Source organism: Streptomyces sp. TG1A-60 (genome assembly GCF_037201975.1).
Taxonomy (GTDB): Bacteria; Actinomycetota; Actinomycetes; order Streptomycetales; family Streptomycetaceae; genus Streptomyces.
Window position 1 is genome coordinate 459,641 of record NZ_CP147520.1, and the last position, 229,403, is coordinate 689,043.

At 71.2% G+C, this 229,403-nt stretch carries 190 protein-coding genes and 20 pseudogenes (2 of these 210 running past the window's edge); 101 read left to right on the forward strand and 109 right to left on the reverse strand.

Going from position 1 to position 229,403, the window contains the following annotated elements:
• On the reverse strand, positions 1-791 hold the 5' portion of the coding sequence (locus WBG99_RS01385) for an S-(hydroxymethyl)mycothiol dehydrogenase (protein ID WP_338894518.1). 298 nt of this gene lie to the left of the window's left edge; the window shows 791 of its 1,089 coding nt (coding positions 1-791); it begins with the start codon at positions 789-791; the stop codon falls past the left edge of the window.
• Positions 792-1,010: 219 nt separating this feature from the next.
• Here WBG99_RS01385 and WBG99_RS01390 point away from each other — a divergent pair.
• A pseudogene (locus WBG99_RS01390) lies at positions 1,011-1,319 on the forward strand (ABC transporter ATP-binding protein); the annotation flags it as partial.
• Between the two features lie 24 nt (positions 1,320-1,343).
• Here WBG99_RS01390 and WBG99_RS01395 read toward each other — a convergent pair.
• Positions 1,344-2,804 carry an aldehyde dehydrogenase family protein gene (locus WBG99_RS01395; protein WP_338894519.1) on the reverse strand — a complete coding sequence of 487 codons (1,461 nt, stop codon included), beginning with the start codon at positions 2,802-2,804 and terminating at the stop codon, positions 1,344-1,346.
• A 312-nt stretch (positions 2,805-3,116) separates the two neighbouring features.
• Between WBG99_RS01395 and WBG99_RS01400 the strand changes: the two genes are divergently transcribed.
• Together WBG99_RS01400 and WBG99_RS01405 are read left to right on the forward strand one after the other, a co-directional pair.
• Positions 3,117-3,482 carry a nuclear transport factor 2 family protein gene (locus WBG99_RS01400; RefSeq protein ID WP_338894520.1) on the forward strand — a complete coding sequence of 122 codons (366 nt, stop codon included), beginning with the start codon at positions 3,117-3,119 and terminating at the stop codon, positions 3,480-3,482.
• 207 nt (positions 3,483-3,689) lie between these two features.
• The gene (locus WBG99_RS01405; RefSeq protein ID WP_338900170.1) at positions 3,690-4,904 is read left to right on the forward strand and encodes a glycosyltransferase; all 1,215 of its coding nucleotides are present in this window, start codon (positions 3,690-3,692) and stop codon (positions 4,902-4,904) included.
• Between the two features lie 249 nt (positions 4,905-5,153).
• Here the strand turns inward: WBG99_RS01405 and WBG99_RS01410 are convergent, their stop codons facing one another.
• Complete coding sequence (locus WBG99_RS01410; protein ID WP_338894521.1) at positions 5,154-5,816, reverse strand: helix-turn-helix domain-containing protein; 663 nt, start codon at positions 5,814-5,816, stop codon at positions 5,154-5,156.
• Positions 5,817-6,034: 218 nt separating this feature from the next.
• Here WBG99_RS01410 and WBG99_RS01415 point away from each other — a divergent pair, with 218 nt between their 5' ends.
• A complete protein-coding gene (locus tag WBG99_RS01415; protein ID WP_338894522.1) occupies positions 6,035-7,300 on the forward strand; it encodes a YncE family protein in 1,266 nt (421 codons plus the stop codon).
• Here WBG99_RS01415 and WBG99_RS01420 read toward each other — a convergent pair.
• The gene (locus WBG99_RS01420) at positions 7,293-9,158 is read right to left on the reverse strand and encodes a cellulase family glycosylhydrolase (protein WP_338894523.1); all 1,866 of its coding nucleotides are present in this window, start codon (positions 9,156-9,158) and stop codon (positions 7,293-7,295) included. The genes WBG99_RS01415 and WBG99_RS01420 overlap by 8 nt on opposite strands.
• Before the next feature lie 240 nt (positions 9,159-9,398).
• Entirely contained in the window at positions 9,399-11,864 is a 2,466-nt protein-coding gene (locus WBG99_RS01425; RefSeq protein WP_338894524.1) for a SpoIIE family protein phosphatase, read from the reverse strand.
• Between the two features lie 244 nt (positions 11,865-12,108).
• On the opposite strand from WBG99_RS01425, the pseudogene WBG99_RS01430 reads away from it, so the two are divergent.
• Together WBG99_RS01430 and WBG99_RS01435 are read left to right on the forward strand one after the other, a co-directional pair.
• Positions 12,109-12,516 (forward strand): annotated as a pseudogene (locus WBG99_RS01430) (lantipeptide synthetase); the annotation flags it as partial.
• 385 nt (positions 12,517-12,901) lie between these two features.
• Entirely contained in the window at positions 12,902-15,043 is a 2,142-nt protein-coding gene (locus WBG99_RS01435; RefSeq protein ID WP_338894525.1) for a SpoIIE family protein phosphatase, read from the forward strand.
• 135 nt (positions 15,044-15,178) lie between these two features.
• Here WBG99_RS01435 and WBG99_RS01440 read toward each other — a convergent pair whose 3' ends face one another.
• Positions 15,179-16,564, reverse strand: a complete 1,386-nt coding sequence (locus WBG99_RS01440) for a S1 family peptidase (RefSeq protein ID WP_338894526.1) — start codon at positions 16,562-16,564, stop codon at positions 15,179-15,181.
• A gap of 733 nt (positions 16,565-17,297) precedes the next feature.
• On the opposite strand from WBG99_RS01440, the gene WBG99_RS01445 reads away from it, so the two are divergent.
• From WBG99_RS01445 to WBG99_RS01460, 4 genes are all read left to right on the forward strand, one after another.
• The gene (locus tag WBG99_RS01445; RefSeq protein ID WP_338894527.1) at positions 17,298-17,513 is read left to right on the forward strand and encodes a type A2 lantipeptide; all 216 of its coding nucleotides are present in this window, start codon (positions 17,298-17,300) and stop codon (positions 17,511-17,513) included.
• A gap of 104 nt (positions 17,514-17,617) precedes the next feature.
• On the forward strand, positions 17,618-18,424 hold the full coding sequence (locus WBG99_RS01450) for an HlyD family efflux transporter periplasmic adaptor subunit (RefSeq protein ID WP_338894528.1): 807 nt from the start codon (positions 17,618-17,620) through the stop codon (positions 18,422-18,424).
• 68 nt (positions 18,425-18,492) lie between these two features.
• Positions 18,493-20,658, forward strand: a complete 2,166-nt coding sequence (locus WBG99_RS01455) for an NHLP family bacteriocin export ABC transporter peptidase/permease/ATPase subunit (protein ID WP_338900171.1) — start codon at positions 18,493-18,495, stop codon at positions 20,656-20,658.
• A gap of 1 nt (position 20,659) precedes the next feature.
• Positions 20,660-23,482: an NHLP bacteriocin export ABC transporter permease/ATPase subunit gene (locus tag WBG99_RS01460; RefSeq protein WP_338894529.1), complete on the forward strand. Its 2,823-nt coding sequence runs from the start codon at positions 20,660-20,662 to the stop codon at positions 23,480-23,482.
• A gap of 114 nt (positions 23,483-23,596) precedes the next feature.
• Here the strand turns inward: WBG99_RS01460 and WBG99_RS01465 are convergent, their stop codons facing one another.
• The 4 genes from WBG99_RS01465 to WBG99_RS01480 form a co-directional block, all read right to left on the reverse strand.
• Positions 23,597-24,772 (reverse strand): MFS transporter, encoded by a 1,176-nt coding sequence (locus WBG99_RS01465; protein WP_338900172.1) that lies wholly within the window; start codon positions 24,770-24,772, stop codon positions 23,597-23,599.
• Between the two features lie 221 nt (positions 24,773-24,993).
• The gene (locus WBG99_RS01470; protein ID WP_338900173.1) at positions 24,994-26,460 is read right to left on the reverse strand and encodes an ABC transporter permease subunit; all 1,467 of its coding nucleotides are present in this window, start codon (positions 26,458-26,460) and stop codon (positions 24,994-24,996) included.
• Positions 26,461-26,759: 299 nt separating this feature from the next.
• Entirely contained in the window at positions 26,760-28,253 is a 1,494-nt protein-coding gene (locus WBG99_RS01475; protein ID WP_338894530.1) for an ABC transporter substrate-binding protein, read from the reverse strand.
• 54 nt (positions 28,254-28,307) lie between these two features.
• Positions 28,308-28,880 (reverse strand): GNAT family N-acetyltransferase, encoded by a 573-nt coding sequence (locus tag WBG99_RS01480; protein ID WP_338894531.1) that lies wholly within the window; start codon positions 28,878-28,880, stop codon positions 28,308-28,310.
• Between the two features lie 164 nt (positions 28,881-29,044).
• Here WBG99_RS01480 and WBG99_RS01485 point away from each other — a divergent pair, with 164 nt between their 5' ends.
• Positions 29,045-30,067 (forward strand): Ppx/GppA family phosphatase, encoded by a 1,023-nt coding sequence (locus WBG99_RS01485; RefSeq protein WP_338894532.1) that lies wholly within the window; start codon positions 29,045-29,047, stop codon positions 30,065-30,067.
• Between the two features lie 538 nt (positions 30,068-30,605).
• Positions 30,606-30,797 carry a hypothetical protein gene (locus WBG99_RS01490; protein WP_338894533.1) on the forward strand — a complete coding sequence of 64 codons (192 nt, stop codon included), beginning with the start codon at positions 30,606-30,608 and terminating at the stop codon, positions 30,795-30,797.
• Positions 30,798-30,973: 176 nt separating this feature from the next.
• Here the strand turns inward: WBG99_RS01490 and WBG99_RS01495 are convergent, their stop codons facing one another.
• Entirely contained in the window at positions 30,974-31,408 is a 435-nt protein-coding gene (locus WBG99_RS01495) for a protease inhibitor (protein ID WP_338894534.1), read from the reverse strand.
• A 391-nt stretch (positions 31,409-31,799) separates the two neighbouring features.
• On the opposite strand from WBG99_RS01495, the pseudogene WBG99_RS01500 reads away from it, so the two are divergent.
• A pseudogene (locus WBG99_RS01500) lies at positions 31,800-32,196 on the forward strand (alpha-hydroxy-acid oxidizing protein); the annotation flags it as partial.
• A 143-nt stretch (positions 32,197-32,339) separates the two neighbouring features.
• On the opposite strand, the gene WBG99_RS01505 reads toward WBG99_RS01500, so the two are convergent.
• From WBG99_RS01505 to WBG99_RS01525, 5 genes are all read right to left on the reverse strand, one after another.
• Complete coding sequence (locus WBG99_RS01505) at positions 32,340-34,163, reverse strand: RICIN domain-containing protein (RefSeq protein ID WP_338894535.1); 1,824 nt, start codon at positions 34,161-34,163, stop codon at positions 32,340-32,342.
• A gap of 436 nt (positions 34,164-34,599) precedes the next feature.
• On the reverse strand, positions 34,600-34,977 hold the full coding sequence (locus WBG99_RS01510; protein WP_338894536.1) for a toxin Doc: 378 nt from the start codon (positions 34,975-34,977) through the stop codon (positions 34,600-34,602).
• A 3-nt stretch (positions 34,978-34,980) separates the two neighbouring features.
• Entirely contained in the window at positions 34,981-35,226 is a 246-nt protein-coding gene (locus WBG99_RS01515) for a hypothetical protein (RefSeq protein WP_338894537.1), read from the reverse strand.
• Between the two features lie 126 nt (positions 35,227-35,352).
• Complete coding sequence (locus tag WBG99_RS01520) at positions 35,353-37,596, reverse strand: glycoside hydrolase family 9 protein (protein WP_338894538.1); 2,244 nt, start codon at positions 37,594-37,596, stop codon at positions 35,353-35,355.
• Positions 37,597-37,770: 174 nt separating this feature from the next.
• Complete coding sequence (locus tag WBG99_RS01525; protein WP_338894539.1) at positions 37,771-40,869, reverse strand: glycoside hydrolase family 2 TIM barrel-domain containing protein; 3,099 nt, start codon at positions 40,867-40,869, stop codon at positions 37,771-37,773.
• Between the two features lie 330 nt (positions 40,870-41,199).
• Here WBG99_RS01525 and WBG99_RS01530 point away from each other — a divergent pair.
• A pseudogene (locus tag WBG99_RS01530) lies at positions 41,200-41,688 on the forward strand (ATP-binding protein); the annotation flags it as partial.
• Between the two features lie 16 nt (positions 41,689-41,704).
• Positions 41,705-41,827: pseudogene (locus tag WBG99_RS01535) on the forward strand (site-specific integrase); the annotation flags it as partial.
• A gap of 106 nt (positions 41,828-41,933) precedes the next feature.
• Here WBG99_RS01535 and WBG99_RS01540 read toward each other — a convergent pair.
• The gene (locus tag WBG99_RS01540) at positions 41,934-42,593 is read right to left on the reverse strand and encodes a response regulator transcription factor (protein ID WP_338894540.1); all 660 of its coding nucleotides are present in this window, start codon (positions 42,591-42,593) and stop codon (positions 41,934-41,936) included.
• Entirely contained in the window at positions 42,590-43,843 is a 1,254-nt protein-coding gene (locus WBG99_RS01545) for a sensor histidine kinase (RefSeq protein WP_338894541.1), read from the reverse strand. The genes WBG99_RS01540 and WBG99_RS01545 overlap by 4 nt, the downstream gene beginning before the upstream one ends.
• Before the next feature lie 133 nt (positions 43,844-43,976).
• Between WBG99_RS01545 and WBG99_RS01550 the strand changes: the two genes are divergently transcribed.
• Together WBG99_RS01550 and WBG99_RS01555 are read left to right on the forward strand one after the other, a co-directional pair.
• Positions 43,977-44,885, forward strand: a complete 909-nt coding sequence (locus WBG99_RS01550) for an ABC transporter ATP-binding protein (protein WP_338894542.1) — start codon at positions 43,977-43,979, stop codon at positions 44,883-44,885.
• Positions 44,882-45,727 carry an ABC transporter permease subunit gene (locus WBG99_RS01555; RefSeq protein WP_338894543.1) on the forward strand — a complete coding sequence of 282 codons (846 nt, stop codon included), beginning with the start codon at positions 44,882-44,884 and terminating at the stop codon, positions 45,725-45,727. The genes WBG99_RS01550 and WBG99_RS01555 overlap by 4 nt, the downstream gene beginning before the upstream one ends.
• A 322-nt stretch (positions 45,728-46,049) precedes the next feature.
• Here WBG99_RS01555 and WBG99_RS01560 read toward each other — a convergent pair whose 3' ends face one another.
• Both WBG99_RS01560 and WBG99_RS01565 read right to left on the reverse strand, forming a co-directional pair.
• Complete coding sequence (locus WBG99_RS01560) at positions 46,050-46,910, reverse strand: ABC transporter permease (protein WP_338894545.1); 861 nt, start codon at positions 46,908-46,910, stop codon at positions 46,050-46,052.
• The gene (locus WBG99_RS01565; RefSeq protein ID WP_338894546.1) at positions 46,907-47,833 is read right to left on the reverse strand and encodes an ABC transporter ATP-binding protein; all 927 of its coding nucleotides are present in this window, start codon (positions 47,831-47,833) and stop codon (positions 46,907-46,909) included. The genes WBG99_RS01560 and WBG99_RS01565 overlap by 4 nt, the downstream gene beginning before the upstream one ends.
• Positions 47,834-47,966: 133 nt before the next feature.
• Between WBG99_RS01565 and WBG99_RS01570 the strand changes: the two genes are divergently transcribed.
• The 3 genes from WBG99_RS01570 to WBG99_RS01580 all read left to right on the forward strand — a co-directional run bounded on the left by WBG99_RS01570 (position 47,967) and on the right by WBG99_RS01580 (position 50,286).
• Entirely contained in the window at positions 47,967-49,139 is a 1,173-nt protein-coding gene (locus tag WBG99_RS01570) for a sensor histidine kinase (protein ID WP_338894547.1), read from the forward strand.
• Entirely contained in the window at positions 49,136-49,792 is a 657-nt protein-coding gene (locus WBG99_RS01575; protein WP_338894548.1) for a response regulator transcription factor, read from the forward strand. The genes WBG99_RS01570 and WBG99_RS01575 overlap by 4 nt, the downstream gene beginning before the upstream one ends.
• Before the next feature lie 173 nt (positions 49,793-49,965).
• Positions 49,966-50,286, forward strand: coding sequence for a hypothetical protein (locus tag WBG99_RS01580; protein WP_338894549.1), 321 nt, complete (start codon positions 49,966-49,968; stop codon positions 50,284-50,286).
• A 139-nt stretch (positions 50,287-50,425) separates the two neighbouring features.
• Here the strand turns inward: WBG99_RS01580 and WBG99_RS01585 are convergent, their stop codons facing one another.
• The 5 genes from WBG99_RS01585 to WBG99_RS01605 are packed head-to-tail and all read right to left on the reverse strand — an operon-like array spanning position 50,426 to position 57,113.
• Positions 50,426-51,343 carry an alpha/beta hydrolase fold domain-containing protein gene (locus tag WBG99_RS01585; RefSeq protein ID WP_338894550.1) on the reverse strand — a complete coding sequence of 306 codons (918 nt, stop codon included), beginning with the start codon at positions 51,341-51,343 and terminating at the stop codon, positions 50,426-50,428.
• Positions 51,344-51,377: 34 nt separating this feature from the next.
• A complete protein-coding gene (locus tag WBG99_RS01590; RefSeq protein WP_338894551.1) occupies positions 51,378-51,803 on the reverse strand; it encodes a hypothetical protein in 426 nt (141 codons plus the stop codon).
• Positions 51,800-53,971 (reverse strand): integrase, encoded by a 2,172-nt coding sequence (locus WBG99_RS01595; protein ID WP_338894552.1) that lies wholly within the window; start codon positions 53,969-53,971, stop codon positions 51,800-51,802. Before WBG99_RS01595 ends, WBG99_RS01590 begins: the two co-directional genes overlap by 4 nt.
• Complete coding sequence (locus tag WBG99_RS01600; RefSeq protein ID WP_338894553.1) at positions 53,968-55,686, reverse strand: hypothetical protein; 1,719 nt, start codon at positions 55,684-55,686, stop codon at positions 53,968-53,970. The genes WBG99_RS01595 and WBG99_RS01600 overlap by 4 nt, the downstream gene beginning before the upstream one ends.
• Positions 55,686-57,113: a site-specific integrase gene (locus WBG99_RS01605; RefSeq protein WP_338894554.1), complete on the reverse strand. Its 1,428-nt coding sequence runs from the start codon at positions 57,111-57,113 to the stop codon at positions 55,686-55,688. Before WBG99_RS01605 ends, WBG99_RS01600 begins: the two co-directional genes overlap by 1 nt.
• 47 nt (positions 57,114-57,160) lie before the next feature.
• Between WBG99_RS01605 and WBG99_RS01610 the strand changes: the two genes are divergently transcribed.
• On the forward strand, positions 57,161-57,931 hold the full coding sequence (locus WBG99_RS01610; protein ID WP_338900174.1) for a recombinase family protein: 771 nt from the start codon (positions 57,161-57,163) through the stop codon (positions 57,929-57,931).
• Here the strand turns inward: WBG99_RS01610 and WBG99_RS01615 are convergent, their stop codons facing one another.
• Positions 57,932-58,129, reverse strand: coding sequence for a hypothetical protein (locus tag WBG99_RS01615; RefSeq protein ID WP_338894555.1), 198 nt, complete (start codon positions 58,127-58,129; stop codon positions 57,932-57,934). It lies immediately after the preceding gene.
• Between the two features lie 142 nt (positions 58,130-58,271).
• Here WBG99_RS01615 and WBG99_RS01620 point away from each other — a divergent pair, with 142 nt between their 5' ends.
• Positions 58,272-58,838: a hypothetical protein gene (locus WBG99_RS01620; RefSeq protein WP_338894347.1), complete on the forward strand. Its 567-nt coding sequence runs from the start codon at positions 58,272-58,274 to the stop codon at positions 58,836-58,838.
• Here the strand turns inward: WBG99_RS01620 and WBG99_RS01625 are convergent.
• The 3 genes from WBG99_RS01625 to WBG99_RS01635 all read right to left on the reverse strand — a co-directional run bounded on the left by WBG99_RS01625 (position 58,756) and on the right by WBG99_RS01635 (position 62,114).
• Positions 58,756-59,586 carry an IS5 family transposase gene (locus WBG99_RS01625; protein ID WP_338894346.1) on the reverse strand — a complete coding sequence of 277 codons (831 nt, stop codon included), beginning with the start codon at positions 59,584-59,586 and terminating at the stop codon, positions 58,756-58,758. The two genes, WBG99_RS01620 and WBG99_RS01625, sit on opposite strands and share 83 nt — an antisense overlap.
• Positions 59,587-60,132: 546 nt before the next feature.
• Positions 60,133-61,947, reverse strand: a complete 1,815-nt coding sequence (locus WBG99_RS01630) for a transposase (RefSeq protein ID WP_338894556.1) — start codon at positions 61,945-61,947, stop codon at positions 60,133-60,135.
• Positions 61,944-62,114, reverse strand: coding sequence for a hypothetical protein (locus WBG99_RS01635; RefSeq protein ID WP_338894557.1), 171 nt, complete (start codon positions 62,112-62,114; stop codon positions 61,944-61,946). The genes WBG99_RS01630 and WBG99_RS01635 overlap by 4 nt, the downstream gene beginning before the upstream one ends.
• A gap of 163 nt (positions 62,115-62,277) precedes the next feature.
• Here WBG99_RS01635 and WBG99_RS01640 point away from each other — a divergent pair.
• From WBG99_RS01640 to WBG99_RS01650, 3 genes and pseudogenes are all read left to right on the forward strand, one after another.
• Positions 62,278-63,477 (forward strand): annotated as a pseudogene (locus WBG99_RS01640) (IS4 family transposase); the annotation flags it as partial.
• A 237-nt stretch (positions 63,478-63,714) separates the two neighbouring features.
• Entirely contained in the window at positions 63,715-64,059 is a 345-nt protein-coding gene (locus WBG99_RS01645; protein ID WP_338900175.1) for a helix-turn-helix domain-containing protein, read from the forward strand.
• 454 nt (positions 64,060-64,513) lie between these two features.
• Positions 64,514-64,912 (forward strand): annotated as a pseudogene (locus WBG99_RS01650) (helix-turn-helix domain-containing protein); the annotation flags it as partial.
• A gap of 153 nt (positions 64,913-65,065) precedes the next feature.
• On the opposite strand, the gene WBG99_RS01655 reads toward WBG99_RS01650, so the two are convergent.
• From WBG99_RS01655 to WBG99_RS01675, 5 genes are all read right to left on the reverse strand, one after another.
• Positions 65,066-65,455, reverse strand: a complete 390-nt coding sequence (locus WBG99_RS01655) for a peptidase inhibitor family I36 protein (protein ID WP_338894558.1) — start codon at positions 65,453-65,455, stop codon at positions 65,066-65,068.
• A 192-nt stretch (positions 65,456-65,647) separates the two neighbouring features.
• A complete protein-coding gene (locus tag WBG99_RS01660) occupies positions 65,648-66,595 on the reverse strand; it encodes a peptidoglycan DD-metalloendopeptidase family protein (RefSeq protein ID WP_338894559.1) in 948 nt (315 codons plus the stop codon).
• A 52-nt stretch (positions 66,596-66,647) separates the two neighbouring features.
• Positions 66,648-68,000: a protein kinase gene (locus tag WBG99_RS01665; RefSeq protein ID WP_338900176.1), complete on the reverse strand. Its 1,353-nt coding sequence runs from the start codon at positions 67,998-68,000 to the stop codon at positions 66,648-66,650.
• A gap of 86 nt (positions 68,001-68,086) precedes the next feature.
• Positions 68,087-68,839, reverse strand: coding sequence for an FHA domain-containing protein (locus WBG99_RS01670; protein ID WP_338900177.1), 753 nt, complete (start codon positions 68,837-68,839; stop codon positions 68,087-68,089).
• Between the two features lie 119 nt (positions 68,840-68,958).
• Positions 68,959-69,294 carry a peptidase inhibitor family I36 protein gene (locus WBG99_RS01675; RefSeq protein WP_338900178.1) on the reverse strand — a complete coding sequence of 112 codons (336 nt, stop codon included), beginning with the start codon at positions 69,292-69,294 and terminating at the stop codon, positions 68,959-68,961.
• Between the two features lie 149 nt (positions 69,295-69,443).
• Between WBG99_RS01675 and WBG99_RS01680 the strand changes: the two are divergent.
• The 3 genes and pseudogenes from WBG99_RS01680 to WBG99_RS01690 all read left to right on the forward strand — a co-directional run.
• Positions 69,444-69,947 (forward strand): annotated as a pseudogene (locus WBG99_RS01680) (transposase); the annotation flags it as partial.
• A 169-nt stretch (positions 69,948-70,116) separates the two neighbouring features.
• Positions 70,117-71,607: an ISL3 family transposase gene (locus WBG99_RS01685; protein WP_338900179.1), complete on the forward strand. Its 1,491-nt coding sequence runs from the start codon at positions 70,117-70,119 to the stop codon at positions 71,605-71,607.
• 38 nt (positions 71,608-71,645) lie between these two features.
• A pseudogene (locus tag WBG99_RS01690) lies at positions 71,646-72,356 on the forward strand (IS256 family transposase); the annotation flags it as partial.
• Positions 72,357-72,469: 113 nt separating this feature from the next.
• On the opposite strand, the gene WBG99_RS01695 reads toward WBG99_RS01690, so the two are convergent.
• Both WBG99_RS01695 and WBG99_RS01700 read right to left on the reverse strand, forming a co-directional pair.
• Positions 72,470-73,477 carry an IS3 family transposase gene (locus WBG99_RS01695; protein WP_338894560.1) on the reverse strand — a complete coding sequence of 336 codons (1,008 nt, stop codon included), beginning with the start codon at positions 73,475-73,477 and terminating at the stop codon, positions 72,470-72,472.
• 20 nt (positions 73,478-73,497) lie between these two features.
• The gene (locus WBG99_RS01700) at positions 73,498-73,626 is read right to left on the reverse strand and encodes a hypothetical protein (RefSeq protein WP_268270499.1); all 129 of its coding nucleotides are present in this window, start codon (positions 73,624-73,626) and stop codon (positions 73,498-73,500) included.
• 285 nt (positions 73,627-73,911) lie between these two features.
• Here WBG99_RS01700 and WBG99_RS01705 point away from each other — a divergent pair, with 285 nt between their 5' ends.
• Together WBG99_RS01705 and WBG99_RS01710 are read left to right on the forward strand one after the other, a co-directional pair.
• Entirely contained in the window at positions 73,912-74,394 is a 483-nt protein-coding gene (locus WBG99_RS01705; protein ID WP_338894561.1) for a hypothetical protein, read from the forward strand.
• Between the two features lie 23 nt (positions 74,395-74,417).
• On the forward strand, positions 74,418-75,914 hold the full coding sequence (locus WBG99_RS01710) for an ISKra4 family transposase (RefSeq protein WP_338900180.1): 1,497 nt from the start codon (positions 74,418-74,420) through the stop codon (positions 75,912-75,914).
• A gap of 42 nt (positions 75,915-75,956) precedes the next feature.
• Here the strand turns inward: WBG99_RS01710 and WBG99_RS01715 are convergent, their stop codons facing one another.
• Complete coding sequence (locus WBG99_RS01715; protein WP_338894562.1) at positions 75,957-76,985, reverse strand: LuxR C-terminal-related transcriptional regulator; 1,029 nt, start codon at positions 76,983-76,985, stop codon at positions 75,957-75,959.
• A gap of 281 nt (positions 76,986-77,266) precedes the next feature.
• Between WBG99_RS01715 and WBG99_RS01720 the strand changes: the two genes are divergently transcribed.
• Genes WBG99_RS01720 through WBG99_RS01735 form a run of 4 tightly spaced genes read left to right on the forward strand, consistent with a single transcriptional unit; the run spans position 77,267 to position 82,904 of the window.
• The gene (locus tag WBG99_RS01720) at positions 77,267-78,301 is read left to right on the forward strand and encodes a sugar ABC transporter substrate-binding protein (protein WP_338894563.1); all 1,035 of its coding nucleotides are present in this window, start codon (positions 77,267-77,269) and stop codon (positions 78,299-78,301) included.
• A gap of 18 nt (positions 78,302-78,319) precedes the next feature.
• Entirely contained in the window at positions 78,320-80,167 is a 1,848-nt protein-coding gene (locus WBG99_RS01725) for an ATP-binding cassette domain-containing protein (protein ID WP_338894564.1), read from the forward strand.
• Positions 80,164-81,156 (forward strand): ABC transporter permease, encoded by a 993-nt coding sequence (locus WBG99_RS01730; protein WP_338894565.1) that lies wholly within the window; start codon positions 80,164-80,166, stop codon positions 81,154-81,156. The genes WBG99_RS01725 and WBG99_RS01730 overlap by 4 nt, the downstream gene beginning before the upstream one ends.
• A 50-nt stretch (positions 81,157-81,206) precedes the next feature.
• Complete coding sequence (locus tag WBG99_RS01735) at positions 81,207-82,904, forward strand: amidohydrolase (RefSeq protein ID WP_338894566.1); 1,698 nt, start codon at positions 81,207-81,209, stop codon at positions 82,902-82,904.
• Positions 82,905-82,972: 68 nt separating this feature from the next.
• On the opposite strand, the gene WBG99_RS01740 is transcribed toward WBG99_RS01735, so the two are convergent.
• Complete coding sequence (locus tag WBG99_RS01740) at positions 82,973-83,914, reverse strand: TIGR03619 family F420-dependent LLM class oxidoreductase (RefSeq protein WP_338894567.1); 942 nt, start codon at positions 83,912-83,914, stop codon at positions 82,973-82,975.
• Positions 83,915-84,046: 132 nt separating this feature from the next.
• Between WBG99_RS01740 and WBG99_RS01745 the strand changes: the two genes are divergently transcribed.
• The 3 genes from WBG99_RS01745 to WBG99_RS01755 all read left to right on the forward strand — a co-directional run bounded on the left by WBG99_RS01745 (position 84,047) and on the right by WBG99_RS01755 (position 86,104).
• Positions 84,047-84,619, forward strand: coding sequence for a MarR family transcriptional regulator (locus tag WBG99_RS01745; protein ID WP_338894568.1), 573 nt, complete (start codon positions 84,047-84,049; stop codon positions 84,617-84,619).
• A 260-nt stretch (positions 84,620-84,879) separates the two neighbouring features.
• Positions 84,880-85,533 (forward strand): LysE family transporter, encoded by a 654-nt coding sequence (locus WBG99_RS01750; protein ID WP_338894569.1) that lies wholly within the window; start codon positions 84,880-84,882, stop codon positions 85,531-85,533.
• A gap of 124 nt (positions 85,534-85,657) precedes the next feature.
• Complete coding sequence (locus tag WBG99_RS01755; RefSeq protein WP_338894570.1) at positions 85,658-86,104, forward strand: nitroreductase family deazaflavin-dependent oxidoreductase; 447 nt, start codon at positions 85,658-85,660, stop codon at positions 86,102-86,104.
• Positions 86,105-86,264: 160 nt separating this feature from the next.
• On the opposite strand, the gene WBG99_RS01760 is transcribed toward WBG99_RS01755, so the two are convergent.
• Positions 86,265-87,245, reverse strand: coding sequence for a cation diffusion facilitator family transporter (locus WBG99_RS01760; RefSeq protein WP_338894571.1), 981 nt, complete (start codon positions 87,243-87,245; stop codon positions 86,265-86,267).
• Between the two features lie 126 nt (positions 87,246-87,371).
• Between WBG99_RS01760 and WBG99_RS01765 the strand changes: the two genes are divergently transcribed.
• From WBG99_RS01765 to WBG99_RS01780, 4 genes are all read left to right on the forward strand, one after another.
• The gene (locus WBG99_RS01765) at positions 87,372-88,388 is read left to right on the forward strand and encodes a glutathione S-transferase C-terminal domain-containing protein (protein ID WP_338894572.1); all 1,017 of its coding nucleotides are present in this window, start codon (positions 87,372-87,374) and stop codon (positions 88,386-88,388) included.
• A 35-nt stretch (positions 88,389-88,423) separates the two neighbouring features.
• The gene (locus WBG99_RS01770; RefSeq protein WP_338894573.1) at positions 88,424-88,720 is read left to right on the forward strand and encodes a DUF4235 domain-containing protein; all 297 of its coding nucleotides are present in this window, start codon (positions 88,424-88,426) and stop codon (positions 88,718-88,720) included.
• Between the two features lie 414 nt (positions 88,721-89,134).
• Positions 89,135-89,497, forward strand: coding sequence for a DUF1304 domain-containing protein (locus tag WBG99_RS01775; protein ID WP_338894574.1), 363 nt, complete (start codon positions 89,135-89,137; stop codon positions 89,495-89,497).
• Complete coding sequence (locus WBG99_RS01780) at positions 89,494-90,048, forward strand: TetR/AcrR family transcriptional regulator (RefSeq protein ID WP_338894575.1); 555 nt, start codon at positions 89,494-89,496, stop codon at positions 90,046-90,048. The genes WBG99_RS01775 and WBG99_RS01780 overlap by 4 nt, the downstream gene beginning before the upstream one ends.
• Before the next feature lie 505 nt (positions 90,049-90,553).
• Here WBG99_RS01780 and WBG99_RS01785 read toward each other — a convergent pair.
• Positions 90,554-91,663 (reverse strand): NAD(P)-dependent alcohol dehydrogenase, encoded by a 1,110-nt coding sequence (locus WBG99_RS01785; RefSeq protein ID WP_338894576.1) that lies wholly within the window; start codon positions 91,661-91,663, stop codon positions 90,554-90,556.
• A 73-nt stretch (positions 91,664-91,736) separates the two neighbouring features.
• Positions 91,737-93,194: an aldehyde dehydrogenase family protein gene (locus WBG99_RS01790; protein WP_338894577.1), complete on the reverse strand. Its 1,458-nt coding sequence runs from the start codon at positions 93,192-93,194 to the stop codon at positions 91,737-91,739.
• A gap of 105 nt (positions 93,195-93,299) precedes the next feature.
• Between WBG99_RS01790 and WBG99_RS01795 the strand changes: the two genes are divergently transcribed.
• Together WBG99_RS01795 and WBG99_RS01800 are read left to right on the forward strand one after the other, a co-directional pair.
• Positions 93,300-93,728 carry a MarR family transcriptional regulator gene (locus WBG99_RS01795; RefSeq protein ID WP_338894578.1) on the forward strand — a complete coding sequence of 143 codons (429 nt, stop codon included), beginning with the start codon at positions 93,300-93,302 and terminating at the stop codon, positions 93,726-93,728.
• A 146-nt stretch (positions 93,729-93,874) separates the two neighbouring features.
• Complete coding sequence (locus WBG99_RS01800) at positions 93,875-94,258, forward strand: anti-sigma factor antagonist (protein WP_338894579.1); 384 nt, start codon at positions 93,875-93,877, stop codon at positions 94,256-94,258.
• A gap of 42 nt (positions 94,259-94,300) precedes the next feature.
• On the opposite strand, the gene WBG99_RS01805 is transcribed toward WBG99_RS01800, so the two are convergent.
• The gene (locus WBG99_RS01805; RefSeq protein WP_338894580.1) at positions 94,301-95,251 is read right to left on the reverse strand and encodes a ribose-phosphate pyrophosphokinase; all 951 of its coding nucleotides are present in this window, start codon (positions 95,249-95,251) and stop codon (positions 94,301-94,303) included.
• A gap of 195 nt (positions 95,252-95,446) precedes the next feature.
• Between WBG99_RS01805 and WBG99_RS01810 the strand changes: the two genes are divergently transcribed.
• Both WBG99_RS01810 and WBG99_RS01815 read left to right on the forward strand, forming a co-directional pair.
• Positions 95,447-96,103, forward strand: a complete 657-nt coding sequence (locus WBG99_RS01810) for a DUF4230 domain-containing protein (RefSeq protein WP_338894581.1) — start codon at positions 95,447-95,449, stop codon at positions 96,101-96,103.
• A gap of 210 nt (positions 96,104-96,313) precedes the next feature.
• On the forward strand, positions 96,314-96,940 hold the full coding sequence (locus tag WBG99_RS01815; protein WP_338894582.1) for a VanZ family protein: 627 nt from the start codon (positions 96,314-96,316) through the stop codon (positions 96,938-96,940).
• Here WBG99_RS01815 and WBG99_RS01820 read toward each other — a convergent pair.
• Complete coding sequence (locus WBG99_RS01820) at positions 96,921-97,157, reverse strand: hypothetical protein (protein WP_338894583.1); 237 nt, start codon at positions 97,155-97,157, stop codon at positions 96,921-96,923. The two genes, WBG99_RS01815 and WBG99_RS01820, sit on opposite strands and share 20 nt — an antisense overlap.
• Before the next feature lie 185 nt (positions 97,158-97,342).
• Here WBG99_RS01820 and WBG99_RS01825 point away from each other — a divergent pair, with 185 nt between their 5' ends.
• The 3 genes from WBG99_RS01825 (at position 97,343) to WBG99_RS01835 (ending at position 100,769) form a co-directional block, all read left to right on the forward strand.
• Positions 97,343-98,380: a PHP domain-containing protein gene (locus WBG99_RS01825; protein WP_338894584.1), complete on the forward strand. Its 1,038-nt coding sequence runs from the start codon at positions 97,343-97,345 to the stop codon at positions 98,378-98,380.
• A gap of 134 nt (positions 98,381-98,514) precedes the next feature.
• Entirely contained in the window at positions 98,515-99,180 is a 666-nt protein-coding gene (locus WBG99_RS01830) for an HAD family hydrolase (RefSeq protein WP_338894585.1), read from the forward strand.
• A 560-nt stretch (positions 99,181-99,740) separates the two neighbouring features.
• Entirely contained in the window at positions 99,741-100,769 is a 1,029-nt protein-coding gene (locus WBG99_RS01835; RefSeq protein ID WP_338894586.1) for an SDR family oxidoreductase, read from the forward strand.
• Between the two features lie 117 nt (positions 100,770-100,886).
• Here the strand turns inward: WBG99_RS01835 and WBG99_RS01840 are convergent, their stop codons facing one another.
• On the reverse strand, positions 100,887-101,135 hold the full coding sequence (locus tag WBG99_RS01840; protein WP_338894587.1) for a hypothetical protein: 249 nt from the start codon (positions 101,133-101,135) through the stop codon (positions 100,887-100,889).
• Between the two features lie 415 nt (positions 101,136-101,550).
• Here WBG99_RS01840 and WBG99_RS01845 point away from each other — a divergent pair.
• The 3 genes and pseudogenes from WBG99_RS01845 to WBG99_RS01855 form a co-directional block, all read left to right on the forward strand.
• Positions 101,551-101,778 (forward strand): annotated as a pseudogene (locus tag WBG99_RS01845) (IS1182 family transposase); the annotation flags it as partial.
• 339 nt (positions 101,779-102,117) lie between these two features.
• Positions 102,118-103,374, forward strand: coding sequence for an aromatic acid exporter family protein (locus tag WBG99_RS01850; RefSeq protein WP_338894588.1), 1,257 nt, complete (start codon positions 102,118-102,120; stop codon positions 103,372-103,374).
• 35 nt (positions 103,375-103,409) lie between these two features.
• Positions 103,410-104,546, forward strand: a complete 1,137-nt coding sequence (locus WBG99_RS01855; protein ID WP_338894589.1) for a hypothetical protein — start codon at positions 103,410-103,412, stop codon at positions 104,544-104,546.
• 83 nt (positions 104,547-104,629) lie between these two features.
• Here WBG99_RS01855 and WBG99_RS01860 read toward each other — a convergent pair whose 3' ends face one another.
• Positions 104,630-105,355, reverse strand: a complete 726-nt coding sequence (locus WBG99_RS01860; protein ID WP_338894590.1) for a DUF2470 domain-containing protein — start codon at positions 105,353-105,355, stop codon at positions 104,630-104,632.
• A gap of 218 nt (positions 105,356-105,573) precedes the next feature.
• Here WBG99_RS01860 and WBG99_RS01865 point away from each other — a divergent pair.
• Positions 105,574-105,786 (forward strand): annotated as a pseudogene (locus tag WBG99_RS01865) (cytochrome P450); the annotation flags it as partial.
• Here WBG99_RS01865 and WBG99_RS01870 read toward each other — a convergent pair.
• The 10 genes from WBG99_RS01870 to WBG99_RS01915 all read right to left on the reverse strand — a co-directional run bounded on the left by WBG99_RS01870 (position 105,754) and on the right by WBG99_RS01915 (position 116,681).
• Entirely contained in the window at positions 105,754-106,593 is an 840-nt protein-coding gene (locus WBG99_RS01870; protein WP_338894591.1) for a pentapeptide repeat-containing protein, read from the reverse strand. The pseudogene WBG99_RS01865 and the gene WBG99_RS01870 sit on opposite strands and share 33 nt — an antisense overlap.
• A 27-nt stretch (positions 106,594-106,620) precedes the next feature.
• Positions 106,621-107,382, reverse strand: a complete 762-nt coding sequence (locus WBG99_RS01875; RefSeq protein ID WP_338894592.1) for a PIG-L deacetylase family protein — start codon at positions 107,380-107,382, stop codon at positions 106,621-106,623.
• Between the two features lie 53 nt (positions 107,383-107,435).
• Positions 107,436-108,737 carry an alpha/beta fold hydrolase gene (locus tag WBG99_RS01880; RefSeq protein WP_338894593.1) on the reverse strand — a complete coding sequence of 434 codons (1,302 nt, stop codon included), beginning with the start codon at positions 108,735-108,737 and terminating at the stop codon, positions 107,436-107,438.
• Positions 108,738-108,883: 146 nt separating this feature from the next.
• Positions 108,884-109,909, reverse strand: a complete 1,026-nt coding sequence (locus WBG99_RS01885; protein WP_338894594.1) for a LacI family DNA-binding transcriptional regulator — start codon at positions 109,907-109,909, stop codon at positions 108,884-108,886.
• 109 nt (positions 109,910-110,018) lie between these two features.
• Positions 110,019-111,449: a BNR repeat-containing protein gene (locus WBG99_RS01890; RefSeq protein WP_338894595.1), complete on the reverse strand. Its 1,431-nt coding sequence runs from the start codon at positions 111,447-111,449 to the stop codon at positions 110,019-110,021.
• 72 nt (positions 111,450-111,521) lie between these two features.
• Positions 111,522-111,842: an L-rhamnose mutarotase gene (locus WBG99_RS01895; RefSeq protein ID WP_338894596.1), complete on the reverse strand. Its 321-nt coding sequence runs from the start codon at positions 111,840-111,842 to the stop codon at positions 111,522-111,524.
• Between the two features lie 49 nt (positions 111,843-111,891).
• Positions 111,892-112,974: a rhamnose ABC transporter substrate-binding protein gene (gene rhaS / locus WBG99_RS01900; protein ID WP_338894597.1), complete on the reverse strand. Its 1,083-nt coding sequence runs from the start codon at positions 112,972-112,974 to the stop codon at positions 111,892-111,894.
• A gap of 119 nt (positions 112,975-113,093) precedes the next feature.
• Complete coding sequence (locus WBG99_RS01905) at positions 113,094-114,134, reverse strand: ABC transporter permease (RefSeq protein WP_338894598.1); 1,041 nt, start codon at positions 114,132-114,134, stop codon at positions 113,094-113,096.
• Complete coding sequence (locus WBG99_RS01910; RefSeq protein ID WP_338894599.1) at positions 114,127-115,167, reverse strand: ABC transporter permease; 1,041 nt, start codon at positions 115,165-115,167, stop codon at positions 114,127-114,129. The genes WBG99_RS01905 and WBG99_RS01910 overlap by 8 nt, the downstream gene beginning before the upstream one ends.
• Positions 115,164-116,681: a sugar ABC transporter ATP-binding protein gene (locus tag WBG99_RS01915; protein WP_338894600.1), complete on the reverse strand. Its 1,518-nt coding sequence runs from the start codon at positions 116,679-116,681 to the stop codon at positions 115,164-115,166. The genes WBG99_RS01910 and WBG99_RS01915 overlap by 4 nt, the downstream gene beginning before the upstream one ends.
• Positions 116,682-116,937: 256 nt before the next feature.
• Here WBG99_RS01915 and rhaI point away from each other — a divergent pair, with 256 nt between their 5' ends.
• From rhaI to katG, 8 genes and pseudogenes are all read left to right on the forward strand, one after another.
• Complete coding sequence (gene rhaI, locus WBG99_RS01920) at positions 116,938-118,098, forward strand: L-rhamnose isomerase (RefSeq protein WP_338894601.1); 1,161 nt, start codon at positions 116,938-116,940, stop codon at positions 118,096-118,098.
• A 157-nt stretch (positions 118,099-118,255) separates the two neighbouring features.
• On the forward strand, positions 118,256-120,295 hold the full coding sequence (locus tag WBG99_RS01925; RefSeq protein WP_338894602.1) for a bifunctional aldolase/short-chain dehydrogenase: 2,040 nt from the start codon (positions 118,256-118,258) through the stop codon (positions 120,293-120,295).
• The gene (locus WBG99_RS01930; RefSeq protein ID WP_338894603.1) at positions 120,292-121,740 is read left to right on the forward strand and encodes a rhamnulokinase family protein; all 1,449 of its coding nucleotides are present in this window, start codon (positions 120,292-120,294) and stop codon (positions 121,738-121,740) included. Before WBG99_RS01925 ends, WBG99_RS01930 begins: the two co-directional genes overlap by 4 nt.
• A 75-nt stretch (positions 121,741-121,815) precedes the next feature.
• Positions 121,816-122,571 carry a (Fe-S)-binding protein gene (locus WBG99_RS01935; protein WP_338894604.1) on the forward strand — a complete coding sequence of 252 codons (756 nt, stop codon included), beginning with the start codon at positions 121,816-121,818 and terminating at the stop codon, positions 122,569-122,571.
• Positions 122,568-124,054: pseudogene (locus WBG99_RS01940) on the forward strand (LutB/LldF family L-lactate oxidation iron-sulfur protein). The gene WBG99_RS01935 and the pseudogene WBG99_RS01940 overlap by 4 nt, the downstream one beginning before the upstream one ends.
• Positions 124,051-124,704 (forward strand): lactate utilization protein C, encoded by a 654-nt coding sequence (locus tag WBG99_RS01945; protein WP_338894605.1) that lies wholly within the window; start codon positions 124,051-124,053, stop codon positions 124,702-124,704. The pseudogene WBG99_RS01940 and the gene WBG99_RS01945 overlap by 4 nt, the downstream one beginning before the upstream one ends.
• Positions 124,705-125,406: 702 nt before the next feature.
• A complete protein-coding gene (locus tag WBG99_RS01950) occupies positions 125,407-125,850 on the forward strand; it encodes a Fur family transcriptional regulator (protein WP_338894606.1) in 444 nt (147 codons plus the stop codon).
• Positions 125,851-125,874: 24 nt separating this feature from the next.
• Complete coding sequence (gene katG, locus WBG99_RS01955) at positions 125,875-128,091, forward strand: catalase/peroxidase HPI (RefSeq protein ID WP_338894607.1); 2,217 nt, start codon at positions 125,875-125,877, stop codon at positions 128,089-128,091.
• Positions 128,092-128,195: 104 nt separating this feature from the next.
• On the opposite strand, the gene WBG99_RS01960 is transcribed toward katG, so the two are convergent.
• The 4 genes from WBG99_RS01960 to WBG99_RS01975 all read right to left on the reverse strand — a co-directional run bounded on the left by WBG99_RS01960 (position 128,196) and on the right by WBG99_RS01975 (position 132,939).
• Positions 128,196-129,068, reverse strand: coding sequence for an SDR family oxidoreductase (locus WBG99_RS01960; RefSeq protein WP_338894608.1), 873 nt, complete (start codon positions 129,066-129,068; stop codon positions 128,196-128,198).
• A 220-nt stretch (positions 129,069-129,288) separates the two neighbouring features.
• Positions 129,289-130,155: an AraC family transcriptional regulator gene (locus WBG99_RS01965; protein ID WP_338894609.1), complete on the reverse strand. Its 867-nt coding sequence runs from the start codon at positions 130,153-130,155 to the stop codon at positions 129,289-129,291.
• A 109-nt stretch (positions 130,156-130,264) separates the two neighbouring features.
• Positions 130,265-131,563 carry a cytochrome P450 gene (locus tag WBG99_RS01970; RefSeq protein WP_338894610.1) on the reverse strand — a complete coding sequence of 433 codons (1,299 nt, stop codon included), beginning with the start codon at positions 131,561-131,563 and terminating at the stop codon, positions 130,265-130,267.
• Positions 131,564-131,583: 20 nt separating this feature from the next.
• Positions 131,584-132,939 (reverse strand): glutamine synthetase family protein, encoded by a 1,356-nt coding sequence (locus WBG99_RS01975; RefSeq protein WP_338894611.1) that lies wholly within the window; start codon positions 132,937-132,939, stop codon positions 131,584-131,586.
• Between the two features lie 200 nt (positions 132,940-133,139).
• Between WBG99_RS01975 and WBG99_RS01980 the strand changes: the two genes are divergently transcribed.
• The 11 genes from WBG99_RS01980 to WBG99_RS02030 all read left to right on the forward strand — a co-directional run bounded on the left by WBG99_RS01980 (position 133,140) and on the right by WBG99_RS02030 (position 144,729).
• Positions 133,140-133,328, forward strand: coding sequence for a ferredoxin (locus WBG99_RS01980; protein ID WP_338894612.1), 189 nt, complete (start codon positions 133,140-133,142; stop codon positions 133,326-133,328).
• A gap of 2 nt (positions 133,329-133,330) precedes the next feature.
• Positions 133,331-134,575 carry an FAD-dependent oxidoreductase gene (locus WBG99_RS01985; protein ID WP_338894613.1) on the forward strand — a complete coding sequence of 415 codons (1,245 nt, stop codon included), beginning with the start codon at positions 133,331-133,333 and terminating at the stop codon, positions 134,573-134,575.
• A 13-nt stretch (positions 134,576-134,588) separates the two neighbouring features.
• A complete protein-coding gene (locus tag WBG99_RS01990; RefSeq protein WP_338894614.1) occupies positions 134,589-135,401 on the forward strand; it encodes an acetoacetate decarboxylase family protein in 813 nt (270 codons plus the stop codon).
• A 123-nt stretch (positions 135,402-135,524) separates the two neighbouring features.
• Positions 135,525-136,985 carry an aldehyde dehydrogenase gene (locus WBG99_RS01995; RefSeq protein ID WP_338894615.1) on the forward strand — a complete coding sequence of 487 codons (1,461 nt, stop codon included), beginning with the start codon at positions 135,525-135,527 and terminating at the stop codon, positions 136,983-136,985.
• On the forward strand, positions 136,978-137,931 hold the full coding sequence (locus WBG99_RS02000) for a 3,4-dihydroxyphenylacetate 2,3-dioxygenase (RefSeq protein WP_338894616.1): 954 nt from the start codon (positions 136,978-136,980) through the stop codon (positions 137,929-137,931). Before WBG99_RS01995 ends, WBG99_RS02000 begins: the two co-directional genes overlap by 8 nt.
• A gap of 10 nt (positions 137,932-137,941) precedes the next feature.
• A complete protein-coding gene (locus tag WBG99_RS02005) occupies positions 137,942-138,787 on the forward strand; it encodes a fumarylacetoacetate hydrolase family protein (RefSeq protein WP_338894618.1) in 846 nt (281 codons plus the stop codon).
• Between the two features lie 37 nt (positions 138,788-138,824).
• Positions 138,825-139,451, forward strand: coding sequence for a TetR family transcriptional regulator (locus WBG99_RS02010; RefSeq protein WP_338894619.1), 627 nt, complete (start codon positions 138,825-138,827; stop codon positions 139,449-139,451).
• A 385-nt stretch (positions 139,452-139,836) separates the two neighbouring features.
• Positions 139,837-141,294 (forward strand): APC family permease, encoded by a 1,458-nt coding sequence (locus WBG99_RS02015; protein WP_338894620.1) that lies wholly within the window; start codon positions 139,837-139,839, stop codon positions 141,292-141,294.
• Between the two features lie 106 nt (positions 141,295-141,400).
• Positions 141,401-142,891, forward strand: coding sequence for an aldehyde dehydrogenase (locus tag WBG99_RS02020; protein ID WP_338894621.1), 1,491 nt, complete (start codon positions 141,401-141,403; stop codon positions 142,889-142,891).
• Positions 142,888-143,673 (forward strand): gamma-glutamyl-gamma-aminobutyrate hydrolase family protein, encoded by a 786-nt coding sequence (locus tag WBG99_RS02025; protein ID WP_338894622.1) that lies wholly within the window; start codon positions 142,888-142,890, stop codon positions 143,671-143,673. The genes WBG99_RS02020 and WBG99_RS02025 overlap by 4 nt, the downstream gene beginning before the upstream one ends.
• 54 nt (positions 143,674-143,727) lie before the next feature.
• The gene (locus tag WBG99_RS02030) at positions 143,728-144,729 is read left to right on the forward strand and encodes an NAD-dependent epimerase/dehydratase family protein (protein WP_338894623.1); all 1,002 of its coding nucleotides are present in this window, start codon (positions 143,728-143,730) and stop codon (positions 144,727-144,729) included.
• Positions 144,730-144,781: 52 nt separating this feature from the next.
• On the opposite strand, the pseudogene WBG99_RS02035 reads toward WBG99_RS02030, so the two are convergent.
• Together WBG99_RS02035 and WBG99_RS02040 are read right to left on the reverse strand one after the other, a co-directional pair.
• A pseudogene (locus WBG99_RS02035) lies at positions 144,782-144,907 on the reverse strand (two-component sensor histidine kinase); the annotation flags it as partial.
• Positions 144,908-144,977: 70 nt separating this feature from the next.
• Complete coding sequence (locus tag WBG99_RS02040) at positions 144,978-146,048, reverse strand: zinc-dependent alcohol dehydrogenase family protein (protein WP_338894624.1); 1,071 nt, start codon at positions 146,046-146,048, stop codon at positions 144,978-144,980.
• 973 nt (positions 146,049-147,021) lie between these two features.
• Between WBG99_RS02040 and ppk2 the strand changes: the two genes are divergently transcribed.
• Complete coding sequence (ppk2, locus tag WBG99_RS02045; protein ID WP_338894625.1) at positions 147,022-147,825, forward strand: polyphosphate kinase 2; 804 nt, start codon at positions 147,022-147,024, stop codon at positions 147,823-147,825.
• Positions 147,826-147,918: 93 nt separating this feature from the next.
• On the opposite strand, the pseudogene WBG99_RS02050 reads toward ppk2, so the two are convergent.
• Positions 147,919-148,005, reverse strand: a pseudogene (locus WBG99_RS02050) (hypothetical protein); the annotation flags it as partial.
• Between the two features lie 44 nt (positions 148,006-148,049).
• Between WBG99_RS02050 and WBG99_RS02055 the strand changes: the two are divergent.
• A pseudogene (locus WBG99_RS02055) lies at positions 148,050-148,199 on the forward strand (short chain dehydrogenase); the annotation flags it as partial.
• A gap of 128 nt (positions 148,200-148,327) precedes the next feature.
• Here WBG99_RS02055 and nhaA read toward each other — a convergent pair.
• Both nhaA and WBG99_RS02065 read right to left on the reverse strand, forming a co-directional pair.
• Positions 148,328-149,644, reverse strand: coding sequence for a Na+/H+ antiporter NhaA (nhaA, locus tag WBG99_RS02060; RefSeq protein ID WP_338894626.1), 1,317 nt, complete (start codon positions 149,642-149,644; stop codon positions 148,328-148,330).
• A gap of 270 nt (positions 149,645-149,914) precedes the next feature.
• Positions 149,915-150,994 carry a helix-turn-helix domain-containing protein gene (locus WBG99_RS02065; protein WP_338894627.1) on the reverse strand — a complete coding sequence of 360 codons (1,080 nt, stop codon included), beginning with the start codon at positions 150,992-150,994 and terminating at the stop codon, positions 149,915-149,917.
• A gap of 324 nt (positions 150,995-151,318) precedes the next feature.
• Between WBG99_RS02065 and WBG99_RS02070 the strand changes: the two genes are divergently transcribed.
• From WBG99_RS02070 to WBG99_RS02085, 4 genes and pseudogenes are all read left to right on the forward strand, one after another.
• Complete coding sequence (locus WBG99_RS02070; protein WP_338900583.1) at positions 151,319-151,453, forward strand: hypothetical protein; 135 nt, start codon at positions 151,319-151,321, stop codon at positions 151,451-151,453.
• Between the two features lie 196 nt (positions 151,454-151,649).
• Positions 151,650-152,063 (forward strand): GNAT family N-acetyltransferase, encoded by a 414-nt coding sequence (locus tag WBG99_RS02075; RefSeq protein ID WP_338894628.1) that lies wholly within the window; start codon positions 151,650-151,652, stop codon positions 152,061-152,063.
• A gap of 283 nt (positions 152,064-152,346) precedes the next feature.
• Positions 152,347-152,703: pseudogene (locus WBG99_RS02080) on the forward strand (Tn3 family transposase); the annotation flags it as partial.
• An 83-nt stretch (positions 152,704-152,786) separates the two neighbouring features.
• Positions 152,787-152,969, forward strand: coding sequence for a Tn3 family transposase (locus WBG99_RS02085; protein WP_338900181.1), 183 nt, complete (start codon positions 152,787-152,789; stop codon positions 152,967-152,969).
• Between the two features lie 453 nt (positions 152,970-153,422).
• On the opposite strand, the gene WBG99_RS02090 is transcribed toward WBG99_RS02085, so the two are convergent.
• A complete protein-coding gene (locus WBG99_RS02090; RefSeq protein WP_338894629.1) occupies positions 153,423-153,923 on the reverse strand; it encodes a DUF3515 family protein in 501 nt (166 codons plus the stop codon).
• A 228-nt stretch (positions 153,924-154,151) separates the two neighbouring features.
• On the opposite strand from WBG99_RS02090, the gene WBG99_RS02095 reads away from it, so the two are divergent.
• Positions 154,152-154,556, forward strand: coding sequence for a hypothetical protein (locus tag WBG99_RS02095; protein WP_338894630.1), 405 nt, complete (start codon positions 154,152-154,154; stop codon positions 154,554-154,556).
• A 74-nt stretch (positions 154,557-154,630) separates the two neighbouring features.
• Here WBG99_RS02095 and WBG99_RS02100 read toward each other — a convergent pair.
• From WBG99_RS02100 to WBG99_RS02130, 7 genes and pseudogenes are all read right to left on the reverse strand, one after another.
• Positions 154,631-155,227 (reverse strand): annotated as a pseudogene (locus tag WBG99_RS02100) (site-specific integrase); the annotation flags it as partial.
• 240 nt (positions 155,228-155,467) lie between these two features.
• Positions 155,468-155,809: pseudogene (locus WBG99_RS02105) on the reverse strand (flotillin family protein); the annotation flags it as partial.
• A 262-nt stretch (positions 155,810-156,071) separates the two neighbouring features.
• Entirely contained in the window at positions 156,072-158,021 is a 1,950-nt protein-coding gene (locus WBG99_RS02110) for an NAD-binding protein (protein WP_338894631.1), read from the reverse strand.
• Positions 158,022-158,236: 215 nt separating this feature from the next.
• Positions 158,237-158,443 (reverse strand): DUF2180 family protein, encoded by a 207-nt coding sequence (locus WBG99_RS02115; protein ID WP_338894632.1) that lies wholly within the window; start codon positions 158,441-158,443, stop codon positions 158,237-158,239.
• Positions 158,444-158,569: 126 nt separating this feature from the next.
• Positions 158,570-163,513 (reverse strand): DNA repair ATPase, encoded by a 4,944-nt coding sequence (locus tag WBG99_RS02120; RefSeq protein ID WP_338894633.1) that lies wholly within the window; start codon positions 163,511-163,513, stop codon positions 158,570-158,572.
• Between the two features lie 136 nt (positions 163,514-163,649).
• Positions 163,650-165,629: a flotillin family protein gene (locus tag WBG99_RS02125; RefSeq protein ID WP_338894634.1), complete on the reverse strand. Its 1,980-nt coding sequence runs from the start codon at positions 165,627-165,629 to the stop codon at positions 163,650-163,652.
• 124 nt (positions 165,630-165,753) lie between these two features.
• Entirely contained in the window at positions 165,754-166,368 is a 615-nt protein-coding gene (locus WBG99_RS02130; protein WP_338894635.1) for a hypothetical protein, read from the reverse strand.
• A 498-nt stretch (positions 166,369-166,866) separates the two neighbouring features.
• On the opposite strand from WBG99_RS02130, the gene WBG99_RS02135 reads away from it, so the two are divergent.
• Entirely contained in the window at positions 166,867-167,625 is a 759-nt protein-coding gene (locus WBG99_RS02135) for a DUF4142 domain-containing protein (protein ID WP_338894636.1), read from the forward strand.
• A 13-nt stretch (positions 167,626-167,638) separates the two neighbouring features.
• Here WBG99_RS02135 and WBG99_RS02140 read toward each other — a convergent pair whose 3' ends face one another.
• From WBG99_RS02140 to WBG99_RS02150, 3 genes are all read right to left on the reverse strand, one after another.
• Positions 167,639-168,376, reverse strand: coding sequence for a hypothetical protein (locus WBG99_RS02140; protein ID WP_338894637.1), 738 nt, complete (start codon positions 168,374-168,376; stop codon positions 167,639-167,641).
• A gap of 255 nt (positions 168,377-168,631) precedes the next feature.
• Positions 168,632-169,165 (reverse strand): MarR family transcriptional regulator, encoded by a 534-nt coding sequence (locus tag WBG99_RS02145; RefSeq protein ID WP_338894638.1) that lies wholly within the window; start codon positions 169,163-169,165, stop codon positions 168,632-168,634.
• A gap of 34 nt (positions 169,166-169,199) precedes the next feature.
• Positions 169,200-170,288 carry a PP2C family protein-serine/threonine phosphatase gene (locus WBG99_RS02150; protein WP_338894639.1) on the reverse strand — a complete coding sequence of 363 codons (1,089 nt, stop codon included), beginning with the start codon at positions 170,286-170,288 and terminating at the stop codon, positions 169,200-169,202.
• Between the two features lie 161 nt (positions 170,289-170,449).
• On the opposite strand from WBG99_RS02150, the gene WBG99_RS02155 reads away from it, so the two are divergent.
• Positions 170,450-170,956: a nitroreductase family deazaflavin-dependent oxidoreductase gene (locus tag WBG99_RS02155; RefSeq protein WP_338894640.1), complete on the forward strand. Its 507-nt coding sequence runs from the start codon at positions 170,450-170,452 to the stop codon at positions 170,954-170,956.
• 323 nt (positions 170,957-171,279) lie between these two features.
• On the forward strand, positions 171,280-171,789 hold the full coding sequence (locus tag WBG99_RS02160; protein ID WP_338894641.1) for a hypothetical protein: 510 nt from the start codon (positions 171,280-171,282) through the stop codon (positions 171,787-171,789).
• A gap of 263 nt (positions 171,790-172,052) precedes the next feature.
• On the opposite strand, the gene WBG99_RS02165 is transcribed toward WBG99_RS02160, so the two are convergent.
• Both WBG99_RS02165 and WBG99_RS02170 read right to left on the reverse strand, forming a co-directional pair.
• Positions 172,053-173,165, reverse strand: a complete 1,113-nt coding sequence (locus WBG99_RS02165; protein ID WP_338894642.1) for a HAMP domain-containing sensor histidine kinase — start codon at positions 173,163-173,165, stop codon at positions 172,053-172,055.
• A gap of 2 nt (positions 173,166-173,167) precedes the next feature.
• Positions 173,168-173,923: a response regulator transcription factor gene (locus WBG99_RS02170; protein WP_338894643.1), complete on the reverse strand. Its 756-nt coding sequence runs from the start codon at positions 173,921-173,923 to the stop codon at positions 173,168-173,170.
• Between the two features lie 125 nt (positions 173,924-174,048).
• On the opposite strand from WBG99_RS02170, the gene WBG99_RS02175 reads away from it, so the two are divergent.
• From WBG99_RS02175 to WBG99_RS02185, 3 genes are read left to right on the forward strand one after another with little or no spacing between them, the layout of a single operon-like run.
• Positions 174,049-174,777, forward strand: a complete 729-nt coding sequence (locus WBG99_RS02175; RefSeq protein WP_338894644.1) for a glycosyltransferase family 2 protein — start codon at positions 174,049-174,051, stop codon at positions 174,775-174,777.
• Entirely contained in the window at positions 174,774-175,391 is a 618-nt protein-coding gene (locus tag WBG99_RS02180; RefSeq protein WP_338894645.1) for a DUF2064 domain-containing protein, read from the forward strand. The genes WBG99_RS02175 and WBG99_RS02180 overlap by 4 nt, the downstream gene beginning before the upstream one ends.
• Complete coding sequence (locus WBG99_RS02185) at positions 175,388-176,167, forward strand: methyltransferase domain-containing protein (protein ID WP_338894646.1); 780 nt, start codon at positions 175,388-175,390, stop codon at positions 176,165-176,167. The genes WBG99_RS02180 and WBG99_RS02185 overlap by 4 nt, the downstream gene beginning before the upstream one ends.
• Positions 176,168-176,483: 316 nt before the next feature.
• On the opposite strand, the gene WBG99_RS02190 is transcribed toward WBG99_RS02185, so the two are convergent.
• Positions 176,484-177,761, reverse strand: a complete 1,278-nt coding sequence (locus tag WBG99_RS02190; protein ID WP_338894647.1) for a molybdopterin-dependent oxidoreductase — start codon at positions 177,759-177,761, stop codon at positions 176,484-176,486.
• 113 nt (positions 177,762-177,874) lie between these two features.
• Between WBG99_RS02190 and WBG99_RS02195 the strand changes: the two genes are divergently transcribed.
• A complete protein-coding gene (locus WBG99_RS02195; protein WP_338894648.1) occupies positions 177,875-179,359 on the forward strand; it encodes a hypothetical protein in 1,485 nt (494 codons plus the stop codon).
• Between the two features lie 83 nt (positions 179,360-179,442).
• Here the strand turns inward: WBG99_RS02195 and WBG99_RS02200 are convergent, their stop codons facing one another.
• Positions 179,443-180,093 (reverse strand): hypothetical protein, encoded by a 651-nt coding sequence (locus WBG99_RS02200; protein ID WP_338894649.1) that lies wholly within the window; start codon positions 180,091-180,093, stop codon positions 179,443-179,445.
• Between the two features lie 393 nt (positions 180,094-180,486).
• Between WBG99_RS02200 and WBG99_RS02205 the strand changes: the two genes are divergently transcribed.
• Together WBG99_RS02205 and WBG99_RS02210 are read left to right on the forward strand one after the other, a co-directional pair.
• Positions 180,487-181,647: a beta-propeller fold lactonase family protein gene (locus WBG99_RS02205; protein ID WP_338894650.1), complete on the forward strand. Its 1,161-nt coding sequence runs from the start codon at positions 180,487-180,489 to the stop codon at positions 181,645-181,647.
• 207 nt (positions 181,648-181,854) lie between these two features.
• The gene (locus tag WBG99_RS02210; RefSeq protein ID WP_338894651.1) at positions 181,855-182,382 is read left to right on the forward strand and encodes a TerD family protein; all 528 of its coding nucleotides are present in this window, start codon (positions 181,855-181,857) and stop codon (positions 182,380-182,382) included.
• Between the two features lie 293 nt (positions 182,383-182,675).
• On the opposite strand, the gene WBG99_RS02215 is transcribed toward WBG99_RS02210, so the two are convergent.
• The 14 genes from WBG99_RS02215 to WBG99_RS02280 all read right to left on the reverse strand — a co-directional run bounded on the left by WBG99_RS02215 (position 182,676) and on the right by WBG99_RS02280 (position 199,723).
• Positions 182,676-183,809: a pectinesterase family protein gene (locus WBG99_RS02215; protein ID WP_338894652.1), complete on the reverse strand. Its 1,134-nt coding sequence runs from the start codon at positions 183,807-183,809 to the stop codon at positions 182,676-182,678.
• A 104-nt stretch (positions 183,810-183,913) separates the two neighbouring features.
• Complete coding sequence (locus WBG99_RS02220) at positions 183,914-185,221, reverse strand: pectate lyase (protein WP_338894653.1); 1,308 nt, start codon at positions 185,219-185,221, stop codon at positions 183,914-183,916.
• A gap of 34 nt (positions 185,222-185,255) precedes the next feature.
• Positions 185,256-186,068 (reverse strand): rhamnogalacturonan acetylesterase, encoded by an 813-nt coding sequence (locus tag WBG99_RS02225; protein WP_338894654.1) that lies wholly within the window; start codon positions 186,066-186,068, stop codon positions 185,256-185,258.
• Between the two features lie 162 nt (positions 186,069-186,230).
• On the reverse strand, positions 186,231-187,586 hold the full coding sequence (locus WBG99_RS02230) for a sugar ABC transporter substrate-binding protein (RefSeq protein ID WP_338894655.1): 1,356 nt from the start codon (positions 187,584-187,586) through the stop codon (positions 186,231-186,233).
• Positions 187,587-187,638: 52 nt separating this feature from the next.
• Entirely contained in the window at positions 187,639-189,594 is a 1,956-nt protein-coding gene (locus WBG99_RS02235) for a pectinesterase family protein (protein WP_338894656.1), read from the reverse strand.
• Positions 189,595-189,670: 76 nt separating this feature from the next.
• Positions 189,671-191,191 carry a family 43 glycosylhydrolase gene (locus WBG99_RS02240; RefSeq protein WP_338894657.1) on the reverse strand — a complete coding sequence of 507 codons (1,521 nt, stop codon included), beginning with the start codon at positions 191,189-191,191 and terminating at the stop codon, positions 189,671-189,673.
• Positions 191,188-192,033 carry a PmoA family protein gene (locus WBG99_RS02245; protein WP_338894658.1) on the reverse strand — a complete coding sequence of 282 codons (846 nt, stop codon included), beginning with the start codon at positions 192,031-192,033 and terminating at the stop codon, positions 191,188-191,190. Before WBG99_RS02245 ends, WBG99_RS02240 begins: the two co-directional genes overlap by 4 nt.
• Positions 192,030-193,187, reverse strand: a complete 1,158-nt coding sequence (locus WBG99_RS02250) for a Gfo/Idh/MocA family oxidoreductase (protein WP_338894659.1) — start codon at positions 193,185-193,187, stop codon at positions 192,030-192,032. Before WBG99_RS02250 ends, WBG99_RS02245 begins: the two co-directional genes overlap by 4 nt.
• Positions 193,184-194,482, reverse strand: a complete 1,299-nt coding sequence (locus WBG99_RS02255) for a pectate lyase (RefSeq protein ID WP_338894660.1) — start codon at positions 194,480-194,482, stop codon at positions 193,184-193,186. The genes WBG99_RS02250 and WBG99_RS02255 overlap by 4 nt, the downstream gene beginning before the upstream one ends.
• Positions 194,479-195,378 (reverse strand): carbohydrate ABC transporter permease, encoded by a 900-nt coding sequence (locus WBG99_RS02260; protein WP_338894661.1) that lies wholly within the window; start codon positions 195,376-195,378, stop codon positions 194,479-194,481. The genes WBG99_RS02255 and WBG99_RS02260 overlap by 4 nt, the downstream gene beginning before the upstream one ends.
• Positions 195,375-196,310, reverse strand: a complete 936-nt coding sequence (locus WBG99_RS02265; protein WP_338894662.1) for a sugar ABC transporter permease — start codon at positions 196,308-196,310, stop codon at positions 195,375-195,377. Before WBG99_RS02265 ends, WBG99_RS02260 begins: the two co-directional genes overlap by 4 nt.
• A 118-nt stretch (positions 196,311-196,428) precedes the next feature.
• Positions 196,429-198,159, reverse strand: a complete 1,731-nt coding sequence (araD, locus tag WBG99_RS02270; protein WP_338894663.1) for an L-arabinonate dehydratase — start codon at positions 198,157-198,159, stop codon at positions 196,429-196,431.
• A complete protein-coding gene (locus WBG99_RS02275) occupies positions 198,156-199,067 on the reverse strand; it encodes a dihydrodipicolinate synthase family protein (protein WP_338894664.1) in 912 nt (303 codons plus the stop codon). The genes araD and WBG99_RS02275 overlap by 4 nt, the downstream gene beginning before the upstream one ends.
• Positions 199,064-199,723, reverse strand: coding sequence for a GntR family transcriptional regulator (locus WBG99_RS02280; RefSeq protein WP_338894665.1), 660 nt, complete (start codon positions 199,721-199,723; stop codon positions 199,064-199,066). The genes WBG99_RS02275 and WBG99_RS02280 overlap by 4 nt, the downstream gene beginning before the upstream one ends.
• 422 nt (positions 199,724-200,145) lie before the next feature.
• Here WBG99_RS02280 and WBG99_RS02285 point away from each other — a divergent pair, with 422 nt between their 5' ends.
• Together WBG99_RS02285 and WBG99_RS02290 are read left to right on the forward strand one after the other, a co-directional pair.
• Complete coding sequence (locus WBG99_RS02285) at positions 200,146-201,210, forward strand: right-handed parallel beta-helix repeat-containing protein (RefSeq protein WP_338894666.1); 1,065 nt, start codon at positions 200,146-200,148, stop codon at positions 201,208-201,210.
• A gap of 44 nt (positions 201,211-201,254) precedes the next feature.
• Positions 201,255-202,310 carry a methyltransferase gene (locus WBG99_RS02290; protein ID WP_338894667.1) on the forward strand — a complete coding sequence of 352 codons (1,056 nt, stop codon included), beginning with the start codon at positions 201,255-201,257 and terminating at the stop codon, positions 202,308-202,310.
• Positions 202,311-202,399: 89 nt separating this feature from the next.
• Here WBG99_RS02290 and WBG99_RS02295 read toward each other — a convergent pair.
• From WBG99_RS02295 to WBG99_RS02335, 9 genes and pseudogenes are all read right to left on the reverse strand, one after another.
• Positions 202,400-202,731: pseudogene (locus WBG99_RS02295) on the reverse strand (TcmI family type II polyketide cyclase).
• Between the two features lie 20 nt (positions 202,732-202,751).
• Positions 202,752-203,231 (reverse strand): SRPBCC family protein, encoded by a 480-nt coding sequence (locus WBG99_RS02300; RefSeq protein WP_338894668.1) that lies wholly within the window; start codon positions 203,229-203,231, stop codon positions 202,752-202,754.
• Position 203,232: 1 nt separating this feature from the next.
• Positions 203,233-203,490: an acyl carrier protein gene (locus WBG99_RS02305; RefSeq protein WP_338894669.1), complete on the reverse strand. Its 258-nt coding sequence runs from the start codon at positions 203,488-203,490 to the stop codon at positions 203,233-203,235.
• Between the two features lie 44 nt (positions 203,491-203,534).
• The gene (locus WBG99_RS02310; protein ID WP_338900182.1) at positions 203,535-204,785 is read right to left on the reverse strand and encodes a ketosynthase chain-length factor; all 1,251 of its coding nucleotides are present in this window, start codon (positions 204,783-204,785) and stop codon (positions 203,535-203,537) included.
• A complete protein-coding gene (locus tag WBG99_RS02315) occupies positions 204,785-206,050 on the reverse strand; it encodes a beta-ketoacyl-[acyl-carrier-protein] synthase family protein (protein ID WP_338894670.1) in 1,266 nt (421 codons plus the stop codon). Before WBG99_RS02315 ends, WBG99_RS02310 begins: the two co-directional genes overlap by 1 nt.
• Complete coding sequence (locus tag WBG99_RS02320; protein ID WP_338894671.1) at positions 206,047-206,508, reverse strand: cupin domain-containing protein; 462 nt, start codon at positions 206,506-206,508, stop codon at positions 206,047-206,049. The genes WBG99_RS02315 and WBG99_RS02320 overlap by 4 nt, the downstream gene beginning before the upstream one ends.
• Before the next feature lie 69 nt (positions 206,509-206,577).
• The gene (locus tag WBG99_RS02325) at positions 206,578-207,735 is read right to left on the reverse strand and encodes a SchA/CurD-like domain-containing protein (protein ID WP_338894672.1); all 1,158 of its coding nucleotides are present in this window, start codon (positions 207,733-207,735) and stop codon (positions 206,578-206,580) included.
• Positions 207,736-208,017: 282 nt separating this feature from the next.
• Complete coding sequence (locus WBG99_RS02330; RefSeq protein WP_338894673.1) at positions 208,018-209,673, reverse strand: FAD-dependent monooxygenase; 1,656 nt, start codon at positions 209,671-209,673, stop codon at positions 208,018-208,020.
• A 442-nt stretch (positions 209,674-210,115) separates the two neighbouring features.
• Positions 210,116-211,525: a PepSY domain-containing protein gene (locus WBG99_RS02335; RefSeq protein ID WP_338894674.1), complete on the reverse strand. Its 1,410-nt coding sequence runs from the start codon at positions 211,523-211,525 to the stop codon at positions 210,116-210,118.
• A gap of 183 nt (positions 211,526-211,708) precedes the next feature.
• On the opposite strand from WBG99_RS02335, the gene WBG99_RS02340 reads away from it, so the two are divergent.
• A complete protein-coding gene (locus WBG99_RS02340; protein WP_338894675.1) occupies positions 211,709-212,365 on the forward strand; it encodes a peptide deformylase in 657 nt (218 codons plus the stop codon).
• Between the two features lie 17 nt (positions 212,366-212,382).
• Here the strand turns inward: WBG99_RS02340 and WBG99_RS02345 are convergent, their stop codons facing one another.
• Complete coding sequence (locus WBG99_RS02345; RefSeq protein WP_338894676.1) at positions 212,383-213,840, reverse strand: NAD(P)/FAD-dependent oxidoreductase; 1,458 nt, start codon at positions 213,838-213,840, stop codon at positions 212,383-212,385.
• Positions 213,841-213,966: 126 nt separating this feature from the next.
• Here WBG99_RS02345 and trxA point away from each other — a divergent pair, with 126 nt between their 5' ends.
• On the forward strand, positions 213,967-214,353 hold the full coding sequence (gene trxA / locus WBG99_RS02350) for a thioredoxin (protein ID WP_338894677.1): 387 nt from the start codon (positions 213,967-213,969) through the stop codon (positions 214,351-214,353).
• On the opposite strand, the gene WBG99_RS02355 is transcribed toward trxA, so the two are convergent.
• Together WBG99_RS02355 and WBG99_RS02360 are read right to left on the reverse strand one after the other, a co-directional pair.
• On the reverse strand, positions 214,265-215,089 hold the full coding sequence (locus WBG99_RS02355; RefSeq protein ID WP_338894678.1) for an FAD-dependent monooxygenase: 825 nt from the start codon (positions 215,087-215,089) through the stop codon (positions 214,265-214,267). The genes trxA and WBG99_RS02355 overlap by 89 nt on opposite strands.
• Positions 215,090-215,132: 43 nt before the next feature.
• Positions 215,133-216,167 (reverse strand): LacI family DNA-binding transcriptional regulator, encoded by a 1,035-nt coding sequence (locus WBG99_RS02360; RefSeq protein ID WP_338894679.1) that lies wholly within the window; start codon positions 216,165-216,167, stop codon positions 215,133-215,135.
• A 511-nt stretch (positions 216,168-216,678) separates the two neighbouring features.
• Between WBG99_RS02360 and WBG99_RS02365 the strand changes: the two genes are divergently transcribed.
• The 3 genes from WBG99_RS02365 to WBG99_RS02375 all read left to right on the forward strand — a co-directional run bounded on the left by WBG99_RS02365 (position 216,679) and on the right by WBG99_RS02375 (position 218,938).
• Positions 216,679-218,103 (forward strand): amidase, encoded by a 1,425-nt coding sequence (locus tag WBG99_RS02365; protein ID WP_338894680.1) that lies wholly within the window; start codon positions 216,679-216,681, stop codon positions 218,101-218,103.
• A gap of 102 nt (positions 218,104-218,205) precedes the next feature.
• On the forward strand, positions 218,206-218,376 hold the full coding sequence (locus WBG99_RS02370; RefSeq protein ID WP_338894681.1) for a hypothetical protein: 171 nt from the start codon (positions 218,206-218,208) through the stop codon (positions 218,374-218,376).
• Positions 218,377-218,491: 115 nt separating this feature from the next.
• Positions 218,492-218,938 carry a type II toxin-antitoxin system PemK/MazF family toxin gene (locus tag WBG99_RS02375; RefSeq protein WP_338894682.1) on the forward strand — a complete coding sequence of 149 codons (447 nt, stop codon included), beginning with the start codon at positions 218,492-218,494 and terminating at the stop codon, positions 218,936-218,938.
• 54 nt (positions 218,939-218,992) lie between these two features.
• Here WBG99_RS02375 and WBG99_RS02380 read toward each other — a convergent pair whose 3' ends face one another.
• Positions 218,993-219,817: a TIGR02452 family protein gene (locus tag WBG99_RS02380; protein ID WP_338894683.1), complete on the reverse strand. Its 825-nt coding sequence runs from the start codon at positions 219,815-219,817 to the stop codon at positions 218,993-218,995.
• Between the two features lie 300 nt (positions 219,818-220,117).
• Here WBG99_RS02380 and egtA point away from each other — a divergent pair, with 300 nt between their 5' ends.
• The 5 genes from egtA to WBG99_RS02405 all read left to right on the forward strand — a co-directional run bounded on the left by egtA (position 220,118) and on the right by WBG99_RS02405 (position 224,824).
• Entirely contained in the window at positions 220,118-221,392 is a 1,275-nt protein-coding gene (egtA, locus tag WBG99_RS02385) for an ergothioneine biosynthesis glutamate--cysteine ligase EgtA (protein WP_338894684.1), read from the forward strand.
• The gene (gene egtB, locus WBG99_RS02390) at positions 221,389-222,735 is read left to right on the forward strand and encodes an ergothioneine biosynthesis protein EgtB (protein ID WP_338894685.1); all 1,347 of its coding nucleotides are present in this window, start codon (positions 221,389-221,391) and stop codon (positions 222,733-222,735) included. Before egtA ends, egtB begins: the two co-directional genes overlap by 4 nt.
• Positions 222,735-223,544, forward strand: a complete 810-nt coding sequence (gene egtC, locus WBG99_RS02395; protein ID WP_338894686.1) for an ergothioneine biosynthesis protein EgtC — start codon at positions 222,735-222,737, stop codon at positions 223,542-223,544. Before egtB ends, egtC begins: the two co-directional genes overlap by 1 nt.
• Positions 223,541-224,503: an L-histidine N(alpha)-methyltransferase gene (gene egtD, locus WBG99_RS02400; RefSeq protein ID WP_338894688.1), complete on the forward strand. Its 963-nt coding sequence runs from the start codon at positions 223,541-223,543 to the stop codon at positions 224,501-224,503. The genes egtC and egtD overlap by 4 nt, the downstream gene beginning before the upstream one ends.
• Positions 224,504-224,608: 105 nt before the next feature.
• Positions 224,609-224,824: a dodecin gene (locus tag WBG99_RS02405; protein ID WP_338894689.1), complete on the forward strand. Its 216-nt coding sequence runs from the start codon at positions 224,609-224,611 to the stop codon at positions 224,822-224,824.
• Positions 224,825-224,866: 42 nt separating this feature from the next.
• On the opposite strand, the pseudogene WBG99_RS02410 reads toward WBG99_RS02405, so the two are convergent.
• A pseudogene (locus WBG99_RS02410) lies at positions 224,867-225,425 on the reverse strand (hypothetical protein).
• 134 nt (positions 225,426-225,559) lie between these two features.
• Between WBG99_RS02410 and WBG99_RS02415 the strand changes: the two are divergent.
• Complete coding sequence (locus WBG99_RS02415; protein WP_338894690.1) at positions 225,560-226,660, forward strand: FAD-dependent oxidoreductase; 1,101 nt, start codon at positions 225,560-225,562, stop codon at positions 226,658-226,660.
• 288 nt (positions 226,661-226,948) lie between these two features.
• Here WBG99_RS02415 and WBG99_RS02420 read toward each other — a convergent pair whose 3' ends face one another.
• Together WBG99_RS02420 and WBG99_RS02425 are read right to left on the reverse strand one after the other, a co-directional pair.
• A complete protein-coding gene (locus WBG99_RS02420; protein ID WP_338894691.1) occupies positions 226,949-227,599 on the reverse strand; it encodes a GntR family transcriptional regulator in 651 nt (216 codons plus the stop codon).
• A gap of 240 nt (positions 227,600-227,839) precedes the next feature.
• Positions 227,840-228,766 carry an EamA family transporter gene (locus tag WBG99_RS02425; RefSeq protein WP_338894692.1) on the reverse strand — a complete coding sequence of 309 codons (927 nt, stop codon included), beginning with the start codon at positions 228,764-228,766 and terminating at the stop codon, positions 227,840-227,842.
• A gap of 69 nt (positions 228,767-228,835) precedes the next feature.
• On the opposite strand from WBG99_RS02425, the gene WBG99_RS02430 reads away from it, so the two are divergent.
• Positions 228,836-229,403 carry the 5' portion of a LysR family transcriptional regulator gene (locus WBG99_RS02430; protein WP_338894693.1) on the forward strand. Its footprint extends 311 nt past the window's final position, so 568 of the gene's 879 nt are visible here — the first part of the coding sequence; the start codon lies at positions 228,836-228,838; the stop codon falls past the right edge of the window.

Consider the following 229,403-nt stretch of genomic DNA (forward strand, 5'->3'; position numbering starts at 1 on the left):
TTGTACGTCTCCGGGCGGCCCACCGCCTCGATGACCACGTCGGCGCCGAATCCGCCGGTCAGCTCGCGGATCGCCTCGACGGGGTCGGTGTCCTCGGAGTTGACGGTGTGGGTGGCGCCGATGCTCTTGGCGGTGGTCAGTTTCCGGTCGTCGATGTCCACGGCGATGATCTTCTCGGCGCCGGCCAGCCGGGACCCGGCGATGGCCGCGTCGCCGACGCCGCCGCAGCCGATGACGGCGACGCTGTCGCCCCGGCCCACGTTGCCGGTGTTGATCGCGGCGCCGATGCCGGCCATCACCCCGCAGCCCAGCAGTCCGGCGACCGCCGGGGCGGCGGCGGGGTCGACCTTGGTGCACTGCCCGGCGGCGACGAGGGTCTTGTCCGCGAAGGCGCCGATGCCGAGCGCGGGCGACAGTTCCTGGCCGTTCGAGGCGAGCGTCATCTTCCGGGTGGCGTTGTGGGTGGCGAAGCAGTACCAGGGGCGTCCGCGTCGACAGGCCCGGCAAGCGCCGCACACCGCCCGCCAGTTGAGGATGACGAAGTCACCGGGGGCGACGTCCGTGACACCCGCGCCGACCGACTCCACCACACCGGCGGCCTCATGGCCGAGCAGGAAGGGGAAGTCGTCGTTGATGCCGCCCTGCTTGTAGTGCAGATCGGTGTGGCACACCCCGCACGCCTGCACCTTCACCACGGCCTCCCCCGGCCCCGGATCGGGTACGACGATCGTCTCGATCCGCACCGGTTCGTTCTTGCCCGGTGCGATCACGCCGCGTACTTCCTGCGCCATGGTGAACCCTTTCCGTCGATCCGATGGGGGCGGTCACCCGCCCATGGTCACCCTACGGACTGACCAGCGAGTAGGCCCTGGGACGGGGGGCGGACCATGGAGAGAAGCTTGCGCGTAGCCTGTACGGGGCCCTGCGCGCGGGCCACCTTTTCCTGGTGCCCGGCGGACCGACGGCGGTGGCCGCGTTCACCGGCGGGGCCCCTGCCTGCACTCCGCCGCGGTGAGCGTCAGCGGGTCGCCATCGCCCGCGCGCTGCTGCGGCGCCCCCGGCTGCTGCTGCTCGACGAGGCGACCAGCCAACTGGACGCGGTGAACGAGGCGGCGCTGCGCGACACGGTCACCGACGTGGCCCGGACGACCACGGTGCTGGTCGTGGCGCACCGGCTGTCCACGGTGACGATGGCCGACCGCATCGTGGTCATGGACGCGGGCCGGGTCCGCGCCGTCGGCACCCATCGCGAACTCGTGGCCGCCGACCCGCTGTACGCGGAGTTGGCGGCCACTCAGTTCCTGGCGACGGCCGGTTAGGCGGACCCCCGCGAGGCCGGGACGTCAGAAGGGGAAGTGCGCCTGCTGGGTGGCGATGGTCATCCAGCGGGTGTTGGAGAACGCCTCGATGCCCCAGCGACCGCCGAAGCGCCCGTAGCCGGAGGCCTTCACGCCGCCGAAGGGGGCCATCGGCTCGTCGGCCACCGACTGGTCGTTGACGTGCACGATGCCGGTGCGGACGCGGCGGGCCACGGCCAGTCCGTGGGTGGCGTTCTCGGTGATGATGCCGCAGCTCAGGCCGTTGTCGGTATCGTTGGCGACGGCCACGGCGGTGTCGTCGTCGGCGAACGTCTGAAGGACGCAGAGCGGGCCGAAGGACTCCGTGTAGTACAGGTCGGCGTCCTTGGGGACGTCGGTGAGCACGGTCGCCGGGTGCACCGCGCCCTCGGGCTGTCCGCCGCCGGTGAGCACCGTGGCGCCCTTGGCGACCGCGTCCTTCACCAGCGCGGCGATCCGCCGGGCGGCGTCGGCGCTGACCAGCGGCCCGACCACGGTGTGCGGGTGGTTCGGGTCGCCGGCCCGGAGGGTGGCGATCTTGGCGGTGAACTTCTGCGCGAACTCCTCGGCCAGCGACTCGTGGACGAGAATCCGGTCGCCGGACATGCAGATCTGCCCGGCGTTCATGAAGACACTGAAGGTGACGGCGTCGACCGCGTAGTCCACGTCGGCGTCGTCGAGCACGATGACCGCGTTCTTGCCGCCCAGTTCCAGTACGGCGGGCTTGAGATGACGCGCCGCGTGCTCGCCGATGACGCGGCCGACGCCGGTGGAGCCGGTGAAGTTCACCGCGCGCACCCGTTCGTCGGAGATCAGCGCCTCGGCGATCTCCGCCGCGTTCTCGGGGGCGTTGGTGACGACGTTGAGCACACCGTCGGGCAGCCCGGCCTCCCGGAACACGTCCGCGACCAGCAGACCGCAGGCGATCGGCGCGTCCTCGCTGGGCTTGACGACGACGGTGTTGCCGGCGGCCAGCGGCGCCGCCACCGCGCGTACGCCGAGGATGACGGGCGCGTTCCACGGTGCGAACGCCGCGACCACGCCGAGGGGTTCGCGCACCGCGAGGCCCAGCGCGCCCTCCTTCTGGCTGCTGAGGACCTCGCCGCGCGGCGCGGTGATCGCCGCCGCCGCCTCACGCAGGATGTTGGCCGCCAGCGCCACGTTGAAGTACGCCCACGGCCGGGTACCGCCCGCCTCCCGGGCCATGATGTCCGCGACCTGGTCGCCCCTGCCCTCCAGCAGCTCGGCGGCCTTGAAGAAGATCGCACGCCGGGCGAAGGGCGCGAGCGCCGCCCACTCCTCGAACGCGGCGTCGGCGGCGTCCACGGCCCGCCGGACGTCCTCCGGTCCCGCCGCCGCGACCGTCGCGTACACCTCCCCGGTATACGGATCGAGGTCCTCGGCGGTGCGGCCGGACGTGGCGGGCACGTCCTTGCCGCCGATCAACAGGTCACGGGTTATGGCCATGGTGTGGCTTCCTCGGGTGCATATCGACGACGGTACGTGATGGAGTTTGATCGCTCAGCTGCGTTCGTGCTGTGAAGATCTATTCACGATATCCTCCGTGATGCTCTGCCCCCGGCCCCGGCCATGTCAAGAGCGCCGCCGCGGTGTCCGCGCGGCGGGCACGTTCGCCTCACGACGGAGGTCACCCGACAGGCGCTGAGACGCACGCCCCGGCTACGTTTGCCAGGTTCCGCATGTCGGAGGAACCTCGAAGGAGAGGCCTTTCGCGGCCCACTCTCCTGCCGGGCCGGGCCTTTCGAAGGAGGTCATCCTATGGGCACCACGGCAAGCCCCGCCTTCGACACCGAAGCTCTGCGCCGGGGCACCGAGCAAGCGGACGCGACGACGCTGCTGTCTCTCTACGCGGAGGACGCCGAGATGCGCGTCGTGGACCGCAACACCCAGCCCAGCCACCCCAAGGTCATGCACGGCCGGTCCGAGATCTCCGCCATGCTGGAGGACCTCTACAGCCGGGACCTGACCCACAAGGTGGAGCAGTGCGTCATCCAGGGCGACCAGGTCTCCCTCACCGAGTCGTGCGAGTATCCCGACGGGGCCAGAGTCCTGGCCAGCTCGATGATCTCCCTGCGCGACGGCAAGATCGTCGACCACACCCTGATCCAGGCCTGGGACGAGTAGCAGGCAGCGGGGTTTCTGGGGCAGCGTCGGTGGCGCGCCTTTCGGCTCCGCCGCCGAACGTGCGGGCCGGACCACGGTCGAACGGGCCGGTGACCACGCCGGAGCCGGGACCGCTTTCGGACAGGGGCGCTTTCCGGTCGTCACGGTCCGATCCCTCCGTCCCCACCCGGTCGCGGCGCCATACTGACGGGCGTGCGCGTAGCGATCATGACGGCGGGTTCCCGGGGCGACGTGGCCCCGTACACCGGGCTGGGACACGGGCTGGTGCGGGCCGGGCACGAGGTCACGCTGGTGACGCATGCCAGGTTCGAGCCCCTGGTGGCGGAGTCGGGGGTCGCGTTCCACTCGCTGCCCGTGGATCCGCGGGCCGAGCTGGAGTCGGCGCGCGGGCAGGGGCTGCACCGCAGTTCGACGGGGGCCGGGAAGCTGTACCGGGCGGTGGAGATGGCCCGGGATCTGGTGGGGCGGATGGCAGGCGACATCGTGTCCGCCGCCCGTGCCGGTGACGTCCTGCTGCTGGCCGGCACGCTCGCACCGCTCGGGCGCACCGTCGCCGAGGGACTGTCCATCCCGAGCATGGGCGTGAACCTCCAACCCCTGGCGCCCACACGGGAGTTCGCACCGCCGATGACCGGGGTCCGCTCCTGGGGCCCGGTCGTCAACCGGGCTGCCGGGCACACGGTGAACATGGCCGTGGAGTGGATCTTCAGCGAGGAGGTGCGGAGGCTGCGCGCCGCGTACGGGCTCCCGCGCACCGGGCGGCGGGACCGGGAGCGGCAGGACTGGCCGGTGTTCCACGGCTTCAGCCCCCGGGTGGTGCCCCGCCCCGGCGACTGGCGGGCCGGCCTGGACATCACCGGTTACTGGTGGCCGTACGACCGCGAGGACCGGCTGCCCGCCCCGCTGCTGGACTTCCTCGACGCCGGACCGCCCCCGGTCTTCGTGGGTCTGGGCAGCGCGACCGTGCCCGACCCGGAACGGATGAGCGGCGAGGTCGTGGGGGCGCTGCGGGCGGCCGGACTGCGCGGGGTGATCCAGCGCGGCTGGGGCGAACTGCGCGGGGAGGGCGACGACATGTTCACGGTGGGAGAGGTGCCGCACTCCCTGCTCTTCCCCCGGACGGCCGCCGTCGTGCACCACGCCGGCGCGGGCACCACGGCGGCCGGCCTGCGTGCCGGTGTCCCCGCCGTTCCCGTGCCCGTGCAGTTCGACGAGGGCTTCTGGGCCGCCCGCCTCGTCGCCCTCGGGGTGTCACCCGGTGCCGTACCGCTGCGCGGCTTCACATCCGCCGGTCTGGAGGCCGGCCTGTTGCGGGCGACCGGTGACCCGTCGTACGGCCGCCGCGCACGGGCCCTGGCCGGCAAGCTGCGCACCGAAGACGGAGTGAGGCCGGTCGTGAACGCAGTGAACCGGCTTACCTGACACCGTCACCCCCACAGGCCACTCGCCCCGCAACGGCCCACGGCGAGCGACCGGCGGCAGCGACCGGCGACCCGTCACAGGCCACCGCGCACGGACCCTGGCCGAGGATCCGCGCGCGGAAAACGGGGTGAAGCCGGTCCTGGACGCCGTGTGCCGGCTCTGCTCACGGCATCGCCGCGCACGGGTCGCGGGCGGCCTCGCACCGCTTCGGGAGGTGGTGTGTCGTGGTGCACTGGGCCCCAACCGGTTTCAGCCCTGCTCGGGGTGCCACCCCGCCGGCCGCAGCATCCCGAGCAGCATGCGGACGAGTTCGTCGACCACCTCGTCGAGGGGCGCGTCGACCCAGCCGGCCTGCCAGTCGTGGAGCAGGCCGTTGACGCTGCCGATGAAGGCGGTGGCGGCGAGGCGGTAGTCGCGGGGGACGGCCTCACCGCGTTCGGCGGCAGCGGCGGCCTCGGCGCAGATGAAGTCGATCCACCGGGCACGGCGTTCGAGGCGCTGGCGTTCCAGGCGGGGGCTGACGCCGATGATCTCGGTGAAGGTGATGCGCAGTCGGCGCGGGTCGCCGGTGACATCGGCGGCGTAGGCACGGAACGCGGCGGTGGCGCGCTCGGCGATCGGCTGCCCGTCGGCCGTGGCGAGGCCGGTGAGCGCGGCCTCCTCGGCCCAGTCGTTGACCTGGAGGTGGAGGGCGGCGAGCACGTCCTCCAGGGTGTGGAACTCCTCGTAGAACTGACGGGTCGACAGGCCGGCGGCCTCGCTCAGTGCCGCGATGGTGGTCCCCCGGAACCCGGGGCTGTCGCCGAAGAGCCGCAGGCCCGCGTCGAGGAAGCGGCCACGGCGCTCGGCCTGGCGCTCCGCCGCGGTTCTGCCCCCGTACCGGCCGGTGGGCTGTCTGAGTCTGCCCGCCACGCTTCTCCTTCCGACGGAACGAACCTCATCCTGTTCGACGCCCGCTCGGGCCACCGGTCAATTTTGTCGTGTCCCTGGTCTTGTGGTGAAGCGCGACCGTTCCTTACTTTCCAGTAAGTCATCTCTGAACGCTGGTGTATTCAGACTCCACACCTCACCACCCCACACCCGCTCCCTGAGCGCCTTGTCATGCCCCAAGCAAGCAGGAGGAACCGACCATGACCGACTCCCCCGGCCCCCGCCGTCGCAGAACCCGGTACCTCTGCGCAGTCACCGCCACCCTCGCGCTGACCGCCTCCGCCGCGGCGACCGCCGGCCCGGCCGCCGCCGCGACCGATCTGCGGGAGGTGATGTTCGTGGGCAACAACTGGGAGGGAACCGCGGACGTCATCAAGTCCTCCGGCGACTTCGCGAAGATCGGCCGGATCAACGTCATCCCGGACAAGGACGAGCGGATGGCGGAGATCAACGCCAACCCGATCAGGTGGATCGCCTTCATGACGATCCGCAACAGCGTTGGCGAGGGCCACGACCAGTTCGTGGACGACATGTACTCCACGCCGGACGGCTCCTCGATGGTCGTCTCCCGTCCGAGCTTCGCCGACGTGGTCTCCATCGACCTCACCACCGGTGCCATCAACTGGCGCTTCCCCGTGGCGGGCTACCGCTCCGACCACATGGCTGTCTCCCCCGACGGCAAGCGGGTCGCGGTCTCGGCCTCGACCTCGAACACCGTGCACGTGCTGGACATCGACACCGGTGAGCAGCTCGGTTCGTTCGCCACCGGCGACAAGCCGCACGAGAACATCTTCAGCAGTGACGGCAAGTACATCTGGAACATGGCGATCGGCGACGTGAACACCCAGACCGACGCGTCGTGGCTGGACTGGACGAAGGGCGACCGGAAGATCACGGTCGTCGACGCGAGCACCTTCCGGCAGGTGAAGGTGATCGACATGCGGGAGCGGCTGAACGCGATCGGCCTCAGCGACTACTCCGACGCGGTCCGCCCCGCCGCCTTCTCCCCCGACGAGACGAAGCTGTACTTCCAGGTGTCGTTCTTCAACGGCTTCTTCGAGTACGACGTCGCCACCGACAAGATCACCCGCACCAAGACCCTGCCGAAGAACCCGGCCACCAGCGACGACCGCACCTCCTTCGTCAACGACTCGCGCCACCACGGCATCACCATGAAGCCCGACGGCACCAAGCTGTGTGTCGCGGGCACGATGGACGACTACGCGACCGTCGTGGACCGCGCGACCCTCCAGGAGGGCCCGCTCGTCACCGTCTCGAAGCCGTACTGGGCGACCGTCAGCGGTGACGGCAAGTCCTGCGTGGTCTCCGAGAGCGGCGCCGACCGGGTCACGGCGATCGACTTCGCCACCGGGAGGAAGACCGTGTCCGTCGCAGTCGGCGACCACCCGCAGCGCGTGCGCCTGGCCCACGTGCCCGCCGACTGGAGCGGACCCTCCGCTAGCTGAACTTCGAGGCCAGCCACCCCGACAGCTCTGTCCGCGCAGCGCTCAGCCGCGCCGCGGACGGGGCTGTCGCGCCGTTGGTGACCAGGGCGTAGTGCAGCTTGCCCGAGTCGGCGGCGGTGAGGAGCAGTCGGCGGCTGCCGGTGCCGCCCGGTTCCCCGGCGGCGGCGATCGGCGTCGACGTGGTGTACGCCGGGGGCGCGGCCGTGACGCCGAGGTCGGACACCACCGTGGTCGACGCGGTGGGGAAGGACGCCGGGAGGTGCAGCTCGGTCGGTTCGGTGCTGCCGTCCGAGCGCCAGACCAGCAGGGCGTACTGGCCCGAGCCGACGAGCGAGGAGACGTTCGGCAGTGAGCTGGGCACCGGGTTCCACGTCAGTGTCGTGGAACCGTCGCGCGAGCGGTCCTCGTAGGTGAAGGCGACGGCGCTGCCCGCCGTGGCGCTCGGGTAGATCCGGTCCAGCATCCGGGCGTCCTGCCGGAGCACGGCCGTACCGGAGTCGTCGAGGCGTACGGCCGACAGGTCCTCGTCGTTCCAGGCGTCGCCCTCGACCTGCACCTTGTCTGGATTGTCGTTCATCAACTCGTGGTGGCGGCCGTTGTAGATGTCCCACTGCCACTGGGAGCCGGAGAGGACCGGGCCGGAGGAGGCCGGGTCCTCCCACCAGTTCGCGCCCTTCACCCGGGAGTCGAGCGCCTGGTACATGGCCTTGTAGACGGTGGGCGCCTTGTCCGACACCGACCCCGTGAGCGGGTGTCCGAACTCGCTGATGATCGCCGTCGTGCCGCCCGCCGCGGCCCGGTCACGGACCTTCCCGAAGTCGTTCACGTACTGGCCGTCCTCCGCCTTGCCCCACATGAAGATGCCGGAGATCGCCTTCTGGTCGTAGAAGTGGGTGTTGAAGACGTAGCGCGGTCCGATCGTGCCCGCGTCGAGGAGGCCGCCCTCCTGCCTCTGGAAGTCCAGGTTGGCGTTCCAGAAGAGGTTCGGCTCGACGAAGGCCGGCTTGGACTGCCAGCCCGCCGCGTCCATCCGGGCGCGGAACTTGACGTAGAACGGCCACAGGACGTCCTTCTCCCACGTCCGGCTGGTCTGGCCCGGATCGAGGGTCCCCGGGTGCGGCTCGTTCCACGGGTTGAAGCCGACGACGCCCTGGAACTGGGCGGCCGTGAGGTTCTGCCTCACGTACGTCATCGTCTTCTGGGCGGTGGCCAGGAAGGAGTCCTGGAGCCCGTACGTGTTGTGCCAGAAGTCGTACGTCGACTCCGTCACGGCCGCGTTGGACGTGATGTTCTGACCCCAGAACGGGCAGATCCCGCAGTATTCGTCGGGATAGTCGCCGAGGTCGACGGCCCACTTGGGGGCGCCGTCGCCGGTGTACCAGCTGTCCGGGTCGAACAGCCAGCGGGAGTAGAGGTCCTGGTGGAAGTCGGGGTAGACACGGATCCCGGCGTCCAGGAACGCGCCCATCTGTGCGGTGGCCGCCGCCAGGTAGGCGGTGTCCACCTGCCCGCGCGCCGGTTCCGCGTACGCCCAGGACAGCAGGAAGCGGACGGAGTTGCCGCCGCCGAGCGCCCTGAGCGCTGTCGCCGACTTCCTCGCGTCGGCGACCGAGGCGAAGGGCAGACCGTTGTTCTCCTTGAGCTTCGTCTCGCCCGAGACGTTGTAGCCGCGCAGGACGACCTCACGGCCGAGTCCGTCCTTGAAGCGGCCACCCTCGACGGTGAGGGTGGCCGCGGCCTGTGAGTCGAACCAGAGTTCGTCAGTGAGAGCGGAGGCGGGCTGGGTGGGGCCCGCCGTGGTCAGGAAGCCGGTGACGAGTACCAGGACACCGAGCAGACGAGTGCGCAATCTTGACATGTCCGCCACATTCGACATGTGCACTACCGTCCCAATCGGCAGGCGGACCGTCAATACCATCTGACGCACGAGTAAGTACCCGTTTCCTCAAGGCAGTCCACCTCCAACGGGAATCCTTTGCCGTCACGCGCCGATCCGCCGGGGCAGGTTCAGGAAGTACTGCTTCCGGTACAGGGGGTTGAGATCGGTGCGCGGCCGGTCGGGGACGGTCGTCATCAGCAGGCAAACGGGGTCAGGGTGTCATCCGGCGGAGGGCCCGGCGCGGTGGGGGCCGTCCGCCCCGACGGGGATCTCCGCCCACACCTGTTTCCCGCCGCTGACGGGGAGGGTGCCCCAGGACGAGGCCGTGGACTCGACGAGGAGGATGCCGCGCCCGCCGGTGGCCTCCCAGCCGATGCTGGTGGGTTTGATCGGCGTACGGGGTGAGGAGTCGGCGACGGCGACCCGCAGACGGTCGGCCAGGAGGGTGAGGTCGAGGCGGACCTGGCCGTCGGTGTGGACGAGGGCGTTGGTGACGAGTTCGGAGACGACGAGGAGGACGGCGTCCGCCTCGGACTGGATGCCCCAGGCGCGCAGGACGCGCCGGGTGTGTCGGCGGGCCTGACCGACCGCCTGGGGCAGGCGCCACACGCTCCAGTTCTCGCGCTGCGGACGCAGGGCCATGCCGTCGTAGCGCATGAGGAGCAGGGCGACGTCGTCGTCGCGGTTGGCGCCCCGCAGCAGGGTGTCGGCGACGACGCCGAGGTGCGCGGGGTCGGCGGCGGAGAGTTCTCCCGCCAGGTGGTCGAGTCCGTCCTCGACGTCGACGTCGGAGGACTCGACGAGGCCGTCCGTGGTGAGGGCGAGCAGCGTGCCGGGGGTCAGGCGCAGCGGGCTCATCGGGAATTCGGCCTGCATGAGGACGCCCAGCGGGGGTCCGCCCTCGGACTCGGTGATCTCGGTGGTGCCGTCCGGGTGGCGGAGCACGGGCGGCAGATGGCCGGCGCGTACGTACCAGGCGGAGCCCTCCTCCATGTCGACGTCGACGTAGCAGCAGGTGGCGAAGAGGTCGGTCTCCATGTCCACGAGGAGCCGGTTGGCGCGCGAGACGACGACGTCCGGGGGGTGTCCTTCGACGGCGTACGCGCGCAGGGCGGTGCGCATCTGGCCCATGAGGGTGGCGGCGCCGGCGTTGTGGCCCTGGACGTCGCCGATGACGAGGGCGACGTGGTTGTCGGGCAGCGGGATGACGTCGTACCAGTCGCCGCCGACCTCCAGGCCGGCGGTGGTGGGCAGGTAGCGGGCGACGGCGACAGCGCCGGGCAGTTGGGGCAGGCGGCGTGGGAGGAGGGTGCGCTGGAGCATGCCGACGAGTTCGTGCTCGGCGTCGAAGGCGTGGGCGCGCATCAGGGCCTGTCCGGCGAGACCCGCGGCGGCGGTGAGCAGGGCGCGCTCCTCGGGGCCGAAGTCGTGGGGGCTGTCCCAGCCGATCAGGCAGGCTCCGGCCATACGGCCGCCGGCGGGCAGCGGGAGGACGGCGAGGCCCCCGGGGCCGACGTCGGCGAGGGCGGGCTCCAGGGCGGTGCCGGCGGGCCAGATCGCGGCGCGTCCCTCGCGCAGGGCGGCGGCGAGGGTCGGCATGGTGCGCACCGGCGCGTCCGGCCACTCGGAGCGCCATTCGGAGCGCCACACCTCGGGCCAGTACTCCGATTGCGGTGGGTCCAGGACGGTGACGACGAGGCGGTCGCTCTCCAGCTCGGCGAGGGCGATCCGGTCGGCGTGGAGCGGTTTGCGCAGGGCGGTGACCACGGCCTGGCTGACGTCGCGGACGGTGCCGGCGGTGGCCAGCGCGGCGGCGAGCCGCTGGACGCGGGCCACGTCGCCCCGGCCGGTGCGCAGGGTGGAGGCGTCGGCGACGGTGCCCACGAGGCGGACGGGGCGGTCCGGGTCCCCCGGGCTGCCGGGCAGGAGACGCCCGCGCAGCCGCAGCCACCTCTGCTCGCCGGAGGGCTGCCGGATGCGGAACTCCAGCTCCCGGTCGCCGATGGACATGTGGTCCGCCTCCACGACGGACATCAGCGCGGGCAGGTCCTCGGGCACGGTCAGGGCCAGCAGGGTCTCGACGCGGCCGTCGAAGTCGTCGGGGCCCATGCCGAACAGTTCCAGCAACCCGTCGGCGACCTCGATCCGCCCGGTGTCCATGGCCAGGTCGAAGGACGCGCCGGGCCCGGTGGGCGGGGCGGAGGTGAGGGGGGCTACCGCCTCGGCGAGCAGGTCGAGGCACTGCCGGTCCTCGGCGTCGAAGCCGTCCGTGCCGTCGCCGACGGCGACCAGGCAGCCGCGCTCGCGCAGCGGCAGCACGGCCAGCGAGAAGTCCCTGGCGTGCGCGCGGCGGACGTCGGCGTCCTGGTGGAGGTCGGCGGAGCCCAGCCAGCGCGGTCGGCCCGAGCGGCAGGCCTCGGCGACGGGGGCCGTGCCGGAGGCCGGATAGCTGTCGCGGAGCCCGTACAGGGTCCTCGGGACGCCGGCCGAGCCGACCAGCGACAGCGCGTCGCCCTCCCCGTCCGGGATGTACACGGCGGCGACGGCCGCACCCGCGAAGACGAGCACCTGTTCGAGGATGGCGTGGAGCCGCTCCTGCGGACCGAGATCGCCGGTGAGCGTTCTGAGGGCAAGGTCGGCACGCAGCGTCCTCGTTCCGCGTTCCACGTCGCCCTCACTGACCACGTCCGCAATTACAGCGCTTCCGGCCCGACCGCGCAGCCCCTGGGACCGTTCGGCGGGGCGCGGGGGCCGTCCGCGCACCGCGGGATCGAGAGGAACCGAACATCTCTCTACGCATGCGTTCCGCACGGTGGTCGCGTGACGGGCTTCCGGTGACAGCCGTGACCGTCGGGCGCCGAGCCGGGCTGGAAGGCTCGGCGTCACGCAGGGCCCAGGGGGCGACGGCACACGGCCCGGGGGGACTGGCATGGACAGGCGGTACGAGGCGTACGCGCTCGCCGACAGACTCTTCTACGAGACACCGGACCGGCTGTCGGCCGGTGAGCACGCAGGCACGGCGGCACCGGGCTACGAAACGGCCCGGCGGGCCGTCCCGGAGGGCTGGCGGGCCGCCCGGATCGGGGGCCGGCTGACGCTGACCCCGGTGGACGACGGCGGGCGGCCACGTCCGAGCCCCACCCAGGGATGGAAGGTGCACGCCTCCGCCACCCGGGCGAACGCGGACCGGATCGCGGCGATCGTGTGGGACTACTGCGTGCCCCGCCGGATCCCGTTCGAGTTCGTTCCGGGCCCGCATCTGCTGCATCTGCGCAACGCCAAGTACGCGGCCCGCGACACCAGCGGCAAGTTCGTGACGATCTACCCGGCCGACGAGGGAACCCGTGTACGACTCGCCCCGGCGCAGCGCGCCGGGGCGAGTCCGTTCCTCACGGCCCGACGTGACCAGACAGTCGTCGTGCACGAGCAGTACCCGGATCACGTTCGCCCTCCGCCTCCCGCCATCGTCTCCCTCCGCCTCAGCGCGTGCCCATGTTGGCGCCCCCGGCCACACCCGGGCGCGAAGAACCAGCCATCGGGTGCGTGAGGGCGCACTCACCGCGCCCGTGCGTGAGCGCGCGCATCGCCCAGAGGGCATGGCTCGGGCGAGAGGGGGGTACAGCGGTTCGTCCGCGGCGCGGCGTTCGCCGTGCGCGGGTGGGCGCCAGGGGGGAGCCTTGACCCTGGGGACCGTCACGCGGCCGTGCGAGGAGGTGGTCGGCATGCCCGACGTCCATGCGTCCCGGGAGCGGACGACCGTGGAGACGGCCCACGTCGGTCATCCGCTGCTGTCGCTGGCGCTGGCCTCGCTGATGGACGACGTGGCTGCCCACTCCGGCGCGGTGTATCTGCTGACGCCTGACGAGCCGGTCCTGGAGATGGCGGTCATGGCGGGACTGCCGAGGGCGTTCGCCGCGCCCTGGGAGCGGGTGGGGCTGAGCGCGCCGGTCCCGGTCTCCGAGGCCGTACGGGGGCGGCGGCTGGTGTGGGTGAGCGGTGAGGAGCAGATGGCCCGCCGCTATCCCCGGCTCGCGATGGTCCTGCCCTATCCGTTCGCCATGGCCGCGCTGCCGGTGGCGACCAGTGACACCGTCTACGGGGCCGTCTTCGTCACCTGGCCCGGCTCGCACCCGCCGGAGCTCAGCGAGCGCGAGCGGGACCAGCTGACCGCGGCCTGCGACCGGCTCGCGATCCGGCTGCGGCGGGCGGAGGAGGAGGGCCGGCCGGTGCTGCCGGAGCCGGATCTGTCGGCGCCGTCGACGACCACGGTCGCCGGGACGCTCGGCACGGTGGAGGCGGCGCGGATGGTGGCGCGGCTGCCGTACGGGATGTGCGCGCTCGATCTGCACGGGCGGATCTCCTTCGCCAACGCGGCCACGGCCGAACTGCTGGGCATCCCGGTGAGCGGTCTGCTGGGCACCCAGCTGTGGACGTCCGTGCCGTGGCTCAACGATCCCGCGTACGAGGACCGGTACCGGGCCGCGCTGATGAGTCAGCACGTGACGTCGTTCGTGGCGCTGAGACCGCCGGGCGACTGGCTGTCGTTCCGGCTGTATCCGGGGAAGAACGGGCTGAGCGTGCGCATCGCCCGGGCTCGGGCGGTCGCCGAGGCGGAGGGCGCCGCGCGGCGGGAGGGCGACGGGCCGGGCCGCCTGGTGACCATCAACCAGGTGCTGGCGCTGACGAGCGCGCTCACCGAGGCGGTGGGGGTGCGGGACGTGGTGGAACTCGTGGGCGACGAGATCGCGCCCGCCGTCGGCAGCCAGGCTCTCGTGCTGCTCGGCTCACGCGCCGGGCGTCTGCATGTGCTCGGGCACCGCGGCTACGCCGACCCGCGTCTCGTGGAGCGCTTCGACGGCATGCCGCTCACCGCGCCGACGCCCGGGGCGCACGCCCTGACCAGCGGGGTGCCCGCCTTCTTCGAGTCCCGGCAGCAGCTGGAGCACCTCTATCCGACGGGGCAGGACGCCCCGGACGGCCTGGGCGCCTGGGCCTACCTCCCGTTGATCGCCTCCGGACGGCCGGTGGGCACGTGTGTCCTCGGGTACGCCGAAGCGCATCCGTTCCCGGCCGACGAGCGCGCGGTGCTGACCAGCCTCAGCGGCCTCATCGCGCAGGCGCTGGAGCGGGCGCTGCTGTACGACGCCAAGCATCACCTGGCGCACGGGCTGCAGGAGGCCCTGCTGCCGCACTCGCTGCCGTCGATCCCCGGTATCGAGGCGGCCTCCCGCTATCTGCCCGCCACCCGGGGCATGGAGATCGGCGGCGACTTCTTCGACCTGGTGCTCTCGCACGGGCGGGCCTCGGCCGTGATCGGCGACGTGCAGGGGCACAACGTGACGGCGGCGGGTCTGATGGGGCAGATCCGTACGGCGGTCCGGGCGTACACGACCGTCGGGCAGGCGCCCGAGGAGGTGATGAGCAGCACCAACCGGCTGTTGATCGACCTCGGTTCCGAACTGTTCGCCAGCTGTCTGTATCTGCGGCTCGACCCGGCGCACGGGACCGCCGTCATGGCGCGGGCCGGGCATCCGCCGCCGTTGCTGCGCCGGCCGGACGGGAAGGTGCGGGTGCTCGACCTGGCGGGCGGCCCGCTGCTGGGCATCGACGTGTCGGCGACGTATCCGACCACCGAGGTCGCGCTGACCGAGGGTTCGGTGCTGGCGCTCTACACCGACGGGCTGATCGAGTCGCCCGGCGTGGACATCGAGGACGCGCTGGCCGTTCTCGGGGAGCGGCTCGCGGCGGTCGGGGAGCGGCCGTTGGACGCGCTCGCCGACAGTCTCGTACGGGAGATCGAGGCGGCGGAGGAGCGGGCCGATGATGTGGCGCTGCTGCTGCTCCGGGCGGTTTCCGTGCGGTGACGCGGCGCGTGCGGCGCGTCACCGGAGACACGATTCGGTCCGGCCCTCCCGCCGGAGGGCCGGACCGTTCCACCTACCGGCCGGAACCGTTGCGGTGTGGCCGGTGGGCGGGTCGTGGGCTCGACGCCCCCCGTGTCACCGGCCGCTGGCCTCGGAGCCGTCGTCCACGCCTTGGCCGGCTCCGGATTCTTCCTGCCGGCCCGCGCCCTGGTCGCCGATGCCCTGCTCCTGGCCCGCACCGGCCTCTTCGCCGACGCCCGCGGCGTCACCCGCACCGGCACCGGCGGCGCCCGCTGCCTCACCGGCACCGGCGGCGCCACCGGCCTCCTCGCCGACCCCCGCGGCGTCACCGGCACCGCCGACGGCCTCCTCGCCGACGCCCGCGCCGCCGTCGCCGATGGTCGCGCCGACCGCCGCGAGGGCGGTGGTGACCGGCTGGAAGAAGGTCTCGCCGCCGACCGTGCAGTCGCCGCTGCCGCCGGAGGTCAGACCGACGGCCTGACCGTCCTCGGTGAACAGGGAGCCGCCGCTGTCGCCGGGCTCGGCGCAGACGTTGGTCTGGATGAGGCCGGTGACCGTGCCCTCGGGGTAGTTCACCGTGGCGTCGAGACCGGTGACCTGGCCGTCGGCGAGACCGGTGGTGCTGCCCATGCGGAAGACCTGGAGGCCGACCGCCGCCTCGCCGGCCGCGTCGATGTTCAGGGTCCGGCCGTTGCCGAGGTCGACCGTGCTGGCCGCCTGGGTCGCCGCGTCGTTGTACTTGACCAGGGCGAAGTCACCGGTGCCGGGGAACGTGGCGGTCGCCGCGTCGACGGTGCCGATCGGCGCGCCGCCCTCCTCCTCGGACCACTCGGCCTCCGCGACACCGCAGTGACCGGCGGTCAGGAAGCCCGGGGTGCCGTCGGCGTTGGTGACGTTGAAGCCGGCCGAGCAGCGCGCGCCGCCGCCGAAGATGGCGTCGCCGCCTTCCAGGAAGGTCTTGAAGGTGCCGGCCGACTTCTTGATGGTCGCCATGTCCGAGCCGAGCGACTTGACCGTCGACTCGATGGTGTCCCAGTTCTCGCCCGTGACCGTGGAGTCAGCGGTGACCTGGATCTTGTTCGTGCGGGGGTCGACGGCCCAGGCGGTGCCCGGGATGGTCGCCTCCGCCTTCAGCGTCCTGGCGCCGGCTTCGAGTTCGGTGAGGCTGTTGCCGACCTCGCGTACCACCGCGCCGGCCTGCCGGGCCTGGATGATCACGTTGTTGTCGTCACCGTCGATCTCAAGCCCGTCGATGACATTGACGACGAGCTGCTTCTCGCCGGAGTCGTAATACGCGCCTGCGAACGCGTCGCCGAGAAGCGCCTCCAGTTGGGAGGCCAGGTCCGAGGCGCTGGTCGCTGCGAGTGTCTTCGCCGCGGGGGTGTTCGACTCCGTCTGCGACGCCATCGCGTTCGGCAGGATGAGGGCCGCCGCTCCGAGTGCCGCCACGCCGCCTGCCGCTATAAAGGCCTTGCGCTTGGTGGCTCGTTTGTGACTCAACTCTTGACCTCCTGGGGACGGGGTCCGTGCCGCCGTCCGGCGGGTGAACTGGGGGCGCCTGGTTGCCCGTTGGTACGGACGGTTCCGGCAGGGTGTTCAACGGCCCGCGAAAAGATGCCGACATTCTGTTTCGCGAAGTGCGCTACAGCCGCAGTTCGAACGGCATTTCACGACTTCCCGCCCGCGCCGCCGCATCCCGGCACCCGCGCGCCCCTGCCGTTCCTCTGTACGGGGCCACGAGAACGACACCCCCGCGACTCTGCCGGCCGCCGGCGGGTCCGACACATTCGGCCACCGTCCGGTAGCCGTCCGTTCATGGCGTCGGCCGGAAAACCGGCTGCGGGGAATCTCCACACCGAATGCCCAGCGAAGTCACGGCGGACAAGGGGTCCACACAGGGATCCGGCACCCGACGCGTCTTTGAGGAGGGACTGTCCCATTCGTTTCCCGGCTGGCAATGAACGTCGTATGACGATGCCGGGTCCGGTGTGAAGAAGCTGCCACCAAGGGGTGCGCAGGCCTGCACGGTTGGACCGTCATGGTCACCAAGTGCCCTGATGGGAAGCGGTGTTGATTGGAGGTTCGCAGCGGCGATCTGCTTTGATCCATCGCACCGCGGGGGCCGCAAACCTCTCGGAGACGAGAGGTGAGGCACCCCGTACGCGGCCGTCGTTCTGTCCCCAGAAGGGGGCCGCTCCCCCTTATGAATATCCATACGAAGGGAAGTTCCCACATGAACTCCACCCCCCAGGTCGAGACCGCCGAGATCTCGGACGCCGCCCTCGACGCCGTCTCCGGTGGCCTGTCCGTCAACGCCGTCGGCACCGTCACCGGCGCGCTGGACGGCGTCGCCCCGGTCTCCGGCCTGGTCAACACGGCCGTCGGCACCGTCGAAGGTGTCACCGGCCTGAACACGGCCCCGGTCACCAGCCTGGTCGCCGGTCTCTGATCCAGCCCCGGCGCCGCTGAGTCCCGGAACCGCCTGACCGGTTCCGGGACTCTCGGGGTACCTGGAAGTCCTTTGTCTCCCGTCGCGCAGGTGAGGGAAGTCCCGTGCAGTTCCGCCAACAAGCCCTCGCCAAGCTGCAGTCGCCGGAGGAACTCGACCTCCCGGTGCGCTTCGCGCGCCCACAGGGCTGGCTCGTGCTGGCCGTGACGGTGGTCGCCATGGCCGGCGCGTCGGTGTGGGCCGTCACGGGCTCCGTCGCCTCCACGGTCAGCGCGCCCGCCGTCCTCACGCACGGGCAGGGCAGTTACGTCCTGCAGAGCCCCGTCGCCGGCCAGGTCACCGCCGTCCTCGCGCAGCAGGGCGAGCGGCTGCCCGCCAAGTCCCCGGTCCTGAAGGTCGCCACCGCCGACGGCGAGAGCGTCGTACGGTCCGTCGCGGCCGGCCGCGTCTCCACGCTCGCCGCCACCGTCGGCCAGATCATCCGGACCGGCGCCGACGTGGCGGCCGTCGAGAAGGTCGCCGACCCCGACGACCCGCTGTACGCCACGGTGTACGCCCCCGCCGAGAGCGCCGCCTCGATCCCGAAGAACGCCCAGGTGGACCTGACCGTGCAGTCGGCGCCCACCCAGCGGTACGGCGTGCTGCGCGGCCATGTGGCGAAGGTGGACCGCATCCCCCAGACCCCGCAGTCGATCGGCGCGTTCCTCGGAGACAGCCAGCTCGGCGAGCAGTTCACCAGGAAGGGCCGGCCGGTGGCCGTCACCGTACGGCTGGACCCGGAGGCGTCGACCGAGTCGGGCTACGAGTGGTCCTCGCAGGACGGGCCGCCGTTCGAGCTGACCTCCATGACCATGGCCACGGGTTCGATCCGTATGGCCGACGAGCGTCCGATCGATTGGCTGCTCCCGTGACCCCCGCCCAGGACACCGCGCGGCAGACGACGCGCGGCAGACGCAAGACCGTCCCGCGGAAGCGCCCGGTGCCCACGGGCGGGGGGAGGGCCGTCCGAACGCCGACCGTCCTCCAGATGGAGGCCGTGGAGTGCGGCGCCGCCTCCCTCGCGATGGTCCTCGGCCACTACGGGCGGCACATCCCGCTGGAGGAGTTGCGCATCGCCTGCGGTGTCTCCCGGGACGGCTCCCGCGCGAGCAACCTCCTGAAGGCGGCCCGCAGTTACGGTCTGACCGCCAAGGGCATGCAGATGGACGTGGTCGCCCTCGCCGAGGTGAAGGCGCCGGCCATCCTCTTCTGGGAGTTCAACCACTACGTCGTCTACGACGGCACGGGGCGCCGTTTCGGCAGGCGGGGCGTCCACATCAACGACCCCGGCAAGGGCCGCCGGTTCGTGCCGATGGAGGACTTCGACTCCAGCTTCACCGGTGTCGTCCTCGTCATGGAGCCGGGCGACGACTTCCACAAGGGCGGGCGCAAACCGGGCGTGCTCGGCGCCATGCCCGCCCGGATGCGCGGCACCTCCGGGACACTGCCCGCCGCCGTCCTCGCGAGCCTTCTCCTGGTGGCGGTCGGCGCGGCGGTGCCGGCGCTGAGCCGCACCTACATCGACATGTTCCTGATCGGCGGGCAGACCTCGCTGCTGGGCGTGCTGTTCGCGTCGATGGGCGCGTGCGTCCTGCTGACGGTCCTGCTGACCTGGCTGCAACAGGCCAACCTGCTGCGCGGCCGGCTGATCTCGTCGACGCTGAGCAGTGCCCGCTTCCTGCGGCACCTCCTCCGCCTCCCGGTCACCTTCTTCGCCCAGCGCAGCCCCGCCGACCTCGTCCAGCGGCTCCAGTCCAACGACGCGGTCTCCGAGACCCTGGCCCGGGATCTCTCGGCGGCCGGGGTGGACGCGGTCGTGGTCGTCCTCTACGCCGTACTCCTCTACACGTACGACCCGCAGCTCACCGTCGTCGGTATCGCGGTGGCGCTGCTGAACATGGTGGCGATGCGGGTGGTGATCCGGCTGCGCGCGACCCGTACGGCGAAGCTGCGCGCCGACAACGCCCGGCTCACCAACACGGCGTACACCGGACTCCAGCTGATCGAGACGATGAAGGCGACAGGCGGCGAGGAAGGCTACTTCCGCAAGTGGGCCGGGCAGCACGCCACCACGCTGGAGGAGCAGCAGCGGCTCGGGGTGCCGAGCGCCTGGCTGGGCATGGTCGCACCGACCCTGGCCACGCTGAACAGCGCGCTCATCCTCTGGATCGGCGGCATGCGCGCGGTCGAGGGCCACATATCCGTCGGCCTGCTGGTCGCCTTCCAGGCGCTGGTCACCCGTTTCACCGCGCCGATCACCCGGCTCAACGGTGTCGCGGGCCGCATCCAGGACTTCGCGGCCGACGTCGCCCGCCTCAAGGACGTGGAGAACTTCCGGGCGGACCCCCTCTACGCCCGCCCGGACGCCGCCGAGTCCACCCGCCGGCTGCACGGCCATGTGGAGCTGGAGAACATCACCTTCGGCTACAGCCCGCTCGACGAGCCCCTGCTCACCGGATTCGACCTCACCGTCGGTCCGGGCCGGCAGGTGGCGCTGGTCGGCGGCTCCGGCAGCGGCAAGTCGACGGTGTCCCGGCTGATCTCGGGCCTGTACTCCCCCTGGGAGGGGGTGATCCGTATCGACGGGCGGCGCCTGGAGGACATTTCCCGGGGGGCGCTCGCCGCCTCCGTCTCCTTCGTCGACCAGGAGATCTTCCTCTTCGAGGGCACGGTCCGCGACAACGTGGCCCTGTGGGACCCCTCGATTCCGGACGAGGCCGTGGAGGAGGCGCTGCGGGACGCGGCCCTGTACGACGTGGTGACCCGGCGTCCGGGCGGCATCAACAGCAGGGTCGAGCAGGACGGCCGGAACTTCTCCGGCGGCCAGCGGCAACGCCTGGAGATCGCGCGGGCGTTGGTGCGCAGGCCCAGCATCCTGGTCCTCGACGAGGTGACCAGCGCGCTCGACGCGGAGACCGAGCTGACCGTCATGGACAACCTGCGCAAGCGCGGCTGCGCCTGCGTCGTGATCGCCCACCGGCTCAGCACGGTCCGCGACAGCGACGAGATCGTCGTCCTGCACCACGGCACGATCGTGGAGCGCGGCCGGCACGAGGAGCTGGTGGCACGCGGCGGCGCGTACGCCCGGTTGGTCAGGGAGCGGTGAGATGACGTCCGTACCCGAGGAAGGCGACCTCGTCCTCGGCGCGCTCGGCGCCATGGGCACGCCCCTCGACCGCACCGGCCGCACCCGCCTCGACCTCGAAGGTCCCCAGACCCTGTGGCTGGTGGCCTCGGGCGCCCTGGACCTGTTCGCGGTCGACGCCGTCCAGCAGGGCCACTGGCACCACCTGGGCCGCCTCGAAGCGGGCTCACTGCTGCTCGGCCCGGTGACCGGACCCCAGCACACCCTGGTGGCCCGGCCGCTCCGCGACTGCGTGGTCCGGCGCATCGGCCTGCGCGAGCTGTACCAGCACGCGGGCACCGAGACCTGGTCGTACGACGCATGGGGCAACCCCCAGGCGGTGCCCCCGCAGACGAGTCCGCTGGAGTACGCCCTCGCCCTGGGCGTCGGACGCGGACTGTCGATCCTCTTCCAGGCGCCCATGGCCACCGAACAGGCCGCCGCGCCGACCGACGACGACGTGTTCTGGATGCAGGTGCCACCCGGCAGCGTCCAGTACGGCTCGCTGTACGGCGCGGAGGCGGCGGCCGACCTGCTGATGGATCCCCGGGTCTGGCAGAGCATGGTCGACCAGCAGTACCGGCTGCTGGCCACGCTGGACCGCTGGATCGAGCAGGTGGAGCGCACGCACGAGGACCGTACGGCCGCGGGCGTCAAGGCCGGTGAGGCCGTTCGCGTCCAGGCCGACCGCACGCTGCTCGCCTCCATCGGCAAGTCCTCCGCGACCCGGCGGACGACGGCCGCCGACGCGGACGCCACCTACGCGGCCTGCAAGCTCGTCGCCCGGACGGCCGGAATCGCCCTCTCCGAGTCCGCGCAGAGCGGCACCGAGAGCGACCGGCTCGACCCGGTGGAACGCATCGCGCTCGCCTCCCGGGTCCGCGTCCGTGCCGTACGCCTCACCGGGAACTGGTGGCGGGAGAACGTGGGGCCGCTGGTCGGGCACCGGGCCCTGTCGGGCGCGCCCGTGGCGCTGCTGTGGCGGCGCGGCGGATATGTGGCCGTCCAGCCGTCGTCCGGCCGGGAGACACCGATCGAGAAGGCGAACGCGGCGGAGTTCGAGCCACGGGCCGTGATGTTCTACCGCCCACTGCCCGAGCGGGTGCTGAGTCCGCTGCGCCTGATGCGGTTCAGCCTGCACGGCACCGGCGGTGACATGACGGGCCTGCTGCTCAGCGGTCTGGTGACGGTCGTGCTCGGCTCGCTGGTGCCGATCGCGACGGGCAGGATCCTCGGCGAGTACGTGCCGAAGGCGCAGGAGAACCTGATCGTGCTGCTCTGCCTGGCGATCATGCTCGCGAGCGTGGTGTCGGCCGCGTTCCTGCTGCTGCAGAACCTGACGATCCTCCGTCTGGAGGGCCGTATCGAGGCCACGCTCCAACCGGCGGTGTGGGACCGCCTGTTGCGGCTCCCCACGAAGTTCTTCACCTCCCGCTCCACCGGTGAACTGGCCAGCGCGGCCATGGGCATCAGCGCGATCCGCCGAACACTGGCGGGGGTCGGCCCGGTGCTCGCCCAGTCGGTGACCGTCGGCGCGGTGAACCTCGGTCTGCTGCTCTGGTACAGCGTCCCGATGGCGCTGGCCGCGATCGGCATGCTCGTGGTGGTGGCCGCCGTGTTCCTGGGACTCGGCCTGTGGCAGGTGCGCTGGCAGCGCCGCCTGGTGGTGTTGGGCAACAAGCTGAACAACCAGGCCTTCCAGACCCTGCGCGGCCTGCCGAAGCTGCGCGTGGCCGCCGCCGAGAACTACGCGTACGCGGCCTGGGCGGGCGAGTTCGCACGCAGCCGCGAGCTCCAGCGGAAGGTCGGGGGCATCAAGAATCTCAACACGGTGCTGGGCGCGGTGTATCTCCCTCTCTGCACCCTGCTGATCTTCATGCTGCTGGCGGGCCCGGCGCGCGGCTCGATGTCGGCGGCGGAGTTCCTGACCTTCAACACCTCGGTGACGATGCTCCTCACCTCGGTCACCCAGCTCACCGGCGCGTTCGTGTCGGCGGTCGCCGTTCTCCCGCTCTTCGAGCAGATCAAGCCGGTGCTGGAGGCGAGCCCGGAGGTCCGCACGGCGAGCACCCGCCCGGGGATCCTGTCGGGCGCGTTGGAGGCCCGCCGCCTGTCCTTCCGCTACGCCGACGACGGCCCCCTCGTCCTCGACGAGGTGTCCTTCGGCATCGAACCCGGCGAGTTCGTGGCGATCGTGGGCCCGAGCGGCTGCGGGAAGTCAACCCTGTTGCGCCTGCTCATCGGCTTCGACAAGCCGGTCTCCGGAAGCGTCCTGTACGACGGCCAGGATCTGAGCGCCCTCGACCAGTCCGCCGTACGCCGCCAGTGCGGTGTCGTCCTCCAGCACGCCCAGCCGTTCACCGGCTCCATCCTCGACGTCATCTGCGGCACCGAACCGTTCACGCCCGAGGAGGCGATGGCGGCGGCCGAGATGGCGGGTCTCGCCGAGGACATCAACCGCATGCCGATGGGCCTGCACACCATCGTCCAGGGCAACGGAGCGATCTCCGGCGGCCAGCGCCAGCGCCTGATGATCGCCCAGGCCCTCATCCGCCGCCCCCGCATCCTCTTCTTCGACGAAGCCACCAGCGCCCTGGACAACGAGACCCAGCGCACCGTCATCGAAAGCACCCGCGCCCTCAACGCCACCCGCGTCGTCATCGCCCACCGCCTCTCCACGGTCATGGACGCCGACCGGGTGGTGGTCATGGAGGACGGCAAGGTCGCGGAGGTGGGCCCACCCGCCCACCTGCTCGCGGACACGGACGGACGCCTGCACGAGCTGGTACGCCGACAGATGGCGTGACGCGGGGAGGGCGGGTCCGGGTGGGTGCGGGCTGACGGCGCGGTTCCCCCGCGGCCGAAGGACACGGGGCGCAGCCCCTGGGGGTGGGGGCGGCAGCGCGAAAAGCTCCGCGTCCTACGGACGAGGAGAACGACGTGGCAGAAGCCCGATCGCGGCAACCGGCACCACCGCGAGCACCACCCACGGCACAGTCTCCGGCACCCCCGCGTCCATCAGGGCCCCGGCCCCCGCACTGCCCACCAGCACGATCAGCCCCGACACGGACGACATCGCCCCGGTGTAGAGCCCGAGCCGCCCCTCGGCGGCAAGATCCGGCACCCACGCCCGAGCCGCCGGAGCCACCAGCATCTGCCCCAGCGTCAGCAGCACGACGAACCCGGCGGCGGGCAACAGCCCCCCGTTGCCCGTCCACCCGGCGGGCCGTGCCACGGCCACCACCGCGAACCCGGCGGCTATCAGCAGCAGCCCGGCCGACATGGAGCGCCGCAGATCGAGCCGGTCCGCCGCCCAGCGGGTGACCGCCAGCTGCGCGGTCACGACGAGCAGCGAGGACAGTCCGAACAGCCAGGCCAGCGCCGACTGGGAGCCCGTGGTCCGCTCGACCTCGTCGGGGAGGAGGAGGTACAGCTGGTTGTAGGCCAGCAGGTACGCGCCGTACGCGCAGCACAGCGCCAGGAACCGGCGGTTGCGCAGCAGCCCGCCCAGACCGCCCGTCACCCGGACCCGCTCGCGGCCCGGGATGTGCTGCGGCAGCAGCCGGTAGTGCCCGGCCAGGACGAGGACGAAGACGCCGGCGCCCGCGAGGCACACCACCCGGTAGTCCACGGCCAGCAGCAGCGCGCCGATGAGCGGTCCGACGAACGCCCCGGCCTGCCCTGCCACCGTGAACAGCGCGAGCACGCTCGTACGGGGGCCGCCGCCTGACTCCTCCCAGACCACCGCCTGCCGGGCGACCTCGGACTCGACGGCCGGGGAGAACAGCGCGGCGGCGAAGCCGATCAACAGGACCGACCCGATCACGGACCAGTCGGCGTCCGCGTGGCCGAGCCACGCGAAACCGGTGATCCGCAGCACACACCCCGCCAGCACGACCGGCCGTACGCCGTAGCGGTCGGCGAGCGCGCCGCCGACCACGAACAGGCCCTGCTGGCTGAAGGTCCGCAGCCCGAGCACGAAGCCGACCATCCAGCCGGCCATGCCGATCGCCGTGCCGAGATGCTCGGCGAGGAACGGCAGCACCGCGAAGAAACCGATGTTGAAGGCGAGTTGGGTGAGGATCAGCAGCCGCAGGAGCGGGTTGAGCTTCGCCCAGGTGCCTCGCCGGGACGGCTCGGCCGTCTTGGTGGCGGTCGCTTCGCCCGCCGTCCGTCGCGGCGGCACGGACGCGTCGCCCAGCGCTCGCTTGGCCGGCGCGGCGTTCGCCGCTCGCCACTCGGTCCTCTCTTTGGTCACCGGCCTCTCTTTGGTCGCTTCCCTCCGGGGCGTCGCGCTGGCTCGGCGCTGGGGCTCGGTCATGCGGTCTCTCCGGCAGTGATGGCGACGGCGGGCGGGGGGCGGCGGACGGCTCCGGTGAACGGGCGCGGCCACCGCACCCCGCCCGCGGCGGTCACGGCCAGCGCGCCGAGGAGGGCGAGTGCGGCGGCGGGGCCGAAGACGGCCCACGGGGCGCGTTCGGCGTACGGCTGGTTCTCGGCGAGGAGCAGCCCCCACTCCGGGTCCGGTGGCTGGGCGCCGAGGCCGAGGAAGCCGAGGGAGGTGAGGGCGAGGGCCACGGCGGGCAGCCGGAGCAGGGCGTGGCGGGTGACGGGCGGAAGGAGGGCGGGCAGGAGTTCGCGGCGGAGCAGGTACGCCTCGCCCGCGCCGAGCCCTCTGGTGGCGGTGATGTGCGTGGTGGCCCGCTCCTGTTCGAGCAGGGCCGTGGTGTGTGCCGCGAGCGGCACCCAGGCGACGGCGGCCACGGCCAGCGCGGGTGTCGCCGCTCCACTGCCGGCGACTCCGGCGACGAGCAGGCCCGCGAGGACCGCCGGCACGGCGTTGACCGTGTCGACGAGGGGCCCGGAGAAGCGGGGAAGCAGGCCGAGCAGGACGCCTGTCACCAGTGCGGCCACACTGATCGCGACGGCCAGGGCGAGGGTGGTGAACGCTCCGTGGCCGATGCGGGCGAGCAGGTCGCGGCCGAGTGCGTCGGTGCCCAGCGGGTGGGCCCACGAAGGGGGACGGAGCCGGGCGCCGGTGTCGAGGGCGAGCGGGTCGCGGGCCAGGCCGAGGGCGACGACCACGAGCAGGACGGTGCCGTGGAGCAGGGGGGTGCGGCGGGGCGCCGGTGGCTTCGGGCGGTGCAGGGAGTGAAGCGCGCCGTCACGCAGGGCGGGACCGATGAGGAGGCGGGCGGCGAGCCGGGCGAGGGTGCCGGCGACGGCGGCCAGCAGCACGAGGGCGAGGGTGCCGGCCTGGAGGACGGGGAGGTCCTGGGCGATGGCGGCCTGGAGGGTGGTCCGGCCGAGGCCGGGTATGTCGAAGATCTGCTCGACGGGGACGGCCCCGCCGGTCAGGCCCACCACGAACAGGCCGATGTTCGGCAGCAGTCCGGGTATGCAGCGGCGTACGGCCTGGCGGGCGGTGACCCGCCCGGGTATGCCGCGTGCGGCGGCGGCCAGCGCCCAGGGTTCGGCGAAGGCGCCGGGCAGCAGGTCGTCGAGCATACGGCCGAGCAGCGCGCCCGCGGGCAGTCCGAGGGCGAGGGCGGGCAGCACCATCCACGGCGGCCCGTACCAGCCGAGCGCGGGCAGCCAGCCGAGGTGCACTCCGACCACGACGGCCAGCAGGGAAGCGGTGAGGAACTCCGGCAGCGCGGCCAGCATCGCGGCCGTGCTGCCGCCGCCCCGGCGGTCGTCGAGGCGGCGGTGCGCGCCCAGCCACAGCGTGCGGGCGCAGACCGCCGCGGCCGTGGCCGCCGCGACGGCGAGCGCGGCGGCCATCAGCAGCAGGGAGACGCCGAGGGCCTGGACGACGGACGGGGTGACCTCGGCGCCGGAGATCCACGAGCGGCCCGCGTCACCGCGCGCCAGCCCGCCGAACCACTGCCCGAGGAGCTTCCAGGAGCCCGCGTCGAGGCCGAGTTCGTCCCGTACGGCCGCCAGCACGTCCGGCGTCGGGTCGCGTTCGGCCGAGCGCGCCTTGAGGACCGTTCGCGCCGGGTCGGTGCGGGACAGCCACGGCAGCAGACCGATTCCGCACAGCAGGCCCGCGGCGAGCAGAGCCCGCCAGAGTGCCCGCCTCAGCGCCGGGTCCCCGTTCCGACGAGGGTGCGCTCGTACGGGTCGAGGAGCACACCCTGTACCGAGGTGCCGACGCCGGTGATGATCTGCTGGTGGACGAGCGGGACGGTCGCGTCGGTGCCCAGGATCGCCGCCTCGGCGTTCATCGCCGCCTGCTGCCGCTTGGCGGTGTCGGACTCCTTCTCGGCGGCGGCGACGGCCCGGTCGACCCTCTTGTCGCACAGCAGCGCGAGGTTGTAGCCGCCGTCGCAGGTGAAGTCGCTGGCGAGGATGGAGACGGGATCGCCGGTGTCGAGCAGGGAGTTGCGGGCGCCGACGACCGCGTCGAACGTGCCGGCGAGGGCGTCGCTCTCCAGCCGCGCGTACTCGCGGACCTCCAGCTCGACCTTGAACCCGGCCTTCTGGAGCTGCTGTTGCAGCACCTGGGCGACCTCGGGCAGTTCGGGCCGGTTGTCGTACGTGGCGATGGTCACCGCGGTGCCGTCGGGGTCGGCGGCCGTCGCGCGGCCGGTCGGTTCGACGCGCTTGCCGGCGGCCCAGGTCACGGCGGGCCCGAAGATCCCGGCACCGGCGTCGGCGTATCCCTCGTAGACGTCCTTGGCGAGGACCGAGCCGTCGACGGCCTCGCGGGCGGCGGCGCGGAGCTTCGGGTCCCTGAAGGCGCCGCGTTCTGTGTTGAGCAGGAGGCTGGTGGTGCGGGTGGTGGCCGTCTCACGTCGGGTGCCCTGGTCGAGGGTGGACGCCTGCGACACGGGGACGGCCTCGGCCATGTCGACCTGCTCGGTGCGCAGGGCGTTGGTGCGGGCGGTGCCGTCGGCTATGAACTTGGCGTCGATGCCGGAGGCCTGGGCGCGTCCGCCCCAGTACGCGTCGAAGCGGTCCAGGGTGGCCGCGGTGGTGCCGGTGACCTTGGTGACCTCGAACGGGCCGGTGGCGGTGCCGACCGGGTCGGCCCGCTTGCCGCCGTAGGCCTTGGCGGAAAGGATCGCGAGGCCGGGGCTGGTGAGCCGGAGGGGCAGAGCGGGGTCCGGGTCCTTCGTGGTGACGCGCACCTGGCGCTCGCCGCTCTTCTTCGCGGTGAGCGTGATGCCGGAGAGCGCGGCCGTGACCGGTTCCGCCTCGGCGGCACGGGTGAGGGCGGCGGCGACGGTCTCCGGGGTGACCTCGGTGCCGTCCTGGAAGGTGGCCTCACGCAGGGTGAAGAGCCAGTTCCGGTCGTCCTGCCGGGTCCATGACTCGGCGAGCGCGGGGGCCGCGGCGCCGTTGGCGTCCAGCTTGGTGAGCCCCTCGGTGACGCCGAGCCGGCTCAGGAGGGTGGCGTCGGCGCCGTACGGGGAGAAGTTCTCGGTGGGCGGGAAGGCGAACGCCACGCGCAGCCGGGCGCCGTCGGCCAAGTCGTCCTCGGTCGAGTCGCCGCCCGAGGCGAAGCAGCCGGTCAGCACGGGAGCGAGCAGCAGGCCGGCGATGACGCGACGGCCGCGGGGAGAGCGCATGATCCTTGGTTCTCTGTGGGGGACGAGGGACGGCCACGGGGAGCGCGACGCAGCTTACCTGACAATCATTTTCATATGACCGCCGAAGGGGCGAGTGATCGCGGGCACCGGGACCTCGAAGTGCACGACACGCTCCCCGGTCTCCGCGCGCTCGTCGCACACGGCCGCGCCCTGCGAGTGCCAGAACTCCTCGGCACCGGGCACCGCGGGGTCCGTGTGCAGGTAGACGGAGCGGTAGCCGCCGTCGACCGCCGCGAAGTCCAGCAGCCCGGCGACCAGCCGCCGGGCGAGCCCGCGCCGCCGGTGTTCGGCGCTCACGTAGACGCGCCGCAGCTGCGCGGTCTCGCCGGAGGGGTATCGCTCGGCCAGCCAGCGGGGGTTGGGCGGATGGGCGGGACCGCGCGAGTCCAGCGCGCCGGTGGCGACGACCGTGCCGTCGCGTCCGTCGACGGCCACCAGGAGCACATGCCGGTCGGGGTCGACGTACGCGCCGTGGAGGTCGATGATGTCGCGGTGCCAGCGCGGCACATAGCCGGTGCCGAAGTCCCGGTAGACGGTGTCCAGCATCACCGTACGGGCGCCGTCGAGGTCGTCGGGTCCTGCCACCCTGATGTCATAGCGTCGCACCTGCGCATCATATGCAATAACTCTGATCATTCGGATCGGGGGTGCGATCGGCCCGTCGGCGGGGTGGTGTGCGGGAGCGCCAGGACGGCCGGTACACGCCTGTGCGCCACCAGCCGCCGTGCGCGGCACGCGTGCTGGGGCGGCTCGCGGGTACTTCGTCGGTCATGCGGATGAGCGTGGTGGATGTGGGATCGAACACCGTACGGCTCGTGGTGGCGGACGCCGAGGGCGGTGTGCCGCTGCCGGTGCACACCGCCAAGTGGCGTCTGCGGCTGTCGGAGCAGGTGACGCCCGGCGGTGACGTGCCCGACGAGGCCGTACGACGGCTGTGCGACGCGGTCGCCGCGGCGGCGCGCACGGCTGAGCGGTGGGGGGCCTCGGCCCCGCTGGCGTTCGCGACCGCCGTGGTGCGCTCGGCACCGAACTGCCGGGACGTGCTGCGGACCGTACGAGCGGAGACCGGGGTGCGGATCTGTACCCTGCCGGGCGAGGTGGAGGCGGAGCTCACCTTCCTCGGGGCGCGGCGGTGGATGGGCTGGCGGGCGGGGCCGCTCGCACTGCTGGACATCGGGGGCGGTTCGCTGGAGGTGGCGTTCGGGCGGGGCCGGCTGCCGGACTTCGTGGCCTCGCTGCCGCTGGGCGCGGGCCGGCTGACCCATGAGTTCTTCCATGGACAGGACCCGCCGTCGGCGGAGAGCATCAAGGCACTGCGCCGCAGGGTCCGCCATCAGCTCCGGGACGTCGCCGCACGCATCCGCTGGGAGGGGCCGCGCACCGCCGTGGCCACCTCGCGCACCTTCCAGCAGCTCTCCCGGCTGTGCGGGTCGGCCCCCGGCCGCCACGGTCCTTTCGTGGAGCGGGAGTTGCGCTGCGCGGACCTGGGGCGCGCGATCGTCAGCCTGGCCTCCCTCCCCGCGAGCGAGCGGTCGACCCTGCCGGGCATCTCCGCGCCGCGCGCGACGCAGAGCCTGGCCGGGGCGCTGGTCGGGCACACCACGATGAAGGTCACCGGTCTGCGGTCCGTGACGATCTGCCCCTGGGCGATCCGCGAGGGTGTGATGCTGCGGCACATCGAGGACGGCCCGGCGTGGTGGTCGGAGGTGACGCGCGACTTCGACGAGGAGGAGCAGGCCGGTTCGAGCACGACGGGCTCGGTGGCACTGCGCATCGCCGCGCCGGCCCGCTGACGCGACAGCCGCCGGGTCCGGCCGGTGGACCGCCCGGAACCCGCGCAGGACCACGCGGCAGCGCGCGGGCCGGCCCGCTCCGGCAGCGGGCGGCGTCCCGGCCGGCACCCCGGGGCGGGTCCCGAACGCGCTCGTGCCGTGCAACACCCGGTACAGGACGCCGCGGTCGCCCGACTGCCGACGGACGGATTCGACACCGCCGGCAGACACATTCGACGCGCGCGTCGAGGACGTGGCCCACCTCTCGCCCGTTCTCCGGCATCACGTCAACATGCCAGGGGCGCGGCGCGCGGGGCGCTCAAGCGCGAACTGATCGCCCGCCTGCGCACCTGGCGTGCGCTGCGGGTTCCCCGCACCCGCTCCCGACGGCGGGCGAGCGGGCTCGTCACACCCGAGGTCGTCTCGTCTCCTCCGCCGCAAGGGCCAAGTCCCAAGCAGCAGTTCAATGAAACGATTGAAGGACCCGCGGGCAGGCACACACCGTTCCGTGCCGAGAGCGGCACGGAATCCGAGCGATACAGAAGTGGAGACGCTTGAAGTGAAGTTCCTTCTCGAAGTCGACCTGGACGGCACGGACTGGGACGAGGGCACCACCGTGCAGGAGCTGGAGCGCATACTGCGGTACTGGGGCGGCAACCTACGGCACTGCGAGATCGAACCCGGGGACGGTCAGCCCCTGTACGACTCCGGCCACCAGGAGGTCGGCCGCTGGACCGTCACCTCCGAGTGACCGGCTGAGAGTCACCGGCAGATGATGCCGGGGACCGGCCGGCGGCCCCACTCCGCTCGGCCGGCCCCCGGACGGGGATCGCGTGACACATCGCGACAGGGCTCGCGCTCCCCAGCCACGGGCCCTCGCTCATCACTCGCGGTGCCGCGCGACCCCGGTCTGCTACGACGCGGCGTCTAGAAGGCGTACAGGACGCTCGCGGCGGAATTCTTCAGGCACTCGTTGGGGAAGGTGCGCTCGTACGCGACGCGCTTGCCCTGCCAGACACCCTGGGCGGTGACGACCACCGGGTCGTACTCCTTGGTGCACATCACCCCGGCCCGGCCGGCCAGGGCGGCGAAGTCCCCGCCGACGGCGCCGAGTTCGGCACAGGCCTCGGCGGCGGCCGGGTGTGTGCCAAAGGGCCGCGGCGCGCAGGTCAGGGTGACCGCGCGCTCGGGGGTGGCGGCGGCTGCGGTCTCGCCGTGACCCGTGGTCAGGACCAGGGCAGCGGGAGCGTAGAGCCCGGCCGCGGCGGACTCGGGGGCGGCGAGCGCGGAACCCGTGAGGGGGCCGCAGACGGCGGTGGCCGCCAGGGTGAGAGTCGCTGCCCAACGCGCGGTCTTCGGCATTGTGTGCATCCTTCCGCTCTGCAGGAGTGCCCGGACGGCTCCGCCACATCTGTCGTGTGGACGAATCGGCCCGGACGGTGCCGGATCGGCGAGCGCGAGTCTGCCGGGTCGCCGTCCGGAACACACATCGACCCCACGGGTTTCAGTAACTTTGAGTATTGAATCAGTGGCTAGAAGTCACAGAATTCGAGCATGCAAACCCCGATTCTGAGCGGTTCCTGGTCGCCCCGTGATCATGAATGGCCGGATCTCCACGGCTGAGCAATCGGCCTGAAACATTCCGCTTCGACGGCCCGCGTGCAGCGTCCCGGCCCCGCGCAACGGTGGACGGCGTCCGCCGGGATCGCCAGGACGCGGAGCGGTTCTCGACGGCGAGGGGCGGGGCGAACGGATGGCGAAGCGCTGGGCGGACTTCCGGTACGAGATCCGCCTGGGCGGGATGGGCCGTGCCGCTGCCGCCCGCCGATCTGACGCGCCTGGAGGAGCCAGCCGAGCACCGGAACGGCACGGGCCCGGTCGGTTATGTGGCGGGCAGCGCGGGCGACGGCAGCACCGCGCGTGCCGGCCGGGAGGCCCTGGAGCGCCACCGGATCGTGCCGGAGATGCCGCGGGACGTGCGTGAACGGGACCTGTCCGACGAGGTGGTGGGCCGCGCTCTGCCCGCGCCGCCGACGCTCGCTCCGGTGGGGGTGCTGTCGATCGTGCGCCCAAAGGCGGTGTGCGCGGCGGGGGCCGCCGCCGCGCAGGGAGTGCCGTACATCCTGTCCTCGGCGTCCAGCACGCCCCTCACCGCCGGAAGCGAAGAGCAAGGGGCGCAGCCTCTGCTCCTCAAGGGCTCGGGGACGCGCGGCGACCACGCGCTCCCCGCATCCGCCCACGGACCCCCCTCACAGACCGAACCCCGGAAGAAGGTACGGGAGTTCGAGCGACGTCACGGACAGCACCGGATCGGCCCCGTCCCGGAGTCGGAGCCGGTCTCCGTGGTCGTGTCGTCGCGCACGGACAGGACCGAGCCGCCCGGTTCGGCCTCCGCTGAGGAACTCGGCTCCGGGGAGCCGGACTTCTTCGCTCCCGGTATCGGGAGGTCGTCGTCCTCGCCGTCCTCGCCGTCCTCGCCGTTCTGGTCCGGCTTCTCGGAGACCGGCTCGGTCTCGGGCGTGGGCGCCCCGGACCCGGAGACGGAGAACGACTCGGGACTGGCGCTCACCCCGTCCGTGAGCCAGCTCTGCGCGTCGGAGGAGTCCCGCACCTTGACGACGATGTCTGCCTTGGGATCCGTGGCCGTGGTGGCGACTGCGAGCCCCTCACCCCACCGGGGCAGCAACTCGCCCTGCACCGTGAAGTCGTACCGCACGTCGTCGCCGCGCCCGGAGTCCTCGTCGGCGCACCTACCGAGGACGACGACACCCGCGTCGACCTGGGAGTCCAGGCACAGCTCGGGGTCGGCGACACTGCGCAGCAGCCCGTCCTCCTCGTACGACCACTTCTGCGTCCAGTCGGAGGAACACACCGCGAGCTCGGTCGAGGCGCCCTTCTCGGCCTTGCCGCCCTGGATGTCGAGGCACAGGTCGGCGGCCTGGTTGCGCAGCCGCGTCTGCTGCGGGGCGGTGGGCCGCCCGGCCGTGGCGGGTGGTGTCGCTGAGGCGGTGTCGGCTGTCTCGCCGTCGCCGGCTTCCGGCGCCGTGGCGATGCCGCCGGTGGCGCTGGTGGAGGCCGTGGCATCGGCGCCACTGCCGTCGTCCGACAGGAACGCGGCGCCCAGGATGGCCGCGATCAGCGCGCCCGAGGAGACGCCGACGGTGAGCAGGGCTCTGGGATTGCGCGTCGCGGACGTGATCCGGCGGCGCTGTGCGGGGATCTGAGAGAGCAAACGGTGACGGCCGCCGCTCCCCGGGCGTCTTGAACTCCCCTTCTGCGGCATGCGGCCGGGACGGGAGTCGAGATAGCGTCGGGCGCCCCAGCCGAGTACCGCTTCGGCGACGACTCCTCCGAGTCCGCCCTCGAAATGGCTGAGTTGCTCGGCGGCGTAACGGCAGAACCGGCACTCCAGCAGATGCTCCTGGACATCCGGCAGCAGGGCGCCGCCGCGGCGAATCGGCACGTCCAGCAGCCGGTTGTAGAAGCGGCAGTCCTTGGACGGCGCGAGTTCACGGTGGGCACGGACGCACCCCTCACGGAATTTCTCGCGCGCCTGCTCCAGTGTGGCCGCCGCGCTGTCGATGTCCAGCCCCAGCAGACCAGTGGGTATGGTAATCGTTTCGGCTTCCACTTCGGTGTGCCAGAGCAAGCACTGGGCGACCGCCGGGAGGGCCTGGAAAGAGCGCTCGACGAGCTTGCGATTTTCGGGCGTCATGGACTTCGCCGCCCGCATACCGCGCCCGCCGGCGGGTTTCCTCAGGTCCGGCAGCACACCGGACACGCCCTCTTCCGCGGACCACTCCTTGACGGTGTCGCGTGCGGTCACCAGCAGTCGGGGGCGCAGGGCGACGCCGGATTCGCCCCGCATCAGGCCGTCGAGCACCCGGTGGAAGGCTGTCGCCGTCACCATCGAGGCGACGCCGGAGCCGGAGGCGAGACAGATGACCGCGTAGTCGTACGTCGGCTGCCAGTGCCGCGCCATCAACAGGGCGACGGGATCGCCGGTGCCGCCTTCCGGCCAGCCTCTCAGCCGGGCGGCGAGAGTCTCGTCGGACTCACCGGGAACCGGCCCGGGCGCGGGCGGATAGGTGGGGCGAGGAGGGTGGGGGGTGTGCACAGAGCGGGTTTCCTTCCAAGGCGCAAGATGGCACACGGAGTGATGACCGCCGAAAAGGGCCCTGGATGGTGCGTACCTCTTTGGCGGGCGCCGGGAAAGCGGCCGGGGACAGAGCCGCACGATGACCCTCCGCCTTGAGCCTTTTGGGCCCTTCGGCGACCGGAGAAGCCAAGTGGCCTTTCCGGCCGGGCCATTGCCCATGCGCAGGAAGGTCACCCTTGCACAAGTTACTCGTGGCTAACAAGGCACTTGGGCAACATCCGCATCACTAAAAGCAGGTCAGATGACCGGTACGGAGTATTCCACTTCGCAGAATGAACCCTTCCGGTTCTCCTGGAACCCAAAGTCTCAAGCACCTCATGTGGCGCGAAACAGGCCGCCGACCGCGGCACTGGCTCCTCCCGCCCTCGGTCGGCGGCCCCGGGGGCGGGTTCGCTCAGATCTGCCAGGACCGGAGCCGGTCCGCCGCCCCGTAGACGTCCGTGCTCCCGGAGAGCAGGTCACGCGCGAGGTCCACGAGGGCTCCGTAGGGCGGGTCGATGCCGACGCCGCTGACGAACATGTACGCCACGGCCGTCGCGCAGGCGAAACGGGCGTTGGCTGCCGGCAGCGGCTTGAGCAGCGCGAGGGTGTGCAGCAGCGCGGCGGCCCGCCAGGCCGGGTCGGAGTCCACACCGAGGCGCGGCGGATCGACGCGATGCCGGGCCACGGCCGCGACGAGCGCGGAGAAGTCGTTGATGGTGGGCTGCTCGGGCATGACCTCTTCGTGTCGCTGGAGCAGCCAGGGCACGTCGATGTGGATGACGGGTGCCATCGGTCAGACGGCCCGCCCTTCCACCTTGACGACCGGTTCGTCGTCCGGGAAGGCGGCGGCGAACTCGTCCGCGTGTGCGGTGAAGAACTCGCGGAAGGCCTCCGCGCCTTCCTTCAGCGCCCGGTGCCGCACTATGTCGGCCGCGGCCGCCTCGCGCACGAGCGCCTTCATCGACGTACCGCGCTCCTTGGCTATCTGCCGCAGATCCTCTAGCTCGCGGTCACTGAACTCCACATTCAGAGCTGGCATGCGCCAACGGTACCGCGAGGGTACTTACTCGTAAATAGCCGCAGGTCACAAGGCACGGCATGCGGTACCAAAGAGGGTGCGGCCGACGCCCGGTGAGGCGTCGGCCGCACGCGGCCGGTGACGGACTCAGATCTGATCCGCCACGAACGACGCCATGCGGGCCAGCGCCGCGTTCCAGTTGATGGTGTGCTCGTTGGTCGACCAGGACTGGATGTCGTCGATGTAGCAGAACTGGCCGACGCAGCCCTGGAGTCTGCTCTGGGCGAAGGGGTCCTGGATGCTTGAGTTCGGGCCTCCGGCCAGCGTGCCGACGGGCGGGTTGGGGAGGTCCGGGTCGAGCTGGTGGGCGTACCACCGGCTGTGCTGGTTGCGTGCGTCCACCTCGCCGTAGCCGGTGACGTAGGAGATGTTGAGGGCGTTGCGGCCGAAGAGGTAGTCCATGCTCTGGAGCGCGCCCTCGCGGTACTTCGACGCCCCGCTGATGTCGTAGGCCGTGGCGATGACGACCGCGTTGTTGAGGATCTGGTGGTTGGAGCCCCAGTCGTAGAGGTTGTCGTCGGGTGCGTACGGCAGGCCGTACGGGTGTGCCCTCAGCGTGGCCAGGTAGCGGTCGGCGCCCTTGATCACGGACCCCCGGACCTTGTCGCGGCCGGGCAGCTTGTTCGGCACGGTCGCGAGGTCGAGCCGGCCGGCGGCGGCCGTGCGGGCCCAGTCGAAGCCGAGGCTGCCGAAGATGTCGGCGGTGTGCACCGGGGAGCCGAGGACGTACCGCTCGAACGCCTTCTCACCGGTGGTGAGGTACAGCTGGGCCGCCGCCCAGTAGAACTCGTCGGTGACGTTGTCGTCGGAGTAGGTGCCGCCGCCGATGCCGTCGCTCTCGGAGGCGTGGATCGCCGGGTGTTCCTTTGCCGCGGCCCAGGCGGTGCGGGCCGCGTCGAGCGCCTTCGCCGCGAAGGCGCGGTCGTAGGGGCGGTACAGGCGGGCCGCCTGGGCGGCGGTGGCGGCGAGGTTCAGGGTGGCCGCGGTGCTCGGCGGGTGCAGTTCGCGCTTCTGCGGGTCGTCGGCGGGCATCAGGGGCAGGCCGGTCCACTGCTCGTCGTGGATCTTGTGGTGGGCCATGCCCGCGAGCGGCTGCCCGTCCGGCACCTGCATCCTCAGCAGGAAGTCCAGCTGCCAGCGGACCTCGTCGAGCAGGTCCGGCACCTCGTTGCCGCTCTCCGGGATGTCGAGCGAGCCGTCACCGAGCTTGCCGGTCCGCCCGGTGCGGGCGTGCAGGGAACGCTCGTAGGTGCTCAGCACCTCCCAGGTGGAGATGCCGCCGTTGACGACGTACTTGCCGTGGTCGCCGGCGTCGTACCAGCCGCCGGTGACGTCGAGCGTGTAGTCGCAGACGCCCGGCTGGCAGGGCACGTCGTGATCGCCCTTGTTGGGCGCGACGTCCAGGTGGCCGGCGGCGCGGCCGTAGCCGGGGCGCAGGTCGTCGCGGATCTCGGTGCCGCTGCGCTGGGTGTAGTAGTACTTCAGCGAGTCGAGCCGGAGGCGTTCGTAGGCGCTCGGGTCGATGTCGAAGGGGTGGCTGGTCTCGCCGTCGACGGAGAGGGTGAAGCCGGTGCCGCGCTTGCGGTACGAGCCGAAGTCGATGGAGTGGACGTTCTGTCCGGAGGAGGCGTCGACGCCGCGCGGGACGGTCCGGCCGTGCGCGACCACCGCGCCCGAGGCGTTCTTCAGCCGCCAGGGCAGCTTCGTGATGGCGTCGGTGACCAGGGTGGCGTTCTTCGGCCCTGCGGGCAGATAGGAGACCTGGTTGACGCGCACCCGGGGCCCGGTGTCGGGCTCGTACACCTCCGGCGGCACCCCGCCGAGCAGCGAGACGTCGTCCATGCAGAAGGTGAACGGGTCGGCGTTGCCGCCGAGCTGGAAGCCGACCTGGGCCTGGGCGGTGTCGACGGGTGAGGTGAAGGTGTACGTGTACGAGTCGCCCGAGACGTTCAGCTGCGGGCTCACCTCGAACCAGGTGTCGTACGGCGCGACGGACAGGCCGACGATCGCGCGCAGGACGTTCCCCTGGGGGGTGCCGGACGCGCTGAAGCCGAACCGGTACGACTCGCCCTTGACGAGGGTGATGTCGTTCTGGCCGACGGCGGCGTCCCAGCGGTTGGCGGTACCGCCGGGGATCTCGGCGCAGAGGCGGCCGTCCGTCAGGCCCGCGGTGACGTTGCCGGACGTCCACCAGGGGGCGGTGGTGGTGTCGAAGGTGCCGTTCTTGACCTGTTCGGCCTCCTCGGCCTGGGCCGAGCCGGTGGGCAGCGCGGTGAGCGCCGCCGCGAGGAGGGCCGTTACGGCGAGCAGGGTGGTTCTGCGTCGTTTCACGTCTGGGCTCCTCGGGGAGGTGGGGCGCACAGCGGTGAGGGGTGGGGAGCGATGGGCATGGGAGCGCTCCCAGGTGCGGACCTTGGCCATGCTGTTAGAGACATGACAGCCCGTCAACGGTCCGGGCGGGACTGGTTTTCCGTCCGGACCGTCGAACGGTGACTCCCCGTGCGGTCAGACGGCGAGGACGTCCAGTCGGCTGATCCGCACCGCGCCGCGTGCCTCGCCCGGATACCGGCTGGTCAGCGTGAGCCGGATGCGGCTGCCGCGCAGCGGGGTGAAAATGATCACCGTGGGGGCGTCGGAGGCGGTGGCCCAGTGGACTTCCGCGCCCTCGGCGGGAACGTGCCGCGTGCCGTCCCACACCGCGACTTCGACGGTCTCGGGAAGCGTGTGGCCTGCGTCGACGGTGAACGAGACCTCCACCCGGCCGACCGTACCGGCCCTCCCCCAGTCGACCGACACCCAGTCCTCGGGCCGCGCCCCGCTGAACGCGGGCAGCAGGGCCGTGGCCGCCTTGAGGAAGCCGTTGGACCAGCCGGTGGCGGGGTCACCGTCGAGCATGGCGGCGGGCAGGGTGTCGGGGCGCCCGGAGTAACTGGCGTCGGCGTGGGGGTAGGTGACGGGAGCCGGATGGTCGGGCTCGAACTCGGCGGGCGGTGTGGAGGACTTGGCGCGCGCCGGCGTGGCCCGCACGGTGACCTTTCCGGTGCGCAGGCCCTCCACCCGTGCCGTCACCTTCGTCGGTCCGGGCTCGACCCCGGACCGCACGATCGCGAGTGCCTTGCCGCCGAAGGCGGTCCGGGTGCTGGCCTGGTAGCGCTCGGCGCTCTCCTCCCGGCCGTTGTCGAGCCCGGCGAGGGAACCGCCGCGCACGTCGAAGGAGATCAGATGCTCGGCGTCGGGCACCACCACACCCCGGGCGTCGACGATCTCGGCGGTGACGAAGACCAGGGAACGTCCGTCCGCCGGGAGTGACGCGCGGTCGGCCGTCAGCCGCACGGCGTGCGGTGCCCCGGCCGTGCGCAGCACGTCGGTGGCGACGGCCCTGCCGTTCCGGCGCGCCACCGCCTTCAACTCGCCCGGCGCGTACGGCACCTTCCAGGTGAGATGGAGCTTGCCCGCGCTGCCGTTGGGGCTGGTGTAGCTGCCGGGGTAGGGGCCGTCGGTGAAGGTCTTGTCGTCTCCGGTCGCCTCGGTGGTCTCCAGATAGGGGCGCCCGTCGACGGTCTTCTTCTCGTCGAACTTCCTCGTCCCGAGCGACTTCCCGTTGAGGAACAGTTCGACGGTGTCGACGTTGGAGTACGCCCACACCTCGACGGTGTCGCCCTTCTGGTGGTTCCAGCTCATCGGCAGCAGGTGGACCATGGGCTCGCTGATCCACTGGCTCTGGAACAGGTAGTACATGTCCTTGGGGAAGCCTGCCGTGTCGACCGCGCCGAAGAAGGACGCCTTCACCGGGAAGACGTCGTACGGCGTGGGCTCGCCGATGTAGTCGATGCCCGACCACAGGAACTGCCCGGCGAACCACTTCCGGTCCCGGTCCTTCTTGTGGCCGTACTCGCCGCTCATGGTCCAGGAGGCGAGGTTGTTGTCGTAGGAGGAGACGCCCCGTCTGCCGGGCGTGTGGTTCTCGCCGGTGTTGAGGCGCTCCGGCTCCTGGTAGACGCCGCGTGTCGACGTCTCCGAGGACGACTCCGACTCGAAGAGGAAGAGGTGCGGATAGCGGGCGTGCAGCGCGTCCACCGACTTGGCGGTGTTGTAGTTGAGGCCGAGGCCGTCGAGCTTGGCCAGGATCAGGTCGCCGGGTGTGCCGGGGGCGGGCACGCTGCGGTGGCGGTGGGAGCCGATGACGATCGGGCGGGTGTCGTCCGAGGCCTTGAGTGCGGCGATCAGCCGGTCCGCCATGGCGAGGCCGGAGGTGGAGGTGAACTCCGAGACCTCGTTGCCGATGGACCACATGAGGACGGCGGGCGAGTTGCGGGCCGCGAGCACCATCTCGGTGACGTCCCGGTCGGCCCACTCGTCGAAGAACCGGCCGTAGTCGTACCGGGTCTTGGGGCTCTTCCAGCAGTCGAAGGCCTCCACCGTCATCACGATGCCCATTTCCTCGCAGGCCTCGATCATCTCCGGGGAGGGCGGGTTGTGCGAGGTGCGGAACGCGTTGACGCCCATCGACTTCATGATGGTCATCTGCCGGCGGACGGCGTCGGCGCTGACGGCGGCGCCGAGCGCGCCGAGGTCGTGGTGGAGGTCGACGCCCCTGATCTTGTGATGGGTGCCGTTGAGGTGGAAGCCCTCGTCCGGGTCGAAGCGGAAGGTGCGGACACCGAAGGCCGTGCGGTAGGTGTCGGTCGTTCTGCCGCCGACGCGCAGTTCGGTCTTCAGGGCGTAGCGGTACGGGTCGGTGAAGTCCCACCGCCTCGGCTCGCGCACGGTCAGTTCGTGGGTCTCGGTCGCGGTGTCGGTGACGGCGACCGTGGAGGACGTACGGGCGACGGTGCGGCCACGGGCGTCGACGACCCGGGAGACGACCTCGACGCCGGCAGCGGCGCCGGAGGCGTTCACCACGGAGGTCCGTACGCGGACGAGGGCGCGCTCCTCGGTGATGTCCGGCGTGGTGACGTAGGTGCCCCAGCGGGCCACGTGCACCGGCTCGGTGACGACGAGGCGGGCCTCGCGGTAGATGCCGCTGCCGGAGTACCAACGGCTGCTGGGGAGCCGGTTCTGCACCTTGACCGCGATGACGTTCTCGGTGGTGCCGTCGGTGTGCAGCAGGTCGGTGAGATCGAAGGCGAAGCCGGTGTAGCCGTAGGGGTGGCGGCCGACCTCGGTGCCGTTGCAGTGGACGTACGAGTCCATGTAGACGCCGTCGAACTCGACGGAGATCCGCTTCCCGGCGAGGGCGGGCGGCAGTGTGAACGTGGTGCGGTACCAGCCGAGGCCGCCGGGGAAGAAGCCGGTGCCGCTGGTGGTGCCGTTCCGGGTGGTCGGGGCGAGCTCGATGCTCCAGTCGTGCGGGACGGCGACCCGGCGCCAGGCGGAGTCGTCGTAGCCGGGCTCGGCCGCGTCGGCGTACGCGCCGGTCGGGTCGGTGATTCCACCCGGGTTGACGAGGGCGAAGCGCCAGCCGTCCCGGAGCGGGATGGCGCGGCCGGCCGACGACTGCCGTGTCCGCTCCGCGGCGCCCGCGACGCCGGGGGTGCCCGCCGGCGCTCCGGCCATCGGTGCGGCGGTACCCGCGATGAGTAACGACCTGCGCGTGACGGTCATGGTGGTTCCCTTCGTCGGACCTGCGGATGGACGTTCCGGGAAAGATCGACACACAAGCGACCACAAGTGCTCGTACAACTGATCGTGACCAAACAGAATCTGACGATGCGATCCGCCGGGGCGTCAAGAGCCCGTCGCGCCACTTCTGCCGGCCGGGCGCCGGGCACTCCTCGCACCTCCTCCCGGCACTCCTGTCGCTGCCCGGGTGTACGACAGCGTGACCCACTAGGCTGAATTCACCCGTAAGCCCGTTCGGTCCGGCGGAATGGAACTCGCGACGATGAGGAGCCGCAAGGTTACGCACGGTGATAATCCTGCGTATGCCCTGGAGTCGTCCACTCCCTGCTGCCCGCGAACGGCGCCACCGACGACGTGGCGCTGCTGCTGGCCCGTACCCGTGGGCTGCGGGCGGAGCGGGGCGCGACCTGGGCGATACCGGCCGACCCGGCGTTCGTCGCCCGGACCCGCCAGTACGTGCTCACGCAGATGGCACTGTGGGGCATCAGCGAGTCGGCGTTCACGGCGGAGCTGGTGGTGAGCGAGCTGGTCACCAACGCCATCCGGCACGGCGCCCCGCCGATCCAGCTGCGCCTGATCCACGACGGCACCACGCTCATCTGCGAGGTGTCGGACGGCAGCGGCACCGCCCCGCATCTGCGCCGCGCCAAGACCTTCGACGAGGGCGGACGCGGCCTGCTGCTCGTGGCCCAGCTGACCCAGCGGTGGGGCAGCCGGCACACCGAGGACGGCAAGACGATCTGGGCGGAGCTGAGGACGTTGCCGCGGCACTGCTGGCCGCCGAGGCCGCGGGCGATGTGACGGTGATGTCGCCGGACTCATGCTGATGGCCAAGTCGCGTCACAAGAAGCCGGAGAACCTCCGCCGTTACTTCAAGCCCTCACCTGCGGCCATCGCCGAGCTGACCAGCCTTCTGGCCCCCGGTGACAGCCGGCGGTGAGCCAGAACCTTGATCAACCTGTGCACTGACGGCAGGCGAGGTTGGATCGGACTCGCGTGGATCGCGCACCGTCCGCCGGTGCTCGCTGTGCGGGGAGTCCGTCCACTCACTGGGATGTTGCCACCAGGCCCGCCTCATAGGCCAGGATCACTAGCTGCACCCGGTCGCGGGCATTGAGCTTGGCGAGCAGGCGGGTCAGGTAGGTCTTGGCGGTGGCGATGCTGATGGAGAGCTCCCCTGCGATCTCCGTATTGGACAGGCCCCTGCCGACGAGGGTCAGCACCTCGCGTTCCCGGGCGGTGATGCCGTCGAGCTCCGACCGCCGCGGCGGTGACGCTGCGGGTCGGGTGGTGAACTCTTTGATCAGCCGGCGTGTGACGGCTGGTGCGATCAGAGCGTCCCCGGCGGCAACGATCCGGATTGCGGCGAGGATGTCGTCCAGGGCCATGTCCTTGACGAGGAATCCGGAGGCGCCGGCGTGCAGCGCCCCGTAGACGTAGTCGTCGTCGTCGAAGGTCGTGAGGACGACGACGCGTGTGGAGCCGGTGCCCGTCGTGATCAGCCGGGTGGCTTCGATGCCGTCCATGCCGGGCATCCGGAGGTCCATCACGACGACGTCGGGGGCGAGTTCCTCCGTCAGCCGTACCGCTTCCGCGCCGTCTTCTGCCTCGCCCACCACCTCGATGTCCGCGGTGTCGGTGATGACCATCTGCAGGGCGGCCCGGACCAGGGGCTGGTCGTCGGTGAGCACGACACGGATGGTCATCTGACTCCCGCCTTCGCTTCTGCCTCGGTCCCGGCCGGTACCGGGAGCCTGGCCGCTACCAGGAAGCCGCCCCCGGGACGGGGCCCGGCCGTGAAATCGCCATGCAGCAGGGCGGCCCGCTCGCGCATGCCGATCAGGCCGTATCCGGTGTCCGTGCTGGTGCCGCCGCCTTCCCCTCGGTCCGAGACCTCGACGGCGAGTTCGTCCGCGCGGTAGTCGAGGCGCACCTGGCAGGAATCGGCACCCGAGTGCCGTACGGCGTTGGTCACCGACTCCTGGACAATCCGGAACGCCGCGAGATCGATGTCGGCTGGCAGCGGGCGGCGCCTGCCCTGCCACCGCACCTCCACGCGGACTCCGGCGGCCGTGGTCGTCGCGGCGAGCTGTTCCACGTTCGCCAGGCCAGCGGCCAGTCGCAGGGGCGCCGGCGCGTGCGCGCGGCCTTGGCGTTCCTCATCGTGGTCGGCCTGGCGCAGCGCGCCGAGCATCCTTCGCAGCCCGGACAGCGTCTCGCGGCCGGCCATCTCCACGGTGAGCATCGCCTCGCGGGCTTTGGCCGGCTGGGTTTCGATGACCCGGGCCGCGGCGCCGGCCTGCAAGGCGATGATGCCGATGCTGTGGGCGACGGTGTCGTGCATCTCGCGGGCGATGCGCAGCCGTTCGGCGGTGACGGCCTCGGCGGCGGCCCGGGCGTGCAACTCTGCGTTGTGGGCCCGGGCCTGATGCGACGAATTACCGATGAGCCAGGCGATGACCACGGTCAGGGCCACGAACGGCTCCTGCGCGATGCTGGAATCGTCGCCCGTGATCAACCGCAGGACGAGGTAGCCGGCCAGTGTGCCGAGCGCTGCGGCGGCCGCGGTGAGCGAGTTCCGCCGAGGCCGGGTGGCTGCGATGTAGCAGAGGGCGATATCCACGGCCAGGAACTGCGTGGGCGGAATCTCATCCTGCCGCCAGGCCACCGTCGAGATGACCGTACCGGCGATCACCAGACCGTACGCCGCGGAGGTCCTGCGGCGCAGCACCGCGCTGCCGGCCAGGATCAGCACGAAGGCGACGGCGAGCAGCGTCTGGGCTCCGAGCGAGTCGAGTCCGTCCTGGGGGTAGTTGAGCGAGTACGTCGGCGCTTGCGGCATCACTACGTACTCGACGATGGGTTCGACTGCTGCCGCGTACCACGCCAGTACCGTCCACAGGCCCGGCGGTATGCGTTTGAGCAGCGGCAACGGCAGCGGCGGTGAGGCGGACATGCATTGATCGTAGGCACCCGCATCTGACGGCACATCCGACCGTAGCCGTACAACCAGGGTTGACCCCCGTCCTCTCCGATTGTCATCGGTGGTCCGATTACGGGCGGGGTCGCCCACCGGCACCGTTGTCCCCGTGATCGAAGTCAACGAGCTCACGAAGCGATACGGCGGCACGACGGCCGTCAAAGATCTGACCTTCACTGTGCGGCCCGGACAGGTGACCGGGTTTCTCGGTCCGAACGGCGCCGGCAAGAGCACCACGCTGCGGATGATCCTCGGCTTGCATGAGCCCACCGGCGGCACCGTTACCGTCGACGGCCGCCCTTTCCGCGACCGGCCCCGCGGCCTGCGTCATGTCGGCTCCCTTCTCGACGCGCACGATGTGCACGGCGGGCGCAGCGCGGTGGCGCAGCTGTCCGCCCTGGCCCGCAGTAACCGCATCCCGCAGCGTCGGGTGGAGGAGGTGCTGCGGGAGGTCGGCCTCGCCGAGGTCGCCCGGCGCCGCGTCGGCGGATTCTCGCTCGGCATGAAGCAGCGGCTCGGCATCGCTTCCGCCCTGCTCGGTGACCCACCGGTACTGCTCTTCGACGAGCCGCTCAACGGCCTTGACCCGGAAGGCGTGAGGTGGGTGCGTGACCTGTTCAGGCGTCTGGCCGCCGAGGGCCGCACGGTGTTTGTCTCCAGCCATCTCATGTCCGAGATGGAACACACCGCCGACGAGCTGATCGTCATCGGCCGCGGTGAGCTGATCGCGGCCGAGAGCCTCACGGAGTTTTCCGCTCGCGGCACTGGGCAGAGCGTCACGGTGGGTACGCCCGCCGCTGCCGTCCTGAGAGATCTGCTGACGGCCGAGGGCGCGGCCGTGGACACGGAGGGCGACCTGCTTGCTGCGACTGGTGTGACTGCGGTCCGGATCGGTGAGATCGCCATGGAGCACCGTATTCCGCTGTATCACCTCAGCGCCCGGTGCGCCTCGTTGGAAGAGGCGTTCATGGAGCTCACTGCCGACAGCGTGCAATACCTCGCAGGAGACCCTCAGTGACCACGACGTACGCTCCCGTTGGCGGACTTGGCGCCGACGAACCCCGTGCCCGCTTTTACGACCTGGTGGCCGCCGAGTGGATCAAGCTTCGGTCGCTGCGCTCGACCTGGATCGCGTACGGGGCCACCGCCCTGGCCGTCATCGCGTTCAACGCGGGGACCGCCTACGACACCTACAACTACTGGCCGGAGCGGAGCGCGGCGGACCGGAACGACTACGTCCGGGCCGGAATTCCGCTGCAGGAGGCGTTCACGGCGAACTCCGCCATGGTCATGATGCTCGCTCTCGGTGCCATCGGCGCCGTCGCGATCATCGGCGAGTACAGCACGGGCACCAGTCGTACGACGTTCGCGGCCGTTCCGGACCGCCGTTCGGTGATGGCCGCCAAAACAGTGGTCGTCACCGCGGTCGCCACTGTCTTCGGCTCGATCGTCGCGGGGGCCTCGTTCGGCCTGACGCAGGCGATCCTCGACGGCCGGGACGCAGGCGTCTCGATCAGCTACCCGGGCGCCCTGCGTGTCGTAGTGGCGTCCGCCCTCCTTGCGCCCGTGTGCGCGGTAGTCGGCATGGCCATCGGCTCCGTCATCAGGCACACCGCGGCCACCATGATCGCCTCGGTGGCGGTCATCCTCGTGCTGCCCATCGTCTTCACCGAGGGCCGCCACTGGTCGGCGGTCGCCGGGCACGCCACGCTCTATCAGGCGTGGTTGCGGCTCGTGGAGGTCGGCCCCCGCCAGACCGACTTCCCGTGGACGACCGGCGGAGCCTGGACCGTCTACGCGGTGTGGGCGCTCACCGCAGCCGTGCTCGCCGTCACCAGCGCACAACGGCGCGACCAGTGAGAGCGCCGGTCGGCCAACTGCCCGGGTACGGACACCCCGGCCAAGACGGCCGCGACCAGGATGACGAGTTGACGACCGTTACGGCCGGTTCGAGCTGGACATGAACTCGCACCTCGCCCTCGCCGCCGCGGCGTCCATGGTGCCCGGCCCCCGCACGGCGTCCGACTCGCAGACCCCTCAACCGGCACCGCGTGGCACGACCTGGCCGGAAGCCTGAGCGTGGGGCGGGGCCGTCACACTCCCGCCTGGCACCCGGCGAGCACGGACCAAGAGCCTGCTGCAACGGCCCGGTGTACATCTTTGGCAGCCAGTCCCTGCGGGCTCACGGATCGTGCCGGCGGACGGCGACCACAGCGACGACTGCTGCGGCGAGGGGCCAAGCCGCGTACACGATCCACGACCCGCTGATGGTCGCCGGGTAGGGGGCCGATTCGAAGGGGTCGCCCATCTGCACCAGTCGTTCCCACGCACTGCGGGGCAGCGCGTGAAGGATGGCGGACGACCAGCGGTGGCGGTCGTTGAGGAGGAACGGCAGAAGCAGAAGAATGCCGGTGAACGTCACGAGGGTGGTTGCGGTGCGCCGGATGAGGGCGCCGAGGCCCATCCCGACGAGCGCGCACACCGGAGCGAGCAGAGCGGACGCCGCGACGGCGCGGAGCGCGCCTGGGTAGCCGAGGGACAGGCCGATGCCCCGACCGGACAGGATGGCCTGTGTCACGCCGAACGAGGTTCCCGCGACGACCGTGCCGTAGACGAGCATGACTGCCGTCACGACGGCCATCTTGGCCGCTACGACCGATCGGCGGGCCGGTACTGCCGCGAAAGTCGTGCGGATCTGTCCGGTGCTGTACTCGCCGACGACCGTGAGGGCGCCGATGCTGCCGGTGGCGAGTATCAGGACCATGCAGGCGCCGATGGTGAAGGCGTCCCGCATGGCCCAGATTGGAACGAAGAGGGCCCGGATCCCTTCGTTGTAGGTCGGCCAGTTGTTGTAGTCCGCGACGGCCGCGCTGATGTTGATGGCGATGATGACCAGCGCGCTGACCCCGAACGCCCAGGAAATAGACCGCAGCGACCAGAGATTGATCCACTCGGCGGCAAGGAGGTCCCGGAAGCGGGCGCCGGGCTCGGCGGCGCGCACGGCGGTCGAGACCCCCGTCTGCTGTGTGGTGGTCGAGGTCATCGGGATTCTCCTGCGAGGTATTCGACGCTGTCGGCGGTGAGTTCCATGAACGCCTCCTCCAGTGAGGAGGTGCGGGTGGCCAGCTCAAGGAGCACGATGCGGTGGTGGGAGGCGAGTTCCCCGATGCGGGCCGCGCTCAGGCCGGTCACGGTGAGCCACTCCTCTGCGTCAGCGACCGAGTCGTCCGGCTGTACCGAAGCGCCCTCGGCTTCGAGCACAGCTGCCAGCGCGGTGCTGTCGGGTGTCCGCACGGTCACGCTCTGGCGGGTGCCGCGGGCCGCGAACTCCGCCACGCTCTCGTCGGCGATCAGCTCGCCCCGGCCGATGACGATCAGGTGCTCGGCGGTGTTCTGCATCTCGCTCATCAGGTGGCTGGAGACGAACACGGTGCGCCCCTCGGCGGCCAGTCGCCTGAACAGGCCGCGTACCCACCGCACGCCCTCCGGGTCCAGGCCGTTGACCGGCTCGTCGAACAGCAGTACCGGAGGGTCGCCGAGCAGAGCCGTGGCGATGCCGAGCCGCTGCTTCATGCCCAGGGAGAACCCGCCGATGCGACGCCGGGCCGCAGGAGCCAGTCCTACCTCCTCAAGGACCTCGTCCACCCGGTGCCGCGGGATACCGTTGCTGCGGGCCAGGGCGGACAGATAGGCCACTGCGCTGCGACCGCCATGGACGTCATGGGCGTCGAGCAGGGCACCGACGTGACGCAGGCCGCGCGGGTGGTCCCGGAACAGGTGACCGTCGATAGTGGCGGCGCCGCTGGTGGGTTCGGTCAAGCCGAGGAGCATGCGCAGCGTGGTGCTCTTGCCGGCACCGTTGGGACCGAGGAACCCGGTGACGTGCCCGGGGCGCACGGTGAAAGTCAGGCCGTTGACGGCAGTGGCCTTGCCGTATCGCTTGGTCAGTTCGTTGACTTCGATCACCCGGCCAACGGTGCCGGGGAGAGCGTCCGTCCGGCATCGGCCTGTCGGCTGCACTCGCGGGATGCCTGGTATCCCGTGGGCGTACGCCCACGGGCCAATGTTCCGCCGCTGGTCAGGCGATTACGATCGCCCCATGTCCGCCAAGCCGCGTCCCCTGCTGTCCTGGCACCTGCGGCCGGCCGCGCGGGCGGCTCTGGCCTGGTGCGGGGCGATCGCCTACCCCTTCGCACTGTTCTTCGCAGCACGCGGCACGCCCTTCGACTCCCCAGGCTTGCCCTCCGTCTCGGCGGCCGCGGTCACGGTCCTTCCTCTCGGACTGCTGCGCCGCCGCCCACTGCCGACCCTGGCACTGATGCTCCTGGGTACGTACGTCACGGCGACGACAACCCCGTTCTGGCAAGTCGTGTATCTGCTGGCTCTGGCAAACGACCTCGCCGTCGGATACATCGTGGCCACCCGGCCTCGCCGCATCGCGGTCACCGCTGCCGTCACGACGCTCGGCGTACAGGTCGCCTTCGCCGCACGCCTCGGGACCGGGACGGACGGCTTCGCCCGCACGGTCGTGGTCCTCGTCCTCGCGCTCGCCGCCGCCTGGATGACCGGCCATTCGATTCACGAACGCCGAGAGCACGCCGCGGCACTGCGTTCACAGACCTCCGCCCAGGCCGCCGCTGCCGAACGCCTCCGGATCGCCCGTGAGCTGCACGACATGATCGCGCACAGTATCGGCGTCATCGCCATCCAGGCAGGCGTGGGCCGCCGGGTCATCGACACACAGCCGGACGAAGCCCGCAACGCGCTGGCCACCATCGAAGACACCAGCAGGGAAACCCTCGCCGGGCTGCGGCGCACCCTGGGCGCACTGCGCCGCACCGAACCGGGCCCCGGGGCGGAGGCCGCACCGCGCGAGCCTGCCCCGGGGCTGGCCGACCTCGACCGGCTGACCGCCTCGGCGAAGGACGCGGGCATCCATGTCGACATGCGATGGCTCGGAGAACGACGGCCCCTGCCCCCCGATATCGACCTGGCCGCCTTCCGGATCGTCCAGGAGGCCCTCACCAACGTCGTACGCCACGCGAACACCCCCGACTGCCGCGTCACCATCGGCTACCAAGACGGTGAACTGACCATAGAGGTCGCCGACGACGGCCGCGGCGGCCCCACCTCCGGCACCGGATACGGCATCACCGGAATGAGGGAACGCGTCAACCTGCTACGCGGCCAGTTCACCGCCGGGCCTCGCCCCGAGGGCGGCTTTCGCGTGGCAGCCCGGCTCCCACTCGCCGAAGGAGTGCACATCTCATGACGGTCCGCGTCGTGCTCGCCGACGACCAGCCACTGGTCCGCAACGGCCTGCGCGTCCTGATGGCCGACGCCCCCGACATCGACGTCGTGGGAGAGGCCGGAACCGGCGCCGAAGCGGTCCAGCTGGTCCGGGACACCGAGCCCGACGTGGCAGTAATGGACATCCGCATGCCAGGCATGGACGGCATCGAGGCCACCGAGCTGATCACGGCAGCCGCTGGAGCGACGCGCGTCCTTATCCTCACCACGTTCGACGATGACGAGTACATCTACGGCGCTCTCCGAGCGGGTGCGAGCGGATTCCTCGTCAAGGACATGGCACTGGACGACATCCTCGGGGCGATCCGCGTGGTCGCCGCCGGAGATGCCCTGATCGCCCCGAGCGTCACGCGCCGCCTGATCGCAGAGTTCGCCGCCCGCCCCGAACCAGCCCCGCATCCACGCCCAGTCGGGAACATCACCCAGCGGGAACGCGAGGTACTGACCCTCGTCGGACGGGGCATGTCCAACAGCGAGATCGCCGCCCACCTCTACATCAGCGTGGCCACCGCAAAAGCACACGTAGCGCGGCTACTCACCAAACTCGAAGCCCGCGACCGAGTCCAACTTGTCATCACCGCCTACGAGATCGGCCTGGTAACGCCACCTCGGTGAACACCAACACCTCAGTTGCCGAAGCTCGCCGGCCGAAGCGACGTGGCCCGAACTCTCATAAACGACCCTTTGCGCGAGCAAGATCAGAAACGGGCCGCCAGACCTCCGCCGGACCCGGATTCGTTCGCAGAACCCGTTCTCACTCAAAAGCGGAACGGGCCCCCTTCTGAGACTTGCATTGTACGAAAATCCGGGCTCATGACGGAACCTCAGCAGCCCTCCCCGACCGGTCGGACGCGGACGACGTCGAACAGCACGCCTGTCCGAAGTGTGACGCTCAGCCCGGCTCGCCGTGCCGCTCACGCGGCGGCGCCGTCGCCTCCGCCTACCACACCCGCCGCTTCACGAAGGTGCCCCGGCTGAAGAAGGCGCTGCGGGTGCCCACCTCGGCCGACCGCGGACCGGGACGGCCGTGGCGGCCGGGCACCCCGCCGCCGGCGCCGATCGACCCGGACCTGCCGAGCGCGGACATCCGCATCGGCTACGCGCGTTAGCCTGGCATGAGACGTGTCCGGTCGATCCATGTCGACTGCGCGCCTGACGGTTTGCCGCCCACGTCGGCGGGAGTGCGCGAGGCCGTGTCTCACGTAATCGACCTCTAGGACTGGGATCCTTCGAGGATCGCGGTCAGTTCTACGATTGGGTAATCCGGTCGCGCAGCCAGGACTCGACGCCGCTGAGCGCCGTCCTGGCCATTGCCGTGGGGTGGCCCGTGAAGCCGTGGAGTGAGTGGGGGTAGACCCGGAGCTCGACGTCATTGCCGGCCGCTGACAACCGACCTGCCAGCGCCAGGTTGTCTTCCAGCAACACGTCTGCGCTTCCGACGATCAGCAGCGTTGGGGGAAGCCCGCGAAGAACGCCGTAGATGGGAGAGATGTCGGGAACAGTGCGGTCTTCCACATGGCCGACGTACGCCTGGATGAAGTATTCGTCCGTGATGCGGCGACCGGCCGGGGTTCGTGCGCTCAAGTCGTAGGTGCCGAATTGGAGTGCAGCGCCGGTGAACTGGCCAACGGCACCTTTGTCTCTCAGCCGGAGCAGGGTCGCCAGGGCGAGTGTGGCTCCCGCGGAGCTCCCGCCGATCGCAAGTCGGGACGTTCCGAAGCGGGCATCGGCTTCTTCGGCGAGCCAGAGCGCCGCTGCTTCACAGTCGTCGGGTGCCGCGGGCCAGGGGTGTTCAGGGGCCAGCCGGTAGTCGACGCTGACAACGGCGAGGTGCAGGGCGTCTGCGAGCTCGCGGTTGCGTTTGTCTCCTCTCGCTGCGGAGTCCATGTAGAAGCCGCCGCCGTGTATGTCCAGGTAAACGCCCCGCGGCGGACCGTCGATAGGAGTGAAGATCCTGACAGGGACGCGCGCTTCCGCGGCTTCGATCGTCTCTTCGATGGCAGGCGGATCGGCGGCAGGAGGAGCAGACCTCTTCGCTCGGGCCTCCTTCAGCTCCTCCAGTGAGCTGGGGCCACGGCCTGCCGCCCTCGACTTGTAGAAGTCACGAGCTTCATCGACCTGCTCCGCGGGCACGTCAGCGAACAGTGCGTCCAGCGCGAATCGCACGTGCCCTCCTCATCACTCGGGTCTCAACTCCACGCTATCGAGGAAGTGTGCGGACTGACGCTGCCGGGGTGGCGTCAAGCTGTCGTCGAAGGGTGGTGATGTCGTCGTGCTGGGCTGCGAGGCGGGACAGGGCTGTGGCCTGGAACTCCTTCAGAGCGTCTAGTTCAGTGTTCTTCCTGCTCAGGCGCTCGCGCAGGGTGGCAACCTCGGCTTTGAGACGTTCGATCTGAGCCAGGCGTGGGTCGGGCTGCTGTCCGGCTTCCTGGGCGGCTTGGCGCTGACGGTCGAACTCGGCCTTGATGTGTGGGTAGGTGCGGTAGAGCGTGGCCCGCGGTACTCCTGCGAGGGTGCACAAGCTCTTGACGTCGCACTTCAGCCCGTCGGGAATGGGGCCAGTGAGGAGTTGCCGCATCGCGTTCCGAATCCTGGCCTCGGGTTCCGCTTGGGGGTTGTGCATCATGAGCGCGGCTCCTCGTCAGGGTGGCCGGCAACGTCGATATCGGCGACGATGCGGGTGGCACGGTCGAACGCGGCCTGGGCTCGGGCCCGTTCAGGTTTGGAGAGTCTGGGGTTGCCGAGGAAGACGGCCTGGGTGTTGTCGGCGTGGTCGGCCCAGATCTGCCGGTGCTGAGGGTGGTGGGTGGCTTGTGGGCAGCGGGCCGAGTCACACAGCCCCATGAGGGGTTCGTCGGCGTCCGGGGTGCCGGCGAGTTTCAGGCACAAAGCCTTGCCCGGATCGGAGAACCAGCAGTAGTTGCCGACACCGAGGTGCAGGGTCTTCGCCTTCGTTTTGAGGACACGCTCGACGCGCCGGTCGTCGATGACGGTGACCGGCCCGGCGTCGTGCCGCTCCAGGGCCTGGTCGACGGTCTTGAAGGCGCCGATGAGGTCGCGGGCGCCTTGTCCGCTGGGCAGGATGCCGCGCTGGTAGTCCTCGTAGGCGGCGACGGTCAGCCGCAGATGTTCGGCTTCTTCCTCGGCGGCGACTTCGGCGGCGAAGGCGGCCTGGTGTCCGCCGGGGCGGGCGGCATAGCCCTCGGCTGTGGCGACGCTGACATGCTTGAGGTGCAGCTTCACGGCCATCAGGCCGTGCGGGCGCTGGGCGATGGCCATCGCGAGCGTGCGCCGCAGGGCTCGGGGATTGACCGGGCCGTCGGGGATGGGCTCCAGCCCGAGCCGCTGTCCGTACTCGCCGTTCACCCAGGAACTCAGGGCCGTATAGCGGCGACCGCTGTTGTTGGATGCCTTGGCGAACAGCCGTTCACCCGGGGCGGTGCCGGTGAGGGCTTCGGCGATGGTGATGGCCCGGTGCACGTCTTCGGTGACCACCCACGCGTCCTCGGTCCCCCCGAACGCCTCGCCCTTGATGCGGCGGGAGACCAAACGGTAGCGGGTGCCGCCACCGGGCCGTTCTTCCTGCTGGCGGCAGCCGCTCGTCAGTTCCGCCAACTCCGAGGAACGCATCCCGCAAAGCGCTGAGGTGAGGAAGTAGGCAGCCGAGGTGACGACATAGACCGTGGCGTCCAGTTGGTGCCTGGCCAAGGGCAGAGTCCAAGGCACCAAAGTGCCGTCATCGGGGCGGGGCACCGGTGCCGCATCGCGACACCAGGGCTGCTGAAGGCCGCACTCACTCACCCATCGTTCCAGTTCGGGACGGAGAGTCTCCAGGTCCCTGCGGTGCCCCATGGCCCCCGCTGCCTGAACGACGAGCGGATGCCACGACATGTGCAGGAGCGGGTCACCCGGATCCCATCCACGCTGCAAGCGCTGAGTGACGGTCGCTTCAGTGGCCCGTGCAGCGGGAAGCCCGGTCTCTCGCCGTCGCTCGATGACCTCCCGCAGGCCATCGACCTCAGTGACCAGCAGGCTCCGCCGCGAGGCGGCCTCATGCTGGTCGGCAGTGCGGGCCGCGGCCGCCTCGGCCGCCAGCAGCGGGCCGATCGTCTCCAGCAAGTACAGACAGTTCGCCAGCAGAGGCCGCAACAGGGTGTCCGGGACCGGCGGCACCCGGTTCTCGTCACTGCGTACATATCCCGTGACCTCGTCCGCGCTGCGGCCCGGCCACGGGGCGAAGCCTGGCTGGTAGCAATCGCTGAGGATCTCTGTATAGAGGACGAGGAACTGCGGGGTGCGGACCATCGCCACCGTGGTCGCGGGCAACAGGAGCCGGTCAGGGTCGGTGACACTGCGCGAGGCAGCCGCGAGATAGGCGTCGCAGTGATGCTGACGGACCTGTGACAGCGAGGTGACGCCAACCACGGTGAGGTGGTTGAACCACAGGGCTAGGTGCTTGAGTTCGGACCAGAGCGAGTTCGGGTTCAGTGGGGTGCGGAACGCCTGCGGCAAGACGGCCACGTCCGGATGGAGCGGGGCCATCCGCGCCATCAGGTACTCGCGGGCAACCTGCCGCCAGCGGGGGTTGGTGATGGCGGTGAAGTCCAGGATCTTGCGGTGTGCGGTCATCACCACCGGGGCGTCGGCGAGGCCGGTCAGGTCCCAGACATCCTGGTCGAAGACGGGCCGGGGGCTGCCGGGCTCGCGCCGCAGGCCGGCGGTCTCGATGACCGGCAGACCGTGGAAGGGGCGCCGCCCGGCCAGGGCCGGGGAAGAGGCATGGGCAGTCGTCACTGGGGCTGTTCCTCCAGGTGCAGCGGCAAGAAGGCGCTGATCTCGGTGCTCTGCCGGGTGGCGGCCTCGATGGCGGCCAGACCGAACCGGGGCAGGATGTCCTCGTCCAGGCGGGCCGTGTAGGGACCGAAGATCCGCAGGAACTGCACGGTGGTCATCTGCTGGGCCTGCCGGGAGAAGTACTCCTTGAGCCTGAGCAGGTTGGGCAGGTGACGGGGCGCGAACGCGGCGAGCGGACACAGCAGACACACCCAGGGCCGGGCCGGACACAAGGTTCCCGCCGGGGCGTGCGGGCCGTTGAGCGGGCTGGCGCACGCGGCGACGAACATGTCCTGCTCACCGGAAAGCAGGGCCTTGATGGCCGCCGCGTCCAGACCGGCGTCCTCGACCAGGCGTGGGAAGTCCGCGGCGAACGCGGCCGCGTCCTCACCGTTGATCACGACCGGCGGGGCGGCCTTGCGGCGCACGTCGCCCTGGGCCTGCTCGATGACGCCCTCCAGCGCGTCCAGTTGGGCCGGGGTGTGAGAGCTGAGGTAGTGATCGCCCTCCACGCGGGCGCTGTGGTTGGGGTCGATCGTCGTGCGGCCGGTCCAGTTCGTGCGGTCCCGCCGGTGGTGGTAGGTGGCCCTGACCCGGCCGCCGTGCACCGGCAGGGGCTGCCCGTCGTCGCCGAGAACGCCCGAGGACTCCATCCAGGCCCGGCGCTGGCGCTGGCCGCGGGGGCGGTCGAAGATCCTGCCCTGCCCCCGCCCGAGTCCGTCACAGCCCACATAGATCCATAGGTGATCCATCAAATCCCCGGCATGCTCACGGAGTTGGGTCGAGTGCTCCAACCAGCGGTCCAGCAGCCGCACGGCATCACGGGGCAAGTTGAGCGCCTCATCCCCGGTCCGGCCCTTGCGGTAGGAGAGCAGCACCGTGTTCGCCGAGGTCCGGGTGATGTTGTCGAGTCGCAGGGCGTCGATGCCGTCAGGGACGATGCCCGTGCGCATCGCGAACAGCGTGAGGTAGGCGAACGCAGTCTCCGATGCCGGGAACAGCGCCGCTTCAACCGCCGCGAGCTGAGCCCGGTCAACACCGGCGCCCACTCTGCCGAACCGCTCGACGGCCCTTCTCGCCTCCGCGGGGCCCGCCTGGAGCCAGAGCCAGGCGAGGTTGTCGAAGGTGACGCCGTGGACGGACGGATCGGCGCCCCGGCGAGCTGCCTCCAACACCTGACGGTGTGCGCGGCGGGCCGCCGCGATCTGATTGGTGCAGGAGGCTTCAAGCTGCCGCCATTCACCGTCGCTGTAGGGCTGGTTGGGTCGGCTCTTCTCCACCTTGTTGATCCGCCGCCCGGCCAGGTGACGGCAGATGCCCGGGTCCAGTCCTCCGACTGTCTCCTGGAAGGCGTTCAGCACCACGCGGATGCGCCGTTCGCGGTGGTAGTCGCAGGTCAGCCAGTACTGGACCAGCGTGGCCGGGGTCAGATCGGCAAGATCGCCCGTGGCTCCCCAGGCATCGAAGTCGCGCGCCATCCGGCGCATCGTCGTCATGTACTGCCTGGCCACCGAGCGGGTGCGGATCGGCCCGTGCGGATGCGTGGCTGCTACCAGTCCCACCGCCAGGTCCGCAGCCAGCTGCTGATTCGGTAGATCGTGCAGGACACCGTGGTGGATGACGCCGTCCGGCAGCGTGAACAGCACCGCCAGGGGCTGCTGGATCTCGGCCGGCATCAGACCTCGCCCTCGAACTCGGCGACCGCGGCGGCATCCACGGCCAAGGCTCCTCCGGCGGTCGCGTGGGCGTCCCGGTAGATCCGCTGGGTGTCGAGCAGATGCAGATACGCCTGAGTGGTGGCGGCACTGGTATGCCCCAACAAATCGCGCAGCACCAGCAGCGGATCGGCCTTGGTCAGATAGAGCGCCAAGGCGTCGTCGCCGCCCGTGTCCACGACGAGCTGGGCGGCCTGCTGGTAGTAGCCGCGCACCAGCCTCTCCAGCGTGGCCATGGCGAAGGTGTGCCTGGTGACATGGGGATGGACATGCGGGAAGGACGGCTCGTAGCGGTCCCGGATCCGCTGCGCGGTCCGGCGCAGGACGGTCGCCCAGTCGACGAACGGCTTCCCGCCGGCCTGCACCGCCAGCAGCGCGCTGCCTCCGCCGGGTGCCACCAGCCGCAGCCGCTCGGCCGGGGTGAGGGTGTGCCAGCGCCGGCGCGTTCCGTTGATCAGCGCGCCGTCGTGCGTCGGGGCCTCGACGAACAGCGGGGCACGGGGCCGCCAGCGCGAGCCCTCCGACGCTGCGGCCCGCTCCCAGCCGATGTAGTCGTGGACCCGAGCCAGGTCCTCGTACCCGATCCACGTCGACCGGCCCTTCCTGCCCTTCGCCGTCGGCGCGGCGAGCACCAGCGGCACCGGCACCGCCGTGCGGCGGCGCGGCAGCGGCGGCACCTCGTAGACCGTCAGATGCGTGAACTCCTGCGACCGCAGCCCGCTGGACAGCGCCAGGCCGATCACGGCCGCGTTGCGGCCGGTCTCCCGCCCCCGAAACGAGACATCCCGCTCGCCCGCCGGGTCGTTGCCCGCCAACGCGTGCATCAGCAGCTCGGCGTACGGCCTCTCCAGGTACTTCCGCGTCGCGTGCGCGTTTCCTGTACGCACCGTCGCCAGATTCCTGGCCACCTCCACCCGCGCACCGTCCGGGCGCGTCATCGACTGCCGCATGTAGGAGAACGGGACCGTCGGCGCGTACTCCTCGGCCGCCGCCCACTGGTAGAAGGACGAGAGCGTCTTGACCGCCAGATTCCAGCTCGCCGGGCTCAGCCTCACCTCCAGCGGACCGGACAGCCGGTACTCGGCGTACATCGACAACGCATCCCGAAGCCGCTGCCGCTCGGCGAAGACAGAGATCCGGCGGGCGTCGAGGAACTCGGCCCAGCCCTTGAGCGCCTGGGCGTACGTCCGCCAGGACTTCGGTGACGGCGCCCCGCTGACCGGTAACTCCCGGAGCCACAGGTTCATCATCATCGTCGGACGCGGGCCTGCGGCGTCCTCGAAGCAGAGGTCCTCGTCGATAAGGACGGGCATGGCCTCCCGGATGACGGGCCGGTCGTGCAGGCCCCACTCTTCCCACCCGGCGGAACTGAAGTAGTGAAGGATCACGGATCGAACCTGGAGTGAGACACGAGACAGAGCAAGAGCTAACACTCATACGAGGGACAGAACTTCACCCTCACGAGACACACTCAAACCGCAGAGCTAACGCGCGGTGCTCGACCCTCGGGCAGGAACTCGACTCCCAGCTCGACGCGCTCAGCAAGCACGGCATCCCGAGAGACAAGATCTTCAGCGAGAAGATCAGCACCCGGGTGCGGGTCCGCCCGAAGTTCGAGGAGGCACTGAGGACGGCGCGGGAGGTCAAGGCGCACGCCCCGCACTGCCAGGTCATCTTCACCGTGTACGAGATGAAGCGGCTCGGCCGCGACGCCGCCGAACTCACCGCGCTCGCCGACCACCTAACCGCCCACGGCCTGGTCCTGGAGATGCTCGCCGGGCCCCTGCCCGGCGTCTACGACCCCACCGGCCCGGGGAAGCTGCTGTTCGCATTCTTCGCGGCGATGGCGGAGACCGAGCGGGAGAACATCCGCGAGTCGACCCTGGAAGGGCTCGACACCGCGGCACGCAAGGGCAAGCACGGCGGCCGGCCCCCGGTCATCACCGACGACATGCTCCACACCGTGCTCCGGCGCCGCGCGGGCGGCGAGTCCGTCGAGCAGATCCAGCCCGACCTGATCATCCCCACCGGCAAACGCAAGGGCCAGAACCCCTCGGTGGCGAGCATCTATCGGGCGCTGGCCGAGCACGCCAAGCGCGAGGCGTACCCCGAAGCCGTCGAACAGGCCCACGCCGACTTCACAGCCCTCCAGGTCGGCGAAGTCCCCGGACCTCGCCCCGCTACCCCTGACCGAGCGTCACTATGATTACAGAGAGCTACTTGTCACTTCGCCGTAGCTTCGGGAGGACAGGGCCTTCGCGACCCGCACCCGCAGGTGGACGATCCGCTCACCGTCCTTCGGAAGGTCGCACAGGTCGAGCGGATCGGCCACCCCGACCGCACGGGCTAGGCGGGGCAACACCTCTGCTCGCGGGTGCCGCTGACCGCTGAGGTAGAAGCTCACCGCCCGGTCGCTCGCGCCCGTAAGTGCGTTGTGGCAAAGGGAGTCCCTGTTCGATGAGCAGGGGCTTCTTCGTGTGCGGGGCATGATCGCCTTGGGGTAGGGGCAGGCAGCGGACGGCTTGTTGTGGATCGAGGAGGGTGCGATGCCGTCGGTGCTGGGGTTGATGGAACAGCGTGAGGCGCGGGCGAGGCAGGATCTGGAGTCCTGGACGGAGGTCCTGGAGCAGGCTCAGGCGGAGGTGGATGCCGCGCGGGAGCGGGTCGAGCGGGCCCGGGTGGGGCGTGAGGAGCTTGTGTCGGTGCTGGCCGTGGAGAGCCCGGTAAATACGCCGGTTCTGGTGCCGTCCGGTGGTGAGATGGCTGTCGCCGTGGGATCGGGCGGCCCGGGCGCGGGGCATGGCGAGCGGCCGCCGGTGTGGCGGTCGGGCATGGGCGAGGAGGTGCTCGGCGGCTTGTATCGGGAGGTGTTCGCCGCGGTGGTGGCCGCTTCGGGGCCGGTGAACGGGGTGGAGCTGACGCGGGCGGTGGGCCGGGAAGCGGAGATCAAGAACGAGGTGGAGAAGATCCGGCACCGTGCCTATGTGCTGGAGAAGCGGGGCTGGCTGGTGCGGGCGAAGGACGGACGGTTCATGCCCGCGCCCGGAGCAGTCGGCCGGGACGCTTCTCCGGCCAGCGCGGAGCGTCTGCGGCCAGGCGCCGGGAAAGTCTGATCACGGCGGCCCACCACACCATCTGGGCATGGTGGTCGGGGCGGCGTTCGTGGTCGCGGTTGAGGCGGCGTGAGCGGGCCAGCCAGCTCAGCGTCCGCTCCACGACCCACCTGCGGGCCAGTACGACAAATCCGCGTTGTCCGTCGGAGCGGCGCACGACCTCGGTCCGGACTCCGTGACGGGCGAACGCCTTCGCCAGCGCCGGACCCTGGTAGGCGCTGTCGACCCACACCAGTTGCAGCAGCCGGCCCGGCTGCTGCATGAACGTCTCCAGCAGTGCGGGGGCGGCCTTGGAGTCGTGCACATCGGCCGTGGTCACGGTCACTTCCAGGAGCAGGCCCTCGGTGTCGGTCAGGATGTGACGCTTGCGGCCGTCACGTGACTTGCCGCCGTCGTATCCGCGGCTGTCCTCGCCGACGGTCTCGGAGGCGTCCACCGACTGACTGTCGATGATGCCCGCACTGGGCTCGGCGTTGCGGCCGGCGCGCTCCCTCGCCGAACATCGCAGGCGTTCGTACAGTTCACGCGCATAGTCGTAGGCCCGCCAGCGGCGGAAGAAGTCGTAGACCGCCCGCCAGTACGGGAAATCGACCGGCAGAGCCGTCCACTTCACGCCGTTGTCGACCAGGTAGCGCACCGCGTCGAGCATTGTCCGGTGGCAGTACGCCTCCGGACGCCCGCCCCGCTTCAGGAGCCAGGCCGGCACCGGCATCGCGGCGCGGACCTCGGCCCACTCCGCATCCGTCATGTCACTCGGATAGCAGCCTGCCCGCCGTCCCGGAGCGAGCGAACCGAACCGGTGCACGTAGCAGTCACACCCAGGGGTGACCGCGGTGGACGCATGCACAGAGATACTGCTCAACTGATCAGGCAACGGGCTTCCTTGGTCGTGCTGGTGTCGTAACCGCGTCACTACCAAGGGGCCCGTTCTCTCATGCCCGCGACCGCACCCGAACCTCCGTCCAGATCATCACCCGCTGCCGCTCGAACAAGATCCGGTTTGCCACAACGCACTAACCCGAGCGATCTCAGCCACCGTCAGGCTGGCTTCCTTCCGCGCGGCTTGCAGGCGCAGACAGTCGAACCCGTACAGGGTCTCGGACACGGTGACCTCCAGGATCCGGTCTGAACGAACCACATACTCCAACGATCCAGCGGTTCGATCAGACCACCCGACTGTGCCACCGATCGGCTGACGACCCGGCGGGTCGCTGGCACCTTGGGGATCAGGCGGCCTCAGCTCTGGAGATGGCCTCGTCGCGCATCCAGTCGAGGAACCGGCGCAGCGCGGGGATCAGTTCTTGGCCAGCGCATTCCCCGCTCGCGAAGACCCATGTTCGGCGGTAGGTCGGAGCAGTCGCACCGCTGTCCGTGGGGGGCGCCGAAGGTGCGCTGAAGGTGCGCTGAAGGTGTACCGCGCCGGCTCGGGTCCGTCTCTGACCACGTCGATGTGGGACTCGGTGATCACCGAAGGGTTGTAGGCGGTCGCGCGCGCCATCGCCGCATCGGATACGAAAACCTCGTGTTGGACCTGGGCCGCTTCCCCTGCCTCTTTGAGTACCAGGTTCCTCGCGCCTTTACGCACTTGAAGACTCCGTTGCCCAATTCCGAGCGGTCGCCGGTCAGGCTGTGAGCATGTAGGCAAGGCGTTCGAGTCTGCTGGTCCGGGGTCTGCTGAGCGGGGTGGTGCTCCAGTAGGCGTCGAGCGGATGACGTTCAGGGCGGTGGCGGAGAAGAGGTGCTGGAGGCGGACCTTGGCCAGTCCTCGGTAGCGGGCGCGGCGGATTCCGGTCATGTCCAGGGCCTGGTTGACCGTGCCCTCGACCCCGGCGCGCAGTTTGTACTTGTCCCGCCAGGTCTGGGTCTTCTGCTCGGCGCGGGAGGCAGTCTGGATCTCGTGCAGCTCTTTCGGCCGCAGGGTGAGTATCCGACTGACCTTCCGGGAGGAGGTGCACTGCGTCCTTGACGGGCAGGCCCGGCAGTCGGTGGAGGCGAACTGGGCGACGATGGCGGGCCTGCCGTGCTGGGTGACCGGATACCACCCGGCGCTGGTGCGGCCGGCCGGGCAGGTGGCCTGACGCGCCTTCCAGTCGACGCGGAAAGCACTCTTGTCGAACCCCGCGGCGGCCTTGGACTGCGGCGAGTTGTCGGCCGGCAGCGGGGTGACCATCGCGGTCCCGTCCCTGCCGGCGGCGGCCAGCAGGTCCACACTCGGGTAGCCGGAGTCCAGATAGTGCTCGCCCGGGCGCAGGCCGCGTTCATCCAGGCGCTGCTGGATGCCGGCGGTGGCCTTCACGTCCGGCACCGTCGCTTTCGTGGTGTGCACGTCGGTGATCAGGTTCGGCGGCGCCGCGACGCGCTTCCCGTTCCCGTTCCCGTTCCCGGCTTCGGCTTCGGCTTCGGCTTCGGCTTCGGCTTCGGCTTCGGCTTCGGCTTCGGCTTCGGCGGGAGTGTTGCAGGTTTCGGTCAGATGAATCTTGTAGCCCAGCCAGAACAGCTCCTCGCCCTTGGCCGCCCACCGCGCATCCGCGTCGTAGGGAGAGGCCAGGCGGATATGACCGGGCGGGACGCCGTCTGTCTCGGCCTCCCGCTTCCTGATCACCTCCCGTCCCCGCGCGCCGGTCTCGATGCAGTAGGTCTGCACCAGCACCTGCCGCAGAAGCTCCACCGCGGGAAGCTCCGCCAGCCACGGTGGGGCGCCGGGCACGCGCACCGCCCGGCACAGCATCAGCGCGTCCTGCCCGAACACCACCGCGAGCCGGTCCCGCTCGGTCTTCGAGGCCGGTAGCTTCCACCCGTCCACGCGCGGGCCGTAGCGGTGCGCCAGTTCGGCGACATCCACCGCGCCGGCCAGCCACTCGGGCGCGGCTGCGGCCAGCACCTCCAGCGCGGCGCGCACGCTCTCGCCCGCCAACTCCAGCCGGTTCAAGTCACGCACCGCGCTGATGACATGGGTGGAGTCGCTGCGCTGCTTGCCACCGGCCGCAACGAGTCCCTCGGCGCGGCAGTGCTCCAGGAGCCGGTCGAAGACCAGGCGTTCCATGCCGTGCTCGATCAGGCGGGCGCGGAACTTGGCCAGCACGCTGAAGTCGAAGCCGGGATCGGTCAATCCTCGGTGAACTGCAGGACAGTGACCAGCGAGAGCACCGCCGGGGAAAACCCCGGGGCGCCGCGCACCCCGAACGCGTCGGTGTACGGCTCATCGTCGAAGACCGCTTCCAGCCGGTCACGCAGGCGTATCGGCAGGCTCCCGGCCGGGAAAGCGGCTCCGGCCACCCTCGCTGTCTCCTCCGGAACCACAGGCAGCCCCTCCGGCCGCATCGACATCCGCACCATCCCAGGGCTCGCACCACTCATGACGACACGGCAGATCATCTCCCACTGGGCATCGCAGCCACGGCGAATTGGGCAACGGAGTCTTAGGGTCGTTGGGTGTGGTGTGCCAAGGCCCGGACAGGTGAAGTCGTCGTCGGATGACCGGTTGTCGGATCGGATCGCGATTGGTGTGCTTACCCGCGCGTTTCCGCCGGAGCTGGTGGATGAGGTGGTCGCGGGATGCGGCCGGGTCGAGCAGCGCCAGCGGCTGTTGCCCGCCCGGGTGGTGGTCTATTTCGTGCTGGCGATGTGCCTGTTCTCCGGGCAGGGCTATGAGGAGGTCGCCCGGCTTCTGACGCACGGACTTCAGCGGATGGGCCGGTGGAAGGGGACTTGGCGGGTGCCGACCACCGCGGCGATCGGCCGGGCCCGTCTGCGACTGGGCCCGGAGCCGTTGAAAGCACTGTTTGCCCGGGTGTGCCGGCCCGTGGCGACCGAGGAAACGAGCGGGGCCTGGTATCGGGGGTGGCGGCTGGTCGCGGTGGACGGCACCACCTTCGACGTGCCGGACACCGAGGCCAACGCCGCTTTCTTCGGCCGCCCGGGAGTCAGCCGCGGAGGGGAGAAGAGCGCCTATCCGCAGGTGAGGGTGGCCGCGCTGGCCGAGTGCGGCACCCACGCCGTCTTCGCGGCCGAGGCCGGACCGCTGGCTGTCCATGAAACCGAGCTGGCCCGGCGCCTGTTCAGCTCACTGACGCCGGGCATGCTGCTGCTGGCCGACCGGGGCTTTCGCGGTTTTGACCTGTGGCGGGCCGCCGCCGCAACCGGCGCAGACCTGCTGTGGCGGGTCAAGAACGACGCCGTACTCCCCGTCCGGGCCCTACTGGAGGACGGCTCCTACCTCTCGGAGATCGTCGTGGCCCGGGACAAGAACCGTCGCGCGGACCCGGCCCGGGTCCGGGTGATCGAGTACACCCTCGGCCGCGGCGGCAGCGACACGGTGTACCGGCTGATCACCACCATCCTGGACCCGAAGGCCGCCCCCGCCGCGTCGCTGGCCGCGCTGTACGCCCAGCGATGGGAGATCGAGAGCACGCTGGATGAGATCAAGACCCATCTCGGCGGCCCCCGCCTCGTCCTGCGCTCCCAGCATCCCCGCGGCGCCGAGCAGGAGATCTTCGCCTTCCTGCTGGTGCACCACGCCTTGCGGGATCTGATGCACCAGGCCGCACAGCAATCCGAGCAGGACCCGGACCGGATCTCCTTCACCCGCACCCTGCGCGTCGTCCGCCGCCACGTCACCGACCAGGCGGCGTTTCCCCCTCCCGACTGGCCCGGGCACTGGTCACCGCCCTGGATGAGATCCGTGAACGGCTCTTGTCACCCCGGCGATTGCGCTCCAGCCCGCGCGTCATCAAACGCAAGATGTCCAACTGGAAGCTCAAACGCGCCAAGCACCACAACCCGCCCCGGCCGGAAACTCCACACGTGACCCTCGTCGGGCCGACCAAGACCAAGCCGACCCGCCGGAAAACAACCTAAATCACCGGTATTGCATCTAGTGCACATCCGCCAGCAGGAACTCGCCGAGCGCCTCGGTCTGTCGCAGTCCGCAGTCTCCCGAGCGATCGGGCAGCTCCGCGACAAGGGCATCATCAGCGAACGGCAGCGCAAGGGCACGCTCCTGATCCACCCGCTTCTGGCCGGCTACGAGTCGCTCGCCCACATGACCAACCACCTCAAGGCCCCGGACACGCACCTGTGGCCGATCAACTTCCCCACCGGCGACATCAGGCCCCCGCGGGTACGTGATGTCCGCACCGGCACCGACTTCGACCCCGACCCGGACGGCGGCGAGGACGCACCCGCCGCGGAGGTCAGGCCCTCCCTCCGGCTAGCCGGCTGAACCGCCGCCCCGCCCGCACCACCACGGCGCTCTCCAGACCAGGAGGGTGCCGTCGTCGTTCCCGACCGGGACGGAGCAGCACGCCGGTAGCACCAGCTACACCGGATCGTTCTGGACCAGCAGAACCAGCGCCACCCGTCGCACCACACTGGGGCCGGCCTCCGACCCGTGCAGCACCCTTGTGCTACGCGGGCCCATGCAAATACTGCGCTGCATCCACGAGACCACCCTGCCCCCATCAGACGACCACCACCAGGAGCAGCACCAGGTCCCCGCCGCAGGCCCTCGCCTCACACCTGACAGCCTCACAGCGCACCCCGTCCACCAGGGAAAACGGGGTGTGTGGCTCACAGTAAAAGTCGGGTGTCAGTGAACGGCGACGGTCAGAGGACGGTGCCGTGCAGGGCGCGGCGGTTCCCGGACAGGGCGTAGCGGCGGGCGGCGAGGCTGTGCCCTGACGCTGGTCCCGTCGTACTTCTCCTGGGACGCCCCGGTCAGTCTCGCCGCTCCTGAGCTGCAGCCGGTCCTGTGCTACCCGCTGCTGCACGAGCCGACCGTCCCGGCGTCGCACCCCCTGGCCGAATCGCCGTCAACTCCCCTGACCGTCCTGCTCGGCAGCTCGCGGGCCGTTGCGCTGCGGGTCATCGCGGCCGGCGCCACCACCGGTGAGATCGCCCGCGCGGCGGGCGTGTCCGCGTCCTCCGCCAGCAGGCATGCCACCGCTCTGCGCGACGCCGGACTCATCACCAGCCACCGCAACGGCCCGTCGGTGCTGCACACCCTCACCCCGGTCGGGGCGGCCGTGCTGCGCGCCGCCACGCGCGCGCCGAGTGGCGGTCCGGCCGTGCGCTGATCCCGCCCGGCGGCTCGGCACAGGGTGATCGCGTCGATCAGGGCAGGACCGCGACCGGTCTCGTCGTCGGGGTCGGCCGTGCCCCCCGGAGGGCAGCCCAGCGCCCCGGCGCCGTCCGCGCTTCGCGCGGCGCCGGGGCGCTGGGCTGCCCGATCAGCAGCTGGTGGCCCACTTGTGGGAGCGGAGGGTCTTCGGGGTCGAGTAGGTGTGCTTCAAGCCGTTGGCTGCGCAGCCTTCGTAGGTGCTGTAGTTGGCGTAGCGGTAGTACTTGACGGTGTCGTAGCCTCCCGAGTAGCCGTTGTTGTATACCGACCTGACCTTCGTGGTGCCCGACCACGAGCACGTGATGGCACCGCCCCGCCAGTCGCTGTCGTCGGCGTCCCAGCTGCACATGCTTCCGCTACCGCCGCTGCCGGAGAAGAAGCAGACGTCGCCCCTCACACAGCGGTCGTAACCGCTGGCGGCCTGGGCTGAAGTGGCCGGGACGCCCAGGCCGACGGCCGTCAGGGCGAGTGTGGCGATGGTGACACCTAGTTTGCGCATGTTTGTTCCCCCTTGGTCTGCCTCGATCGAGGCGCATGAAGGTGCGGCCGGGCGTTGTGGGCGACGTTCAGTGATGTCGCTTCCGGTGTGCCACGCCGCTCCCGGTGACGTGTTCACACCATGGCCGACCGGGCCGGGTGCCGGTACCTCGTACATCAGAGGAGTGGCGGTACGCGCCGGCGAAACCCCCGCTCAGGCCGGGCATTCGCCCCGCCACCGCACCGAGTCGATGGTCCGGCCGCCGGAGGCGAAGTTTCCCCGGCCCTCGTCCCAGCCGCGGTGCAGACAGGCGCCGCCGCCCTCCACGAAGGTGACCTGGACGTGGTCGTAGCCCTCCTGAACGTTGCCGTTGTTGAAGAACGACTTGCGCAGACCGCACGCGCTGCTGGGGTCGTCGCTGTCGGTCCGGCACACGCTGCCGGTTCCGTCAGTGCCGGAGTAGAAGCACACCGAGCCCGGCGGGCAGTCCTTCCAGGCGGCGGAGTCGCCGCAGTTGGCGCTGGTCACGCTCGGCCACTGCTTGCCGACGCCCGTGTACTCGACGCCGTTGAAGTGGACCGGCTTGCGGTGCCTTTCGTCGGTGAAGTCGCCGGTCGCCAAGTACCGCTGTTCGTAGTGGAGATGGGCCCAACTCGTGCCGCCGGAGGCGCCGATCCGGCCGATGCGCGTCGAGGGCTGGACCTTGTCGCCCTTCTTGACGTAGCGGTCGGGGGCGTCCTTGAGGTGGTAGTACGCCGTGAACCAGCCGCCCGCGTGCTTGACCTGAATGGTGTTCCCCGAGCCGTTGTCCCAGTAGGTCGCGGTGACCGTCCCCGCGGCGGACGCCTGTACGGGCAGGCCGTCGGATCCGGTGTTGCCCTTCACCACGATGTCGAGTGCGGGGTCGTGCCCGGCGTCGTAGGTGTTGAGCTGCCACTGGCTCTGGCAGGAGAACGGCATCTGGAAGGCGGGCTTGCCCGGGGGCGGCGCCTGCGTGACCGATGCCCCGTCGGCGGAGGCGGAACCAGCAGCCGAAGCGGAACCGGAAGCCGAAGCGCCGGACATCGCGGCGGCTCCCAGCGACAGCGCGGCCGCACAGGCGAGCATCGCCGTACGCAGCCGGTGTCCAAGGCGCCGGACTTTCCTCTTGCTCTGCGGCATCGGACCCCTTTCGCAGGGCCGGGCGGCGTGCCCGGCGGAGGGTGTGCTCCGCTCACCGTCCCGCCGGAGGGCCGTCACCGCGTACTCGTATCTCAGAGGGTTGGGCCGCCGAAGGGCGCGCATCACTGGCTCGGCACTTCTTCTCCCAGATGTGCGACCGGGTCCGCAGCGGCGCGGTGAAGTTCTCCCTGGCGCCCACCTCGACGCAGCCCAGAGGCTCCCGCAGCCGCTTCTGCGCGTAGTAGGCGACATCGACGAACTCCTCGCCCGCGTCGGTGTCGTGGCCGTTGTTGAAGACCGACCGGGCCTTCTTCGGGGCGGCCCAGCCGCAATGGTTCTCGCCTGCTGTCCAGTCGTTGTCGTCGCCGTCCCACGCGCACATCTCGCCCATGCCGTCCCGCTCGGTGAAGAAGCAGACGCTGCCCTTGTCGCACCGGTCATAACCCACGGCGCCCGCGGCTGTCTCGCCCGCCCCCGCCAGGGCGTTGTTCACCCCGAAGCCGAGCGCCGCGAGCCCGGCCGCCGCCATCGCGGCCCAGCGCCACCGCCGAGGCAGCGGGTGCGACCGGGGCGAGCGGGCCGTGCCCGCCGCCGACTCCACCCTGCGCAGCAGTGACGCCGCGTCGTGGACGGCGCGCTCCCGGTGCGTGCGGGCCAGGCAGTCCGCGATGATCTGCTGCCAGGGGGAGGGGAGTTCGGGGGAGAGGCGCAACTCGTCATGGCCCCGCGCGTAGCGCACCGCCGCGTCCCGGCGGGCGGACGGGGTGGAGCCCGGCAGCGGCTGGGAGCCGGTGAGCACGACATGGGCGAGTACGCCGAAGGCCCAGACGTCCGCCGCCGGGCGGATCTGGCGGCCGCGTTCGCCGATCTCGGACCAGAGCAGCTCGGGCGGGGTGTAGTCGGGCGTGGAGAAGGCGGGGGTGTACGCGTGCGTGCCCTCCATCTCGGCGGCCATGTTGAAGTCGGCCAGGCGCACCGAACCGTCCTTCATGAGAAGGACGTTGGGTGGCTTGAGGTCGCCGTGCACCCAGCCCGCGTGGTGCAGCTGGTACAGGCCGGCGCAGATCTGGGCCAGCAGCTCGGGCCCGCCGCGCGGTCTCGGCGTCCGGGAGAGCAGGGCGTCGAGGGACTCCTCGGCCTTCTCCAGTACGAGGACGGTGGCGCCGTCGAGCTCCGGGTGCCCGGGGTCGTCCACCGTCAGCGTCTCGTACAACCGGATGAGGCGTGGCGCCTGCAGCCGGCTCAGCAACTTCACCTCGCGCTCGGCGAGTTCCCGCAGATGGCGCAGCTGGCGTGGGGTGCTGGTGCCGGTGGGCAGGAACTTCAGCGCGGACACGGACGGTGGCTCCCCGGACGGGCCGACGCGTCGGCCCGCGTACACGCTGCCGAAGGCCCCGGCGGCCATGGGCTCGCGGACCTCCCAGCCGCCGACGCGATAGCCCTTGGGGACGTGCACGGAGTACGGATGTCCCGGGCTCGTACGGAACGGGTTCACCGCACCGCCTCGCGGGGGCGGGTGAGCAGGACGAGATCGTCCTCCCGGACAAGGTCGAAGCGGAGCGCGAGCGAGACGAGCGACTCCTTCTTGCCGTTGAACCGGGGACCGGACTCCGCCGTGTCCGGGGCGGGCTTGAGGCGCAGCTTCACCGCCAGGTAGTCGATGTTCCACTGCACGGCGGCGCGGTTGGTGGTGGGCCAGATCGGTCGCAGCCGCTCGGCCAGCTGCTCGACGGTGGGCAGCTGCGCGTGCGGCGCACCGCGCAGACGGGGCTCGCACAGCGCGGTCAGCACCGCGAAGTAGCGCTTGGAGCGGTCCAGGGCGAACGCCGGGGCGGTGCTGGCGCCGCCGGGGGACTCCTGGTCCGTCGCCCGGGTGTCGAGGTAGTCGTGGCGTGGCGCCCACACTTCGAAGCTGAGCAGCTCGCCGCCGGCGGGCAGTACGACCCGGGCGAACTCGAAGGGTACCGGGGCGTTGAGGCGGCCCGGTGCGACCTTGATGTGCTCGCCCGCACCCTCCGGGTTCTCCACGACATAGGTCTGGGAGCGGCTGAGGTTGCTCAGTATCCAGAAGGTGTCGTGTGCGGATATCCGGCCGGCGGCCCGGGACACCCCTTCGTGCGCGATGGTGAGGTGAGGGCCTGGCGCCCCCGTGCTCCGGCCGAAGTCGAGCTGCTCCCCGGGCGCGAGGCGGATCTGTTCCCCGGGCCCGCCGTACTCGGGCGGCACCACGATGATGCTGTACATCATTTGTCCCCCTTGTTGTACTAACGAGCCCTAAAGGTAGGGGTGGTTCCCTTCTCAGGAAAAGGGAACGCGTTCCATTGGGGAGAGCGGCGTGCATCGCGGACGCGGTGAGGACCGCCTCAGCAGTGATCGATCCAACAGTGGGACAGCGGGGCGTACGTGCCCGCCAGGTTGCCCTGTTGGCGGACCGCGGTGCAGCCGGTCCGCCGGCTGTGCCGGGTGCGGTCGATGCCCGTGGGGGTGAAGTCGCGGCCCCGGAAGTACTCCACGCCGCCCGGCGCCCGGCCGTCGTCGGGGACGTTGACGAAGACCGACTTCACCGGGCGGTCCCGGGTCCAGGCGCAGGTCTCCTTCCCCGCGAGCCAGTCCGTGTCGTCCCCTTTCCAACTGCAGATGTCGCCGTTGCCGTTCTGTTCGCTGAAGAAGCAGACGGAGCCCAGCGGGGCAGTGGTGATATCCGTACGACGGCTCGTCCTCCCGGGAAGTGGGAGTGTTCAATGATCGGCGGATCCGATGATCAAGGAGACGCCAGATGAGCGACACGGCCATCGAGCAGATACCGGGCGGCGAGCCCGCGGCGGTGAGTGACGAGCAGTTGGTTGCGATGCTCGTGGATCGGGCCCGGTCGGAGGGCCTGCAGCTGACGGGGGAGGGCGGGCTGCTCCAGCAGCTGACCAAGCGGGTGGTGGAGTCCGCCCTGGAGGGCGAGATCACCGATCACCTCGGATACGAGAAGCACGACGCCGAGGGCCGGGGCAGCGGCAACAGCCGCAACGGGACCCGGGCGAAGACGGTGCTGACCGATGTCGGCCCGGTCGAGGTCAAGGTCCCCCGGGACGTGGCCGGGACGTTCGAGCCGGCCATCGTCAAGAAGCGGCAGCGGCGCCTGTCCGGGGTGGACGAAATGGTGCTGTCGCTGTCCGCGAAGGGCCTGACGCACGGGGAAATCTCCGCACATCTGGCCGAGGTCTACGGCGCGAGCGTGTCCAAGGCGACCATCTCCACGATCACCGACAAGGTGATGGACGGGATGGCGGAATGGTCCAACCGCCCCCTGGACCGCGTCTATCCGGTGTTGTTCGTCGATGCGATCAACGTGAAGATCCGGGTTCTGTCGACGATCTTGTGATCCGGACGGTTGAACGGGTCGTGCCGACTGTTCGCGATCATGCATCGCGTGCTCTCGTGATGTGCTCTTGGAGCTGTTTCCGCACCTGTCCGCGCTGCTGATCGAGGAGGTCGAACGACGGCCGGAAAAGGTGGTGTTGAGGACGCGGGTGCGGGCCACGACTGGGGCCTGCCGGTGCGGCCAGAGGTCGTCTCGGGTGCACGGTCGGTACGTACGGAGGTTGCGCGATGTCGCCGTTGGCGGGCTCGGCGTGGTGATCGAGTTGTGCGTGCGCCGATTCCGCTGCGAGAACCCTGACTGCACAGCGGTGACGTTCGCCGAACAGATCGCGGGGCTGACCACCCCGCACAGTCGCTATAGCCCGCTGCTGCGTGGGGTGTTAACGCGGGTCGGGCTGGCGCTGGCCGGCAGGGCAGGAGTCCGACTCGCGGCCGCGGCCGGTATCACCGTGGGCAAGGACACGCTGCTGCGGCTGGTCAGAGCCCTGCCCGACCCGGAGATCGGCCAGGTGGAGGTACTCGGTGTCGACGACTTCGCCTTCCGTAAAGGCCGCCACTACGGCACTGTGCTCATCGACATGGCCACCCACCGTCCACTGCACCTCTACGACGGACGTGAGGGAGAGGACCTGGCTGCCTGGCTCCGCGGTCACCCTGAGGTGAAGGTCATCTGCCGTGACCGTTCCGGCGGATACGCGGAAGGTGCACGGGCCGGGGCACCGCAGGCCGAGCAGGTCGCTGATCGCTATCACCTGTGGGCCAACCTCGGACAGGCGGTCGAGAAGTCGGTGAACGCCCATCGTTCCCGCCTGACCGAACCAGTTCCCGCAACTGACGGTAACTCCGATGCCCTGGAGGCGGAGCCCGAGAAGGTCCAGCCATCGACGGAGCTGAAGATCGTGACTCGATTGCGTGAGCAGCATGCCGCCGCCCACGAACTGTGGGAGAAGGGCATGTCCAAGGCGGCGATCGGCCGGAAACTCGGGCTGCACCAAGCCACCGTCCGCAAGCTGGTCAACGCCCGCTCCGCGGACGAAGTCGTCGCCAAGAGCCTGCAACGGGCGCATATCGTCGATCCGTACGTCGGCCACCTGCACCGGCGCTGGAACGAAGGTGTCAGAAACGCCGCCCAGCTCTACCGCGAGATCCAACAACTGGGCTATCCAGGTGGCGAGTTGGCCGTCCAGCGTCATCTGCGGCGCTACCGAACCGGGCGCGGACATGCACCCGTCCCCGGCCCCAAGCCGCCATCGGTCCGCGAGGTCACCTCCTGGATCATGACCCACCCCGAGCACCTGCGGGACGAGGACGCCGACAAGCTCCACCGCCTACGCAAACGGGATCCCGAGCTCGACCGGCTCACCCTCCACGTCAGGAAGTTCGCCGCGATGATGACCGGACGCCACGGCGACCGCCTCGAAGACTGGATCACCAACGCTGAGCAAGACACGCTGACCCCGCTCGCGGGCTTCGCCCGCAACCTCCGCCGCGACTTCGACGCCGTCCGCAACGGACTGTCCCTGCCACACAGTTCCGGCACCGTCGAAGGCAACATCAACCGGCTGAAGATGCTGAAACGCCAGATGTTCGGCAGGGCCAGCCTCGATCTCCTACGCAAACGCGTCCTACTCGCACGGTGAGTCTGAACCGTCCGGATCACAAGATCGTCGACAGAACCCGGATCCGGGACGGGCAGGTGGCGAACCGTCCGATCTACGTCGTCATGGCCGTGACCGCCGAGGGCCACCGCGACATCCTGGGGATCTGGGCAGGCGACGGGGGCGAGGGCGCGAAGTACTGGCTGAGCGTGTTCACGGACCTGAAGAACAGGGGCGTCGACGATGTCCTGATGCTGGTCTGCGACGGACTGAAGGGCCTGCCCGAGGCGGTGGAGGCCGTCTGGCCTCGAACGATTGTGCAGACCTGCGTCGTTCACCTGCTGCGGAACTCCTCCCGGCACGCGGCCCGCCAGGACTGGGACAAGATCGCCAAGGCGTTGAAGCCCGTCTACACGGCACCGAACGAGAACGCCGCGACCGAGCGGTTCAGCGAGTTCCAGGAAGCCTGGGGCAAGAAGTACCCGGCGGTCATCCGGCTCTGGGAGAACGCCTGGGCCGAGTTCGTGCCCTTCCTCTCCTTCGACGTCGAGATCCGCAAGGTCATCTGCTCGACGAATGCGATCGAGTCCGTCAACGCCCGCATCCGCAAGGCCGTTCGCGCCCGCGGCCACTTTCCCAACGAGGCCGCGGCCATGAAGTGCGTCTACATGGCGCTGATGAGCCTGGACCCGACCGGCAAGGGCCGCAAGCGATGGACCATGCGCTGGAAGGCGCCCCTGAACGCCTTCCAGATCGCCTTCGAAGGCCGGCTCACCCCGGCCGCCAACTGACCCCTACAAAAACTGGATCAGCCGTCTACTGGACACACCCGTCGGATCCGCGGTTTCCGTACCTTACGGCGGACCCGGGCGGAAGATTTCAAGTCCAGTGAGACGTTGCGATGCTATGAGCTCTGTGGTGCGGGTTCCCTGCGCTTGGCGGGATCGTTGGTCCACGCCTTCTGAGGTATCTCGGGTGGGGTGGGGCGGCGGCCGAAGCGTGCGGGGTGGCGGGTGTAGGCCGCGGCCAGGGTGACGGCTCTTTGGTCGCGGACCTCCTCGGCGGTGCCGAAGTGGACGCTGGCCGGCGTGTGCCAGCCGATGCCCGAGTGCCGGTGCTCATGGTTGTAGTACGACGTGAACGCCTCGAACCATTCGCGTGCGTGCGCCAGGGAGTCGAACCGTTCGGGGTAGTCGGACATGTACTTGGTGGTCTTGAACTGGGCCTCGCTGTAGGGGTTGTCGTTGGAGACCTTCGGCCGCGAGTGGCTTCGGGTGACACCGAGGTCGATCAGCAGCTGCGAGACCTTCTTGGACGTCATGGAGGTGCCCCGGTCGGCGTGGACCGCCTCGGGCACGATGCCGCCCAGTTCGATGGTCTCGCGGATCAACTCCTCGGCCCGCTCGGCTGATTCGGCGCGCTCCACGGTGTGACCGACGATGTAGCGGCTGAAGATGTCGATGACGACGTAGGCGTGGTACCAGATGCCCCTGGCCGGTCCGGCCACCTTGGTGATGTCCCAGGTGAAGACCTGCGAGGGGGCGGTGGCGACCAGCTCGGGCACGGTCTTGGCCGGGTGGGTGGCCTGACGGCGGCGCTCGCCGGCCTGGCCCTTCTCGCGCAGGATCCGGTACATCGTGGAGATGGAGCAGTGATAGCGGCCCGCGTCCAGCTCACGGGCCCAGATCTGCGCGGGCGGCAGCTCCGCGTACTCGGCGCTGTTCATCAACTCCAGTACCGCTGCGCGTTCTTCACCGGTCAGAGCCGAGGGCTGCACCTGGGCCTGGGAGCGGGGTCTGCGGGGCGCCGGGGGCTTCAGCCCGCGGTAGTGGGTGGCCCTGGACCGGCCGGTCAGCCGGAACGCGGCCGTGATGCCCACCTGGACTTCGACGCCGGTGAACGCGGTGTCCACGACGGGATCGGCCGTGTGCTTCAGTCCGCGCTCTCGGAGATCATTTCCAAGAGCGCGGAAGCTTTTCCCATCACCTCGAGTGCGGCCTTGTTCCGGGCCAAGTCCTTCTGCAGCCGCTCCACCTGCTGGCGCAGCTTCTCGTTCTCCACCTCCGCGGCGGACTTCTTCGCACGGGCCGGGCTGGTCCGGCGGTCGACCAGGCTTTTCAGGGCCCCGGCATCCCGGGCGGCCCGCCACTCCTTGACGTGCGAGTGGTAGAGCCGTTCCCGGCGCAGGACCGCACCCTTTTCATTCCTGGGCGGGTGCAGATCTTGTGGGGGTGCCTCGTTGGGGTGATTCGCAGGGGTTCGGGATGTGCCGGTGTGGGGCGGTCTCTACCGTCGGCGAGGTGAGCTGGCCGTGGGTGCGGGCACCGGGTGAGGCGGGGTGGTGTGGTGCCGTCGTTGATGGCCGCGTTGGATGCCAGAGAGAGTGAATGCCGGGCCAGAATCGCGGGGTTGCGCAAGCAGATCACGGAGCTTTCCGAAGCGTTGTCCCAGGCGGAAGGCGAACTGTCCCGGCTGCAGATCACGCGGGAGACGGTGGAGCAGGTGCTGGCCGACGGTCCGGTAGCCGCGTGTGATGCCTCCGTGCCGGCAGTGTCCGGGCCGGTCGACGTTGCCGCGGCACTGCTGGCCGCCGAGGCCGCGGGCGATGTGACGGTGATGTCGCCGGACTACCAGCGGATCACCGCGCTGTTCGCGACGTCGGGGTCGGCGTGGCGGTGCAAGGAGGTGTGCGTGGAGCTGGGGCTTCAGAGCGAGGCCCGTCACGTGGAGGGCATGCGCTCGAAGCTGAAGCGCCTGGTGGAACGCGGGATCCTCGCCGAGATCGCGCCGGGGCTGTTCAGGGTGGACGGACGGGAGTTGGGCTGGTGAGCGCCGTCCCGGAGACCGGCCCTCTGGCGGTGGCCGAGCTCGCGTTCGCCGCCTCCCGCGGCCTGTTCGAGCAGGTCGCCACGGATCTGACGTCGCCGGACGCCGCCGCGTTGACGCATTCAGGGCTGGAGGACCTGCTCGCGGCGCGGATGCGCGAGGTGACCCGGCAGCTGTTCCAGGACCATCTGGATCTGCGCGCGGTGCGCGAGCAGCGGGCCGATCCGGTGGTCGATGCGGCCGGTGTCGAGCGCACCCGGATCGAGCGGGGCCGGAGGCGGATCCTGGCCACGGTGTTCGGGAAGGTCACAACGACCCGGATCGCCTACCGAGCCACCGGCTCGGCCGATCTGCACCTGTCCGACGCCGCACTGAACATGCCTGCCGGGATGCACAGCCTGGGGCTGGCCCGGCTCGCCGCGACCGAGTCCGCCCGCGGCTCCTTCGCCGAGGCGGTCGACCGCGTCAACGTGCTGACCGGCGCCGGCATCGGCCACCGGCAGGTCCAGGAACTCGCCGTGGCCGCCGCGGCCGACATCGACGCGTTCTACCAGGCCCTGGTGCCCGAGCCGTGCACCGACGCCACGCTGCTGGTGCTGTCCACCGACGGCAAGGGCGTGGTGATAAGGCCCGAGGCGCTGCGCGAAGCCACCGCGAAAGCCGCCGCAGCCAAAAACGGCAACAAGATGGCGACCAGGCTCGCGCCCGGCGAGAAGAACGGCCGCAAACGGATGGCCACCCTGGGCACCGTCTACGACGCCGAGCCCGCCGTCCGCGGCATCGACGACATCATCACCGACCCCGCCGACCCCGTGAAGGAGCGTCGCCCGGGCCCGAAAGCCAGGTCCAAGTGGCTGTGCGGCTCGGTGAACGACACCGCCGAGCAGGTCATCACCGCGGTGTTCGACCAGGCCGAAGCCCGCGACCCCGAGCACCGCCGGACCTGGGTCGTGCTGGTCGACGGCGCCCGGCATCAGCTCGACCTCATCCGAGCCGAGGCCGGACGCCGGAACGTCACCGTGCACATCGTCATCGACATCATCCACGTGCTCGCATACCTGTGGGGCGCCGCGCACTGCCTGCACCCGGCCGGCGACCTCGCAGCCGAGACCTGGGTCGCCGGACACGCCCGGACCATCCTGGCCGGAGGCTCCGAGCAGGCCGCGGCCACGATCAGCGCCGCCGCCGACGATGCCGGGCTCAGGCCCGGCTCGCGCAAGGGCATCGACGACGCCGTCGGCTACCTGAAGAACAAGGCCGCCTGCCTGCGCTACGACACCGCGCTGAGCGAAGGCTTCCCGATCGCCACCGGGATCATCGAGGGGGCGTGCCGCCACCTGGTCAAAGACCGCCTCGACATCACCGGAGCCCGCTGGGGCCTCCCCGGCGCCGAAGCCGTCCTGAAACTCCGTGCCCTGCGCAGCAACGGCGACTTCGACACCTACTGGGCCTGGCACGAGACACAGGAGTTCACGCGCAACCACCAGGCCCGATACCGCGACACGCTCATACCAGCAGCTTGATCGCCAGAACCCTCATTGGATCTGCACCCTACCGAGACCGGCTCAGCCGTCGGGCGTTCTCTCGACGAAGCGCTCGACGTCCGCTGCGGTCGGCCGGAGCAGTCCGTCGCGTACGGCGAGGGCCGTGGCCTCGGCCCGGGAGGCGGCGCCGGTCTTGCGCAGCAGGTGCTCAACGTGGGTGTGCACCGTGCGCGGGGACAGGAACAGCGCCTGGGCGATGGCCTGGTTGGTCTGGCCGGTGGCCGCCCGGGTGAGCACCTCCAGTTCGCGCGGGCTGAGTCCGTACGGCAGCGGGGCGGGTGCCTCGTGCACGAGGACCGCGCGGCGTACGACGGCCGTGCCGAGGGTGTGGCGACGGAGGGTGACGCGGTACCAGTCGTGCCCGACGGGCCAGAGGAGACGCAGCCGTGCGCCGTGGGAGTCGGCGAAGGCGCGCGCCAGGAGGCGGAACTCGGTGTCCCGAAGGACCGCGGCGGGCTCCCGGCCGGGGAGTTCGACGGTCTCGTCGGCGACGACCAGGCTCGCTCCGCCCTCCGCCGGGAGGTCGTGGAGGTCGCCCGCGTGTGCGGCGGGGTCGGCGAGGACGCCCAGGGCCGGCAGGAGAGAGGCGAGGAGATGGCGGGTGGCGGTGTCGTAGGCGTTCGGGGTCGCGGTGGAGAGGGTGATCAGGCCGACGAGGCGGCCGTGGTGGCGCAGGGCTCCCGTCACCGCGTCGCGTACACCCGCCGGACGTATCCGCTCGGCGTAGAACCAGCCGTCGCGGTAGCGCTCCCCCGGGTCTTCGACGTCCTCGCAGATGGAGGGCGGGATCTCGCTGCGCAGGACGTTGGCGTACCAGGGGGTCGAGACGAACTCGGCGGCCAGCGCCTCGGAGACGGCGGCGTCGTAGCCGAGGCCCGCGATCTGCACATGGGTGCCGGTGATCGGGTCGATCTCCAGGAGGGTGGCACCGTCGAGGGGCAGGGCGCGGCCGAGTTCGTGGAGGGCCTCGGCGCAGGCGGAGGCGGTGTCGCGCTCGCGGGTGAGCATGCCGATACGGGTGGCGGCAGCGATCTGGTGGTGGGTGAGCATGCGAGCCTCCCGGGGCCGCCCCGAGACCGGACAGGTCTTTTGGACCCTAACGATATGCGGGCGGCGACGGGTGGGCAAGGCACGCACCGATCTGTGAAGCGGACACCCGTCCACCCCGCCGTGCGGCCACGGCCGTACGCACGCCGTACGGCCACCGCTCCTCCCCCGCCCCCCGCGCTCGGTAATTGTACGGATGGTGGGCCGGGGCCTGGGGGTCTTTTCTGTTCGGCACAGCCGGATGCCCGCCGCTTCCGGGCCCACGTCGCTTGGAGATCCCCGCCATGACCAGACGCCACCTTTCCGTCGCCCCGGCCTCGCGCAGGCAGTTCCTCGCCTGGTCCGCCGGAGCCCTCGCCACGACCGGACTGGCCACCGCGGGCTGTAGCGCCCCGGAGAGCGGCTCCGGCGCGGCGCAGGCCGGCGCCTCCCCCTCCGCGACCGAACTCACCAGGATCGGCCTGGACTATCCCTTCACCCAGCTCCCGCTCTACGCCACGCTGGTGAAGCTCTCCACGGCCGCCGCGAAGAAGCACGACGCCAAGCTGCTGACGACGAGCGACGGAAGCAACGCCGACACCCAGGCCAGCAATCTCCGTACCTGGGTCGCGCAGAAGATGCCCGCCATCGTGTCGTTCCCGATGGTCTTCGAGGCCGCAGAGTCGATCGCCGGGGCGGCGCTGGACGCCGGCCTGATCTGGGTGACGTACGGCGGGACGCTGGAGAACCAGAGCGCCGACATCCAGTTCAGCTTCCGTGAGAGCGGCAAACTCCTCGGCGAGGCGGCGGCGAAGTGGGCCAACGACGAGCTGGGCGGGAAGGGAAAGGTGGCGTTCCTGGTAGACAACACCATCGAGCTGGGCCGGGAGCGCACGAAGGGCATGGTCGACGCGTTCACCGAGCTCGCGCCAGGCGTCGACGTGGTGGCGCAGGAGCAGGCCATCGACCCCGACACGGGGCTGTCGAAGTCCAACGCGATCCTCGCCAAGCACCCCGATCTCAACATCGTGCTCGGGATCACGGACGCGGCGGCGTACGGCGGGTTCAAGGCGCTGCAGCAGGCCGGACGGAAGAAGGGCGACCGCAAGACGTTCGTCGGCGGCCAGGACGGCGCGACCCCCTCCCTGCTCGCCATCAAGCAGGGCACGTTCTACCGCGCGTCCTCCGCGCTCGCCCCGCAGGACATCGCCGACGCGATCGTCGGTGTGCCGCTCGCGGTCGCCGCCGGGAAGGCCGACCCGAGCGCCCAGGTACCGGTCAAGCTGGTCCAGCGCGGTGACACGGCGGAGATCGACACGCTGCTCGCCCAGAACGGCTAGGGCCCCGCGATGGCCGACATGAGCGACACCACGCGGACGCCGGAAGCAACCGGCGCGGCCGGGGCCACCACGCCGGTGAACCCGCCGAATCTGCGCATCACCTCGCTGAGCAAGTCCTTCGGCGGTGTCCGCGCCCTGGACGAGGTGGACCTCACCGTGCCGGCGGGGCAGGTCCACGCCCTCCTCGGGCACAACGGGGCCGGCAAGTCCACACTCATCAAGTGCCTCGGCGGCGCGTACCCGCCGGACGCCGGGACGATCGAGGTGGGCGGTGTGCCGTACACCCGGCTCAGCCCGCGCGAGTCCATCGCGGCCGGGGTGGCGATCATCTTCCAGACGCTGAGCGTCGTGGACTCCCTGACCGTGGCGGAGAACATCTTCCTCGGCCAGGAGTGGACCCGGTACGGCCGGATCGACCGCCGGGCCCAGGAGAAGGTGGCCGCCGAACTCCTCGACCGCGTCGCCGCGAGTTGCTCCCCCCGCGACCGGGTGGGTGAACTGCCCATGGGACAGAAGCAGTTGGTCGAGATCGCCAAGGCCCTCAGCCGCAGCGCCTCGGTCCTGGTCCTGGACGAGCCCACGGCGGCGTTGTCGGGCACCGAGAGCGAGGCCCTGGCCGCCCGTGTGGAGGACCTCCGCGCCCAGGGCCTCGCCATCGTCTACGTCACCCATCTCCTGGCCGAGGTCGAACGCCTGGCGGACGCGGTGACCGTCCTACGGGACGGCCGGGTCGCCCATCACGCGGCGGCGGGAGGCCACAACCGCCGGGAACTGGTGGAGGCGATCACGGGTGGCCGGGGAGCCGCGCCGACGGGTTCCGCGGGGAGTGGGCCGGCCGCGGCGCGCGGCTCGGCGGGCGGGACGGCGCCCGCCACCGGTGCCGGTGGCGCGTCGGACGCCGCCCGCGGCGGGGCGGACACGGTCGCCGGGGCCGCGGGCGGCGCCGATCACGACGCGCCCGGCCACGAGGGACACGGCACCGCCGGGTTCCCCGACCGCGAGAGCCCCCCTTCCCCGGGAGCGGCCGACCGCCCCCGGGAAACCGCCACCGCACCCGACGGAGCCGTGGCCCTCTCCCCGCCCGGCACACCCCTCACCGCGCGCCTCACCGTCCACGGCCTGCACGGCCCCGGCTTCGGACCGGTCGACCTGACCGTCGGCGAGGGCGAGATCGTGGGGCTGTACGGGCTCATCGGGTCCGGGCGTACGCGGGTGCTGGAGACCTTGTTCGGCAGGCGCCGTGCGTCCGGTGGCACGGTCCGGGTCGGGCAGCGTGTCGTCTCGCCGGCCCGGCCCGCCGACGCGCTGGCGGCAGGGGTCGCGCTCGTGCCGGCGGACCGGCGGACGCAGGGGCTGTTCGCGGGGCTGAGCGCGCAGGACAACGTGCTGCTGCCGTCGGTGCGGACGCTTGCCCGGCGCGGGGTGCGGGCGCTCGGCGCGGAGCGGAGGGTGTTCGGCTCGCTCGCCGGGGCGGTCGGGCTGCGGCCCGCGCGACCGGGGCTCCCGGCGGCGGCCTTCTCCGGCGGCAACCAGCAGAAGCTGCTGCTCGGCCGGTGGATCAACGAGGCCCGTGCGGTCGACGTCCTCCTGCTGGACGAGCCGACCCAGGGCGTCGACGTCGGCGCCCGCCAGGAGATCTACGACGTCGTCGGCACGCTCGCCGACCAGCGCGGCACGGCCGTCCTGTTCGCCTCCAGCGACCCGGAGGAGGCGGCCGTCCTCGCCCACCGCTGTCTGATCGTCGACCGGGGCCGGATCGTCGCCGAACTCTCCGGCGCCGACCTCACGGAAGAGTCCCTGCTCGCGGCAGTGCACGACGCGGGGCCGACGGCCGGACCCACCCCATCCCACGAAGGAGCAGCATGACCACCGCGACCGCCGCCGGACGTGTCGTTCCCGGCCCGCGCGCGCTCGGCGCACACGGGCTGGCGACGGTGCGGCGCCAGCCTCTGATCGTCGTTCTCGCCCTGCTGGTGCTGGTGTTCCAGTTGTCCACGGGCAGCTTCCTCGACCCGGGCAATCTGCGGGGGATCGCCACCGACGCCGCCGCCCTCGCGATCGTCGCCGTACCGCTGGCCCTGCTGGTCATCAGCGGCTACCTGGATCTGTCGGTGGGCTCGACGCTGGCGCTCGGGGCGCTGACTGCGGGCTGGCTCGCGGGTGAGCAGAGCCTGTCGCCCGTGGTCGCCGTCCTCGGGGCGCTGGCGGTCGGCGCGGCGGTCGGTGCCGTGAACGGGGTGCTGTGCTGCTACCTGGGGCTGTCGCCGTTCATCGTGACGCTGGGCATGCTGGCGGCCGTACGCGGGCTGGCGCAGCAGCTCTTCCCGTTGCCGCTGAGCGGATTCGGCGACGGTTTCGCGTGGCTGGGCGGGGCGCGGATCGCCGGAATCGCGGCGCCCGTGGTCATCGCCGCCGCCGTGCTCGTCGCCGGGGCGCTGTTCCTGGCGTACACCCCGACCGGGCGGCATGTGTTCGCGATCGGGGTCAACCGGGAGGCCGCGTACCTCTCCGGCATCGACGTCCGCCGTACGCCGTTCGCCCTGTTCCTGGTCACGGGCGCCGCCGCCGCGCTGGCCGGGGCGATCAAGGCGTCCGTGCTGGACAGCGTGGTCGCGGGCACCTCCGGCGCGGGCTTCGAGCTGACGGTGCTCACGGCGGTGCTGCTGGGCGGCGTCGCGCTGAGCGGCGGCTCCGGTTCGGTTCTCGGTGTCCTGCTCGGCGTGCTGTTCCTGGGTTGCCTGCAGAACGGGCTGACACTGCTGAGCGTGCCGACGTTCTGGCAGCAGATGGCCCAGGGCGTGGCCCTGGTGGCGGGCGCCGCGCTCGCGTACTTCGGCCCACGCCCGAACCGGTGACCTGCGATCCGCCCCCTCCCTCCCTCCTCCGACACCCCAGAGAGGTCCTCGTGAGCGACACTTCCCCCACCCTCGTCCTGACCGGCGGTCAGGTCATCACCGTCGACGCCGGTTTCACCGTCGCCGAAGGTGTGGCCGTGCGCGGCCGGGAGATCGTCGCGGTCGGCACGGACGCCGAGATGCGCGCGCTGGCCGGGCCGACGACGAGGATCGTCGAGCTGGCGGGGCGGACCGTGCTGCCGGGCATCAACGACTCGCATCTGCACGGCGCCGCGTACGGGCTCGCCAAGCCGCCGTTCGCCCTCGACGTCGGGCATCCGGCGGTCGGTTCGATCGCCGACATCACCGCGACGGTGCGCGCGGCGGCGCGGACCACCGCGCCCGGCGAGTGGATCGTCGGCCTGGGCTGGGACCCCGGCTATCTCGCCGAGTGCCTCGCCGATCCTGGCCGCTTCCCGCACCGCACGGACCTGGACGCGGTGGCGCCCGACCATCCCGTCTGCCTGACCGACTTCTCGCAGCACATGGTGTGGGCCAACAGCGAGGCACTGCGCCGCTGCGGGATCGGCGCCGGCACCAAGGCGCCCGACGGCGGTGTCATCGACCGGGATACCGACGGCCTGCCCACCGGCATCCTGCGCGAGGCCGCCGGGGTGCTCCTCCAGGCCGCCCTGCCCTCCCCCACCGTCGCCCAGCGCCGCCAGGCGATCCAAAACGTCGTCGCCGAACTCCACTCGCGGGGCATCACCAGCTACACCGAGCCGGGCCTCGGCCCCGGCGGCTCCGAGACCCTGTTCGGCGGGCTGAGCACCGACAACTGGACCGCCTACGCCGACCTGGCCGCGACCGGCGCTCTGCGCGCCCGGGTCAGCGTCCTGCTGCTGCCCGCGCCGATGGGCGGCTCCGCCGACGACGTCCGCAAGGGGCTCGCCGAGCTCCACCGCCCCGGGTCAGCGGACCCCCGCCTCCTGAAAGCGAACGGCGTGAAGATCTTCGCCGACGGGGTACCGCCGAACCGTACGGCCTGGATGAACGAGCCCTATGTCGACGGCGGTCACGGCTCGCTGTGCGTGCACGGGCCCACGCCCGAGCTTCAGGTCGACGAACTGTTCGACATGATCCGCGTCGCCCACGAGGCCGGCTACCAGTTGGGCGTCCATGTGACCGGTGACCGGGCCATCGACACCGTCGTGGACGCGTTCCTGGCCGCGCAGGAGGCAGCGCCACGCCCGGACGCCCGGCACTACGTCATCCACGGCGACTTCATCGGTGCGGACAGCCTCACCCGGCTGGCGGCGCACGGCTACGGCGTCAACATGAACCCCGCCATCAAGTGGACGATCTCCGACCTCATGGAGGAGATCGTGGGCCCGGAGCGGTCGGCGTACGAGTGGCCCGTCCGCTCGGCCTTCGAGGCGGGGGTCGCGGTGTGCGCCAGCTCGGACGCGCCGATCACGGAGCCCGACTGGCGGCGGGGCGTCGCCGGGATGCTGCTGCGCGAGTCGAAGGCCAGCGGCCGGGTCAGCGGCCCTGAGCAGTGCGTGGAACTGGCCGAGGCGCTGCGGGCGTACACGATCAACCCGGCGCGGCAGGACTTCGCCGAGGGCTGGAAGGGGTCCGTGGAGGTGGGGAAGGTGGCCGACCTGTGCGTCCTGGACCGGCCGCTGCTGGACGCCGACCCGCGTGACATCCCTCAGGTGCAGGTGGACATGACGGTGTTCGACGGCGGGATCGTCTTCGAACGCTGAGTCCGGCCGACACGATAAGGCCGGCGCCGCTCTCGCGGCGCCGGCCTTATCGTGTCGGCCGCCGGTCGTCAGCCGGTCAGCGTCGTCACCCGTCGCATGACCTCCTTGCAGAAGGCGCCCACCTCGTCGGGGTCGTCGATGAACTGGTTCGGCTTGACGCAGAAGGTCGTGAAGCCCTGCTCCAACTGCTCCGGTACGGACGCGAGGGCCGCGCCGAGGTCCGCCGGGGAGTGGTCGTCGGGGAAGACCGCCTGGGTGCCGCCGATCATCTCCAGGTCGGCGGCGTCCCGGCCGGCGGCGGCCATCGCCTCGTGGAGCGCCTTCAGATCCTGCGGCGTCGGCCGGCCCAGGGGGTGGAAGCCGTGGCCGTACCGGACGAGGCGGCGCAGCACGGGACCGCGCAGGCGCTGCCCGCCGAACCACAGCCGCGGCCCCTCGGGGCGGTACGCCTTGGGCTCGAAGTAGACGTCCCGGAACGGGTAGTGCTCGCCGTCATGGGAGATGGGGGACGGCCCCCAGGCCTTCGCCCAGACCTCCAGGTGCTCGTCGAGCAGCCGGCCCCTGCTGCCGAAGGGCACGCCGAGCGCGTCGTACTCGTCCTTGCTCCAGCTGACCGTGGGCTGCACCAGCAGCCGTCCCTCGCTGAGCAGGTCGAGGGTGCCGAGTTCCCGGGCCATCAGCAGGGGGTGGCGCAGCGGGGCGAGCACGGCCGCGGCGGCCAGCCGCAGGCGCTCGGTGACGGAGGCGATGGCGGCGAGCAGGAGCAGGGAGTTGGGCCACGGGGTGTGCGGGTCCTGATTGCCGGGGAGGGCGTAGTCGCGGGGGTTGCCCATGATGCCGTCGGCGGCGGAGTCGGGGCCGAGCACGATGTGTTCGCTCACCATGACGGAGTCGAACCCGGCGTCCTCGGCCTCGCGGGCCCACCGTACGGCGGTGGGCAGGTCCGCCCGGCCGCCCGTGAGCGTCCAGTTCTCACTGAGGACAAGCAGCATGCGGGGGGTGGTGCTCATGGTGGATTCCCTTTCCTCCGTACAATTTGATCCCGAATGACCGATCGACCGAATGTCCGCACGAACGACGAGCCGGGAACCGGGGGGCCGCACACGGCCGTCGGGTCCGGCCGTGCTATCGAAGGAGCGCCCGTGCCCGGCCAGCGATCCATCACCGACGCCGAGAAACTCGCCGCGGCGAAACTGGGGGACTTCCCGGTCCGCCGTGACCAGATGGCGGCGGTGGCGAACATCTACCGGGCCGCCTCGGCGGTGCGGCAGCATCTGGAGAACTCCGTGCTGCGCGGTTCCGACCTCACCTGGACGGCCTTCGTGGTGCTGTGGGTGGTGTGGGTGTGGGGTGAGTCCGAGACCCGGCACGTGGCGGAGGAGGCGGGCATCTCCAAGGGCACCCTCACCGGTGTGGCGCGCACGCTGGAGTCGCGCGGACTGGTGCGGCGGGCGGGCCACCCGACGGACGGCCGGCTGGTCCTCCTCGCCCTCACCGACAAGGGCGAGGAGCTGATGCGGCGGGTGTTCCCGGCGTTCAACGAGGAGGAGGCCTTCGTCACCGGCCGGCTCAGCGACGCGGAATGCCGGAGCCTCGCGGAGGGGCTGCGCGGTGTCGTGCTCCAGGTCGAGGAGCACGGCGAGGAACGCCGCCGCACCCTGCTGAACGGTGCCGAGCCCGCACCCCGCCGCAGCGGCCGTCGCCCGAAGGCCTGAGCCCCCGGCCGCGCGCACTGCCGTCCGTCCATGGCGACGACCACCACCTCATACCGTTTGAGTTCAAACAACATAGGCAGGCCCGCGGCCCTGGTCAAGGGTCGTCGGAGTGACACGCGTCCGACGGCCCCGCCGGCGGTAATTCGATTGCCGCGGCACGGCACCGGCCTCCACGATCTGCCCATGCGCACTCTCGACGCCTTCCCTCCGCTGACCCTCGCCGCCGTGCCGGTGCGGGACCGACAGCAGCCCGGCCGACCGTGGGGACCGACGCCGCCCCGGTCGTGACGGCCGCGCTCGTCGCGGGGCTCCTCGCCGGCTACGGCATCGCCATCCCCGTCGGAGCGGTCGCGACCTACCTCGTCTCCCTCACCGCCCGTACGTCCCTGCGGACCGGAGTCTGCGCCGCACTCGGCGTCGCCACCGCCGACGGGCTCTACGCCCTCGTCGCCGCCCTCGGCGGGACGGCCCTCGCAGCCGCCCTGCGGCCGGCGCTGGCGCCCCTGCGCTGGGCGTCGGCCCTGGTGCTCCTCGCGCTGGCCGTACGCGGCGCGGTCACGGCGCTGCGCCGGTACCGCGCACGACGGCTCACCACCCGACCGCGGCCGGACCCGGTGGGCCCGGCACACGCCTACGTCGCCCTGCTGGGCATCACCCTTCTGAACCCCACCACGGTCGTCTACTTCGCCGCGCTGGTCCTCGGCAGCCGTGCCACCGCAGCCGTGAACCCGTGGGAACAGGTGGTGTTCGTGCTCGCCGCGTTCCTCGCCTCCGCGAGCTGGCAACTGCTGCTCGCCGGAGGCGGCGCACTGCTCGGCCGGGCACTGACCGGGCACCGGGGGCGGCTGGCGACGGCACTCCTGTCGAGTGCCGTGATCTCGGTGCTGGCGGCTCGGATGCTGAGGCCCTCGTGAGCGGCGCGCGTGGCAGGAGCCGGCCGAAGTCGCCCACGGGGTACGGTCCGATGAGGATGGATTCGCCAGAGGCCGGTGTTGTAGGCGGGACGGCGTCTGTACGCGACAGCAAAGGAGGGTTGCCATGCCTCTTGAGGGCGAGTACGCACCCAGCCCCACCCAGTGGGTGCGCGAGCAGGTCGAGTTGTACGAGAGCTCGGGCGGCACCAAGGGAACGACGTTGCGGGAAACGGGCCTGCCGGTCGTCATTCTCACCACGCGCGGCGCGAAGAGCGGGAAGATCCGCAAGACTCCGCTGATGCGCGTGGAGCACGACGGACGGTACGCGGTCGTGGCCTCACAGGGCGGGGCGCCCAAGCACCCGGTCTGGTACCACAATCTCAAGTCCGACCCGCACGTCGAGCTCCAGGACGGGCCGACGCGGCAGGAGTTGACCGCCCGTGAGGTCACCGGGGACGAGAAGGCCGAGTGGTGGGAGCGGGCGGTCGCCGCGTATCCGCCGTACGCCGACTACCAGAAGCAGACCGACCGGGTGATTCCGGTCTTCGTGCTGGAGCCGGCGAACGGGTAGGGGGACGCCGGTCTCTCGTGCGCGCAAGGCGCCGTGCGGCGTGAGGAGAAAACCCCGACGCTTCGCGCATGGTCCACCGCGCACCGGGCACCCGAGTCTCAGGCCCCGCCGCGCCCCCCGTCGCGGCGGGGCTTCTCACTGTCCGCTCCCCCGGCCGCCCTCACCCTTCCCGCGCCGCCTTCTCCGTCACGTCGAGGAAGATCTGGTCGGCCTCCGGGACGGCACGGGAGATGGAGCGCTTGATGCGGACGGCGACCTCCTCGACCTCCTCGCTGTCGAGGCCGGGGACGAGGTCGACGCGGGCGGCCACCAGGGTGGAGTCCAGGCCGAGTTGCATGGTGAGCAGGGCCTCGACGCTGTCGATCTCGGGCTGTGCCGCCAGCAGGGCGCGGATCTGGCGGCTGGGTTCGGGGTCGGCGGCGACCCCGATGAGCTGTTCGCGGGCGTCCCGGCCGAGCCAGTAGGCGACGTACACGAGCAGCGCCCCGATCGCGAACGAGGCGGACGCCTCCCAGATCACCTGGCCGGTCAGCATGTGCAGGACCATCCCGGCGATCGCGAGGGTCACACCGAGCACCGCCGTGCCGTCCTCGGCGACGACCGTACGCAGTGCCGGGTCCCTCAGTCCGTCGGCGCCGCCCTGATTGCGCACCTGGTGCAGGGCGCGCAGCAGGGAGGTGCCCTCGGAGAGAAGGGCGACGCCGAGGACGGCGATGCCGGCCGCATAGCCGTCGTAGGACTCCTCCGAACCGCTTGTCAGGGCGTGGATCGCCTGGAAGAAGGAGAAGCAGCCGCCCATCACGAAGATACCGACGGCGGCGAGCAGGGACCAGAAGAAGCGCTCCTTGCCGTAGCCGAAGGGGTGCCGGCTGTCGGCGGGGCGGCGGCTGCGGCGCAGCGCGGCGAGGAGGAACACCTCGTTCATGCTGTCGGCCACCGAGTGTGCGGCCTCCGAGAGGAGGGCCGGCGATCCGGCGAGGAGTCCGCCGATGGTCTTGGCCACGGCGATCACCAGGTTCGCGCCCAGGGCGACCAGCACGGTGACCCGGGTCCTGCGGTCCTCCCGTGTCTTGCCCTCCTCGTGCGGCTGCGGCTTCGGCCCTTCGACAACCGCCTCGCCCCGGTCGTCCATCGTCTCCATGTCTGCTGATGTCCCGGTCACGTTCGCCGACTGCCCCGACCGGTCACGCTCACACCGTGGGTGGCGCGGAAATCGGGGAACCCGCCCAGGGCACAGGTATCCGGACAGACCGGGAGGACGGGTGGCATGAGTGTCGGCGAGGGCAATGAGGCGTACGGACGGAAGGCGTTCAAACGGTCCAAGAGCCACTTCACGGACCGGATCACCGCCGACGGCCGGGACGGGTGGCCCGTGGAGGCGGGCCGCTACCGGCTGGTCGTCAGCCGGGCATGCCCCTGGGCGAGCCGGGCGGTGGTCTCGCGGCGGCTGCTGGGCCTTGTGGACGCCCTGCCGATGGCCGTAGCCGACCCGATCCAGGACGACCGCAGCTGGCGGTTCACGCTGGACCCGGACGGCCGCGACCCCGTGCTCGGCATCCGGTTCCTGAAGGAGGCGTACGACGCGCGGGAGAGCGACTACCCGGGCGGGGTCAGCGTCCCCGCGATCGTCGACGTGCCGAGCGGCCGACTGGTCACCAACGACTACCAGCAGCTCACCCTCGACCTCGCCACCGAGTGGACGGACCTGCACCGCGAGGGCGCGCCCGACCTGTATCCGGCGGACCTGCGCGACGAGATCGACGCGGTGATGGCGGAGGTCTACGAGAACGTCAACAACGGGGTGTACCGGGCGGGTTTCGCCACGAGCCAGGAGGAGTACGAGGAGGCCTGCGCCGGAGTGTTCCGGCGGCTGGAGGCGCTGTCGGAGCGGCTGGCGCGGCAGCGCTATCTCGTCGGGGACACGATCACCGAGGCGGACATCCGGCTCTTCACCACGCTGGTGCGTTTCGACCCCGTCTACCACGGTCACTTCAAGTGCAACCGCTGGAAGTTGGCCGAGGACCCGGTGCTGTGGGCCTACGTCCGAGACCTCTTCCAGACCCCCGGCTTCGGTGACACCGTCGACTTCGACCACATCAAGCGCCACTACTACCAGGTGCACGCCGGCATCAACCCGACCGCCGTGGTGCCGCTGGGGCCCGATCTGGCCGGCTGGCTCGCGCCCCACGGCCGCGAGGATCTCGGCGGCAGCCCGTTCGGCGACGGGACGCCGCCGGGGCCGGTGCCCGCCGACGAGGTCGTAGCCCCGCGGGGCCGTCCCTGAGCCGGTCACATCACGACGCGAAGGAGGAAGACCAGATGTCCAAGAAGAGCAAGCTCCCTCTCGCCTACCAGCCGCTCGGCTTCGCCCTCGGCTGGGCGGGCGGCGCGCTGGCCTCGCTGGCGTTCCGCAAGACATGGAAGGCGATCCGCCACGAGGACGACGCGCCCGACGCGCTGGACCGGGACCGGGGCTGGGGCGAGATCCTGCTCGCGGCGGCCGTCCAGGGCGCGATCTTCGCGGTCGTGCGCAGCGCGGTGGACCGCACGGGCGCGAAGGCCATCGAGCGGTCCACCGGGGTGTGGCCGGCCTCGGACAAGGGGGGCCGGGACTGACGTACAGGCCGCATGGCGGCGGGGCCGGACATCGGTCCCGCCAGACGGCCGACGACCTCGCCGTCCCACAGCGCGGCCGGCAGCAGCCGGCCGGGGTTCCGCAACGCGGCCGTGAAGGTCTCGGTGCCGTGCAGGCGCGGCCAGTCCACGTTCAGGCCCGGGTCACGCTCCTGGCCGTCCTCGGCGAACAGCCGGGAGCTGGAGACGACGAACGCCGGCACGTCCGCGGCGCGGGCACGCCGCGCGATCGCCTCTTGCCCACCCATTCATGGACGGGAACCTGACGGCGGGGTCCGACAGCCCACCCGTGGCGGCTCCCGGCACCCCGCGCATTTCCTGGACAGACGTCCAGCTATAGTGGACAGCTGTCCAAGAAGTTCGGAAGCATCGAGAGAACTACGGAGTCTGGCGACCATGGAGATCCTGGCGAACGTGCTGGTGGTGGCGGTGGCGGCACTGCACGTGTACATCCTGGTGATGGAGATGTTCCTGTGGCAGAAGAAGCCGGGGATGGGCTTCCACGGGTTCGACGCCGAGATGGCGCAGCGGACCGCCCCGATGGCCGCCAACCAGGGGCTCTACAACGGCTTCCTCGCGGCCGGACTCGTGTGGGGCCTGATCGCCGGTGACCCGACCGGCTACCGCGTCCAGATCTTCTTCCTCGCCTGCGTGATCGTCGCGGGCGTGTACGGCGCCGTCACAGCCAACCGCCGCATCCTCGTCGCCCAGGCGCTCCCCGGCGCACTCGCCCTGGCCGCCGTCCTCGTCGCCGGATGACCCCGGAGGACCCCCGGGCTTCCCGTACCCGGGCCAAGCTGCGGGAAGCCCTCCTCGACGAGTGCGCCCGGCATCCGCTGCACGAGGTCAGCGTGGCCGCGCTGGTCCGCCGGGCGGGGGTCGGCCGGGCCACGTTCTATGTGCACTACCCGGACCTGGAGTCCCTCGCCGTCGACGCCTGCGCCGATGTCGTACGGGAGGCCGTGGAGGCCCTGCACGCCTGGCGCGGGCGCCCCGACCCGGTGCGGGCGCCGGCGGCGCTGCCGGAGTTCTTCGCGGGCCTCGCCCCGCACACGGCCCTGTACCGGGCGCTGCTGGCGCCCGGTGGCGGCGGACCGCTGGGCCGGGTCCTGCACCGGGATCTACGGGCCTACAGCCTCCGCGAACGCGAGCTCGCGGAGGCCGCGGACGCCCCGCTGGTGGCCTCCGCGGTGGCGGCCACCTTCGCGGGGGTCCTCGCCGACTGGCTGCACGGCCTCCTCGACGGCACCCCGCAGGAGATCGCCGACCAGGCGTGGCAGTTGCTGGTCGCGCTGCACCGCAGCCGGTGAGCACGCACCGCCCGCGGAAGCCGGCCAGAGCTCCCCGGCAGGCCCCTGCCGTCGGCCACGGCGGCCCACGCCTCGACGCCCTCGTCGGTGCGGACCAGGCCTTCGACAGGTCGTCCGGGACGAGCTTCAGCGTCCGGTCCTCGTAGCGGTACCGGGTCGCATGCCTTCGGGGGCATACGGATGTCGGCGTCGTAGGCGGAGACGAGCATCCCGTCGGGCAGGACGCCCGCGGGGTGACACCGGAAGTGGGCCGACTGCCGGTCGAGTGCTCCGCGCCCACGGAGCTCTCACCGTGGCGGTCGCCGGGCGGCGCCGTCCGTCCAGTTCTCGGTCTCCCCGGACTCGGTGCGGCGCGCCGGGAGTCCCACGGGGCGGTACACCTGGTGCGGCATGCGACGCCGGAGGCGTCCATGACGTTCGACGGCCCTGTGGGTGACCTGCACGGCAGGTCACCCACAGGGCCGGGGTCACGCGGGGAGGACGTGACCCGGAGGGAGAAGGCCTCTCAGAACGTCAGCACGGGCTTGATGCTCTTGCCGCCGCTCATGTCCGCCACCGCCTGGTCGATGTCCTCGAACCTGTAGCGCCTGATCAGACGCTCCAGCGGGAGCTTGCCGTCCTTGACCAGCTGGACGAGGACCGGGATGGCGGTCTGGATCTCGTTGTCGCCGAGGGTGAGACCCACGATCCGCTTGCCGGAGAGCAGGCCGTTGACCTCCAGGGAGACCTCGGTGCCGAACGGCGGGGCGCCCACGATGACAAGGGTGCCGCGCGCGGCGAGGGAGTCGACGCCCTTGCGCAGGACGAAGACGCTGCCGGTGGTCTCGACGACTCCGTCGGCGCCCTGACCGCCGGTGATCTCCATGACGGCCTCGGTGATGTCGGCGACGTCGCTCGCGTTCACCGTGTGTGTGGCGCCCAGCTGCCTGGCCAGCTCCAGCCGTTCGCCGACCTTGTCGACGGCGATGATCGTGGTCGCCGGCGTGAGGGCAGCCGCCATCACCGCGGAGAGGCCGACGGCCCCGGCACCGAGGACGAGGAGCGCGCTGCCGGCGCGGGGCTCCAGGACGTTCCAGACGGCGCCGACGCCGGTCTGTACGCCGCAGCCCAGCGGGGCGATGGAGTCCAGCGGCACATCGGGGTCGACCTTGACGAGGCTGCGCTCGTCGACCACGGCCCGCTCGGCGAACGAGGACTGGCCGAAGAAGTGGCCGCCGAGCGCCTCGCCGTCGCGGGTGATGGTGCTGGTGCCGTCGGCGCGGCTGCCGCCGATCAGGTTCAGCGGGAGCCAGCTGGCGCAGTACGCCGGATGCCCGTCACGGCAGTTGCGGCAGTCGCCGCAGGAGGTGAAGGAGAGCAGGACGTGGTCGCCCGGCCCGACGGAGGTGACGCCCGGGCCGACCGCCTCGACGACACCGGCGCCCTCGTGGCCCAGGACCCCGGGGAGCGGGAAGGGCAGCGCGCCGCCGGCGACGGTCAGGTCGGTGTGGCAGAGCCCTGCGGCGACCATGCGGACCAGCGCCTCGCCGGGGCCCGGCTGGTCGAGGACGACCTCGGAGAGGGTGAAGGGAGCGCCCCCGGACTCGACCACGGCGGCACGTGTGGTGGTGGACATTCTCATGTACTCCTTGTTCGTTCGTGAGCCGCCGGAGCGCTCCCGCGGCTCACCGGTGTTCCCGGGGGTGCGCTCAGTCGAGCGAGACGACGACGGACTTGACCTTGGTGTAGGACTCCAGGGCCTCGGGGCCGTACTCCCGGCCGAAACCGGAGGCCTTCACACCGCCGAAGGGCACGGCGGGGTCGAGCATCGGCCAGTCGTTGACCCAGACGATGCCCGCCTGGAGCCGGTCGGCGACGCGGTGCGCACGGGTCAGGCTGGTGGTCTGGATGCCCGAGGCCAGGCCGTACGGCGTGGAGTTGGCCAGCTCGACGGCCTCGTCCTCGGAGTCGAAGGGCTGCACGGTGAGGACCGGCCCGAAGACCTCCTCCTGGACGACCCGGGAGTCGTTGGCGAGGTCGGCGATGACGGTGGGCTTGTAGTAGTAGCCGCCGTTCAGGTCGAGGCGCTCGCCGCCGCAGACGATGCGGCCGCCCTCCTTACGGGCCAGCTCGACGTATTCCTCGACCTTCTTCAGGTGCCGCTCGCCCACCATCGGGCCGATGACGGTCTCGGGCTGCCGGGGGTCGCCGATGGGCACGCCGGGCACGGCGTCGGCGAGGATGCCGACCACCGTGTCGTACACCGAGCGGGCGACCAGCAGGCGGGGGCCGCCCATGCAGAACTGGCCGGTGTTGAAGACGAAGCCCTTGATGACGGCGCCGATGGCCTTCTCGATGTCGGCGTCCTCGAAGACGAGATGGGCCGCGTTGCCGCCGAGTTCCATGGTGACCTGCTTCAAGCCCTCACCGGCGACGCTCGCCGCGTGCCGGCCGGTCGCGGTGGAGCCGGTGAAGGCGATCTTGTCGACGCCGGGGTTGCGCAGCAGCGCCTCGCCGACGACCGGGCCCGCGCCGGTGACGACGTTGTAGACGCCGTCCGGGACTCCGGCCTCCTTGAGGAGGTTCGCCATGTAGAGGGCGCTGAGCGGGGTCTCCTCGGCGGGCTTGTGGACGACCGTGTTGCCGGCCGCGAGCGCGGGGGCGATCTTGGTGCCGGCCAGGATCAGCGGGAAGTTGAACGGGGTGATCGCGCCGACCACGCCGATCGGGTCGCGCTTGGTGTAGGCGAGGCGGTTGTTCGGGACGTCGCGGGCGGAGCCGTCCAGGGACCAGGCGAGGGAGGCGTAGTACTCGTAGTCGTTGGCCGCGTTCGTGACGTCCACGGCGTGGGCCAGCGTGATGGGCTTGCCGACGTCACGGCTCTCCAGGGCCGCGATGTCGTCGGCGTTCTCCCGGATCAGCTGGGCGACCCGGTTCAGGATCCGGCCGCGCTCCCGGCCGCTCAGCCCGGACCAGGCGCCGTTGTCGAACGCCTCGCGCGCGGCGCGCACGGCGGCGTCGACGTCGGCGGCCCCCGCCTCCGCGACGGTGGTGACCACCTGGCCCGTCGACGGGTCGATCACATCGGCGCGTGCCCCGTCCATCGCCTCAAGCCACTGTCCACCGATGAACAGCCGCCCGGGCTCGCTCTCGAAGGTGGTCGTCATTGCCCACTCCTCAGCCTTGATTGCCAAAACTTCAATCAACAGGATTCTTGTTTGTCCGCAGTGTCATTACACACAGGTTTCCTGTCAATGCCTTACGCTGACCCCATGGTCGGCACCAAGGCACCACCCTCCCTCCTCTACATGGTCAAGCAGGTCGAACTCGTTGTCCGCTCGCGCCTCGACGAACTGGTGAGACCGGCCGGGATCACGGCCCTGCAGTACACGTCCCTGACCGTCCTGGAGCGGCACGACGGGCTCTCGGCCGCCCAGCTCGCCCGCGACTCCTTCGTCACGGCCCAGTCCATCGCGGATCTCGTACGCAGTCTCGAGAACCGGGGGCTCGTCCGCCGGGAGCGCAATCCGCGCAACCGGCGTGAGCTGATGATCCTGCTCACCGACGAAGGGCGCGAGCTACTCGCCCACTACGCCCAGCAGGTGCGTGACCTGGAGGAACGCATGATCCGCGACCTCACCGCGCACCAGACCGACCAGTTCCGGCAGGCACTGTCGAAGGCGTGGCACGCGCTGTCGTAGGCGCCCTGGCGTAAGACTCCGGACGGATTGCCGGAGAAATCGAAGACATATGTCAATCGAGCATGCTGAAATTCACCCTGACGTGGTAACTCGCAGGGCGGGGACGGGTTTTGCTCTCACACAGGCCGGCTGGAGGCGATGCCGTCGTGTCGCACGACCCCGCACCGCCCGCGACCGAGTACCTGCGTGTCCACACGGACCGAGGCCGCACCGTGCTCGAACTGCGCGGCGAGATCGACATCGCGGCGGCCGTGGAGATCATTCCCCACCTCGACGTGGCGACGGGCCGCCCCGGCGCCCGGATCGTGGTCGATCTGCGGCACGTCGAGTTCTTCGACTGCTCCGGACTGCGGCTGCTGTACCGGGCCCGGCAACGCGTGCTCGACCGCGACGGCGAACTGCGCCTCGTCTGCACCCACCCGCTCACCCTGCGCGTCCTGAAGGCCACGGGCCTGGCCCGGCTGCTGCCACCGGCCCCGTCGCTGGACGCCGCCCCGGAAAAGCCCGGGGTCACGTCCGGCACGTCATGACCCGTCACGGAAGCCCGTCACGGGTGGACGGCCGTTCGGCCATCAGCTCGACGGCGCGTCGAACAGGGCGCTGACGGACTCGCCGTTGTGGATGCGGCGCACCGCCTCGGCGAGCGCGGGCGCGATGGAGAGCACCTTCAGCTTCTCGGTGCGCTCCTCGACCGGGACCGGCACCGTGTTGGTGCAGACGATCTCCAGTACGTCGGGCTGTTCGCCCAGCCGCTTCAGGGCGCCCGCCGCGAACAGTCCGTGGGTGCACGCCACCCGGATCGAACGCGGCCCCAACTCGCGTAGCCGCTCCAGGAGTTCCAGGACGGTGCTGCCCTTGGCGATCTCGTCGTCGAGGACGATGACGTCCCGCCCTGCGACCTCGCCGATCACCGAGCTGATGCTCACCCGGTCGTCCGCGAAGCGCTGCTTGGCGCCTGCGGCGACCTGCGCGCCGATCAACCGCGCGAACGCCGCCGCCTCCTTGGCGTTGCCCAGGTCGGGCGAGACGACCGTCGTACGGGAGAGGTCGTACTGCCGGAAGTGGACGGCCAGTTCGCGCAGTGCGTGCAGATGGTCGACCGGCACCGAGAAGAAGCCGTGCACCTGGGGCGAGTGCAGCGTCATCGCGAGCACGCGACCGGCTCCGGCCGCCACCATCAGATCGGCGACGAGCCGGCCGCCGATGGAGATGCGCGGCGCGTCCTTCTTGTCGGAGCGGGCGTACGCGTAGTGCGGCATGACCACGGTGATCCGGCCCGCGGAGGCGCCGCGCGCCGCGTCGCACATCAGCAGCAGCTCGACCAGGTGCTCCTGCACGGGCGCGACCAGCGGCTGGACCAGGAACACGTCCCGTTCCCGGCAGTTGGCCTGGAGCTGCACCTCCAGACAGTCGTTGGCGAACCGGCTCACCCTTGACGGGCTCAGCGGCACACCCAGGTGCGCACAGACCTCGTTCGCCAGTTCGGGATGGGCGCTGCCGGTGAAAACGGCGATGTCACGCACGGGGGCTCCTCGTATGAACATGATCATTACGGGTTGCGCGGCTCATGCTACTGGCCTCCCGGCATACGCCTCTTCGCTACAGCGGCCCGGACGGCCCGCACCCCTGGTCTACGGCGAAGTACGGACTATCCCCGACTCGGCGTTCCCCCGCAGCCTTTGAGGGCATTCGTTGAAAGAGGAAGGAGGACCGTCGACATGACGACGTCCATCAAGCGCACGCGTGTGCCCGGCTGGGCCAAGCTGCTCATCGCCGTGATCACCCTCATCGTGGTGCTGCTGGCCGCGTTGCGGCTGCTGGTCTTCGGGGGCCTGAACGACGTGTTCGGCACCGAGGAGCACGACCGCTCGGGGCCCACACTCCTGAAGTCCATCCAGGACATGAGCCGTTACGACGCCGCCACGGGCAACTTCCAGGTGGTCGTCGATCTGGAGAAGGACGCCAAGTACCTGCCGGACACGATCCGCGGCACCCGCACGCTGTACGTCGGCGCGGGGACCGTCGACGCCTATGTCGACCTGGGCAAGGTCGGCGAGAACGACGTGAAGGTCAACGACGACCGCACGTCGGCCACCATCAGCCTCCCGCACGCCCGGCTCGGCGAGCCGGCCCTCGACACCGAGCACTCCTACGCCGTCTCCAAGCAGCGCGGTCTCCTGGACCGCCTGGGCGATCTCTTCTCCGACAACCCCAACGGCGAACAGGCCGTGCAGCGCCTCGCCGTCAAGCACATCGGCGAGGCCGCGAAGGAGAGCAGGCTCACGGACCGCGCCGAGTCCAACACCACCGACATGCTCGAAGGGCTGCTGGGGTCCCTCGGCTTCAAGGAGGTGAAGGTGACGTACGGGTCCTGACGGGCCTCCGCGCGTCTGCCGCCCCATGGTCTCGACCGGGGCGGCGCCCCTCGAACGGGAGCGGGCCCTGCCGGTCTCAGCCCGGAGTGTTCGGAGCGGGCGCGGGGACCGGTGGCGCACGTCGGGCGAGATCTCGCGCGGCCGGGAGTCATGGGCCGCTTCGGGGGTAACCACCTTGAGACAAAGGGAAGTTGAAACTGGGAGGGTTGCATGGCCCGTACCACGTCGCGTTCCCGTTCCACGACCTCCGGCCGCCGTCCCGCGGTGGCCCCGCGCTATCGACGGCCGCTCGCGCTGCCCCTGCGGCTGCTGGTGATGGCGCTGGCCTTCATGGCCATGGTGGCGTTCGGCGCGGTGCTGGCGGGGATCACCCTCCAGCCGTCCCCCGCGTCGGAGGCGCTCACCCACAGCAACCTCCGCCCCGGCAGCTCCCTGGAGCTCTACTGGCACCATCCCAGCCCGCGCGACGCGGTCAAACAGGTCGGCGGGAACATCCTGCTGGGCGTGCCCTTCGGGATCCTGCTGCCGGTGCTGGCGCCCGGGGCGCGCGGACTGCTGCGCGTGCCCGCCCTGACCGCCTTGATGATGCTGCTCGTCGAGCTGGTGCAGGGCGCGCTGGTCACCGGCCGGGCCTTCGACATCGACGACGTCATCCTCAACACCGCGGGCGCGCTGCTGGGTTATCTGCTCCTGGGCCGCCGGCTGGGGCGAGCGGTGCACGCGCGCGTCCCGCGCGAACCCGAGGGCACACCGGCACATCCGAGGACATCGCCCGGCGGCTGGACGCAGCGCCTGCGCGGAAGCCGCCGCAAGGGGGCTAGCGCGGCCTCCAAGTGAGCTTGTCGCCGCCCACCCAGCGCACCTGGTCCGGGTCGTCGAGGTCATGGAGGACGATGCCGAGCGCCGCCGCGGTCTGCAGCACGTCCGTGATCGTCCTCGCCTCGCCGACCACCTGGCCGTCGATCTCCACGAGCCGGAACGGAGGTGTGCCGGGCTGCACCCCGAGCACCATGACCCGGGGATGGGAAATGTAGGGGCTCGCGATTTCAGTCATGTCTAGAGGGTAGAGCGGTTCCGCCGGCCGGTGACGGCTGAGGGCTCCGCGGGCGACTCCCGTGCCGCCCGCCGCTCTGGGCGCGTTTCGCGGTCGTACGGCCGCGGGGACGCGCCCGGGGTCGTACGGCCACCGTGCGGGTACCCGGGGGCTGGGCGAGTCTGTAAGCAGGAGCTGGAGGTGCCATGGACCCCGTCGAGGCCCTGGACCGGATCTCTTTCCTGCTGGAGCGGGACCGGGCCCCCACCTATCGCGTACGGGCGTTCCGTACGGCCGCCACCGTGCTCGGTGCGCTGCCCGCGGACGAGGTGGCCGGGCGGGCCGCCTCGGGATCGCTGGAGTCGCTGAGGGGAATCGGACCGAAGACGGCGCAGGTGGTGCGCGAGGCGCTGGCCGGGGACGTGCCAAGCTATCTGCGGCGGCTGGAGCAGGAGGCCGAGGCTGCGCCCAGTGCCGGTGGCGAGCGGCTGATGGAGCTGATCCGGGGCGACTGCCACGTGCACTCGGACTGGTCGGACGGCGGCAGCCCGATCGAGGAGATGGGCCGGGCCGCCGCCCGTCTCGGCCACGAGTGGACCGTGCTCACCGATCACTCGCCCCGACTGACCGTCGCCCGGGGTCTGCCCCCCGAGCGGCTGCGGGAGCAGCTCGACGTGGTGGCCGCGCTCAACGCACGGTGGACACCGTTCCGGCTGCTCACGGGTATCGAGTGCGACATTCTCGACGACGGTTCGCTGGACCAGGAGCCCGAGCTGCTGGACCGGCTCGACGTCGTGGTGGTGTCCGTGCACTCCAAGCTGCGGATGGACGCGCGCGCGATGACCCGCCGCATGGTGGCCGCCGTACGCGACCCGCACTCCGACGTGCTCGGGCACTGCACGGGACGGCTGGTCACCGGGCGGGGGCGGCCCGAGTCGGAGTTCGACGCGGACGCGGTGTTCTCGGCGTGCGCGGAGACCGGGACGGCCGTGGAGATCAACTCCCGGCCCGAGCGGCTCGATCCGCCACGGCGGCTGCTGCGACGGGCCCTCGGAGCGGGGGTGCTGTTCTCGATCGACACGGACGCGCATGCGCCGGGGCAGCTCGCATGGCAGGTCCACGGGTGTGCTCGGGCGGAGGAGTGCGGGGTACCGGCGGAGCGGGTGGTGACCACGTGGGGGGTGGAGGAGGTGTTGGAGTGGGCCCGGCACCGGGAGATCCCGGCGGGGGTGGGGAATGCCTGAGGGCTCGGGGGTTCGGTGATGCCGCGGGTACGGGACGCGTTGTGGCTGGTCTCGCCCACGCGGCGGAGCCGCACATGGGAAGGGTCCCGCACCCCTTCGGGGCGCGGGCGTCGGAGTTTCCAGGAAGGTGCGCCATGGGCAGGGCTGCTGTTTTCGATGTCGACGGGACTCTTGTCGACACCAACCATTTGCATGTGGTCGCGTGGTGGGAGGCGTTTCGGCAGGGCGGGCATCAGGTGACCATGCATGACATCCATCGGGCGGTGGGACTGCCGTCCGGGGATCTGATCACGCACCTGTTGGGCGAGAAGCGGGATCCGGAGGAGATGAACGCGCTCAGTGCGGCCCACAAGACGCTGTACGGGACGTACTTCGACCGGTTGCCCGCGCTGCCTGAGGCGGGGCGGCTGTTGCGGCGGCTCGACGGGCAGGGCTGGCGCGTGGTGCTCGCGACGTCGGCGGGCGGGACGGAGCTGGCCGCGCTGCGGCGGGCCATCGGGGCCGATGACGCCATCATGGCGACGGCCAGCGCCGACGACGTGGCCGAGGGCAAACCGGCGCCGGATCCGGTCGAGCAGGCCCTGGAGCTGGCGGGAGCCGAGGCGGAGCGGTCGGTGTTCGTCGGGGACACGGTGTGGGACATGCGCGCGGGCGCCCGGGCGGGGGTGCGCTGTGTGGCGGTGCTGTGCGGTGGCATTCCACGGCCGGAACTGGAGGCGGCCGGCGCGGAGGCGGTGTTCCGGAATCCGGCCCATCTGCTGGCGGCGCTGAAGGAGAGTCCGCTGGGCCGGGAGGAATGACCTGGTGACGGCCGCTGTGGGCAGCCGCGGGCGACGTGACGCAGATCACCGGCAATGTCCGGATACGGAAGGAACACACGCTGGTAGTTTCCCGTTGGGCCAGCCGCAGGTGCGGATGGGACAGTGTCCCCGGCCTCACCTTTTGCCCACGGGGAGATCGTTCGGCTGAAGCCCTGTGGAGCGTTTCGCCGAGAGGCGACCGCCGTCCGCCCCCCAGGCCGCCCCGACCGTGATTCCCCCGTCCGGTCGGGGCTTCTCTTCGTTTCGCCGGAGACTCAGGTGCCGCTTTTCGGCGGAGACTCTGGTACCGGGCTCTCGCGGGCCCGTACAGCACGGCGACGCGCCCGCCATCTCGGACATCAGGACGATCTCGGTCAAGGGTGATCGTCCCGTGGGCGGGTCCGGTGGCTGCGGGAATCGGCCAAGCCCGGGGGCGACCTCGAAGGGCCGGGCTTCGGGGGGCCGGGGGTCGGCCGGGTTCGGTGGCGGCTGCGTGTATCCGCCGGAGCCGGGTACCCGTGGGCGGCTCTGAAGGACTCGAAGCGCGAGAGGGGTCAGCGGTGAACGGAGAATCCGGCGGCAGGATCGTGGTCACTGGCGCCACCGGCAATGTGGGAACGAGTCTGGTGCGTCTGCTCGCCAAGGACGCGCGGGTCGGTCGGATACGGGGCCTGGCCCGTCGGGTTCCCGAGTGGGCGCCCGCGAAGACGGAGTGGTCGGCCGTGGACGTGGGGTCCGAGAAGGCCGACCTGGCCAAGGAGTTCGACGGGGCGGACGCGGTCGTCCATCTCGCCTGGGCGTTCCAGCCGACGCACGATCCGGCGGCGACCTGGCGGACCAATGTGCTGGGCAGCATGCGCGTCTTCGAGGCGGTGGCGGCGGCGAGGGTCCCGACGCTGGTGCACGCCTCGTCGGTCGGGGCCTACTCCCCGGGGCCGAAGGATCACGCGGTCGACGAGTCGTGGCCCACCCACGGCTGGCCGGACGCCGCGTACTGCCGTGAGAAGGCGTACCTGGAGCGCGCCCTGGACTCCTTCGAGTACGAGCACCCCGGGGTCCGGGTGGTGCGGATGCGACCCGCGTTCCTGTTCAAGCGGGAGTCGGCGAGCGAGCAGCGCCGTGTCTTCGGCGGGCGTTTCCTGCCGGGGCCGCTGGCCCGGCCCGAGCTGCTGCCGTTCCTGCCCGACATCCCCGGGCTGAAGGTGCAGGCTCTGCACACCGACGACGCCGCCCAGGCGTACCGTCTGGCGCTGCACTCCGACGCGCACGGTGCCTTCAATCTGGCGGCCGAGCCGCCCCTCGACGCCGAGCTGCTCAGCGAGGTGCTGGGTTCGCGTCCGCTGAAGCTGCCCCGGGTCGCGGCCCGCTCCGCCGTCGCCGCCGCGTGGAACCTGCGGCTGCTGCCGGCCTCCCCGCATCTCTTCGACGCCGTGCTGCGGCTGCCGCTGCTGGACTGCGCCAAGGCCCGCGCCGAACTGCGCTGGCGTCCCGAGCGCACGGCGGTGGAAGTGCTGGAGGAGTTCCTGGAAGGGCTGCGGCACGGGGCCGGGGCGGAGACGGAGCCGCTTCGGGGGCGGAAGGTCGGCTGAGCGCACGACGAGCACGAGCGTGACGGCGCCTCCCCGGGTCCCACCGGGGAGGCGCCGAGTTCCGGGGACGCCCTCGGGCCTTGAGGCTTTCACGCCCTGGGGCAAGAAGGCCGAGAATCAGTCGGACGGCTCGTCGGGTACCGGCTGCTCGGGGTTGACGGCGCCCGACTGGGCCCCGCCCTGCCGGCCGGTGCCCGCCTCGTCCGTGTCGGGCACGTCGTCGTCCCGGTCCTCGTCGTCCTCGTCGGCGGCGCGCGTGGGCGCCACCTCCCACGGGTCCTCGCCCTCGTTCGCCTGCTGATCGGGCAGGTCCCTCGGTACGGGGTCGCCGTGCTCGCCGGGACCCTCCAGCCGGTGATCGGTCACGGCGTGCTCCTTCCTGTCGTGCACCGGGCGCGGGTACCTCGGTCCGATCGCCTCAAACCACGAGTTCCGTGCGCCGGGTGTGTCCCGTCGGGAAAGGTCGGCCAGTTCCTCCAGGGCCGCCGTCAGCTGCGGTGGAGCACGTGGCGCAGGCGGGCCGCCGCAGGGAACTCGATCTCCCCGCCCGCCTGCTGCTATCCCGTCAGCAGGCGGGCGTCCTGGCGGATGTCCCACAGCGGTGCCAGGGAGACGAAGTCCGCGACCGGGTCGCCCCAACCCCTGATGACTGAGCTTGTTGAAGCTGATCGACAGGGGCGCGACAGAGTGAGTCGGCGTGTGTTCCGGGTGCCGCAGGACGCGGTACGCGGCGGTGTGTGGAGGGCCGAGCCGGAGGGGCGGGGGGACCTGCTCGCGAAGCCGACTCGCCCACGACGAGCAGGTCCCGCCCCCACCCCGCGGACGCATCCCGGCCAGCGCCGTCCTCAAGGAGCGCATGGCCCGCAAGCTGCGGACCACGCCCGGCGAGGCCGCCTGCAGCCGCCGCGAGGACATCGTCGAACCCGTCTTCGGACAGGTCATGACCTGCCAGAACAGCCGCCGGCTCCTCCTGCGCGGCGAGGACGGAGCCCGCGGCGGGTGGCGACTTCAGAAGGAGCAGCAGGCTCGCGCCCGCTGACACCACCTCCCTCAACGAGACGGACGGCTTCGGCTCCGCGCGGGTGGAGGAGTGGAACAGCAACGTCAGCCCGGCGGGATCGGCCCGCGGTGAGTGACAGCGCTGTGCCCCCGTGCGGCGTCCGGCCGCCGCACGGGGGCACACGCGTGTCAGGGCGTCCGGGTGCCGGGGCCCCGGGCCCGCTCCGCTCACGCCCCGCCGACCCCCTCGCCGGACAGGGAGCAGACCCCACGTCCCGCGGAATCACCCGGGGTGACTACGGTTTCGTTCAGGAGTTCGGTGGAGCGACGGAAGGGGAACCGCGCCAGGATGCGAGACGTACGTGGTCTGTGGGACGAGACCGGCAGGCAGGTCGCCAAGTGGCGGCAGGACCCGGTCATCGTGCAGTCGGTGCGGTCGGCGGCGGCCGCCACGGTCGCCTATGTGGTGGCGTTGCAGCTCAGCTCCGCGGCGGCGCCCCTGACGGCTCCCCTGACCGCGCTCCTCGTCGTGCAGGTCACCCTCTACGCCACACTCACCACCGGTATCCGCCGGGTGAACGCGGTGGTCGCCGGCGTCGTCATCGCCATCGGCTTCAGTGTCCTGGTGGGCCTCACCTGGTGGAGTCTCGCCCTCCTCATCCTCGCCTCGCTCACGGTCGGACGCCTGGTGCGGGTCAGCGAGTTCGTCCCCGAGGTGGCGATCAGCGCGATGCTGGTCCTCGGCGTGACCAGGGTCGGCGACACGGCCTGGGCGCGCGTGCTGGAGACGCTGATCGGGGCGGTCGTCGGGCTTGCCTTCAACTTCCTGCTCGCTCCCCCGGTGTGGGTCGAGGCGGCCGGTGAGTCCATCGAGGACCTGGCCCGGCGGATGCGGCGGCTGATGATCCGTGTCGGCGAGGAGGCCGCGGGCCGCACCGCGGTGGAGGCCGCGGAGGCCCGGCTCGACGAGGCCCGGAAGCTCGATTTCGACATCGTCGAGGTGGACGCGGCCCTCCAGCAGGCCGAGGACAGCCTGAAGCTCAATCCGCGCGTCCGGGAGGGCCTGCTGCACCGGGTCGTGCTGCGCACCGGCCTGGACACGCTGGAGATCTGCACGGTGGTCCTGCGCGTGCTGGCCCGCACCCTCACCGACCTCGCCCGGGAACGCGAGCCGAGCCCCCTGTTCTCCCCCGCCGTGGGAGCGACCGTCGAACGGCTCCTCGCCGAGATCGGCGACGCCGTGGTCAGCTTCGCGGTCCTGGTCACCACCGATGTCAGCCGCAGTGCCGAGTCCGCGGAGGCCCGGCTCGCCGCCGAACTGTCCACGGCGACCGCGACCCGCGACAAGCTGGCCCGACTGCTCCTCGAAGAGGTCCAGCGGGACTCCGGCCAGTGGCAGTTGCACGGTGCCGTGCTGACGGAGGTCAACCGGATCCTGGACGAGCTGGACACCGAGCACCGCTCCCAGCGGCTCCTGGAGGAACTCGACCGCTGCACCCGCGAACAGCGCGAGCGCTCCCCCCGGCTCACGCGCCTGCGCGAGCGCGTGCGCGTCCCGCGCCCCCTCCGGCGGAACCGTTCCGGCCTCACCGGACGTGCTGAGTGACACAGCACCACGCGATATCGAGGGGAGCGTACGGAATGGCCGAGAACGCCGTGCGGATCGACGGGACCACACTGCGTCTGCCGGGCGGTGTGCAGGTGCGCTTCCAGCGCACCCTGCGCCTGCCGGAGACAGGCACGCACCAACTCCCGCCCGGTCTGGGCGACTTCCCGATCCGCCGGGTCGAGGACCATCCGCACACCGCTCCGGAGCGGATGCGGGCGCGCGGCGGGGTGATGCTTCCCGTGTATCTGCGCGAGGCGATGTGGCTGCACTTCGGCGGTTCCACGGAACCGGCCGCGCTCCAGGTCGGCGTCGGCAGGGTGTGCGCGGTGTCCGGCGAGCCGTGGAGCGGCACGCTCACCCGGCGCCCGCAGAACTACGTGGTACTGCCGCGTCAGCCGTGGCTCGACGGCATCAACTCCGGCAAGGGGACGGTCCGCCAGTTCGTGGCCGTCCCGCTCGGGCTCGGTGCCACGGTCGAGGGTCAGGTCACCGGCGAGGAGGTGTTCGGCGGGGTGCAGTTGCAGTCGTTCCCGCTGAACGCCGAGCGGCTCGCCCTATGGCGGGAGGAGGGGCGGCCACGCACCGCGCGGGAGCGGAACACCGGCCCGGTCGGCGGGTACGGCGACACGGGCCCGGTCCCGATGCCGCCCTCGTTCACCGGCGCTCCCCTGCCTCGCGCGCCGGGCGGGGGGCCGATGGCTCCGGGTGCCGCGTACCCCATGGCGGCGCCGGGCGCGGCCCCGAGGGCCGGTGCTCCCGCCGCCCCTCCGCGGGCTTTCGCCGCGATGGGGCTCGGCGTCGGCGGCTCGATGCGCCAGGAGGTCTACCAGGACACCTGGCCGCGCGGCAGCTGGGCCGAGCAGCCGGCCGGCCGGATCTTCGTGCATCTCGTCACGCCGCCCGAGTGGCGCCGTATCACCGGCGAGGCCCCGCCGCCGTCGCCCGTGGACCGCGCGGCCTACACCCGGGCGGGGCTGCCCTGGTTCGAGTACTACAACGACGACCAGGCCGTCGCCCACGACCTCGACCCGTCCGACGCCCTCGGCGCGGTGAAGCCCGTCGGCGACTGGCTCGGCGACGACCTCGACCCGTGGCAGCCGCCCGCCCCCGGCCAGGTCAAGCGCCTCGGTGACGCCCCGGGCAGGCCGGTCCAGGACGGCGACTGGTAGCGGACCCCGACTGCCCGCAAAGAACGGCGGCGGGCGCCGCATGGCGCGCGGCGCCCGCCGCAGTTCTTTGCGGGCAGTTCGCGTCACCCGTCGCCGTCTGTGCGCTGCCGCTGCAGGGCGCGCGGGCAGGAGGCGGCGCTCGCCTGGGAGAGCAGGATGTGCATGCGCTCGGTGAGCTGCGCCATGTCGTCGGCGGGCTTGTGGAACGTCAGGCGTACGTCGCCGTTTCCGCGGGCCCGCTCGATGCGCAGGGTGAGGCCGTGCCGGTCGACGGCGAGCGGCTGGACGCGGACGGCACCGTGCAGGCTGTCGTGCGGGACCAGCCGGGTCAGGCGCTCGACGGCGTCGGGGTGCGCGTCGGCGAGATGGGTCAGCAGCCGGGACTCGGCCCCGGCCAGCGGATCGGCTTCGGCGGCGGCGAACTCGTCGAGGTCGACCACGACCGCGCCGGACGGCTCGCGCAGCACGATGCGCGTGGCCCGGAACTCCAGGTCCCCGTCGTTGGGGGCGAACCAGCCGGCGAGCCAGAGCCGGGCCCGGATACGGTTGCGCACGGGGACGGGCGCGACATCGGCGAACTCCAGCACGGCGGACGGCTCGCCGCGCGGCGCGCAGATCGCGGCGGCGAGGAGCGCACTGTCCTCGGGGACGCGCAGGACCACCCGGCCGTCCTCGGTGGCGGTGTGCGCGCCGACGAACTCCTCGCGACCGCCCTCGGCGGTCACCGCGCAGGACCACGCCGCCGCGAGAACCGAGCGGGCACGCTCCGCCGCGGCGGGCGCGGCCGTCCAGGTATGACGGTCACCCATCCCAAACCTCCCTTAGGTAAGCCTTGCCTAAGTTATCGAAGATCGGGGCGTACGCCAACCACCACCCGCCAGTGCGTGCGTTTCCCGTCCGCCGCGGCGCGACGGATCAGGGGGTGAGCCTGCCGGGCCTCAGGATGCGAGCACCCCGACCAGCGCCCGCGCGCACAGGCCCCGCACCTGCTGCCGGGGTCCGTGCGCTTGATCCAGGACTCCCTGTTGAGGCCACGCTCGTCCTCGGGCTGCTGCTGCGCTGCTACGAGCTGCGGCCGGACCCCGCGTACCGGCTACGGGTGGCGGAGCGGCTGACCCTGATGCCGGACGGACTGCGGCTGCGTGTGGAGCGGGCGGGCGGCGCCCTGGAGACCGCTCTCGGAGTCCCCCGGGTACCGTCGCCGCCGTCACGCTGCCCAGTGACCGGGGCGGGTGACTGACCCCGGCAGGCGCGTGCCCGCGCTGCCGCGTGCCGCGTCGAGCTGGGGCTGCGTGAGGAAGAAGGCCCCGGTCAGGTCCGCGTCGGTGAGGTCGGTGTCGCGGAGGTCGGCGCCTATCAGATCCGAGCCGCGCAGATCGGCACCGGTCAGGTCGGCGGCTACGAGGTAGGCACCGCGGAGGTCTGCCTTCTGGAGGTCGGCCCCCTTGAGTCGCGCACCGATGAGGTCGGCGCCCCGGCGGTTCCGCTTGCGTCCGGCGCCCGTCCGCATCAACTCGCTGGTGCGCAACAGCAGTTCGTTGACCCGCTGCCGGTGCGCGGAGACATCCAGCTCCCCCAGTTCCTCCGCCGTTCGCGTGGTCAGCCGTGCGGTCTCGTCGAGGGCCCGGCGGACGTCGGCGTGCACCGGGCGGGCGGCGGGGAGAGTCAGCGCCTCGGTCAAGTACCAGAGGAGTTCGTGGAGTTGGCGTACGACCGGGAACACGTCGAACATCCGGCGGGCGTGCTCGCGGCCACCCGTGCGCCAGTCCCGGCCGCCGAAGGTGACCTGCGAGACCTTCTGCCCGGCGCCGAAGCAGTCGTAGACCGTGCAGCCGTTGAACCCCTCGTCCCTGAGCCGCGCGTGAATACCGCACCGGAAGTCGTCCCCGAGGTTCCCGCACGGCTTTCCCGCGGCCTTGTCGACGGCGAAGTCCGCCGAGGCGGCGAAGGGCAGCGCCACGCAGCAGAGTCCGAAGCACTCGCCGCAGTCCGCGCGGAGGTCGTGCAGGTCGCGCGAAGCGACGGCGTCATCGGATCCTTGTTCCATACTGTTCATCCTAACCAGAACCCGCCCTCACCGGCTGAACACCTCGAACGCCACAGCCGGCCTGCCGCCGAACCGCTCCCCCGTGGTCCGCGCGTGGCCGGTGAGGAACTCGCGTGCGTACGTCTCGGGGTCCTCCTTCGTCAGTGCCTCCAGGTAGGTGCGGTGTTCGAGGAGGGAGGTGACGGCGCGGTCGAGGCCGGGGGCGGCGTCGACGGCGTGGGTGGGGGTCGAGGAGCCGGCGACGGCGACCCAGCGGACGCCGTCCCAGGGGGCCAGGCCCTGTGCGACGAGGTCCGGGAAGATCCAGCGGTTCCCGGCGTCCCCGGCGGCGTCCAGGGTGGCGCGGCCCACCGCCACGTGGTCCGGGGTGTTCCAGGCGACCCCGCCCCAGGTGTCGCGGTGGTTGAGGGTGATGACCAGCTCGGGGCGGTGCCTGCGGATGGCCGCCGCGATGTCCCGGCGCAGGGCGGGACCGTACTCGATGACGCCGTCCCCGTGGTCGAGGAACTCCACAACGGACACGCCCACGACGGCCGCGCTCGCCCGCTGCTCCCTCTCGCGCAGCTGGCCGCACTCGGCGGGCTCCAGGGTGTCGATGCCGGCCTCGCCCCGGGTCGCCAGGACGTACGCGACCTCGCGGCCGGCGTCGGTCCAGGCGGCGATCGCCGCCGCGCAGCCGTATTCGAGGTCGTCGGGGTGGGCGACCACGGCGAGGGCGCGTCGCCAGTCCTCGGGCATGGGCCTGAGCCGGTCCGGCTGGTTCGGCTGGTCCTTCTGCGGGTCCGTCATGAGCGCACAGTAGTCCGCGGCACCGCCGAGCGGGCCGACTCACCCGCCGTCGCTCAGTCCTCGTCGCGTGTCAGCGCCAGCAGCCGGTCCAGGACGCGCGGGCCGCCGGCGCGTACGCCGTCGTGTTCGAACTCGTCCGTCACCCAGGTGCGCAGGCCCCGGACGGCGCGGGCGGTCCGCAGGGAGTGGGCCGTGTCGACGTACATGTCGTCGTGGTAGATCGCGGCGGCGACGGGGACCTCGTTGGCGGCGAGGCGCGCCGGGTCGTACAGGGGTGCCCAGTCGGTGCGGGCGGCCAGTTCCTCGGCGGTGTCGCGCAGGGGGCGCAGGGCCGGGTCGGTGTCGAAGGTCCAGGGGTGGACGGACTCGCCGGTGAAGAGGACCGGCCCGTCGCCGGTGAGTGTCCTGGCCGCGTCGAACTGCGGGAACTCGGCGCGCACTCGCTCGGCGGACCAGGCGGTGGGACGCCCGCCCTGGCCGTAGCAGGCCTCGTGGAGGAGGGCGTACAGCGGATGTCCGGCGAACGACAGCAGGCCCCGCACCTCTTCCTGGAAGGCGTCGGAGAGGGCCGGGCCCTGTGGGGTGTGGACGAAGGCGTCCTCCAGGAGGAAGTGCAGGCGATGGCTGCCGTCGCCGCGGCCGAGGAGGATGCCGAGGGACTGGAAGGCCTCGACGGTGAGCCGGGGGCCGCCGTGCAGCACCGGCTCGTGTTCCAGCAGGTGCCCGGCGATGCGGCGGGCCCGTTCGACGTCCTGCGGGTAGCGGGCGTAGTGGGCGGCGACCTTGCGTTCGATGCGCGGGTAGGCCGCGCGGTAGACGTCGTCGGCATGGCCGTCCAGGGTCGGCAGGCCCCCGGTGATCACGGCGGTGCGCAGGCCTTCGGGTGCGATGGACAGGTAGGTGACCGTGCAGAAGCCGCCGAAGCTCTGCCCGAGGACGGCCCAGGGGGCGCCGCCGGTCACCTCGGGGCGGACGGCCTCGCAGTCGCGGACGATGGAGTCGGCGCGGAAGTGGGCGAGGTAGTCGGCCTGTGCGCGGGGGTCGCCGCGCAGCGGGAGCGTCTGGCGGTTGGCGGGGCTGGAGGCGCCCGTGCCGCGCTGGTCGAGAAGCAGGACCCGGTACTCACGCAGTGCCCGCTCCAGCCAGGCCTCTCGTCCGACGAAGCGGTTCGCGCCGAAGCCGGGGCCGCCCTGCAGATAGACCAGCCAGGGCAGTTCGGCGTCCGTCCTGTCGCTCGCGACGACCTCGCGCGCGTAGAGCTCGATCCGCTCCCCCGCCGGGTCGTCGTGGTCGAGGGGGACGGTGAAACGACGGTCGGTGAGGACGACACCGGGCTGCCGGTAGCTGACGGACACCAGGGCTCCTTGAACGGACGAATTCCAGACCGTGGTCCAGTCCAGCACAGGTTCTTCGCCCGGCCGAGCCCAAGGATCAAGAAGTTCTCGCCGACTCGTCGATCAGTACGCGGACCGCCGGCGATGCGCGGGCACGGGTTCGGCGCTCAGCGCGCGGAGAGGCTGGAGCGTCGCACCACCAGCTCCGGCTGGAGGACGACCCTGCGGTGCTCGTGCGGGACCGGCGCGGTCTCGGCCTCGGTCTCCTCCAGGAGCAGTTCGGCGGCGAGGGCGCCCATGGTGACGGCGGGCTGCCGTACGGAGGTGAGCGGGACGGCCGCCGCGGCGGCGAACTCGATGTCGTCGTAGCCGACGATGGCGAGGTCGTCGGGGACACTCACGCCGGCCGCGTACATGGCCTGGAGCACTCCGAGGGCGAGCAGGTCGTTGGCGCAGAAGACGGCGGTCGGGCGGTCGGCGAGGCCGAGGAGGCGGGCGCCCGCGTCGCGGCCGGCGGCCACGTCGAGACGCTCGGTGGGCAGCTCGCGCAGTGCGTCGGCGTCGAGTCCCGCCTCTCGCAGGGCCTTCAGCGCGCCCGTACGGCGGTCGCGGACCTGGTTGAGGCCCGCCGGTCCGCTGACGTACGCGATGGTGCGGTGGCCGGCGTCGACCAGATGACGTACGGCGAGCGCGCCGCCCGCGACGTCGTCGACGGACACGGAGCACTCGGTGGTGCCCTCGGCGACCCGGTCGACGAGGACGAAAGGGATGCCGTGGCGGCGGAACGCCTTGATGTTGCGTCCCGTCGCGTCGGCGGGGGTGAGCAGCACGCCGCGTACCCGCTGTTCGGCGAAGAGCGACAGGTACTCGGACTCCTCGCCCGCGCTCTGCGCGCTGTTGCAGACCATCACGCCGAGCCCGGCGTCGCGTGCGGCCCGCTCGGCACCGCGCGCGACGTCGACGAAGAAGGGGTTGCCCATGTCGAGCACGAGCAGGCCCATGATGCGGCTCCGCCCGGCCCGCAGCTGGCGCGCCGACTCACTGCGGACGTAGCCGAGGCGGTCTATCGCGGACAGCACGCGGGCACGGGTCTCGGACGCCACCGTGTCCGGGCGGTTGATCACGTTCGAGACCGTACCCACGGAGACGCCGGCGACGCGGGCGACGTCCTTGATACCCACCGACTGGGCCATCGGGCAGACCTCCAAAGAACTGGGGCGGCGGGCGCGCCCTCACCTTACCTTCGTGCCCGTCACAGGAGGCCTGTGACCTGGCCACACCCGCCGCGGTGACTTCATCGGATCACGCGGGCAGGCTGAAGTTCAGGGAGCGGAGCGCCGAGGGCGTCGTACCGCTGGACCTCACCTGGTACATGATCGACAGGAAGTGGTCCTGACCGATCCGCGTCTCGTCGAACACGACCTCACCGAAGGCGTTCAGCCCGGCGCCGACGCCGTCGTACAGCATCGCCCAGTCGGTGTACCCGGAGGCCGCGGAAGCGCCGGCGATCCGGCAGAAGGGGAAGATCGCGTAGGCGTTGTCGTACTTGTCGAGGAACAGCTTGGTGCGCTGGCTGGAGTTCAGCGGCACCGGTATCTCGGTCTTCTGCCAGGCGCCGGAGGCGTTCTTGCGGACGTGGAAGGCACGGCCGTTGGCGGTGCGGTTGGTGACGTAGTTCGTCGTGCACTGCCCGAAACGGCCGGGGACGTAGCTGATGATGGCGTGGGGGCGTCCCGCCGAGTCGGTCCACTGGCTCTCCTGGTTCATCAGGGAGTGGTCCGGGTTGAGCGGGTCCACGACCAGTCCGGCGTCGGTGACGGAGACCCGGTCGGAGCCGCCGGTCGTGCCGACGACGGTACCGGCGTCGTTGCGCCAGGTCCGGCCCCGGTCGTCCGAGTAGACGTAACCGGTGTCGTGGTTGGTGATGCCGCCGCGGTCGCACATCACGGCGCCGTTCTGCTCGCGCCAGGTGAAGAAGGAGTGCAGGCGGCCGTTCCTGTCGTAGTCGATGCCGTGCAGGTACATGTTGCGGGCCGTCGAGGAGCCGTGCTCGCTGGTGTACGTGCCGGTGGAGCTGGTCCACTCGCCGAGGTTGGTCCACTTCGTGCCGTCGTACTCGGCGAGCGCGTTGCGGCCGTTGCCGGAGACGGCGACGCGGTAGCTCAGCTGGAGCCTGCCGTCGGGCGTCGAGACGAACTGGGGGTAGGTGAACTGCGACGTGAGGGCGAGCCCGTCGAGGGTGGACCGGGGAGCGCCGAACCTGCTCGTGGTCCAGCTCATCCCGTCCGGGTTGTCCATGAGTCCCGCCACCGACTTGACGTAGGTGAAGCCGTCGCTGTGGGAGTCCATGTTCAGGTGCAGCCGGCCGTCGACCTGGGAGACGCCCATGGAGATGACGTTGTGGGAGTCGTTGTACCGGAGGGTGTGACCGACCTTGACGGTGGACCACGTGCTCGACGGGAACTTGCGGCGGCCGACGACGGCGTTGCGGTCGGCGGTGTACCAGACGGCGTACTGGTAGCCCTTGTAGGTCAGCATCGCGTTCTTCTGGAACGAGTTGTTGTTGACCAGGCCGTCGTACGACACGAAGTAGACGGCCTGGTTGTCGAGCGTGGTGGTGCCGGTCAGCGTGACCGAAGGGCCGGGGTCGGCGGCGCGGGCGGTCGCGGAGCCGAGGGCGGGGGTCACCACGGCACCGGCGAGGGCGGCGCCGAGCAGCGTACGTCTCTTCATCTCGGGAACTCCATTGTCTGCGAGGTGCGGATACGGGGAGGGGGTCTGGCGGCGGGGACTCCTGACACGGCCTCAGGCGAGGTGGAACACCTCGGTCAGGGGCTTCATGGCCTCGTCCGGCCGGGCGCCGTCGAGGGACTCGAAGAACGGCGCCATCTCCTTCTGCCAGCGGGCGTTGACCTCCGCGGCCTCCATGCCGGCGAGCGCGGCCTGGAAGTCCTCGGTCTCCAGGTAGCCGACGAGCAGGCCGTCGTCGCGCAGGAAGAGGGAGTAGTTGTGCCAGCCGGTGGCCGAGAGCACTTCGAGCATCTCCGGCCACACGGCGGCGTGCCGTTCGCGGTACTCGTCGATCCGGTCCTGCCGGACCTTGAGCAGAAAGCAGACGCGCTGCATGAGGTACCGCTCCTGGGGTGAGGGGGTGGCTGTGACTCGTCTTCGCGGATCAGAAGTCGAACTTGTCGATGTTGTCCTTGGTGAAGACGGTCGGCTTGCCCAGGCTGATGACGCCGTCCTTGCCGATGGTGTACTCGCCCATGTCACCGGCGGTGAAGGTCTCGCCCTCCTTGCCGGTGATCTGGCCGGAGACCAGCGCCACGGCGGTACGGGCGGCCAGCTCGCCGAGCTTCGCCGGGTCCCACAGTTCGAAGCCCTCGACGGTGCCGTCCTTGACGTACTTGCGCATGTCGTTGGGGGTGCCGAGGCCGGTCAGCTTGACCTTGCCCTTGTACTTCGAGCCCGACAGGTACTGGGCGGCCGCCTTGATGCCGACCGTGGTCGGGGAGATGATCCCCTTCAGGTTCGGGTACTCCTGGAGCAGGCCCTGGGTCTGCTGGAAGGACTTCTGGGCGTCGTCGTCACCGTAGGCGACCTTGACGAGCTTGATGTCCTTGTACTTCGGGTCCTTGAGCTCGTCCTTCATGAAGTCGATCCAGATGTTCTGGTTCGTCGCGGTCTGCGCGGCGGACAGGATCGCGATCTCGCCCTTGTAGCCGATCTGCTCGGCGAGCAACTGGACCTCGGTGCGGCCCAGGTCCTCGGCGCTGGCCTGCGAGACGAAGGCGTTACGGCACTCCGGCTTGGTGTCGGAGTCGTAGGTGACGACCTTGATGTCGTTGCTCATGGCCTGCTTGAGCGCGGTGCACAGGGCGCCCGGGTCCTGCGCGGAGACGGCCATCGCGTCGACCTGCTGCTGGGTGAGCGTGTTGACGTAGTTCACCTGGCCGGAGGTGTCCGTGGCGCTGGACGGGCCGACCTCCTTGTAGCTGGAGCCCAGCTCCTTCAGGGCCGCCTCGCCGCCCTTGTCGGCGGAGGTGAAGTACGGGTTGTTGACCTGCTTCGGCAGGAAGCCGACGGTCAGGCCCTTCTTCAACTCGGCGTTCGGGTCGGCCTTCCCGGTCGCGCTCGCCGAGGCGGAGTCGTTCTGCACGTCCTCCTTGGTGGTACCGCCGCACGCGGTGGCCGCGAGAGCGAAGGAGGTGACGGCGGCGAGCGCCGCACAGGAGCGACGGAGGGTTGCCTTGCGCATGACGGGGGTTCCTTTACGAGGAGGAGGGGTGTAGCACGCCCCCTATGAGGGGCGCGGGGCTGTATGGATCTGCGGCTTCCGCCGCGTGGACGCGGCCAGCCACAGACGACCGGCGGCTTTCAGGCGACCGTCTTTCCGACGGTCTGTCCGACGGTCTGTCCGACGGAGCCGCCCGCCGAACCGCCCGCGGAGTTTCGCCCGGCTCTCGCGAGAGCGATCTGCCGCGCGACTCGGGGCCCGAGCACGGACAGCACGAGCAGGACACCGGTGACGACGATCTGCGACTGGGCCGAGACGTCCTGCAAGCTCATCACGTTCTGCAGCGTGCCGAGCAGGAACACCCCGGCGATCGCGCCGCCGAGCGTACCCTTGCCGCCGTCGAAGTCGATGCCGCCGAGCAACACGGCGGCCACGACGGACAGTTCGAGACCCGTCGCGTTGTCGTAACGGGCGCTGGCGTAGTGCAGCGCCCAGAAGACGCCGGTGAGGGAGGCCATCAGGCCGGTCACCGTGAACAGGATCAGCTTCTGCCGCCTGACGCGGATGCCGGCGAACCGCGCGGCCTCCTCACTGGCGCCGATCGCGAAGAGGGAGCGCCCGAACGGGGTGAGGTGCAGGGCGACCACGGCGATGACGAGCAGCACCAGGAAGGGGACGAAGGCCTGCGGGACGAAACTGTCACCGATCCGGCCGGACGCGAAGGTCAGATACTGCGTGGGGAAGTCGGTCACCGCGTCGGAGCCGAGCACGATCTGTGCGATGCCCCGGTAGGCGGCGAGGGTGCCGATGGTGACCGCGAGGGAGGACAGGCCGAGCCGGGTCACCAGCAGGCCGTTGATCAGTCCGCAGACCACGCCGAGGAGAAGGCAGATCGGGATGATCGCCTCGATGGTCAGACCCTGGTTCCACAGGACGCCCATCACCGCGCCGGACAGACCGGCGGTGGAGGCGACCGACAGATCGATCTCGCCGGAGACCACGAGCAGGGTCATCGGGAGGGCGATCAGCGCGATCGGCAGGGTGTTGCCGATGAGGAAGGACAGGTTGAGCGCGTTGCCGAAGCCGTCGACGGTGGTGAAGGACAGCAGCAGGACGACGATCAGGAGGGCGCCGACCACCGTGTCCCAGCGGACCGCGCGCGACAGGGTGGAGTCAGCCATGGCGGGCGTTCCTCTTCTTCAGGGCGGTCGCCACCCGCAGCGCGACCACGCGGTCCACGGCGATGGCGAGGATGAGCAGGATGCCGTTGATCGCGAGCACCCACACCGAGCTGACCCCGAGGGCGGGCAGCACACTGTTGATGGAGGTCAGCAGCAGGGCGCCCAGGGCCGCGCCGTAGACACTGCCGGAGCCGCCGGTGAAGACGACGCCGCCGACCACGACGGCGCTGACGACGGTGAGTTCGTAGCCGCTGCCGGTACTGGAGTCGACGTTGCCGAAGCGGGCCAGGTACAGCGCCCCGGCGAGGCCGGCGAGGGCGCCGCAGAAGGTGTACGCCATCAGGATCCGCTTGCGGACCGGGATGCCGGCGAGACGGGCGGCCTCCGGGTTGGAGCCGAGCGCGTACAACTCGCGGCCACTGCCGAAGTGCTTCAGGTAGTACGCCGTCGCCACCAGCACCGCGAGGGCGATCAGCGCCAGATAGGGCACCGCGTGGATGCCGCCGGAACCGAAGTCGATGAACCCGTCCGGGAGTGCGGAGGCGACGATCTGCCGGGAGCCGACCCAGATCGAGTCGATGCCCCGGATGATGTACAGCGTGCCGAGGGTGACGACGAGGGCGGGCACCTGGCCGAGGCTGACGAGCAGACCGTTCATGAGACCGCACCCGATGCCGAGCAGCACCGCGAGGAACACGGCCACGACCGCGTTCCCGCCGCCCTGGAGGTACGTGCCGGCGGCGAAGGCACTGATGCCGAGGGTGGAGCCTACCGACAGATCGACGTTCCGGGTGATGACGACCAGCGACTGGCCGACGGCGACCAGCATGAGGATGGTCGCGTTCAGCAGCAGGTCCTTGATGCCCTGTTCGGTCAGGAACTCGCTGTTGCCCAGCTGGGTGACGACGATCATCGCCAGGAAGACGACCAGGATGGCGAGTTCACGCATCCTGAAGACCCGGTCCACCAGACGCGTGCCGCTGGACTTGGGCACTTCGGCGGCGGGTGCGGGGTTCGGAGCGGTCACCGTCATGCGGCGGCCCTCCCGGTGGCTGCGGCCATCACGGATTCCTCGGTGGCTTCGGAGCGAGGGATCTCGGCGGTGAGCCGGCCCTCGTGCATCACGAGCACGCGGTCGGCCATACCGAGGATCTCGGGCAGGTCGGAGGAGATCATCAGCACGGCCACCCCGTCGGCGGCGAGCTCGCTGAGGAGGCGGTGCACCTCGGCCTTCGTACCGACGTCGATGCCCCTGGTGGGCTCGTCGACGATCAGCACCTTCGGCGCGGTGGCGAGCCACTTGGCGAGGACGACCTTCTGCTGGTTGCCGCCGGACAAGGTGTTGACGGTGTCGGCGATCCGGGCGTACTTCACCTGGAGCCTGACCGCCCAGTCGAGGGAGCGGCTGCGCTCGGCGCCGCGGTCCATCAGGCCGGCCTTGACGGTCGTACGGAGCCCGGTGAGGCCGATGTTCCGCTCGATGGACATGTCCATCACCAGGCCCTGGGCGCGGCGGTCCTCGGGGACCAGGGCGAGCCCGGCGGACATGGCGGTGGAGGGGGCGCCGTTGGTGAGGGCCTTGCCGTCGATGTCGACCTCGCCCGCGTCCCAGCGGTCGATGCCGAAGACGGCGCGGGCCACCTCCGTGCGGCCGGCTCCGACGAGGCCGGCCAGGCCGACGATCTCGCCGCGCCGGACGTCGAAGGAGACGTCGGTGAAGACGCCCTCGCGGGTCAACCGGCGTACGCTGAGCGCGACTTCGCCCGGCTCGACCTCCTGCTTGGGGTACAGCTCGTCGAGGTCGCGGCCGACCATGCGGCGGACCAGGTCGTCCTCGGTCATGCCGTCGACCGGCTCGCTGGAGATCCAGGCACCGTCGCGAAGGGTGGTGACCCGCTGGCAGATCTGGAAGATCTCCTCCAGGCGGTGGGAGATGAACAGGACCGCGGAGCCCTGCTCGCGCAGGGTGCGGACGACACCGAAGAGCCGGGCCACCTCGCTGCCGGTGAGGGCCGCCGTCGGCTCGTCCATGATCAGGACGCGGGCGTCGAAGGAGAGCGCCTTGGCGATCTCGACGATCTGCTGGTCGGCGATGGACAGGCCGCGCGCCGGGCGGTCGGGGTCGAGTTCGACACCGAGCCGCCGCATCAGCGCGAGGGTCGCCGCGTGGGTGGCCCTGTGGTCGATTCGGCCGAGGGCGCGCCGGGGCTGGCGGCCCATGAAGATGTTCTCGGCGATCGACAGGTCGGGGAAGAGCGTGGGCTCCTGGTAGATCACGGCGATGCCCGCGTCGCGGGCGTCCGCCGGGCCGTGGAAGACCGTGGGCGCACCGTCCAGGAGCACCTGTCCGGAGTCCGGTCGGTGCACCCCGGCGAGGCTCTTGATCAGGGTCGACTTGCCCGCGCCGTTCTCCCCGGCGAGTGCGTGCACCTCGCCCGGAAACAGTTCGAGGGACACGTCCCGCAGGGCGCGCACGGCACCGAAGGACTTGGAGATGCCCTTCAACGCGAGGACGGGGGCCGGACCCGTGTCGGACCGGTGGGTCATGGGGGCTCCTCGACGACGCCGGTGGCGGAAGGCGGGGCCCTCACTGCGTCGTGAAAGGTTTCAACTAGGTTGGCCGGGACGTTAGGCACCACACGCAGGTCACGTCAATGGGTTCCGTTCGAAATTCTTTCGACAGAAGAGGTCACAACAGAGTCACGGAGAGCGGTGTCGACCAAGGGGGTTGACAGTCCGGCGCGCCACTCATAGTTTCCGGTGCTGAATCGTTTCACATATCGAAGCCGGTAGGAGCCCTGACGTGACCGAGCTCGCCGCGGTGAAGGCCGCCCTCAAGACACAGGCCGTCGAGACGCCGTCGTGGGCGTACGGAAACTCCGGAACCCGCTTCAAGGTGTTCGCCCAGCCAGGTGTGCCGCGCGACCCCTGGGAGAAGCTGGACGACGCCGGCAAGGTCCACGAGTTCACCGGCGTGGCCCCGACCGTGGCGCTGCACATCCCCTGGGACAAGGTGGACGACTACGCGGCGCTCACGATCCACGCCGAGCAGCGCGGCGTGAAGCTCGGAGCCATCAACTCCAACACCTTCCAGGACGACGACTACAAACTGGGCAGCATCTGCCACCCGGACGCGGGGATCCGCCGCAAGGCCGTCGATCACCTGCTGGAGTGCGTCGACATCATGGACGCGACCGGGTCGCGCGACCTGAAGCTGTGGTTCGCGGACGGGACGAACTATCCCGGCCAGGACGATGTGCGTGAGCGGCAGGACCGGCTGGCCGACGGGCTGGCCGAGGTGTACGCGCGGCTCGGGGACGGGCAGCGGATGCTGCTGGAGTACAAGTTCTTCGAGCCGGCCTTCTACACGACGGACGTGCCGGACTGGGGTACGGCCTACGCCCACTGCCTGAAGCTGGGCGAGAAGGCTCAGGTGGTCGTCGACACCGGACATCACGCGCCGGGGACCAACATCGAGTTCATCGTGGCGACGCTGCTGCGCGAGGGGAAGCTCGGAGCGTTCGACTTCAACTCGCGCTTCTACGCGGACGACGACCTGATGGTCGGGGCCGCCGATCCGTTCCAGCTGTTCCGCATCATGTACGAGGTCGTGCGTGGCGGTGGGCTCACCTCCGAGGTCGCGTTCATGCTCGACCAGTGCCACAACATCGAGGCGAAGATCCCGGCGATCATCCGGTCGGTGATGAATGTGCAGGAGGCCACGGCGAAGGCGCTTCTGGTCGACCGCGCGGCTCTCGCCGCCGCTCAGCGCTCCGGTGACGTGCTCGGGGCGAACGCGGTGCTGATGGACGCGTACAACACGGATGTGCGGCCGTTGCTTCGCGAGGTGCGCGAGGAGATGGGGCTGGACCCCGACCCGATCGCCGCCTACCACGCCTCTGGCTGGGCCTCGAAGATCGTCGAGGAGCGGGTCGGTGGCGAGCAGGCGGGCTGGGGGGCGTGAGCCGCTGCTTCTCGTCCGCCGGGTGACTTCCGGTCGCAGACCGCGGGCCGTTCGCGGCTGGTCCCGCCCGCACGGCAAGGCCGCATATCGGTACAGCCCCGCACCCCCGTCTCTCGCATCCCCTGGTTACGAACGTCACCGTAAGGATTGATCTCGCATGGCAACCCATCCCGAAGCCGCTGCCCTTCTCGCCCGGTCGCGTCGGCTCGGCGCCGACCCCCGGAACACCAACTACGCCGGTGGCAACGCCTCCGCCAAGGGGACCGACACCGACCCCGTCACCGGGGGTGACGTGGAGCTGATGTGGGTGAAGGGGTCCGGAGGCGACCTCGGGACACTCACCGAAGCCGGTCTCGCGGTGCTGCGGCTGGACCGGATGCGGGCGCTCGTCGAGGTGTATCCGGGCGTCGAGCGCGAGGACGAGATGGTCGCCGCCTTCGACTACTGCCTCCATGGGAAGGGTGGGGCGGCTCCGTCCATCGACACCGCCATGCACGGGCTGGTGGACGCGGCTCACGTCGATCACCTGCACCCGGACTCCGGCATCGCGCTGGCCTGTGCGGCCGACGGGGAGAAGCTGACCGCCGAGTGTTTCGGGGACAGTGTGGTGTGGGTGCCGTGGCGGCGGCCGGGGTTCCAGCTGGGGCTTGACATCGCGGCGGTCAAGCGGGAGAACCCGCAGGCCGTCGGGTGCGTGCTGGGCGGGCACGGGATCACTGCCTGGGGTGACACCGCCGAGGAGTGCGAGAAGAACTCGCTGCACATCATCCGGACCGCCGAGCGGTTCCTCGTCGAGCGGGGGAAGGCGGAGCCGTTCGGGCCCGTCATCGAGGGGTACGGGGCGCTGGCGGCCCCGCAGCGCCGGGAGCGGGCGGCCTCGCTGGCGCCGCACGTCCGGGCCATCGCCTCGCAGGACAAGGCGCAGGTCGGGCACTTCACCGACTCGGATGTCGTCCTCGACTTCCTGGCGAGTGCGGAGCACCCGCGGCTCGCCGCGCTCGGTACTTCCTGCCCGGACCACTTCCTGCGTACGAAGGTCCGGCCGCTCGTCCTCGATCTGCCGCCCTCGGCCGATCTGGACTCGGCGATCGCCCGGCTGAAGGAGCTGCACGCCGAGTACCGGGAGGAGTACGCCGCCTACTACCAGCGGCACGCCGAGCCCGACTCCCCCGCGATGCGCGGCGCCGACCCGGCGATCGTGCTGGTCCCCGGTGTGGGCATGTTCAGCTTCGGCAAGGACAAGCAGACCGCGCGGGTGGCCGGCGAGTTCTACGTCAACGCGATCAACGTGATGCGGGGCGCCGAGGCGATGTCGACGTACGCGCCGATCGAGGAGTCGGAGAAGTTCCGCATCGAGTACTGGGCGCTGGAGGAGGCCAAACTCCAGCGGATGCCGAGGCCGAAGCCGCTCGCGACGCGGGTCGCGCTGGTCACGGGTGCGGGAAGCGGGATCGGGAAGGCCATCGCGCACCGGCTGGTCGCCGAGGGCGCCTGTGTCGTCGTCGCCGATCTGAACGCGGAGAACGCCGCCGCCGTCGCCGAGGAGCTGGGCGGGGCCGACAGGGCCGTCGCCGTGACCGTCGACGTGACGGACGAGGGGCGGATCGCTGAGGCCTTCAAAGCCGCCGCGCTGGCCTTCGGTGGTGTCGATCTCGTCGTCAACAACGCGGGCATCTCGATCTCGAAGCCGCTGCTGGAGACGTCGGCGAAGGACTGGGACCTTCAGCACGACATCATGGCGCGGGGTTCGTTCCTGGTGTCGCGCGAGGCGGCGCGGATGATGATCGCGCAGGGGCTGGGCGGCGACATCGTCTACATCGCCTCGAAGAACGCCGTCTTCGCCGGGCCCAACAACATCGCCTACTCCGCCACCAAGGCCGACCAGGCGCACCAGGTGCGGCTGCTGGCCGCCGAGCTGGGCGCGCACGGCATCCGCGTCAACGGGGTCAACCCCGACGGTGTGGTGCGCGGCTCGGGGATCTTCGCCGCCGGCTGGGGTGCCCAGCGCGCGGCGACCTACGGGATCGAGGAGGAGAAGCTGGGCGAGTTCTACGCGCAGCGGACCATCCTGAAGCGTGAGGTGCTGCCGGAGCACGTGGCGAACGCGGTGTTCGCGCTGACGGGCGGGGAGCTGACGCACACCACCGGCCTGCATGTCCCGGTCGACGCCGGCGTGGCAGCCGCCTTCCTCCGATGAGCGGGCCCGTGAAGTCGTACGCGGCGGTCGACCTCGGCGCGTCCAGCGGGCGTGTCATGGTCGGCCGCGTGGGCCGGGACTCGCTGGCGCTGGCCGAGGCCCACCGCTTCCCGAACCGGCCGGTGCGGACGCCCGAAGGGCTGCGCTGGGATGTGCTCGCGCTGTACGCGGGGGTGCTCGACGGGCTGGGGGCGGCAGGGCAGGTCGACTCCGTGGGCATCGACAGCTGGGCCGTCGACTACGGGCTGCTGGACGCCGACGGTGCCCTGCTCGGCAACCCGGTGCACTACCGGGACACCCGTACCGAGGGCGTCGCGGAGAAGGTGTGGGCCACCGTCCCCGCCGCCGAGCTGTACGCGGCGACCGGGTCGCAGTACGCGCCCTTCAACACGCTGTACCAACTGGTCGCCGCCCGCTCGTCCGCTCAACTGGCGTACGCCAGGAGGCTGTTGCTCATCCCCGATCTGCTGACGTACTGGCTGACCGGCGAGGCGGGCACCGAGCTGACCAATGCCTCGACGACGCAGCTGATCGATCCGCGGACGCGCGACTGGTCCTACGACGTGGCGGCGCGGCTCGGTGTGGACCTGGAGCTGTTCGCGCCGCTGCGCCGGCCCGGGGACCCGGCGGGGCTGCTGCGGCCGGAGGTACTGGCGGAAACCGGGCTGACCGGGCCCGTCCCGGTGACCACGGTCGGGTCGCACGACACCGCTTCGGCGGTGGCGGCCGTCCCGGCCACCGGTGAGCGCTTCGCGTACATCTGCACCGGCACCTGGTCGCTGGCCGGCCTGGAGCTGGACGCGCCGGTGCTGACCGAGGCGAGCCGGGCGGCCAACTTCACCAATGAGCTGGGGCTGGACGGCACGGTCCGCCATCTGCGGAACATCATGGGGCTGTGGCTGCTCCAGGAGTGCGTGCGGGAGTGGGGGGACCCGGATCTGGGCGAGCTGCTGCGCGCCGCGGCCGGGGTGCCCGCGCTGCGGTCGGTCGTGGACGCCGGGGACTCGGCGTTCCTCGCGCCCGGCCGGATGCCCGGGCGGATCGCCGAGGCGTGCCGGGAGTCTGGGCAGCCTGTGCCCTCCTCCCCCGCCGAGACCACCCGCTGCATCCTCGACTCGCTGGCGCTCGCCCACCGGCGGGCCGTCACCGAGGCCCAGGCCCTCGCGGACCATCCCGTCGACGTCGTCCACATCGTCGGCGGAGGCACCCGCAACGCCCTGCTCTGCCAGCTCACCGCCGACGCCTGCGGGCTGCCGGTGGTGGCGGGACCGGCGGAGGCGGCGGCCCTGGGCAACGTCCTCGTCCAGGCCCGTACCCACGGCCTGGTGGGCGACCGTGACTCGATGCGTCGGCTGCTCGCCCGCACCCAGCCGCTGGCGCGGTACGAGCCGCAGGGCGACCCGGCGGCCTGGCGGGCGGCGGAGGCCCGGCTCACCGACCGGTGAGGGGGGCCTCTCGCTCTACCCCGTACACGCGTCGTACTCTGCATCCATCCGATGACCGACCCACGAGGAGCCGCGATGCGTGTCGCTCTGTTCCTGACCTGTGTCAACGACACGCTCTATCCGGACACCGGCCGTGCCGTGGTGAAACTACTGACCAGGATGGGCGTGGACGTCGACTTCCCGATGAGCCAGACGTGCTGCGGGCAGGCGCACTACAACACCGGATACCGGCGTGAGGCCGAGCCGCTGGCCCGGCAGTTCTCCGATGTATTCCGGGACTACGAGGCGATCGTGACGCCGTCCGGGTCGTGCGGGGCCATGGTGAGGGAGCTGTATCCCCGGATGGGTGAGCGGGCCCGGGCCGAGGGGCGCGGGGAGACCCTCGCGCGGACACTGGCGCCGGTCGTGCCGAAGACGTACGAGCTGACCGAGTTCCTGGTGGACGTGCTGGGCGTGACGGACGTCGGCGCGTACTACCCGCACAAGGTGACGTACCACCCCACCTGCCACGGCCTGCGGAGTCTCGGCCTGGGCGAGCGCCCTCGGCGGCTGCTCCAGGCGGTGAAGGGGCTGGAGCTGGTGGAGCTGCCCGGCGCGGACGAGTGCTGTGGCTTCGGCGGTACGTTCGCCGTGAAGAACCCCGATGTCTCGGCGGCGATGGGCGCGGACAAGGTGCGCAACGCCGAGTCGACGGGCGCCGAGGTGCTGTGCGCGGCCGACAACTCGTGTCTCCTGCACATCGGCGGCACGATGACCCGGCTGCGCACGGCCGTACGGCCCGTCCACATCGCGGAAATCCTGGCGAGCACGGAAGAGGAGCCGCAGGCATGAGCGGGACGTTCGTCGGTATGCCGGCGTTTCCGAAGGCCGCGCACGAGGCCGTGCACAACCAGACCCTGCGCGGCAATCTGCGCCACGCCACCCACACCATCCGCGCCAAACGCGCGAACGCCGTCGCGGAGATGCCGGACTGGGCGGCGCTGCGCGAGGCGGGCAAGCAGATCAAGGACCACACGCTCCGTCATCTCGACCGGTACCTGGTGCAGTTGGAGGAGTCGGTCACGGCGGCCGGCGGCACGGTCCACTGGGCCGCCGACGCGGACGAGGCCAACCGGATCGTGACGTATCTCGTCAAGGCGACCGGGGAGAGCGAGGTCGTCAAGATCAAGTCGATGGCCACCCAGGAGATCGGACTGAACGAGGCGCTGGAGGCCGAGGGCATCCACGCCTACGAGACCGATCTCGCCGAGCTCATCGTGCAGTTGGGCAAGGACCGGCCCTCGCACATCCTGGTGCCGGCGATCCACCGCAACAGGGGCGAGATCCGGGACATCTTCGCGCGGGAGATGAGCGAGTGGGGCCGCCCGGCCCCCGAGGGCCTGACCGACACGCCCGCCGAGCTGGCGGAGGCGGCGCGACTGCACCTGCGGGAGAAGTTCCTGCGGGCCAAGGTCGGTGTCTGCGGCGCCAACTTCATGGTCGCCGACACCGGCACCCTGGTCGTCGTGGAGTCCGAGGGCAACGGCCGGATGTGTCTCACTCTCCCCGAGACCCTGATCTCGGTCGTCGGCATCGAGAAGATCGTGCCGACCTGGCAGGACCTGGAGGTCTTCCTCCAGACCCTCCCCGCTCCTCCACGGCGGAGCGCATGAACCCGTACACCTCGACGTGGACGGGCACGACGGACTCCGGGACGGCTGACGGCCCACAGACCTTCCACCTGGTTCTCCTGGACAACGGCCGCACCGACACGCTCGCCGACGAGATCGGCCGCCAGGCCCTGCGCTGCATCCGCTGCTCGGCGTGTCTCAACGTCTGCCCGGTGTACGAACGGGCGGGCGGCCACGCCTACGGCTCGGTCTACCCCGGCCCCATCGGCGCCATCCTCAGCCCTCAGCTCCGGGGCACGGCGAGCGAGATCGACGCCTCCCTGCCGTACGCCTCGTCGCTGTGCGGAGCCTGCTACGAGGTGTGTCCCGTCGCCATCGACATTCCGGAGGTGCTGGTGCATCTGCGGGAGCGGGTCGCGCAGGGCGGCCCGGTGACGCGGAACGGCGCCAAGGTCGTCCTCAAGCCCGCGAAGGGGCACGCCGCCGAACGGGCCGCGATGCGCGCGGCGCGCTGGGCGCTGAGCCACCCCGGCGCGCTGCGCACCGGGCAGCGGCTCGCCTCCCGCACCCGCCGCTTCCATCCCCGTACGCTGCCGGGCCCCGGCAAGGCGTGGAGCGCCGACCGCGACCTCCCTTCGCTGCCGGCGGAGCCGTTCCGGGACTGGTGGCAGCGCACGAACGGCGGAAAGGACACGGACACGTGAGCAGCAGGGATCTGATCCTGGGCCGGGTGCGGCGCGCCCTCGCCGACGTACCACGGGACGACACGCCGTACGAACAGGCGGTTCAGCGGGACTATCTCCGCGAGCACGGTGAGCGGGGCGTCGCGGAGACGGTGGAGCTGCTGGCGGAGAATCTGGCGGACTACCGGGCGATCGTGCACCGCACGGACGCCGACGGGCTCGCCGGGGTCGTCGCCGGACTGCTGCGCACGCACGGCTCGAAGACGGTGCTGACTCCGCCGGGGCTGCGTTCGCGGTGGCTGGCGGCGGCCGAGGTGACGCGGGTGCCGGATCGTGCGGAGAGCACCGCGCGGGAGCTGGACCGGGTCGACAGCGTCGTCACCGCCTGCGCCCTCGCGATCGCCGAGACCGGCACGATCGTGCTGGACGGCTCCCCCGACCAGGGACGGCGCCGGATCACGCTTGTGCCCGACCACCACATCTGCGTCGTACGCGTACCGGAACAGGTGGTGTCCTCCGTCCCTCAGGGCCTCGAACGGCTCGACCCGACACGCCCGTTGACCTGGATCTCCGGCCCGTCCGCCACCAGCGACATCGAGCTGGACCGGGTGGAGGGCGTGCATGGTCCGCGCACCCTGGAGGTGGTGCTGGTGACCGGGAGCGACGACTGAGCCCCGCCCGGACGGCCGGCTCACGGCACGCCGGAAGCCGCGGACCCCAGAAGTCGGTGCCGTCGCCGGGGCCGCCGCTCGTCGGTTGCGCCCGGGCAGAGGCCTGGCTGCACCGGCCGCCGTGACCTTCGCCGCGGACGCTTCACTCGCCCAGAGCCTGCGCGGCCACCTTCAGGTCCGCCACCAGGCGATCGTGCTGCTCACCTGGGCTGACCCCCCTCATCGTGCCGAGGCCTCTGCCGAGCGCGGTGAGAGCACGCCCGGCCCCACCGCCGTGAGACCGGCACCGGTGAGTGCGGAGGCTGCCCCGGCGAGGCAGGCCCCGCCACCTCGCACCGGCCCGGGGCGCCGTACTCGCGGGGGACGGCCACCGCTTCGGCGACGGTCTCGGGCCCCCGGGGCGTGACCACGCAGATGTCGGTGTCCGGCCGACGTTCAAGGCGTCGGTGGGTACGCGGCCCGGCTCCTCACGTCGAAGGGGGCCTCCCACCCTCGGGAGGGCCCCTCCGGGCGGCCGACGGCTCGGACGGCAACCGGGCGGTGGTGGGTTCCCGTCGCGCCTCGCGAGCCGCGACGGTCGCCCCAGGCGGGAGGTCGTGCACGTCCGCTCGGGCGGTCATGGGCCGCGTCCGGCACGGCACGATAAACCTGGGTCGTTCGTTTTCTTGAACTCTTCGTGTTTATGGGGGTAGGTTGGTCGCCATGACCGCCTCCCAGCCTCCGAACACCGCCGGCGAGCTGCGCGGTGCCGGCCTGCGGGTGACGGCCGCGCGCGTCGCACTGCTGGAAACCGTCCGGGACGGCGACCACCTCGGCGTCGAGGCGATCGCCGCGGGCGTGCGCGATCGCGTGGGCCACATATCTCTCCAAGCCGTGTACGAGGCCTTGAACGCGCTCGCGGGCGCCGGGCTCGTACGCCGCCTCGAACCCCCCGGCAGTCCGGCCCTTTACGAGGGCCGTGTCGGGGACAACCACCATCACCTCGTGTGCCGCTCGTGCGGTGCCGTGGTCGACGTCGACTGCGCGGTCGGGCACGCCCCGTGTCTGACCGCGTCCGACGACCGCGGTTTCGCTGTCGACGAGGCCGAGGTCATCTACTGGGGCATGTGCCCCCCATGCTCCGAAGCCAGCAGTTCAGCACCGTGATCCACCAGTTCCGGAAGGACTCCCATGACTGAGAACCACGACGCGATCGTCACAGACCCCAAGCCCGAGGAGACGGGAGGCTGCCCGGTCGCTCACGGGCGCGCCGCGCACCCGACCCAGGGCGGCGGGAACCGCCAGTGGTGGCCGGAGCGGCTCAACCTGAAGATCCTCGCCAAGAACCCGGCCGTGGCGAACCCCCTCGGTGAGGAGTTCGACTACGCCGAGGCGTTCAAGAACCTCGACCTCGCGGCCGTGAAACAGGACATCGCAGAGGTACTGTCCACCTCCCAGGACTGGTGGCCGGCCGACTTCGGCAACTACGGCCCACTGATGATCCGTATGGCCTGGCACAGCGCCGGTACGTACCGCATCAGCGACGGCCGCGGCGGCGCCGGCGCCGGTCAGCAGCGTTTCGCCCCGCTGAACAGCTGGCCGGACAACGCCAACCTGGACAAGGCCCGCCGCCTGCTGTGGCCGGTGAAGAAGAAGTACGGCCAGTCCATCTCCTGGGCCGACCTCATGATCCTCACGGGTAACGTCGCCCTGGAGCAGATGGGCTTCGAGACCTTCGGCTTCGGCGGCGGCCGTGCCGACGTCTGGGAGGCCGAGGAGGACGTCTACTGGGGCCCCGAGACCACGTGGCTCGACGACCAGCGCTACACCGGCGACCGCGAGCTGGAGAGCCCCCTCGGCGCCGTCCAGATGGGTCTGATCTACGTCAACCCGGAGGGCCCGAACGGCAACCCGGACCCGATCGCCGCGGCCCGCGACATCCGTGAGACGTTCCGCCGGATGGCGATGAACGACGAGGAGACCGTCGCCCTCATCGCCGGTGGCCACACCTTCGGCAAGACCCACGGCGCCGGCCCCGCGGACAACGTGGGCAACGACCCCGAGGCCGCCTCGCTGGAGGAGCAGGGCCTCGGCTGGAAGAGCACCTACGGCACCGGCAAGGGCGGCGACACCATCACCTCCGGCCTGGAGGTCACCTGGACCGCCACGCCGACCCGGTGGAGCAACGGGTTCTTCAAGAACCTGTTCGAGTACGAGTACGAGCTGACGGAGTCCCCGGCCGGCGCCAAGCAGTGGGTGGCCAGGGACGCCGAGGCGATCATCCCCGACGCGCACGACGCGTCGAAGAAGCACCTCCCGACGATGCTCACCACCGACCTGTCACTCCGCTTCGACCCGGTCTACGCGGAGATCTCGCGTCGCTTCTACGAGCACCCCGACCAGTTCGCGGACGCCTTCGCCCGCGCCTGGTTCAAGCTGACCCACCGTGACATGGGCCCGAAGTCGCTGTACCTCGGCCCGGAGGTCCCGGCGGAGACCCTGCTGTGGCAGGACCCGCTGCCTCAGGCCGAGGGCGCGGTCGTCGACGCCGCCGACATCGCGGCGCTCAAGGCCAAGCTCCTCGCCTCGGGTCTGACCGTCTCGCAGCTGGTGGCCACCGCGTGGGCGTCGGTCTCCACCTTCCGCGCCAGCGACAAGCGCGGCGGCGCCAACGGTGCCCGCATCCGTCTGGAGCCGCAGCGCGGCTGGGAGGTCAACAACCCGGACGAGCTGCGGCACGTCCTGAGCGTCCTGGAGAGCGTCCAGGCCGAGTTCAACGCCGGTGCCAAGAAGGTCTCCCTGGCCGACCTGATCGTCCTCGGCGGTGCCGCAGCGGTCGAGAAGGCCGCCAAGGACGCCGGCTTCGACGTCGAGGTGCCCTTCACCCCGGGCCGCGTGGACGCGACCGAGGAGCACACGGACGTGGAGTCCTTCGCCGCGCTGGAGCCGACGGCCGACGGATTCCGCAACTACCAGGGCAAGAGCAACCGCCTCCCCGCCGAGTACCTGCTGCTCGACAAGGCGAACCTGCTCTCCCTCAGCGCTCCCGAGATGACGGCCCTCGTCGGTGGCCTCCGTGTCCTGGGCGCCAACCACGCCCAGTCGTCGCACGGTGTCCTCACCGAGACCCCGGGCAAGCTCACCAACGACTTCTTCGTCAACCTGCTCGACCTGGGCACGACCTGGAAGTCCACGTCCGAGGACCAGACTCTCTTCGAGGGCCGTGACGCGGCCACCGGCGAGGTCAAGTGGACCGGCACCCGCGCCGACCTCGTCTTCGGCTCCAACTCCGAGCTCCGCGCCCTCGCCGAGGTCTACGCGAGCGACGACGCGAAGGAGAAGTTCGTGAACGACTTCGTCGCGGCGTGGGCCAAGGTCTCCGACCTGGACCGCTTCGACCTGGTCTGATCCGACGGATCAGACGGACCCCGACGTCCGGGTCGGCCCTTCGTGGGCCGGCCCGGACGTTTTCGTCGTGGCCGGCCTCTCCCGCCGGGCCCGGCGACCACCGCTCACGCCTCGGACCGCTCGATCCCCAGGCGCGCGGCGGTGGGCGTGCGCTCTCCGTCCGCCGGGCGGGCGTCCTCCGGGGCCCCGATCCAGCGTCCGGCCTCCACGTCGGCGGACGTGTCCCGCTGGAGGGTCGGCGCGATCACCAACTCCTCGACGACCGTCCGCGGCGGGAGCGTGGCACAGAGCAGCACGGCCCGCGCCACGTCCTCCGGCTGCACCATGGCCGCCCGCTGCTCCTCGCTCGGCGGGGCGGCGCGTCCGTCCAGGATCGGGGTGTTGACCTCGCCGGGGAGGATGCAGGTGGCGCGGACGAGGTCGTTGCGGAAGGTGCTGCGCAGATAGGTCATGAAGTTGCGCACGCCCGCCTTGGCCGCACCGTACGGGGCTCCGCCGAGGAGGGTGGGCCGTGACGCGGCGAGCGAGGACACCGTGATGATCGAGCCGCCGCCGCGCTCCAGCATGTCCGGCAGGACGGCCTGGGAGAGCAGGTAGACCGCGGTGAGGTTGACGCCCATGACGGCGTTCCACTCGTCCTCGCCCAGCCAGCGGACGTCGAGCACCCTGCCGCCGCGGCCCGCGTTGTTGACGAGGATGTCGACCGGTCCGGCGGCGTTCCGGGTCCACTCGACCGACTCCCGCACGTCGTCGGCGTCCTCGACGTGCGTGGCACGGGTGAACGCCGTACCGCCGTCGCCCTCGATGACGGCGGCCACCTCGTCGAGGATGTGCTGGCGACGTCCGACGAGGACCACCGTCGCGCCCTCCTCGGCGAGCATCAGTGCCGTCTCCCTGCCGATGCCGGTGCCGGCCCCGGTGACCAGCGCGGTCCTGCCGTCGAGAAGTCCCGTTCGCCGTGCGTGGTGATTCCCCATGCCCGTCAGCCCTCCCAGCCCTGGGCGCGCCCCGCGCCCTCATGGATGAGCATGCCCCCAGGTTCGCGAGGAGGTCGCGTCAGCGGGCGGGCAGTCGGACACCCGGCTCGGCCGCCGCCGACCGCGGGTCCACGTCCTTACACGCTACGGGCAGACGACGGCCCGGGCAGACGACGGCCCGGGCAGGCGCGCGGCGACCCGGGTCGCCGCGCGCCGCCGCTCAGAGCGAGGTGCGCTCCACGGGGATCCAGATCTCCGCGTCCGCCTGCGCCGCGTCCTCGGACAGGCGGGTCCGCAGGATCTCCGGCCCGGGACGGCTGCGGTACGGATTGGACGGGAACCACTGGGTGAAAACGTCCCGCCACAGGTACTGCAGTGCCTGCGGGAAGGGCCCGGAGTTCTCGAAGACGGCCCAGGTCCCGGCCCGGACGGTGAGTTCCTCCATGCCCTCGGGCACGGCTGCGCGGGTCACCGCGCCGTGGTAGTAGTCGAGCTCGGTCCCTTCGGCCCGGCTGTCGTCGAGATTGTCACTGACCGAGACGATTCCCTCCGGTTCCTGGTCGGACAGGCTCTCGATCTGCCGCAGCGTCTGATGTCCGAGGCTCCGGATGAAGTCGGCGATCGCCGGGTTCATCCCCTCGTGCACGAGGGGGACGCGGGCCTTGCGTCCGACCACCCGGAACTCCTCCTTCTCCACGACCCGGTATCGCATACTGCTGCTCCCTTCGACGACGAGGCGGAAGGACATCCGGGGCTGGGAGCGCAGCGCCGCACCGGTGCGGCGGGCCTCGCCGGGACCGACGCCGTGCAGTGCGCGGAACGCCCGCGCGAACGCCTCCCCCGAGCCGTAGCCGTAGCGCACCGCGATCTCCAGCAGCGTCCGCTCGCCGGTCAGCACCTCGGCGCCGGCGACCGTGAGCCGCCGGCGCCGGACGTACTCCGACAGCGGCATGCCGGCCAGCGCGGAGAAGAGCCGCCGCAGGTGGTACTCCGACGTCACCGCGATCCGTGCCAGCTCGGCCACCTCGATCCGCTGGTCGAGGTGGCGCTCGATGTGCTCCATGGCCTGGTTCAGCCGTTCCAGCACCCCGGACTCCTTCCTTCTTCCGATCACCCACGTTAGGAAGGAGCCACCTTGCCGCACCCGACATCCTGTGCCCGATCCGGTCGGCCAGTGCCGCGGCACCAGGCCGTGGTCAGGCCAGGGTGACCTCGACCGGCAGCTTCTTGATGCCGTTGACGAAGTTGGAACGGACGCGCGGCACGTCGCCGACGAGGCGGATGCCGGCGATGCGCGGGATCAGCTCCTCGAACATGATGCGGATCTCGGTGCGGGCGAGCAGGTTGCCGAGGCACAGGTGCGGGCTGCCCTTGCCGAAGGTGACGTGGTCGTTGTCGGCGCGTGCGACGTCGAAGTCGTGCGGGTTGCCGAAGACCTCCTCGTCGCGGTTGCCGGAGGCGTACCACATGACGACCTTGTCGCCCTCCTTGACCTGCTTCCCGCCGAGTTCGACGTCACGGGTCGCGGTGCGGCGGAAGTGGTAGACGGGGGACGCCCAGCGCAGGAACTCCTCGGTCGCCACCGGGATCAGGGACGGGTCCTCCTGGAGGCGGGCGAGCTGCTCCGGGTGCTGGAGCAGGGCCAGCATGGAGTGGGTGATGGTGTGGCGGGTGGTCTCGTTGCCGGCCACGACGAGGAGCAGGAAGTAGTTGTCGAAGTCCTGCGGCGAGAGCGGTACACCGTCCTTGGGGGTGGTGTTCACCAGCTTCGACACCAGGTCCGTGCCGCCGCCGCCGCGCCGCTGCCGGGCCAGCTCACGGCCGTACTCGAAGACCTCCAGCGAGGCGGGCGAACGGAAGGGCAGATGCCGGTACTGCTCGCTGTCCGCGCTGTTCAGCAGGACGTCGGCGTAGTCGGGGTCGGTGTTGCCGATGATGCGGTTGCCCCAGTCGATGAGGCGCTGGTTGTCCTCCGGCTGCACGTCCAGGAGCCGGGCGAGGACGTTGATGGGGAAGTCGGCGGAGACGTCGGCGACGAAGTCGAAGGTGCCCTTGGCGAGGGCCGTGTCGAGGGTGGTGGCGGTCAGGCCGCGCAGGAAGTCGGTGTAGCTGTTGATGACGCTCGCGCCGAACTGGCGCTGGATGACGCCGCGCAGCGCGCGGTGGCGGACGCCGTCCAGTTCCAGGATGGAGGCGCGTTTCTTGATCTGGTCCTCGTCGACCTCCTCCAGGTTGACGAACCTGGTCGAGGTGAAGGTCTCCGCGTCGCGGTCGACGCGGGCGATGTCGGCGTGCCGGGTCACCGCCCAGAAGCCGGAGTTGGGTGCTTCCTCGGGCTGCCAGTGGACCGGATCCTGGTGGCGCAGGGTGTGGAACATGCGCCACGGGGTGACGCCGTCGGTGAAGTTGTCGAGGTCGGCGAGGTCCACCTCGTCGAGCGGCATGGGTTCCTGGACGGCTTCGCGTACGGAGGGCAGGTGGGTGGAAGTGGTCATGGCGATGGCTCTCCCCGACGTCACAGGTGGTAGGCGTATTCGGTGAACTCCCAGTCGGTGACGTGCCGTTGGAAGCGTTCGACCTCGTCGCGCTTGTAGGTGAGGTACGAGGTGGTGAAGTCCTTGCCGAGGATCTCGGTCAGGGCGGTGTCCGCCTCCAGCGCGTCGAGGGCGGCGGGCAGGCTCATCGGCACCACGGCCGCTCGGGCGGTGTCGTAGCCGTAGCCCTCCAGCGGGGCGGGCGGCTCCTCGCCCGCCCGGACGCCGAGCAGTGCGGCGGCGATCGTGCCCGCGATCAGCAGATACGGGTTGGCGCCGGCGTCGCCGAGCCGTAGCTCCAGACGGGCGCCGGAGCCGCGCTCGGGCGGGATGCGGACCATCGCGCTGCGGTTGTCCAGTCCCCAGTCGATCAGCCAGGGCGCGAGGGTGTCCGGGCCGAAACGTTTGTAGGAGTTGACCGTCGGGTTGGCGAGGGCGGCCAGGGCCGGGGCGTGGGCGAGGACACCGGCGATCGCGTGGCGGGCGGTGGCGGACAGTCCGTACTGGTCCGAGGGGTCGTCGAAGGCGTTGCGTCCCCGGTCGTCCTCGCAGGAGAGGTGGAGGTGGAAGCCGGAGCCGCCCGCGTCGTTGAAGGGCCTGGCCATGAAGGTGGCGAGGCGGCCCTCCTTGCGCGCGAGTTCCTTGACGGCGGCCTTGAAGCGGAAGGAGCGGTCGGCGGCCGACAGGGCCTCCGAGTGCGTCAGGTTGATCTCGAACTGGCCGCCGTCGAACTCGTGGTTGCCGTTGGTGACGCCGATGCGGAGGTCGCGGAGCCGGCGCAGGGTGCGCAGCAGATGGTTGTCGGGGTCGGCGCGCAGGCCGGCGGTGTAGACGACGCCGGTGGCGCCCGAGTAGCGCTTCCAGCCGCTCGGGGAGGCCGGGTCCTCATCGCAGAGGAAGTATTCGAGTTCGGGGCCGACGACCGGGCGCAGGCCCTGCTCGGCGCACCGGTCGAGCACCGAGCGCAGCAGGTCGCGCGGCGACTCGGGGGCGGGTGATCCGGTCGCCGGGTCGACGGTCTCGCCGAGGCAGGAGGCGACCCCGGGCTCCCAGGGCAGTGCGACCAGGGTGTCGAGGTCGGGACGCACGGTGATGTCGGGCAGGCCGGCGTCCAGGCCGCCGGGCACGGGGACGACGTCGCCCTGGGGCGAGGTGTGGTAGACCGCCCGGCAGAAGGCCAGTCCGTGCTCGCACACCGTGGGCAACTGCTCGACCAGGACGTCCCGGGCACGGTCGGTGCCGATGAGATCGGGGTAGGTCACCCGGACCACGTCGATACCTTCGGCGGCCAGCCGCTCCTGGTATTGACGGGGGTCCGGTGTTTCAGATGCGCTCACCGTTGTCTCCTCGGCGGCTGAGGCCAGTTGTTTGATGCCAAACGATAGGAACGGCTCCCTCGACCCGCAAGGGGTGAGGGTCAAAAATTATCCAGCTGGACAGGTATTGACCAGAGGGGGGCGGCTTTCTATGTTGTTTGAAGTCAAACGAGCTACCGCTCCATCCCCGCCCGACGCCCTCACTCCCAGGAGGACCGGCCATGAAGGTCGTCGTCGACATGAACAAGTGCCAGGACCACGGACAGTGCGTCTTCGCGGCCCCCGACGTCTTCCGGCTCGACGAGAACGGGCGTCTGGCCTACGTCAGCGACCCCGACGACGCCCTGCTCGACGAGGTCGAGGAAGCCGCCGACGTCTGTCCGCTCCAGGCCATCCGGATCGAGGCGTGACCATGACGTCCAGCAGTGCCCGCGTCGTCGTGGCCGGAGCCTCCATGGCCGGGCTGCGCGCCGCCGAACAGCTGCGTGCGGCCGGCTGGACCGGGGCGATCACGCTCGTCGGCGACGAGCCGCACATGCCCTACAACCGGCCCCCGCTCTCCAAGGAGGTGCTGGCCGGGAAGGCGCCCTTCGAGTCGCTGGCCTTCCGTCCCCGCGCGAGCGTCGCCGACGTCGAGTGGCGCCTCGGCACGAAGGTCGTCGCCTCCCGCCTCACCGAGCGGACCGTCGTGCTCGACGACGGCTCGGAGCTGCCGTACGAGGGTCTGGTCGTCGCCACCGGCATGCGCCCCCGGCGGCTGTCCTGCCCCGGCCCCCTCGCGGGCCGTCACACGGTCCGTACGCTCGCCGACGCGCGGGGCCTGCGGGACGAGCTGACGCGGCCCGGTGTCCGGCTGGTCGTCGTCGGCGCCGGGTTCATCGGCTGCGAGGTGGCCGCCACCGCCGTGGGCCTCGGCGTCACCGAGGTGACCGTCGTCGATCCGCTGCCGCTGCCCATGGTCGGCCCGCTCGGCGAACTCCTCGGACGCGCGCTGCTGCGGCGGCACGAGGAGCGCGGGGTGCGCTTCGCGCTCAGCACGGGCGTCACCGGGTTCGAGGGCGAGGACCGCGTCACGGGCGTCGCGCTCGGCGACGGGACCGTCCTGCCCGCCGACGTGGTCGTGGAATCGGTCGGCTCGCTCGCGAACACCGAGTGGCTCGACGGCAACGGCCTCGACCTGGCCGACGGTGTCCGCACCGACGAGCGGCTGCGGGTCGGCGGGCGGCCGGACGTGGTCGCGGTGGGCGATGTCGCCCGCTTCCCCAACGCCCGCTACGACGAAGTACCGCGCCGGGTCGAGCACTGGTCCATCCCCACGGACACCGCCAGGCACGCGGCGAAGGTGCTCGTCGCCCATCTCACCGGTGTCGAGAGCGAGTCGGCGGCCTTCGCGCCACTGCCCACCTTCTGGAGCGATCAGCACGACTTCCGGCTCCAGTCCTTCGGCGCGCCGGTGCTCGGCCGGGACGACGTACGGGTCCTGGACGGCGACCCGGCCGCGGACGTCCTGGACGGCGACCCGGCCGCGGACGTCCTGGCCGGCTACCACCACGACGGCCGGCTGGTCGGTGTCGTGGCGCTCGGCGGCCCCGCCACCGTGTCCTCAGCGGCCCGCTACCGCGCCGAACTGCTCAAGCAGCCCGCCCTCACCGCGTAAGGATCCTCCTGACATGACCAGCGTTCGTGGATACTTCCACCCCAAGACGGCGAGCGGTGCCTCGTCTCTGATTCCGGCCCCGCCGTGGCGTTATTCGGGGGACCTGCTGACTGTCGAGTACCGCACCGACCCCGCCCGGGTACGTGAACTGCTGCCCGAGCCCCTGGAGTTGGCGGACGAGGACCCGGGTGCCGTGGCACTGGTCTGGGCGGACTGGCAGTCCTGCTCGGCGTCGGGGGCGGAGCTGCTGGACCCCGTGCTCTCCCAGTACAAGGAGGCCTTCGCCGTCGTCCGCTGCGCGTACAGGGGACAGACGTACTCGCGGTGCGTGCACATCTGGGTCGACAAGGACTTCGCAATCGCCCGCGGGCTGCACCAGGGGTATCCGAAGAAGCTCGGGTCCATCCACCAGACGCGGCCCCATCCGTACGGGCCCGCTCCGCGGATCGCTGCGGGGGCGCGGTTCGGGGCGACGCTGGCTGCGGCCGACCGGCGGCTCGCCCAGGCCGTGGTGACGCTGCGGGAGCCGACGGAGACGAACGGGTTCGTGAATGCGCATCCCATGGCTCATCACCGGTGGCTGCCGTCGATCGAGAAGGGGAAGGGGCTGGCGCTGGACGAGTTGATCGAGTCCGGGGCGGCTTCCTTCGAGGGGGGTCAGCCGTGGGTCGGAGACGCCGAGCTGGAACTCTTCGAGGCGCCGACGGAGGAGCTGGCCCGGCTGACGATCGAGGAGCCGATCGCCGCGTACTACCGGCAGGTGGGGGTCGTCTGGGACGGCGGGCGGCTGCTGGAGTCCGGGACGTCCGAGGCGTCGGCCGGGTGAGGCCGGTGGGCCACCGCGGGTTCGTTGTGGCTGATCGCGGCCACGCGGCGGAGCCGCACATCGACCAGCCCCGCGCCCCTGGGTGGGCTGGTCCGCTCCTTCTCCGAAAGGGAATCCCTTCTCATGTCTGACAAGATCGTCGTCGCCGGGGTCTCCGTCGACACCCGGCACTGGATCGGTGGCCGGCGGGTCGCCTCCGCCGAGACCTTCACTGATGCCTCCCCCGTAGATGGTCGGGTTCTCGGCGAGATCTCTCGCGGTGGAGCCGCCGAGGCCGAGGCCGCCGTCGGCGCTGCCCGTGACGCCTTTCCCGCCTGGGCCGCCACGTCCCGCGCTGAACGGTCCCGCATCCTGCACGCCATCGCCGACGGGGTCGAGAGGCGGCTCGAAGAGTTGGCCATCGTCGAGACGAACGACAACGGGGCTCTGCTGCGTTCGCACCGGCGAGGGGTCATGCCCCGGGCGGCGCACAATTTCCGGTTCTTCGCGGACTGGCTGCTGACACTGGAGCACGAGGACTTCGAGACACGCGGGCACACCAACCACGTGAGCTGGGACCCGGCGGGGCCGTCCGTGCTGATCACGCCGTGGAACGCGCCGCTGATGATGGCCACCTGGAAGGTCGCCCCCGCCCTCGCCGCCGGCAACACGGTGGTCCTCAAGCCCGCCGAGTGGACCCCGCTGACCGCGTCGCTGCTGGCGGACATCGCCGCCGAGGCGGGGCTGCCCGCCGGGGTGCTGAACGTCGTGCAGGGGTACGGCTCGGAGATCGGTGACGCGCTCACCTCGCATCCGGACGTTCGCCGGATCAGCTTCACGGGATCGGTGCCGACGGCCAAGCGGATCGCCGCGTCGGCGGCACCCAACCTCACCCCGCTCAGCCTCGAACTCGGCGGCAAGTCACCGCTGTTGGTGTTCGCCGACGCCGACCTGGACCTCGCGGTTGACCTCGCGGTGGAGCAGTACGACAACGCCGGGCAGGTGTGTCTGGCCGCCACCCGCTTCCTCGTCGAGCAGACGGTCGTCGAGGAGTTCACACGACGGTTCGTCAAGAAGGCCGGCGCCTTGAAGCAGGGTGATCCGCGCGACGAGGCGACCGATGTCGGGCCCAACATCCACCCGCGGCAGGTGGAGAAGATCGACGGGTTCGTGCGGCGGGCGGTCGCGGCCGGGGCCCGTGCGGTCGTCGGCGGGCACCGCAAGGACGGGCAGTACTACGCGCCCACCCTGCTCACCGATGTCGTCCAGGACTCGGAGATCGTGCAGGAGGAGGTCTTCGGGCCCGTCCTGACCCTCCAGACCTTCGCCGACGAGGACGAGGCGGTCCGGCTCGCCAACGACACCCGCTTCGGACTCGCCGCCACACTCGCCACCGGCGATCCCGAGCGCGCCGCGAGGGTCACCGAGCGGCTCGTCGCGGGCACGGTCTGGGTCAACTGCTTCTTCGTACGCGATCTGCGGGCGCCCTTCGGCGGCTCCCGTCACTCCGGGGTCGGCCGGGAGGGCGGCACCTGGAGCTTCGACTTCTACTGCGACGTCAAGAACACCGTGACCGCACCGAACGGATGGATCACCCATGGGTGAGATCGTCGGGGCGGGGCTCCTCGCCCACGTCCCCACCATCGTCCTGCCGGAGGCCGACCGGCTGGAGCTCAACGAGGGCAAGGAGATCACCCTCGTCACCGGCCTCCGGCAGCTCCGCGCGGACGTCTTCGAGGGCGACGGCGCCGACGCGTACGACACCGTGGTCGTCCTGGACTCGCACTGGGCGACGACGGTCGAGTTCGTCGTCACCGGGCAGACGCGCCGTGCCGGACTCTTCACCTCCGAGGAACTGCCGCGCGGGATGTGCCGGATGCCGTACGACTTTCCCGGTGACCCCGAACTCGCCCTGAACATCGAGAAGTTCGCGGACAAGCACGGCACCTGGATCACCGCGATCGACGACGAGTACCTGCCGATCTACTACGCCACCATCAACCTGTGGAAGTTCCTCGGCGAGGGCCTGCCCGACAAGCGGTGGGTGACCATCGGGGTCTGCCAGACCGGGGACATGGAGGACCATCTGCGGCTGGGGCGGGCGCTCGCCGACGGCATCGCCGCCACACCGGGGCGAAAGGTGCTGCTGATCGCCTCGGGTGCGCTGTCGCACACCTTCTGGCCGCTGCGCGAGCTGCGCGACCACGAGGCCAGCGACCCGGTGCACATCTTCACTCCCGAGGCCCGTGCGGCCGACCACGAGCGGATCGCCTGGTTCAAGGAGGGCCGCCACGACAAGGTCCTCGACACGATGGACGAGTTCTGGAAGTACAAGCCGGAGGCGAAGTTCTTCCACTATCTGATGCTGGCGGGCGCGCTGGGCGAGCGGTCCTGTGTCGCCAGGGCCCGGCAGTACGGCGAGTACGAGAACTCCATCGGCACCGGCCAGGTCCATCTCTGGTTCGACCGCCCGGCCGACGGCTGGACCGGCGACGCCGGCACCGGCACACCCGCGGGCGACGCCCCGCGCACCCCTCGCACAAGCCTCTAGGAGACCCGCCATGCCCGAGTACCGCCGCATCCTCCTGGACGGGGCCACCGCCCAGGTCACCGTCGACGGCGACGAACTGGTCGCCGGGGACGGCCGCCGTGTCAAGATCGAGGAGGCGCGGCACCTCCCGCCGGTCGTGCCGTCGAAGGTCGTCGCCGTCCACCTCAACCACCGCAGCCGCGTCGACGAGTTCCGGATCGACCTCCCCGACGCCCCCACCTACTTCCACAAGCCGACCTCCTCCCTCAACTCCCACCGGGGCGCCGTCGTCCGCCCCGAGGGCTGCAAGTGGCTCAACTACGAGGGCGAGGTCGCCATCGTCATCGGGAAGACCGCCCGCAACATCCCCCCGGCCGAGGCGGGCGAGTACATCGCCGGCTACACGATCGCCAACGACTACGGTCTGCACGACTTCCGCGACACCGACGCCGGCTCCATGCTCCGGGTGAAGGGCTCCGACACCCTCTGCCCGCTCGGCCCGGGGCTGGTCACCGACTGGGACTTCCACGGCAAGCGGCTGCGGACGTACGTCAACGGCGAGGCCGTCCAGGACGGTTCGACGGACGAGATGAAGTGGGACATGCACTACCTCGTCGCCGACATCGCCCGCACCATCACGCTGTACCCGGGTGACGTCCTGCTGTCCGGCACCCCGGCCAACTCCCGGCCCGTACAGCCCGGTGACGTCGTCGAGGTGGAGGTGGAGGGCCTCGGCCGGCTCACCAACCACATCGTCACCGGCCCCACGCCCGTACGGACCGACGTCGGCGCGCAGCCCACGGAGTCCGAGGAGGTGCTGTCCACCGCGCTCGGCGGCGACTGGGAGTTCCGCGGCATCCGCCCGCCGAAGCGATGACGTCCCGGTGTGCGGGCGGACAGGTAGGGTCGCCCGCATGACCGACTCCGCCGGCGCCCCGAAGAGCCGCAAGCCGCGCAAGCGGCTGAGCTACGGCGAGGGGCGCGAGGCGCTGCTGAAGGCCGCCGTGCGGGTGGTCGCGCGGGGCGGCCTGCGCAAGCTCACCTATCGGGCCGTCGCGGAGGAGGCGGGGGTCACCCACGGTCTGGTCGTGCACCACTTCGGGTCGCGGGACGCGCTGATCGAGGAGGCCCTCGCCCACGCCATCCGCACCTCGCTCAACACCAGTGCGCTCGAACCGGGCACCGGCCGGGTGGCGGACTTCTCGACCGGACTGTCCGACATGGTCACGGCGGATCCGGACACCCAGGCGTTCCAGTACGAGCTGCTGCTGGAGTCCCGCCGCCGTCCGGAGCTGCTGCCGCAGATCCGCGCGCTGTACGACGAGTACTTCGACGCCGCCCGGCGCGAGCTGGACCGGATGCTCCCGGCCGGCACGGACAAGGCCGTGGCCAGGCTGGTCTTCGCCGCGCTCGACGGCCTGGTGCTGCATCAGCTCGTCCTCGGCGAGCCCGACGTCACGGACGCGGCCCTGGAGGAGCTGCGCTCCCTGCTACGGCTCCTCGAAGCGAACGGCGAAGACACGCGCGCGAACGGCGACTAATGCCGCGGCGGGCGACGTTTGCCCATGAAGGAGCGGCGTCCGGTGCGTGCCCTCGGCGTGCCGGACGGAAGTCCTCGCACCGGGCCGCACTCGGGCTTTCGGCCGGTGCGGCGAGAGGGCGTGCCGGGCGCCGCGACGGGGCGAACGCCGCCTGCCGCGGCACTAGCGTCCGATCTGCCGCCTGACCTGCGTGTTCCAAGGCCCCTGACGTCCTGCGTCCTGAGCTTCTCCCGCGTTGGCGGACGCCGGGCAGAAAACTTCACGCAGCCCCTTGCCAATCGGATAGTTCGGGCTCACGATAAGGCAACTCGTTTGACCCGAAACGATTCCCTTCCCTTCCCCCTCCCCCTCCCCTTCCCGTTCCCGTTCCGGACAGGTGATCCGAGTGGACAGTCAGACGGCGGTCGCCCCGCACAGCACGGAAGATTCATCCACGGCAGGCAGGCTCAAGCCCGATTCCCTCGGTGTCCTGGGCATCCTCTTCTTCGTCCTCTCCGCCCAGGCACCACTGACCGGCATCGCCGGAGCGGTCCCCATCGCCGTCGTCATCGGCAACGGGGCCGGCGCCCCCGCCGCGTATCTCGCGGCCGGCATCGTGGTCCTGCTGTTCTCCATCGGCTTCGTCGCGATGGGCCGCCACGTCGTGGACGCCGGCGCCTTCTACACGTACATCGGCAAGGGGCTCGGGCGCTCGGCAGGCTCCGGCAGTGCCGGTGTCGCGCTCTTCGCCTACTGCGCGATCCAGGCCGCGATGTACGGGCTGTACGGCGCGACGGTGAGCGGACTCGTCGAGCACCACGCCGACGTCCACATCGCGTGGTGGGTGTGGGCCCTGCTCACCATGGTGGTCGTCCAGGTCCTCGGCGCCACCGGGATCGAGATGGGCGCGAAGGTCCTGACCGTGTTCGTCCTGGCGGAGTTCAGCATCCTGATCGCCTTCGCCGTCGTGACCTTCGTCAAGGGCGGCGGCCCGGAAGGGCTCGGCCTCGGCGACAGCTTCTCGCCGGAGGCGGCGCTCCAGGGCGCCCCCGGTGTGGCGCTGATGTTCGCCGTGGCGTCGATGTTCGGCTTCGAGGCGACGGCCATCTACGGCGAGGAGGCCCGGGAGCCGAGAAAGACGGTCCCGCGCGCCACCTATCTGTCGGTCGCGGTGGTCACGTGCTTCTTCGCGTTCACCTCGTGGATGCTGGTCTCCGCGCACGGCGCGTCCCGGGCGGCGGCCCAGGCGGGCGAGGCGCTGGAGGGCGGCGATGCCTCGACCTGGGTGTTCGCCCCCATCGCGGCGGAGTTCGGCGCGTGGACCGGCGCTGTGCTGCCCGTCCTGCTGGCCACCTCCCTGTTCGCCGGCATCCTGGCGTTCCACAACTCCGCCAACCGCTACCTGTTCTCCCTGGGCCGTGAGGGCCTGCTGCCGCGCGGGCTGACCTCGCTCAACCGACGCCACTCCCCCTGGGCGGCCGGCATCGTCCAGACCGTCATCGCGATGGCCCTGGTCATGCCGTTCGCTTTCCTGGGCAAGGACCCGGTGCTGACGCTCTTCTCCTGGTTCAGCGGGATCGCCGTACTGGCGATGATGCTGCTCTACTTCCTGACCTCCGTCTCCGTGGTCGTCTTCTTCCGCCGCTCCCGCGCCGACACCCGGCCCTGGAACACGCTGATCGCACCGGTGCTGGGCGCGCTGGGCATCGCCGGGGCGATCTGGCTCATCCTGGAGAACTTCACCACGCTCATCGGCGGCGACGAGACCACCGCCGTCTGGCTCCAGCTGACCGTCCCGGCGGTGCTGCTCCTGGGGCTCGTCGTGGCGCGGCTGACCCGGCGCGAGCGGGCCGCCACGACCTGACCCCGGCGTCCGGATCCGCCGACGGCGGCACCGCTCACGGCTCACGGCCATCGCTGTTCGCACCACGAACCATCGGACCATCGGACCATCGACAGGAGGAGTGCTGATGCCGGCCCTCGACCACGACGACCTGCTGCGTCGCGCCAGGGACCTGGCCCCGCCCGCCCAGCACCACATCGACGGGGCGGACGAGCCGGGCGGAGGTGCCGCGTTCGCGGTCGTCTCCCCACGCGACGGTCGGGTCCTCGTCGAGGTCGCCGACGCGCGGGCCGCCGAGGTCGATCTGGCCGTGGCCGCCGCCCGCCGGGCCTTCGACTCCGGCCCCTGGCCACGTCTCGCGCCCGCCGACCGGGGCCGGATCCTGCTGCGCGTCGCCGAACTGCTCGAAGAGCAGCGGGAGAAGCTCGCCCTCACCATCAGTCTGGAGATGGGCAAGCCGATCACGGACGCGTACGACATCGAACTGCGCGCCGCGATCAACACCTTCCGCTGGTACGGGCAACTGGCCGACAAACTCACCGACGAGTCGCCCCACACCTCTCCCGACGCCCTCGCCCTGGTCACCCGGGAACCGGCAGGGGTGGTGGGCGCCGTCGTGCCGTGGAACTTCCCCCTCACACTGGCGAGTTGGAAGGTGGCACCGGCGCTGGCGGCGGGCTGCACGGTCGTACTGAAGCCGTCGGAGAACTCGCCGCTTTCCGCCCTGCTGCTCGGCCGGATCGCCACCGAGGCCGGACTGCCGCCGGGCGTGCTCAACGTCGTGACCGGTGACGGGCCGGTGGCCGGGCGGGCGATCGGCCTGCACCCCGATGTGGACGTCCTGGCGTTCACCGGGTCCACGGCGGTCGGCCGTCACTTCCTGCGCTACGCCGCCGACTCCAACCTCAAGCGTGTCTGGTTGGAGTTGGGCGGCAAGTCACCGAACATCATCCTCCCAGACGCCCCCGACCTGGAGAGGGCCGCCGCCACCGCCGCCTGGGGCATCTTCTTCAACCAGGGCGAGATGTGCACCGCCCCCTCCCGGCTGCTGGTGCACTCCTCCGTCGCCGAACGCGTCACCGAGGCGATCGTGGCCCGCGCCCGGGAACTGCGGGTCGGTGACCCACTGGACCCGGCGACCGAGATGGGCGCGCTGGTGGGCGAGAGCCATCTGGAGCGCGTCCTCGGCCACATCGGCACGGGGGTCGAGGAGGGCGCGCGGCTGCGGGTCGGCGGCGGGCGCGCACTGGCCGGCACGGGCGGCAGCTATCTGCGGCCGACCGTCTTCGACGAGGTTGACCCGGGCATGCGGCTGGCCCGCGAGGAGATCTTCGGCCCCGTGCTGTCCGTCCTCACCTTCGACGACCTCGACGACGCGGTACGGCTGGCCAACGACACCGAGTACGGCCTCGCCGCGGGGCTGTGGACCTCCGACCTGTCCACCGCCCACAAGGTCTCCCGCGCGCTCAGGGCCGGGACGGTCTGGGTCAACTGCTACGAGGAGGGCGACCTGACCGTCCCCTTCGGCGGCATGAAGCAGTCGGGCAACGGCCGCGACAAGTCCGCCCACGCCCTCGAGAAGTACACGGAACTCAAGACCACGTGGATCCAGCTGTGACGACGCCCCCGCGACCGCTCATCGCCGTCCCGGCCCGCTTCGCCTCCACGACCTCCGCGCTGCGGTACGCGGCCGAGGTCAACGCCCGTGCCCTGATCGAGGCGGTCTGGCGGGCGGGCGGCGAACCGGCGAGCATCCACCCGGCCGACACCGAGGTGGCCGCACGCCTCGCCCGCTTCGACGGCGTCCTGCTTCCCGGCGGCGGAGACCTAGCCCCGCACCGCTACGGCGCCACCGACACGCACGACAGCGTCTACGACGTGGACGAGGCGCAGGACGCCTTCGACCTCGAAGCCGCCCGTACGGCACTGGACCTGGCTCTTCCCCTGCTGGCGATCTGCCGCGGCCTCCAGGTCGTCAACGTCGCCCTCGGCGGCACCCTGGAGCAGGACATGGGCGGCCCGGAGCGTGAACACCGGCACGTCGTGCACCCGGTGGCCGTCCGGCGCGGCACCCTCCTGGAGCGGGCCACCGGCGCGCAGAAGGTCGAGGCGTCCTGCTACCACCACCAGCGGGTCGGCGGCATCGCGCCGGGCCTCGCGGTCACCGCCCGCGCCGCCGACGGCACCGTCGAAGGACTCGAACTGCCGGGCACGGCCGGGTGGTTCACCGCCGTCCAGTGGCACCCCGAGGACACCGCCCACGAGGACCCGGCGCAACAGGGCCTCTTCGACACCCTCGTACGAGCCGCCCGGGACCGGTGCCGACCCGGGACGCGGCCGGCGGTCGAGCGCGAGCGTCCGGGTGGGCCGCGGCGGCCCCCTGCTCTTACGGAGTCGTGACGTGGTGGGAGAGCCGCTGCGCTGGGAACGGGGGACGGACCTAGGGTTCGGTGCATGCGTGTACTGATCACCGGCGGTGCCGGGTTCATCGGGTCCCATGTCGTCGAGGCTCTCAGGGAGCGCGGGCATGAGCCCGTCGTGTTCGACGTACGGGAGGAAGCGGGCGGCGACGTCCGAGACCGTACGGCGGTCTCGCGGGCCCTGGCCGGCGTCGACGCGGTGTGTCATCAGGCGGCGATGGTCGGTCTCGGCAACGGCGTCGCCGACGCGGCGGACTACGTCAGCCACAACGACCTGGGTACCGCCGTCCTGCTCGCCGCCATGGCGGAGGCGGAGGTGCGGCGGCTGGTGCTCGCCGGGTCGATGGTGGTCTACGGGGAAGGGCGGTACACGTGCGGGCGGCACGGGGCGGTGCGGCCCGGGCCGCGCGCGGCGGCCGATCTGGCGGAGGGCCGCTTCGAGCCCGCGTGCCCCGTGTGCGGAGCGGATCTGTCTCCCGGGCTGGTCGGTGAGGACGCTCCGGTCGATCCGCGCAACGTGTACGCGACGACGAAGCTCGCCCAGGAGCACCTGGCCGCCGCGTGGGCCCGGTCGACAGGCGGTTCGGCGGTGTCGTTGCGGTACCACAACGTGTACGGCCCCAGGATGCCGCGCGACACGCCGTACGCGGGTGTGGCCTCCTTCTTCCGTTCCGCGCTCGCGCGCGGCGAGGCGCCTCGGGTGTTCGAGGACGGGCGGCAGCGGCGGGACTTCGTGCACGTGCGGGATGTCGCGGCGGCCAACGTGGCGGCGCTGGAGGCGGACACGGCCGAGGGCCGGCTGACTGCGTACAACGCCGGCAGCGGCGAGCCGCACACCGTCGGCGAGATGGCACGGGCGCTGGCCACGGCCTGCGGCGGGCCGGAGCCCGCCGTGACCGGAGAGTACCGCTTGGGCGACGTACGCCACATCACCGCGGACTCGTCCCGGCTGAGGGCCGAACTGGGCTGGAAGCCGGAGGTCGGGTTCGAGGAGGGCATGCGGGAGTTCGCCGCGTCCCGACTGCGCGGTGCGTGAGCGCGGGTCCGCGCTCATGCGTCGGCGTCGGCGTCGGCGTCGGCGTCGGCGTCGGCAGGGTCACCTCGAAGCGGCAGCCGCCCGTGATGTCGCGTACGGTGGCGTGTCCCTGATGGGCCTCGACGATGCCCCGGACGATGGCCGGCCCGCGGCCCGCTCCGGCCGGGGGCGTGTGCGCGCGCCGGATCCGCGCCAGGTCCATCACGGCCTCACGAGGGCCCAGTCGGCCGTCGGGGGGGGTGGTGGCGTCAGACCGCCCGGACGGCGACCTCCTCGTGCGACCGCTCGCCGAGCACCACCTTCAGAGCGCCGGTGTCGGCGGCACGGGCGAAGATGTCGTACGCCTCCTCCATGCGGTCCAGGGGGAAGGTGTGGGTGACCAACTGCCCGGTCGGCAGGCGGCCGGCAGCGGCCATGCGCAGCAGGGTGGGGGTGGAGTGGGTGTCGACCAGGCCGGTGGTGATGGTCACGTTCTTGATCCACAGGTCTTCGAGGTGCAGCGTCGCGGGCTTGCCGTGTACGCCGACGTTGGCCACGTGGCCGCCCGGACGCACCATGCGCGTGCACATCTCGAAGCTCTCCGGCACGCCGACCGCCTCGATGACCACGTCCGCGCCGAGCCCGTCGGTGAGATCGGCGATCAGCTGCTCGGGTTCCTCACGGGCGTCGGCCACGGCATCGGCTCCGAGCTGCTTGGCGGCGTCCAGCCGGGACGCGGCCAGGTCGACGGCGACGATCCGCTCGGGTGCGAACAGGCGCGCCGTGGCGACCGCCGCGAGGCCGATGGGTCCGGCTCCGACCACGGCGACGGTGTCCCCCGGGCGTACGTGCCCGTTGAGCACGCCCACCTCGTACGACGTGGGGAAGATGTCCGCCAGCAGTACGGCGTCCCGGCTCTCGACGGCGCTGGGGAGCACGTGCACGGAGAGGTCGGCGTAGGGGACGCGGACGTACTCGGCCTGGGTGCCGTCGATCAGGTGGCCGAGGATCCAGCCTCCGCCGCCCCGGCACTGGCCGTAGGCGCTCTCCCGGCAGTAGCGGCAGCGCCCGCAGGCGTTGATACAGGAGACCAGCACACGGTCGCCCGGACGTACGGTCCGGACGTCGCTGCCGACCTCCACGATCTCCCCGACGGCCTCGTGCCCGAGGACCGTGCCAGGGCGCACCTCGGGCACATCGCCCTTGAGGATGTGCAGATCCGTGCCGCAGATGGTCACGGCGTCGACCCGCACGACGGCGTCGGTGGGCTCCTCGAGGGCAGGGTCCGGGATCTCCTCCCAGGCCGACTGCCCGGGTCCGTGGAAGACGAAGCCTTTCATGACGCTCTCACCGTCCTTCTTCGAGTGCCGCGATTGCCCCACATATCCAGCTTGTCCCACAGACGTCCGCTCCGCCCGGGCGTCCGGCCCACGTCACCGGCCGACCGGGTCCACCGGGTCCCCGTCCCGTCGTCCGGCGCAGGGAGGCCACCGGCCCGGTCGCACCTCTGCGGCAGGGTCGGCGCGCCCCTCCGGTCACCGGCTCCGTCTCCGCTTCGGCCGGCTGAGTCGGCGCCGGGAGCCGGGCCCTTGGGGCCGTATCGGCAGAGGGCGGCGGTCGCCGGCCCGGGACCGCGCGGGCCGCGTAACGCCTTGGCCCGAAGCCCTTTCCTCGCCGCCGGGTTGGCCCCGCCCAGCCCGGCGGCGAGTGCTCTTCGCCTCATGCCGGGGCCGAAGCCTCCTGGCTGGGCACGGATGGCGTCCCGCCGGGTGGTGTAGCCGATCAAGGCGCCGGAATCCGCAGGTCAGGGACGGTGGCTCCGCCGGACCAGGGGTTCAACTCGCCTCAGCAGGACGCCTCGTGGGCTGCCACCTCTGCGGAGATCGTCAGGGGCCTCGTACCGGAACGCATAACGCTTGATCCCCTACACCACGACGCGGGACGCGACCCGGGCACGTCTCCCGCGCGGGCTGGGGACGACATCCGGTCAGCCGTCGTTCTCCGTGCCGGCCCAGTCCCAGGTGTCTGCTGTGCGCGCGGTCGGCGTTGGGCCTGGGCCATGGAGAGCCGGTCGAAGCAGGTCCGTTCACCGGTCACGAGTCGGCGAGCGCGGACGGCCCGCCGTGCCCCGGGCGGCACACATGCTCGGTACTGGGCTCGGATCCGGCCCGGGGCCAGGTGGTCGGCGGCCCGCCCGCGGACGTCCGGGTGCGCGGCTCACCGTCGGAAAGTACGGTGACGTTCTGGTGTTCGACCTTGGTCATGGGTGACTCCGGAACTCATCGACGGGGGTCGTCGGGTGGTGGAGGCGACATGGCCGACAAGAAGACGACGAAGGTGCCGCGTGCGGCGTACGAGAAGGAACTGCTGCGTCTGCAGACGGAGTTGGTGAAGCTCCAGGAGTGGGTGCGGGCAAAGGGCGCCCGGCTGGTCGTGGTCTTCGAGGGACGGGACGCGGCCGGCAAGGGCGGGACGATCAAACGGGTCGCCGAGCATCTCAACCCGCGCGTCGCCCAGATCACGGCTCTGCCGAAGCCTACGGAGCGCGAGCGCACCCAGTGGTACTTCCAGCGCTATGTCGAGCACCTGCCGGCCGCCGGGGAGATCGTGCTGTTCGACCGGTCCTGGTACAACCGGGCCGGGGTCGAGCAGGTGATGGGCTTCTGTACGAAGGAGGAGTACCAGCTCTTCCTGCGGCAGTGCCCGGTCTTCGAGCGGATGCTGGTGGAGGACGGGATCCTGCTGCGCAAGTACTGGTTCTCGGTGAGCGACACCGAGCAGCAGGAACGCTTCCGGCGCCGGCTGGAGGACCCGTTGCGACGCTGGAAGCTGTCGCCGATGGACCTGGAGTCGATCACCCGCTGGGAGGCGTACTCCCGGGCCAAGGACGAGATGATGGTGCACACCGACATCTCCGAGGCACCCTGGTACGTGGTCGAGAGCGACGACAAGCGGCGGGCCCGGCTGAACATGATCGCCCACCTGCTGGAATCCGTGCCGTACCACGAGGTCCCGCCGCCGGTGCTGGACCTGCCCGAGCGCCCGCCGTCGGCCGGCTACCGGCGCCCGCCGCGTGATCTGCGGACCTACGTCCCCGATCACGCGGCGAGTCTCTGAGCAGCCGGTCCCCGTACTCACGGCGGTGGCGCACAGCACCACCGAGCGGTCGGCGAGATCGGCCGGGCGCACAGCCGGGCGCCGGGCAAGCGGATCGTCCTCGGGCACGGCGGCCAGGCGCCCCTCCGGGTACAGGGGCCGCACGGTCGGCCCGGCGCCCGGGGCGGGCGTGGTGCGCACCAGCGCCGCGTCGATGTCTCCCTGGCGCAGGGCCGCCTCCGGGTCACGCGGTCAGCCCCACGGTGTTCACCGAGAGCCTCGCCAAGTACGGGAACTACTTCCCCGGCATGGCACCGGTCGTCCTCGCCGACGTCGCGCAGGCATACGTCCGATCCGTGGAGGGCGCCCAGACCGGGCAGGTCTACATTCCGTAGCGCACTTCGTGATGACCCGCTGGAGTGATCACCCCGAGCGCGGGTGGGGACACGGGCACCGCTTCGGCCGTAGCGATTCCGCCGGGGTGTGTCCCGGCGGGATTCCCCGCGACCATGGCCGCGCTTCGTCAGCCCGTGTCTTCGACGGTGTCCCGGCCGGGGCCGGTGCGCTGGTAGATGTCGGGCACGCCGTCGGCGTCCTCGTCCCGTGTCTCCGCCTCCCACAGGCGGCGGTAGATCCCGTTGCGGCGTTTGATCAGCAGCACCGCCACGGCCGCGGCGAGCAGCGAGCCGAGCAGAACGGCGGCCTTGATGTGTTCCGCGTCGGCCGGGTCCGGGAAGGCCAGTCCACCGATGAGCAGGGCGACGGTGAAGCCGATCCCGGCCAGCACCGCCAGGGCGAACACGTCCGCCCACGCCAGATCGGGGTTGAGGCGGGCGCGGGTGAAGCGGGCCGCCGCGTAGGTGCCCACGAAGATTCCCACCGTCTTGCCCACGACCAGGCCCAGCACCACTCCCAGCGGCTCCGGACGTGTGAACACCTCCCCCATGACGCCGGCCGAGACGCTCACCCCTGCGGCGAACAGCGCGAAGAGCGGAACCGCCACACCGGCCGATACCGGCCGCAGCAGATGCTCCGTCCGCTCCCCCGGAGAGGCGGCCTCGCCCTCGTCCCGGGTGGTCCGCAGGATCAGGCCCATCGCCACACCGGCGACCGTGGCGTGCACACCGCCGTTGTACGTCAGCGCCCAGATCGCCACGCCCAGCGGCACGTACCACCACCAGCCGCGCACCCGGAATCGCTGCAGCACGTAGAACACGACCAGCCCCACCGCGGCTCCGGCCAGCGCGGTCGGGTTCAGATCGCTGGTGAAGAAAAGGGCGATCACCAGGATCGCACCCAGGTCGTCGACCACCGCCAGAGTGAGCAGGAAGGCCCGCAGGGAGGAGGGCAGATGGGTGGAGAGCACCGCGAGGACGGCGAGCGCGAAGGCGATGTCGGTGGCCATCGGCACCGCCCAGCCCTGCCCGCGGCCGCCTCCGAGTGTGGTGGTGGCCAGGTAGACGGCGGCGGGGACCGCCATGCCGCACAGGGCGGCGACCACGGGCAGGGCGGCCGTGGCGGGCGTCCGCAGCTCGCCGACGACGAGCTCGCGTTTCAGTTCGATCCCGGCCACCAGGAAGAAGATGGTCAGCAGCCCGTCCGCGGTCCAGTGCCCCACCGACAGGTCCAGGCCGAGCGCCGGTATCCCGAAATGGACATCGCGTACGTGCTCGTAGGTGCCGCTCCACGGGGTGTTCGCCCACACCAGCGCCACCACGGCCGCCGCCAGCAGCACCAGCCCGCCGACCGTCTCCGTGCGCAGGGCCCGCGCCACCTGTACCCGCTCCGGCCAGGGCAGCAGGCCGAGGAAGACGGAACGTTCACGCCTGCCATCGCGCATCCGGGAGAACCTCCACAGCATCGAGTTGGGGGCACACGTGCCTCTTCGACACCGACGAGACTTCCCGGCACACCCCGCGTCGCCTGACGCATGCTTTTCACACTATCCACAGCTATCGCCTGTATACGCCCCCGGGCCGCTGTGACGTGCGACGATACGCTGTGATCGTTGTCACGGCCGGAGTCCGGACGGTGAGTGGCGCGAGACGGCTGGTCCACCGTGGTACCGCGCGCTTCGACCCCGGTGGCGAGCCAGGCCATGTCCTCTTCCCTACGCGCTTGAGACGGGCCTCGTCGGCCAGTCCAGCAGCCGGGCCCCGATCACCGCGGTCTGCAGGGTGTAGCGGTGCACCGGGTCGGACGGGTCGGCACCGGTGAGCTTGTGGATGCGTTCCAGCCGGTAGGTGAAGGCGCGCGCACTCAGTGACAGCCGCCGCGCCGCCTCGGCCGACACACAGCCGGAGTCGAAATAGGCGGTGAGGGTCTCAAGGAGTGGCTTGACCCCGCCGCGGGCGCCGCGCAGCGGGCCGAGGGCGCTTTCGACCAGGTCGGCCATGGCCTGCCGGTCGCGGGTGAGGACGGGGTAGACAAGGAGGTCGGCGGCGTGCAATACGGGTTCGTCGAGTTCGAGGCGTTCGCCCAGGTCGAGGGCGTTCAGGGCTTCCTCGTAGGACTGGACGACGCCGGCCGCGCCGGGCTGGGGGCGGCCGATGCCGACCTGGCCGCCGCCGGTGGCGGCGAACGCCTGCTTGGCGAAGTGGGCCAGCACCTCGCTCTGGTCACCCGGGGCGATGCACACCAGTCTGCCGTCCTTGGTGGTGAGCAGGATGCTGCGGTCGCCGAACCGGCCGATCAGCGCACGCTCCACCTCCCGGAGAACCATGTCCCCCTCTTCGTACGCGACCGTGCCGCGTGCCACGGCGACCGCGTGCTCGTACGACAGGCGCAGCCCGTAGCGTTCCGCGCGCTGGGCGAGCCGGCCCAGGTCGCTGCGGCCGTACAGCAGGTCGTCGATGAACTCGCGGCGAGTGGCTTCTTCCTGGCGTACGGCGAGCCGTTGCGCCCTCTCGTAGCCCTCGGCGAATGCGTCGACCGCCTGGGCCACGGCGTTCAGCACGTCGTCCACGACAACGTGGTTCCGGGTGGGCCAGTGCGCCCGGGTGGCTGACATGTGGGCGCCGACCATGGCGCGCAGTCCCTGGCCGGCCTCGGCGGCCTGCTCACCCAGCGCACGACGCGAATCCAGCTCGTCCCGGGTCAGTCGGCGACCGGTCGCCGAGGCATCGGCGAGGATGCGGGCGTAACCCTCCAGGTACTCCGCGTACTCGTCGGACACGTCCCGCCCCGTCATGTGAGCCCCCCGTTCGGATGCGCTGTCGACGTCTTTGTAGCGCATAGCCCGCCGGAGTGATTCCTCGTGCGCGTGCGGGCGCTCGCCGGTCACCGCCCGTACGCCGCCTCCAGGTGTGCCGGGAAGCGTGGTCGGCGGGCATGTTCCTTTCAGGAGGACAAGAGCCTGTCAGCACGGCGTGGAGAACGTGTAGGGTTCCCCACGGTGTGCCGGGAAGACTGGTCGGCGGTCTTGAGGGAACTCTCTTCGCCGATCGAGGGTCGTGGTCATGGTGTCCGTCGTGGTCTTCGCGGGTGCATCACGCCGGACAGCGAGATCGTGTCCGTGACGGCCGATCTGGCCCTGTTCGCGGTGCTGTGCACCGAAGCCTTCTCCATCGTCGCGCACAGCTCCACCGATGTGCCGATCGCCCGCCTCTTTCACGTCGACGACCTCGCCGCCAATCCCGTCCGGACGTGAGGACGTCGGCACACGGTCCCAGGAGGCCCCTTCAGATGCGCGCGTGTGATATCGCCCAGCCGTACCCGACCGCGTCCGTTGACGACGGCGCCCTGGAAGCCGCGCGGGTGGCGGTTGCCCGGAGGCGTCAAAAACCTGGCGCAGGAGCCTGACCGGACCTGCTCACCGGGCGGAGAGGGCGGGAGGGCCACCCACGATGACCGGGTTCTGGAACACCGGCGCCCCGGACGGTCAGTCACCACGACTGAGTTTCGTCGCCCCCACTGCTCCGAGCGGCCCGACGGAGCTCGTCCTGCTCGATCCGTGCGGCGAAGTCATCGGCCGGCTCCGTTTCCGTGCCTGTGTGACCTGCCGGACCGGGCGCATCCTGGACCTCTGGGTCGGTGACGCGTGGCAGCGCCAAGGGCTGGGGCGGGACCTCGTGCGTTTCCTGTTCGCCCACCGTCCCGGTCACCGGTGGAGCACCACCCTCCAGAGTCGCCCCGGGCGGGCCTTCTTCACGGCGATGACACGGGAGACCACCGTGAGCCTGCTTCCCGGTGGCCCGTTGTGCCCCCATCTCATGGGCTGGTTCCGGCGCACCTTGCGTCGGCTGCCGCACGCCCGCTGAGGGGCTTGAGGAACATCCATGTCGGATCGTGCGCTAAGCCTTCTCGGTGTTGATTGACGCTTTGACCTGGGGTGATCGCATGTCAGAGCCTTCGTGGGTCGCTGTTGTCGATCTTCGGAGAGTTGTTGTGGCGGTCGAGTTTCTGTCAGGTGAGCAGGCTGGGTACGGGGCGTTTGCCGGGGCGCCGTCCCGAACCGAGTTGGAGCGGTACTTCTTCCTGGACGGCGCGGACAGGGAGGCGTTCACCTACGCGCCGCAGTTGGCCGACTTGCCGGACCAGAAGATGTGGCGCACCGACCGCACGGCCAACTACGGCGCGTTCCAGGACGCGGCCCGCGGCCGGGTCGACCTGGTCCGGATCGAGCGGCGCTGGGAGGACATCCTGCGGATCATCGGCTCGATCCACACCGGGTCCGTGCGAGCCTACGACGTGATCCGGATGCTGTCGCGCGACGGCCGGCCCACCCCGCTGGGCGACGCGATCGCGCACTACGGGCGCATTTCCAAGACCCTGCACATCCTGCGTCTGGCGGACGAGCCGGCCTACCGACGGAAAATCAGGGTGCAGGCCAACCTCCAGGAGGGCCGCCATGCGCTCGCCCGGAAGATCTTCCACGGCAAGGCCGGGCAGCTCTACCAGCGCTACCAGGACGGCATGGAGGACCAGATCGGCGCCCTCGGCCTCGTCCTCAACGCCCTGGTGTGCTCTTCAACACCCGCTACATGGATGCCGCCATCACCCAGCTCCGGGCCGACGGCTTCGACGTCCGCGACGAGGACGTGGCCCGCCTCTCGCCGTTCGTGCGACACCACATCAACATGCTGGGCCGGTACTCCTTCCAGCTCCCGGATCTGCCCGGCGGCCTGCGCCCGCTGCGCGGCCCGGACGCGGCCGAAGAGGCATAAGCCCGGTGCGGGTGGCATTCACCGCCGGGCTATCTCGGCGGTGACGTTTGCACTGGTCAACGGCTCGTAGGGTGCCGGGAGCCGTAACGCCAACTGAGGTCGCGGCATGTGAGGTAGGCGGCGAAGAAAGTTCCGGGCTGCTGCTGGGGACGCGGCACTGAGGGTGTGGCGGTCACTACACGGGTGGGTGCGGCGGCCGTTGGTGGGATCGGCTCCTGGTCCGAGTCGAGTCATTCAGCCCGGGGGTAGGCGTGGCAGCTCGGTGGTGTCGATGATGTGGGCCCGTGAGGGTGGGGGAGCAGGAAATTGTGGACTTCGGTGTACTGGTCTGCGATGCCGTCGGACAGAACGTAGGGCTGGAAGTCACGTCCCGCCGCGTCGATCACAGTGGGCAGGACGACTCCGGCGGCTTTCTGCAGCCATGGCCGAGTTGCTTCTCAACTCGCGTCCGGCTTAATCAACGTCATCGAGAGAAAGGCACTTGTGCTCACCCTGAGGGATCTGTTTGACGACGCGGTTGAGCTCCACTAGGACGTCTCCCGGCGATAGGGCAGAGTCGCTGACGGTAACCTCATTGGCAGGATGGCGTCCGTATGTTGTTAGGGTGCGGGGCCCGCCGTCCTTGGCCTTCTCCTCATCGAGAACCCAGTCAACCCCGTCGACGGTCATACACAAGTTGATCGTCGGATTCAAAGGCGTCACGCCACATCGCAGAACAATCCCGCCGTCACCCCACGCGGCCGTACCGACACCCGTGGTTTCCTGCTTCCCTTTACTCATAACGTTTCGGGGAAGTTCGGCCCCCACGGAATCGCACTTCTGGCTTCCCCCGTCCGGTGCAGCCGTTACGGAGTAGGTACCCGTCATGAAAACGAGAAAGAAAGCGGAAGTCAACAGCAGTGCTCCTGCAGTACCGCCGATGAGAAAGTGTCTTTTGTTCAACCGGATGGGCATTCGCTCGACTCTGTCGATTTGGCTGAGGGTGGTGTCTCGCCCAGACTACCCAGTCCCGATCCGCCGCCACTCCCCCCTCACGTCGACCGCGCCCAGACGCCACAAACGCGGTACGCAACGCGGCGCTTCCCCATGCTCAAGGAATCAGCAAAATTCGCATAAGTGAGACAATGGCTTGTGTACTCCTGCATGCGCATTATGATCATTTTCATGAGATCTGCACGTGTTGTGCGCACTGGAGTCATAGCTGCGGCTGCTGCGGCTCTCGTCCTTTCCTTCGTCGGCCCCGCCTCGGCGGCCGACGTGGCCCCGACGGCCGCGGGAGAGTGCGACTACCTCGGCTCATCCGGTGTCTACGAAGTCAACGGACAGTTCTACAGCCAGCGGTTCAACTCACACGGTTGCAACGTCAAGGTCTGCTGGACCACCAACTCCACCAATAACTGGTACTACGGCCTCTACGAATACGACGAGTCGAACGCCGATGACAAGGTTGGGACGACGCGGACCCAGACTGCCGGAGGCTGCGAGGAATGGGCCGTGGGGGACTATGTCGACGGTGACAACGGACTTGCCGAGATGTACGCGGTGACCAACGACTCGAAGGTCACGAAGGTCGAGTTCTGGGACTAGCCTCAACCCAGGGTGCGGCGTGGTCGCAGAGCGTCAGGTTCGTGACGATCTGCCAGTTCAGCAGCGACCCTGGAACCGCGGGATCGGCCCTTGAGTAGCCGGGGCAGCAACCGGGCGGTGCCGGCACCCCAGTACACGGGCTCCAGCACGTAGTCCTCACGCGACTGGCCCCGGCGGCGGGCCTTGGTCCGGGCGCCCTTGGCCTTGACCAGGCAACGGCGCCCGGCGAGGTCTAGCTCCTCGATGTTGACGTCCAGGATCTCCTCGGACCGCCCGGCGGTCTCGTAGAGCATCCGCCACAGCGTCTTCTCCCGCAGATGCACCTCGCGCCGCGCGATCAGCCGGTCGACCGCCATCTTCGAGCGGGCCGGGGTCTCGGAGTCCGGCACCGCCAGCCGCTTCGCCCAGGTCGGGACCATCGGGCCCTCGTAGCCTCGCTCACGGCACCAACCGAGCCAGGACAGCACCCCCGCCCGGCGGGAGTTCCAGGTGTTGACCGCCGCTGTGCCCCAGAGCAGTTCCAGGGCCTCGCCGAGCCGTTCGGCGGTCTTGCCCACCCCGATCCCATAGTTCCGGACCGTGTTCGGGTTGCCGAGCGAGTCGAGAAACACGTTGGCCGCCGCCCTGACGGTCAACGCCTTACCGGTCGGCAGTTGCACGACGGTGGGCACCGCTTCCCCTTGCCACAGATAACAGGGCCGCTTCGCGTAGGAACCGAAGAGCGTCACCGCAGGTGACGAATCAAGCTACCGCAGATATTGGGGTGTTATCTGTGGGAAGACTTCAGACCAGTCCCGTGACCGACGCACCGTCAGCCGCCCACCAGGGCCGACGAAGGCTTAGCGCACGATCTGACATGGATGTTCCTCAACCCCCGCTGAAGGCCGGGAAGGGGTGACGGCGCGATCGCGCATCTGCAGGACGGCGGCATCACGTACTGGGCGAAGGCGTCGGCCTTCTTCCGCATCGCCTCGGCCTCCGCCTCGGCCTCGGCGGCACCCGTGGCACCGATCGCGGCGGCCTCCGCCTCACCCTCGACGCGTACGGCGTCGGCGAGCGCGGCGCGCTGCCGCCTTCTCGCCCTCACCGGTCAGCCGTGCCCGGTCGGCGGCGGCCTCGGCCTCCTTGACGGACGCGATGCGACGGGCCTCGGCCTCCTGCTCGGCCTGGTAGCGGGCGGCGTCGGCGGGCTTGCGGATCTTGGTGTCCAACTCGCGGTCGGTCAGTGCCGCCTGGCGTTCGGCGACCTTCTGGCCGCCGTTGTCGGTGAAGACACGCCCGGTCTCGAAGTCGGTGGCCGTCTTGCCGCACCGCCCGGTGACGATGAACGCCTCGCTCGGACCCGCGACCTTGTGGGTGATGACGACGAGGCCCAACAGGACAAGGAGTACGACGACTCCGATCACGGCGATGACGACTGGGCTCATGATGTCTTTCTCCTCGGCCCTCCCAGGGGACGGAAGATCGATACGGGTTCAGGATGACGGCCGAGTCGATGGCGCCCATGGAGAAGATCTACGGTGTGGCGGGATCGGCCGGCCGGGGGTGGCGGCCGAGTAGTTCGGCGAGCCCCTGCCGGGTGGCCGCCAGGACCACCCGGTCCTCGGGCCGCAGGACGTAACCGGGGTGCAGTTCCCAGACCAGCCCGGGAGACCGGTCGTCGCCGTCGGCCGGGTGGGCCGCGGCGAGGTCGGGGCGCCGGTCGGCGGGGGCGGCGGCGTCCAGGGCCAGAACGCGCCAGGCCCCGGGCCGGAACGCTTCGGCGATCGTGCGGCCCTCCAGTTGCGGGTGTCCCGCGACGACGAGCGCGGCGAAGAGGAGCACCTTGCGTTCGACGGGGATGGCGCCGAGGATCTGGCGGCCCATCATCGCGCCGGCGAAGGCGGGGGCCGCGAGGCTGGAGACGCTGCGGCTGCGCGTGAGGGCCTGGGGATGGGCGGCGCGCAGGGTGCGGTAGACGGCGGTGGCGAAGTCGTCGTCGTACAGCCGCAGCGCGACTCTGAGGTCGGGCTTGACGGAGCGTGCGTACAGGGCGGCTTCGAGGTTGGTGGTGTCGGCGCTGGTCAGGGCGAGCAGGGCGTGCGCACGGTGGATCTTGGCCGACTCCAGGACGCCTTCCTCGGTGACGTCCCCGATCACGGTGGGGACGCGCAGGCGGCGGGCCAGCGGGACGCCACGCGCCTCGGGATCCGACTCCACGCAGACGACGGGGATGTCGAGTTCGTTGAGCCGGGCCAGCACACGGGTGCCGATCTTGCCGAGACCGAGCAGGACGACATGCCCCGACAGACCACGCGGCGGGCGGCGCAGCGCGGAGGCGCTGCGGAAGGTGCCCAGGCCCTCCAGCACGGCGGCGGTCATCACCGGCAGCAGCAGCAACCCGGCGAGCCCGGAGAGGAGTTGGATGATCTGGCGGCTCAACGGCTCGCCGAGCGCCGGGTCGTCGATGGCGAAGAGGTCGAGCAGGGTGAGGTAGGTGGCGTACACGAGGTCGTCGTCGGTGGTCAGCCAGGAGGCGACGGCGAGGCCGAGGACGCAGGCGATCAGGCCGAACAGCGACCAGCGCAGCCGAGGCGAGAACAGCTGCCCCAGCGAGGCGCCCCGGCCGGTCAGCCGGCCGGCGGGCAGCAACGGCCCGCTGTAGGAGACGGCTTCCAGCACCACCCTGCCGTGCCCGGTCGCCGCGGTCACCGCCTCCTCGTCGGGCAGGAGCTGGGGGGCCTCCGTCCCGCTGCGGTCCGAACCCTCCGCCCCGGCGGGGTCGTTGGCCGTCGACGACAGCAGTGCCAGGGTGCACATGGCGGGTGCGGCGGCCTCACCCCGGCGCGGCCACGTACGCTCCACCGCCCGCAGCAGCAGCCCGTCCGCCTGCACCACCTTGCTGGTGCCGGCGACCGCGGTGGCGGCCAGGGCCGGTGCGGCGGTGTCCGCGTCGGACAGGACGGTGGTGGAGGTGTCAAGAGCCACCGGGTCCAGCCCCGGGGAGGCGACGACGGCGGCCTGGTCCAGGAGCTCCTCCAGGTGCTGACCGAGCTTGCGGTTGTACAGCCGGATGACGAGGCGCACCTGAGGGTTGAGCCGCCGGGCGATCAGCGCCGTACGGATGTTCGCTTCATCGTCCTCGTGCACCAGAGCCACCGCGGTGGCCCGTGCCACACCGGCTGCCGCGAGCACCTCGTCGGTGAGCTCCGCCGCCTCCAGCCTCTGCTCGTCGTCGGCCGCGTCCGGCACGGTGCCGGCGGTCCTCGTCATCACCGAGGACACCCGCCCGAGGAGCGCCGTAGCCCGAGCCCGGCCGGTGGGCGACGCGCCCGTCACGGCACCGCTCCCCGTGGGAGCCACGAGCGTGACGTGCTCACGGTAGACCTCTCGCAGCTCGTCGGACAGCCGGTGGGCCAGCCCGTCATCACCACAGACGATCATGTGCCCGCTGCGAGGCCGCATCTGACGCGGGAGGGAAGACATGGAAGATCACTTTGCCGCAGTCCGGCAGTTGTCGCCATGCCTACGCCACAGATCGCGCAGGTGAGGGTGGCGCGGCGGCGAGTCGAGCCACGTCAGGACGCGGGTCCCGTCCCGATCGCCGGCGTGCCACGGGGCCGATCTCGGCCGGACGGGACCCTGTACGTCGTCGGGTGCCCGCGGGCCGGCTCACCACGGACGGGATGTGCGACACGCCCTCACGCGGATGCCTCCGCCTCACGGCACACCGGACAGGTCAGCTGACGGGCGGCCCGGTCGTGGGTCACCTTGCCGGGACTGGCGGGCCCGCGCAGCACCTTGCTCTCGGAGCGCACGTGATCAGCGCACACAGCCGCTCCGCACACACGGCAGACGGCCACCGCGGCCACCGTACGACCTTGCTGGGCACACTCGTAACAGTTCATGGCCAGGGCCTTTCGGTCGGGAAGCCCTGAGGATCGCTCACTCGCGTCCACAATCTCCGCTTCCGGGGTCCCCCCGCAGCCGCCGCCCAAACCCGACTCGCCCGGCACGCGCCGAAGGCCGCCGCCTCACTCCTCCCCCCGGGCCGGGCGGACCGCGTGCCGCTCTGTGGGGTGGGCGATGAGGTGGCGTGGGTCGGCGGCCCGGTTGATCGCCGACTCGACGGCGGCGATCCGGTCGGCGAGGAGTCCGAGGGCCGCCACCGCCCGGGTGAGCTGGTCGTCCTCAAGGCCGCCGAGCGCCTGGGTGCGGACGTACGCGGCCTTCAACTCGCTCCAGCGCCCGGCCTGATCGGCCGTCAGCGTGCCGCGTAGTTCGGCGAGTCTGAGCAGGTTGGCCTCGGCGCCGGTGGTGAGGGTCTGAGCCTCGGCCGTGTAGTGGTCGTCGATCAGCGCCGCCAACTCGGCATCGTTCATGACCGGCTGGACACGCTGGGCGATCTTGTTCATGTTCCGGTAGGAGCCCTGGAGCTGGAAGGGGGGTTCCGTGCGGGTGGCGTCGGACTGGGCGGCCGAGGCGATGTAGGCCGCGTTGACCGCCAGGACCGTCTCGCGGGCCGCCAGCACATGGCGGAGCACCGCCACGATCCGCTCCAGTTCGGCGGGCGCGTACGGGTGCGTCAGGCGGTCGGCGCGGGCCGTCGGGTCGCCTTCCGCCAGGCGGATCAGCAGGTCGAGGTCGCTGCGGTCGCGTTCGGCGAGCGGGGCGAGGACCGGGTTGGCGGTGAGGGAGTTCTCGACGAAGCTGAGCGCGAAGGCGTCGTCCTTGCCGGTCAGGACCTCGCCGAGGTTCCACACGTCGGCGCGGTTGGCGAGCATGTCGGGGACCCGGAAGAGGCTGCCGGACTCGGTGTAGGGGTTGCCCGCCATGCAGACCGCGAACCGCTTGCCGCGCAGGTCGTAGGTGCGTGGCTCGCCGTCCCGTACGCCCTCGATACGACGGGTGGCGTCGCAGAGCGGGATGAACTTCTGCAGCAGCTCGGGCGAGGTGTGCTGGATGTCGTCCAGGTACAGGAGGGCGTTGTTGCCGGCCTCCAGCGCGAAGTTGATCTTCTCGATCTCCTGGCGGGCGGTGGCGTTCGGGGCCTCGGCCGGGTCGAGGGAGGTCACCGCGTGGCCGAGGGCGGGGCCGTTGACCTTGACGAGGACCATTCCGAGCCGGTCGGCGACGTACTCCATGAGCGTCGTCTTGCCGTAGCCGGGCGGGGAGATGAGCAGCAGCAGGCCGCCGGTGTCGGTGCGCTTGGCCGCGCCCGTGGTGCCGAGCTGCCTTGCGAGGTTGTCACCGATCAGCGGGAGGTAGACCTCGTCGATGAGCCGGTTGCGTACGAACGCGGACATGATCCGCGGCCGGTACTCGTCGAGGCGGAGGCGGGTGCGCTCGGCGGCCACCAACGCCGTACGGCGGCGCTGGTAGGCCCGGTGGGCCGGGGCCTCGTGGGCACGGAACTCCCGTGTCCGGGCCAGGAGTTCGTCGACGCGGACGGTGAGCGTACGGCCGCCGATGCGCGGGTGGGCGCCGAGCATGCCTTCGACGGTCTCGGTCAGGGCCGCGTCGGACTCGTAGCGGTCGAGGCCGGGACAGAGTTCGGCGGCGACCGCCTCGGCCAGGTCCCCGGGGGTGAGGTCCGTTCCGGTCGCGGTGGTGTACGACGTCAGCCACGCCTCGACGAGTTGCTTGCGCGCGGCCAGGGCGGCGAGGGCGGCGAGGTCGTCGTCGTAGGCCGACGTTCCCACCGCATGGCGGAACTTGTCGAGCAGAGTGCGGGTGCCGGCGCTGACGACGAAGCCGTCGGGGCCGGTCGTCAGCTCCTCGAAGAGGTAGGCGGCCGTCGCTTCCGTGCCGATCGCCTCCGCCAGCTCGGCCACGAGGTCGGCGATCGCGGGCGCGAGACCGAACGTGTCGCGGGCCCGGGCCAGGGACACCGCGCGCCGGGTCCAGCTGTCGCGCTCCTCGGTGGTCGTGCCGTGTGCCCAGAAGAGGTGGGCGGCGGCGCGGGCGGCGGGCTCGTGGCGGAGCGGTCCCGCGCCCTCGTGCAGGCGCAGGAGCGCGGTGAGGATCAGGGTCGCGTCATGGTCGTGGACACCGCGCTCGTAGCCCTCGTCGTAGGCCGCTTCCGCCGCCTGCCGGACCAGTGCGGGCAGGTCGTCGGCCTCCGCGAGCGCGGCCGGTCCGTGCTCGTCGAGCAGACGGGCGGCGAGGTGTTCGGCGCGGTAGACCCGGGGCGATTCGGAGGGCAGGGGGCGGTCCCAGTACGGGCGGGTGGCGGCGAAGTCCGGGTCCGTGACCGGGGAGCGGTAGTCCGTGCCGGTCAGTGCGAAGGCCAGACCCTCGCCGTGCGGGACGAGGGTGAGGTCGAGGGGCTGGGTGTTGACGGCGAAGCGGTGCGTGCCCAGGCGGAGGGCGCGGCCGTCGTCGGCGTACAGGTCGGTGCGGTCGCGCAGGGCGCGCAGCGCCTCCTGGCGGGCCGACTTGAGGCGGCCGTCCAACTCCTCGGCCCGGACCCGGTCGCCGAGTTCGCGCAGTTCGCCGACGATGCGACGGACCTTGGCGGGCATCGGGTCGGAGGTGAAGTACGTGGCGACGGCGTCCGTGTCGGCGAGGGTGGTCGCCCGGCGGCTCATCGTCCGAAGGACGCGGATCGCGGAGTCGGTGAGGCGTTCGGCGCGGCGGGCGCGGGCGTCGGCGAGGGTCTGCTTGCGTGCGGAGAACGTCTCGTGAATCTCGTCGCGCTTGTCCGCCAGCTCCGCGAGGAAGTCGTCGTACTCGGCGAACCGGGACTCCAGGTTCTCCACCCCGACGAGCATGCGGGCGAGTTGCTCGTCGCACGCCTCGGGACTGTCGCAGGCCGCGAGGGCACCGGTGATCGCCTGGCCGAGCAGCGCCAACTCGGCGGCGAACTCGGCGCGCCCCTCGCGCTCGTGGAGTTCGCGGCGCCGGCCGTCGAGGGTGGCACGGGCACGGTTGACTCCCCCCATCACCTCGGCGATGCGCTCCAGGACGGACGTCCGGACGGTGGCGTCACCGATGTCGAGCCCGGCGACGACCTCGGTCACCGTACGCAGTTGGTCGGTGAGGTCTCCGAGGCGGGCGGCGAGGGGTGCGGCCTCGGCGACGACGGCGATCGCCTCGGCCTCGGCGACGAGTTGCCCGACGTCGGCCTCGTGGTCGGCGAAGGCGTCCTCGCGGGCGAGATGGGCGACGGCCCGCTGCCCGAAGCCGGCGAGGTCCGCTTCGACGTCCGCGGCGAGTTCGTCGATGCGGGCGGTGTCGGCGTACCTCATGTCCTTGAGGGTGAGCAGGTGACCCTGCGTGTGCCGGAGTTCGGTCAGACCCGCCACCCATGCGGCGGCGCCACGGGGGGCCTCGCCGCGTAGTTGGCGCACCACTGTGGCGACACGAGCCGCCGCCTCTCCGAGCGCGTGGGCGGCCTGCCGGGTGAGCGTCTGGACGGTCTCGAACTCGGCCAGCACCTGCTCGGCGGTGACGCGGACCTGCGTGAGCGGCTCGCGCAGCGCGCCGAGTTCGGGCTCGTTCAGCCAGTGGTAGGAGTCCGCGGCCCGGACGCAGGCGGCGGCCAGTGCCTCGTAGACCTCGCTCGTCGGGGTCGTCTCGGTGACGGCGCGGGTGATGGACAGGCAGTCGGAGATGCCGCGCACGAGGTCGGCGTTGCCCACGCGGGCCAGCGGGCCGGTCCCGACGGGCCGGGCGGCGGCGTAGGTGTCGGAGACGAAGGGCGAGGACCACAGCTGGAGTGGGTGGACGCGCTGCGGTTCATCGCTGTCGGCACGCAGCACCATGAACGTGCCGTCGTCGAACAGGGCCCAGCCGTGGCAGGACAGCGGGGTCGCGACCTCCTTGCGGATCATGTTGTAGGGCAGCAGCAGGCTGCGGCCTTCCACGCGCGCGTGGAAGGCGAAGAGGACGTCCTCGCCGTTGGGCGAGCGGACCGCCCGCTCGAACTCCAGGCCGTCGGTGTCCATGCCGTCGAACGTCTTGTACGTCCCCGTCGCCAGGCAGTAGCCGCCGGGGAAGACGATGCCCTGGTCCTCGGGCAGGCGGCGGCACGCCTGCCCGATGCCGTCGAGGCGTACGACGGTCCTGGTGAGCGTGTTGAAGACCAGGTAGCGGTGGACGTCCTCCTTGTAGGGGAGGACGTCCAGCAGGATCAGGGCCCCCACACGCGCGTAGGCGATGTCGGCGTCGGCGAGGGACTGCAGTGCCTCGCCGACCGGCTCGGCGTAGATCCCCTCACCGGTCTCGGTGTTGTCCTCGACCTTGACGGTCAGCGTCCCGCCGACCGTCTCGACGAAGACCTCGCCCTCGATGGAGACGTGCGGGTGGCGGCCCAGGACGTGGTCCTCGCGGGTCGTCCCGGTCCATGCGAAGTCGTGGGAGGGCGGGAAGACGTGGTCGCGGTCGCCGCGCGCGTCGAGGAAGGCCGCCCGGCCGTCGTCCGTCAGGGCCCAGCGCAGGACGCGGATGTCGTCGGCCTTCTCGCCGGTCCGGAAGACGGCGAGCACCTTGCCGTCGACGCGGCGGAGCTGGAGGAGGTGGGCCTGACGGTAGTAGCGGTAGAGGGCGGTGAACTCCCGTACGAAGGCGGGGTCGTCGAGCAGGCCGGGCACGGCGTCGTCGGGCAGCCGGTTCAGGTCGCGGTCGTGCAGGGCGAAGACGTCGCCGACCGTGGTCTCCGGTGTGAGGCCGAGGAAGACGTTGTGGCCGAAGAGCAGCACGTCGCCGACGGAGACGATGTCGCGGGGCACGCAGTTGTGCTCGGTGCGCAGCCGCGCGGTGCTCGTCAGCTCCAGCCGGGTGGAGCCGAACTCCTCGGTGCGGCGGACGTTGAGCGCCTCGGCGCGCCGGGCGAGTTCGGCTGCCTGCGCGGTCAGGCGGTCGCGCAGCACCTCGTAGGTGCCCGCGTCGAACGCCTCCCGCGTGGCGGTGCCCGGCGCCTTACGCGTACCGGTGTCCTGCGTCCCGCGCGTGCCGGTGTCCGGGCCGGTGGTCATGGGATCCCTTTCGTGAAGTGGGGTGGAACACGGTCCGGAGCTGCCGTCCCCTGTGCGGCAGCTCCGGACCGCGGGTCGGTCAGACCTTGGCGACGCCGCCGTTCACCGCGGCGGGCGAGGCGTCCGTGAGACCCTGCTAACCGGCCGTGTCAAGCAGTTGGTTCAGCGCGGCGGGGTCGGCGCCGCCCGTCTGCATGAGCTTCATCAGCAGGGCGGAGACGGTCAGGTTCTGCACGTCGGCGGTCGAGACCGAGCCCAGGACGCGGCTGAGGTCGTCGGTGAAGCTGGACGTGCCGTCCAGCCAGGGCTTCGTGAGGGCCTGGGCGGTCTCGGAGTGCTGGACGAAGCCGTCGACGCCCTTGCCGAGCGCGATCGAGGACACCAGCCGGTCGAGGAAGACCGACTCGCCGCCGACGATGCTGATGTCGGCGTTCTCCAAACCGGTGGCCAGCACCGTGGCCTGCGCCTCGGCGACCTGCCGCTGCACGTCCAGCCCGGCCAGCCGGACGTCCTTCTCCGCCGCCAGCCGCAGCCGGAACTCCTCGTGGCCACGGGACGCCTCGTCCAGCGCGGCCATCGCCGCCGCCTTCTGCGTCAGTCCGGACGCCTCGGCCTTCAGCTTCTCGCCGATGGCCGCCGCCTCGGCGAGCGCCTGGGCCCGGGTGCCCTCCGCCTCGGCCCGCATCCGCGCCTCGGTGGCCTCGGCCTCCGCGCGGCCCGCCTTCTCGGTGACCTCGGCCTCTTTGTCGCGGACCTGGAGGGCGGCCAGCCCCTCGGCGGCTGCCTCCGCCTGGACGCCCTCGGCGAGCCGCAGCTTGGCCCGCGCGTCGAGGTCGGCGGTCTTCAACCGGGCCTCGGCCAGCGTCAGTTCCTCGGCGGCCCGGTACGTTGCGGCCTGCTCGGCGGCCTCCGCGGCCTTGATGTCCTTGACCAGCTTCTCCTGCGCCTCCGCCTCGGCGGCGATGATCACGGCCTGCCGCTGCCGCTCCGCCTCCTCCACGGCCCGCAGCTTCTTGATGGACTCCTCCTGCTCGGCGACCGTACGGTCCACGGCGACCCGCTCACGGATGACCTCGGCGATGTCCCGCTTCTCCGCCTCGACCTCCTTGGAGGCGGCGATCTTCGTCAGCTCGGTCTCCCGCTCCCGCGCGATGACCTCCAGCAGCCGGTCCTTCTCGATGCGCTCACTCTCGACGGCGATGACCCGCTCACGGTTCTTCGCGGCGACCGCGACCTCACGGGCCTGGTTCTCCCGCTGCACACCTAGCTGCTCCTCGGTCTTCAGGAACGCGGACTGCGCCCGCAGTCGCTCCTCCTCCATCACCCGTGCCGTCTCGGCCTCCTCACGGGCGCGTACGGTGTCGATCTCCCGCCGCTGCTTGATCTCCGCGTCGGCCTGCCTGCGCTCCAGCTCCAGGATCGCCTCGCGGGCGTCGACGTTCTGCCGGGTGATCTCCTTCTCCTCGGTGCGCTGGGCCTCGTTGGTGCGCACGTGCTCCAACGCCGTCAGCTCGGTGATCTTCCGGATGCCCTGCGCGTCGAGCACGTTGGCGGGGTCGAGCTGGGTGAGCGGCGTCTGCTCCAGGTAGTCGATCGCCGCGTCCTCCAGGTGGTAGCCGTTGAGGTCGACACCGATGACCTCGATGATCCGGTACCGCAGCTCCTCGCGCTTGGTGTAGAGGTCGGTGAAGTCCAGTTGCTTGCCGACGGTCTTCAGCGCCTCGGAGAACTTCGCGTGGAACAGCTCCTGCATGGTGTCCCGGTCACTCGCCCGCGCGGTACCGACGGCCTGCGCGACCTTGATGACGTCCTCGACGGTCTTGCTGACCTTCACGAAGAACGAGATGCGGATGTCCGCGCGGATGTTGTCCCGGCAGATCAGCCCCTCTTTGCCGGCCCGCGTGATCTCGATGGTCTTCACCGAGATGTCCATCACCTCGGCCTTGTGCAGCACGGGCAGCACGACCTGCCCGGTGAAGGTCACATCGACCTTCCGCATCTTGGAGACGATCAGTGCCTTGCCCTGTTCGACCTTGCGGAACAGCCGGGACAGGACGAAGAGCACGAAGAGTGCTGCGAGCAAGCAGGCACCGACCGTCGCGGTGATGGCATTCATGAGGAACATCCTTGGCAGGTGAGGAACCCGAGGCCGGGGAAGGCCCGACGTCTTCGGGAGTCGGAAAGAGCCGGAAGGAGCGCTCACGCTTGCGTGGGCGCAGGAGGTGGGGCGGGTGTGGGGCTCAGGCGGCCCGGCCGCGCGGATGGAGTTCCGCCTCGCGGCGGCCGACACCGAAGGAGCCGTCGGCCTCGTCGTAGGCACACAGCAACTCCGTACCACCGCGGACGGGATCGTCGGTGCCTCGTCGGCGGACCCGAACCATCGCGGTGGAGCCGTCCCGGGCCAGGACTCCGGCCCGGCCGAACCCGTCGTCCGCCCGATCCGACCGGACGGTGCAGGTCATCCCCATGAAGTCCGGCCGGGGCGGCCCGGGTTCGTCGGAGTGGAGGCGGCGCAGCAGCCGTACCAGTCCCCAGGTCACGCACCACGACGCCAGGGCAGCGGCGCCGAGCACGGTGAGCCCGGTCAGCGCGCGCGCCGGCCCCGAGGAGGCGACCGGATCCAGCAGGACGGTCATGCAGAGGCTGCCGAACCAGGCGAAACCCGTCCACAGGGAGAAGGCGACGGCCACCGGCACGCCGCCCAGCCCGCAGCCGCTCAGGTCGGCGTCCCCGTCGAAGGTGTCGGAACCGGCCGCGCCCACCGCGACCAGCAGCCAGAAACCCAGGGCCACCAACAGGGAGACAGTGAAGAAGAAGGTCGGAAAGCCTGTGGCGGCCTCGAAGAACGTCCGCATGCCCAACCCCCCGATCACACCCGTCATACGACGGCCTCCGCACACGCTCAGGGGTGGATGCCGGGCACCTGCCGGTGTCCGGCATCGAGAACTCCCTTGCGTTCTCCCCTCGCCCCTATTCTGCCTGCGTCGACCTCTGTACACATTGCCGACTTCCGGCAGTCTTCGCCAGGTCATTCATGCCGGTCCGCCGCCAAGAGGGCGTCAACGGGCCATCCGGATCCCGGCCCCTCGGAAAGGGCCACGTCGCTGTGCGCCACCAGCGGACGGTGCGGTACCAAAAGCTCCGGCGACGCCGGCGCCCCACAACGTTCCCGCAGGTGGGAGCGGATCACGCCGCCGTGCACGAGCCCTCGCCCGGGGCACACCGCAAAATCTCCCCGGCACAATGATTCATTCGCGCGTCTCATCCGTACCCTCTTATGCCCAAACCGCTCCGGCGAGTCCGACGCCCCACGCCGAACTCGCCGGAGCGGCCCCCAGTTGCCAGGAGTCTTCATGCGTCGTACGTGGAACCTCGGAACGATCTTCGTGGGTGGCGGTCTGCTGATGACCGTCGCCGCGCTCGCCTACCCAGCGTTCCTGGGAGTTGAGAACACGGCCACGGGCATGGACCGGGTCGTCGCCAACACCCCGTTCGGCCCGCTGACCGAGGCCGACCGGGACTTCGTCATCAAGGTCCGTTCGGCGGGGCTGTGGGAGTACCCGCTGGGTGAGATGGCGATGGAGCGCGGCACGACGCCGGAGATGAAGGAGGCGGGCGAGCACCTGGTCGTCGGGCACGCCGGCCTGGACGAGATGTGCCGGAAGATCGCCCCCGAGCTGGGCATCACCCTCAACAACCAGGCGAGCCCGCAGCAGCAGCAGTTCGTGGCGACCGTCGAGGGCGCCACCGACAAGGAGTTCGACTCCACCGCGGTCACCATCATGCGGGTCACGCACGGCCAGATCTTCCCCGCCATCGCCAACATCCGCGCCAATACGCGGAACACACTGGTGCGGCAGCTGGCCGACCTGGCCAACGACACCGTGCTCGACCACATCACGGTGCTGGAGAAGACCGGCCTGGTCAACCACGAGCAGGTCAACTACCAGCAGACCAACCCGCCCAAGCTCCCCGAGGACCAGGTCACCCCGCCCATGCCCCCGCCGGGCGCACCGATGGTCGTCCTGACCCCCCGCCCGGACCTGGACGTGCAGACAAGCGCCCCGACGGCCACCCCGGCGGCCCCTGCGACACCATCACCGTCGGAGTGACACGTCCACCCGGTCACCGCTCCCGGTCTCGTCCAGGATCGATGCAAGGACGAGGCCGGGCCCCGGCAGGCGTGGGGACGGCGCTCAGCCGGAAGGAGCGCACGACCGCGACCGCGCACCCGGCGACCAGTGCGCATGCCAGGGCAACGACGCCGGCCAGTCGGCCGCGCTCGCTCTCCGGGGCCACTCCGCGGGGCGCCACCTTGCCTTCGGGATCGTAGACGACCGCGAGCCCGTCCCCGGGCCGGGTCGACCGCCCGCAGCCTCGCCAGATCGGCGTGCTGAGGGGAACGCCCTCGGGGCTGGCCACCGAGCACAGGTAGCGGCCCTCCTGGGCGCCGGCACCCGGCCCGCCCTCGACCGAAGTCACCACCACCGACAGCACCCGCCCCCGCTGCTCCAGCACCAGCCCCGCGGCGGCCTGCGGCGCCAGCAACGCCAGGCACACCCCGAGCACCGCGACGATTCCGACGAGCGCCCGCCCGGCACCGGTGACCAGCAGGTACACGCCGAGTGCGGCGGCGACGACCAGCCCCGCCTCGCCGCTGGCGAAAGCCGTCCGCCCGGTCCACGCCCCCACCGCACCCGCGCCGATGATCGTGCCGACGGTCAAGATCCCCGCGGACAGCCCCTCGGCGAGGAGCCATCGCGGCGGCAGGCCGACGAACTCGGCGGGTCCCCACACGGCCGTCCTCAGATGGGACATCAGTCCCGCTTCCGCGACGGGCGGTCGCCGGCACAGCCTGGGCATCTGCTACTCCACCCCCGGTTCGTCCACTGTCCGCGAGTCGCGGCGCGCCCATCGTGCCGCCCCGGCTCGGTGCCCGCACCGCCTTCACCCACACATAGGGGAACGGCGTACGTTGCCGGACCTCGGCAGCCGAACCCGCTTCATCGCCCTTGCCGTCGTTCTTCACGGCTCCCTTGCATTATGCAAAACCCGTCGACGGCGACGCGGGACGGCCCGGCACGCGCCGGCGGCGGCAGAGCGGACGGTGAGCGGACCTCAGGCGCCAAGCCCGGCGGCCGTGTCCACCCAGCCCAGCGGATACGGCTCGGGGTCGTCCGCCGCCGGGGCCTGCGGCTCCCCGCCCGCCTCGTTGAAAGCGGTGAGCGCGCCGACGAGCGCCGTCCGCTGGTCGGGCGCGAGCCGCTCGACGATCGCGGCGATCTCGGCGCGCCGCCGGGCGGTGACGTCCGCGACGGTGCGCCGCCCCTCGCCCGTGAGCCGGAGCATGGTCTCGCGGCGGTTGTCCGGGTTGACCTGACGGTCGGCGAGCCCGGCCGCGATCAGCCGGTCGACCATGCGCATCGCGGTGGACGGGGCCACCTGGAGCAGGTCCGCCAGCACGACCAGCTTCGTGGCGCCCCGCGTGGACAGCACCACCAGCATCCGGAACTGCGGGAGCGTCACCCGCTCCTCGACCTCGGCCAGGGAGCGCGCGGAAACCGCCACGAGCAGCCGTGAGGCGGTCAGCACCGCACGAGTGACCGCATCGACATCGTCCACGCCCCCCAGGGGGGCCTCACGCTCCGCCATGCCTCCCTTTCTACGCGCCGAAGGATCCGCACGCTCAACCGATCGGCACAGATTTTCCCATTCCATGACCGTGATAGCGCAACAGGAGCATCGCGGCGTCGTCGTGCGGCGGCCCGGCGGCGTGCCGTACCACGTCCTCACGCAACGCGTCCAGCGCGCCGTGCGGGTCGGGCTCCCGCAGCAGGTGGGCACGGTCGGCGAGCGGGTAGAACGCGTCGTGCTCGTCACGGGCCTCGGTGACACCGTCGGTGTACAGCAGCAACTGCTCGCCGGGCCCGAACGACACCAGGTACGGCTTCGGGCCGTCGCTTCCGTTGCCGCCCAGCCCGAGGGGCAGCGCGTAGGAGGGCGGCTGCGGGAAGTCGGCGGTGCCGTCCCGGCGCAGGCGCATCGGGGCCGGATGGCCGTAGTTGAGGAAGACGGCCTCATGGCCGGAGCCGATCTCGGCGAGGATCGCGGTGACGAACTTCTCCCCCTCCAGCTCCCGTGCCACACTGCGCTCCAACCGCTCACCGAGCCCCACCAGGTCGGGTTCGTCATGGGCGGCTTCCCGGAAGGCTCCGAGCACCACGGCGGCCGTCTCGACCGCGGCCAGCCCCTTGCCCTGGACATCACCGACGATCACCCGGACACCGTGCGGCGAGGCCACCACCTCGTACAGGTCGCCTCCGATGCGGGCTTCGGCGACGGCGGAGGTGTACGACACCGCCACCCGCAGCGGACCGGCCGTCAGGGGCACGGGCCGCAGCAGCACCCGCTGGGCGACCTCGGCGATCGAACGGACGTCGGCCAGCTCGGTCTCCCGGCGCGAACGCGTCACGGCGGCGGCGACACCCACGCCGGTGACACCTGCCACCGACCCGAGGGCCGCGAAGCCCCGGAGCTCCTCGAACTGTCCGTTGTACAGTCCGAGCCCCACGCACAGCAGCAGCGCCACCGCCCCGGTCGCGGCCGTCCGCCGCCATCCCCCGACCAGGCCGGAGAAGGCCGGCCCGAGCGACACCAGCGGCAACAGCCCCACCCCGGGCCCGGCCGCGACATCGACGACTGCCACCACCGCCATCACCGCACCCGGCATCCAGGACAGGAGCCGGCCACCGGGCGGCACTCTCTTCTCGGTCATGGCGTACTCCAGCGGTGTCGCGACACTGTAGAGCCGCCCTGACAGGCGCCCCTCCCTCACCTTTAGGCTATGCAAAGGTTGACCGGCCCGTGCGGCTCTCACCCCGGCCCTTTACCCAATCGAGGCCGGTGGTCGACATTTCCCTGCCCGAGGAGGCCACGATGACTCAGCAGGACACCCCTGCCCCGCACCGCCCCCAACTCCCTTCCGGATGGCGGCGCTTCGCCCTACGCCTGCCGATCCGCCTGTTCCGCGCGGGCCTGGGTCCGCTCTTCGGCAGTCGGTTCCTCCTGCTGCACCACACGGGGCGCGTCACCGGAGCCGACCACCACGCGGTCCTGGAGGTGGTGGCCCACGATCCGGCGTGCGGCAGTTGGACGGTGGCGTCGGGCTTCGGACCGCAGGCGGACTGGTACCGCAACCTGCGCCGCCTGCCGCAGACCGTCATCCAGGTGGGCAATCGCCACCACGCTGTCACCGCCCGCTTCCTGCCTCCGGAGGACGGCTCCGAGGTCATGGCCCACTACGCGGCGGCGCGTCCGCGGACCGCCCGCCGGCTGTGCGCGTTCACGGGGCTCACGGCGGACGGCAGTACCGCGTCGTTCCACGAAGCGGGCAGGGCCATCCCGTTCGTACGACTCGACGCCGCCGGACACCACCTGCCCTGACGGCAGGGCGGGCGCGCTCTCCTCAAAAGACGTCCCGAACCACTGGCGATCTGATTTTGCATCATGCAATGATTGCTCCGGGGGCGAGCCGACGGCCGTCAGCCGTCCGGCGCCCGGGAGTGACGTCGGCACGGTTTCACGGCAGAGGACGGCACACCGGCCGTCGGCGGACTCCCTCCTTTTCCGTCCTCTCCCGGCCCCGCCGTCTCTTCCTGTCTCCCTGTCCGCAGCGGTCTTTGGCAACGCGTCACCGCACACTCCCGGGACCAGTGCCGGGGACCGAGGACCGCAAGGCCCGCGAACAGCAAGGAGGCGAGAGGACCGTGGTCACCCGAGGGGCGAACAGCGGTGGGGTGCCGGATGACGGGGACGGCGGCCCGTCCATACCGGAGGAGGTCTGGCAGAGGTTCCTCTCGGACAGCGACCCCGCCATCCGGGCCTCCGCCCCCAGAGAACCCTCCGCGCGGGAGCGCGCGCTGGGGCAGAGCTCCCCGCCAACGGACGCGGACGAGATGGCACGGCGTGCGCGCCGCCCCTACTCCCCGGCCCCGCAGGAGGAGACGGAGGCCGTCGGTGAGCTGTGGCATCCGGAAGAGGCGTGGACCCGTCGGGCATGGCGGGGCCTGGACGGCCGCGCGAGATCCCGGCGCGTCTGCCGCGCGATCGGCACGGCTGCCGCGATCACCCTGGCCCTGGCCGCCTGGTCCCTGCTGTCCACCAGAGCGGGCACATCGCCTGACGGACCAAGTGACACCACCGTGCAGCGACTGGAGAGCACGCCTCAGGCGGACCGCCTTCCGGATCCGGACCCGGCGAACGGCCCGTGGCCGTGAGGCACCGGGGCGAGACTGACGGGCGATGCCGCCGGTCGATCTCGGAACCCGCGGTGTTGTCGACGCCCGCTTCGACACGTGAGTGGCCCGCACGGGGCTTGCCGTTGCTCGCCCATGACCCGCTCTCCGGGCGCTGAACGGGCGGGCCGGGCGATGGCCGGCCCGTGCCGAGCGGCACATCCCGGCGGACTCGTCCAGGCTGCGAGCGGAGCGCGGACCGGACCGCGTTCGTAGGGCTCCGCCGGAGCGTGGCGCCGACCGCTTCAGTACGCCGCCGCGGGCAGCACGACCTCGAAGCGGCAGCCGCCGGGGATGTTGTGGACCGTGGCGCGGCCCTCGTGGGCCTCCACGATGCCGCGGACGATGGCCAGGCCGAGCCCGGCGCCCGCCGGAGGCGTGCGCGCGTGGGTGCCGCGCCAACCGGTGTCGAAGACGCGGGGCAGGTCCTCCTCGGGGATGCCGCCGCAGCTGTCCGTCACGGACAGCACCACGCCGTCGCGCGAGCGTTCGGCGGCGACCATGACGGTGCCGTCGGCAGGGGTCCGCCGGATCGCGTTGACCAGGAGGTTGCCCAGCACGCGGCTCATCTCCCTGCCGTCCACCTCCACCGGTAGCGGCTCGACGCGGTCCCCGACAAGGCGCACCCCGTGTTCGTGGGCCAGCGGATACACCCCGGCGAGGGCGTCGCCGACCAGGTCGTAGACGGACATCCGGGACGGTGACAGGGCCAGCGCGCCGGCGTGGATGCGGGAGAGTTCGAAGAGGTCGCCGACCATGTCGTTGAGGCGTTCGACCTCGGTGCGGATCTGGCGCAGGTAGCGGCCGGGGTCGGTGGCGACGCCGTCCTCCAGCGCCTCGGCCATCGCGCGCAGGCCCGCGAGCGGGGTGCGCAGATCGTGCGAGATCCAGGCGACGAGTTCCCTGCGGGAGGACTCAAGGGCGCGCTCACGCTCCCGGGACTCGGCCAGCTTCGCACTGGTGGCCTGCAACTCGCGGCTGAGCGCGGCGAGTTCGGCGGTAACCGCACCGTGGGGCGCGGTGAAGTCGCCGCCGTCACCGAAGGAGCGGGCCGCGAGGGTGAGTTCGTGGCTGCGGGCGACCACCCAGCGGCCCAGCAGCAGCGCGGTGGCCAGGGAGACGACGGCCGCCATCGCGACCACCGTCGTGACCACGGTCAGGTCGTGCGCGGACAGGAACATCGCCCACGCCACGACCAGCGTGCCCGCGAGCATCGCGGTCACGGCGACAGCGGCCACGACGGTGAGTGAGGTGGTCAGTGAGCGGCGGCGCAGCAGCCACAGTGTTCCCGCGCCGAGCAGCCCGGCCGCGCCGGCGCCGAGAAGGGCGTACAGGGCGATGAGGAGGATTTCGCGCATGATCACGCCTCGCCCTGGCCGGAGGTGCCGGTCGGATCGAAGCGGTAGCCCACGCCCCACACCGTCTGGATCAGACGGGGCCGGGCGGGATCGTCCTCGACCTTGTTGCGCAGCCGCCGGACGTGGACCGTGACCGTCGACAGGTCACCGAAGTCCCACCCCCACACCTCCCGCATCAGGTCCTCGCGGCTGTAGGCCCGCCCCGGATGACGGAGGAAGAACGCCAGGAGGTCGAACTCCCGGAGAGTGAGGGCCAGTTCGGCACCGTTCTTGGCGGCGCGGCGCGCGGACGGGTCGACGGTGAGGCCGGCCGCGCCGAGGGACCGCGTGCCCGCGAGGGGCCTCGTGCGGCGCATTACGGACTCCACCCGCAGGACCAGCTCGCGGGGGCTGAACGGCTTGGTGACGTAGTCGTCCGCGCCCACCTCCAGGCCCATGATGCGGTCGTCCTCGTCGCCGCGGGCGGTGAGCATGATGACCGGGACGGGGCCGCGTGCACGCAGCCGACGGCACACCTCCAGGCCGTCCATGCCGGGCAGCATCAGATCGAGTACGACCAGGTCCGGCCAGTGCGCGGCGGCGCCGTTGAGGGCGGCCGGTCCGTCACCGGCCCGGTCCACGACGTACCCGGCGCGATCGAGGTAGCCCGAGACGACCTCCGCGACCGTGGGGTCGTCGTCGACAACGAGGACGCGGGCGCCCGCGGTCCCTCGGTCGGCGTAAGCGTCCGCCGCCGACTCGTACGAGTGCTGTTCCATACGGCCAGCCTCGCACTGCGCGCACCTCCGCGTCGCCGTCCCGTCGTGCGCGAACACGAACGTCCGTGTTTCGTAAGGAGCAGAAGTCCGGTATGCGCCGTTCGCGTTCGTAGGGTGAGGTCGTGATGACCTCTTCCGTACCCGAGGACGTCGATGTCGTCCTCCCCTGTCTGAACGAGGCCGAAGCCCTTCCGTGGGTAATCGACCGTATGCCTCCCGGTTGGCGCGCCCTCGTCGTGGACAACGGCTCCACCGACGGCTCGCCCGACATCGCCCGCGAACTCGGCGCGACCGTCGTCCACGAGGCCCGGCGCGGCTTCGGCGCCGCCTGCCATGCGGGGCTGACCGCCGCGACGGCCGAGATCGTGTGCTTCTGCGACTGCGACGCCTCGCTGGATCCGGCCCTGCTCGTGCCGTTCGTACGCGAAGTGCGCGGCGGCGAGGCCGATCTGGTGCTCGGGCGGCGTCGGCCGCAGGGCCGGGGCGCCTGGCCCGCGCACGCGCGGGCCGGGAACCTCGCGCTCTCTGTGATGCTGCGCCGACGTACCGGCCTGCGCCTGCACGACCTCGGTCCCCTGCGTGCCGCGCGCCGCGAGGCACTGCTCGGCCTGGACCTGACCGACCGGCGCAGCGGCTACCCGTTGCAGATGGTCGTGCGGGCCGCCGACGCGGGCTGGCGGGTGACCGAGCACGACGTCCCGTATCTGCCGAGGTCCGGTGTCTCGAAGGTGACGGGCACCTGGCGCGGCACCTGGCAGGCGGTACGCGACATGAGCCGCGTCCTGGCCCAGGCGCCCGCCGCGCCCGCCGCGCCCACGGCGCAGCCCGAGACGCAGCGGGGGAACCGCCGATGACCACCCTGCTCGTCATCGCCAAGGAACCCCGGCCGGGACGGGTGAAGACCCGGCTCACTCCGCCGTTCACGCCCGAGGAGGCCGCGGCGCTCGCCGAAGCGGCCCTCACGGACACCCTGCGCACGGTTGCCGCCACACCCGCTACGCGCCGGGTCCTGGTCCTCGACGGGACGGCCGGGCCCTGGCTGCCGCCCGGCTTCGACGTGGTACCGCAGTGCGCGGGCGCTCTCGACGAGAGGCTGGCGGCGGCCTTCGCCGGCTGCGACGGCCCGGCCCTGCTGATCGGGATGGACACCCCGCAGGTCACCCCGGACCTGCTCACCGCGGACTTCGACGGGTACGACGCCTGCCTCGGTCCGGCCGACGACGGCGGCTTCTGGGCGCTCGGCCTGGCGGAGCCGGATCCCGATCTGCTGCGCGGGGTCCCGATGTCGACGCCCGCCACCGGCGCCGTCCAGCGCGACCGCCTGGCCACCGCGGGCCTGCGGGCGCGCGAGTTGCCGCGGCTGCGGGACGTGGACACGGCCGCCGACGCCGAAGCGGTCGCCGCCCTGGCGCCGCACGGCCGCTTCGCCGCGGAACTGGCCCGACTGCGCACGGCAGGCCGCCGATGAGCACAGCGCATGAGGTGATGACGCGGGACACCTCCGAGCACAACTGGTCCGCCGACCCCTACGCCGACGCCCTGCGGGCCGGCCGCGGACCGCTCTTCCTGCGCCGCAGCGACGGCTGGCTGCTGCCGCTGGACGTCGAGCGGTGGTGCGGGCGGGCCGACGCCGTGGACCGGCAGGTCCTGGACCGGTGTGAGGGTGCCGTCCTCGACGTCGGGTGCGGGCCGGGAAGGATGGTGACGGAACTCGCCGCCCGGGGTCGGACCACGCTCGGCGTCGACGTCAGCGAGGCCGCCGTCGCCCACACCCTGGGCCTCGGCGGACCGGCCCTGCGGCGCTCGGTCTTCGAACCCCTGCCGGGCGAGGGCCGCTGGAACACCGCCCTGCTCCTGGACGAAAATCTCGGCATCGGCGGCGACCCACGCGCCCTCCTCCACAGACTGGCCCAACTCCTGGTGCCCGGCGGCCTGTTGATCGTCGAAACGGTCCCGGCCGACGTGGACGAACGCGCCGACGTCCGCATCGTGCGCGGCACCGACACGCGGGGCGCCACCGGGCCCGCGTTCCCCTGGGCCCGGCTCGGCACCCCGGCGCTGCTGCGGTACGCCCGCCCGCTGGGCTGGCGGGCGGTCGATCAGTGGTCGGCAGGTGGCCGCTGCTTCGCCTCCCTGCGCAGCCGCAGCGCCAACAGCAGGGCGGCACCGCCGAACAGCGCGGCGGTGATCAGCAGCCACCGAGTGAGGAAGCCGTCGGCGGACAGTCCGGTGGCCGACTCATAGCGGTCCGCGACCCGGCCGCTGATCAGCGGGAACCACACCAGCAGCAGCAGCCCGGACAGGGCCGCCGGCACCCGGACGTACAGCGTCCACTCCCGGCGGCCCACGGCACCGAGCACACCGGTGACGGCCCGGTCCACGGCCGCGTACAGCGGCAGGAACACCAGGTCGTGCAGGACGGCCGCGCCCACGAACCACAGCGTCACCCCGAGCGGGTCCCCGGACAGCAGACGCACGCCCGCGTACCCCGCGAGCGCGAACGAGCAGGCCAGGAGCAGAATCAGCAAGGGACTTCCCAGCGGCGGGAACGCTCTGCGCATCACAGGTCTCCGAACGTCATCCGGGCGACCCACTTGGTGTTGAGTACACCGGGCGCCGCGGGCACGATGATCCGGGCCGGGTAGCCGTGGTCGAGGGTCAGTGGCTCGCCGTTGACGTCCAGGGCGAGCAGTGAGCGGGGGTCACGCACCTGGTTGGACCGCAGGGCGGCCCTGCGGAAGGCGCCACGCCGTTGGAGGGACTCCACCATGACGTCGGGTGACGCGTCGGCGTCGTACCCGACGAGGACGGCGAGTTCCCGCAGCCGTACGCCCCGCCACCACTGGTCGCCGGTGGACCACCCCTCCACACAGGCGATGGGCAGCGCCGAGCTGTGCAGCGGCAGTTCGAGAAGGTCGGCGCGGCTCAGCCGGAGGGTCCCCGAGGGGCCGGTGACGACCAGCCGCCACACGTCCTCGCCCGTCTCCCGCGCGCCGATCCCCCGGGAGACGGCCGTCTTGTTGATCTGGAAGCCGCCGGGGCCGCTGCCCGGCTCGGCACCGCCGTGCGGCGCGAGGAGGGCCGTGCGCCGCAGCGGTCCGTCGAAGTTCTGTCCCACCGTGGTCCCGAACAGCAGCAGTGAGCCGCCCCCGACCAGCCACAGCGCACCGCGCCGGGACACGGTGGGCTCGGCCGGCCGGGGTGAGACCAGCGGGAACTCCGGCTCCCCTCCCGCCTCCTCCTGAGGGCCCTTTCCCGCCCGCATGCGGCGCACATTGCGCACGGCGGTGGGTGCCCGGAGCGCCACGTGCACCACGAACGCGGCGAAGAACACCCAGGCGCCGTAGAAGTGCAGCGGATAGAAGGAGCCGGGAAAGAGGTAGTCCAGTTGGACGTTGAGCACACCCGTCACGAACTCGAACAGCACTCCGCCGACCAGGAGCAGCAGGGAGACCCGCTCCAGGGCGTGCGCGAGCGACCGGACCGGCGGCAGCGCGAACAGCTTCGGCACCACCGACCAGAGCTTGGCCAGCAGGACGGGGACGAGCGTGATCCCGAGCGTGACGTGGACGCCCTGGTTGAGCCGGTACAGCCAGTACGGACGCGTCGGCCAGTCGAAGAGGTAGAAGCCGAGAAGACCCTTGTCCGGGGTCTTGTCGTTCACCCGCGCGAGGTCCGGGTTGTAGGCGGCGTACGACAGCAGCCCCGTCACGAACAGCACGGTGATCCCGACGAGCAGCACGACACCGAGCACGGACGTGAACCAGGGCCCACGCACGGGGCTGCGCCAGGATCCGGGTGACGTGGGCGAGGCGGGCGGGTCGGGAAGGCGTGGCATGCGCCGACCGTAGGCCGCCGCAGCCGTGGAAAGGGGCCTTCGACACATGACGAAACGCTGACATCCGCGCGCACAGCGGCCTCGACACGGTCCGCGCGGCCTAGCGTTCTCCCGTGACCCGTGATCTTCTCCGAGACCTGTACGCAACCATCGCCGCCGCGCTGCTCGTGACGACCGCCGCGCTGGTCGGCATCGCGATCCAGCGGGAGCACGGCACCCTGCACGTGGGCTGGCCTCCCCTGTACTCCAACTGGGGCCCCCATGTCGGCCCCGGCACCCCGGCGGCGCTCGTCGTCGCGGGCGTCGTCGTGGCGTACGGCCCGCGCGTGGCCGCCCGGCTGCCGTGGCGCGCGCTGCTGGGCGCCGCCTGGGGTACGGCGATGGCGTGGACGTGGTCACTGGCGCTGATCGACGGCTGGCATCGGGGGATCGCGGTCCGGCTCACGACGAAATACGAGTACCTGCGGGTCATCGACCGCTTCCAGGACATCCCCGCGACCCTGCGGGACTTCACCCACCACATCCTGCTCCACTCCCCCGACAACTGGCCCCCGCATGTGGCGGGCCACCCTCCGGCGGCGACGGTCACCTTCGTCCTGCTCGACCGGGTCGGACTCGGCGGCGGGGGCTGGGCCGGAGTCTTCTGCATCACCGTCGGCGCGTCGGCGTGCGTGGCGGTACTGGTCGCCGTGCGGGCGCTCGCGGACGAGGGTCTCGCACGCCGGGCGGCGCCGTTCCTGGTGATGGTGCCGGCCGCGGTGTGGATGGGGACGTCGGCGGACGGGTACTTCGCGGCGGTCACCGCCTGGACCATCGCGTTCCTCGCCCTCGCGGTCACCGGACACCGGCCCCGGCTCACCGGTTTCGCCGCCGGCCTTCTCTTCGGCCTCACCTGCTATCTCTCCTACGGGCTCACCCTCTTCGCCGTGGTCGCGGGCGCCGTCCTGCTGCTCGGCGGCCCGAGACGCATGCGGCCCCTGCCCTACGCCCTCGCCGGAGTCACCGTCGTCCCGCTCGTGTTCACCCTTCTGGGCTTCAACTGGTGGGAGGCATACCACCTCCTGGTCGAGCGCTACTACCAGGGGGCCGGCGGTGTCCGGCCCTACAGCTACTGGGTGTGGGCCAACCTCGCCTGCACGGTCCTGATCGTGGGCCCGGCGACAGTGGCGGGCCTGCGGCGGACCGGCGCCACGCTGCTCGGGACTGCGGCACGGCTCAGGGCGCGTTCTCGCCTCGAAGCTCCCGTACCCGTCCGGACACCCGACCGCCCCGGCACTTCCGTACCCGTCCGGACACCCGACCGCCCCGGCGCTCCCGTGCGGGTCGTCTCCCTCGTGCGCCGGTGCGTCGTGCCCCGGCCGGGTGGGTCCGACGCCTCGCCCGACCTCCGGCTCGCCCTGCTGGTCACCGCCGTGTTCTCCGCTCTGCTCATCGCCGACCTGTCCGGGATGAGCAAAGCGGAGACCGAGCGCATCTGGCTGCCGTTCGCGGTGTGGCTGCCGGCCGCGTGTGCGTTCCTGACCGGGCGCCGCGCCTGGCTCGCCGCGCAGGCTGTGATCGCCCTGCTTCTCAACCACTTGCTGCTGACCGCCTGGTGACCTTGGGGCCGGGGGCGTCGGCGGGGGAAGGCGCGCCGAGTGCGGCGGACGGCGGGGCGACCTGGGTCCGTTCGACGGGCAGGTCACCCTCCGGCCTGCTGACTGCTCGTTCGGCGGCGGGGAAGCACGCCGGGCTCGCCGGTGGGGGCACTCCTCCCGGCCCCCCAGGCGAGCAGCGCGAAGCCCAGGGCGAAGCCGAGCATCGTCCATACGCCGCGTGGCCAGAAGATGTGGCTGTCGACGAAGGCCCAGCCGGCCACGAGCAGCACGATGGTGCCGGGGAGGACGCGGATGCCGTGCCTGGGGAGCAGTGCGACCGCCGTGGCCACGACGGCCGCGATGAGGGCGTAGGCACCGGCCTGCCCGAGCGCCTCCCCCGTGTCGTAGAGCGGGCGCTTGACCGGCCCGAGGGCGGCTGTCTCACCGGCGTGCTCGACCGCGGTTCCGGCCGCGATACCGGCGACCGCGTCCAGACCGGTGTAGAAGGCCGCGTACACGAAGGCACCCGCCCAGGCCACCACGGTGGCGAAGCCCGTGAGGCCGAGTCGGGGCCGGTGCCACAGAGGGACCAGGAGGCCGACCGTGAGCAGCGGAAAGACCGGCAGCAGCGCGATGTGCAGCTGCGTCCAGTCGGAGGCCGTCGATCGGGACAGCCCGTGCGGATGCGCGAGTCCCGCCGCGGCCAGCACGAGGGGGGCGGCGGTGACGAGGGCGATGTTTCGGATGGTCGACACGCCTGCGAGCGTAGGCGCGTGAGGCTGCCCGACACGGCCTCGTAAGGCTTCCGTAAGACCTTTGCCGTCCTGGCCGACGCCCCATGCCAGGTGGTGCCATGCCGTGCCGTGCGGAAGGGGCGACCGCACCACTGACTCCGTTTCCGGCTGTGCGCGCGGTAGTCCCGTCGCTCTGGCGCCGGGGCTCCCTTACGAGAGTCTGACGCGACCCTCGTTTCTCATCCGCACACCGCTCCCTGTGGTCACTCTGGTGTCGTCCAAAGCCGTGGACGACACGGCGCAGACACAGAGGAACGGGACGTGAACATGAACAGCAGCCACAGGGACCGCCGCACGAGCCGAACGGCCGGAACGCACGGTGGCCACCGTGCGCGGTCGAGGACGCGGCGCGTCGTGATCGGCGGCGGGGCCCTCGCCTCCGTGGCGGCGATCACCGTGGCCGTGACCGTGGCTTCGGCCGACCAGTACTCCGGGAGCACGGCCGGGGCCGACCACGCCGTCTTCGTCCAGGGCAACGAACTGAACGGCAACACCATCCATGTGTTCGCGCGGGACGACGACGGCAGGCTGAGCCCCTCGGGGACCTACACGACCGGCGGCAGGGGCGGTGACCAGATCGACGCGCCCACCGACTCGCTCGCCTCCCAGGGCTCACTCGTCTACGACGACGTTTCGGGCATGCTGCTGGCCGTCAACGCGGGCAGCGGCACGGTGACCTCCTTCCGCGTCGAGGGACAGCAGTTGAAGGACCGGCGGGTCGTGGGCTCCGGCGGCGAGTTCCCCGCCAGCATCGCGGTGCGCGGCAGGATCGCCTACGTGATGAACGCGGGCGGCGAGGGCAGCGTCCAGGGCTTCGAGATCACCGGCGAGGGGCTGAAGCCGCTGAAGGGGTCCCACCGTTCCCTGGGGCTGGACAACGAGGACGTACCGCGCTTCGACACCTCGCCCGGCGAGGTCGAGTTCACCCCGGACGGACGCAACCTGGTGGTCACCACCAAGGGCAACAACACCGTCGAGGTCTTCCCGATGAAGCGGAACGGCCTCCCGGCCGTCGACGAACCGGTCGTCAACGAGTCCGCGGGCGGCGTCCCCTTCGCGATCAGCTTCGACAAGACGGGCAAGCGGATGCTGGTCGCGGAGGCCGAGAAGTCCACCGTCACCACCTACAAGGTGAAGCGCAGCGGTGAGCTGAAGGTCCTTCAGGAGCCGCTCCCCAACGGACAGGAGACCCTGTGCTGGCTGGAGCGCGCGGGCAACTACTTCTACGGCGGCAACACCGGCAACTCCACGGTCTCCGGGTACGTCATGGACGAGCACGGCAAGCTCTCCCTGACCAACGACGTGGGTATCGCCGCCCCGCCCTCCGCCGACTCGCAGGGTGTGATCGACCTCGCCGTGACGGAGGACGAGAAGTTCGTGTACGTCCAGAACGCCGTCTCCGGAACCGTCGACGGCTTCCGCGTCGAATCCGACGGCGCCCTCACCAAGGTCACGACAGCCGAGGGCCTGCCCGCCTTCGACGAGTCCGGGATGGAGGGCATCGCCGCCGTCTGACACGGACACGACCGTCGCGGAAAGCCCCTTGAAACACTGAGGACTTCCGCGACGGTCTCGCGGACGGAGGGGTCATACGCGCCCCCGCAGGCAAGCCGCAGGCCGCTGTGCGCCTCAGCCCCCTCCCTGCGTCCACCGGGCCGGAGTCATACTTGACCATGCGGGGACCATCCCGTGATGGCTCGACGCGGGAGAGGCAGCAATCCGGTGAGCAGCGACAGCCAGAGCGTGGGGAAGGCCGAGGTGCGGCTCAAGTGGGACCCGAGTCCCTGGGACCAGCCACCTCACCATCTCGACATCATCACCGCGACCTACTCGGCGGACGCCCCCTACGGGCGGCCGGTGTACATCGTCCACTACGACAGCCGCTCACCGGACGGCACCATCAACATGAGCCGGCACAGCCAGACCGGCCAGGGCTTCGGCTACGTCGAGGCGATGACCGTGGAGCTCGACCGCCTCGCGTCCTCCTTCGCACGGGTGGTCGTGGGCGTGGCGATCCATCAGGACACCGGTCCCAAGACCTTCGGTGACGTCTCGAACGTCGGAGTGCTCGTCGTCGCGGGGTACAAGGAACTGCTCAAGGACGACTTCGCACAGGTCGCCGGATCCACCGCCGCCACCGTCGCGGAGTTCACCCGGGATTCCTCCGGGGCGTGGGAGTACCACGAGTCGGTCAGAGGGTTCGACAGCGACCCCGCGCTCTTCATGGCGGAGATGGGCGACACCCCGTAACCCCGCGGTCGCCGCCGCGCGGACTCCCGACGGCGACCGCGTGCCCGGGCCTTCGGCCCACGGTGGCGCGATGGTCGTGCTGCCCTTGGTCAGGAACGTCGCCGTCGGCTGTTCACGACCTCGCGGTACGTCCCGGATGCACGACGACCGTCCAGCCCGGCCCGTCGACGGCGTCCCCGGCGGCCCGGACCGGGCCGCCGGGGCGGAGGTGCAGGGCGCGGTGGCGCGGCGGAGGCGGGCCGGGGCCGGCGGCGGTCAGGCCGCCGGTGAGCAGGAGCGTGCGTCGGCGCGTCTCAGCACGCCTTCGGTGGCCGCCAGTCGCCGAGCCAGGTGGCACGGGTCGCCGACTCGGCCTGCTCGTCGGTGAGCTGGGGCCGGTTCTCCGGGACGGTGACGACGGCGCCCGGGCCGGTGTTGCCGTACTCGGCGAAGCGCTGGTCCTGCCAGGGGTGTGCGTCCCGCATGTTGGCGTAGGGCGCGACCGCGTCGATGCCCGGGCCCAGCCAGGTGTCGCGCACCGTGAGCATCGGGCGGACGGTGGTGCTGGAGCTTGGCACCCAGGGGCGGGCCAGCTTGTAGTAGCCGTCCGGGGCCTGGCTGCTGACGTGACCGCGCGTCACGAGGTAGCCGTGCGGGTTGGCGCGCTCCGTGGAGGGGGCGAAGACGAAGCCGTACGGGGCCTTGGACAGGTCGGTGCGGTTCAGGGTGCGGAAGTGGCAGTGCTCGAAGACGGCCGAGGCCCGGCCGAAGACGAAGTCGACGTCGCCCTCGACGTAACAGTGTGAGAAGAACTGGCGGGCGAAGAGGCTCGCCGCGTTGGAGTCGGCGTACAGGGTGTCCTGGTGGCCGAGGAAGCGGCAGTGGTGGAAGGCCGAGCGGTCACCCTGCACCTTGATGGCGACGGCCTGGGTGCCGCTGATCTCGGGGTGCTCCTCGCGCAGGAAGTCGTTGGCGAAGGTGATCCGGTGGGCGGTGAAGGCGTCGGCCCGGACGGTGGTGGTGGCCGATCCGGTGGTGCCGTAGGTACCCGAGCCGTCCGGCTTCGGGGTGCCGGCCGCGTTGTCGTAGACGATGACGACGTCACGCGGACCGTCCCCGGCGCCGAGCCAGGTCATCTCCGTGCGGGAGCGGTCGACGGAGACCGTCTCCCGGTAGGTGCCCGGTGCGATGACCAGGGTCCAGCCGCTGCCTCCGGCAGCGGTCACGGCGGCCTGGACGGAGGTGAAGTCGCCCCGGCCGGACCGGTCGACGTACAGGGTGTGCGCGTTCAGGCGCGCGGACGGGGAGCCGTAGCGGCCGAACGGGCGGGATGCCGCGGCGGCTCGCGCGTGGCCCTGCGCGAGGCCGAGTGCGGCGCCGGCACCGGCGGTCGCCAGCAGGAAACCCCTTCTGGACAGGGGGAGTCGGAGGCGGCGGGTTGAGGCCATGTGGGTGTTCCTTCGCAGGGGGGTCGTTCCGGGGACGTCGGGTTCTTCCTCGCCGGGGGGCGGGGCCGGGGCGGCGGGTGCGCCCCGGCCCGGGGGCGCTCAGGTCAGCACAGGCGGCCGGCGCCCGCGCGGTGGTCGACGAGCCACGGGATCGCCCGCGGCGGGTGGACCTGTGTGCGCAGGGTCGGCGTCCAGCCGGCGCCGGACTGCAGGGTCTCCTCGGGGATCTCCGCGTTGTGCACGGCGATCAGGTCGGTGAGCCTGCCGTTGACGTAGTTGTTCTCGGCGGTCAGCGGCGCCTCCTTCCACTTCTTCAGGATCTTGGCCGCGCTGACCCCCTTCGCCAGCGAGAAGGCGTTGTCCGTGGCGTGCAGCCGCGACTCGATGCCGATGCCGAAGACGTAGCCGAACGGCTGGTCCTTGGTCACCACGAAGTGGTTGTTGTACGAGTCGACCTGCCCGAACCGCACGCGCGGGGCCCGCTCGACGATGCCCTCGAAGCGGTTGTGGTGCAGGGTGACCTTGAGCTTGCCGGCGTCGTCCGCGGCGGCGCTGTCGCTGTTGCCGATCAGCATGGTCTTGTCGTGGTTCTTGAAGGAGTTCCAGGACACGGTGACGTGGTTGGCGCCGCGCACGATGTCGAGCAGGCCGTCGTGCTGCTGGTAGACCTTGCCGAAGTACTTCGGCAAGGAGCTGTCGGGGTAGCGGCCGTCGGTGAGGGTGTTGTGGTCGACCCACACATGGGTGGAGCCGTAGACGACGACGCCGTCGTACTCGGAGTTCCAGGCGCCGGTCTTGTTGTCGTCGGTCGGGTCCCACTGCGGGAAGCAGTCGATCGGGGCCTCTATGGTGAGATTGCGCAGGATGACGTTGTCCACGCCCTTGATCTGCAGGCTGCCGCCGAGGATCCCGGAGTTCTCCCCGACGCCCACGATGGTGGTGTTGGAGGGGACGCTCACCCGGATGGCCTTGCCCTGGTTGTCCGCGGACGCGTCCCGCAGGTCCTCCTGCTCCCCGCTGACCGGGGTGTCGTTGCCCCAGACGGCGGGGTCGTAGTCGGCGAGGTACTGCTGGAAGTCGTACCCCTCGGCCTCGAAGGCCTCGCAGCCCCGGGCCACGGCGTCGATCATCCCCTTGACCTTGATGATCTTCGGGGCGTCACCGCCGGCCTTCAGGGCGGCCTTGAACTCCTCCCAGGTGGTGACGGTGTGGACGTGCGCGGCGTCGGCGGCCGAGCCGCCCGTCGTGCCCGTCCCCTGTGAGGCCCAGCCGTCCTTCGCGGCGAGCACCTCACGGCCGAGGTCCCGGCCGCCCGCCTGCGCGGTGGTGCCGGTCAGGGACAGCACCAGGGCGGTGCATCCGACGAGCGCGGCGGCTCTTACTGTGGCATGCCCATGCCAGTGTGCGTTCATGGTGCGGCTCTCCTCAATACAGGACGGGGATGGGTCAGGCGGTGGGCTGGGGCCAGGTGATCCAGGACTCCGGGATGTCGTCGTCCAGCCGGCGCACGTCCCGCGGCGCCAGTACCCGGGTGCGCAGCAGTTCCCGCACCGCCAGCCGCGCCACGGCGATCGCGCCGGGCGGGTTGAAGTGCGTGTTGTCCTGCTCGGTCTCGGTCCAGTTGAAGTACTTCTTCGTCTCCTCGACCCCGAGCTCCTGCCACAGCGCGATCGACAGGGCCTGGATGTCGAGCAGTGCCACGCCCTCCGCCTCGGCAAGGGCCCGCATCGCCGCCGGGTACTGGCCGTGGGTCGACCGGGCGTTGCCGTTCGCGTCGAACCTGCGGCGCTCCACGGACGTGGCCAGCACGGGGCGCGCGCCACGTGCACGGGCGCCGGCGATGTACAGCCGCAGGTGGTCCTGGTACGTCGTCCAGGGCTCGGTGTAGCGGGTGGGGTCGTCGGACTTGGCGTCGTTGTGGCCGAACTGGATCAGCAGCAGGTCGCCGGGCCGGATGGCCGCGAGGATGGCGTCGAGGCGGCCCTCGTCGACGAAGCTCTTCGAACTGCGGCCGTTCACGGCGTGGTTGGAGACCTTCAGGGGCTCGTGGAGGAAGAACGGCAGTGCCATGCCCCACCCGGTCTCGGGGGCGGCGTCGGCGTACTTCTGGGCAGCGGTGGAGTCACCGGCGATGTAGAGGGTGCGGGTGCGGCGGGGGCCGCCGTAGGAGGAGGCGGTGGCGTGCGCGGGGGAAGCGGCGGCGACGGGGATGGCGGCGATGAGCGCCGCGGCGGCGACCTGTCTGCGGGTGAGGGACATGGGGGCGGCCTTTCAGGGCGGTGTTTCGGGGTCTTTCGGCAGTGCCTCTTACTTCGGGTGCGGGGGGTTGAGGGGGTGAGGGGTGGGCCGGCGGCGGGGCGCGATCGGTGTCCGCCGCCGGCCCTGTCCGGTGGGGCGTGGGGGGGAATCAGCGGGCCGGGGTCAGCCCTTCTGCTCGTTCCATTCCTTCTGGGCCTCGTTGAGCTGCTCGGCCATCTTGTCCAGGAAGTCCCTGGCACTCATGTCGCCGAGCAGGACCTTCTGGAAGCTGGGCTCGTTGTCGGCCTTGGAGATGGTGTTCCAGTCCGGCAGGTAGTACGGCAGCTGGACGATGGTGGTGGAGCCGTCGTTGAGGGCCTCGGCGGCGAGCTTGGTCGGCTCGGCCTCGGAGATCCAGGCGTCCTTGGCGGCTTCCGTGTGGGACGGGATGGCGCCGGCCGACTCGTTCCACTTGGAGTTGGACTCGTGCGAGGCGGCGAACTCGATGAACTTCCAGGCGGCCTCCTTGTTCTTGGAACTCTTGAACAGGCCGAGACCGTCGACGGGGTTGGAGACCTGCACGCGCTTGCCGCCGGGGCCGGTGGGCTGCGGGATGCCGCGGAACTTGTCGGTGCCGAGCGCCTTCACGTGGTCCTGGTAGGAGCCCAGGTTGTGGTTCAGCATTCCGATCGTGCCGGAGTCCCACTGGGCGACCATCTTGGTGAAGTCGTTGTTGAGGTCGGCGGCCGGCGTGTACTTCTTGTACAGGTCGGCGTACTTCTCCAGCGCTTCGACGTTCTTCGGGTCGTTGAGGGTGGTCTTCTCGCCGCCGGCGTCCCAGAAGGACGTGATGCCGGACTGCCCGTACATCGCGTCCAGCGCCTGCGCGATGGAGCCCGCGCCGCCGCGGATGGTGTAACCGAACTCGTTCTTCTTGACGGCGGTGAGCTTCTCGGCGGCCTCGTAGAACGCGTCCCAGGTGGTGGGCGCGTCCAGGCCCGCCTTGTCGAACAGGTCGGTGCGGTAGTAGAGGGTGCCGTTGTTCGCGGAGGTCGGGATCGTGAACATGGTGTCGTCGGATCCGCCGGCCACCTTGACCGACTCGACCATGGCCTCGTTGAGCTTGCCGTCGAGGGAGGACTCGGCCAGGCGGTCTTCCAGCGGCTCCAGCGCGTCCTGCGCCGCGATGCCCGCGAGCATGGCCGCGCCGACGCCGCCGACGTCGGGCAGGCCGCCGCCCTGGATGGCGGTGTCGTATTTCGACTGCACCTCGGTGGAGGGGATCCCGACGTAGTCGACCTCGATGTCCGGGTTCGCCTTCTCGAAGTCGGCGATGATCTCCTTCCAGATGTCGGTGCGGACACCGCCGTTGTTGTCCCAGAAGACGATCTTCCCGGTGCCGCTGCCCTCGGCTCCGTCACCCCCACCGCTGCCGTCGTCGCCGCAGGCGGTGGCGGTCAGGGCGAGCACGGCCCCCAGGGCGACGGCAGCCGACGTCCGGCGCCTTCCTGTGCTGGTGCTGCGATTGCTGATCTTCATTGGTCGGCTCTCTTCTTTCTGGATCCAACGGAGATGTGCGGGTGTGGGGGTGTCAGTGCCGGTCGTACGGCGCCCAGCCGTCCGACCCGTTCAGGTAGCGGGCGACGGTGTACGACCGTGCCTCGGCGTCACTGAGCTGCGGCCGGTCCGCCGTCACGGCCGCGCCGGGCCCGTAGTTGCCGTACTCGGCGAACCGCGCGTCCCGCCAGGAGAAGCCGCTCATGTCGGTCCACGGCGAGGCCTTGATCGCGGCGGGCAGCTTCGTGTCCCGGATCAGCACCTGGGCGATGGCGTCCGGCTGGCCGCCCGGGTGCCAGGGCCGCCCCAGGTGGAACGATCCGGCGGGTGCGTCGCTGAGGATCTCCGACCGGGTGATCAGGAACCCGTACGGGTTGTCCTTCCAGGTCGAGGCGGCGGTGATGTAGCCGTTGTTCGTCGCCGATCCCCGGCTCAGCGCCCGTATCACCGACCGCTCGATGACGGTGGTGGCCCGCCCGTAGACGAAGTCGACGTCGCCCTCGATGTACGAGTCGCGGACGTAGACCCGGCTGACGGTGGTCAGCCTGGGGCTGTCGGTCATCAGGGTGTCCTGGTTACCCAGGAACGCGGTGTCCTCGAAGACGATCCGGTCGCCGGTCGTCTTCATCGCCAGCGCCTGCTCGCCCTTCAACTCGTGCGCGGCCTCGTCGAAGTCGTTGCTGAAGGTGAGGTTGCGTGCGGTGACGTCGCTCGCGGCGATCCGGACGGTCGCGCTCCCGGTGGAGCCGCCGTACTCGGCGGGTGTGTCGTAGACGATGACGGTGTCCGAGCGGTCCTGTCCAGTCCCCCGCAGCACGATCTTCGGCTTGTCCGCGGGAACGAGCACCTTCTCGCGGTACGTGCCGGGCGCGACCGCGATGGTCACGGGCACGTCGTTGCCGGACGGCACGGCGTCCACGGCCGACTGCACGGTCGGGTACGCCGCGGGGACGTGCAGCGTCACCGCGTCGCCGATCCGCTTCTGCGGGCCGGAGAAGCGCTTGACCAGCGCGGGGACGGCTGCGGCCGGGTCGAGGCGGTAGTCGTAGAACGCCCGTGGGTCGAAGGCGTCACCCCGGGTGTCGTGCCGCCCCGTGGTGTTCCTCAGGATCGAGCCGCGCTGCACCAGCTCGGCCGTGGCATCGGCCTGGTGGGGGTGCTGAACGCCGTCGTAGTAGCTGTTCTCGATGACCATCTCGGTCCTGCCGCGCGCCCAGCTGCCGTAGGTCCACTGCGGGTCGCCGTCGGCCACCTGACGGGAGAAGTAGTTGTTGTACAGGTGCGCGTAGGCACAGTTGTCGGCGGACGGATTGCGCTGTTTCGTCCCCGTGAACCAGTTGTGGTCGATGGTGATCTGCGTCTTGGCGTTGTCCGTCCAGCCGATGCCGAAGGCCTTGTTGTGGTCGGCGAACCGGTTGTAGGAGACGGTGATGTACTCGCTGTCCTTGCGCACGTCGAGCAGGCCGTCGCCCATGCGCGTGAAGCGGTTGTGATCGATCCAGACGTGGTGGACGGAGTCCATCTGGATGGCGTCGAAGTCGGTGGTCTTGCCGTCCCAGTCGCCCTTGACGTAGGAGTCCCGGATCGTCAGGTTGCGGATGATGACGTTGTGGGTGCCGGGTTTGAGGTGCAGCTCGCCGTGGACGATCTCGCCGGTGTCGCCCACGCCGATGACGGTCTTGTCGGACGCCACCACGATGTCCGAGCCGAAGGGTTCGACGGCGATCGAGCCCTTGACGCGGATGACGTACGGTTCCTCGGCCGCCGCGTACCGGGCCAGCGAGGCCTGGTCGGTGACCGTGACGACCTTGCCGCCCGCCCCTCCGGTGGTGCCGCCGTCGAGGGAGGCGAAGCCGTGCGGCCGGTCGGTGAAGCGGTCGGCGGTCGTGGTGGCCGGCGTGGTCCGCGCCGTGTCCGCGGTGGGGGCGGCCTTCGCCTCCCCCACCGCCCCCAGGGCCAGGGCGGCGACCAGGCCGAACACGGCGGCCATGGTTCTGCCGGATCCTGGCAAGCGCTTGCTTCGGAGGTGCGTCATTGCGGCTCCCAACAGGCGGGGTGGTGACGGGTTACAGGGGTCTGATCCGGAACTGCGTGAAGGTGGCCGCGCCGGCGTGTCCGGGGCCGGCGGGCGCGAGGGCGAACAGGCCGAGCAGGGCGCCGACCCAGCGCCACGGGGTGGCGGCGAAGACCTGACCGGAGGGACGTAATCCGTCCCCGACGTCGCAGGAGAAGCGACAGCGGGCACCGACGCCGATCTCGATGCGCAGCCGGGCCCGGCCCTCGGGCGCCTCCCGGGGGTGCGCGGCGTCCCGTTCCCGCTCGGCGACCGCCTCGGCGAACCGGTGCACCAGACGCACGGTCCCGTCCGCGCCCCGCTGGAGCCCGATCCAGCCGAACGCGTCCCCGAGGACCGCGAGTCCGGCGCGCGCGCCCGGCTCCTCGCTGTGGAGACACAGGTCCACCTCGACCACGCAGGGCGTGCCGGGCAGCCGCTGGGTGAGGACGTGCGGCAGTGTGCGCAGGTCGTGCGCGTCGGCCGAGCGGACACAGATGAGCCGGAGCCCGTCGCCGGAGTGCTGGGTGGCCCGGCCGTCCTTCGGGTTGGCCGTCCACTGCCACTGACGGCCGTAGCGGCCCCCGGGGAAGTCGTCGTCGGTGGCGGGCGCGGCGGGCGGCTGCGGCGGCAGGTCGGGCCGCCGGTGTACCGCGACGGGGGCGCCGTCGTCGCCCAGCACCGGCCAGCCGTCCGGGCCCCAGCGCATCGGCTGGAGGTGGACGACCCTGCCGTAGGCGCCGCGCTGCTGGAAGTGCAGGAACCAGTCCTCGCCGGACGGGGTGCGCACCCAGCCGCCCTGGTGCGGCCCGTTGACGTCGGTGTCATTCTGCTCCAGGACGATTCTCTCCTCGTACGGCCCGAAGAAGCCGCGCGAGCGGAAGGCACCCTGCCAGCCGGTCTCCACTCCCCCGGCGGGCGCCAGGATCCAGAACCAGCCGTCGTGCTGGTAGAGCTTGGGCCCTTCGAGGGTGAACCAGCCGGGTATGCGGTCGCCGTCGACGATCACCTTGCCCCCGTCGAGGAGTTCGGTGCCGTCGGGGTGCATCCGGTGGCCGGTGAGGCGGTTCTTTATGCCGGAGCGCGACTTGGCCCAGGCGTGCACGAGGTACGCCTCGCCGGTCTCGTCGTCCCACAGGGGGCAGGGGTCGATCAGGCCCTTGCCCTCCTTGATGAGGTGCGGGCGGGTCCAGGGTCCCCGGATCTCAGGGGCGTTGACCTGGAAGACGCCCTGGTCGGGGTCGCCCCAGAAGATCCAGAAGCGGTCGTCGTGATACCTCAGTGAGGGGGCCCAGACGCCGCAGTCGTGGCGGGGTTTCGCGAACTCCTTCGCCGGTTCCAGGTGTTGCAGGGCATGCCCGACCAGGGTCCAGTTGACCAGGTCGCGGGAGTGCAGCAGCGGCAGGCCGGGTGCGCGGCCGAAACTGGAGGCGGTCAGGTAGAAGTCGTCGCCGACGCGGACGACGTCCGGGTCGGACCAGTCGGCGTCGAGGATCGGGTTGCGGTACGTGACGTCGGTCTGCTCGGCGCTCACGGGCTCACCGCCTTCCGGGCGAGGGACGCGGCCTCGTCCCGGCCGAGGCGGCCGTCGGCCACGACGGTGACGATCCTGCGGACGACGGTCTCACCGGGCGCGATCGGCAGCCGCTCGTCGTACGCGAGGGACGGCCCCACGCCCGGGTATTCGGCGGTGCGGACGAACCACGGGTCCCGGCGGGTCCGCTCCGTGGCCCCGGCGAAGACCAGCGTCCAGGTGGAGCCGGCCAGGGCGAGCCAGTCGGCGCGCCTGCCGTGGACCTCGGCCTCGCCCTCGGTGTCGGCGGTGAAGACGTCCGGGGCCTCGGATTCCTTGCGGGCCCGCCAGAAGAAGCCGCCGTAGGCCGCGCCCGGGCGACCGTTGGTGGCGGGGCTGCCCATGGACAGCGGGCCCGGGGTGACGTTGGCGAGGGAGAAGGTGAGATCCAACGCCCAGGCGGAGTCGGTGAGTTCGGTGGCCGCGACCGTGCGGCGTTCACGCAGCAGCTCGCCTCCCGCGGCCACCCAGCGCAGCTCCTCCACGAAGCCGTCGGGGTCGCGCAGCTGGAAGGTGGTGTGCCGCTGGGAGCCGTGGTTGTCCAGCTCGGTCGGGCCCTGGTCGCGGACGAAGGTGCGCCCGCCCCAGAAGTTGTACCCCTCGACGTCGGGAACGGCGACACCGACGCCGAGGTGGTGTGCGTGGTCGGCCGGGCTGAGCTCGGTCACGGCCGTGCCGGCCAGGGTGGTGACAGGGTGCAGGTACGGGCGCGGGGAGAGCCGGGCCGGCAGCTCGGGTCGGGTGACGTACCGGCCCACCGGTCGGCCCGCGACGCGCAGAACCGCGGTGTCGTTGCTGGTCATCGGCTACTCACCTCCTTCTGGCGCGTGGTCGGCAGCGCCCAGGGGGCGCCCAGCTCGGAGTACAGGGAGAGAGTGTCGGCGGTGGCCGCGACCAGTTGGTCGATGCCGGGCACGACCCTGCGGTCCTCGCCGGGGATCCGGTGCCAGGCGGTGTCGGGCAGCGGGGCCGGGTCGGGGGCCTGCCGGATCGCCTCGACGACCTTCATGAAGGCGCCCGTCTCGTCCGGGGTGACCAGCAGGTCGGCGCCGGTGGTGAGGTGCGCGACGAGGTTCTCCAGCAGGTCGGTGCGGCCGTGCTCGAACTCCTCCGGGCCGTGGTCGGCGCGCTGGAGCAGGAGGCGGTCCTGCTTGTACCAGAAGGTGATCCGGCCGCTGCTGCCGTGCACCAGGACGTACGGCTCGTCGGCCCGCTCGGCGCACAGGGTCGCGGCGACCGTGACCGGGTGGCCCTGGGCTGTGGTGATCCGGACGCAGGAGGTGTCGTCGGACTCGATGTCGTTGGCCCGCAGCAGCTCGGTCTCGATGCCGGTGACATCTTCGGCGCGTGTGTTGCCGCCGAGCGCGAGGGCGGTGGCGACGGCGTGCGCGAGGGGGTTGGTCAGCGCCCCGTCGACGACGTCGGCGCCGTTCAACCGCCGCCTGCCCGCCCACGGCGCACGGCGGAAGTATGCCTCGTCGCGTACCCAGGCCCCGGCCCCGCCGAGCCCGACGAGCTGGCCGATCGCTCCCCGGGCGACCAGCTCGCGGATCGCGGGCAGGGCGTGCGAGCCCAGCGACTGGAACCCGATCTGGCAGGCGACACCGGCCTCGGCGACCCCGTCGGCCATGCGGCGGTACTCGGCGTACGAGGGGGCGGGCGGCTTCTCCAGCAGGATGTGCACGCCCCGTTCGGCCGCCGTGAGCGCCAGGTCGGTGTGGGTCGGGATCGGTGTGCAGATCACGGCGATCCGGGCTCCGGTGGACCGGAGCAGGGCGCCGAAGTCGGCGGACTGCTCGGGGAGTCGGCCGACGAACTCCTCCTCGGTCAGTGGGGTCAGCTCGCAGACGCCGGCCAGCCGTACCAGGCCCTTGCGCTGCAGGCGGCGGATGTTCTCGACGTGCCAGCGGCCGTGGCCGCGGGCGCCGGCGAGGACGACGGGCAGGGGTGCGCTCATGGGATCCTCCCCGCTCCCGCGCCGCGGGCCACCGCTCGGTCGGCCGCCTCGGCGCTGTCGATCACTGTGTGCAGGGTCGGCGTCCAGCCGACATCGGCGGTCAGGTCGCGTTCGCTGCCCGAGTTGTAGGCGTTGTGGATGGCGAGCAGATCGACCGGATAGCCGTTGAAGAGAGTGCCGCTCTGATGCAGGGCGCTGCCGTTCCAGCTCTTGACCAGGTCGGCGGCCTCGACGTGGCCGGGCGTGGTGAAGGCGTTGTTCTCGGCGTAGAGGGCGGACTCGGTGCCCACGCCGAGGGAGTAGCGGTAGGGCGCGCCGTCGGGGACGACGTACCGGTTGTTGTAGAGGTGCACCTGGCCGAAGCGGACCCGCGGCGCGCGTTGTACGACCGACCTGAACTCGTTGTGGTGCAGGGTGACGCGGAGCTTGCCGCGGTCGCCGGTGGCCGAGTCGCTGTTGCCGATGAGCATCGCCTTGTCGTGGCCCTCGAACCGGCTCCAGGAGACGGTGACGAGGTCGGAGGCGTTGGTGATGTCCAGCAGGCCGTCGTGGCGCAGGTAGTTCCGGGCGAAGTAGGTGGGCTCCGCCGCGTCGGGGTGGCCCTTGTCGGACAGGGTGACGTGGTCGATCCAGACGTGCGTGGCGCCACGCAGCCAGATGTTGTCGTAGGCCGTCTTCCAGTCGCCGAGGCCGCCGGTGTTGGGCTGCCAGGCGGGGAAGCAGTCGTAGGCGTCGCGCAGGTCGAGGTTGCGGACGATGACGTTGTCCGCGCCCTTGAGCTGGAGGCTGGCGCCCTTGACGACCGCCGGGTTCCTGGGGCCGCCGAGCCCGACGATGGTGGTGTTGGAGCCGACGGTCAGCTCGATGCGTTCGGCCTGCCGGGCCGCCGACGCCCGGCGGGCCTCCTCCTGCGTGCCGCTGGGCTTGGCCGAGCCCCAGGTGCGGGGGTCGTAGGCGGCCAGGTACTTCTTCGGGCTGTAGCCGTCGGTGGCGTAGTCGGCGCAGCCCAGGCGGTCGCCGTCGTCGTCGGTGTTGGCGTCGATGGTCCCGGCGACCTTGATGATCTTCGGGGTGTCGCTGCCTCCGTCCAGGGCACGGACCAGCTCGGCGCGGTCGGTGACCGTGTACACGTGGTCGTCGTCGGCCGCGGCGCCGCCGGTGGTGCCGGTGCCGTGCGCTGCCCAGCCGTCGTTGGCGGGCAGGGTGTCGCGGCTGATGTCACGGGCCTCGGCGTGCGCGGGTACGCAGAGCAGCCCCAGCAGGACGCCGGCCACGGCGAGGTGACGTGCTCTCATCCCTTCACCGCTCCCGCGCTGAACCCGGTGATCAGCCACTTCTGGATGAAGGCGAACACGATCACCACGGGCACGGCCGCGATGATGCCGCCGGCGGCGAGGGCGCCGAGGTCGACGCTGTCCGCGCCCATCAGGGTGTTGAGGCCGACCGGGATGGTCTGCTTGTCCTGGTTGTTGAGGAACATCAGGGCGAACAGGAAGTGGTTCCAGGAGTGCACGAAGGCGAAGGAGCCGACGGCGATCAGACCGGGCCGCAGCAGCGGCAGGACGACGATCCGGAAGGCCTTGAACCGGTTGCAGCCGTCGACCCAGGCGGCCTCCTCCAGGGAGTACGGCACGTTCTTGATGAAGTTGCTGATCAGGATCATCGACAGCGGCAGCTGGAAGACCGTCTCGGCGATGATGACGCTGCCGAGCGAGTTGATCATCTGCAGCTCGGCGAAGATCTCGAACAGCGGGACCAGCAGCAGCGCACCGGGCACGAACTGGGAGCACAGCAGGGCCAGCATGAAGAGCTGCTTGATCTTGAAGTTGAACCGGGCGAGGGCGTAGCCGCCGGCCAGCGCGACCAGGGTCGTCATGACCAGCGTGGCGATGCCGACGAGCACGCTGTTCTGGAAGTAGACGCCGAAGCTGCGCTCCGTCCACACCTTCTCGAAGTGGTCGAAGGTCATCGGCCAGGGCACCAGCGAGGTGGAGCCTGCCGGACGCAGCGAGAACAGCAGGATCCAGTAGAACGGGATCAGAGTGAAGACGAGGTAGATGCCCAGGGGCAGGTAGATCTGCCAGCGGGGTGCCTCGTCCCAGGCTCGGTGGGGTTTGCGCACCGGCCGCGGCGGTTCGGGGGCCGCGGGTGCGGGGGCGGGCGCGGCCTTGGTGGCCACCTTGGTGCTCACTTGTTCTCGCCTCCGAACTTGCTCACCCGCAGATAGATGATCGAGCAGAAGAGCAGGATCACGAACGCGACCGTGGTCAGGGCCGACGCGTAGCCGAAGTTGTGGGACTCGACGCTGGTGTGGGCGACGTACAGCGGCAGCGTCGTGGTGACACCCGCGGGTCCGCCGCCGGTCAGGGTGTAGAGCAGGTCGACGTTGTTGAACTCCCACACCGCGCGCAGCAGCGTGGACAGGATGATGGCGTCCTTCAGATGCGGCAGGGTGATGTGCCAGAACTGCTTGAGCCGGCTGGCCCCGTCGACCTCGGCGGCCTCGTAGAGGTCCTTCGAGACGGACTGGAGGTCGGCGAGGATGAGGATCGCGAAGAAGGGCACGCCGCGCCACAGGTCGGCGACGATCGCCGCCGGGAACACGGTCGAGGTGTCCGACAGCCAGCTGGTGCCGTAGGAGCCGATGCCCATGTCCGCGAGGTAACGGGTGATGCCGGTCTGGGAGTTGTAGAGCAGCACCCAGATGGCGGAGGTCAGCACGCCGGAGACGGCCCACGGGGAGAAGACCATGGCGCGTCCCAGGCCCCGGCCGACGAAGGTCTGGTTGACGATGAGGGCCAGCGCCAGGCCGAACATCAGTTGCAGGCCGACTTCGACGAAGACCCACTTGGCGCTGAAGACGAGGCTGTCCCAGAACAGCGGGTCGTCGGTGAAGATGCGGACGAAGTTGTCGAAGCCCGCGTAGCCGTTCCGCCACGGCTTGGTGGGGTTGTAGTTCTGCAGGCTGTAGTAGAAGACGCTGATGACCGGGTAGGCGATGAAGCCCAGCATGAGCAGGGCGGCCGGCGCGATCAGCAGGTACGGGAGCCTGCGCGGCGTGGCGGAGGCACGGCGTCGCCGGGGTGGCGCGGGCGGTTTCGCCACGGCTGCGGCTTGGGCCATGACTGTTCTCCGTTTCTCGGTACGTCGTGCGGGGCTGTGCGTGTGTGGTGCGGGCGTCTTGCGTTCTTGTCGGGGTGAAGCGCTTTCTCGGTGGGCAGGGCTGTGCGGTCCTGGCGGTTCAGCCCGCGTACGGGTCCCGCACCCTGCCCGGCCGGGCGAGGAACTCGAAGTCGCAGCCGGTGTCGGCCTGGGTGATCTGCTCGTTGTAGAGCGCGCCGTAGCCGCGCTCGTACCGCGCGGGCGGCGGCGTCCACTGAGCCCTGCGGCGCTCCAGCTCCTCGTCGTCCACATCGAGCCGGAGCGTCCTGTTCGCCACGTCGAGCGTGATCGGGTCCCCGGTCCGCACCAGGGCCAGCGGCCCGCCGACGTACGACTCGGGTGCCACGTGCAGCACGCACGCGCCGTAGCTCGTGCCGCTCATGCGGGCGTCGGAGATCCGCACCATGTCCCGTACGCCCTGCTTGAGCAGGTGGTCGGGCAGGGGCAGCATCCCGTACTCGGGCATGCCCGGACCGCCCTTGGGCCCGGCGTTGCGCAGCACGAGCACACTGTCGGCGGTGATGCCGAGGGACGGGTCGTTGATGGTCCGCTGCATCGTCCTGTAGTCGTCGAAGACGACCGCGGGACCGGTGTGCCTCAGCAGGTGCGGCTCGGCGGAGATGTGCTTGATGACGGCACCGTCCGGGCAGAGGTTGCCGCGCAGGACGGCGACCCCGCCCTCGGTGGCGACCGGGTTGTCCCGGGGCCGGATGACGTCGTCGTTGTGGACCTGCGCGTCTTCAAGCTGTTCGCGCAGGGTGTCGTGGGAGACGGTGGGACGGTCCAGGTGCAGCAGGTCCGGTATCCGGGAGAGGAACCCGGGCAGGCCGCCCGCGAAGTGGAAGTCCTCCATCAGGTAGGTGTGTCCGCCGGGCCGTACGTTGGCCAGCACCGGAACCGTGCGGGCGACGCGGTCGAAGTCGTCGAGGGTGAGCTTGACGCCCGCCCGGCCGGCCATGGCGATCAGGTGGATGACCGCGTTGGTCGAGCCGCCGAGTCCGAGGACGGTGGTGACGGCGTCCTCGAAGGCCTCGGCGGTGAGGATGTCGTTCAGCTTGCGGTCCTTGTGGACCAGTTCGACGATCCTCAGTCCGGCAGCGGCTGCCATGCGGTCGTGCCCGGAGTCGACGGCCGGGATGCTCGACGCGCCCGGGACCGTGACCCCGAGGACCTCGGCGGCGGCGGTCAGTGTGGACGCCGTGCCCATGGTCATGCAGTGGCCGGGCGAGCGCGCGAGGCCGCTCTCCAGCTCCTGCATCTCGCAGTCGCCGATGAGGCCGGCGCGCCGGTCGTCCCAGTACTTCCACATGTCGGTGCCGGAGCCGAGGATCTCGTTGCGCCAGTGGCCCGGGAGCATGGGCCCGGCCGGGACGAAGACCGTCGGCAGGTCGACGGACGCGGCCCCCATGAGCAGGGCGGGCGTCGACTTGTCGCAGCCGCCCATCAGCACGGCCCCGTCGACCGGGTACGAACGCAGCAGCTCCTCCGTCTCCATCGCGAGCATGTTGCGGTAGAGCATCGGGGTCGGCTTCTGGAACGTCTCGGAGAGGGTCGAGACCGGGAACTCGAGCGGGAAGCCACCGGCCTGCCACACGCCCCGCTTCACCGCCTGCGCGCGATCACGCAGGTGGACGTGGCAGGGGTTGATGTCCGACCAGGTGTTGAGGATCGCGATGACGGGCTTGCCGAGGTGCTCCTCGGGCAGGTAGCCGAGCTGGCGGGTGCGGGCGCGGTGGCTGAAGGAGCGGAGTCCATCGGTGCCGTACCACTGGTGGCTTCTGAGGTCTTCGGGACGCTTCCTGTCGGTCATATGGACCACCCGGCCGCGATGGCGGCGACCTCGGCGCGCTCGCTCCCGGGCAGCGGTGTGCTCGGCGGTCGGACCTCCCGGCGGCACAGCCCGAGGGAGGCGAGGGCCTCCTTGACGACGGTGACGTTGTTGGCGGAGCCGCTCTCGGCCCGCAGCTCCTCGAAGCGGCGGATCTGCTCCCAGACCTTCATGGCGGCCGGGTAGTCGCCGGAGCGCAGCGCTTCGATCATGTTCAGGGAGACGGCCGGGGCGACGTTGACGAGCCCCGAGGTGAAGCCGGTGGCGCCCGCGGAGAAGTAGGACGGGGCGTACGGCTCGGCGAGCCCTGCCACCCACACGAAGCGTTCGAGCCCCGCGTCCCGGGCGAACGCGGCGAACCTGGCGGCGTCCGGGACCGCGTACTTCACGCCGATGACGTTCGGGCAGGTGTCGGCGAGTTCGGCGAGGCGGGCGCCGGTGAGCCGCGCGTTGCGGATGTACGGGACGACGCCCAGCCCGGGCACCGCCTCGGCGATGGCCCGGTGGTAGTCGACCCAGCCGGCCTGGGAGACGTACGGGTGGACGGGCTGGTGGACCATCACCATCTGCGCGCCGAGCTCGCGGGCGTGCCGCGCGGAGGCGACGGCGGTAGGGACGTCGTGTCCGACGCCGACCAGGATGGCGGCCCGCTCCCCGGCCTCGTCGACGGTCAGCTCGGTGACCTGGCGCCGCTCTTCCGGCGTCAGGGCGTAGAACTCGCCGGTGTTGCCGTTGGGGGTGAGGGTCGTGATGCCACCGTCGAGCAGACGGCGCAGCAGGGCCCGGTAGGTGGCGGCGTCGACGGAGCCGTCCTCGGCGAACGGGGTCACCGGGATCGCCACCACGTCGGCCAGGGCCGCTCGCTGGGTCTCGAACGCCACGCTGCTCATTGCTGACCTTCCTGTTCCAGTGCTGCCTGGGGGAACGCGCGCTGCACGAAGGACGCGATGTGGGCGTGGAGAGCGCGCGCCGCGCCGTCCGCGTCGCCGTCCAGGGCGAGGCGGAGGATCTCCCGGTGCTCGTCGGCCTCTCGCTCCCAGGAGGGGGAAGCGGCCCAGGCGACGGCCGAGACGAGAGCGGCCTGGTCGCGGACCTCGTCGAGCATCCGGCCGAGCAGCGGGTTGCCGCACGGCAGGTACAGGGCGCGGTGGAACTCCCGGTTGGCGAGGGAGCGTTCAGCGGTGTCGTTGGCACCGTCCGCCCTGGTCAGCGCAGAGCGGGCGGCGTCCAGGGAGGCCCCGCGCCTCACGGCGCGCTTCAGCGCCTCGGGCTCCAGGAGCAGCCGTACGTCGTAGACCTCGCGCGCCATGTCCGCGTCCACCATGCGCACGGTGACGCCCTTGTACTGGCTCATCACGACCAGTCCGGTGCCGGCCAGCGTCTTGAGCGCCTCGCGCACCGGGGTCTTGGACACCCCGAACTGTGCCGCGAGCTCGGTCTCGACCAGGGCCTGGCCCGGCGTCAACTGCCCGGTGAGGATGCGGTGTTTGATCCCCTCCAGCACGAACTGCGTGCGGGAGGGGATCGGCGTGGGCACAGAGGTCATGCGCGCCTCTCGGATCTCGGCGTCTCGTCGGATCGCATATCGGATCTGGCGTCTCGCGTCTCATATATGACGTACGAAGTACGACGCGTTGACGTTAGGAGGAGCCCCGGGTTTCGTCAATGCCTTCGACCAAGTAACTTGCGGTCGCCGTTCACTCGTCCTTGGTGAGGCCTTGAGGCTCGGTGACCAAGCTCCGCCATCCCTCACAGGCCGGCCGAAGATCCACCGGGCCGCGTGCGGCCGCTCGGGCGGAGTATCCAGGCCGGCCCGCCGACGGGGCCGGGGCGACCTGCGCCGCCTGGAGGCCATCCGAGCAGCCGGACGCTCTCCGGTGTAGCCCTGCGTCGAGGTCACGCGCATGACACGCCGCCGGATGATCTAACCGGCCTGTTCCCGGGCCTTCGGCTTATACCGTACAAAATATGACGAAATGCCATATCGCCTACATGGCGTGTACCGCAGCGGTCATCGGGACGGGGCTTGGGGCCGCCCCGCCGGCTGTTGCCGACCATATGACCCACGTGGTCTTTCCAGGGCAGTCGATCCAGAAAGTGGTGGACGCCGCCGAACCCGGAGACACCGTTCTCCTGGCCCCCGGCACGTACCACGAGAGCGTCAAGGTGAGCACGCCCGGGATCACGCTGCGCGGCAGTGGCCGCAGCACCGTCATCGAACCGGGTACGGACAAGGCCGCCAACAGCTGTGCCGAGGGCGGCAACGGCATCTGCGTCTCCGGGACGAAGGACCGCGACGTCGAGGGCGTCACCGTCGCTTCCCTGACCGTGACCGGCTTCTCCGGCACCGGAGTGTTCGCCGAGGCGACCGATGGGCTGACCGTGCGGAACGTGAACGCGGTGAAGAACGGGGTCTGGGGCATCGCCCAGGAACGTTCGGTCCGCGGTGTGTTGCGAAACAACACCGCCCGGGACAACGGCGACGCCGGCCTGTTCCTCGCGAACACGGTCAAGGCCGAGGAAGGCGCCACGGACACCGCAGGAACGGTGGTCGAACACAACCACCTGGAAGGCAACCGGATCGGCGTCACCGTCCGGCGCCTGCGGAACCTCACCGTCGCGGGCAACCACCTCACCGGCAACTGCGCGGGCGTCTTCGTCGTGGGCGACGAGAACATGCCGAGGGCCGGCGCCCTGACCGTGCGCGACAACCTCATCGATCGCAACAACAAGTCCTGCCCGAAGACCGCGCGGCTGGACGCGCTGCAGGGCATCGGCATCGTGCTGACCGGCGCCGAGGACACCCTGGTGACGCGGAACCGGATCACGGAGAACGCCGGCACCTCCCCGCTGTCGGGCGGCATCGTCCTGTGGAAGAGCTTCGTGGGCACCACCAGTGAGCGGAACCGGATCACCGGCAACGTGCTGGAGGGCAACGCCCCGGCGGACCTCGTCAACACGGACACCGCCGGCCAGGGCAACACCTTCACGGGCAACTACTGCCGGGCGTCCAAGCCCGCGGGACTGTGCTGACCGGCCGTGGTGTCGCTCATGAACTCGAAGAAGAAGGGCGGCGCATGACGACCACACAGACCAAACAGACCGCACCAGCGGCACAGGCCGCCCCACCGCCGTCCATGCGGCTCAGGGAGCTCGTGTTCGGGGCGGCATGTGCCGCCGCTCTCCGCGCGGCCGCCCGGCTGGGGGTCGCCGATGCTCTCGGTGACAGGCCGCTGGCCGTGGAGGACCTCGCGGCGGCGGTGAAGACCGAGCCGAAGCCCCTTGGCCGGCTGTTGCGGGCCCTGTCCTGCTACGGCGTCTTCGCCGAGCAGCAGGACGGGACCTTCACGCACACCGACATGTCCCGGCTGCTGCGCGAGGACGATCCGCACAGCCTGCGCGCCATCTCACTGTGGTGCACCGAGCCGTGGACCTGGGACGCGTGGCCGAGGCTGGACGAGGCGGTGCGCTCCGGCCGGAACGTGGTCGAGGACCTGTACGGCAAGGAGTTCTTCGACTACCTCAATGAGGACGCCCCGGAATCGGCTGACGTCTTCAACCGCGCCATGACGACCTCCAGTGTGCAGTCCGCGCGCGACGTCGCGCAGTTCCTCGATCTGTCGGGGAGTTCGTCGGTCGCCGACATCGGGGGTGGGCAAGGGCATGTGGTGGCGAGCCTGCTGGAGAAGCATCCGGCGCTGCACGGCACCCTGCTCGATCTGCCGCGCGTGGTGGACAACGCCGACCCGCGGCTGCGTGCGGGAGGTGCGCTCGCGGACCGGACGCGCATCGTGCCCGGTGACTGCCGCGCGGCCATCCCGGTCCAGGCTGAGGTGTACATCATCAAGAACATCCTGGAGTGGGACGATGACAGCACCACCCGGACACTGCGCAACGTCATCGAGGCGGGTGGTCCCGGAGCGCGGGTCGTGGTCATCGAGAACCTCGTCGACGACACGCCCTCGATGCGGTTCAGCACCGCCATGGACCTGCTGTTGCTCCTCAATGTCGGAGGGGCCAAGCACACTGCCGGGAGCATGGCCGGCAGGCTGACGGACGCGGGCCTGGTCATCGACGACGTTCGCCCGGTCAACGCCTACCTGCATGCGTTCGACTGCACCGTCCCCGGATGACCACATCCCCCCGGACACATCCCGCAGAGCGCCGGTCGCCGGGCACGCAACCCTCGCGTGCCCGGCGACCGGCGGTCGAACGGGCGGGTTCAGGAGGTGACGTCCCGCTCCCAGCGGTAGAAGCGGTGTGCCATCGCGTCCTTCGGTGAACGCCAGGTCGCCGGGTCGTACGCGGTGACGTACGCCGACAGCCGTTCACTGATGTCCCGGAACTCGGGGTGCCCGGCCGCCTTCGCGATGGCGGGTCCGGCATCCCGCTCGGACTCGATGAGGTGCAGGTACACGTCGTCGAACTGGAAGAGGCTGCGCCGGACGACCCCCACCAGGTGCGGCAGTTCTCCCGGTCCGACTCCTCGAACACCTTGGCGATGTCCAGGGCCGACCCCGGGGCCATACGGGCGACGATCAGGGATTGGTGCATCGTCCTGTCCTCCGTCCGGATCAGTCGGACAGTGTCGGCACGGGCCGGTGTGTCATGGCGGCCTGCTCGATACGGTCCCGGATCAGGGCCATCTGGACCTTGGAATTCCGGTTGATGTTGGCCGTCATCCAGGCGTCGTCGACCGGTGCGTCCGGCTTCATCTCGAAGTCCTGCGTCCACACCATTCGGGTGCCCTCGAGCACCTTCTCGTACTGCCACACGATGTTCATGTAGGCGAAGGGCCCGGTCTCGATGCGGCGAGCCCGCACGCGGAGAGCGTCTCGGTCCGTTTCCCGTTCCGAGACCCAGCTCCACACCTTGCCGTCGTCGTCCGGGTGCATGGTGAGCCGGAACGTGGTCTTGTTCCCCTCCTGGGAGAGGATCTCGGCGGAGGCGTACTCGCTGAACAGTTGCGGCCAGTTCCCGACGTCGTTGGTCATGTCCCAGACCAGGTCGACCGGCGCGGCGATGGTGATCTCGTTCTGGGTGTGCCCGGCCATGTCAGGCTCCCGCCATCAGTGCGCCGTTGACGAGTTCGAGGAACTGCCGGGGGCTCTTGCTCTTCTCCGCGTCCTGAGGCATCGGCGTGCCGTACCGGTTCTCCAGCTCTCCCACGATGCCGAGCAGGCCGAGCGAGTCGATGCCGACGGCGTCGAAGCCGGCGTCGTACCGTTGCTGGAGTTCCTCCGGGGCAACGGTGACTCCGGCGGCCTTCTTCATCAGCTCGGCCAGCTCTTCCACGGTGATTCGGTCACTCATGCGGTTCCTCTCCTTGCTTCATGATGTGTGCTCGCGATGCCTCGCTACGAGGCGTCGGCGGCGCCGAGCCGTAGCACCAGCGCCGAGTTCGACCCCATGAGTCCTCGGCTGAGGACCAGCGCCGTGTGCAGTTCGGCGGCACGGGCGCGGGTGGTGACGAGGTCGAGGTCGTGGCAGACGTCGAAGACGTTGGGGGTGGGTGGGATCACGCCGTGCTCCATCGCGAGCACCGCCGCGGCGACGTCCAGAACGGGTGCCGCGCCGTAGCCTCGGCCGATAGCGGTCTTCGGCGCCGTGACGGGGACACGTCTGCCGTGCGCGCCCAGGACGTCCGCGATCGCCAGCGCTTCGGCACGGTCCGCGTCCAGTACGCCGAGGGCGTCGGCGAAGACCACGTCGATCTCCTCGGGGGCGCAGCCGGCCTCGTGCAGGGCGCCCCGGATGGCCCGGGCCAGCCCCTCCCGGGACTGCTTCCAGCGGGAGGCGCCGGTGAACGTCGCCGCGTGTCCCGCCAGGGTGGCCCGCACGGACGCGCCCCGTTCCCGGGCCGAGGTCTCGGCTTCCACGACGAGCATGGCGCCACCTTCGGCGGGCACGAATCCACAGGCCGCGGCGGTGAACGGACGGTAGGCACGCTCCGGGTCCTCGACGGTGCTCAGCTCCTCGTAGCCGAGCTGGCAGACCACCGAGTAGGGGGCCAGTGGCGCCTCGGTCGCGCCGGCCACCATCACGTCGGTGCCGCGCCGCACGGCCCGCGCCGCATGCGCCAGGGCATCCAGGCCACCCGCCTCGTCGGAGGCGACCACACCGCAGGGGCCCTTGAAGCCGCGGCGGATGGAGATCTGACCGGTGCTTGCGGCGTAGAACCAGGCGATGGACTGGTACGGACCGACGAAGCGACTGCCCTTGTCCCACAGTTGCTGCAGCTCCCGCTGCCCGAACTCACCGCCGCCGGAACCGGCCGCGGTGACCACGCCCACGGAGAACGGCGAGCCGTCGGTGTGGGGCCGGCTGAGGCGGGCGTCGTCAAGTGCGAGGTCTGCCGCCGCCATCGCGAAGTGCGTGAACCGGTCGGTCTGGACGAGGTAGCGCTCCTCGACTGCCGACGGCGGGTCGAAGCCCCGGATCTCGCCGGCCACCCGCAGCGGCAGGTGCTCGCACCCTTCACGGGTGACCCGGTCCAGGACGCTGATGCCCTCCTGGGTGGACTTCCAGAAGGTCTCGGTGCTCGTTCCGTTGGGCGCGACCACGCCGATTCCGGTGACGGCCGCGCGCCGAGGATGCGGTTCGCTCATCATGTCTTCTCCCTCGGCAGGGTCAGAACCACCGCGGACTGGAAGCCGCCGAACCCGCTGCCCACGGAGAGCACGCTGTTCAGTCGTCGCTCGCGAGCGACGCGCGGGACGTAGTCCAGGTCGCACTCGGGGTCCGGGGTCTCGTAGTTCGCGGTGGGCGGGACGACCTGGTGGGTCAGGGCCAGCGCACAGGCGACGACCTCGATCGCCCCGATCGCGCCGAGGGAATGGCCCACCATGGACTTGATGGAGCTCATGGGCGTGTCATAGGCGTGCGCGCCCAGGACCCGTTTGACCGCGGCCGTCTCGTGCCGGTCGTTCTGCTGGGTGCCCGACCCGTGCGCGTTGACGTAGTCGATCGCTGTGCCGTCGAGCCGGGCCTGGTCGAGGGCGTCCTCGATGGCCCGGGCCATCTCCAGGCCCTCGGTGGTCAGACCGGTCATGTGGTAGGCGTTGCCGAAGGTGGCGTAACCGGTGATCTCGCAGTACACGTGCGCGCCGCGGGCAAGGGCGTGCTCCAGGTCCTCCAGGACGAGTACCGCACCGCCCTCACCCATGACGAACCCGTTGCGGTCGGCGTCGAAGGGACGTGAGGCGTGGGCGGGGTCGTCGTTGTTCGGGGACGTCGCCTTGATCGCGTCGAAGCAGGCCATGGTGATCGGTGAGATCGGCGAGTCCGAGGCGCCCGCAATGCACACGTCGGCCCTGCCCTCCTCGATCGTGCGGACGGCGTACCCGACTGCGTCAAGCCCCGAGGTGCAGCCGGTGGAGACGGTCTGCACCGGCCCGCGTGCCTCGAACCGCTCCGCCACCGTCGAGGCGAGTGTGCTCGGCGAGAACGCTCGGTGCAGGTGCGGGCCGGACTCCCGGTGGTCCACGTCCCAGCGCTGCCCGTGGTGACTGACCAGCACGTAGTCGTGCTCCAACCGGGTGGTGCCGCCGACCGCGGTGCCCAGGGAGACCCCGACGCGCCAGGGGTCCTCCACCGCGAGGTCGAGGCCGGAGTCCCGTATTGCCTCTTCCCCGGCGACCAGGGCGAACTGGATGTACCGGTCGCACCGTGCGACCTGCTCCGCGTCCAGCCCGTGGGCCGCCGGGTCGAAGTCGCACTCGGCGGCGATCCGCGAACGCAGCCCGACCGGGTCGAAGAACGTGATACCCCGCGTCGCCGTGCGACCGTTGGCCAGGAGATCCCAGAACGCCGGTACGCCGATGCCCCCGGGGGCGACGATGCCTATACCCGAGACCGCCACACGCCTCGTCATGAGCGGACCTGACGTCGCTCGGCCGTCCGTCCCCCACCCGCGTGGGCTCCCTCCACCGCGACGGGCACGGCGTCGGTCTCCTCGGTGTCGACGTGGCCGAGGGGCGGGCTCGGGGCCAGTGGGCCGAGGTGGAAGACCATACGGGCCTCCACATTGCCGACGTTGCGGAAGCGGTGCCGCATGTGGGCGGGGATCATGAGCCCCTGCTCGGGCTGCAGCGGGTGGGGCTCGCCGTCCAGGTCCACCTCGAACTGCCCGCAGACGACGTAGACGAACTCTTCGGAGTACGGGTGGTAGTGCTCAGCGATGCGGTCACCGGGCTGCACGATGGCCACGCCCATGAAACCGCTGGTGGAGCCGACTGTGGCGGGGGTGAGCAGGGCGCGCAGATCGCCACCGCGCCGAGTGTTGGGCTCGACATCGCTGAGATCCACGATTTCGGGATGGGGGTTGATCACGACGTTCCTCCGAACATGTGCTCCATCGACATGAGGGCGTGGCCGTCATGGCCTGGGGGTGCCGGCGAGTCAGGCGTCGGGCGCGCGGCGGTCGGTGACGAGTTCCATGCGGGAGACCGTGAGGAGACGATCGGGGGCACCGTCCCTCAGCGCCGAACCGTCCGCCCCGAGGGCTTCGCCGTCGAGGAGTGCCGTCAGCTCGGCCGCCTGACCGCGATCCGTGAGACCGAGCACGGGGCCGGGGTCGGTGTCGAGCCCGCCGCGCACGTCGACCAGCCGCACCACGACGTCGTCGCGCTGGAAGATCGTGCTGCGCAGCACCGGTCGGTGCGGATCGTCTGCCGCCGCCTCGTCCTGCCGGGCGAGCCACTCGGCCAGCCGCATACCGCAACCCTCACGGGCCGGGTAGTACAACGCGTGCCGCACCGCGTCCGGACTCTCCCGACCCGCCGTCACATGGTGTACGGCGGGCAGCGCCGCGCGGGTGAAGAAGACCCGGGCGGACTCGGGATCATCGAGGTCTCGGTCCTGCTCCAGATAAGGGTTGATGGCCTCCTCGACGGCCCGCACCTCGGGCTGCCGGGCTACGTGGCGCAGCGCAGCGAGCAGGTCGCCCCGCACCTCGATGGCCCGAACCACCCGGTTGCCGTGCATGAACAGGGAGGTGCGGCACAGGCGGGTGGTGTCGTCGACCTGCGGCTCCGGTGAGGCGTAGCCGGCGAGGATCTTGGCGACGGTGTCCTCGCTGCCCGGCTTGACCGTGAAGGTGAGCGCGTGACGGATCAGACCGTCACCGATCCTGGGTGACGCCTGGAGCCGACGATTCCCAGGTTCGGCGTCCGCCGCCGGGCCGCCGGTCTCGCGGACGATGTGGAAGCGAAGCGACCTGGTGTTCCGGACACAACTGTGCAGTGGCTCCACCATCCGCACGTGTTCCTCGCTGTTCACCCAGGTGAGGAAGGGCGGGGCGCTCTCCCACTCACTCGTGATGAGCCATTGGGAGGGATTCTCGATGGACTGGCACAGTTGGTCGCTGACATGCCCGGGAACGGACGCAACCTGGTTGCACAGGCCCTCGTACGCCTCGAGGAACTGCTGCTGGGCCCCGTCGTAGACGTCCACCAGCAGGACGACACGAAGCCTGGAGCCGTCGAACACGGACTGGGAGACATGCTGCGACACCTGTTGCGACAGCGGCTTTGAAGCACGTTCAGACGTGGTGGTCATTCCTGCGCACATCTCCTTCATGGGGGCAGAGGCGGACGAAGGCCGGCCATGTTGTGACGTCGGCGTGCCTCGATCCTGAGCCCGTCCCCGGAGGCGCGCGACTCGTATGCACTGCACGGGTGACCGGTCGGCGTGGCAGGCAGGACCAGATCGGGCGAGGTGGGCGAAGACCACCAGGTTGTCCGCGTGGTCCGTGCCTGCCGGAGTGGTACCAGCGACCGCAGCCGTCCGCAGGGCGATGCCCGCCGGGACGCTCGGTGCGGCCGACACCGTCTGCGGAGGTCAGGCCGCTGCCAGCAGCGTGGTCAGGACATGGCGCAGTGCCGACTCGGCATCCGGGACCAGCCCTGACGATCGCCATGCCACGAACCCGTCGGGCCGGACGAGTACGGCGCTGCCGGGTGTCGCGCCGTGGGAGGCCGACCAGTCCGTACCGCCCTCGGGTGTCAGGTCGGCATCGGATCCATTGCCCACCCGGTACGAAGTCAGTGGAATGGACATCACTTCGGCGAGGCGGATGGCGGCCTCGTGCCAGCCACTTGGGTCATCGATGTCGCTGAGCAGGACGAATGACCGTTCGTAGAGGTCCAGAGTGGAGATCCGTTCACCTCGGTTCCGTACCCACAAGTGGGGCGCCCTGCTCCCGGGTTCACCGGACAGGTCGAGCTGCCCCGGCACGACCGGGGCGGCGGGGTCGGTGCCGACGACGGCACCGTGCGGATAGCGGTAGCCGAGGGCCACGTTGAGGATGCCGCGTTGCGGGGTACCGCCTGCGCCGGGAGGCGGGGCGAAGCCGGGATGGCTGTGCTCGACCGACCGTGCGGCGGCGCGGGCGCTGGTCGCTTCCGCCACCGGGCGGCGCTCGGCGTCGTATGTGTCCAGCAGCCCCTCCCCGGCCCAGCCGCCGAGCACCGCGGACAGCTTCCACGCGAGGTTGTGCGCGTCCTGGATACCGGTGTTGGAGCCGAAGGCCCCGGTGGGGGACATCTCGTGGGCTGAGTCGCCGGCCAGGAAGACGCGTCCGGCCCGGTAGCTCCGGGCAACCCGCTGGGCTGCGTGCCAGGGAGCCCTGCCGGTGACCTGTACGTCAAGGTCGGCGACTCCGACCGCGCGGCGGATGTGTTCGACACACCGTTCGTCGGTGAACTCCTCCAGGGTTTCGCCCTGCTCGGGGTGCCAGGGAGCGTGGAAGACCCAGTTCTCACGGTTGTCCACGGGCAGCAGCGCGCCGTCGGCGTCCGGGCTGGTCAAATAGCAGACGATGAAACGACGGTCACCCACGACATCGGCGAGGTGGCGGGAGCGGAAGGTGATGCTGACGTTGTGGAACAGGTCGCCAGGACCGCTCTGCGCGATGCCGAGCTGCTGGCGGACGGGGCTGCGGGGGCCGTCGGCAGCGACGAGGTACTCCGCGCGGATGGTGGTGTGCTCGCCCGTCTGCCGGCTCTTGACCACCGCCGTGACGCCGGAGGGATCACTGTCGAACGACATCAGTTCGGTGGCGTACCGCAGGTCGCCACCGAGCTGAGCGGCGTGCTCGAACAGAACCGGCTCCAGGTCGTTCTGGCTGCACAGGCACCACGAGCTGGGGCTGAACCGGGCCAGTCCGCCGCCTGCGTCGATCTCCCGGAAGAGCCACTCACCCGCGTCACCGACCAGGGTGGGTGTCTGCAGGATCCCGTGGTTGTCGGCCAGCGTGGCGGCGGCCTGTCGGATCATCGGCTCGACACCGGCTGCCCGGAACAGCTCCATCGTGCGGACGTTGTTGCCGCGGCCGCGGGGGTGGATGGAGGTGCCGGCGTGGCGCTCCACCAGCGTGTGCCGCACCCCCAACCGGCCCAGGAACAGCGAGGTCGACAGGCCGACGAGAGAACCCCCGACGATGAGGACCGGGACCTGGTGGTTCGTGTGGCCGGCTTGATCGGCTCTTTGATTCATTGCTCGCCTCCAGCGCGTCGTGTCCCCCCGACTCGGCCAGATACGGCCGGAGCTGCATGCATGCCCCGCAGTGTGGACACGGGCGCAAGCTTCACCCGCTTAACTCGCCCCGTTCGCCGAGTCGGCGGGCACGTCCACGATCCATTTCCCGCCGGCATCCCGACTGATCACGGCTCGACCCGTGGGCCAGTCATGGGGCCCGTCCGCCGAGACGGCCGAGTTGCGGCGTCTGCGGGCAGGTCAGCCATACGCCGTGGTCACCGGACGAGTACGTCGCCAACGGATCGGTGTTCGGTTCCGCGCGCCGGCTGCTTCGCCCGGAAGTGTGCGGGTGCGGCGGCACCTGCATGCCGGCGGCAGACGCCGGACCTCGGTTGACGCACCGAGCCGCACCCGGCGGGGGTTGTACGCCGTGATGAGCCCCGCTACGCCCGGTCACCCTCTACTTGGCCTCCACCCGGCCTCCGCAGGACCGCTTGCCACGTCGGTACGCGATCTCCCCCCGGGCCACGTCCACCGCGATGAACACGGCGAGCGGGATGCCGAGGAGCGGGACGAAGTAGCCCAGGACCGCGATCACGGCGAGGGCGGGGACCAGGATGTGCGGCGGCACCTGCTGCCAGGCACCGCGTGGGATCGGGCGACCGAAGGAGGAGGCACGGCCGCGCTGCCACCACATGCGGTAGCCCCAGAGGATCAGCGTGACGAGGGAGAGGGCGAGCGCCAGCAGGAGCAGCTGGTTGGCCAGGCCGAACAGGACGCCGGTGTGGGCGTCGATGCCCCAGCGGGACAGCTTGGCGAGGAACGGGAAGTCCGCGAACCGGAGCGTGTCGGTGACCTCGGCGGTCGCCGGGTCCACGGCCACCGCGTCCTGCTTGGTGGGCCAGCTGCGCTGGACCTGCCGTACGACGTACGCGGAGGACGCGTCGGCGGGCGGCACGATCTCCACGGGGTCCCCCAGGCCCTCGGTGCGCGCGGCGGCGAGGATCCCGTCCAGGTCACCCCCGGTGGCGGCCCCCGCGTCCGCCGAGCCGCCGCCGTGCTCGCCGTGGTCACCCGCCGTGGCCGAGATGGCCGGCGTCGCCTGGTGGAGTTCGGTGCGCAGGACCGCGATGTTGGCGCCGGTGTACGTCGACCAGGTCAGGCCCGTCGCGGAGAGGAAGAAGAACCCGGCGGCGGCCCACGCGCCGACCGTGCCGTGCAGGCCCAGGGTGCGTCGTCGGCCGCTGGTGCCCCGTACCTTGCGCCGGGCGCGACGGCGGGCGAACCAGAGCACGAGGCCGCCGGCCGAGATGACCCACAGCCAGCTGGCGGCGAGTTCGCTGTAGAGGCGGCCGGTCTCGCCGAGGTGGAGGTTGGCGTGGAACTTGCTGACCCAGGCCCGCACCGGCAGCGCGCCCGTCGATCCGTACTGCTCCAGCGCCCCGCGCACCTCGGCCGTGTACGGGTCGACGAACACGGCGAGGGTGTCGGGCTCGTCGACGCCCTCGACGCCCGTCAGCATCACCCGGGTCGTCGCGTCGTCCTCGGGTGAGGGGCGTACGGCGGCGACGGTGCCCTCGGGGCGCGCCTTGCGGGCGGCGGCCACCTGCTCGGAGATCGGCAGCTTCTCGTCGCCCACCTTCGCGACGGTCGTCCGGTCCGCGTAGACGATCTTCTCGACCGAGAACGAGGTGGCGTACAGCCCGCCCGTCAGGGCGGCGACCAGCAGGAACGGGGCGACGAGGACGCCCGCGTAGAAGTGCAGCCGCAGGACGAGCGGCCTGAGCGAGGCCCATCCGCTCGGGGTGCCGTCGGGTTTCGCGACGGTTTTCTGGGGCTCGTCCGTCTCGGTCGAGGGGGCGATGGTCATCGGCGGATGCTCCGGGATACGGGGACGTCGTGGCGGTTCAGTAGTCGGGGTACGGGGGCGTCGAGTTCCCGGCGGTTCGCATGACGCGGGTCACACCAGAGCTCGGGCGCTTCGTACGCTCCCGTGCCTCGTCCTCGCGGGAGCCGCCTCGCATCGCGCGATGCCGCTTGGCATTCTGGCGCGATGGCTTTTGAACGTGACCGCACCGAGTTCCGCCCCCTGAGCGAGCGGGTCGAGGAGCTTCTCGCCCACGAGGGCCCGCTGCCGATCGTCGCCGCGGGCGATCCGGTCCTGCGCCGCACCGCCGAGCCCTTCGACGGCCAGCTGGACGCGGACCTGCTGGCCCGGTTCGTCGCCGCGCTGCGCGCCACCATGCACGCGGCACCCGGCGTCGGTCTCGCCGCGCCGCAGGTCGGAGTGTCCTTGCGCATCGCGGTGATCGAGGACCCCGCGCCGGTCCCGGAGGAGGTGCGGCTGGCCCGGGGCCGGGTCCCGCAGCCGTTCCGCGTCCTGGTCAACCCGGCGTACGAGGCCGTCGGCTCGTTCCGGGACGCCTTCTTCGAGGGCTGTCTGAGCGTGCCGGGCTGGCAGGCCGTGGTGGCCCGGCACGCCAGGGTCCGGCTACGGGCGCTCGACGAGGGCGGGCGGACGGTGGACGAGGAGTTCTCGGGGTGGCCCGCCCGTATCGTCCAGCACGAGACGGACCACCTGAGCGGCACGCTCTACCTCGACCACGCCGAGCTGCGCTCCCTGTCCTCGAACCAGGCGATGGCCGAGCGCTGGAACGACCCCACCCCGGCCAACGCCTCCCGGGCCCTCGGTTTCCTCCTGCCCGACTGAGCGCCCGGCCGGGCGGTTCAGCCCCGGTACGCCTCCAGCAGCCGCAGCCACACCTCACTGATCGTCGGGTACGAGGGCACCGCGTGCCACAGGCGGTCGATGGGGACCTCGCCGGCGACGGCGATGGTGGCGGAGTGGATGAGTTCGCCGACGGCGGGGCCGACGAAGGTGACCCCGCGGAGGATCTCGCGGTCCAGGTCGACGACCATACGGGCGCGGCCCGGGTAGCCGTCGGCGTACAGGCCCGCCCCCGCCACGGAGGAGAACTCGACGTCGACGGCGCGGACGCGGTAGCCGGCCTGTTCCGCCTCGACGAGGGAGAGGCCGACGGCGGCGGCCTCGGGGTCGGTGAAGACGACCTGGGGAACGGCGGCGTGGTCGGCGGTGGCCGCGTGGGCGCCCCACGGGTCGCGCTCCAGGAGCGGGACGCCGGCCGCCCGGGCGGCGATGGCGGCCCCGGCGATCCGCGCCTGGTACTTGCCCTGGTGAGTGAGCAGGGCCCGGCGGTTGACGTCGCCGACCGCGTACAGCCACGCGCTGCCCGTCACCCGGAGGCTGTCGTCGACGGGCAGCCACGATCCGGGCTCCAGGCCGACGGTGTCGAGGCCGAGGTCGTCGGTGCGCGGGGCGCGGCCGGTGGCGAAGAGGATCTCGTCGGCCTCCAGACGGTCCCCGGTGTCCGTGCGGGCCACCACGGTGCCGTTCTCACGGCACACCGCCGTCACCGACGTGCCGGTGCGGACGTCCGCGCCCGCCTCAACGAGCGCCTCGGCGATCAGCTCGCCGGCGAAGGGCTCCATACGGGGCAGCAGACCCTCGCCCCGGACGAGGACGGTGACCTCGGAGCCGAGGGCCCGCCAGGCGGTGGCCATCTCGACGGCGACGACCCCGCCGCCGACGACGATCAGCCGGTCGGGGACGCTCCGGGCGCTGGTGGCCTCGCGGCTCGTCCAGGGCTCGACCTGGGTGAGTCCCGGCAGGTCGGGCAGGAGGGCGCGGCTGCCGGTGGAGACCACCACCGCGTGGCGGGCGGTGAGGACGTGGTGTCCGCCGTCCGTCGCGTTCACGACGACGCGGCGGGGCCCGGCCAGGCGTCCATGGCCGCGATAGAGGGTCGCGCCGACGCTCTCCAGCCAGCCGGCCTGGCCGTCGTCCCTCCAGTGGGCGGCCTCGTAGTCGCGGTGGGCGAGCACCTCGGCGGCGTCCAGCGGGCCCTCGACCAGGTGGCGCAGCCCGGGCACGCGGCGGGCGTCGGCGCGGGCGATCGCGGGGCGCAGCAGGGCCTTGCTGGGCATGCACGCCCAGTACGAGCACTCGCCGCCGACCAGCTCGCTCTCCACGATCGCGGTGGACAGGCCGGCCGCGCGGGTGCGGTCGGCGACGTTCTCCCCCACGGGTCCGGCGCCGAGCACCACGACGTCGTAGTCGACGGTCGTGGCTTCGCCTGCGTCTCGGGTGCGTTCCGTATCCGTCATGGGGTCAGTCTGGTTGTCGGTGTGCGCGGAGGCCACACGGGTACGCGCGCGGAATACGCCACCGCGACGAGGCGTTGTCGAGAGCGGCTCGTCCGAGCACCGAGACCCGGAAGAGGGATGCACGCCATGAGCAGCACCGTGGAGCTCACCAAGGAGAACTTCGACCAGACGGTCACCGAGAACGAGTTCGTACTGATCGACTTCTGGGCGTCCTGGTGCGGGCCGTGCCGTCAGTTCGCCCCGGTCTACGAGAAGGCCGCCGACGACAACCCGGACCTGGTGTTCGGCAAGGTGGACACCGAGGCGCAGCCGGAGCTGGCCCAGGCCTTCGGTATCCAGTCGATCCCCACGCTGATGATCGTCCGTGATCAGGTCGCCGTGTTCGCGCAGCCGGGCGCGCTGCCCGAGGCCGCGCTGACCGACGTCATCGGGCAGGCCCGCGAGCTGGACATGGACGAGGTCCGCAAGGCCGTCGCGGAGCAGCAGTCGAAGGTCGAGCAGAACGGTCAGTGAACCGGCCGGTCCACCAGGTCAGCGGCAGTCCCGTGTCGTTGTCGGCCAGTTCGGCGGCAGCCTGCCGGGACGCCGTGTGCGATCGCCAGTTCCGGCGCAGCCGGGCGAGCTGGAGACGGTGGTCGAAGGCGCCCTCGTCCGGCCGCGTGTGCGGCATCCTGGTCATGCCGTAGGAGAAACGGGTCGCCCGCCGGACCCGGTCCAGGCACAACCGCGAGTACCGGTCGAGAAGTTGTGGCGATCCCCGGTCGTAGAGCTCGATGAACGCGCGCGCCGGGACACCGACGTCGGACACGCCCAGGTTGAGGCCCCCGGCCCCGTGCACACACGTCCGGGACGCACCCGGCGCGCGGTTCGCGATCGACGCCGACTGGACCCTGAGCGCGGCCCGGTCACGCCAAGTCCGCGCGGGGTCGGTGCCGTTCGCGACCTGGAGGTAGAGTCGGGAGGCGGACGGCGAGCGCATGCTGCGCAGAGCGAAGCCGTGCTCGCCGCGCGCGTAGATCGACTCCTCGATGCCGTGGCACACGCGGCCCTCGATCTCCGGACGTTCGGCGGCACCGCACTCGCGCAGCGCGTCGGCCGTGCCCCGTTCCAGCAGGCCGGCGCGCCGTCGCCGCTCCGCGTACGCGCGGGTCCGGCTCTCCAGGACCACACGGTCGATGTCGGTCCGGTGCGGCAGCCGGGCGCGGAGGAGCCCGGCGGGGCCGCCGATGACGCCGACCGGCGTGCGCACGGCGCGCCTCCCGGGGCGAGGGATCCGGTCCTGCCGTGCGCGTTCAGCTCGATTCGCGGTGGACTATCCGCGCGCCCAGGACGTCGTGGGTCGTGGGGACCGTGGCGGGGTCACGCACCGCGCGGTCGACCAGTTCGGCGAGGTCGCGTCCGGACGGCAGCTCCAGGTGGACGGTGCTGAGGCGGGGCCTCAGCAACCGGCCGATCATCAGGTCGTCGGCCCCGACCACGGCCGTCTCCCCGGGGATGCCGATGCCCTCGTCCTGCAGGGCGCGCATCACCAGCATGGCGTACTCGTCGTTGTACGCGAACACGGCGTCCAGACCGAGTGAGCGCCAGCGTCCGGCGAGCCGGGTAGCGGCTGCCTCGTCGTACGCGAGCGGGAGTTCGGTGACCGTCGCGTCCGTGCCGAGCACCGCGCGGCGTACGCCGGCCAGCCGGGGCTGGGAGAAGACCCCGAGGCCGGGTTCCTCGGGCACGACGACGCCGATCCGGCGGTGACCGCGTTCGACCAGATGCCGGCCGGCGCTGTGGCCGACGCCCGCGTGGTCCAGGATCAGCGCGTGGGCGCCCTCGACGGGTTCGGGAGTGAGGGTGACGACGGCCTTGGCGCCGGAGCGCTTGAGGACGGCCACGCCCTGCGGGCCGAGGCCGACGCCGGGCACGATCACCGCGACCGGGCGCAGCTCGGCCCAGGCGCGGGCGGCGTCGTCGCCGCGCAGGCCGATGCCGCCGTGCTGTACGACGGTGTAGTCGAGCCGGCTGAGGGCCCACTGGAGCTCGTTGATGAACTGGCTGTAGAGCGGGCCGACGGGCACGTTCGGCGTGGGCATCAGGACCAGGCGGCTGTGTCCGGCGCGCAGACTTCGGGCCGCCGCGTGGGGCACATAGCCGAGTTCCTTGGCGGCCTCGTGGACCCGGCGACGGGTGGGCTCGCTGATGCGGACGGCGCTGGTGTTGTTCAGGACGTAGCTGACGGTCGCGCGGGAGACACCCGCGAGTCGGGCCACATCGGCGCTCGTGGGCACGGATCGTTGCAGCGGCGAGGGCGGGGCGGGCTCTTTCGGTATCTGCACCATGAGGACGGCATCCTTGCAGAAGCGGTGAGGGTGGTACCGGCCGGGGGAGTTCCGGCCGTACGGGAGCTCGGGTTCGGGCCACCGATCTTTGTGGCTGGGCAGTTTGGCCAATACGTTCGCAGCTCGTTCAACTCTGCGACCATTTCGCGCCACCTCCGGCGGGGCGGGCCGGCCCGCCGTCCCGCTCGACGACGGGCGGACGTATCCGTCGCTGGGCAGGGACGCGGCGGCCGACGAACGACGAACGCCGCACACGGCGACCGGGTGACTGTGCGCGCGCCCGGGGCCGCGATGCCGGAAGCTATGGCGTGAACTGTGTGTTCGCTATGGGTGTCGGCCCGGGCCGGTGGGGCGGACCACGGCGCCGCGCGGACGGCCGGGAGGGCTACGGATGGATCACTCGCCAGGTGACGGCGTCCGTCGCCGTACGACGGTCTCCGCCCGCCCCGTACCGTGGCACCCGTACGGACGTTACCGTTCGGTAGACAAGCTGCTTCCGGAGGTGTTCCGTATGAGTGCCGACCGTGCCCCGGGTCTGGTGGAGTGCGCGCGTGCGCTGGCCGCCGGGGAGGTGACGTCGCGGGTGCTCGTGGAGCGGACGCTCGCCCGGATCGAGGCGAGTCAGGGGACGGTCAACGCGTTCCGGCGGGTACGGGCCGAGGCGGCGCTGGCGGAGGCCGAGGCCGCGGACGAGGAACTGGCGGCGGGCGGGCGACGGCCGTTGCTCGGGGTGCCGGTGGCGGTGAAGGACGACATGGACGTGGCGGGCGAGCCGACCGCGTTCGGCTGCCGGGGGGAGTTCCCGTCGCTGCCGGAGGACGGTGAGGCGGTGCGGCGGCTGCGCGCGGCCGGGGCGATCGTCGTCGGCAAGACCAACACCTGCGAGCTGGGGCAGTGGCCGTTCACCGAGGGGCCGGCCTTCGGGGCCACCCGCAACCCCTGGCACCCGGACCACACCCCGGGCGGTTCCTCCGGCGGTTCGGCGGCGGCCGTGGCGGCGGGCCTCGTGCCGGCCGCGCTGGGCTCGGACGGCGCCGGCTCGGTCCGTATCCCCGCTTCCTGGACGCATCTCGTGGGGATCAAACCGCAGCGCGGCCGAATCTCGACCTGGCCGCACGCGGAGTCCTTCCAGGGCATCACCGTCAACGGCACCCTCGCCCGTACGGTCGCCGACGCCGCCCTGCTCCTGGACGCGGCGAGCGGCAACCACGAGGGCGACCTGCACCGGCCCGCCGCCGTCAACGCCTTGGAGGCGGTGGGCCGCGATCCCGGACGGCTCAGAGTCGCCCTGTCCCTGAAGCCCCCGTTCACGGCGCTCCCCGCGCGGCTCGACCCCCGGGTGCGGGGCCGGGTCCGCGCGGTGGCGGAGCGACTGGCCGCGCTCGGGCACGTGGTGGAGGAGGCGGAGCCCCGGTACGGACGGATCGGGCTGGCGTTCGTCCCGCGCGCCACCGCCGGGATCGCCGAGTGGGCCGGCGCGGTCACCCGGCAGGACCTCCTCGACCCGCGCACACGCGACGCCGCCCGCCTCGGCCGGCTGCTCGGCGGGGCGCCCCTGCGACTGGCCCGCCGCGCGGAGGCCACGCTCCACCAGCGGATCGGCGTCCTCTTCCAGTCGTACGACGTGCTGTTGGCGCCCACCACCGCCACTCCCCCGCCGCGCGTCGGCTCCATGATCGACCTGGGCGGACTCGGCACCGACCGCGCGATGATCGCGGCCTGCCCGTACGCGTGGCCGTGGAACGTCCTGGGCTGGCCCGGCGTGAACGTACCGGCGGGCTTCGTGGACGACGGGCTGCCCGTGGGGGCGCAACTGCTCGGTCCGGCGAACAGCGAGCCTCTGCTGCTGTCGCTGGCCGCGCAGTTGGAGGCGGACCAGCGCTGGCACGAACTGTGGCCGCCACGGCGGGCCGCCGCGGATTCGCCCGCGGTGTGAGCGGGTGGGGGCCGTGAGCTGTGAGCCGTAGCCACGGGCCGGCCAACGGCCCTGCGGTGTGCGCGGGTTCGGGCGCTGCGGTGTGCGCCGTACGCTGTGACCATGGGCGAAGCGTCGATGGCCGGGCTGATCGGACGGGTGACCGGTGAGGTCGGTGCCGGGCCTGTCGGCGAGGTGACCGTCCAGCAGCCCCGGGGCGCGGAGCTGGAGGCGTCCCGGCGCGAGCAGCAGCTCCGGGCGGGCGTCCGCAAGCGTAGGCCCCTTGCGCCGTAGCTCCGACCTCGGGGGCTCGACCGCGGGCCGTTCGTGGAGGATCGCGCCCGGGCTGCGGAGCCGCACACCGATACAGCCCAGCGCCCCTTACGGGGCGCGGGTTACCTTGTGGCGCGTGACTTCTTTCGCCGATCAAGGGATTCCCGGCCGCTGCGGACCCTTCGCCACCGTCGAGGCCGAGCCCCGTGAGGTGGGGCGGGTCCGCACGGAGTACTCGCCCGCGCACGACGGGGACCCCGATCCCGGGGAGATCGTCTGGACGTGGGTGCCGTTCGAGGAGAACGACGGGCGGGGGAAGGACCGGCCCGTGCTGGTGGTGGCCCGGGAGGCCGGGGGGACGTTCCTCGCCGTGCAGTTGACCAGCAAGCGGCGGGACGGGGACCGCGAGTGGGTGCCGATCGGGAGTGGGCCGTGGGACCGGTCGGGGCGGGACTCGTGGGTGGATGTGGACCGGGTGTTGCGGCTGCATGAGGCGGGGATGCGGCGGGAGGCCTGCGCGTTGGACCGGATGCGGTTCAACTCCGTGGTGCGCCGGTTGCGGGAACGGTACGGGTGGCGTTGACGGTCGCACGCCGGCTGCGGGCCGGATGTGGCTCGTCGCGAGGTCCCCGCGTCCTCAAGGGCGCCTGCTCAGCTCTTGCTCGAAGGCACTGAGCACCACCGCTCCCCTCGTACGGTCCAGCACCCCGAACACCACGTGCTCGAAGTGGCCCTCGAACCTCCCGCCGGCCGTGAGGAGGGCGCGGAACGCGGCTGCCACCTGGGTCGGGTCGTTGCCGAAGACTCCGCAGCCCCAGGCGCCGAGGACCAGGCGGCGGTAGCCGTTGGCCACGGCGGTCTCCAGTACGCGCTCCGCGCGCACCGCCAGGGCTCGTGGCAGTTCGGGGGCGAGCTCCGGCACCGTACGCAGAACGACCGACGCGTTGGGGGCGGCGGCGGTCAGGAAGCCGACGGTGTAGGGGGTGTCGAGGAGGGTGCCGCGGTCGTCGCGGAAGACGGGGACGGCCGGCGAGTGGATGACACGGTCCGTGTAGAACGGGTCGCGGTGGGCGCGGTGGTGGTCGTAGAAGCCGCGGGCTTCACGGACGCAGACATGGAGGGCGGAGGCCCGGCAGAGGGCTTCCTCCTGGGCCTGGGCGCCGTTGAGGTAGCCGCCGCCGGGGTTGCGGGCTGAGGCGAAGTCGAGGACGGCGACCGGGGCGTCGGTGCCCGTCAGGCGGTGGGCGGCCTCCAGGCTGCTCTCGCCGGTGACCTCGATGATCGACTTCACTGGGCCGACCCGCGGTGTCTCCACCGGCTCGGGGCCGTACAGCCGCGTCCCGGCACGGGCGGCCTCGACCTCGGCCGCGATGGACACGTCATGGCCGGCGGGTGCGCGGTAGCGCCCGGCCGCGACGATCCGCTCGGTCTCGTGTGCGATCCCCCGCAGGCGGGCGCTCATGGCGCCACCTCCGTGCGCGCCACGAGCACCGCCCGCGCACGCTGCCCCGTCGTGCTCATGCACGCATCGTGGGTGATGCTGGTCAGTGACCGCAACGGAGTATCCACCGGCGTGAATGGCCCGGTACAGGGCCGGGAAGAGGTGTTCGAAGACCCCGGACACAGAGATCGCCGATCCGCATTGCCACGATGTGTCCCCTTGTGCGAAAGCGGCGCGAGGGCTTTGGGTGGGGCGAGGACCACGGTCCAAAGTGATCGGAATCGGACCGGAGACACGGTGGAATCTCAGGAGGATCCCGAGATGTCAGATGCTCTGAGTGGCTGTACGGAGCAACGCTCCGGCGTCACCGAGGCGGAGGTGGAGGCCCTGGTACGGGGCATCTGCTTCAAGACCGGCCCACCCCGCACCCTCGGGGTCGAACTGGAATGGCACGTCCACGAGCTGCGCGATCCGCGGCTCCCGGCAACACCCGCACGACTCGAAGCGGCCTACGCCGCGCTGCGGACCCTGCCACTGACCTCGCCGCTGACCGTCGAGCCCGGCGGCCAGCTGGAGCTCAGCTCGGCGCCGGCCGCCTCCCTGATGGAGTGCGTCGGGTCCGTCTCGGCCGATCTCGACGCCGTACGCGCCACGCTGCGCGAGGCGGGCCTCGGCATCAGCGGCTTCGGCCACGAACCCTGGAACCCGCCGACCCGCTACCTCCACGCGCCCCGGTACGACGCGATGGAGGCCTGCCTCGACCGCTTCGGCCCCGAGGGGCGCTCCATGATGTGCTCGTCCGCCTCGGTCCAGGTGTGTCTCGACGCCGGGTTCGAGGAGCCGGGCTCCCTCGGGCACGCGCGGCGCTGGTGGCTGGCGCACCAGCTCGGCGCGGTGCTGGTGGCCGCGTTCGCGCACTCCCCGCTGGCGCGGGGCCGGGTCACCGGCTGGCGTTCGACGCGGCAGGCGCTGTGGGCGGCGATGGACCCGGGCCGTACGGACGCCCCGGAGCTTGGCGGCGACCCGCGCGGGGCGTGGGCGCGGCTGGTGCTGGACGCGCCGGTGATGTGCGTCCGGGCGGACGAGGGCTCCTGGGGTGTCCCGGACGGGATGACGTTCCGGGAGTGGACGAGATCGGCCACCCCGCCGAGCCGCGCCGACCTCGACTACCACCTGACGACGCTGTTCCCTCCGGTGCGTCCGCGCGGCCACCTGGAGCTGCGCATGATCGACGCCCAGCCGGGTGAGGACGGGTGGATCGTGCCGCTCGCCGTGACGGCGGCACTGTTCGAGGACCCGGAAGCCGCCGAGACCGCCTGCCGGACCGTCAAACCCCTCGCGGAGCGGGCGGGATCGCAGCCGCCGCCGCGCAATCCCCTGTGGGTCGCCGCCGCCCGGGACGCTCTGGCCGATCCCGAGCTGCGGGAGGCGGCGGCCGTCTGCTTCGCCGCGGCGGCCGAGGCGCTGCCCCGGCTCGGCGCGAGCCCCGAGGTGCGGGACGCCGTCGCGGCGTTCACCGACCGCTATGTCGCCCGGGGCCGCTGCCCCGCCGACGATCTGCTCGATCAGGTGCACAGGAAGGACATCCCCGCATGACCGCGGCCGAGACGCCGGCTTCCACGAACGACGCCGACCCCGGCATACTCCGGGAGCGCGCGCTGGCGGCGCTGACCACGGCCCGTGCCCGCACCGCGCTCCTGACCAGCGCCGTCGACGAGCCCGACCTCACCGCGCAGCACTCGCCGCTGATGTCCCCGCTGGTGTGGGACCTGGCCCACATCGGCAACCAGGAGGAGCTGTGGCTGCTGCGGAACGTCGCCGGGCGGGAGGCGATGCGGCCCGAGATCGACGGCCTGTACGACGCCTTCGAGCATCCGCGCGCCGAGCGGCCCTCGCTGCCGCTGCTGCCGCCCGAGGAGGCCCGCCGGTACCTCGCCGAGGTGCGCGGCCGGGCGCTGGACGTGCTGGAGCAGACCGACTTCCACGGCACCCGCCTCACCGACGCGGGCTTCGCCTTCGGGATGATCGCCCAGCACGAACAGCAGCACGACGAGACGATGCTGATCACCCATCAGCTCCGCAGGGGCCCCGCCGTGCTGTCGGAGCCGGACCCCGGGCCCGCGCCGTTGTCCACGAGGCCCACCGAAGTCCTCCTGCCCGGCGGGGAGTTCATGATGGGCACCTCGGCCGAGCCATGGGCGCTGGACAACGAGCGGCCCGCGCACCGGCGCCTCGTCCCGCCATTCCACATCGACACCGCGCCGGTGACGAACGGCGCGTACCAGACGTTCGTCGAGGACGGCGGCTACGGCGACGAACGCTGGTGGACGGCCGAGGGCTGGGACCACATCCGCGCGCACGGCATCACCGCGCCGCTGTTCTGGCGCCGGGACGGCCGGCAGTGGCTGCGCCGGCGCTTCGGCGTCACCGAGGTCGTGCCGGCCGACGAGCCGGTACTGCACGTGTGCTGGTACGAGGCCGACGCCTACGCCCGCTGGGCGGGGCGCCGGCTGCCCACGGAGGCCGAGTGGGAGAAGGCCGCCCGACACGACCCGGTCACCGGCCGCTCGACCCGCTACCCGTGGGGCGACGCCGACCCGACGCCCGAGCACGCCAACCTCGGCCAGCGCCATCTGCGCCCGGCACCGGCCGGCAGCTATCCGGCGGGTGAATCGCCGCTGGGTGTAAGGCAGTTGATCGGCGATGTGTGGGAGTGGACGGCGAGCGACTTCCTGCCGTACCCCGGGTTCACGGCGTTCCCGTACAAGGAGTACTCGGAGGTGTTCTTCGGCCCCGAGTACAAGGTGCTGCGCGGTGGTTCGTTCGCCGTGGACCCGGTGGCGTGCCGGGGGACGTTCCGCAACTGGGACTACCCGATCCGGCGCCAGATCTTCAGCGGGTTCCGCACGGCACACGACGCCTCCCCGGAGGGTCTCTGATGTGCCGTCATCTCGCCTTCCTCGGGCCCCAGTCGCCGCTGGGCAGGGTTCTCGTGGACCCGCCGCACAGTCTGTTCCGGCAGTCGTGGGCGCCCCGGCGGCAGCGATACGGGACGGTCAACGCCGATGGTTTCGGAGTCGGTTGGTACGCCGAGGGGGACCCGGTGCCGGGCCGTTACCGGCGGGCGGGGCCGATCTGGGGCGACCAGACCTTCGCGGACCTCGCCCGGGTCGTGCGCACCGGTGCGCTGCTGGCGGCCGTACGGGACGCGACGGTGGCGGGCGCGGACGACGAGGCCGCGGCGGCGCCGTTCACGGCCGGGGCGTGGCTGTTCAGCCACAACGGGGCGGTCGCCGGGTGGCCCCGGTCCCTGGCACCGCTCGCCGCCGAACTGCCGGCCGTCGAGGTTCTGTCGATGGAGGCCCGCAACGACTCCGCGCTCGTGTGGGCCCTGGTCCTGAACCGGCTGCGCGCCGGTGACGAGGAGGGCCAGGCGCTGGCCGACACGGCCTTGGAGGTCGCCCGGGCGGCCCCCGGCTCCCGGCTGAACCTGCTCCTCACCAACGGCGAGACCATCGCCGCGACGGCCTGGGGCGACACGCTCTGGTATCGCGCCGAGCCCGGCCGGAGCACGGTCGTCGCGTCCGAGCCGTACGACGACGATCCGCACTGGGTGGAGGTGCCGGACCGCACGCTGCTCGCGGCGAGCCGCACGGACGTGCTGCTCACACCGCTGAAAGAGCCGGAGGAGTCCACCCGCCCGACCGACGACATGGCATCCGTACCCCCGAAGGAGCCCCCCGCGTGAGCCCGTTCCGCCTCACCCGCACCCTGCCCGAGGACGCCACGGACGCGGCCCTGCGCGCCGACGTCCTGCACGGTCTGACCCACTCCCCCAAGACGCTGCCGCCGAAGTGGTTCTACGACGCCCGCGGCAGTGAGCTGTTCGAGCGGATCACGGAGCTGCCCGAGTACTACCCGACCCGGGCCGAGCGCGAGATCCTCGTCGGCAGGGCGGGCGAGATCGCCGCGGCGAGCGGTGCGCGCACCCTGGTCGAGCTGGGTTCCGGATCCTCCGACAAGACCCGGCATCTACTGGACGCGATGCCCGGCCTGCACACCTATGTGCCGGTCGACGTCAGTGAGAGCGCGCTGCGGCAGGCGGGTGAGGCGCTGAGCGCCGAGCGGCCGGGGCTGCACGTGCACGCCCTGATCGCCGACTTCACCGCGCGGCTCGAACTGCCCAGGGCTCCGGGGCCGCGCCTGGTGGCGTTCCTCGGCGGCACGATCGGCAACCTGGTGCCTGTGGAGCGCGCCTCGTTCCTGTCCGCCGTCCGTGCCCTGCTGGCGCCCGGTGACGCGCTGCTGCTGGGCACGGATCTGGTCAAGGACGACGGGGTGCTGGTCGCGGCGTACGACGACGCGGCCGGGGTCACTGCCGAGTTCAACAAGAACGTGCTGAACGTGGTCGACCGTGAGCTGGGCGCGGACTTCGACCCCGACGCCTTCGACCATGTCGCCCTCTGGGACGCCGACCGCGAGTGGATCGAGATGCGGCTGCGCGCGCGCACGGCCCAGAGCGTGAAGATTCCCGCGCTCGGTCTCGCCGTGGACTTCGCTGCCGGTGAGGAGCTGCGTACGGAGGTCTCGGCGAAGTTCCGGCGAGACGGCGTACGGTCCGAACTGGCCGCTTCCGGACTGGAGCTGACGCATTGGTGGACGGACCGGGAGGCGCGCTTCGCGTTGTCGCTGAGCGTTGCGGGATGAGGGCGCCGCCGGGTGTACATCTCGCGCCGCGGCGGACTCTGGGGCACCGTGGAGTGACGTGTGGCGCTCCGGCCACGGTGGAGTACGCGACAAGGAGAACTCCGTATGTCCGACCACGTTTACCGGGTCACCGAGATCGTCGGCAGTTCGGGCGAGAGTGTCGACCATGCCATTCACAACGGCGTCGCCCGTGCCGCCCAGACGCTGCGCAACCTGGACTGGTTCGAGGTGACGCAGGTCCGGGGGCACATCGAGGAGGGGCGGATCGCGCACTACCAGGTCGGCCTGAAGGTCGGCTTCCGACTGGAGGACAGCGACTGACCGACCGGCTTCGCCGGGCCCTCGGCCCCGAGCGGCGGGCGCTCAGGCCCGCCCTTCCCGCTCCTGCGCCACCTTCAGCGGGGCGGACATGGCGGCCCAGCCCGCCCGTACGACGGTGAAGCCCACCCGCTCCGCGTCCTCGCAGACCAGCTCGTCGTCGTCCACGAGGACGCGGTCTCGCGGGTCCGGGCCGGCCGGCGGAGGGTCTTGAGCTTGGTGCGGCGGGCAGGCCTGCGGTCCCCTCTTCCCCCACCCGTCCGCCCGGCTCCTCCCCCACCCGTCCGCCCGGCTCCTCCCCCACCCGTCCGCCCGGCGTCTCGGCGCATCCAGATCCGGCCCTCGGGCAGTCCGTGGGCGGCGAGCCAGTCGACGGTGTCGAGGCGGCAGCGCTCGGGGCGCCCGGCCAGATACACGACGTCGCGCTCCTCGGCGCTCTCCCGCACCAGCGCGACGCCCTCGGCAAGCGGCTGGTCCTGCGGGGCGGCGGCGAAGAACCCGTCCCAGTCGCGCGGCTTCCACTCCAGGAACCGCGCCGGTGCGCGGTGTCGGCAAGGGTGTTGTCCAGGTCGAACACGGCGAGGGGCCGGGCGTTGTCAGTCACGGGCCCAGCCTGGGCAGACAGTGACTCGTGTCGTCCGCCGTCGCTTCACACAACGAGCACAGAGCCCGCCCGCAGCTTTAAGTTTCAAACGTTAAGCTCGTCCTCTCTCCCCCACCCAGCACAGGAGAATCGGCGTGCTTGACGGCGAAGTGATCGTGATCGGCGGCGGATACGGGGGCATCCGCCTCGCCAGGCAGCTGGACGAGGTCGCACGGGTCACCCTCGTGGACCGCAAGGAGGTCTTCTTCCACCGCATCGCCTCACTACGGGCCGGCGTGCACGAGGACTGGACCATGACGCCCTTCATCCCGTACGACCGGCTACTGCGCAACGGCCGTGTGGTGGTGGGCAAGGTGATCGACATCGACACCGGCGAGCGGCAGGTGAAGCTGAGCACGGGCGAGCGGCTGCCGTACGACGTGGTGGTGATCGCGACCGGAGCGGACTACCCGGAGCCGGCCCGTTTCCTGGGCACGACGACCGAGGAGGCGGCCAAGACGTTCGCCGCACACCAGGAGAGTGTGGCCTCGGCCGGGCATGTGCTGATCGTCGGTGGCGGTCCGGGCGGCGTGGAGCTCGCCGCGGAGATCCGGCTGGCCCGGCCGGACGCGCGGGTCACACTGGCGCACGCCGGGCCGGTGCTCCTCAACTCCACCGGCAGCAAGTGGGCCGGGCGGCGGGCGCTGACCTGGCTGGAGTCCCATGGCGTGCAGGTGCGGCTGGACTCGTTCGTCTCTCCCGGGCCCGACTACGGCACGTATCGCGACGGTCGCGGTCACCTCATCGAGGCCGACCTCTCCTTCCGGGCCACCGGCACCACCCCGAACACGCTCTGGCTGCGGCTGGCCGGACACGGGGCGTGGCTGAACTCCGCCGGGCACGTCAAGGTCGACCGGACGCTGCGGGTCGACGGGCGGCTCGACGTGTTCGCGGTCGGGGACGTCAACGACGTCAGCGAGCTGAAGATCTCGCCCGTCGCGATCGCCCAGGCGGACATCGCCGCCCACAACATCCGTTCCTATCTGGGGAGTTCGGGCAAGCACCGCAAGGAGCCGCGCCTGTACCGATCGGTCCAGAGGACCCCGTTGATCGTGCCCTTCGGGTCGGCCGACGGACTCACCCTCGTCCCCGTGCCGGGCGGCGAGAGCGCCGTCCTCGGCGGGCGCACCTCCACCCTCGCGAAGGCCAGGACACTGATGACCCCGTACATACGGAAGCAGCTGGGCTACTCCTGAGGGACGGGCGGCCCCGCCGACCCCGGGCAGCGGGGCCGGGGCCGCCCGCGCCCACCGCCGGGGCAGGTCTGCCGGTCCGAGGCCAGCCGGTCCGCGCCGGACCCTCGGCCCAGCCCATCGGCCCGGATGCTGGTCGACGACGTTCCGGCACAGTAGGATCGCGCATCGATCAACAGGTTTCCTGATGATTACCTTCCTCAACGAAGCGCGCTCCCGGTGAGGGCGGGCGCGCGGCCCTCAGGCCGGACCGGCCTGTCCGCCCGCCTCGGAGCGTGGGGCGCCGCGCGGCTATTCGCGCAGCGCGGCGATCACGCTCATGAGATGGGCGCGGACGGCCTCTTCGGCCGCCCTCGGGTCCCTCGCCGTGATCGTCTCGATCACGGCGAGGTGTTCGCTCAGGGAGTGCTGGGGCCGTCCCGGCCGCAGCGCGAGCTGGAAACGGTGGCGCACCAGCTGGGCGTTGAGCCGCTCCAGCAGCTCCACCGCCACCCGCTGACCGGAGAACTCCCGGATGCGGGCGTGGAGTCGCTGGTTGAGCTCGGAGTACGTCACCGGCTCGCCGTCTGCCACGGCCTTGGTCATCGCCGTGCCGATGTCGGCCAGCTCGGCCAGCTGGTCGTCGGTGGCCAGGGTCGCCGCCTTCGCCGCGCACAGCCCTTCCAGTGCCATGCGGCACTCGCTGATGGCGACCGCTTCCTCCACGGTCACCACCCGCACCCGCGAACCCCGGTTGCGGATCCGCTCGACCAGTCCCTCGGCCTCCAGATCGATCAGTGCCGCGCGGATGCTGGCCCGTGTCACACCGAACTGCTCGGCGAGCTCGTTCTCCACCAGCCGCTGCGCCGGTGCCATCTCGCCGTGCAGGATCGCCTGGCGCAGCTTCGCCAGCGCGAGCTGTTTGGCCTGCTCTCCGGTGCCCGGACGGGCTTCCTCCTGCATCGTGCCCTCCCTGAGTGAGTGCCTGTCGAACGTAGACCCAGGCCGACAGGATCATCAACGATTCCGTTCTCATGGAGTTGGCGCGTTCTGCGGAGACCGGGGCTCGGATGCCCGGAGCGCTCGAAGCGGTGGGCGGTCGGCACGACGGGGCGGCAGCGCGGAATCGAGCCGACCGGCAGGTCACGCAGGCCGCCCCTTCGTGGCGGCCTGCGCCGGCCGGGCGCCGGCGCCCGGCCGGCGTCACCTCCGTGGCACAAGGATGCTCAGCGCGTTCGCCACGACCACCGCGCCGATGGCGGCCCACTCGGCCCACCCCAGGCCCTGCCCGAGCATGATCCAGCCGGCCAGGGCGGCCAGGACGGGGTTGACGCTCATGAAGAGCCCGAAGACCTGGGCGGGGACGCGGCGCAGGGTGAACACGTCCGCGAGGTACGGCACGGCCGAGGCGAGGACCCCGGCGGCGATCGCGTAGCCGACGGCCCCGGCGGTGGGCGGCTGCCGCACGACCACGAACACGCCGACGGGCAGGAAGGCCAGGGCGGCGAGCCCGGCGGCTGCCGCGGAGCCCTGTGCGCCGGGGATACGCCGACCGACGGTGCGGTTGAGGAGGATGTACGACGCCCAGCAGACGGCGGCGAGGAGGCCGAGCCCCATGCCGAGGTAGTCGGCGGAGGGCTGCGGACGCATCAGGGTGACCACGCCCAGCGCGGCGATCAGCGCGCAGCACACGTCCACCCGGCGGCGCGAGCCGGCCAGCGCGATGGCGAGGGGGCCGAGGAACTCCAGGGTCACCGCGAGCCCCAGACCGATGCGGTCGATGGCGGTGTACAGCGACAGATTCATAGCCCCGAACACCAGCGCCAGCAGCACCACCGGCCACCACTGCCGCGCGGTGAAGGACCGCAGCCTGGGCCTGCCGACTGCGAGGAGGACGATCGCGGCGACGTACTGACGTATCGCGACGACCCCGGCGGGCCCGAGCACCGGGAAGGCCAGCGAGCCCAGCGCGGCCCCGACCTGGTTGGACACTCCGCAACCGACCATCGTGAGAACACCGGCCAGCCGTGCCCCGCCCGGCTCGGGGACCGGAGCGACGGGGCCCTCACCGGAAGAGCCATGAGCGGGGGCGGTGGCGGAGGCGGAGGCGGAGGCGGTGGCGGTGTCCATGGGCCGATCGTGCGTCCGGGACGGCTGTTGCGCAAAATGCATCCGGGTCTCGATCTATACGCTGAGGTCATGGATGACACGGACCAGGCCCTCGGCAGTGTGGAGCTGCGGCAGCTGCGCTGTCTCGTCGCGATCGTCGAGGAGGGGACCTTCACCGACGCGGCCATGGCGCTCGGTGTCTCCCAGGCGGCGGTCTCCCGCACCCTGGCCTCGCTCGAAGGCACCCTGGGTGTACGGCTGTTGCGGCGGACCTCCCGCGCGGTGACGCCGACGCCGACCGGGCTGCGCGTGGTGTCGCACGCGCGACGGGTGCTCGGTGAGGTGGCGGAGCTGGTCCGGGAGGCCACGTCTGGCCATGCCCGGCTGCGGATCGGCTACGCCTGGTCGGCGCTGGGCCGGCACACGCTGACGTTCCAGCGCCGCTGGGGAACCTCGCACCCGGCGACGGATCTGCAGTTCGTGCGGGCCAACTCCGCGACGGCCGGGCTGGCGGAGGGCTCCTGCGACGTCGCCGTGGTCCGCCGGCCGGTGGACGAGCGCCGGTTCGACTCGGCCATCGTGGGGCTGGAGCGGCGACTGTGCGCGATGGCGACCGATGATCCACTGGCCCGGCGCCGCTCGGTCCGGCTCGCCGACC

Bases quoted from the DNA above. Each gene is read 5' to 3' on its own strand.
- WBG99_RS01395 (WP_338894519.1), bottom strand. From the start codon at position 2,804: ATGGCCATAACCCGTGACCTGTTGATCGGCGGCAAGGACGTGCCCGCC.
- WBG99_RS01400 (WP_338894520.1), top strand. From the start codon at position 3,117: ATGGGCACCACGGCAAGCCCCGCCTTCGACACCGAAGCTCTGCGCCGG.
- WBG99_RS01405 (WP_338900170.1), top strand. From the start codon at position 3,690: ATGACGGCGGGTTCCCGGGGCGACGTGGCCCCGTACACCGGGCTGGGA.
- WBG99_RS01415 (WP_338894522.1), top strand. From the start codon at position 6,035: ATGACCGACTCCCCCGGCCCCCGCCGTCGCAGAACCCGGTACCTCTGC.
- WBG99_RS01420 (WP_338894523.1), bottom strand. From the start codon at position 9,158: ATGTCAAGATTGCGCACTCGTCTGCTCGGTGTCCTGGTACTCGTCACC.
- WBG99_RS01435 (WP_338894525.1), top strand. From the start codon at position 12,902: ATGCCCGACGTCCATGCGTCCCGGGAGCGGACGACCGTGGAGACGGCC.
- WBG99_RS01445 (WP_338894527.1), top strand. From the start codon at position 17,298: ATGAACTCCACCCCCCAGGTCGAGACCGCCGAGATCTCGGACGCCGCC.
- WBG99_RS01460 (WP_338894529.1), top strand. From the start codon at position 20,660: ATGACGTCCGTACCCGAGGAAGGCGACCTCGTCCTCGGCGCGCTCGGC.
- WBG99_RS01470 (WP_338900173.1), bottom strand. From the start codon at position 26,460: ATGGCCGCCGCGCTCGCCGTCGCGGCGGCCACGGCCGCGGCGGTCTGC.
- WBG99_RS01475 (WP_338894530.1), bottom strand. From the start codon at position 28,253: ATGCGCTCTCCCCGCGGCCGTCGCGTCATCGCCGGCCTGCTGCTCGCT.
- WBG99_RS01485 (WP_338894532.1), top strand. From the start codon at position 29,045: ATGCGGATGAGCGTGGTGGATGTGGGATCGAACACCGTACGGCTCGTG.
- WBG99_RS01495 (WP_338894534.1), bottom strand. From the start codon at position 31,408: ATGCCGAAGACCGCGCGTTGGGCAGCGACTCTCACCCTGGCGGCCACC.
- WBG99_RS01510 (WP_338894536.1), bottom strand. From the start codon at position 34,977: ATGGCACCCGTCATCCACATCGACGTGCCCTGGCTGCTCCAGCGACAC.
- WBG99_RS01515 (WP_338894537.1), bottom strand. From the start codon at position 35,226: ATGCCAGCTCTGAATGTGGAGTTCAGTGACCGCGAGCTAGAGGATCTG.
- WBG99_RS01525 (WP_338894539.1), bottom strand. From the start codon at position 40,869: ATGACCGTCACGCGCAGGTCGTTACTCATCGCGGGTACCGCCGCACCG.
- WBG99_RS01540 (WP_338894540.1), bottom strand. From the start codon at position 42,593: ATGACCATCCGTGTCGTGCTCACCGACGACCAGCCCCTGGTCCGGGCC.
- WBG99_RS01545 (WP_338894541.1), bottom strand. From the start codon at position 43,843: ATGTCCGCCTCACCGCCGCTGCCGTTGCCGCTGCTCAAACGCATACCG.
- WBG99_RS01560 (WP_338894545.1), bottom strand. From the start codon at position 46,910: ATGACCTCGACCACCACACAGCAGACGGGGGTCTCGACCGCCGTGCGC.
- WBG99_RS01570 (WP_338894547.1), top strand. From the start codon at position 47,967: ATGTCCGCCAAGCCGCGTCCCCTGCTGTCCTGGCACCTGCGGCCGGCC.
- WBG99_RS01575 (WP_338894548.1), top strand. From the start codon at position 49,136: ATGACGGTCCGCGTCGTGCTCGCCGACGACCAGCCACTGGTCCGCAAC.
- WBG99_RS01590 (WP_338894551.1), bottom strand. From the start codon at position 51,803: ATGATGCACAACCCCCAAGCGGAACCCGAGGCCAGGATTCGGAACGCG.
- WBG99_RS01600 (WP_338894553.1), bottom strand. From the start codon at position 55,686: ATGCCGGCCGAGATCCAGCAGCCCCTGGCGGTGCTGTTCACGCTGCCG.
- WBG99_RS01620 (WP_338894347.1), top strand. From the start codon at position 58,272: ATGCCGTCGGTGCTGGGGTTGATGGAACAGCGTGAGGCGCGGGCGAGG.
- WBG99_RS01625 (WP_338894346.1), bottom strand. From the start codon at position 59,586: ATGACGGATGCGGAGTGGGCCGAGGTCCGCGCCGCGATGCCGGTGCCG.
- WBG99_RS01655 (WP_338894558.1), bottom strand. From the start codon at position 65,455: ATGCGCAAACTAGGTGTCACCATCGCCACACTCGCCCTGACGGCCGTC.
- WBG99_RS01660 (WP_338894559.1), bottom strand. From the start codon at position 66,595: ATGCCGCAGAGCAAGAGGAAAGTCCGGCGCCTTGGACACCGGCTGCGT.
- WBG99_RS01665 (WP_338900176.1), bottom strand. From the start codon at position 68,000: ATGGCCGCCGGGGCCTTCGGCAGCGTGTACGCGGGCCGACGCGTCGGC.
- WBG99_RS01670 (WP_338900177.1), bottom strand. From the start codon at position 68,839: ATGTACAGCATCATCGTGGTGCCGCCCGAGTACGGCGGGCCCGGGGAA.
- WBG99_RS01715 (WP_338894562.1), bottom strand. From the start codon at position 76,985: ATGCTCACCCACCACCAGATCGCTGCCGCCACCCGTATCGGCATGCTC.
- WBG99_RS01720 (WP_338894563.1), top strand. From the start codon at position 77,267: ATGACCAGACGCCACCTTTCCGTCGCCCCGGCCTCGCGCAGGCAGTTC.
- WBG99_RS01725 (WP_338894564.1), top strand. From the start codon at position 78,320: ATGAGCGACACCACGCGGACGCCGGAAGCAACCGGCGCGGCCGGGGCC.
- WBG99_RS01730 (WP_338894565.1), top strand. From the start codon at position 80,164: ATGACCACCGCGACCGCCGCCGGACGTGTCGTTCCCGGCCCGCGCGCG.
- WBG99_RS01740 (WP_338894567.1), bottom strand. From the start codon at position 83,914: ATGAGCACCACCCCCCGCATGCTGCTTGTCCTCAGTGAGAACTGGACG.
- WBG99_RS01755 (WP_338894570.1), top strand. From the start codon at position 85,658: ATGCCTCTTGAGGGCGAGTACGCACCCAGCCCCACCCAGTGGGTGCGC.
- WBG99_RS01760 (WP_338894571.1), bottom strand. From the start codon at position 87,245: ATGGAGACGATGGACGACCGGGGCGAGGCGGTTGTCGAAGGGCCGAAG.
- WBG99_RS01765 (WP_338894572.1), top strand. From the start codon at position 87,372: ATGAGTGTCGGCGAGGGCAATGAGGCGTACGGACGGAAGGCGTTCAAA.
- WBG99_RS01770 (WP_338894573.1), top strand. From the start codon at position 88,424: ATGTCCAAGAAGAGCAAGCTCCCTCTCGCCTACCAGCCGCTCGGCTTC.
- WBG99_RS01775 (WP_338894574.1), top strand. From the start codon at position 89,135: ATGGAGATCCTGGCGAACGTGCTGGTGGTGGCGGTGGCGGCACTGCAC.
- WBG99_RS01780 (WP_338894575.1), top strand. From the start codon at position 89,494: ATGACCCCGGAGGACCCCCGGGCTTCCCGTACCCGGGCCAAGCTGCGG.
- WBG99_RS01785 (WP_338894576.1), bottom strand. From the start codon at position 91,663: ATGTCCACCACCACACGTGCCGCCGTGGTCGAGTCCGGGGGCGCTCCC.
- WBG99_RS01790 (WP_338894577.1), bottom strand. From the start codon at position 93,194: ATGACGACCACCTTCGAGAGCGAGCCCGGGCGGCTGTTCATCGGTGGA.
- WBG99_RS01795 (WP_338894578.1), top strand. From the start codon at position 93,300: ATGGTCGGCACCAAGGCACCACCCTCCCTCCTCTACATGGTCAAGCAG.
- WBG99_RS01810 (WP_338894581.1), top strand. From the start codon at position 95,447: ATGACGACGTCCATCAAGCGCACGCGTGTGCCCGGCTGGGCCAAGCTG.
- WBG99_RS01815 (WP_338894582.1), top strand. From the start codon at position 96,314: ATGGCCCGTACCACGTCGCGTTCCCGTTCCACGACCTCCGGCCGCCGT.
- WBG99_RS01820 (WP_338894583.1), bottom strand. From the start codon at position 97,157: ATGACTGAAATCGCGAGCCCCTACATTTCCCATCCCCGGGTCATGGTG.
- WBG99_RS01825 (WP_338894584.1), top strand. From the start codon at position 97,343: ATGGACCCCGTCGAGGCCCTGGACCGGATCTCTTTCCTGCTGGAGCGG.
- WBG99_RS01830 (WP_338894585.1), top strand. From the start codon at position 98,515: ATGGGCAGGGCTGCTGTTTTCGATGTCGACGGGACTCTTGTCGACACC.
- WBG99_RS01850 (WP_338894588.1), top strand. From the start codon at position 102,118: ATGCGAGACGTACGTGGTCTGTGGGACGAGACCGGCAGGCAGGTCGCC.
- WBG99_RS01855 (WP_338894589.1), top strand. From the start codon at position 103,410: ATGGCCGAGAACGCCGTGCGGATCGACGGGACCACACTGCGTCTGCCG.
- WBG99_RS01860 (WP_338894590.1), bottom strand. From the start codon at position 105,355: ATGGGTGACCGTCATACCTGGACGGCCGCGCCCGCCGCGGCGGAGCGT.
- WBG99_RS01870 (WP_338894591.1), bottom strand. From the start codon at position 106,593: ATGGAACAAGGATCCGATGACGCCGTCGCTTCGCGCGACCTGCACGAC.
- WBG99_RS01875 (WP_338894592.1), bottom strand. From the start codon at position 107,382: ATGACGGACCCGCAGAAGGACCAGCCGAACCAGCCGGACCGGCTCAGG.
- WBG99_RS01885 (WP_338894594.1), bottom strand. From the start codon at position 109,909: ATGGCCCAGTCGGTGGGTATCAAGGACGTCGCCCGCGTCGCCGGCGTC.
- WBG99_RS01890 (WP_338894595.1), bottom strand. From the start codon at position 111,449: ATGAAGAGACGTACGCTGCTCGGCGCCGCCCTCGCCGGTGCCGTGGTG.
- WBG99_RS01895 (WP_338894596.1), bottom strand. From the start codon at position 111,842: ATGCAGCGCGTCTGCTTTCTGCTCAAGGTCCGGCAGGACCGGATCGAC.
- rhaS (WP_338894597.1), bottom strand. From the start codon at position 112,974: ATGCGCAAGGCAACCCTCCGTCGCTCCTGTGCGGCGCTCGCCGCCGTC.
- WBG99_RS01905 (WP_338894598.1), bottom strand. From the start codon at position 114,134: ATGGCTGACTCCACCCTGTCGCGCGCGGTCCGCTGGGACACGGTGGTC.
- WBG99_RS01910 (WP_338894599.1), bottom strand. From the start codon at position 115,167: ATGACGGTGACCGCTCCGAACCCCGCACCCGCCGCCGAAGTGCCCAAG.
- WBG99_RS01915 (WP_338894600.1), bottom strand. From the start codon at position 116,681: ATGACCCACCGGTCCGACACGGGTCCGGCCCCCGTCCTCGCGTTGAAG.
- WBG99_RS01925 (WP_338894602.1), top strand. From the start codon at position 118,256: ATGGCAACCCATCCCGAAGCCGCTGCCCTTCTCGCCCGGTCGCGTCGG.
- WBG99_RS01930 (WP_338894603.1), top strand. From the start codon at position 120,292: ATGAGCGGGCCCGTGAAGTCGTACGCGGCGGTCGACCTCGGCGCGTCC.
- WBG99_RS01935 (WP_338894604.1), top strand. From the start codon at position 121,816: ATGCGTGTCGCTCTGTTCCTGACCTGTGTCAACGACACGCTCTATCCG.
- WBG99_RS01950 (WP_338894606.1), top strand. From the start codon at position 125,407: ATGACCGCCTCCCAGCCTCCGAACACCGCCGGCGAGCTGCGCGGTGCC.
- katG (WP_338894607.1), top strand. From the start codon at position 125,875: ATGACTGAGAACCACGACGCGATCGTCACAGACCCCAAGCCCGAGGAG.
- WBG99_RS01960 (WP_338894608.1), bottom strand. From the start codon at position 129,068: ATGGGGAATCACCACGCACGGCGAACGGGACTTCTCGACGGCAGGACC.
- WBG99_RS01970 (WP_338894610.1), bottom strand. From the start codon at position 131,563: ATGACCACTTCCACCCACCTGCCCTCCGTACGCGAAGCCGTCCAGGAA.
- WBG99_RS01980 (WP_338894612.1), top strand. From the start codon at position 133,140: ATGAAGGTCGTCGTCGACATGAACAAGTGCCAGGACCACGGACAGTGC.
- WBG99_RS01985 (WP_338894613.1), top strand. From the start codon at position 133,331: ATGACGTCCAGCAGTGCCCGCGTCGTCGTGGCCGGAGCCTCCATGGCC.
- WBG99_RS01990 (WP_338894614.1), top strand. From the start codon at position 134,589: ATGACCAGCGTTCGTGGATACTTCCACCCCAAGACGGCGAGCGGTGCC.
- WBG99_RS01995 (WP_338894615.1), top strand. From the start codon at position 135,525: ATGTCTGACAAGATCGTCGTCGCCGGGGTCTCCGTCGACACCCGGCAC.
- WBG99_RS02000 (WP_338894616.1), top strand. From the start codon at position 136,978: ATGGGTGAGATCGTCGGGGCGGGGCTCCTCGCCCACGTCCCCACCATC.
- WBG99_RS02005 (WP_338894618.1), top strand. From the start codon at position 137,942: ATGCCCGAGTACCGCCGCATCCTCCTGGACGGGGCCACCGCCCAGGTC.
- WBG99_RS02010 (WP_338894619.1), top strand. From the start codon at position 138,825: ATGACCGACTCCGCCGGCGCCCCGAAGAGCCGCAAGCCGCGCAAGCGG.
- WBG99_RS02020 (WP_338894621.1), top strand. From the start codon at position 141,401: ATGCCGGCCCTCGACCACGACGACCTGCTGCGTCGCGCCAGGGACCTG.
- WBG99_RS02030 (WP_338894623.1), top strand. From the start codon at position 143,728: ATGCGTGTACTGATCACCGGCGGTGCCGGGTTCATCGGGTCCCATGTC.
- WBG99_RS02040 (WP_338894624.1), bottom strand. From the start codon at position 146,048: ATGAAAGGCTTCGTCTTCCACGGACCCGGGCAGTCGGCCTGGGAGGAG.
- ppk2 (WP_338894625.1), top strand. From the start codon at position 147,022: ATGGCCGACAAGAAGACGACGAAGGTGCCGCGTGCGGCGTACGAGAAG.
- nhaA (WP_338894626.1), bottom strand. From the start codon at position 149,644: ATGCGCGATGGCAGGCGTGAACGTTCCGTCTTCCTCGGCCTGCTGCCC.
- WBG99_RS02065 (WP_338894627.1), bottom strand. From the start codon at position 150,994: ATGACGGGGCGGGACGTGTCCGACGAGTACGCGGAGTACCTGGAGGGT.
- WBG99_RS02075 (WP_338894628.1), top strand. From the start codon at position 151,650: ATGACCGGGTTCTGGAACACCGGCGCCCCGGACGGTCAGTCACCACGA.
- WBG99_RS02085 (WP_338900181.1), top strand. From the start codon at position 152,787: ATGGATGCCGCCATCACCCAGCTCCGGGCCGACGGCTTCGACGTCCGC.
- WBG99_RS02090 (WP_338894629.1), bottom strand. From the start codon at position 153,923: ATGCCCATCCGGTTGAACAAAAGACACTTTCTCATCGGCGGTACTGCA.
- WBG99_RS02110 (WP_338894631.1), bottom strand. From the start codon at position 158,021: ATGTCTTCCCTCCCGCGTCAGATGCGGCCTCGCAGCGGGCACATGATC.
- WBG99_RS02115 (WP_338894632.1), bottom strand. From the start codon at position 158,443: ATGAACTGTTACGAGTGTGCCCAGCAAGGTCGTACGGTGGCCGCGGTG.
- WBG99_RS02120 (WP_338894633.1), bottom strand. From the start codon at position 163,513: ATGACCACCGGCCCGGACACCGGCACGCGCGGGACGCAGGACACCGGT.
- WBG99_RS02125 (WP_338894634.1), bottom strand. From the start codon at position 165,629: ATGAATGCCATCACCGCGACGGTCGGTGCCTGCTTGCTCGCAGCACTC.
- WBG99_RS02130 (WP_338894635.1), bottom strand. From the start codon at position 166,368: ATGCGGACGTTCTTCGAGGCCGCCACAGGCTTTCCGACCTTCTTCTTC.
- WBG99_RS02135 (WP_338894636.1), top strand. From the start codon at position 166,867: ATGCGTCGTACGTGGAACCTCGGAACGATCTTCGTGGGTGGCGGTCTG.
- WBG99_RS02140 (WP_338894637.1), bottom strand. From the start codon at position 168,376: ATGCCCAGGCTGTGCCGGCGACCGCCCGTCGCGGAAGCGGGACTGATG.
- WBG99_RS02145 (WP_338894638.1), bottom strand. From the start codon at position 169,165: ATGGCGGAGCGTGAGGCCCCCCTGGGGGGCGTGGACGATGTCGATGCG.
- WBG99_RS02150 (WP_338894639.1), bottom strand. From the start codon at position 170,288: ATGACCGAGAAGAGAGTGCCGCCCGGTGGCCGGCTCCTGTCCTGGATG.
- WBG99_RS02155 (WP_338894640.1), top strand. From the start codon at position 170,450: ATGACTCAGCAGGACACCCCTGCCCCGCACCGCCCCCAACTCCCTTCC.
- WBG99_RS02165 (WP_338894642.1), bottom strand. From the start codon at position 173,165: ATGCGCGAAATCCTCCTCATCGCCCTGTACGCCCTTCTCGGCGCCGGC.
- WBG99_RS02170 (WP_338894643.1), bottom strand. From the start codon at position 173,923: ATGGAACAGCACTCGTACGAGTCGGCGGCGGACGCTTACGCCGACCGA.
- WBG99_RS02175 (WP_338894644.1), top strand. From the start codon at position 174,049: ATGACCTCTTCCGTACCCGAGGACGTCGATGTCGTCCTCCCCTGTCTG.
- WBG99_RS02180 (WP_338894645.1), top strand. From the start codon at position 174,774: ATGACCACCCTGCTCGTCATCGCCAAGGAACCCCGGCCGGGACGGGTG.
- WBG99_RS02185 (WP_338894646.1), top strand. From the start codon at position 175,388: ATGAGCACAGCGCATGAGGTGATGACGCGGGACACCTCCGAGCACAAC.
- WBG99_RS02190 (WP_338894647.1), bottom strand. From the start codon at position 177,761: ATGCCACGCCTTCCCGACCCGCCCGCCTCGCCCACGTCACCCGGATCC.
- WBG99_RS02215 (WP_338894652.1), bottom strand. From the start codon at position 183,809: ATGGCCTCAACCCGCCGCCTCCGACTCCCCCTGTCCAGAAGGGGTTTC.
- WBG99_RS02220 (WP_338894653.1), bottom strand. From the start codon at position 185,221: ATGAACGCACACTGGCATGGGCATGCCACAGTAAGAGCCGCCGCGCTC.
- WBG99_RS02225 (WP_338894654.1), bottom strand. From the start codon at position 186,068: ATGTCCCTCACCCGCAGACAGGTCGCCGCCGCGGCGCTCATCGCCGCC.
- WBG99_RS02230 (WP_338894655.1), bottom strand. From the start codon at position 187,586: ATGAAGATCAGCAATCGCAGCACCAGCACAGGAAGGCGCCGGACGTCG.
- WBG99_RS02235 (WP_338894656.1), bottom strand. From the start codon at position 189,594: ATGGCCGCCGTGTTCGGCCTGGTCGCCGCCCTGGCCCTGGGGGCGGTG.
- WBG99_RS02245 (WP_338894658.1), bottom strand. From the start codon at position 192,033: ATGACCAGCAACGACACCGCGGTTCTGCGCGTCGCGGGCCGACCGGTG.
- WBG99_RS02250 (WP_338894659.1), bottom strand. From the start codon at position 193,187: ATGAGCGCACCCCTGCCCGTCGTCCTCGCCGGCGCCCGCGGCCACGGC.
- WBG99_RS02255 (WP_338894660.1), bottom strand. From the start codon at position 194,482: ATGAGAGCACGTCACCTCGCCGTGGCCGGCGTCCTGCTGGGGCTGCTC.
- WBG99_RS02265 (WP_338894662.1), bottom strand. From the start codon at position 196,310: ATGGCCCAAGCCGCAGCCGTGGCGAAACCGCCCGCGCCACCCCGGCGA.
- araD (WP_338894663.1), bottom strand. From the start codon at position 198,159: ATGACCGACAGGAAGCGTCCCGAAGACCTCAGAAGCCACCAGTGGTAC.
- WBG99_RS02275 (WP_338894664.1), bottom strand. From the start codon at position 199,067: ATGAGCAGCGTGGCGTTCGAGACCCAGCGAGCGGCCCTGGCCGACGTG.
- WBG99_RS02280 (WP_338894665.1), bottom strand. From the start codon at position 199,723: ATGACCTCTGTGCCCACGCCGATCCCCTCCCGCACGCAGTTCGTGCTG.
- WBG99_RS02285 (WP_338894666.1), top strand. From the start codon at position 200,146: ATGACGAAATGCCATATCGCCTACATGGCGTGTACCGCAGCGGTCATC.
- WBG99_RS02290 (WP_338894667.1), top strand. From the start codon at position 201,255: ATGACGACCACACAGACCAAACAGACCGCACCAGCGGCACAGGCCGCC.
- WBG99_RS02300 (WP_338894668.1), bottom strand. From the start codon at position 203,231: ATGGCCGGGCACACCCAGAACGAGATCACCATCGCCGCGCCGGTCGAC.
- WBG99_RS02305 (WP_338894669.1), bottom strand. From the start codon at position 203,490: ATGAGTGACCGAATCACCGTGGAAGAGCTGGCCGAGCTGATGAAGAAG.
- WBG99_RS02310 (WP_338900182.1), bottom strand. From the start codon at position 204,785: ATGAGCGAACCGCATCCTCGGCGCGCGGCCGTCACCGGAATCGGCGTG.
- WBG99_RS02315 (WP_338894670.1), bottom strand. From the start codon at position 206,050: ATGACGAGGCGTGTGGCGGTCTCGGGTATAGGCATCGTCGCCCCCGGG.
- WBG99_RS02325 (WP_338894672.1), bottom strand. From the start codon at position 207,735: ATGACCACCACGTCTGAACGTGCTTCAAAGCCGCTGTCGCAACAGGTG.
- WBG99_RS02330 (WP_338894673.1), bottom strand. From the start codon at position 209,673: ATGAATCAAAGAGCCGATCAAGCCGGCCACACGAACCACCAGGTCCCG.
- WBG99_RS02335 (WP_338894674.1), bottom strand. From the start codon at position 211,525: ATGACCATCGCCCCCTCGACCGAGACGGACGAGCCCCAGAAAACCGTC.
- WBG99_RS02340 (WP_338894675.1), top strand. From the start codon at position 211,709: ATGGCTTTTGAACGTGACCGCACCGAGTTCCGCCCCCTGAGCGAGCGG.
- WBG99_RS02345 (WP_338894676.1), bottom strand. From the start codon at position 213,840: ATGACGGATACGGAACGCACCCGAGACGCAGGCGAAGCCACGACCGTC.
- trxA (WP_338894677.1), top strand. From the start codon at position 213,967: ATGAGCAGCACCGTGGAGCTCACCAAGGAGAACTTCGACCAGACGGTC.
- WBG99_RS02360 (WP_338894679.1), bottom strand. From the start codon at position 216,167: ATGGTGCAGATACCGAAAGAGCCCGCCCCGCCCTCGCCGCTGCAACGA.
- WBG99_RS02365 (WP_338894680.1), top strand. From the start codon at position 216,679: ATGAGTGCCGACCGTGCCCCGGGTCTGGTGGAGTGCGCGCGTGCGCTG.
- WBG99_RS02370 (WP_338894681.1), top strand. From the start codon at position 218,206: ATGGGCGAAGCGTCGATGGCCGGGCTGATCGGACGGGTGACCGGTGAG.
- WBG99_RS02380 (WP_338894683.1), bottom strand. From the start codon at position 219,817: ATGAGCGCCCGCCTGCGGGGGATCGCACACGAGACCGAGCGGATCGTC.
- egtA (WP_338894684.1), top strand. From the start codon at position 220,118: ATGTCAGATGCTCTGAGTGGCTGTACGGAGCAACGCTCCGGCGTCACC.
- egtB (WP_338894685.1), top strand. From the start codon at position 221,389: ATGACCGCGGCCGAGACGCCGGCTTCCACGAACGACGCCGACCCCGGC.
- egtC (WP_338894686.1), top strand. From the start codon at position 222,735: ATGTGCCGTCATCTCGCCTTCCTCGGGCCCCAGTCGCCGCTGGGCAGG.
- WBG99_RS02405 (WP_338894689.1), top strand. From the start codon at position 224,609: ATGTCCGACCACGTTTACCGGGTCACCGAGATCGTCGGCAGTTCGGGC.
- WBG99_RS02420 (WP_338894691.1), bottom strand. From the start codon at position 227,599: ATGCAGGAGGAAGCCCGTCCGGGCACCGGAGAGCAGGCCAAACAGCTC.
- WBG99_RS02425 (WP_338894692.1), bottom strand. From the start codon at position 228,766: ATGGACACCGCCACCGCCTCCGCCTCCGCCTCCGCCACCGCCCCCGCT.